The following is a 230,686-nucleotide window of genomic DNA, read 5'->3' on the forward strand; positions in this document are numbered from 1 at the left end:
TGCCCCTCTTCGCGGCAAATCTGGCCTCCCGGCAACCGCGCTGACAAAGCTCTGCAATTTCGGACACTGAATCGATTCAAAACCCATCCGAAAGACCCTGGAACGCGCATTTTTGACACCGCAAGTCACACAAACAAAAGGGCGGCACAGTCTCCTGTGCCGCCCTTGAATACTTTTCCAGCAAATTTCTACCGATGCGCCAAACGCTCCTGCAGAATCGCATTCAGGTAAGGCTGCGCCTGGTGCAAAGCCCCATCCACACTAATCCCATACTTATCCCGAAGCGCGTCAACCTTGCCATGCTCGATAAACTGGTCCGGCCATCCAATACGAACTACAGGCGTATTAATCTCCGCAGCGCTCAAAACCTCCAGCACAGAAGAGCCAAAACCACCCGCAAGCACATGGTCCTCAAACGTAATTACCAGACCACACTTACGCCCATAGCCTTCGATACAGGCACGGTCAATCGGCTTCACAAAGCGAGGATTAACCACCGCAACCGACAGCCCTAACTTGGACAAACGGGAAGCAGTCTCTTTAGCCAGAGGCAACAAAGCACCAAGGCCGAAAATCACAACGTCCGCACCGTCCTGGATGACTTCAGCCTTGCCAATCGTCAACGCAACCGGCTGCGCCTTCACAGTGGATCCAGGCCCAGTGCCACGCGGATAACGAATCGCACTCGGACCGTTATGCTCCAGTGCAGTCTGCATCATGTCTGCAAGTTCGTCCTCGTCCTTCGGCACCATGTGCACAATATTCGGCACGCAGCGCAGATAACTGATGTCAAACAAACCATGATGCGTCGGACCATCATCGCCGCTTAGTCCGCCGCGATCCATGCAGAAAACGACAGGCAATTCCTGCAAAGCAACGTCATGAACGATAGGGTCAAACGCCCGCTGTAAGAAGGTCGAATAGATCGCGCAGAAAGGCTTATAACCCTTCGTCGCCATGCCAGCCGCAAAGATCACCGCATGCTCTTCCGCAATACCTACGTCGAAGTAACGTGTGGGATGCGAAGGCCGGAAAAGATCAAGTGCGGTGCCATTTGGCATCGCTGCAGTAATGGCAACAACCTTCGGATCATTGTTCGCCAGTTTGACCAGCGTCTCCGCAAAAATCTCCGAGTAAGTCTTCTGTCCAGCAGCCGCAGTGTCTCCCGTCTCAGGGTCATAAGGCCCCAGACCATGGAACTTCTTCTGCTTATCAATCGCAGGCTGGAAGCCCTTGCCCTTCTGCGTGATCGCGTGCAGCACCACAGGCTTGTTTTGCGCCTTCAAGAACTGGAAGGTCTTCACCAGCAGCGGCAGATCGTGCCCATCAATGGGACCGTAATAATCCAGGCCAAACTCTTCAAAGAGCATCGAAGGTCCAAGCAGACCCTTCACACTTTCCTCTGCCTTACGCTGCACATGCTTGGCAGCCTTGCCACCAATGCGCTCAATTAGTTCCGAAGCGCGATCATGCAGGTAAGTGAAACGAGGGTGAGTAATGATCGTGTGGAAGTAAGAAGCGATCGCACCGACATTCTTATCAATCGACCACTCGTTATCATTCAGCACAATGATCATGCGCTTGGTCTGACCCGCGATGTTATTCAACGCTTCGTACGAGATACCGCACGTAAACGCAGCATCACCCGCCAACGCAACAATGTGTTCCGTGCCGCCGCTAAGATCACGGGCAACTGCCATACCCAGCGCGGCACTTAGCGCGGTGCCGGCATGACCCGCACCGAAACTATCGTGCTCACTCTCGGTGCGCAGCATGAAACCGTTCAAGCCATCAGGCTGCCGGATCGTCTCGAAACGCGACTCGCGTCCCGTCAGCAACTTATGCACATACGACTGGTGGCTGACGTCAAAGACAAACGAGTCCTGCGGCGTATCGAAGACGTAGTGCATGGCGATGGTGAGTTCCACGACGCCAAGATTCGGCCCAATATGGCCGCCGGTCTTTGCAACACTCTGGATCAGGCGTTCACGAATCTCCTCCGCCAACTCCGCCAATTGCGGAATCGTGAGCTTCTTAATGTCGGCGGGAGACTCGATCGTGGGAAGAAATTTGCTCATTGTTCCTTGAATATGACGCCGGCGCGACTGGAAAGGGGTATCCGCGCTGCCTACGATTGTTGATGCTCCTGAAATTGTATCTGGAACGCCTACTCCGCCATGGCGGCCAGAACCGCCGGCTCGACGGTTTCGGTGTTCAAAGCCCCTTCCCAGCGCGCAATGACGGCAGAGGCCAGGCAATTGCCCACCACATTGATCGCCGTCCGGCCCATATCCATCAGCGCATCGATACCCACCAGGATCAGAATCGGCTCCGAAGGCAGCCTTAGAGTTCCGGCCGTCGCCAACAGCACCACCAACACCGCACGCGGCACACCCGCCACGCCCTTCGACGCCAACATCAACGTGCCCATCATGAAGATCTGCGTGCCGATGCTCAAGGGAACGTTCGCCACCTGCGCCACAAACACCATCGCCATCGCAAGGTAGAGCGTCGATCCGTCCAGGTTGAATGAGTAACCGGCCGGGATCACAAACGACAGAATACGTCTCGGCACGCCAAAGGCTTCCATCTCTTCCATCGCACGCGGCAGCGCGGCCTCGCTGGTAGCCGTCGCAAACGCAATCGCTGCGGGCCCTGATACATGCCGCAGCAGCCGTCTCAAAGGCAGACGTGCAATCAGCGCTACCGGCAGGAGGACGAAAAGGATGAACGCCAGTAGAGCGCCGTAAAAGACCAGAAGGAGCTTGCCAAGATGGATGAGGACGCCTGGCCCCATCTTTGCCACGGTGTACGCCATGGCGGCCGCGACTCCCAGTGGCGCCATGTACATAACAATGTTTGTGAAGCGAAACATCACTTCACTTAGCCCCTCGGCCAGCTTCAGCACGGGCGCAGCCTTCTCGCGCGGCGCCATGGCAAGTGCGATGCCGAAGATAGCTGCGAACACCGCCACCTGCAGTACCTGGCCCTCAGCGATTGCCTTCGCAATATTCTCTGGGAAGACGTGCGCCAGGAACTCCTGCCAGTGCATCGGAGCAGCGCTCGGTACAGATCCAATCATCTCCGCCGGCATCGCGAGACCAACGCCCGCCTTCGAGATATTCGCTGCAATCAGTCCAATGACAAGGGCAATGGTCGTCAGGACCTCGAAGTAAAGAAGGCTCTTCCAACCCATGCGACCAACGCTCTTCAGGTCACCATGCCCGGCGATACCGCTGACCAGCGTGGCAAGAATGAGCGGCGCAACAATCGTTTTCACCAGCCGCAGGAAGATGTCACTTAGGAAGTGCGAACCAATCGCAACTGCTGGCGCGTCCAGCCCAAGCTCCACGCCGGCAACCATTCCGACGACGATCCACGGCGTCAGCTTGCGGCGCAGGAACGTAGCCCACACCAGCAGAACTAGTACGCCCGCGGCGCGCAGCGTAACACCAAGCGCGAGAAAGTGGGCCGAAGCCAGGCACGTCAGGCCGCCGCATAGGAGCACTGCGGCCAGTGTCCAGGCGGCAATTTCGTAGCGTAAGCGGTGGCGATTGCCCTGAAGGGTATCTGCAGACATTCCCCACACTCTATCTGTTTCGCCGGGACGCGGGTACATTGGTGTTCTAAGGAAGATGCCATGCGATCGCTTTTTTTCGGAAGCGTGATGTTCTTGATGGGACCAATTGCGCTGCATGCGCAGCTGGATCCATTGTCGCGGCGCGCTCCTGCGAACAATCCTGTTACCCAGCCCACGCTCTCACCCGGCGTGATGCAGTTGCTGCAGCTCGATGCGCAATTCGCGAAGGAGACGCTCGCAGGCGGCGGCAAGGCTTTCTCCAACTGGTTCGCCGACGATGCACTCACACTAAATGACGGCAAGGCCGCAGTCTACGGCAAGACCCACATCGCGGCAGAAGCCGCATGGGACCCGAAACAGTATCAACTGCAGTGGACGCCGACCGGCGGACAAATGGGGCCGAGCGGCGACATGGGCTTTACATGGGGCCACTATGATGGCCACTCAAAGGACCGCAACGGCAACGACGTTACGACCAGCGGACGATACATCACGATCTGGAAACGGCTGCCAAACGGAACATGGAAGGTCGCAATGGACGCGAGCGCCAACGAACCCGCTGCAGCCAGTGAGTGCTGCAAGTTGCCCAATCCTTAATGGCGACAACCATCAAACACGAGAGTGCTACGCGCGCTGCGGTGACGACGATCTCGCCCGAGCAGCGCAGGCTGCAGGCGCTCGATCGCCTGGAGATCAGCAGCCTTCCGGATCCCGCACTGGATGAGATCACGCAACTTGTGGCACAGATCTGCGACGTCCCGGCAGCAGCCGTCTCCTTCGTCGAACGTGATCGCGTGTGGTTTAAATCACGAGTGGGACTGCCATCGCGCACCATGTTGCGGGATGCTTCGCCGTGTGACGAGACCGTCCTGGGCGATGACGTCTTCCAGATTCCGGACGCGGCGGAAGATGCGCATTACCCGGACGGCTCCATTCCGATCGGAACCGCTTCCTTTCGTTTTTACGCAGGCGCGCCACTGCGCACTGCGGACGGCCAGGCAGTAGGAACGCTGTGTGTTTACGACGTCGCACCACGCCGGCTGGACGAGTTGGAAGCGAACACGCTGCGCACACTTGCTCGCCAGGTGATGACGCGGCTGGAACTGAATCTGAATCATCGCATCGCAGATCGCGATGCTCGCTCGCGGCAACGCGTGGAATCTGCGCTGACAGTGGAACGCAACTTCGTCTCGGCTGTACTCGACACGGTCGGTGCGCTGGTAGTCGTGCTCGACACCGCGGGACGCATCGTGCGCTTCAACCGTATCTGCGAGACCATCTCCGGCTTCGGGCTAAACGAGGTTGTCGGTCAGACCGAGTGGGACACGCTCGTACCACCCGAAGATCGCGACAACGCCATCGCGACCTACACGCAGTTGCGGGATGGCTTGTTCCCGTTTGCCTTTGAGAACCGCTGGCGCACACGCGATGGATCCATTCGCCGCATCCAGTGGACCGCAACCGCTCTACTGGATGCGCAGGGCGAGGTCGCCTTCCTGATTGCGACTGGTATCGACGTCACACTACAACGCGAAGCAGAGATCACGCTGCGCGAGAGCGAGGCACGCTATCGCCTGCTGATCGAAGGATCGCTGGGCGCCGTATTCACGCATACACTCGACGGTACGCTGCTCTCCATCAACACTTACGGAGCCGAGAATCTCGGCTACACGCCGGACGACATGCTGAATCGGCCGCTGTCGCACTTTATGCCCGCGGGCGCACAGTCTTCCTTCACAAAGTACCTTGCAAGCATCGCTGCTTCCGGCGAAGCGCAGGGCACCTTTGAGCTTTGTCACCGGGACGGAACATCGCATGTGGTCGCCTATCGCAACCGCCTGATCGAAGCCAGCACGCGCGAAAAATACGCACTGTGCTTCGGTGTCGACATCACGGAGAAGGTGCGAGCAGAAGAGCGACTCTCAGCACTGACACGCCAGTCGAATTCCATTCTTGACTCCGTGGGCGACGGAATCTTCGGTATGGATCTGGAAGGCCTGGCGACCGTATGCAATCCCGCAGCAGCGCAAATCCTGGGCTATCGTCCGGATGAGATCCCAACTGAGATTCTTGGGCGCGATATCCATGCGCTGATGCACCACACACGACCCGATGGCTCGGTCTATCCGGCGGATGAATGTCCCATTCTGAATTCCGCGCGCGAACTGCGACCCGTTCGCGTGAGCACCGATGTCTTCTGGCGCAAGGACGGCACCAGCTTTCCCGTGGAGTACGTAGCCTGCCCCATCCTGAACAACGGCGCAGCCACCGGCATTGTGGTCGCTTTCACGGATACGACAGAACGCCACGCGCTCGACCGCATGAAGGACGAGTTCGTCTCTACGGTGTCGCATGAGCTACGCACGCCGCTGACCAGCATGCGCGCTTCGCTTGGGTTGATCGCATCGGGTGCTCTGCAGTCGCGGCCTGACAAGAGTAAGCAGATGCTTGGCATTGCCATCGGCAACACGGACCGGCTCGTGAACCTGGTGAATGACATCCTTGAGCTCGAGCGCATTGGCTCCGGCAAAGCCGAGCTGCACTATGGGGATGTCGATGCGGATGACCTGCTGCATCGCGCGGCGGACCTGCTCAGCGGGACGGCTGCGAAGAGCGGGATCCACTTCACCTTCGGCGAACCTGGCGTGCATCTGTGGGTCGATTCAGATCGAATCCTGCAGACAGTCACCAACCTCATCTCCAACGCGATCAAGTTCTCACTGCCTGAAGGTGAAATCCACCTGGCCGCGTTTGACAGTGCGCCGGGCGAAGCGACGCTGGAGGTTCGTGATCACGGCCGCGGCATCCCGTCGGACAAGCTGGAGCACATCTTTGGGCGCTTCCAGCAAGTAGACGCGTCGGACGCGCGCGTGATGGGTGGAACGGGACTTGGCCTCGCCATTTGTCGCTCCATCGTTGCGCAGCATGGCGGGCGCATCTGGGCCGAGAGTGAGATCGGTCAGGGCGCGCGCTTCCTGCTCACGCTGCCGACCAAGCCCAGCAGTCATCTTCGATAACAGAAGCTAAAAGCGGCTTCCGACCATCGATATCGATGGGTGGGAGCCGCTTTCATTTCGGCGCATCGATCTCCTTGCGGAGATCTATTCTTCGTCTTTCTCTTTCAGCTTCGCAACGACGCTGAAGTCTTCCAGCGTTGTTGTATCTCCTTTGACATCGCCAGTTGCTGCAAGTTCACGCAGCAGGCGACGCATGATCTTGCCGGAGCGCGTCTTCGGCAAAGACGGAGTGAAGCGGATCTCATCCGGACGCGCCAGCGCGCCGATCTCCTTCGCAACGTGCTTCTTCAGCTCGTCCTTCAGTGTGGGCGTCACTTCGGCGTCGTCGTGCAGCGAGACGAAGACCACGATACCCTCCCCCTTCATCTCGTCAGGGCGACCGACGACAGCGGCCTCTGCGACCTTGGGATGCGCGACGAGTGCCGACTCAATCTCGGCAGTGCCCAGACGATGTCCGCTAATGTTCAGTACGTCATCGACGCGGCCCATCAGCCAGAAGTAGCCGTCCATGTCTCGCCTGGCGCCGTCACCAGTGAAGTAGCTGCCGGGAATCTCGCTCCAGTAGGCCTTCTTGTAGCGCTCGGCATCGCCGAAGATGGTGCGTGCCATCGCGGGCCAGGGCTTGCGGACGACGAGCAATCCGCCGTGGCCGAGCGGTACCGGCTCGCCTTCCTTGGTGACAATCTCAGGCTCGATGCCGAAAAACGGCAGCGTTGCCGATCCGGGCTTCGTGGGCACCGCACCGGGGATGGGCGCGATCATGATGGAGCCTGTCTCCGTCTGCCACCACGTGTCTGCGATAGGGCAACGTTTCTTGCCGATCTCGCGGTGATACCACATCCAAGCCTCAGGATTGATGGGTTCGCCAACGGTACCGAGCATGCGCAACGAGGCCAGCGAGTGCTTATGCACGTGCTCTGTTCCCCACTTCATGAAGGCGCGGATCGCCGTCGGCGCGGTGTAGAAGATGCTGACCTTGTGCCGGTCGACGATCTGCCAGAAACGATCGCACTCGGGCCAGTTCGGCGCACCTTCGTAAAGCATGATCGTCGCGCCATTCAGTAGTGGACCGTAGACGACGTAGCTGTGACCGGTGACCCAGCCTACGTCGGCGGTGCACCAGTACACGTCGCTGTCCTGCAGGTCGAAGATGTACTTCGTCGTGAGGAGTGTGCCGACGCCGTAGCCGCCGGTGGTGTGGACGAGGCCCTTGGGCTTACCAGTGGTTCCGCTGGTGTAGAGGATGTAGAGCGGGTCCTCGGAGTCCATTGGCTCTGCGGCGCACTCGGCATCGGCCTTCGCCAGTTCCTCGTGGAGCCAGTGATCGCGGCCTTCCTTCATGCTCACGGGCTTGCCGCTGCGCTGGTAGACGAGCACGTGCTCGACGCCGGGCGAGCGATCCAACGCCTCGTCGGCGATGGACTTCAGTGCGACGTCCTGGCCGCGGCGAAAGCTAGTGTCCTGCGTGATGAGCAGCTTGCACTGCGCGTCGTTCATGCGGTCCGCAAGGGCCTGCGCGGCGAAGCCGCCGAAGACCACGTTGTGCACCGCGCCGATGCGGGCGCAGGCGAGGACGGCGAGCACGATCTCCGGGCAGACACCCATGTAGATGGCTACGCGATCTCCCTTGGCGATGCCGAGGCTCTTGAGTACGTTGGCGAAGCGCTGCACTTCTGCATGCAGTTCTGCGTAGGTGAGCGAGCGGACTTCGCCTGGCTCGCCTTCCCAGAGCAGCGCAGTCTTGTCCGCGCGGCTGCCGAGTGCGTGACGATCGACTGCGTTGTGGCAGAGGTTCAGCTTGCCGCCGACGAACCACTTTGCCTCAGGGACGTTCCACTCAAGCACCTTGTCGAAGGGCTTGAACCAGTCGAGTGCCTGAGCCTGCTCGGCCCAGAAGGCTTCGTTGTCATCGATGGAACGACGGTACATTTCGTCGTACTCTGCGCGTGAGCGGATGTGCGCGCGGGCCGCAAACTCTGGCGGCGGTGGAAAGAGGCGATCTTCGCGCATGGTGGACGTAAACGAGTTCGGTGACGCTTCGGAGTGCTGCTCAACCATGCAGGCGATTCTACGTGGTGAGACACACGACCTTCCATCGACTGGTAGGCTCAAGTTATGTACGGCTTTGCCGTCTCCTCACTTATCGGTGTTTGCCTGGGCTTTATGTTCGGGGTTGGTTGCGCTTTGGCGGTGATGTACTCCATCTACATGGGCGGCTATCGCGCGGCACTGCGTGACGCAGGCCGCGACGTGAAGCCGGATCGCTGGTTCGAGGAGCAGGCGAAGGTCGATAAGGACCCTGAGAAGAGACCGGGTTAGCGGGCTGCGTCGCTCTGCTGCAGTTTCTTCACTTCCTGCATGAGTTCTTCGATCCTGCTGAGAATCTCTTCGTGCCGCGTGCGTGGGAAGCTGTCCTTCTTCGCTTCGACGTAAAAGGTGCCGCTCGGCTCGAGCGTTGCTTCCTCGACGTCTCCGAGGCCCCGGATGCCCTGCTTATGCAGGACGCCAACGAGCTCTTCCCTGGTCAGGATCTCGTCACGCATGGCTTTCTCGTCAAGCATGCCGTCGCGGATGAGGACTGTCTCCTCTCCCTGGACGATGTCATTCAGCTTTGGGTACGCGAAGAGGATGCGGTTGAGCACCCAGTTGGCGGCGAGCAGTGAAAGCGCTCCGACCAGACCGCCGGTCAGCGAGTTGTCGTCGCCGATGATCGCGTTCTGCACGGTGTTGGACAGCGAAAGCAGGACGACCAGGTCGAACGGATTGAGCTGCGCCAGCTCCCGCTTCCCGAAGACACGCAACAGGATGATCAGTGCGAGGTAGACGACGATGGGCCGAAGAATCTTTTCCAGCAGCGGAACGGGCAGGTGGAGCATGTCATGCAGCATGCGGACAGAGTATCGCGGCGTCGCCGAACGCTACCCCCTCCCCCTCCCCCTTTTTCCGTAAAAATCAGATTCTAAAGGAGTTGAGTTTTCGGTATGACTGCAAATATTAGATTTGATTGGAGTTACGGGCAAAAATTAGATTCTAAAGGAGTTACGCGCCGAAACGTGAACGGAAGAGCCTGAGGCTCTCCCGTTTCGTCTTCTTTTATTGTATCGGTGGTGTCAAGTGGGTTGTTTCTATTCGAGTCAGAGCGGAAGCAGTGAGTTCTCTACTTTGCGCGTAGTTTCTGGTGCCATTCCCAAGCGCTGGCGATGATGCTGTCCAGGTCGCTGAAGTTTGGCTTCCAGCCCAGGTCACGCATGATCCGGTCGGAGCTGGCGACGAGAACGGCCGGGTCGCCGGGGCGGCGGGCTTCTTCAATGACGTGAATGTCACGGCCGGTGACGCGACGGGCGCTCTCAATGACCTGGCGGACGCTGAAACCCTGGCCGTTTCCGATGTTGTAGATGGCGCGGTTCTGGCGATTGAGCGAGTCCATGGCGAGCAGGTGCGCGTCTGCGAGGTCCTGAACGTGGATGTAATCGCGGACGCAGGTTCCGTCGGGCGTGGGATAGTCCTGGCCGTAGATGCGGATGCTGTCGCGCAGGCCGAGCGCCGCGTCGAGGATGAGCGGGATCAGGTGGGATTCCGGCTCATGGGCTTCGCCATAGCCTGTCACGGCGCCAGCGACGTTGAAGTAACGCAGGATGGCGTAGCGGAGGCCCATCTGGCTGCCGAACCACTTCATCATGCTCTCCGACAGGAGTTTGCTTTCTCCGTAGGGATTGGTCGGGAGCAGTTCGTCATCTTCCTGAATCGGCGTGCGTTTCGGTTCGCCATAACAAGCGGCCGTCGAGGAAAAGACAAGGTGGTTGGCGCCAGTATTTTGCATGCACTCGAGCAACGAAAGTGTGCCGACCGTGTTGTTACGGAAGTAGAGGTCGGGCCGGTTCATGCTTTCGCCCGCTTCAATCAACGCAGCGAAATGGAAGACACCATCGAATTTGCCCTTGGAGAGAGTGTCAATCAGGAGATCGCGTTGTGCGAGATCCCCTTGCACGAAAGTTGCACCATCTGGGAGGGCCGTGCGATTGCTGTGGCAAAGGTTGTCGTAGACAGTAACGGTATACCCACGCTGGAGTAACAGCCGGGTGACGGTACCGCCGATGTAGCCGGCGCCGCCGGTAACCAGATAGTTCATTAGGTCTCTCACAAGTTCAGCAGTAAAAGCGGGAAGCGGGATTGCTTCCACCTGATTCTTGCACACGGCAAGTGGCCGTTTTGGCCTTGCCTGACGTCTCAACCTATATGCCATTTATTGAAGGGAGACCAGACCGGATGAGAGACATTATCTGTTGACGGCGCGAAATTATATTGCATTCGCGGCCGGGTCGCATATCATGGCGGTAATATCCCAGACTTCCATGTGTGAAACGGTTACCCTTGTGGTAACGGGGAGTACTCTCCCCGGCAACAACGTATGACCGTAATAGCGGCATATATGTCCCATGCCTACGCGATGGGAACGGCGCTGACAGGGAGTTTTCCCTGCGAGCGCCCAACACTGAAGTCTGAGGATTGCATTACCTATGGCAAATGAGCAGGCCTATCTAGAAGACACGCAGGCCGCAGCAGTGGCAGAGCGCGTTGCCGCCACTCCGTCCCAACGTGAATTAGCGTTTAAAACCTTTGGCGTGATGAACGCGGGCGAGCAGAGCAAGAGCTCTGTGGTCACCTCGTTGATCATCAACGGTTTGATCCTATTGATCGTGATTGCGGTCAGCCTGACGGCAAAGAAGATCGTCAAGACGGCTACGTTGACGACGCTGACGGCACCGATCCCGATCAAGAAGGAAGCGCCGCCGAAACCACCACCGCCCAAGCTGCCGAAGCCGCCCGTTGTTAAGGTGACGCCGCCGCCACAGATCCCAGATGTTCCGAAGATTGAAGTTCCTGAGCCGCCGAAGATTCAGCCGGTGATCATGAAGGCGTCGCCGGTTCCTGTTGTGACGCCGCCCGCGCCCAAGGCTGTGACACCGCCGCCCGCTCCCAAGCCGGTCGCGATCCAGCTGGCCCAGGCCGCTTCGGTTCCGAATAACGATCCGCATCCTTCTGCGATTCGCCTGGGCAGCCAGACAAATCCGATCAACAACACGTCTGGTCCCGCAGTTTCGCCAGTGAACCTGGGTCGCAGCGGTGCACCCGGCATGGCGGCCGGCAATACCGGTCTGGGCGCACCTTCCAAGATTGCCATTGGCGGTTCCGGATCGCCGAACGGTCAGATGGGCGGCCGTGACAATGGACCGCAGCCAATCAAGGGCATCTCCACTGGTATGACCGGCGGGACAGGCCCGACGTCGGCTCGGCCTGTGGGCGCGATTGCGATCGCAAAGGCGACGCCGCCACCCTCTATCCAGCAGCCGCAGGCTTCCGTTACGCCCGCAAAGACTTCTCCGAAGGTGCTGTTCAAGCCGAAGCCGGAGTACACGGAGGAGGCTCGTAGCCTCCACCTGGAAGGCACCGTGAACGTAAAGATTCACGTGTCGGCGACCGGTACAGTGTCTGTGGTGGGCGTGCAGAGCGGACTGGGCCACGGCCTGGATCAGGCAGCCGTACGCGCCGTTCAGGGCATGCGCTTCCAGCCGGCAATGGCGAACGGCCAACCCACCGAGTGGGAAGGCGTCGTCAGCATCAACTTCCAGCTTGCGGGCTAGAGCTCGCGGTCGCATCTACGGACGTCGAGAGTTCACTACGTCCGATCAAACTTTTGTGTACGCTGAACCTGTTACCGGGAAAAACACCAGGAGTCGTTCAACCATGAGGAACCTTCGCAAGTCTTGCATCGCGGGAGTCGCCGCTATCCTTCTTGCCGCAACGGCAATGCCCGCTATGGCCGGCATCCCGCTGCTGGGCAAGAAGAAAAAAGAAGACCTGCCCGCACGCAAGCTAACACCCGCTCAGATTGCCCTGCTAGACAAAGCGATCGCACGTGAGGCGGACGTGATTAAGGTTGTGCAGGAACGCGCACCCCTGGTCGAGACCTACATCCAGAACATGAAGCCGGATCAGGCGCTGCTACAGGTTCCCGCTTCGGACCAGCACTTTCTGGGTCGCGTGGACTTCAAAAAGGTGCTGAGCGGCGACACCTACGAGACGGAAGATAACCACAAGGCAAAGGGCAAGCTGGGGTTCTTCAAGAACTCGATGTCCTACATCGGCGGCCTGAACAAGCAGTTGCACCTGCAGTTCAACGAGGTCGGCTTTATCCAGATGATCCTGGTCGATGCGCATAGCTTCGACAAGGAAACCTACAAGTTCGGCTTTGTTCGGAATGACTTTCTAGGCTCGGTGCCGACGATGGTGTTCGACGTAGAGCCGGCCACCAACAAGTCGCGCGGTCGCTTCTTCGGCCGCATCTGGGTTGAGCGCCGCAACGGCAACATTGTCCGCTTCAACGGTTCGTTCGCTGGTTCTGAGAAGGACTTCCGCGAGTTCTACCACTTCGATTCGTGGCGTACCAACGTCCAGGAAAACCTGTGGCTGCCGACCGCTTTCTACGTGGAAGAGAGCGATCCGAAGAGCGACGAGCACACCGTTAAGTTCAAGGCTGTCAATCACATCTGGGGTTACGCGCTGAAGGTTCCGACCGGCGACGCGGAGAACGTGGACGTGGAAGTAAAGGGCGCGGACGACGTTTCTGCCGATGCCCAGGACATCTCGCCACTGGGCGCACAGCGCGCTTGGGTGCAGCAGGCTGAAGACAACGTCGTCACCCGCCTGTTCCAGGCAGGCCTGCTGGATGCTCCGTCGGACTTCGACAAGATCATGGAGCAGATTGCTGGCAACGTGCTTGCCTACAACAACATCCAGGTTGCGCGGCCCATCCGTGTGCGCACCCTGCTGACGGAGCCGTTGGAGTCGCTGGCCATTGGCAACACCATCGTGATCTCGAAGAGCCTGATCGATACCACTGCGGTTCCCGGCAACAACAACGAACAGGTGAACAACCTGTACGCGATTATTGCCTTCCAGGTGGCGCACATCATCCAGGGTCATCGTCTGGATACGAAGTATGCGTTTAACGACCGGTTGCTGTTCCCGGATACGTCCGCCTTCACGCGGATCCCGATGCACCACACCGATCATGACAACGAAGAAGCATCGAAGAAGACGCTGGAACTGTTGAGCCCGAAGGAACTGAACGACGCCTCCGCACAGTTTGGCCTGTACCTGGCCCAGCTGCAGGACCGTTACAAGTCGCTGACGGCGCTGAACGAGCCCATGATCGGCGATTCGCTGATCAAGGACCCCAAGACCGGCGTGTTCTGGCTGCAGGCACTGGTGGGCAAGGGCGGCAAGCTGGATATGAACGACCTGAAGCAGAACGCGGCGATGCCGCTGTCGAGCTTCCTGCGTTTCGATCCGTGGACCGACCAGGTTGTGCAGATGCACCCGGCTTACGAGCCGCTGCTGTCTTCGCGCGACAAGATGCCGTTTGAAGTGACGCCCGTCTACCTGAAGCTGAGCTACTACAAGGCACCGACGAACGCCCTGGACGCTGCTGCCGCAGCTGCCGCGGCAGCCGGAGCGAACGCCACGACCGATGCTGCGGGTAACGCAGTCTCGGCACCGCCGGCTTCGACTGGAACGCCCGCTGCTGCACCGGTGGCGACTCCCTCCACTGGAGTACCCGCAAACCAGTAATTCCGTTTCGTTCAACCAAGGGGAGACACGAATCGTGTCTCCCCTTTTTCTTGCTCAAAAGGAAGCTCTGGTACGGTGCCGTGTGTTTCGGTAGACTCGGACAGTACCCAAGACATACAGAGATCCACACGCTCACAAGTCCTTCCCCGCCCGCATGACCACGGCTCAAGAGGTACGAAGCGAGGAGGAGTTTCCTTGTTGCAAACAAGTCAGTTGACGCGGTTCCGCCGTTTTCTGTCCGGAGCTGCACTGCTCGCAGTGATGGGTGGAGCTGCCGGTCTTACCGGGCGACTGCATGCGCAGGCATCCACCACGACTGCCAGCCGGGCAGCGGATCTGCAGATTGGCCTGACCTACTCGGGCGCGCCCATCAGCGATCGATCGCTATTCCTGTATGAATCGAACCGTCTGTATGGATTTGGTGGGTATGCGACCCTGGATTTCAAGGCGCACTACGGCATTGAAGTGAACATCCGCCAGTTGAATTCAGGGTCGGGCGACAAAGTCTATGAGCGCACGTATGAGGTGGGCGGTCGATACATCCGGCATTACGGGCGGTTCGGTCCCTATGGCCGCGCGAGCTACGGCCGCGGTGTCTTCAACTTCCGCAATGATGCGGCAAATCTGGCCTACAACCTGTATGCCTTTGGTGGCGGGGTGGATGTGAACCTGGTCCCGTCGATCAATCTTCGTGGGGATTTCGACTATCAGAAGTGGATGGGATTCCCGCTGGGGCTAAGTCCAATGGTAGTCACCGCGGGTATCGCGTATCACTTCCACTAAAGGAAGATCCGGCGGGACTCATCTGCAGAGACAGCAAAGCCCCGGAGTGCTCCGGGGCTTCTGCTTTGGTTCGATAGCGGACGTTTAGAAGTGGTATGCCAGGCCCAGGGTGGGCATGGAGATGACTTCGTAGCGGCCGGTCTTGAAGTTCTGGTTATCCAGCTTAAAGTCAGGCGCCTTTGCGAGAAGTCCGCGGTATCCAATGCGGATGTCGTAGCTGGGGCTGATCTCATAGGCCAAGCCCGCGCCAAAGAAACCACCCAGCGAGATCTGCCGCTTGGCATCCAGCGATTGGGTCTCAAAGTCACGAATCGGCGAGAACATGATGGCGCCGATACCGACTTCCGCAAACGGATTGTAGTTGCGGTAGTTCCGGCTATAGACGTAGCCGAACGAGACTTCCTGCTGGCGCGTGTGAACCTGGTAGCGCTTGAAGCTGGTCGCCGTCAGATCGCTGGTGTACTGCGAGAAGCTGTAGTTTGCTTCCAGCGCGCTGCGAGGCGTCAACATAAAGCGATAACTGGCCAGCGCGCCAAGAGCCATGCTGGCATTCAGTTGCGATCCCTGGCCGTTGACCTGGGGCGGGATATTTCCGGTTGCGCTAAGGCTTACATCCTGGCGGCTCTCCTGAGCATGGGCCGACATTGCGCCAGCCAGCAGAGCACACATCCACATCATCTTCTTCATTCGTATGACCAACCTCAACGTCTTCCGGTGACTCATCGCAGCCAGTCTGGCGCGTGCAACGGACGTACATGTTTCATTGTACCTGTTAGGACTGCCCTGATCGCCGGAAGTGAGCGATCAATCCGCACGTTCGGGTACAAAGCAGTATGCGCCGCCGGTTGTCTCAGCATATTCCCTTACGCCCTTGAGGAATTCGAGTGCGGCATGGGAAAGGTTCGCTTCTTTGCGATGGACGAGGCGGAGCTTGCGTTCCATCTGCAGTTCTTTGACATGGACGCGGACGAGCGCGCCGCTCTTGAGTTCGCGTTCGACGGTGAGACCGGGTACGAGCGCGACGCCATTGCCGAGTTCGACGAAACGGCGGACGGCTTCAAGGCTGGGGAGTTCCACGTCGATGCGCAGCTCAGTTTTATGGCGGCGGAAGGCTTCGACGACCTTAATCCGCTGTGGCGAGGGGACGTTGTGCGCGATGAAGTTCTGGTCGCCGAGGTCGCGGATGGAGACCGATTTCGTGCGGGCGAGGGCGTGGCGCGGGTTGACGACAAAGGCCAGTTCGTCGCGATAGACGACGATGGATTTGAGGGCGCGGTCGTCGGGTTTGAAGCTGAGGACGCCGATCTCGACGGAGTGAAGCAGGACTTCGTCGGCGATGCGGCTGGCGAGCGAGCGCTGCACGCTGACCTTGACGCGCGGGTGCAGGCGGCGGAAGCCGTCAAGTACGGGCAGCAGGTAGAGGCAGGTGTACTCGTTTGCGGCGAGGTTGAGTGTGCCGCGATGGAGGCTGCGGAGTTCGCCGAGTGCGTGGTTGGCTTCGACGCGCAGGTTTAGTAGTTTTTGTGCGTACTCGCGAAGGACCTCACCGGCGTCTGTTAGAAGGCCATCGCGTGAGGCGCGGTCGAAGAGGGCTTCGCCGAGCTGGCCTTCGAGCTTGGCGACTGCCTGGCTTACGGCCGGCTGCGTTCGATGCAGGCGCGCTGCGGCTCGCGAAAAGCTGCGCTCTTCCGCGACTGCAAGAAAGGTTTCGAGTGCGAACAGGTCCAACGGGACAGACTCCTATGGCGGGTAAACAGCAAATCGCCCTATAAGTACTTCTGATGATGCTATCACCGCATATAAACATTCCTTATCGCTATACTTCAATACAGAGGGACCGATGAGCACTACATCCGACCGTGTATTTTTCTTTGACACCACGCTGCGCGATGGCGAGCAATCGCCGGGCTGCACCATGCACCATGAAGAGAAGCTGCGCTTTGCGCACCAGCTTGGGGCATTGGGCGTGGACATTATCGAGGCTGGCTTTCCGATCGCCTCGGACGGCGATTTTGCCAGCGTTCAGGCGATTGCACGCGAAGTGCGCGGACCGCGCATTGCTGCGCTGGCACGCTGCAAGACGGGCGATATCGAGCGCGCGGCACGGGCCGTGGAAGGTGCCGGCAGCAATCGCATCCACACCTTTATTGCGTCGAGCGATCTGCATCTGGAAGCGAAGCTTCGCATCACGCGTCAGCAGGCTCTGGACCAGACGGGCGAATGTGTGCGCCTGGCGAAGACTTACACCGAGGATGTTGAGTTCTCGGCGGAAGATGCGACGCGCTCCGATCGCGAGTTCCTGGTGCAGATGGTCGAGATTGCGATAGCGGCTGGTGCTACGACGATCAACCTGCCGGATACTGTCGGCTATTCGACACCCGCGGAGTATCGCGCGATGTTTGAGTCAATGTGCGCGCGTTTCAGCGGCGCGAAGGACGTGATCTTTTCCACGCACTGCCATGACGATCTTGGCCTTGCCGTCATTAATACGGTGAGTGGTGTGGAGGGTGGTGCGCGCCAGGTCGAGGTGTCGATGCATGGCATCGGTGAACGTGCCGGTAACGCTGCCCTGGAAGAGGTTGCGGCACTCTTCAAGATCCGCCATGACCAGTACCCGTTCAGCAACAACCTGAAGATGGATGAGATTGGCGCGACGAGCAAGATGCTGGACGGCATCATCTCGTTTGCACCGTCGCCGAATAAGGCGATTGTGGGTAAGAACGCGTTTGCGCATGCCAGCGGGATTCATCAGCACGGGATGCTGGCCAATCCGCTGACCTACGAGATTATGAAGCCTGCCATCTTCGGTGTGGACGCCAACACCATTGTGCTGGGTAAGCACAGCGGCCGTCGCGCGCTGGAACATCGCCTGAAGGAACTGGGGTTCGACCTGAACAAGGACGAGGTCGAGCAGACCTATACGCGGTTCACGGCGCTGGCCGATCGCAAGAAGAATATCTACGACCAGGACATTGTGGCGCTGGTGCCGCAGTCCGTCTCGTAGTTTCCCGATATCTCACAGGGCAGCAACACCGCTGGCTTGTTGACTCGTTCGGCGCACTGCGCCTCTGAATTGCTGGAGCATTCATGAAGTTGAAGATCGCACTCCTCGCCGGTGACGGCATCGGCCCTGAAGTGACGCAGGAAGCTGTGAACGTACTGAATGCCGTCGCTGCAAGTGGCGGCCACACCTTCGAGTATGTGCCGCTGCTGATTGGTGGCGCAGCCATCGACGCACACGGTACACCGCTTCCGGACGAGACGCTGCAGGCCACGCTGGCCTGCGATGCCGCGTTGCTGGGTGCGGTGGGTGATAACAAGTTCAACAAGCTGGCACCGAGTGAGCGGCCGGAGGCGGGCCTGCTCAAGATCCGTTCAGAGCTTGGCGGCTTTGCGAATCTGCGTCCTGCCGTCGCGTACAAGGCTCTTGCGGACAACTCTCCACTGCGGCCCGAGATCACTGAGGGCGCTGACATCATGTTTGTGCGTGAGCTGCTGGGTGGCTTGTACTTCGGTCAGCCGCGCCAGTGGGACAAGCAGACTGGCCGCGCGCACAACACCATGGTCTACACGCAGGAAGAGGTCGAGCGCGTTGCGCGCATCGCCTTCGATATCGCAGCGAAGCGCCCGAAGCGCAAGCTGACCAGCGTGGACAAGGCGAACGTTCTGGAGTGCTCGCAGATGTGGCGCTTCGTCGTCGACCAGGTTGCGAAGGACTATCCGACGGTCACCGTCGAGCATCAGCTTGTCGACTCCATGGCCATCCACCTGATGAACCGTCCACGCGACTTCGATGTGGTGCTGACCGAGAACTTGTTCGGCGACATCCTCTCGGATGAGAGCGGCGTCATCACGGGATCGCTTGGCATGCTGCCTTCGGCAACGCTGGGCGGCAAGGTGAATCTGTATGAGCCGGTGCATGGTTCTGCGCCCGATATCGCGGGCCAGGGCAAAGCGAATCCGATTGGCGCGATCCTGACTGCGGCGATGGTGCTGCGCTTCTCCGCGAACCTGGAGCGCGAGGCAAAGATCATCGAAGATGCCGTGGTCAAGGTGCTTGAGGCTGGATATCGCACGAGCGACATTGCGCGCGGTGACATTGCGGGGCAGACGAAGGTTTCGACGATGGAGATGGGACGACTGGTTCTGGATCGCGTAGAAGCCGAGCTGGGAGTAGCCGCGTCATGACGCAGCGAACAACGTCTTCCCCGCTGCTGCGCGTTCTGATCGTGAACATCTTCATCATTGCCGGACTGGTAATGGTGCAGCGTAGCGGGAAGCTGACCGGCGGCATGATCGGCTTCTACGTATTCTTTTTCGTGGCGGCCAACGCATTGATGTACTTCTCCGCACGCGCGCGTCGGCGGATGATGGAACGCAACAGGTAGGAAAGCTAACGATATGTCGACACCGAAAACGCTCTTCGAAAAAGTCTGGCAGCAACATCTGGTGGCCGAGCCCGCGGGCGAACCGCCGTTGCTCTACATTGATCTGCAACTGGTCCATGAAGTGACATCGCCGCAGGCGTTTGAAGGTCTGCGCCTGGCCGGCCGCAAGCTGCGCCGCCCGGACCGCCACATCGCCACCGTGGATCACAATGTACCGACGACCAGCGTGCAGGATCGGCTGCACATCGTAGATCAGATTGCGTCGAAGCAGGTGCAGGCACTGCGCAATAACTGCGCTGAGTTCGGCATTGAGTTCTTCGACGTGCAGGATGCGTCTCAGGGCATCGTGCACATGATTGGACCGGAGCTGGGTGCGACAAAGCCCGGCATGACGATTGTCTGCGGCGACTCGCACACGAGCACGCATGGTGCGTTCGGTGCGATGGCTTTCGGCATCGGCACCAGCGAAGTCGAGCATGTGATGGCGACGCAGACACTGCCGCAGCCGAAGCCGAAGACCTTCCGCATTAACGTAGAGGGCGAACTGCCCTTTGGCGTGACGGCGAAGGACATCATTCTCGACATCATCGGGCGTATCGGCACCGATGGTGCGACCGGGTATGCCGTGGAGTATGCAGGTTCTGCCATCCGCGCGTTGAGCATGGAAGGCCGCATGACGGTCTGCAACATGAGCATTGAAGCAGGCGCGCGCGCCGGCATGATCGCTCCGGATGAGACGACGTTTGCTTACCTGAAGGGGCGGCGCTTCAGCCCGCAGGGCACAGCGTGGGATGAGGCCGTCGCTCACTGGCAGACGCTGCCGACTGACGAAGGTGCGACCTTCGATCGCGAGATGCACATTGATGCCGCAACGCTGGCCCCTGCAGTGACGTGGGGCACATCGCCGGGCATGCACGCGACGATCGATGGGAATGTGCCGACACTGGATGAGGCTCCGTCCGAGGCCGACAAGAAGAGCTTTGCAAAGGCCTACGAGTACATGGACCTGAAGCCTGGCATGCCAATGGATCAGATCAAGATTGACACGGTCTTCCTTGGTTCGTGCACGAACGGCCGCATCGAGGATCTGCGCGCTGCAGCCGCTGTCGTGAAGGGGCACCACATTGCGACGAAGATTCGCGCGATGGTTGTGCCCGGATCGCAGGCGGTGAAGCGGCAGGCGGAAGCAGAGGGTCTGGACGAGATCTTCAAGACCGCGGGCTTTGAGTGGCGCGAACCAGGATGCAGCATGTGCCTGGGCATGAACCCGGACATTCTGCAGCCCGGCGAGCGTTGCGCATCGACTTCAAACCGCAACTTCGAAGGCCGCCAGGGTCGTGGTGGACGTACGCATCTGGTGTCGCCCGAGATGGCGGCTGCGGCTGCGATCACCGGGCACTTCACGGATATTCGCAAGTGGAAGAGCAACGAGCTGAATATTGCAACGAAGCAGATGCTCGCAGAAGGAGGATCGCTGTAATGGTTCCCATCAACGAACTGAAGTCAAAGGCCATGCCGCTGCCGTTGCCGAACATCGACACGGATCAGATTATTCCGAAGCAGTTCCTGAAGCGCATCGAGCGCACGGGTTATGAGGACTTCCTCTTCTACGACTGGCGTTACAACCTGGATGTGGCTGACTCCGTAACGCCGAACATGGACTTTGTGCTGAACAAGCCGGAGTACAAGGGCGCGCAGATCCTTATTGCGGAGAAGAACTTTGGTTGTGGCTCGTCGCGTGAGCATGCTGCGTGGGCGATCAATCAGTTTGGTTTCCTGGCGGTGATCGCGCCGACGTTCGCGGACATTTTTTATTCGAACGCGGGCAAGAACGGCATCATCCTGGTGCGATTGGATGACGAGCAGGTGAAGACGCTGATGGACCGGTCGACGAAGAACCCGGACCACATCATCACGATCAACCTCGAACACCAGACCGTTACGGATGATGAGGGCTTTCACGCGCGGTTTGAGATTGATCCGTTCCGCAAGTTCTGCCTGCTGAACGGCTATGACGACATTGGTCTGACGCTGCGTCATGTGGACGACCTCGACAACTTTGAAGCGAAGCACGACAACGAATTCTGGTCTGCGCCGAAGACGGCTGCATAGCAAGGAAAGAGATCAAGTGAGCAACGAATTACTCCCAGGCAAGCGTCAGTCCGCAGTTCTTACCGAAGGTCCTTCCCGCGCGGCTGCTCGCGCCATGCTGCGTGGCGTTGGATTCACGAAGGAAGATCTGCACAAGCCGATCATCGGCATTGCAAATACGTGGACCGAGATTGGGCCCTGTAACTATCACCTGCGTGATGTGGCCGAGGCTGTGAAGGAAGGCATTCGCGCAGCGGGCGGTACTCCTATGGAGTTCAACACTGTTACCATCTCCGATGGCATCACGATGGGCACCGAGGGCATGAAGGCTTCGCTTATTTCGCGCGAAGTGATTGCCGACTCTATTGAACTGGTGGCGCGTGGCAACAGCTTTGATGGCCTGGTGTGCATTGCGGGCTGCGACAAGAACATGCCGGGTGCGGTGATGGCACTGGCGCGTCTCGATATCCCGGGCATGATGCTGTACGGCGGTTCGATTGCGCCGGGCCACATGCACGTGGGTGCGGACGGCAAGACGCCGGAGCCCGGCAGCAACAAGACGATCGACATCACGATTCAGCAGGTGTTTGAGGCCATTGGCGCGCATGCTGCGGGCAAGATCAATGATGCGCAGCTGGAAGAGGCCGAAGGCACGGCATGCCCGGGACCGGGTGCGTGCGGTGGTCAGTTCACGGCGAACACCATGGCGATGGCCGGTGAGTTCCTGGGCATCAGCCCCATCCAGATCACGGGTGTTCCCGCGATGAGCCAGGACAAGCACGCAGCAAGCCGCGAGGCGGGCAAGCTGGTGATGGAGCTGGTTCGCAACAACATCAAGCCGTCGCAGATCATGACGCGTGAGGCGATCGATGATGCTATCGCCGCCGTCTGCGCGAGTGGCGGCAGCACCAATGCCGTACTGCACCTGATTGCGATTGCGCATGAGTTGCAGGTACCTCTGACGATGGATGACTTCGACACCATCAGCGAGAAGACGCCGTTCATTTGCGATCTGCAGCCCGGTGGCAAGCGCGTTGCGCGTGATTACCAGGATGCGGGTGGATCGCGTGTGCTGGCAGCGCGCCTGGTAGAGAAGGGCCTGCTGAACGGCAACACGCCGACAGTGACGGGCAAGAGTATTCGTGAAGAGGCGAAGTCCGCGGCAGAGACGCCGGGCCAGGATGTGATCCTGCCGTGGTCTGCACCGCTGAAGCCCACGGGTGGTCTTGTGATCCTGAAGGGCAATCTTGCGCCTGAGGGTTGCGTGGTGAAGGTGGCCGGACACGAGCGCGTTCTGCACACCGGCCCTGCGCGTGTGTTCGATTCAGAAGATCTTTGCTTTGCTGCGGTAAACCGTGGCGACATCAAGCCGAACGATGTTTGCGTGATTCGTTATGAGGGCCCGAAGGGCGGACCGGGTATGCGCGAGATGCTGGCTGTGACGGCAGCGATCAAGGGCATTCCGGAGTTGAGCGAGACGGTAGCGCTGTTGACGGATGGACGGTTCAGCGGTGCGACACGCGGTTTGATGGCGGGCCACGTTGCTCCGGAGGCACTGGATGGTGGTCCTATCGCGTTCGTGCACGAGGGCGACAGCATCACCTTTGACATCAAGAATCGTGAGCTGCGTGTTGAGATCAGCGATGCGGAACTGGAAGCCCGCAAGAAGAACTTCAAGGCTCCGGAACCGCGGTATAAGCGTGGCGTTTTTGCGAAGTATGCCAACACCGTAAGCAGTGCCAGCCTGGGAGCCGTGACCTCTTGATCGAAGCGCTCAAATCGATCCTGAAGCAGGCGACGCATGGCCGCTCGCCGGAGGACCTCGAAGCAGAGGCGGACCGGCTTGCGCTGGAACAGGCTGCGCTGGCTGCGAAGGCGGACGAGATCACGGCGCGTGCCGAGGAGCTGATGGCTTCGGCGCAGATGCGGCGGGATCGCGGCGACCGGATTGGTGCGGCGATCTTCTACGCGGAGGCGATTACGCTGCTGCGTGCGAACAGCAACACGACGCGGGAACTGGCGTATGCCTTGCGGCATGCTGCGGATGTTCGCAGCGAGTTGAAGGAATACGCGGTTGCAGGAGCGCACATTGAAGAGGCGATCCGGCTGTATCGGTCGCTGGTGATGAGCGAAGAAGCGACACCGCTGGACCTGGCAAATGCGTTGCGCGTCGCTGCACTGAATGGTGAGCGCCAGGCGCACTCAGCTTGGGTTGAGGCCTGCGATCTTTACACCGATCTGGCCATTACGACTGCAACCGATGAGTGCGCGCAACATCTGGAATGCCTGAAGCACCACAACGAAGTGAGTAAGAATCTGCAGGAGCCCGCAGCATGAGTGATACGACACAGAATACGCAGGGAGCACCAATCTTGACTGGCGCAGAGATTCTCTGGGCCACACTGGAAGGCGAAGGCGTTACGACTGTCTTCGGCTATCCCGGTGGCGCGATCCTTCCGATCTATGACGCACTGCGCAAGTTCCCGAATGTTCACCATGTTCTGACGCGGCATGAGCAGGGCGCTTCACACATGGCCGACGGCTATGCGCGTGCCAGTGGCAAGGTGGGCGTATGTATGGCGACGAGCGGGCCTGGTGCGACGAATCTGGTTACAGGTCTTGCGACGGCGATGCTGGACAGCATCCCGATGGTTGCGATTACGGGCCAGGTTGCGAGCAAGGTGCTGGGTACCGATGCGTTTCAGGAAGTGGATATCACCGGGATTACGCTGCCGATCACAAAGCACAACTTCGTGGTGACGAAGGCGGAGGACATCGCGACCACTGTGCGTGAGGCTTTCCAGATTGCGCGCAGCGGCCGGCCTGGTCCTGTACTGGTGGATATTACGAAGGATGCGCAGCAGGCAAGTTGCATCTTTGACTTCGCGATGTCGAAGCCGCGTGAGTATCGTCCGCACCCGATGCTGAATACGCATGCGGGCGATATGAAGAATGCGCTGGAGCTGATTCAGCAGTCGCGCAAGCCGATCATCTTTGCGGGCCACGGCATCATCCACTCCGAGGCGGAGCAGGAGGTTTTGCGCTTTGCGGAGCGGCATGGCATTCCTGTCGCGACGACGTTGCTGGGGCTTGGGTCCTTCCCTGCTTCGCATCCGCTGGCACTGGGCATGATGGGCATGCATGGCGAGTCGTGGGTGAACCATGCGATTCAAAATGCTGACTTGATCCTTGCCTTCGGCATGCGCTTCGATGATCGCGTGACTGGCAACCTGGCTCACTATGCGCCGAATGCGAAGAAGATCCACATCGAGATCGATCCCAGCGAGATCAACAAGAACGTGAAGGTGGATGTTGCGCTGATTGGCGATCTGAAGCAGGTGTTGACGAAGATCGAATCGTCGACGGAGGTCGCATCGCTGGACCGTACGTTGACTGCTCCGTGGCGTGATGAGATTCGCGCGATGAAGGGTGATGCCAGTGTGCGCGACATCATCAATCTGCCAGACAATGGGCACCTGTATGCCGCGCATGTCATCAACGACATCTGGCAGGAGGCGAAGGCCGCGGGCCGGTTGTCGGACACGATCATTGCGAGCGACGTGGGCCAGCACCAGATGTGGGAGGCGCAGTACTTCAAGCACGAGAACACGCGCACGCTGATCACGAGCGGTGGACTGGGCACGATGGGTTTCGCACTGCCTGCGGCGATTGGCGCAAAGATGGCCTGCCCGGAGAAGGATGTGTGGGTGGTCGTGGGAGATGGCGGCTTCCAGATGACTGCGTCGGAACTGTCGACCATTCAACAGGAGGGCCTGCACATCAACATCGCCGTCATCAACAACGGCTTCCTGGGCATGGTTCGTCAGTGGCAGGAGGCGTTCTATGACAAGAACTACTCGTGCTCGCCGATTCTGTCGCCGGACTTCGTAAAGCTGGCGGATGCGCATGGCATTCCCGGTGCGCACGTTGCGACGCGCGGCGATGTGCTGCCGGCTGTGAAGAAGGCTCGCAATGGGGCGTCGGCATTCCTGATCAACTTTGCCGTTGAGAAGGAAGATGGTGTCTATCCAATGATTGCGCCGGGCTCTGCTCTGCACGAGATGGTGCGCCGTCCGAATCCGTTGATCGAAACGAGCGAGGAGTAGTCGGTTGCAGCTACTTCCACACGAACCGTTCATCGAAGCCGGCGTCGTACTTGGCGTACATGGCTCGCATCTCCTGCTGGAAGGTGCGGGTGCGGTGAAGGGTGTCCTGCGTGTGGATGTATTGCATCAGGGCGGAGCGGTCCGCGGGGCTCACGGAGAAGACACTAAAGCCCTTTTGCCAGCGGAAACTTTCGTATTCGGTTCCCTGGCGAATGATCCAGCGCGTGGCCGCAGTCTTCAGGCGGTCGACGAGTTTGGCGACAGTCATCTTGCGCGAGAGGTAGGCGGCGATGTGCACGTGGTCGGCGGTGCCGCCGATGGCGAGCAGGATGTTCTCCGACTGGCCGATGTCTTCGACCATGCGCGCATGGGCTTCGGCGCGGATGTTGTCCGTCAGCGTTGGCCGCTGATTTTTTGTGCTGAAGATCACGTGCAGCACCACATGGTCCATCACTTGCATGGTCCGGCGAGTATAGCGCCCGCCCAATGCAATCCCACACGGCGAAAGGCTGCCTAAGTATGCTTCACACGTTTATTGCACTTGTTGACAACCGGCCCGGCGTGCTGACGCGCGTAGCGTCGTTGTTTCGGCGACTGAACATCAACATCGTCTCGCTGACGGTCGGTGAGACGGAGCGCGAAGAGTGTTCGCGGATGACGATTGTCTGTGATGCACCGGAGACCGCTGCCTTCCGCGTGCGCGCCTCGCTCTTCAAGCTGGAGATCATGCGCGAGGTCGACGAGGTCGGCCGCAGCGAGGCCGTGGTGCGCGAGCTCTGCCTGATCAAGGTGGCAGCGGGTCCCAGCGTGCCGCATGGCCTGCAATCGCGCTCGCAGATCTTCGAGCTGGCACAGGTCTTTCGCGCGCGGGTGGTCGATCTGGCTCCGGACTCGGTGATGCTTGAGATGACCGGCTCCGCTTCCAAGATCGAGGGTCTGATCCAGGTACTGCGTGAGAGCGCGTACGAGATTCTGGAAGTCAGCCGCACCGGTCGCATGGCCATGCGACGCGGTGCCCACAGCGGCAAGGTGATGAAGGCGCTGGGTAGCAAGGCGCACCAGACTGTCTTCGATGACAGCAGCGATCCCGATGCACTGGATCCTATGGATGCGCTGCCGAACACGTTTGCGGAGCATGACGCTTAGCGATTCGCCACTGCCTGCTGTATTGCAAAGGCATGAAGGCATAGACTTTTAGAGATAACCATACAAAGGAAAGAACACAGACCAATGGCAAAGACTTATCACGATCAGGACGCAGACCTTTCCCTCATCCAGGCGAAGAAGGTCGCCATCATCGGCTACGGCTCGCAGGGCCATGCGCATGCGTTGAACCTGAAGGATTCGGGCGTTGAGGTAAAGGTGGGTCTACGCGCAGGCTCGAAGGGCGCTGCGAAGGCGCAGGCTGCCGGACTGGAAGTTCTCTCAGTTGCCGATGCAGCACAGTGGGCAGACACCATCATGGTGCTGGTTCCCGATCAGACCGCCGCTGCTGTCTATAAGGAGATCGAGCCGGGCCTGAGCCTGAAATCGGCTGATGGCTCTGGCAAGACCCTGATGTTCGCGCACGGATTCAACATCCGCTTCCGTACGATCACGCCGCCTGCTGACGTCGACGTCTCGCTGGTTGCGCCCAAGTCGCCGGGTCACCGCGTTCGCGAAGTATTCACCGAGGGTGGTGGTGTTCCCGGCCTGGTTGCCGTGGAGCAGGACGCGACCGGCAACGCTCTGGCCAACGCGCTGAGCTACGCCAAGGGCATCGGCTGCACCCGCGCCGGCGTACTGCAGACGACCTTCACGGAAGAGACCGAGACAGATCTGTTCGGTGAGCAGGCTGTTCTTTGCGGCGGCACCGCTGCACTCGTCAAGGCTGGCTTTGAAGTGCTGACCGAGGCTGGCTATCAGCCAGAGCTGGCGTACTTTGAAGTGCTGCACGAGCTGAAGCTGATTGTCGACCTGATGTACCGTGGCGGCCTGGAGTACATGCGTCACTCCATCAGCGACACGGCCGAATGGGGCGACTACGTTGCCGGCCCGCGCATTGTGACGCCTGCGGTGAAGGATGCCATGAAGGGCCTGCTGAAGGACATTCAGGACGGCAGCTTCGCGAAGCGCTTCATCGAAGACCAGAACAGCGGCCGCAAGGAATTCACGAAGTTCCGCGAGCAGGACCGCGAGCACCCCATCGAGAAGGTTGGCGCAGAACTTCGTGCGGCAATGCCTTTCCTTGATCCGGTGAAAGTGGAGAACGGCAACGTCGTAAAGGCATAACTTCAACCAAGATAAAGGGCGCGCAACCTGCTTAACAGGTGCGCGCCCTTTGTCTTGCGGGTTAAGCAGCCAATTCGCTCTGCTATCATTCGTCGGATGCAGCAGGCACAAAGTAGATGGCAGGGCAAGCTTATTGCAGCGTTGGGAGCACTGACTCTTCTTGTAGCAACATTCTTCTTACCCTTTGCATTCCCACCGGGTCCCTCCGTTTCACTTTCTTATACTGCGGGTTTTAATAACCGCGTCGCGTTGCTGGGATTTGTCTGTAGCACCTTTGCGTTGGCATTTGTGTTTGCGAGGAAGTTTCCCCGCGAATCGGTCGCTGACAAACCTCTCTCGCGCTGGCTGCCGGTGACGTTCACGGTGCTTTACACCGGACTCACCGCCGTATGGCAACATACACGCCCAATCGGTGCGGAAGTCGCTTATTGCCTGGAACGTCAGTTACAGCTGGATCGGGGTAGACGTCTCTACACGGACTTTCAATACTTTTACGGACCAGCCCTTATCTATCCAGGGCATTTCTTCCATACGGTCTTTCACCTGTCGTCCGGTGGTGCTTATTTTTTGTACTGGGTGCTGTGCTGGTGTTGCGGAACCGCAATGATCGGATATGTCGTTCGACGTATCGACGTACCAACACGCTTCCGGATTGCGATTTACTTGCTCGTGGTTTTGGTATCGTTCTTGTCGATACGAGACGAAGGGATGCAATACACGCCTCTTCGACTTTGGTGCAGTGCCTTTTGTGCGGTGTGGGTTTACGACCTACGACGCGAGCGCGTGCGGCCAACCACACTGCTTGCTGCCATGACAGCTTCGCTACTGGGTTGCATGGCGATATCCCCTGAGCATGGGCTCGCTGTGCTCATCGGCTTATCCGCATATTCCTGTCTTCTTTTCGCCCTGCAGCGTCGCGCATGGCCCGCGTCATTCCTGGTCTCACAGCTACTCATCTTCGCGATCGTGGCAGCGGTCGCGGGTCACTTTCATCTCTTCGATGGAATCAAGGCGTTCAGTACCGGCGGCTATAACTTCCCTCTCCTTCTCTCACCCGCCGTGCTGGTTGTGCTTTCGGTTTATGTGTGCGCAATCTTTAGTCTTTGCGCGAACCTTCTCCGGCGCAATCTGGACAACGCAACCGTTCCGCTAGCGTTATGTGGAATCCCGCTTCTCGCGTCTGCGTTCGGACGATGCGACATCGGCCATCTCGCTGGTGATGCGCCCTTATGGATTGCCGGCCTCTTCCTGATTTCCTCACAAAGACAGTTGGCTGTGCTGTGGGTCCCGCTCGCCTTACTCACGGTGTACGGACCGATCGGGGTTCCAATGCTCCTCGGCTTTACGCAAGCGCATCTGCACAAACAGATGAAGGTGGTCGTCTCCGATGGGGCGGTGAGCCGCGACCATCCGATCGACATGAATAGAACGTATTACCTGCCGTTTGAACTACCAATCGCTAAACGCCTTAAGATCCCGGAAGAGGCACTGGATTCGGGATTTTATGCGGGCACGCAGGGCATCACAGACTTGGCTTCGATGACTCGCAAGATCGAGGAAATTAAGGCGATGCGACACATTCCGTTCCTGCTCCCGGTAGCATCCGCAGAGTTGCCGCAGGAGCCTTACTTCGATCAGCATATGCTTACGCTAAAAGCTTTTGAGCTGTCCTTTTATGTGCCGAGAGTCAAGCGTCCCTACCTTAGCCCACAGCCTATTCTTGACAGCATCGAGGATTCGCACCGACCAGGCGATCAGGTGATTGACGGGATGCGGGTATGGGAACCAGTCGAACCCTAAAATTCGAGTGATCAAGAAAGGCTCTAAGACTCTCTACTGGCATTCCGTTTGTCTTCATCTGTGACCTTGAACACGATCGGTCGTCACTACCCGGGGCTTTCGTTCAGGTGCCGAAGAACCGTCCGCTGCATCCAATCGGACATGCAAACCAAAGCACTCCGACTCTCCGGCGACTTCAGCATTGATGCACTTACCTTCGACGCGTATGACCTGGCTGCGCCTGGGCCGCAGGAAGTGCTTGTGCGGGTGCGCGCCGTTTCTCTCAACCAGCGCGACCTGATGCTAGCGGAGGGTCGCTATGACCCCAATCAGCCAAAGCCCCGGGTTCTGGGTTCCGATGGCGCGGGCGATGTGGTTGCTGTGGGCAGCGAGGTTACAGCGTTCAAGATCGGCGACCGGGTGGTGGCGGGGTTCTTTCGTGACTGGGTGGATGGTGACCTGACGTTTGAAGCTGCCGGGACGGCGCTGGGTGGTGGTGTGGACGGCACCTTGACGACGCATCTGTTGATGCCAGCCCACTCGCTGGTGCGCATCCCGGATGCGCTCACCTATGAAGATGCGGCTACCCTGCCCTGCGCGGCGGTTACAGCGTGGCATGCACTGGTGACGACCGGCAATGTGGGGCCGGACGATACGGTCCTGCTGCTGGGCACCGGTGGCGTGAGTGTGGTGGCGCTGCAGATTGCAAAGATGCGCGGCGCCAAGACCATCATCACCAGCAGTTCTGACGAGAAGCTGGCACGCGCTAAGGCGATGGGCGCGGACGAAACCATCAATTACAAGACGACGCCGGACTGGGACAAGCGTGTCCGCGAACTGACGGACAAGCGCGGTGTGACGCATGTGGTGGAGACGGGTGGAAGCGCGACGCTGCCCCTGTCCCTGAGTTCGTGCGCGATGCATGCGCAGGTGAGCATCATCGGCCTGATCAGCGGTGTGGAAGCGACGATCGATCTAAGGCAGATTCTGGGCCGGAGCGTGCGTGTGCAAGGCATCTACGTTGGCTCGGTGAAGATGCTGCAGGAGGTCGCGGAAGCACTGGCAGGCGCGGGCCAGCACGCCGTGATCGACCAGACCTTTCACTTCGATCACGCGGTCGACGCATTCCGGGCGCTGAAGGCGGCAGACCACTTTGGCAAGATTGTTATCACGTTGCCGTAAAGCTGGCATCCTAGTGGGCATGAAGACATCTGCAACTGCCCTGCTGGTTACGGCGTCTGCTGTTGCGACCGGTGCGCAGCAGGCGCCACAGGATTTGCTGGCCGACCTGCACCATCTTGCGCGGCCCGTGCTGATTTTTGGGAGCGCCGGCGACGCACGCGTGAATGAGCAGTACAGCGCACTGAAAGACCACGCGGCCGAGAGCAACGACCGGCAGATGCACGTCATTCTGCTGTGCGATACACCGCTGCCGCAGTTTCAGGACGGTGGTGCAAAACCGGAGATGTCGGTTGCAACTCTGGCCGAACAGCAGGCGTTGCGGAAGCGCTTCCACGTGGCACCCGAAGCCTTTGCTGTGATCCTGGTGGGTAAGGACGGCGGCGAAAAGCTTCGGTCGGACCGTCCCGTGACATGGGAGCGGCTGCAGTCCACCATTGATGCCATGCCGATGCGACAACAGGAGATGCGCAGCAAACCCCAATGAGGGAACTTGCTGCCCAACACATGCGTATCACCGTCCAACCCGCAATTCTTTCCAATCGCTCACTCGTTGCATGTTGTGACGAGAGCATCGAATACCATTGCGCTAGGAGTGGACCATGGGATCAGCACTGATCACCAACCCGGCCGACACTGCCCACGAGGGCGATGACTATCTATTTGCGCAACTTGCCCCGGAACAGCCGACCGACACGTGCGAGATTGTAGCGGCGCTTCGCCGCATCAAAACGCTTGATCCGTTGAGCCAGGACGAGGTCGTCTGGCTGGCCGAGCACGGCACGGAGCGCAAGGCGCACGACGGCACGCTGATCTTCCATGGCGGCACTCCCGTCCATCACATGACGATCCTCCTGCGCGGAGAGATTCATGTTCGGCGGAATGCGGGACCGCTCTCATTCTTCATTGGCCGCAGCGGCCTGGTGACGGGCAAACTGCCCTTCAGCCGCATGAAGAACTACGGCGGCGACGGCTATGCCGTAGGCGACGTGTGGACGCTGGACTTTGACGAGAGCACTTTTCCTGAGGTTCTGGCGGCTGTTCCGTCGCTGACGCAGATCGTTGTCTCAACGCTGCTGGACCGTACACGCGAAGTGACGCGCATGGAACAGCAGGCTGAGAAGCTGAACGCGCTGGGCAAGCTGGCCGCGAATCTTTCGCACGAACTGAACAATCCCGCCAGCGCCGCACGCAGCGCCGCGAATAATCTGTGGACGGAACTGCGTCACTACGGCGACCAGAAGTTCAAGCTGGGTTCGCTCTGCTTCACAACCGAGACAAAGCAGGCTTATGGCCAATGGATTCAGTCAGTTCGCGATCTGCTGACGCCCGACGGCCGTCCCCATCGTGCGGACGCCTTTGAGGTCTCGTCGCGCGAAGATATGCTGATGGACTGGCTGAAGAGCAAGGGCATCGAAGAGGGCTGGCGCATTGCGCCTGTGCTGGCGGAGACGCGGATCGATGTGCCGCAGTTGGAGCGGCTGGCAGGCATTATGTCCGGCGAGGCACTTACTGTCTCTCTTGGAGCGTTTGCCAGTGCACTGCAGGCGGAGCGTATGACCGACGCGGTCATCGACAGCACGCGCCGCATCTTTGAACTGATCAGCGCCATCAAGGACTACTCGTACATGGATCAGGGTCCGATCCAAGAAGTGGACCTGGGACAGGCGCTGGACAACACGATGACGATGCTGAACTCTCGCCTGGCGTCTGTGGAAGTGCGGCGGGAGTACGCCGTGGATGTCCCACAGATCTCAGCCTATGGTGGCGAGTTAAACCAGGTCTGGACTGCCCTGCTGGAGAACGCGCTCGACGCCATGGCGCTGTGCGCGGATAAGCAGAAGGCGGTGCTGACGCTGCGCACATGCCTCTCTGGTTCCACCGTGCTGGTCGAGGTTTGTGATAACGGCCCGGGCATCCCGGAGGAGATCCGTTCGCGGATCTTCGAGCCGTTCTTCACGACCAAGGCGGTAGGGCAGGCGCTTGGACTGGGCCTGGACACGGCGAACCGGCTGGTGACGAAGCACAAGGGTCAACTCAGCGTCCTGAGCAAGCCTGGCGAGACCTGCATCCAGGTGCGCCTGCCGATCGAGCAGACCGGCGCCTACTAGCGCCTGGACGGGCCGTCACGGCTCCAGCGACGCGAGATAGCCGGTGATTGCGACGATGTCTACCGTGGTCAGTTTTTCGACCGGGGCCTTCATCTGCGCCGCGCCGGCGCCGTTCCTGTTGCCTCGCTGAAAGTCGATGAGCTGCCGGGTCATCTGACTCGGCGACCGGCCGGCGATGGGTGGGGCGATCGCTGTTCCCTTCAGGTTGGTCCCATGGCACTGGGTACAGGCTGGTCCTGCGCCGGGAGCCTTGGTGACGAGCTGCCTGCCGCGTGCGAGGCTGCCCTTTGGGACGTAAGCGATAAAGCCGGAATGCGGGTTGCGCAGTTCGGTCTGCTCGAAATCCTCTGAGATCTCGATGACACGGTTGCCGATGGGCTCGGTGGTCTTTGCGTCGGTCACGACCATCATCAGGTTTTCGACCTTCGTCAGCGGCACCCGGTCCGTCTCGATGACGCGAATCCACTTCGTCAGCTTGAGCCCCGCAAAGTACGCAGCGGCGGACTTTGCTTCTTCCGGCGTGATGCTCTTGCTGAGACGGATCATCCACGTGACGGAGGCAAGCCGCGGCTCAGAGCTTTTGCGTGCGCCGGTCTTGAAGTCCTCCATCTGTTGCAGGATGTAGCTCTCGCTCAACCCGGCGACACTTGCGTTCTCTGGCCTGCCGAGGCCGTTGGGAAGGTGGCAGTGACCGCAGGAAGGCACGTCCGGTCTGCGGCCGTCGGCCACCGAGGCCGGCATGGGGCCGTGCTCTTGCGGGAACCAGTCGGGCACGGTGAACAGGTCGGGAATCTGCCGGCTCGTGTACATCGCGCTGCTGCCGGGGACGTGCCTTTCCCTGGCCTCTGCAGGTTGGGAGGCAGGTGCTGCCGCGTTCCGTGGGACCGGTGGCAGCACCGGATAGGCCCAGACCGGCAGCGGATCGACAGGCGCGGTCGCCGTTTGCGCGAGGGCACGCTGTCCGAGGGACGGCGGAGGCACCGTCGTTGCGAGGAGTAGAACGGCAGAGGCGAGGGTGCGTTTCACAGGGAGAATTCTTCCACAGGTGTCGTCTAAGCCGCCGCCGTATCGGGTTTCTGGCGAGACCTTCCTCTCGACCGATACGTATTTTGTCGCATCCTTGAGCGACTCGCGCACATCTTGCATGTGCAGCTGAAAACAGGAATCATTCGAACCGGGCGCCACGCCAGTGCGCCCATTCCCCTCAGCACTGAACAGGAGTTGCAAGTGTTTCGACCGAATCAGTTTCCTCGTCTTGCCGCAGACGCGCGCGCAGAACATTCATGTGTCAATCGTGCACTGAGCGTCGCAGCAGGAGCCTTGCTGGTTCTTCTGGTGGCCGGGTGCAGCAAACCCGCGCCCGCCGCACCCGCAGCACCACAGGCGATGCCGGTGGCCACACAGCCGGTGGCCCTGGGGGATGTGCCGCAGCGTGACAGCTACGTTGCCACCATCAAGAGCCGCCGCACCACGACGCTGCAGCCGCAGGTGGATGGCCGCATCACGCGCATCCTGGTTCATAGCGGCCAGATGGTGAAGGCAGGCGACCTGCTGATGCAGATCGATCCTCTGAAGCAGCAGGCCGCCGTGCAGCAGGGACTCGCGACCGAGTTCCAGCAGAAGGCGCAGCTCCAGTACAACCAGGCCGATCTGCAGCGCCAGAAGGCGCTGTTCGAGGCAGGCGTCATCTCGAAGCAGGCATACGACCAGTCCACGCAGGGCTTTGGAACATCTACGGGCGCGTACAACGCAGCCGTCGCGTCCACTTCCACGCAGCGTGAGGTTTTGGCGTACTACCAGATCCGTGCGCCGTTCGCAGGTATCGTCGGCGATGTGCCGGTACACCAGGGCGATTACGTCTCGCCGACCACGGTGCTGACCACCGTCGATGAGGACCGCGATCTGGAGGCGTACATTTACGTTCCCACGGAGCGCTCGTCCATCGTGCACAGCGGCTTGCCGGTCGAACTGCTGGACACCGCCGGCAAGACGCTGACGAAGACCGCGTTGAACTTCGTTTCGCCGCAGGTCGACAACGGCACCCAAAGCATTCTGGCGAAGGCTCCAGTATCGGCATCGGGCAATCTGCGCAACCAGCAGATCGTGAGTGCGCGTATTACGTGGGATACGAAGCCCGGCGCGACGGTGCCGATCCTTGCGGTGACCCGCATCGGCGGCGCGGCATTCGTCTACCTTGCGACGGCACGCGGTGCGGGTTTTGCCGCGCACCTTACACCGGTCACCCTTGGCGATCCCATCGGCAACAGCTATCCCGTTGTCACCGGCCTTAAGCCGGGTGATCGCGTTATCGTATCCGGCCTGCAGATGTTGCAGGAGGGCGCACCTGTTCGGCCGTTGTAAGGCCCTGTAACTTTCATAGATTCAAGGGCGCTGTGTTGCTTTGGGCATGGCGCGCCTTTGCTCTTGAATCGCCGCGTGCCCTGGTGGTGCGCGGCGCAAGCTCCACAGGAAAGAAACCATGGTTGAGTTTTTCATCCGCCGGCCCATCTTTGCGACCGTGTGCGCCCTGCTGATCGTGCTGGCGGGCGCCGTGTCCATCCCGACGATCCCTATTTCGTTGTATCCGCAGTTAGCACCGCCGCAGGTGATCGTTGCCTGCAACTATGTCGGCGCAAACTCGCAGACGGTGGAGTCGGCCGTGACCTTCCCGCTGGAGACAGCGATCAACGGCGTCGAAGGCATGCGGTACATGAGTTCGACGAGCTCGAACGACGGTACGTCGTCGATCACCGTCACCTTCCAGACGGGCTATGATCTTGCCATCGCTGCGGTCGACGTGCAGAACCGTGTTGCCACTGCTTCGGGCCGTCTGCCCGCTGTCGTCAATGCAACGGGTATCAGCATCACGAAGGCGAACAGCAACTTCGTCTTTGCTGCCGGCTTCCTCTCGCCCGACAAGAGCCTTTCGCAGGGCTTCATCTCGAACTACATCGATGTCTACGTGAAGGACGCGCTGAAGCGTGTTCCCGGCGTGGGCGACGTGGTCATCTTCGGCGAGCGCAAGTACGCCATGCGCATCTGGCTTGATCCGGCCCGCCTTGCGGCGCGCCAGTTGACTGCTTTGGATGTCACGAGTGCGTTGGCGGAACAGAACGTCGAAGTGGCCGCGGGTCAGCTTGGCCAGCCGCCGAATGATCCGAAGCAGCAGTACTCCATGGCTGTTCGCGTCGTTGGCCGACTTTCAGAGCCGGCAGAGTTCAACAACATCATCCTGAAGAACGGCACCGGGTTGAACGGGCTGGTGATGTTGAAGGACGTGGGCCATGCCGAACTGGGCGCCGAAAATTACAACACCGATCTACAGTTCAACTACGGGAACATTGGCGGCGCAGCCGTCGGTGTGGGTGTCCAGCAGCTCTCGAACGCGAACGCGCTGGACGTGGACAAGAAGTGCCGCGCAGTACTTGCGGAACTGCAAAAGAGCTTCCCGCCGGGCATGACGGGCATCATCGCCGTTGATACCACGACGGTCATCGGCGACAGTATCAAGGAAGTTGAGACGACGATCTTCGAAGCGATCGTGATCGTTATCGCCGTCATCTTCCTCTTCCTGCAAGACTGGCGCTCGACAATTATTCCTGCGGTGACGATTCCCGTATCGCTGATCGGAACCTTTGCGTTCATCAAGGTCTTCGGCTTCTCGATCAACTCGCTTACATTGTTCGGCATCACGCTGGCCACCGGCCTTGTGGTGGATGACGCCATCGTCGTCATCGAGAACGTGCAGCGACATTTGGAAGAGGGTATCGAGAGTTCGATGGAGGCGACGAGCGTCGCCATGGCAGAAGTTACGTCTGCCGTCATCGCGACATCGCTCGTGCTCATCAGCGTGTTCGTTCCGGTCAGCTTCTTCCCCGGCACAACGGGCATCCTGTACAAGCAGTTCTCGCTGACGATTGCGTTCTCGATCGCCATCTCCGCCTTCAACGCGCTGACACTTTCGCCCGCACTGGCAGCTATCCTTCTGCACCGCGACAAGCAGTTGCTGCCGAAGTTCTTCGGCCCGGTCGGACGCTTCTTTGAGAAGCCTGTGGGTTGGTTTGAGTATGGCTTGAAGAAGCTGATCTCTGCGTACGCGACGGCCGTCACCGCTGTGGTTCGTTGGCGCTATGCGATGCTCGTGCTCTTCGTTGTGGCTCTCGGCGCAACGGCGTACACGTACACCGCGGTACCGACTGCCTTCCTGCCGCAGGAAGACCAGGGCTACGCGCTGGTCATCGTGCAGACGCCTCCCGGCGCATCGCTTGCCTACACGCAGGAGTTTGCTGCACGCGGCACGGCGCTGATCCGCCAAAGTGAAGACGTGGCGGCGACCTTCTCCGTCATGGGCTTCTCGCTCTCGGGTGGATCGTCCCCCAATTCCGGCATCATCTTCGTGCCGTTGAAGCCCGTGGATGAGCGCACCAAGTTGGGCCCCGGTCATGATGCGCATACCTTCGTGACCACGGTTGGCCCCAAGCTCTTCGGTGTTCCGGGTGGCATCCTCTTTATGGCAGAACCACCAGCCGTTGCCGGCATCGGTACCGTCGGCGGCTTTCAGTTCATGCTGCAGGACAGCGGCCGTAATAGCTTCGGCGATATCGATAAGGTTGCTCACGCACTGGCAGCTGAGGGCTACAACCCGCAGTCTGGTCTGACTGCGCTGAACACCACCTTCACCGCAAACGATCCCCAGGTCTTTGTCACGATCGATCGTGAGAAGGCCAAGGCGATCGGTGTGCCGATGTCGCAGATCACGTCCTCTCTGAACACCTACATGGGTTCGAGCTATGTGAACGACTTCAACTTCAACAACCGCTCGTACCGCGTGTACATCCAGGCGGATCAGCAGTTCCGCCGCAACACGCAGGACCTGCGCCAGTTCTATGTGCGCGCCGATACGGGCAACATGGTGCCGCTGGATAACCTGGTGCGCATCGTGGAGACGAGCGGACCGCAGGTGGTGAGCCACTACAACATCTTCCGTTCGGCAGAAATCGATGGCTCGCAGGCCGCCGGGCTTTCGTCAGGCCAGGGACTTGCCGCGATGGAGCGTGCCTTCAACAAACACAAGCTGCAGGGCATGACCTTCCAATGGAGCGGTCTTGCCCTGGAAGAAGTCGAGGCAGGCGGCAAGTCTCTCATCATCTTCGCGCTTGGTTTGCTGGTGGTGTATCTCACACTGTCGGCACAGTATGAGAGCTTCGCGCTGCCCTTCATCATCCTGCTCGCAGTGCCAATGGCCGTGCTGGGAGCACTGGCACTGGTCGCTGCGCGTGGCCTGGTGGATGACGTGTATGTGCAGATCGGTCTCGTCATGCTGATTGGACTTTCCGCGAAGAACTCGATCCTGATCGTGGAGTTCGCAGAAGAGATCCGGCACAAGGGCAAGAGCATCATCGACTCCGCGATCGAGGCTGCAGAGCTTCGTCTGCGGCCGATCCTGATGACCAGCGTCGCCTTCATCCTGGGCGTGTTGCCGCTCTACTTCGCAACGGGTGCAGGCTCGCTAGGACGTCACTCGGTCGGCACGGCCATCGTGGGCGGCATGGTGCTGTCCACGATCCTCAACCTGTTCTTCATCCCGGTGCTGTACGTGCTGCTGCAGACGCTGCTCGCCCGGTTCAACAAGAAGGACAACAACGTGACGCCACCGCCGCACATGGCGCCGGATCACCTGCTACCGCCACCGCACGAGGCGTAATGCTTCGTGCGACGGCAACAAGAGGGCAGCGCTTCGGCGCTGCCCTTGTTGTTCTGGTCGAGACCAGGTCATCGAGTGCGAAGCGAGAATTCTTGCGTTGCACCCATCGCACGCCGCAGACTGATGCACATGCCTATCGCCACGCTGACCATCGAACTCGCCATCGAACATGCGCAGTCATTGAAGGATCGCCGCCAGGTCGTGCGTTCGTTGAAGGACAAGCTGCGGCAGGGCTTCAACATCTCCGTCGCGGAGCTGGATGATGTTGCGCTGTGGAATCGCGCGACGCTCGGCATTGCTGCGATCCACAGTTCACGCGACTACCTCGATGGGCAGTTACACGAGGTGGAGGACGCGGTGAACCGGCTAGCCGTGGGTCTGGGTGCGAGCATCCTCGACGCGCAGATCGAGATCATCGACTAACAAAAAAAAGGACCGGGCGATGAGCCCCGGTCCGAATCTCAAGCTCCTGTTAACGCCGCGGAGGCGATGGCGGCTCGGGCGGTGCGGGAGACGCCGGAGGGCTGTTTGGCGAAGTAGAAGACGAGTTCGACGAATACGAGCGTGAGCCGGAGTGCGAAGCCGAGTGGGAGAGACCGTTCGCCATGCCGTTGATCGATCCGCTCATACCCATCATGGAACCCATAGCGCCGTTCACGTCTTCCATCTTGAAGTGTCCGCGCAGGTGAACGATGTTCACCTCTTTCGGCTCAACGTTGAGGATGACCATGTCATGGATCAGGCCGTCGCCGTCCGTACGGACGACGATCTCGTTGGATTCGCCTTCGCTTTCATTGCGCACCAGGTGCGACCATCCATTGCTATCGAGCCTGCGACGCAGCGTATCGAGATCAGCCTTGGAGTACATGCCTTTGCTGGCGTACTCGTAGTTGCGCACGACGATGAAGTCCATCTTGTCCGACAGGCCGGCGTAGCGACCGCCCTTGCGGCCCCCGGCCAGCGCCATCATGTTCTTGTCCAGGTTGACCTCGTTCCGCTCCTTGGCATTGGCGCCAAGCTTGTCAAGGCCGTCCATCAGTTCGTCCTTTGCCTGCACGTCGTCGTCCACGGCGGAGGTCATCGATCCGTTCGCGGCGACTTCATAGCGGTAGCCCGCTGCGCCGGACCCAATCAACATGATCTGCTGCGCGTTCGCACCAACCGCAGTGAAGCAGAGCGCAAGCGATGCCGCCAGGACCATCCTGTTACTGATTGCTGTATTCATCCTGCCCACCTTCGCTTTCCCTATTTCCCGAACTCATAAACCATCTGCGTGTAGCGTCCGGCGTGACTGCGTTCCAGACTCACGTTCACCTCGTCCAGAGCATGGCTGGTCAACTGCATGGCCAGATCCATCTGCTGCTGTACGTTGGCCGCTTCCCGTTCGGTCCGCTGGTGCCGCAGATAGGCGATGTCGCCGCCCATCGCAAGTAGCAGCATGGCAGCGATGGCCGGCCACCAGCCGGCATTCCGATGCATACCACCAAAGCCAGCACTGAAGGACTTTGCCGGAGCCGGCCGGGAGCCGCGTCCCGCCTCCCGCTGATTGACACGACCCATGACGCGATCGGTGAATCCGTCCGGCGCAGGCACATGCTTCAGCGCCTGCCGCAGTTCGCTTTCGACAACGCTCTCATCCAGATCGTCTTGTCCTGTCCTTACTGAACCTTCATCCACGGACATACTCCTTCAAAACCACAGATCCCTTGCGGCGCAGCAGTTGCAATCCTCGCTGCAGGTGACTCTTCACAGTTGCCACCGGCTCGCCGGTGGTCTGTGCAATCTCATCGGGCGACAGGTCTTCGCCGTAGCGCAGCACCAGCACCGTCCTCTGCGACTCTGGCAGCGAGAGCAGCATGCGCTCCATGGCGACGTTCATCGCACGTGCGCCATCCTTGCCTGCGCCAGTCGCTGAGCGCTCATACTGCTCATCCCACTCTTCCGACGCGCCCTCCGGCCGAACCCTGCGACGCCGTATTGCGTCCGTAGCCCGGTGCGTCGCGACCCGGCGCAGCCAGTGCCGCACGTGGTCGGTGCTTTCCAGCCGCGGCAGCCAGCTGTGCAGTTCCAGGAAGACGTCCTGTGCGACTTCTTCCGCCAATCCGCGATCGCCGAGCAGACGCAGCGCTACCGAGAACACCATAGAACTGTGTCCGTCTACGATCGCGCGGAACTCGTCGTCTGTCGCTGTCAAACCTTCGTCCTGTTCCCTTTCGGGCCATACAAGCTTGCTCACTTGCCTATACGCCCTTTTCCCTAGTGCAGAACGCAGAATCTTTGCTAAATTGCACCTGCAGCCGGGTTTGGGATGAACCGGGTCCCTTTTGTTATTCTGAAGTGTCTATAGCAGGAGCCCGCCATGCCAGAACACCGCGCCAGAGAACATCACCGCAATCGCGTACAGGACACCCTGCGCGAAGAGATCAGCGTCATCATCGACGGCGAGCTCTCGGATCCCCGCATCGGATCGGCGACCTGCACCGAAGTTACGCTGGAACCCGGTGGCAAGAGCGGCCATGCCTACATCCAGGTGGTCGGTGATGAAGCCGAGGAACAGAGCACGCTGGAAGGCCTGGTGGCTGCACGCGGCTACATCCGTTCGCAGCTGCTGATGCGCCTGGGCGTCCGGCACCTGCCGGAGATTTCGTTCCACATCGACAGCTCGGAAAAGATCAATGCGCGTATGGACACCCTGTTGACTCGTATGAAGAAGCGCTCCGCCCGCCGTGCCAATTCCCAATCGGGGGCTGCACGGACCTAATGTCCTCGTCTTTGGTATCGCGGTCGATTTCGGGAGAGTTTGCCGTCGCGGCTAGCCTGACAGAGGGTTCGGCGGGACCGTCCGCGGAGATTCGCGACGGCGCACTGCAGTTGCCGCGTATCGTTGCGACGATTCAGCAGCACACACGCTTCCTGGTGACCTCCCACTCACGGCCCGACGGCGACGCCATCGGATCGACGCTGGCCATGGGCAGCGTCCTGCACGCGCTGGGCAAACAGGTCGACATGGTCCTGGCCGACCCGGTGCCGGTCGTCTATCGCACCCTGCCCGGTGTGCAGCGCGTCCGTCAGACACTTGATATCGATCAGTCGAAGTACGACGTCGCGATTGTTCTGGAGTGCGACGGAACCGCCCGCACAGGCATCCGCGGCCTCGACGGTATGGCGAACCTCCTCAATATCGACCATCACCTGACGGGAGCCGCCTTCGGTTCGCTGAACTGGATCGATCCGTCCGCCGCGGCGGTCGCCGCCATGGTCTTTGAGATCGCAATCGCCCTGGGCGCCACCGTTACCCCGGCAATTGCAACCTGTCTGTACACCGCGGTCATGACGGACACTGGCTCCTTCACCTATCCCGGTACCTCCGCCGACACCTTTACCCTGGCTCACGCGCTGATTGACCTGGGCGCGAAAGCCGACAGCGTGGCCCGCGATGTGCTGTACTCTGTGCCGGCCGCGCGGATCCACCTGTTGGGCCTTGCACTCTCGCGAGTCAGCATTCGCGGCCCCATCGCGTGGACGTGGATCACGCAGGATGACCTGGAGAAGTTGAACGCTACGGACGAGGACTCTGAGGGAACGGTGAACTACCTGATCTCCATCGCTGGCGTGGAGGCTGCAGCTTTCCTGCGCGAATTGCCACGGACCAGCTCGGATAAGAGCCTGTTCCGTACCTCGCTTCGTTCCAAGTCCAGCGTCGATGTGTCGCTGGTTGCGGCCAACTGTGGTGGCGGCGGCCATCGCAATGCAGCGGGATGCACGCTGCAGGGCCCCTTCGATGACGCAGTCGCTCACATCCTGCGTGAACTAGGCGCTGAAGTCACCCGCATCGCACGCGCTTCGGGTCAACATTCGGTAGCTGTGCCATCCGCCGCACTCTGATAGCCTCAGGTTCGACCAGCTAAGGTGAGCAGCTACCTACAGCCCGAACCGACCGCGCCCGAAAGCGCAGCACCGGAGCCTCGCTGGCGCCAATGGCTGGCCTCAGAGGCCGCCTGCAGCGCGCGCGAACTCATCGTGCTGTGCGTCACGGCGGCGTTGCTGCTCTTCTACGGCCTGGTCCCGCTTCGCATCGGACATGCCACGATCTCAGCTCCTAAGATTGGCCTGGTGGGCGCGGATGAGCCCCGCTACGCGCAGATCGCCTCCGAGATGCTGGAAGAGCACTCTGAAATCTGCCACACGCTGCATGCTCGCGTCATTCCGCACTCCCTGCGCGTGGCCGACCTGAAGGCGTCCATGAAGTGCGCGGAGGCAGGCATGATCACGCCGATCCTCTATGGGCACCCGTGGCTGGAGAAGCCGGCGCTCTACTACTGGCGCACCATGAGCTTCTACAAGGAGTTCGGCAAGAGCGACTGGACGGCACGCCTCTCCTCTGCAACCGGTGCCTTCGCGCTTGTCTTCCTGATCTTCCTGCACATGCGCCGCTTCCGCCCCGGCGGCCATCTGGACGCAGCGCTGATCACCGCCTCTTCCGTCGCCATCATCGCCTTCGCGCGCGGTGCGTCGACCGACATGCAGCTCGCCGCCCCCTTCTGCATCGGTATGCTGGGCTGGTACGCCTGGTATGAAACCGGCAAGAAGTTCTGGCTCTTCGATCTCTACTTCTTCGGCGGTATCGCGACGCTGGCGAAGGGCCCGGTCGCCATCTTCCTTTCGCTGAGCATCATCGTTCTATTTGTTGGTCTGCGACGTGAGTGGCAGGTGCTGCGCCGGATGATCTGGCTGCCGGGCATCGCGCTCTTTCTGCTGATCTCGCTGCCGTGGTTCATCGCGGTGCAGCTTCGCAATCCGACGTTCTACAAGTTCTTCCTCTTTGAGCAGAACCTGCAGCGCTTCGCCACGGACCGCTACCAGCACCACCAGACGCCCTTCTACTACCTGATCGTGCTTCTGCTGGCGCTGATGCCGTGGACGGTGCTGGCGCTGCGCGCACTGTGGGACTCGATCGACATCGCACGCGCGGAGTGGCGTGTCCGCCACAAGCCCGCACGCTACCTTGGGCACTCGCGCGCCGGTGACGCCTTCCCGGAGTTCCTGGTGCTCTGGGCGATCTTCCCGGTCATCTTCTTTTCGTTCTCCGGGTCGAAGCTGCCGGGCTACATCCTGCCTGCCATCCCGCCCATCACCATCCTTACGGGCGACTATCTTGCACGCATCCGCCGCAATGGCCTGCCCAAGTGGCTGCTGATTGCCCACGGTGCGACCTGCGGCATCCTTACCTTCGTGCTGCTGCTGTGCCCGCAGTACATGGTCTACCAGCAGATCGTGCCGCCGCCCGGGACGCTCTTCTCAGCCTTTGCCATCGCTACCGCCTGCGGCGCGGGCATTGTTCTGCTGACGCAGCGGCTGGGTCTGAAGTGGATTCGTCCACTGACGCTTGCGCCCATCTTCATCCTGCTGTTCTTCCTGATGCACCAGAACGGCTGGCTGCTCGATCAGAACTACTCGGCCCGGCCCATGGCACGGCAGATTGCCGCTGCGGCGCCCGAAGTGAAGTTGCTGGAGACGTACCATATCCGCCGCGACACCGACTACGGCCTGTGCTTCTACCGCAACCAGCCGCTGCGCCACTACCTGCAGGAAGAGTCCGCGACAGAGAAGCAATCCGTGATCACCGGCATCCCGAACGAGGAGCACATCCTCGTCATCCGCACGCAGGATGAAGGCGCGCTGACGCGGCTGCTGCCGCGTCGCACTTACAAGCAAATGTTCGTGAATGGATGGCAGGAGCTGGCGGTTTACCGTGTCGCCGCTGCCGTGGTCGCGGCACCGGCAGTACACGTTGAGAACCATAAAGGTTCCCCCGCAGCGAAACGCCGCGCTCTACGGCGGTAAAGCCGCTACCCTTCTCTTTGGGTGTGCGCTCCCCTACGGACCCTTCGTGCTCGACCGTTATGACATACGCGACCTTCGGCTCTTCACGGGCCGCGACCTTCGTCCGCTGCTGGCGGAGGAGGCTCGTCAGTGGCGGGAGCGTTTGCGCTGGGACTACACACAGTCCATCGAGCTTCTGATCTCCTACCTGGATTCCCGCATCCTGCCAGGCTTCGTCGCGGTCGATCGCGCAACGGCTGAGGTCCACGGCTATTGCTTCTCCGTCTACGAGACGCAGAAGGCGGTGGTGGGCGATGTCTTCGCCATTGGCGAATTCGCTCGCGATCTTGAAGTGACACTCCTGCATCATCTGCTGCCCATGCTGCAGCACACGCCCGGCGTCGACCGTGTCGAGTCACAGTTGCTGCTGGAGAGTGACGGCCTGCAGGGCCCCTTCCAGGAGTGCGACTTCCGGTCCTACACGCGGCTCTTTATGGAGGCCGACCTTCCCCACCAGCGCGAGCTGATCGCAGAGAACAGCCTGGTCCGCCGCCCCGACGAGCCCGCGCCGCAACTGCCGCAGTACCTGAAACTGACCCGATGGATTCCGCCCCACTACCAGCCCGCGGGCGACCTCATCCACCGCTGCTACGAAGGCCACGGCGACTCGTACATCAACGACCAGTACCGCAGCGTGCAGGGCTCCCTGCGCTTCCTGCACAACATCGTGCGCTTTCCCGGCTGCGGTGTCTTCGACGCAGAGAACTCGTTCGTCGTCCGCGACGACCGCAGCGGCCAACTGGAGGCGCTGGCACTCGTCTCGCGCGTGGAACCGGATGTGGCGCACGTGACCCAACTCTGCGTCTCACCGCGCCGACGCGGCTACGGCCTGGGTCAGATGTTGCTGCGGCACGTTGCTACGTCCCTGGCTGCCAAAGGCATGCAGGCGATCACGCTGACCGTGACAGAAGCAAACCATCCTGCATTGAAGCTCTACGAAAGCCTTGGATTCCGGACGCGCATGACCTTCTGCGCCAACGTGTGGACCCGCACCAGAAGCTAGCAGCCGCCACGAACGTGCGAACAGCCCACCCTCGCATCGCAGGAATGGGGCACCCATTATTGATGTTTGAGCCGTTAGTGCTTGAGGAAGTACATGCCCCAGCTCACAGCGATCGCTGCCAGCAGGAACAGACCAAAGCAGTAGGCGCCGAAGCGGATCATCATCTTCGGCTCTGACCGCTGGGTGATTCCGAAGACCACGGAAGCGAAGAGTGCGTAGACAGCGAGCGCGGAGAACTGTGACATTACAGGCCCGCCTTTCGTCCGTTCGCCAGCGACTGTGCGTCAACAGCGGCCATCACGTTCAGCAGACCGGCCACCACGACAAACTTCGTACCGTAGTCGCTCAGCGTATCGCTCAACTGCGTCGCACCAATGCCTGCAATCTTCGCAATGGCATACAGGCCGATGGCGCCAGCTTGCCCCACAAAGCCGAGCACATCCAGCGGATCGCCCGTCGTGGGCGTGTAGGTCTTGCCGTGCATCGCCAGGCCGAGGCAGAACATCACCAGGACTGAGACGAACAGCAACGCCGCGCGAATCGGCTTCTTCAGCAGCAGGTGGCCGAGACCGGGAACGAGCCATCCGGCGAGAAGCACCACCGTTGGAGAAAGCGTGCTCTGCCGCACCGGGATTGCTGTTGAGTGTGTCGCTGCCATTCCGTTACCGATGATACCAGCCACACCGAATGATCGGTCAGCTTTGCAGATTGCTGAGTCTATCGTTGCTGATCGGGCTCGTCACGCCGCACATTCGCACGGCTGATCGTGTTCAACCCACTCTTTATCAGCGAGTAGGCGAAGCTGAACATGATCGCCAGCCCAACGACCGTGCCAACGATATATCCACTGCGCGAAGTAGTCCAATGTTGCACCGCGTCGATCTGGCGAAAATCGGTGACGGCGGTCGTGAGCACAAGCAGAGCAAGAAACGCTCCGAGCAGGAACTTTACAACTCCCCAGGCTCTGCTCATCGGTCGGTACCCATAACTTTCCGTTCGTAGAAGAGGGCCGGGATGGGAAAGTGTGAATTCATAGACGCACCAGCTCCCGCTGTATCTTCCCAGTCACCACGGCGCTCCCCGGCCTCGTGATCATATCGATCTCGCTGCGAACGCCGAAGCACTCAGGCCCGGGCGGCAGGTAGATGCCCGGCTCAACCGAGAAGCAGGTGTTGGGCAGGATCAGCCGCTCGTCGTGCGTTTCAAAGTTGTCCAGATGCGCACCGGCGCCGTGCAGCTCCGTGCCAATGTTGTGGCCGGTCCGATGCGTGAACCACTCGCCGAAGCCATTGCGCATGATCACCTCGCGCGCTGCCGCGTCGGGCTCCCATCCTGCGACGGCCTGGTTCGCTGCAAAGCGGTCCTGCACCAGGCGAATGGCCGCATCGCGCGCGTCGGTGACCGCCTTGAAGACGCGGCCCTCAAGCTCCGTCGCATCGCGGTCGATAACGCCGGTCCACGTGATGTCGTACCAGACAGCCTCGGGATCGTCCTTCAGCTTGCCCCAGATGTCGATCAGCAGGAATGATCCTCGCTCGATGCGCGACGACTTCCCTGCCAACGGCTCATAGTGCGAATCTGCAGCGTTGGCGCCGACGCTGACATTGGGCCCGTGCTCGGTGATGAGACCTTCCTTTGCAATCTCCGCCTGCAGCCACTCGACCATGTCGAACTCGGTCACGCCGTGGTCGCCGCGCGCACGTGCGCCAATCTCGCGCCATGCATCTTCCAGAATGCGGTCGATCTTCTTCTGCGCGACGTAGTGCGTCTCAATCTGCCGGTCGGTGAGCACCGCTTCAAACTGGCTGACCAGGTTGGCGGACGACACGATCGTCTTGCCCATGCCCTGAAGCACCTCAATGGTGCCCGCATCCACCATCGCCACATACATCACGGCGTTGCGTGGCGAGTACTGCATGGCAATCGTCGTCGCGCCCTGCAGCAGCTTCTCGAGCGACTGCTCCATCTCCTGCCAGGTGCTGTAGAGCGTGCGCTCGCCAGGCAGCTTATCCAGCTTGCCGGATTCGATGCGGTGGTTCAGCTTGCGCGGCTCTCCCGTTGCAGGGATGAAGTAGAACCACCGGCGCGTAACGTGCATACCGGGATCCAGGCCGAGGATGCGGTAGGCCAGCGGGTCGCGGACATGATGGTCATAGAACAACCAGCCATCCAACTTCGCATCCCGTAACGCCTGCTGCACCCTTGCCAGATCCATGAAGCACCTCTGCATCAAGGCTACAACTTTCCACGATCCTCATTTGGTGACGCGCTACGTCATCCTGAGCGAAGCATGCCTTTGCATGTTTGGCTGTCATGACTGCCAAAGGCTTCGGCCACGGAAGCGATCTCCGTGGCCGAAACAATGACAGTCGTGTGAAGAACTACATGGCAGTGACAGGCACCGAGACATCAAACGTGTCCCACTTGATATGCAACTGTGTCTTCTTGCCTGCGGTCTTCTCAAAGCCGATGGACATCAACTCCTGCTTGGGGATCGCGGTCTTCATCATGGGCACCTTGCCCAGGTCTTCCGCGGCAAAGCGCTCCGTGCCCCACTGGCCGGTGTGCTTGCAGAGGACAAGCTGCCACTGGCCTTCCGCCGGCAGCGTGACCAGTGTGTACTTGCCGGCCGGTACGTGCAGGCTGCCGACCATCACATCGCCCGTTGTCTCGAAGGTCGTCGCTTCGTTGGCGCCGGTCCGCCACCAGGTGGTGTACGGCACCAGATCCGTACCCAGAACCTTGCGGCCGCGGACGCTGGGCGCGCCATAGCTGATGTGGACCTTCTTGCCGGCCAGGTCCACGTCCGCCTCGTGCCGCGGGCTTGGCATCGCTTCCTTGCTGGCTGGCTTCGACATCTTCATCCCACCCATGTCCTGGGCGAACATCGGCACACTGCAACAGGCGGCAAGCGCCACCATTCCTACAAGCTTTTTCATGACGAACATCTCCCTTGAAAACTACGGCCTACAGCCTATCAAGAGAGACGTGCCACGAGCGGTTTGGGGTGGTTCTGAAACGATCAATGTTTGAGAGCGCTGCCCTGAAACTGCCGGATCAGGTCGACGACCACGGTCGGCCATGGACGATCCTCCTGGCCGTCAAAGGTCTCGGCCCAGATCAGGCCGCGTCGGCCGGCGCCCCTGCCTGGGTCGTATACGGTCAGGATTCCAATGCCCATATCCGCCGGGCCAAAGTCGATGCGGCCGCTGCGGTCGATGGGCGCGATCCCGAAGATAAGATCCGGCCGCTGCTCCGGCCCGACGATCTGTTTTCCCAGACCTTCCACCAGCTTGCCCATCTCTTTGCGTGCAAACAGATCCATGCGCCCCGTGTCGATGCGGACGGTGTGCGCCGCAGCCAGCCGCCGCTGGAAGGCCGGCGCATCGCACAGGTAGTGCTCGACCTTCTTGTCCGCGGTGCAACGCGGCTCGCCGGTCGATTGCGCCCGCAACGCCGGCGCAGCCAGCGTTGCTGCAAACACGACGAATGCTACTGTCCCTGGCCGCATGGATAAATTCCTCACTCACGGTAAGACGCAGCAAAAGGGCCTCCGAATGTCCGGAGGCCCTTCCACTACAACCAGCACAAAGTTACCTGGATTTTCCCGAGACAGAGGCCGAAGCCTTCTTCTCGTCTTCCTTGCTCTTCTTGTCGCTGTACTTTTCCTTGCCGCTCTTGGGCTTGCTCTCTTCTTCGTTCTCGGTGGGATCGCCCTCGGTCAGCGCGGCGCGCAGCAGCGGCTTGGTGCCGGCAAAGATCGCCTTTGCTGCCGCAACTTCTTCCGCCAGGTTCTGGTTCAGAAGGTTCACAACATCCTTCAGACCAAGCGCCTTCGCCATGCCGATTGCCGTGGTGTAACCGGCGATCTCGTAATGCTCCACGCGGCTGCTTGCGCCGCAGATGCCGAGGTCCTTGTTCGCGCCCTCTTCATCCTTTTCCAGAGCATCCTGGCCTTCTTCGAGCAGGCCTTCCATGCCGTTGCAGTGCTGGCCCGTGGGCTTCTTGCCCAGGATGCCAAAGGCATCGCGCAGGCGCTGAACCTGGCCCTTGGTCTCTTCCAGGTGGTTCTTCAACAATGACTTCACGGCCGGGTCAACCGCACCCTTGGCCATCTTCGGCAGTGCCTTTACCAACTGGTTTTCTGCGCTGTACAGGTCCCGCATTTCATCGAGCAATACGTCCATCAATGCCATTGGTCTTCACTCCCTGAGTGCTCCGCGCGCTTGCTGCCGCGCTTGAGTCAACACGTTGGAGAGGAAAGACGCAGGCATAGTTGCCGCGGCGACAGAAGTATTACTTATGTCTGACACCCCACAAAAGCCGCATGGCCATTGCTTTTTCGCTAGGAGGACCTACGCGCGTATCGCAGTGCCTCGCTTCGCGATGATCGGTTCCATGCGCGTGTAGAGTTCCTGCAGGATCTTCACGCCTGCCTCCGCAACACCACGATCGGGCTGCTCGTTCGTGTCATTCCAGCCTTCATCTTCACCGCCAAAGCTGGGCTGCATCACGATGCCATCACGTCGTGCGAGCAGGTTCAGATTCTTGTAGCCGATACCGTACTGCGCGCCCTCCTGCGGGATCAGCCAGGCGATCTGCCCCCGCACCGGCACCACGCTCTCGTCCGACCACAGCGCGCGCGAGTCATACCCCGTGCAGCAGATCACAACACCCTGCGGCAGAGTAGCGAACTCATTTGGCGTATGGAACTCGCGATACTCCATGCGTCCGCCGGCGATGAAGAACTCCTGCATCAACTGCTTTGCATAACCCGCGACGTTGAAGCTCAACGAGGTCGAGCGCCGCACATACTTTGTGGGGAACGGTGTCGATCCCGGCGGCAGCAACTGGCTCTTCGGGTGCAGATCCGCAATGCTGTCGGCGTAGCGCGCAAAGTCATGCTGCGGCTTCTGGTGCTCCGCATCCGTCGGCATATTCGGATCGACGGGAGCATTCGGATTGCGCGGCGGGTCGTCGGAAAGCTGGTAACGATCGGTCCATTCAATTGGATTGCCGGCCGTCCCCAGGTAGCTGTTGTACATGCCCCACGAGGTGCGGGCCATCTTCTCCCAGTCCGCCGCGAAGGTCGCGGGTGCCTTGTCGGTCAGCGCCACCCGCGAGTCCGGCGTCCACGACCCCGTCGCACGGACCGAGCGAATGTAGGGCGCACGCTCCTTCGCGTAGATGGTCACGTTGTAGCCCATGCGCTGCGCCGTCAGAGCAGCCGTCAGGCCCAGCGCACCCGCGCCAATCACAGCGCAGTCCTTCACACCCGGCGCGGCCTCCATCGCCTTGCGCACGGCAAAGTCCGCGGATCCCCACGAAAGCGACCATCCGCTGCCGCCGTGACCGTAATTCGTCACAACAGGCTTGTCGCCCATCTTGACCACCTCAATCCGCGGTCCCTGAGCGCGGAAGGGTCGCAGGCAGACGGTGATCCGGAAGATGCGATCGAGATCCGCGCGGATGGGCACAATGTTGCCCGGCATGTCATAGAACGGCACCGTCGGCGCGCCGGCGGCAGCGACCGCGGGCATAGCGACACGCTTTGCACAGCCATTCAAAAGTCCAAGCCCGGCAAGTGCACCGGATCCCTGCAGAAAAAGACGACGATCCATCGGATTTTCTCCCGTGGTGAAAACAACAGCGCCGCACGCGCGGCATGACCTGCGCAAGTGGAAAGGGATAGTAGGTTTGCTAACCCTTTATATCGCAGGCTCCCCGCCTCCCTGGATCTCTTACGGCGACGGAGGCGAACAACGTGCGATTGGCGCGTAAACCCCGCCCGCGAGACAATGGAGAGGTATGCCATTGAATGTCGGAATCGTCGGTCTGCCCAACGTGGGCAAGAGCACCATCTTCAGCGCACTGACTGCCATTGAGGCCGTCGCGGCGAACTATCCCTTCTGCACCATCGAACCCAACGTCGGCATCGTTCCCGTGCCCGACGTGCGGCAGGACAAGATCGTCGCGCTGGTGAAGCCGAACAGCATCGTGCCCACCGTCATGGAGTTCGTCGACATCGCGGGCCTCGTCGCCGGCGCCAGCAAGGGTGAGGGCCTGGGCAACCAGTTCCTCGCGAACATCCGCTCGACCGACGCCACGCTGCACATCGTGCGCTGCTTCGAAGACAACGAGATCATCCACGTTGCGGGCAAGGTCGATCCCATCAGCGACATCGATGTCATCAATACCGAACTGATGCTGGCCGATCTGGACACCGTCACGCGCCGTCATGAAAAGGCGCAGAAGCTTGCAAAGAACTCGCAGGACTCCAAGATCAAGAACGAGTTCAGCGCGCTGACCAAGCTGCTGGAAGCCCTGAACGCTGGCAAGCCCGCGCGCACGGCAGACCTGACCGAAGAAGAGAAGCCCATGGTTCGCGATCTGCACCTGATCACCATGAAGCCCACGCTCTACGTCGCGAACGTCGACGAGGCCGGTCTGACCGACGGCAACGCACACACCGCTGCCGTCGAAAAGCGTGCCGCTGAAGAGGGCAACGAAGTCGTGCGCATCTGCGGCGCTCTCGAAGCCGAGATCTCACAGCTTGAACCCGCAGAACGCGATGAGTTCTTGAAGGATATGGGCGTCACAGAGCCCGGCCTGACACGCCTCATCCACGCGGCCTACCGCATGCTCGGCCTCATCACCTACTTCACCTCAGGCGTGCAGGAAGTCCGCGCCTGGACGATCCGCAAGGGCACCAAGGCGCCAGGCGCCGCGGGCGTCATCCACACCGATTTCGAGCGCGGCTTCATCAAGGCCGACGCCTATAACTGCGAGGACCTCTTCCGCCTCGGCAGCGAACAGGCTGTGAAGGAAAAGGGTCTGCTGCGCAGTGAAGGCAAGGAATATGTCGTGAAGGACGGCGACATCCTCTTCTTCAAGTTCAATGTCTGAAGCTGGCCGCATCCAACGCTCTACAGGTGTCGTCCGTTGGTGTCCACGGGAACGCGGACACCAGCGGACATCAGTTTCATCGGATTGGTGACCTGCAAGTCGTCAGCTTCGAAACCCTCCTGGCCTGATGGCGTGGCAGACGCGTAAGAACAAGATGATCCAGTACGCAGCCCAATTGGTAGAGAATCAGCGAACCGCAACAGCGCCTCTCGGCGGTGACCTGCTGGAGAGCCTGCCGACCTAATGACATCCAAACCCACTTCCGCTCAAGTCGCTGCCGTGTGCAGCTCTCCGCGCCACGGCTTCAGCAAGCAGCAGCAGCCCTCGATTCGCCTGCTGACAGGTCGCGGCGTCGAAGGGGATGCACACTGTGGCGAGACTGTGCAGCACCTGTATCTCAAACGCAGAAATCCACTCGCACCGAACCTCATGCAGGTCCACTTATTCCAGCAAGAGTTACTCGATGACTTAGCAGGCAGCGGCTTCCACCTGGAGCCCGGTCAATTCGGCGAGAACATCACAACCCGCGATATCGACCTACTCCACCTGCCGCTCGGCACACAGTTACGCCTCGGCGCAGACGCTGTCGTCGAACTCACCGGCCTGCGCACACCGTGCAAGAAGATCGAGGACTTCCGTGCCGGATTGCTGAAACAGGTAGCTCTGCGTGATGAGAAGAAAATCGTGCAGGCAAGAGCAGGCGTGATGGCGATCGTAGTGCAGGGTGGCATCATTGCACCGGGCGCCGCCATCACAGCCACTTTGCCCTGCGGCCCCGTTCGTCCGATGCAGATGATCTAGCGAACACCGCTAAGATGTCTCGCTTATTCGTCTGGCCGACAAATCACCCGAATGGTGCATTTTCTCAACGGCCCCATGGTGCAACAATCCTCCCTATCCTTACATCCCTTGTAAGTGTTCTGGAAGGCTCCCAATTGATTGCCAAGTGTTCTGCCTGCAAGGACGGCATCGCGCAGCCCATGCAGTTCAGCATGGCATTTCAGCCGATCGTGGACGTATCCACGCGGCGCGTCTACGCCTACGAGGCGCTCGTGCGTGGGCCGCAGGGTCAGGCAGCAGGAACAGTTCTATCGCAGGTCAATGATGACAACCTGTACGCCTTCGATCAGAGCTGTCGCGTGAAGGCCCTGACACTGGCAAGCCGGCTCGGACTCGCAGACAATGGCGCACTGCTTTCCATCAATTTCCTGCCCGGAGCAGTTTACAGTCCTGCTGCATGTATTCAGCTCACCCTAAAGACCGCCCGCGACCTGAATTTTCCACTCGACCGGCTGATCTTCGAAGTCACCGAAGGTGAAAAAGTTAAGGATGCGAACCATCTGGAAGGCATCGCAAGCGAGTACAACAAGCACGGCTTTAAGATTGCCATCGATGACTTCGGTGCTGGGTTCGCCAACCTGAACCTGCTGGCCGATTTGTCCGCGGACATTGTGAAGGTCGACATGGCACTGACGCGCAATCTTCACCTGCGAAAGAAGGCTCGCGCCATTGTCCGCTCGCTGGTCCAACTCTGCCAGACGCTTGACATCACGATAGTCGCCGAAGGCGTGGAGACTGCTGACGAATACTCTGCGCTTCTCGATTGTGGCATCCACAGGATGCAGGGCTATCTCCTCGCGCGCCCGCAGTTTGAAGCACTGCCCGTCTTCACCCTGCCCGGCGACCCCGTTGTTGCAGTACCAATCTTCAGCCTCTTCCAGCCAAGCTAACCCCGGTACTTATTGCGAACGTATCCCGGAACCGGGAAGAAACATCTCGATCCGCTCTGCATCGCATCTCGCAGGCAGGCACATTCTTCGTAGCACATAAGGTGCACCGCCGGACCTCTCAATGTGGTCTACCTTGAGGTGCGGGCCGCTAACTTCCGCCCCATGTACGGGAAGGTCGCTATGGCAGAAAAATGCGGTGCATGTAAGAACGGTATTCAGAAGCCCATGGCTTTCAGCATGGCCTTTCAACCAATCGTCGACATCGTAGAGCGCCGCGTCTTCGCTTACGAAGCGCTCGTGCGTGGACCCCATGGAGAACCATCCATCACGGTCCTGTCCCAGGTGAATGAACAGAATTTGTACGAGTTCGACCAAAGCTGCAGGATTCAGGCGATCACCCTGGCTGCAAACCTCGGCCTGGTGGAGACAGGCGCATGCCTCGCGATTAACTTTCTTCCCGGCGCCGTCTACACCCCTGCTGCCTGCATCCGTGTCACACTGAATGCGGCTGACAAGGTCAACTTTCCAAGCGACCGCCTGATCTTCGAAGTCTCAGAAGCAGAGCATGTCACCAACCCAGCCCATCTGCAGTCCATTGCCGACGAGTACTGCCGGCACGGCTTCCGCATGGCTCTTGACGACTTCGGCGCAGGCTTCGCCAACATGAGTTTGTTGGCTGACCTGTCGGTCGACATCGTGAAGATCGACATGGCGCTCATCCGCGATATCCACCTTCGGCCCAAGGCTCAGATGATCGTTGCCTCGCTCGCTGCGCTGGGCAAATTGATCCGAGCAGATGTTGTCGCAGAAGGCGTTGAAACCGTAGAGGAGTATGCAATGGTGCGATCCTGCGGGGTGCGCCTGATGCAGGGCTATCTGCTCGCACGGCCGGCTTTCGAAGCGTTGCCAACCTTCACGCTGCCAACCGTGGAAGCACCGAGCGCCATCAGCATGCTTCCCCGCTCCAGCCGTGGCCTGCACGTCATCCACACCGCCGCCTGAAGGCTCGAGCAAACAGCAGAAGGCCAGACAATTCGTCGGCCTTCTGCTATTTGCGATCCAGCACTTACGCGCGCGTGTACTTGTTGAACCAATCGATCGTCCGGCCCCACGCCAGATCCGCCGCAGCCTTGTTATAGCGCTCCGGTGTTGCATCGCAATTGAAGCCATGTACGGCGTTGGGATAGATGTACCCCTCGTGTGCCACACCAGCAGCCGTCAGCGCCTTGTCATACGCCGGATACGACGCGGCGGCATTCTTATCCAACTCACCGTGATGGACCAAGACCGCAGCCTTGATCTTGGGAATCTCCGCGTCGGGAGGCACGCCACCGTAGAACGGAACCGCCGCTGCCAGGTCCGCTCCCATGCGCGCTGCCAGGTTGTTGGACACGCTGCCGCCGTAGCAGAAGCCAGTCACACCAATCTTGCCCGTGCAGTCCGGCCGCGCCTTCAGCCACTCCGCCGCAGCCTGCATGTCCTCCATCATTTTGGCCTTGTCGATCTTATTGAAGAGCAGACCGCCCTTATAGTCATCGCCGGGAAAGCCACCCTGCGAAGTAAGGCCATCGGGCGCAAACGCCATAAAGTTGGAGAGTGCCACGCGCCGCGCAATGTCTTCAATATGCGGATTCAATCCACGGTTCTCATGCACGACCAGAATGCCTGGCAGCTTCGACGGCTTTTCACTGCGCGAGTCCGCACTCACTGGCCGCACGAAGTAGCCCTTGATCGTGCCGTTCCCTTTCGGCGAAGGAATCGTCTCGTAGCTTGTCTTAATGCGATCGTCAGTCTTCGAAATCTGCTGACCCAATGCATAGTTCGGCATGAGTGCTTCTATGACTGCGGTGGCGCCCAGTCCGGCGACCGCAAGTCCCTGCACGCGCGTCATGAAGGCGCGGCGACTCATGCCGCCGTGGATGAACTCGTTGTACAACTCAACAGCTTCGATCGGCAGTTTCGGACGCTCAGATGACATGGGTCACTCCCGAGCGGATGATAGCAGCCGAAGCTTCAGCATTTGAAGTACGAAAGCGTCAGCCTTTGTAGTCTTTGTGTCCCACGGCGACGCGCTCATCAAACACGTAACACTCGCCCTTCCACTGGCTCTCCTCCACCGGCACCTCTTCCAGGTACCGCAGAATGCCGCCCTTCAGGTGGTACACCTCGGGAAAGCCGTGCTGCAGCATGTACGCCGAAGCCTTCTCGCAGCGAATGCCGCCCGTGCAGAACATCGCCACTTTGCGATGCTTCGTAGCGTCCAGGTTTGTGCGCACATACTCAGCAAAATCAGAGAAGGTATTCAGCGGCGGCGCCACCGCACCTTCAAACGTACCGATCTCGCTCTCATACGTATTGCGCGTATCCAGCAGCAGCACCTCAGGATCGGCGAGCAGTTGATTCCACTCCGCAGGAGCGACATACTGCCCCGGCCGCGTGGGATCGACCGCTGCCGTGTTGAAGGTGATGATCTCGCGCTTCCGCTTGATCTTCAGGCGGCGGAAGGGCGGCGTCTCGGAGGTGGAGAACTTCACCTCGGCCCGCTCCAGCCCCGTCCGCTCCTTCAGAAAATCCAACAGCCGATCGATGGTCGCGGCCGAACCAGCCATCGTCCCATTGATGCCCTCGGGCGCAATCAGCGTCGTGCCGAGTAAGTCAGTGTCGAGGAAAGCCGCGCGCAGTTCATCGCGCAGCGCCAAAGGGTCGGCCACGGCGAAGAAGCGGTAGTAGGCAGCAACGGTATACATAGCCTCTCTAGTTTAGATGGTTACCCGCCGACCGCTGCGCTCCCCGCCACAGCTGGAAACAAGCAATTGCTAGACTTAAGCCCAGCCGCATGCCAGTCGAAATCATTCTGCAGCCCAGCCCGGATGCCATCGCCCTCCTTGAAAAGCGAGAGCAGCTCGCCAGCGTCCGCAACACACTGGCCGAGCGCGAATCCGAAGTTGCGCAGATGCGCGCGCAGCTCAAGAGCTTTGAGGGACGCTACCTGCGCCAGGTCGCCGTCCTCTACGCTGAACTGGACGATCTGGAAGCACGCATCGCCGAACGCGAAGCCGCTCTCTCCGATTCGGACGACGCACGTCGTCACGCGGAAGAGAGTCGCCAGCGCGCGCAGGAGACCCACGACGCGACCTACGGTGAGGCGCTCGAGGCGGAGGACTTCGAGCCGCCGCCCAGTTTGAAAACGCTCTTCCGCGAACTCGCGAAGCGTATCCACCCGGACTTCGCGCGCGACGATGCCGAGGCAAAGTACTTCACCATGCTGATGGCGCGCGCCAACCAGGCCTACAGCCGCGGCGACGCGGAAACATTGCAGCGCCTTCTCGACGATCATCTGGAGATCAACGCCTCCGTCGCCGGCGAAGACAGCGCTGCTGAAGTCCTCCGCATCACCCGACAGATACGGCATGCCGAGCGCGACATCGCGCGACTCGACGTCGAGCAGCAGTCCCTGTTCTCCAGCGAGATCGCACAACTCCACCTCGATGCCGAGGTCGCTGCAAGCCAGCATCGCGACCTGCTCACCGAACTCGCCACCACCATCCGCGAACAGATCGCCGACGCGCAACGACGCCTCACTCAGATCCATCCACAGACCGACACGCATGGACGATAAGACCAGGGGCGGCCTGCAACACATACCCACCGGCAGCACGCTGGCGCTCGGGTCCACGCGTTCCGGCATCTTCGCGCGCGGCCGTCGCGACGCCGCCAACACCGCCACCAATCCGCACTATCGCCAGGCCGTCAGCGACTACAACGCCGGCAACTTCACGGCGGCCGCAGCATCCTTCCGCCAGGCCGCAGAGGCAGGCCACGCAGAATCCCAATACCTGCTCAGCACCCTCTACGACGCAGGTCAGGGTGCGCCGCAGGACGACGCAGAGGCCGCCCTGTGGGAGCGCCGCGCAGCCGAGCAGGGCCACGCCTACGCGCAGGCCAACCTCAGCTTCCGTTACTACGCGGCAAACGATTTTGCCGAAGCCTTCGCCTGGTGCCAACGCGCTGCGCACAGCAACCTCGCATGGGCGCAGTACAACCTAGGCCTGATGTATCGCAAGGGCGAAGGAGTCGCGCAGAGTAACGCGGAAGCGGCCCACTGGTACCGCCTCGCCGCCACCCAGGGCTTCCCGGAAGCCGAACAGAAGCTTGCCGAGCTGTATTACCTGGGCCGCGGCCTGCCGCTCAATTACACGCAAGCTGCCACGTGGTATCGCCGTGCCGCAGAGCACGGCAACGCGGAAGCGCAATTCCAGCTCGGCCACATGTACGCCACCGGCCAGGGCCTCGAGCATGACTACACGCAGTCACGCCACTGGATCCGACTCGCCGCACAGCAGGGCCACGACCAGGCAGTGCGCGAACTGAAACGCCGCCAATACCGCGATCCATAAATAGAACAGGCGAAGACTGTTCGTCCCCGCCCGCTCCACGAATCGAATTACGACCGGCTTACTTGGCGGCCTTCTGTTCCCGCTTCGCTTCCTTCTGCACATCACCCCACACGCGAAGCAGATTCCCGCTCCACAACTGGCCGATCTGCTTCTCCGTGTAACCGCGGCGAACCAGTTCCAGCGTCACATTGAACGACTCCGCAGTGCTGTCCCAGCCATCGATTCCGCCACCACCATCAAAGTCCGACGCGATGCCAACATGGTCGATCCCGATCAGCTTCACGGCGTAGTCAATCTGGTTCACAAGGTCTTTCACGTTCGCACGCGGAACCGCAGGGTACTGCGCATCGATCTCCGCAAGGCGCTTCATCAATGCGTCGCGCTTCTCCTCCGGCAACGTGGCCGCAAACGCAGCGTAAGGATTGCGGCGCACACGCGCAGTCGTGGTCGGTCCCTCCACCGGGCATGGCCGGGAAGCAGCAGCTTCTCCGCCTGCATTAGCAGCAGCGGCACGCCGGCCTGCACCAGCACCCGTGCCAAAGAACTCCGCTGCAAGCTTCGATAGAGCCTCGGTCCGCTCCGGCGACTCTGGCTTCAGGTAAGCCGCGAAGCCAACAACCTGGATCACACCACCGCTCTTCTTCAACGCCAGCAACTGCTCATCGTCCATGTCGCGGCTGACGCTCGGCGCAAGCGCACGCACGCCCGAGTGTGACGCGATCACCGGTGCCTTGGACAGCTTGATCGCCTCCAGGTTCGCGCCCTTCGCAGGATGCGAAAGATCCACCATCATGCCCAGGCGATTCATCTCTGCGATGACCTGTCGTCCCTCGTCCGACAGGCCATTGTTGTAGGAGTACCCATCCTTCTCGCCGGTGTTGGAATCCGAAAGCTGGCTGTTACCGTTGTGCGCCAGAGACATATAGCGCGCGCCACGATCGTAGAACTCCTGCACACGCTTGACGTCCAGGCCAATGGGGTACCCATTCTCCACACCGATCACCGCGATCTTCTTGCCCTGCTTATGCAGCGACAGAACATCCGCCGGCGTGAGTGCCAGGCCAATCTTGTCGGGAGCGATCTTCTCCGTCAGCAGGTGGATCGCGTCGAACTTCGCGCTGGCCTGCTTGTACGCGTTGTCATAACCTTCCGGCGTCAAAGGCCCCTGTCCCACGTAGACGATCATGAACGACACATCCATGCCGCCTTCTACCATCTTCGGAATGTTCACCTGCGTCGTAAGCCGCATGGTGTAGTTACACTCCGGCGTGAAGTTCGCGGGCTCAATATCGTTGTGCGTGTCCAGCGGAATCACGTGGCTGTGAATGCGCTTCGCCTTGGCCATCAGCGCCGCGTCATCGGTCTGCGCAGGCAGCGCCAGTGAGGGCATCAGCAGAACCGCAACCAGGGATAAAGCCGTCAGGTGTTTCAAAGTGCAACCTCCAGAAAACGAGTTGGGGACGCGAAGAGACAGCCGGCAACAAAGGAGGGAAAGCCCACGCGGGCGGGCCATCTGCCGAAGTAAGATGTTTGGGACTTTAAGCGAATTGTAACGTGCGGCGCGCGAAACCAACACGCACCACCGTCCCATCAAAGAAGTCGCCCTCCGAACGTTTAAAACAATGGGTGATGGCATCCGCAGACTCGTAGCGGTTCATCATAGATACAGCCAGCCACCAGAAGTAACTCCACAGAGTTTTCTATGTCCCGCTGGGCGGAAGACCGGAAGAAGACTCCCGGTTACCGAAGGCCACTTGAATGCTTGCTTCACTCCAAGAATTAGAGCGGGCCATCGGCCGCGACGAAATCGTCCCCTACTTCCAGCCCATCGTTGAGCTAGGCGATCGTCGCCTGCGGGGGTTTGAAGTGCTCGCCCGATGGCCGAACTCGCCCGATGGGTTTCTGGAACCATCGGCATTTATTCGACAGGCAGAAGACTCTGGCCTGATTCAACAGCTGACAGAGAGCGTCCTCTCTCAGGCATGCGCGGCGGCCCGCACCTGGCCCGCAGAAATCCGCCTCTCCGTCAATCTCTCGACCCTTCAGCTCAGTGACCAAACGCTGTCTAAACGACTAAGGGCAGTTGTTGAAGCAGAGCGGTTTTCCATGGACCGCATTACCTTTGAGATCACAGAGAGCGCCCTCCTCGGCGATGTCGATACGGCCAGGAGTGTCGTGCGCAGTCTGAAGGACGCGGGAAGCCGTCTGGCCATAGACGACTTCGGTACTGGCTACTCCAGTTTGAATCACCTGCGCGCGCTGCCGTTCGACGTCCTGAAGGTCGATGCCAGCTTCGTCCGGTCCATGACCTGGAGGCGAGAAGATCGCAAGATCGTCGCCGCCGTGGTTGGTCTGGGCCACAGCCTGGGTCTAACCACCATCGCAGAAGGCGTGGAAGAACTCGTGCAGGCAGAGATGCTCATCTGCCTCGGCTGTCATATAGGCCAGGGGTGGCTCTACGGCAGAGCGGTCCCGGCGAACGAGGCTGATGAACACGTCGCCATCGAACCCTCTCGCGTGGCCATGAACTACCCTTCGCAGGACATGGCAAGAAACGTCGCATCCGCCTTGGAAGCTCTGCCAGGTGAGCGTCTGGCGCAACTGCAGGCACTCTATGAAGGTGCGCCCGTTGGCATATGTTTTCTGGATCGCCAGCTTCGCTACGTCAGCCTGAATAAGCGCATGGCCGACATCCATAACGTCCCTGTAGAAGCACATCTCGGCCGAACGGTTGCCGCCGTCTTGCCGGACATCTACGAGTCTCTGCGGCCCCGGCTGGAAGCCGCTCTCCGCGGAGAAGCATCCGGCTATGAAGTCACATTGGGAGATCGCGCGCTCTTGGCGAACTATCAGCCAGCCCGCGATGAAGTAGGAGAGGTCGTCGGCATCTCGGTCGCCGTCATCGACATCTCCCGCAGAAAGCGTGCAGAGAATGCTCTTCGCGAACGGGAAGCCAACTATCTCAGTGCGGTAGGACAGAACGCCCAGGTCTCATGGACGGCGGATCCCTCCGGCCTGATTCTGGATGTCAGCCCACGGTGGACGCTGCTCACCGGGCTCACCCAGGAAGAGGTCACAAACGACGGCTGGCAGACCATCGTGCATCCCGATGATCTCCCAAGCGTCATGTCGGAATGGATGACGTGTATCAACACAGGCGATCCCCTGGATGTGAAATATCGCGTTCGCTGTGCCTCTGGCGCATGGCTGTGGATGGACGTCCGAGCGGCCGCACGCAAAGATGATCAGGGGCAGGTCATACGTTGGTACGGCACTGCCGCCGAGCTCGGGCGGGAGTACGCCGATTTTCAGCAGATCAATGATGCGCAAGCCGCATTCGCCTTTCTCGATAAATCCTGACTACGACTAACTCCGAGGCGGATTCTCCGGAGTTAGTCGCGGACTTAATCCGAGTGAATCGCTACGCTTGAAAGCAATGCAAAAATTGAGGTTGCTTGATGCATCTGTCAGAACTCGGAGATCGCATCTGCGTTCTAGGCCCGTCCAATAGCGGCAAATCAACGCTCGCAGAAGCCATCGCGAGGAAGCGTGGCTTGAGCGCTGTTCACCTCGACCAGCTTCACCATCTTCCCCATACCAACTGGAAGCCGCGTCCACCCGCCGACTTCGTAGCCCTGCATGACGCGGCGATCGCGAACGATCGTTGGGTCATCGACGGTAATTACTCGAAGTTATTCCCGCAGCGCTTCCAGCGTGCAACAGGGCTCATCCTTCTCGATATCTCCACGGCTGCAAGTCTCTTTCGATACGTCCGCAGAACAATCTTCCATCACGGTAGAGTCGGTGGCCTGCAGGGTGGCATCGACAGTATCAAGTGGACGATGCTCCATCACATCGCGATCGTCACACCAGGAAATCGCAGGCGCTACGCGGAGGTATACCGGCAGCTCCAACTACCCAGGGTCTTCCTGCCATCGATTCGCGCCATCGACGCGTGCTATCAGGAATGGGAGCTGGAACGTCCGCGGCTTCGTCAACCCGTTCGAGAATCGCAATTCTTACAATAAACTCCGCACATGCCCAACAATCTGCGCGATCCCTACCGATCCAGAACCGCAACCGTCGAAGACGCACCGCAGATCGCGTTGCATCGCGCAAAGATGTTTCAAGACATGGGCCTGCTTTCCGAAGCCGAGCTATCTCTGCTGCGCGACGCAGGGGAACCATGGTTCGCAAGCGTCATCGAAGACGGCAGTTACCTCGCCTGGATGCTGCACCATGACACGGACATCGTCGGTGGCGGCGGCATGCATCTTCGCCCGCATGGACCCATGCCAGGATCGCTCACCGCAGGTCTCGCCGGTCACATCGCGAACGTCTACATCGAGCCAACCCATCGGCGAAAAGGTCTCGCAGAGGCCCTGATGAGAGACATGATCGAGTGGGCGAACGACCATGACATCAAGGAACTGACACTGACCGCGTCAGCACATGGCCAGTCGATCTACCAACGCCTCGGCTTCCTGCCAAGCCCCGCGTTCCACACCATGAAACTCGCGCCTCCTCACTCTGCAGATCAGTAAGTCAGAGACGCCGCACATCCCTGCTCCGTCGTTCCGCTGCGGCAGCACGAGATAGAGAAGTGTCCGCGTCGCGACCGTCTGCATCTCAGCCTCCTGAAGACAGAGGACAAGTATGAGCGAGGCATCACGCAGCGGCACGTCAAAGCCGCAGAAGGAACTCTCCCGCCCGACAGCGAAGGAAATTTACGTTCAGGTCGCAGGCAACGCCCGCGACGAACTCAAGCGATCCGCGCTCTCGCTCGGCATCTCCGGCCTGGTGGGCGGTATCTTCACTGGCCTCTCCGGCCTCGGTGTCGCCATCGCGCTGGTGCAGCTTGGACCAACCGCGACTGCCGGCTTCATCTCGCAGATGTTCTACCCCATCGGCTTCATCATCGTCATCCTGGGCCGCGCGCAACTCTTCACTGAGAACACGCTCTACCCCGTCGCGCTCCTCTTCGCCGAGCGCAAGCACTTCCTGCGCACACTGCGCCTCTGGGCAATCGTCCTCACCGCAAACGTCATTGGCGCGCTGGGCTTCGCGACGCTGATGGCCCGCACCCCCGCGATCAGGCCGGCATTCCTGACGCAGCTTGCGCACATCGGCCTTGAGGCCGTTCAGCAGGCATCGCCTGCAATCTTCTGGAGCGCCGTTATCGCCGGCAGCGTGATCGCCATGGTCGCATGGCTCGTCTCCGCATCCCACTCCGTCACCGGCTCCATGATGGTCATCTGGGCGCTCACCTTCGTCATCGGCCTCGGCCACTTCGCCCACTGCATCGCCGGCAGCGGCGAAGTCATCACCGCTGTCCTCATGCACCAGGTCGCATGGAGCGGCTACTTCCACTGGCTCGCGCTCGCCGTAGCCGGCAACGTCAGCGGCGGCGTCCTCATCGTCACCCTGCTCGAGTACGGCCAGGTGATCGCCGACAAGGAAGGCGAAAGAGCTATCAGCGAAGACGCAGAAAAGCACGCGGCAGAAGAAGCAGAACTCGATCTCTGACACTCCGCAATCAAAAGCAAAAGGCCGGGCATGATGCCCGGCCTTCTCTTTTGTCGCTGTTGATGAGGATTAGACTGCGGCGGGCTCGTTGGCAGCGGCGGCTGCAGCGTTTGCCGCTGCTGCCTTCTCTGCCTTGGCCGTGGCTGCCTTGCGCTCGGCGATATTCTCGCCCAGCTCGGCTGCCATCTTCTCCGTGGAGAACGCCTCGATCATGTCGCCCACGCGGACATCGCGGAAGGTCAGATCGATACCGCACTCCATACCGCTCGTCACTTCCTTCACGTCGTCCTTGAAGCGCTTCAGGTTGGTGATCTTTCCCTTCCAGATCTCCTCCGTGCCGCGCATCAGGCGAACCTGTGCGTTGCGCGGGATGCTGCCGTCGCGAACCATGCAACCGGCAATCTGGCCAACCTTGGTGATCTTGAAGACGTTGAGCACCTCTGCCTTGCCGAGATAGTTCTCGCGGAAGACGGGGTCCAGCAGTCCAAGCATCGCCTTGGTCATCTCGTCCTGCAGCTCGTAGATGATCGAGTGCAGACGGATTTCCACGTTGTCCTGATCCGCCAGTTCCTGAGCCTTGCGCTCCGGCCGCACGTTGAAGCCGATGATGACGGCGTTCGACGCGGTGGCAAGCAGCACATCGCTCTCGGTGATAGCACCCACGCCGGAGTGCAGCACGCGAACGCGTACCTTCTCCGTCGACATGCGCTGCAGACTGTCGACCAGCACCTGCACCGAACCCTGCACATCGCCCTTGAGGATGAGGTTGAGGTCCTTGACGCCGGCCTGCTTGATCTGTTCTGCAAGGCCTTCCAGGGACACGCGGCTGCTCTTGGCAAGCTGTGCCTCGCGCTCCTTGAGCGTACGGTAGCGTGCAATCTCCTTGGCGCGATCGCGATCGGCCATGACGATGAACGTATCGCCCGCATCCGGAATGCTCTCGAGTCCGAGGATCTCGACCGGGGTCGAAGGTCCAGCGGTCACGATAGCGCGGCCACGATCGTCGAACATGGCGCGGATCTTACCAAAGGTGTTGCCGACGATGTAGCTGTCACCAATCTTCAGCGTACCGTTCTGCACCAGGATGGACGCAACCACACCGCGGCCACGATCCAGCTTGGCTTCGATGACCGTTCCGACAGCCGGACGATCCAGGATGGCGCGCTGAACATTCGTATCAGCGACCAGGCAGATCATCTCCTCAAGTCCATCGAGGTTGATCTTCTTCTTCGCCGAGACCAGGATGAACGGCGTGTCGCCGCCCCATGTGTCAGGCTGCAGACCGCGCTCGGCCATCTGCTGCATGATCTTCTCGGGGTTGGCGCCTTCCTTGTCGATCTTGTTCACCGCAACGATGATCGGAACCTTCGCTGCACGTGCGTGATCGATGGCTTCGATGGTCTGCGGCATCACGCCGTCGTCAGCAGCAACGACGATGACGACAATGTCGGTAACCTTGGCGCCACGTGCACGCATACGCGTAAACGCTTCATGACCAGGTGTATCCAGGAAGACGATCTCGCGGCCAAACGCCGGTGAGTCGGGCTTCTGCACATGGACCTTGTAAGCGCCGATATGCTGCGTGATACCGCCGGCTTCGCCGCCAGCCACGTTGACCTCGTCGGCCTCGGTGGAGCGGATCGCATCCAGCAGCGACGTCTTGCCGTGATCGACGTGACCCATGACGGTGACCACTGGCGAGCGGATGACTTCCGTCATACCGGTCGTATCTTCCAGCAGGCCCTCGATGGCCTCGTTCTCCATCTGCTCTTCCACCGTCTGGATCTGTGCGTCAGCGCCATATGCGGCGGCGACGGACTTCACCAGATCGTTGTCGAGCGACTGGTTGACGGTGACGAAGACGCCACGCATCAGCAACGTTGCGATCAAATCCTTGCCGCGCAGATCCAGCTTTTCCGCCAGATCCTTTACGGTGATGCCCTCCGTCACGGTGATGGTGCGCGTGATGGGCTGATCTCCCATCGAGATCTGAGCGCCGCCGAAACGTGACGGCGGAGCAAAGCCTTTCATCGGGCCTTCCTTGCTCTTCTCGTAACGCTTCTTGTTCGCTGCGCCCTTGCGAGCAGCAGGACGCATGCCGGGCTTGGTTGCACCCGGACCCTCTGCGCCCATCGGAGCGCCACCAGGACGCGGTCCGCCAAAGCCGGGACGGCCACCAGGGCCGGCAAAGCCAGGACGTGCACCGAAGCCGGGACGTGCGCCCGGTCCGCCGGCAGGAGGTCCGCCGGGGAACGTGCGTGTGGGGTGCATCGGACGGCGAGCTCCGGGGCCGCCCGGACCTGCGGGACCGCCAGGTCCACCCTGGTATGGCGGACGTGAGCCGGGACCTCCCGGACCTGCGCCAGGACCACCTGGGCGCTGGAAAATAGGGCGGCGTGCCGGCTGACCGGGAACCGGTGGTGGAGCGGTATAGGTCGGACGTGGACCCGTCTGCGGCATGATGACGCGACGAACGGGCGGCGGTGCCGGTGCTTCCACAACGGGAGGCGCTGCCGGTGCCTCCACCACAGCCGGCGCGGACATCGCCGTCATCGCTGCGGAAGGGATGAACTCTCCAACCTTGGTCGGCGGACGCGCGACCACAACGCCTGCGGGCGGCGGTGTGCTATTGGAAATGGCAGGACGATCGCCGGCAGGTGCGCCCGGACGAACGACAACACCAGCCGGAGGACGTGCACCGAGTGCCGGACGAGCCACAGGCTGCACAATTACCGGGGCTTGCCGAGCCTGGGGCACAATGCGGCGCGGAGCATCGCCCGAGGGCGCGGCTTCCGTACGCGGCTGCGCAATCTTCAGCGTCGGCATGACCGGCGTGGTCACGGGTGCCCGGGCAGGAACGACCGGAGCAACGGGTACCACAGGAGCAGGAGGGGGCGGAGGCGGCGCGGCAACCACAACGGGAGGCGCAGCAACCACAGGACGCGGCGCTACAGGCGCTGCCACCGGAGCAGCCGGTGCGGCTGCGACGGGTGCAGGTGCCGGCGGCACCACAACAACGGGTGCGGGCGCTTCCACAGGAGCAACTACAACAGGCCTGGGCGGAGGAGGCACAGCAACCACGGCGGGCCGTGGAGCAGCAACGACAGCAGGACGCGAAGCCGCAGCCTGCTCAGCCTGCTTCCGCTCCAGAATCGCCTTCATGACATCGCCAGGCTTCGTCGCCTTTGAAAAGTCGACCTTAGGCCGGTTATCTACCTGCGACGCGGCTGGGCGCGAAGAGGTGCGTCCACCCGTCAGGTAGCCGCGGACCTTCTCCGCTTCATCTTCCTCGATGGAACTCGAGTGGGTCTTTTTTTCCTGAACTCCGACAGCAGTAAGCGCGTCAAGAATGCTCTTGCTCTTGACCTCAAGCTCACGCGCCAGATCGTTGATACGTACTTTACTCATCCGCCCTCGTTACTCCGTAACCCTCTGCTAGCTGTTCATGGCAGCTCCACTCCAGAAGGAATCAATCCCTGTACATCCATTATCGCTCACCGGCGTAGAATACGCGCCGGGAAAGCAGCCTGCCGTGGTACGGGGGTGGGCGGCGCACACGTTCACGCCGCCCTGTGCGCCCCTAACCACGGGTATTCTCGTCCGGATCAATGGTCTCGTTTGAGATTTCGCCAGCCTGATCGGCCAGGTCTTCCATCGTCTGGTTATCCAGTTCAATCTGTGCTTCGCGGACGTCCGCGTCGCTGCCAAAGCCGTCGAACTGGCCTTCGGCCTCTTCGCGCTCCAACAACTCGTCAGCACTCTCCTCGACTTCGATCGGCTCTACGCCGTCAATGCCGCGCTCCGCGATGATCGCTTCCGGTGTCTTGCTCATGGAACTTTCCTCCGTCAGGTCGCCCTCGACGCCGCCCGGCTCGTTCTGATCCGCAGCCAGAAGGAGCACTTCGCCCTCTTCCGAACCCTTCTCAGACGCCGGATCGTATGGCTTGCCATCCTCTTCGGTCGGCGCGTCATGCGATACCGAAGATTCAGATGCTGCATTGTCGCCAAGCGCAGCCGCAGCCTCACTCACAACTGCAGGACGCTCTTCACCCTCTTCGTACTGACCGAAGTAATGGCGAACCGCAACCGCAATCTTCTCGACCGACTTCTCGCCGATGCCCGGGACTTCACCCAGCTCCTCAGCAGTCATGTCGGAAAGGTGTTCGACCGTGGTAATACCCGCCGCAATCAGCTTCTCCAGGACGTGCTCACCCAACTCGGTGACCGCTTCAATCGCCGTGGAAGGTCCGCCACCAAGAGCGGACATGGCCTGCTCCACTTCCTGGCGCTTCTCTTCCTCGCTCTTGATGTCGATCTTCCAGCCCAGCAACTTCGCCGCAAGGCGAACATTCTGCCCCTTCTTGCCGATGGCCAGGGAGAGCTGCGTGTCATCCACGATGACCTCAAGCTGCTTCTCGCCAAGATCCGTGATCGAAACGCGCGACACCTTCGCCGGCTGCAGAGCCTTCTCCGCAAAGGTCGTGATCTCTTCCGAGAACTCGATGATGTCGATCTTCTCGCCGCGCAGTTCACGGATGATCGACTGCACACGCATCCCCTTCATGCCCACGCAGGCGCCGACCGGATCGACGTCCTTGTCGCGCGACACGACGGCAATCTTCGTACGTTCGCCCGCCTCACGCGCAATCGCACGAATCGCAACGGTACCGTCGTAGATCTCCGGCACTTCGCTCTGGAACAGTGTCTGCACCAGCGAAGGAGCAGCACGGCTCACGATCACCTGCGGACCCTTGGCCGCACGATCCACACGCAGCAACGCCACGCGAATGCGCTCGCCCACGCTGAATTGCTCCAGGCGGCTCTGCTCGCGCTTCGGCATACGAGCCTCGGCCTTGCCAAGGTCGAAGATCACGTCCATCGGCTCAATGCGCTTGACGGTCGCGTTAATGATCTCGCCCACGCGGTGGTTGTACTCGTTGAACACGGTATCGCGCTCAGCCTCGCGCACCTTCTGGAAGATCACCTGCTTCGCCATCTGTGCGGCAATGCGGCCCAGCGGCGACGTGTCCTTGTAGAAACGCAGCTCAGCGCCCACTTCGACCTCCGGAGCAAGCTCACGGGCATCGGTCAGCGTAAGGACGTTCTCAGGATCTTCGATCTCGGCATCGTCTTCTACGACTGTCTTAAAGACATAGGCGCGGATCTCACCGCTCTCCTTGTCGAACTCGCCGCGCATGTTTTCCTGCGTCTTGTAGAACTTGCGAGTTGCCAGTGCGATGGCGTCTTCCACGGCGCCCACCACGATCTCAGGGTCAATCCCTTTGTCGCGGCTCATCGTCTCAATTGCCTGATACAGTGCGCTTGCCATTGTTTCGTTACCTCGAATTCTTCTATTCAGTTGTGATGTTCGTCGTACCCAGGATTCACGTCAGTCTGTTCCCTGATCCCTGTTCCCTAAATCTCTGCAACCAGATTCGCCTTCTCAATGTCCCGCAGCGGAATCGTAACCTTCTCCGGCGGCGGCGTGGCGCCCTGCTTCTTCTTACCCTTCTGCTTCACCGCGCCCAGGTCCAGCGTGACGGTGTCATCGGCGAAGGTCATACGACCGGTCAGCGTCTTCATGCTGTTGATCGCTGTAAACAGCTTGACTGCCACCACAAATCCGCTGAAGCGTTCATAGTCGGCGGCGGTATAAAGCTTCCGCTCAATGCCAGGCGACGAGACCTCCAGCGTGTACTCCTGCGATCCGGGAATCAGGTCTTCCACGTCCAGCACCGTACCAAAGTCCGAGGAGAAGACCGCGCAATCCTCGTGCGTCGTCCCCGAGAGCGCCTCCACCGGCACGCCGCTGGGCAATCCCAGTGCTTCTGCCTCCGGATCGGCCGCAGCAGCCGCAGCCTTGGCCTTCAGCGCCTCGCGGCCCGCAGCATCCTTCTCCAGGTACACGCGCAAAGCGCGCTGCTTGCCGGCGCCAGTGAACTCGACGTCCACCACGTCCAGGCCATGGCTCGCCGCAACGCGCTGAGCCGCCGCACGAATTGCATCGATCGCGATTGCCATGTGAAAGTCCCTCCGCGTGCAGCCTTATCCGCTGACGAAATCAACATTTGTCCAAAGAAAATGGCGGGCTCACGCCCACCAGTTGTTTTGCCGGCATCAATGGCCCGGCGGAATAACTTGCCAACTGACCTATGTTACCCGTTCCGCGCCTGCTGTTCAACCCCATGGCAGCACGCACCCTCTTTTTCGCTGGCGGCAACATTTCGCAAGGCAAATCCGGACGCGGAAAATTTATCCGCCATTCGGGGCCGCCGTAACGGTCGCCGCATGCCATGCTGGAGTCGACCGCCAACAGCAAGGGACGATCCCAGTGATCACGCCAGCCGAAGAACAGGTGCCAGCGACCGCCGGCGTTACGCCCAGTGCCCCGTGGGCTACCACCATCACCTATATGGTGGCGCTGCTTGTGATCGCATCGATCTCCGTCACATCCCACCTGCTGACCAATCGAATCGTCGCTCGCCAGTCCACCACGGCGCTGCTCGTCAACACCGCCGGTCGCCAGCGCATGCTGTCACAGCGCATCACCCGCCTCGCCCAGCAATCCGCCGACGGCACCCTCGCACCCACCGCCGCGGCCGCACAAATACTCGCGCTTACCGCCCGCATGGAGACGGCCCAGCACCAGTTGATCGACGGCGATACCGCAATTGGCCTGAAGGGATCCGACGCTCCGCAGATCCACGATCTCTACTTCGGATCGAAAGTCCATCTGCAACAGCAGGTGCTCGACTTCCTCGCCCACGCCCGCGCCTTCGCCGCACAGCCTTCACCCAACCTCTCAGACCCGCACCTGCACGCCATGGTGACCGCCGCCGACACCTCTCTCCTCGACGGTCTGGATGCCGCCGTAGCGCTTTACCAGTCAGCCTCCGAGCACGACATCCGCCATCTCGAACACCTGATGAACACCCTCACGGCACTCATGCTCCTGGTGCTCATCCTCGAAGCCCTGCTCATCTACCGGCCGCTCTTCAACCGCCTGACCAGCGCCATCTCCCTGCTGCTGAAGGTCTCCACCACAGACTTCATGACGGGTCTGCTCAACCGGCGTGCCTTCCTCGCCGCAGCTGAGCGCGAACTCGCCATGAGCAGCCGTTCCCACGTCCCCTGCTGCCTGCTGCTCATCGATCTCGACTCCTTCAAGAACGTGAATGACACCTACGGCCACCCCGCCGGCGACCTCGTCCTCCAGAACTTCGCAGCCGTCGCGCACAAATCGCGCCGCGATGGCGACCTGGTCGGCCGCATGGGCGGCGAGGAGTTCGCCCTGATTCTGCCCGCCACCGATCTCGACGGCGGTATACAGGTAGCCGAGCGCCTCCGCGTCGCCTTCGCCGAATCCCGAGTTACCTCCAACGGTCGCACCATCGCCGCAACCATCAGCACCGGCATGCTCTGCACCACAGGCGGCAGCCTCACGGAATGCATCGCCCACGCCGACCGCCTGCTCTACCAGGCAAAACACAGCGGTCGGAATCGCGTCGAGGCCGCCTCCACCGCCGCCCCGGCCAGACCGCTCACCAGCACTCACGCAGGCGCACACTAAACCGGACGAGCTCTCCAGCGCCCACCCGCTGCACGCCTCAATCGCAACACAATCCGCTTCTCGAAGCGCCGATGGCCGATTCTTCCAACAGCATCGGCGTCTGTATGATCAGGCGAAGATCGCAGTACGACCGCGTCATTCCGTCGGGCAAAGGTGAAGAATCCCCCATGCATCCCCTTCCAAAATGGTTCCGGCCGCTGATCGTTGCGGTGCTCGCACTCGGCTTTCTTCTCTTGATTGCGTTCACCTACAAATGGCCGCTGATCTGGGACGCGCAGATCTTTCACTATGCAAACTTCCTTGTGGACCACGGATACCGGCCATATAAGGACATCACCGATATGAACCTCCCGGGCGCCTACTTGGTTGAGGGCGGGGCGATGCACCTGTTCGGCGGCGGCGATCTAGCCTGGCGCATGTATGACTTCAGCATGCTGCTCGCCGTGATAATCGCGGGCATGGTCATCGCTGCCCCGTATGACTGGCTGGCAGGCCTGTTCTCAGGGGTGCTATTCGCTGTGATTCACTCCGATGACGGCCCCATCGACTCAGCCCAGCGCGATGAGGCCATGGCGATGATGCTCATGGTCTCCTACGCTTTTCTCTTTGAGGCGCTGCGACGGCGCAAGGCCTGGTTGCTGGTGCCACCCGGCTTTCTGGTGGGCATAGCCTGCTCCATTAAGCCCACCTTTGCGCCACTGGGCTTGGCACTCTTCGTCCTGATCTGGTTCACATTGCGCAAGCGCGGTGTCCCGGCAATGCCCTATCTTGCATGCGGACTTGCAGGTGCGCTCGGCGCCACTGCGCTTGTGCTGGGCTATCTTCTCCACTACGGTTCACTCGGCGCATTCATCACGATCAGCCGCACCATTACGCCCTACTACTCGCAGTTGACGCACTTCCCCCTCAAACAGATGGCGATAGGCTTCCTGCCATTCATCCTGAAATTACTGCTTCCGTTCAGCCTGATTGCCGCTTTTTACAACAAGTCGTGGCGAGAAATGGAGCGGCCGGCGCTGCTGCTGGCGGTACTCTCCGGCGCATTTTCCTACTTCATTCAACACAAAGGGAACCCCTATCATCGTTACCCGTTGACCATGTTTCTGCCGTTGTGGCTCGGCATCGAACTGGCCCTTGCGATGCGCAAGCCCCAGCCTTGGCTGCGGGCCGTTGGCGCCGCGGGCATCGCCCTGGGAACTCTGGTGGGTGTGCCGTATTACCTTGCGCGCGTCCACCGCATCCCGGTGAACAATCGCTTCACACCTGCCTTGGTGGCAGACCTGAAGCAGTTGGGCGGTGACCGGCTGCAGCATAAAGTGCAGTGCGTCGATATGGTGGACGGATGCTACAACGCCCTGTACAGGTTGAAGTTGCTGCCAAGCAGCGGCAGTATGGGCGACCTGCTCTACTTCTCCGAGATTCCATCGCCCGTGGTGGACCAGTACCGTGATCAGTTTCAGAGAGAGCTTGCGCTCAACCCTCCGTCAGTCATAGTACTCAGCAACGTTTGGTTCACCCACCATACCGCCAGCTTCGATAAATTGCAGCAGTGGCCCGCCTTTGCCACGTACCTGGACACCCAGTACGATCTCGCAGTTACCCGCAATTTCCCTGCGGAATTCGGTGCAGCGTATCGCCTCTACCTACGCAAAGGATCGAACCTGCCTCCCCCGCAGGCAGCCAACTAACCTATTCCACCGCGTCCGTGCGTTTCCGAAAGGAAAAGTATTTATGGCCCAGAAAGCTTGCGAAGACCGTAAGCACCGTTAGCAGAGCGCCTGCCAGATAGGGCGCTCGCTGTTGTTGCGGCGGCATAACGTTCCTCAGGAATGCGGTAAGCGGTGCGATCGCAACGGCGCTGAACGCCATGGTGGGCAGGTACACCAGAAAGCTGCGCAGATATTCCGGCAGAAAGCGATCTTTCGAACGGAATACAAACAACTTATAGCCCAGAAAAGACACGGTGATGTTGGTAACTCCGGCCACCACTGTCGCAGCGCTCGCTGCCAGACCGGGGTGGGCAGGCGCCATTCGAACGAACAACCAGGTAAACAGGCTGAAACAGCCATAGCCGAAGAGGGTATTGCCGACGCCGACAAGAAGGTAGCGCACCACCTGCGCAGACGGGACAAACTGGCGAACACGGCTGGTCAAAGCGATCGATACCTTCCGGAAATCTCAGGTTGGCTCAAGATGCGAAACATCCCAACTTAGTCGAAATTGATGCGTTCCCGTTCGATGACCAACGGACGCTTCTGCACAAAAGCGTGAATGGAACCCACGTACTCGCCGATAATGCCGATCGAGATCAACTGGACCGATCCGAGAAAGAACAGGCCCACCATAATCGGCGCAAGACCCAGTTCAAAGTGCTGCCAGTAAAGCAGCTTTGCGACGAGATATCCAAATGCCAGCAACAGGCTGAACAACGCGCACACAAAGCCACCCAGCATCACCAGCCGCAGAGGCACCTTGGACAGGTTGGTGATACCAAGCATCGCTATGTCATACAAAGTATAGAAATTGTTCTTGGTAATGCCGCGGGTTCGACGCGACTGGTTGTAACGCACTTCTTTGTGCGGCAGCCCGATTTCCGCGATCTGCCCGCGAAAGTAAGGGTAGGGATCGGTGAAGTCCTTACGCAGGATGTCGATGACCTTCTTGTCATAGAGACCGAACCCCGTGTAGTGCTCGATCACTTTCACATCAGTAAGCTTCGCGATCAGCTTGTAATAGAACGACCGCACCCCGTACATCAGGGTGTTTTCGTCGCTGGTATGTTTCACGCCGACAACGATGGGATAACCGGCCTCCCACTCGCGCAGGAACTCATAAACCAGTTCCGGCGGATCCTGCAGATCAGAGAGCAGGATGACCACAGCATCACCGCTGGCCGCCAAAATGGCATGGTGAGGTGACCGGATGTGACCGAAGTTGCGTGCGTTGCAGATCACCTTCACATGGGGGTCTTCTGCGGCAAAGCCTCGCAGCAACTCGACGGTGCGATCCGTTGAGTTGTTGTCGATCAGAATGTGCTCGTAGCGGTATTGCGGAAGCTGAGCGAAGAGGGAGCGAACGCGTTCGATCAACGCTGCGACGTTGCCTTCTTCGTTGTAGCAGGGACTCACGACACTGATCAGCTTCATAGATTTGGGGTCCCCTCTCTCTACGATGCAAGGCGAGCCAAGCATTCGGTCCCGCCACCGTTTTTTATCCGGGGCGCCACGCACATATGCCGACGAGGTTTCCCTTAAACCTCGATTTCAGACTGATTTGCGCGGAACCAAAGTGTGGCGATCACATTGCGCGGCATGCGTTGGGGCTACAATCTGTAGAACTTTATGCTGATAAGTCCACTTCCCGAAGCCCTGACGTTTGACGACGTCTTGCTTGTGCCTGCCTTCTCGGACGTGGTTCCGACGCAGGTGAACACCGCAACGCGACTCACCGCTCGCATCACTCTGAACACACCACTCCTCTCCGCTGCCATGGACACCGTCACCGAGTCCCGCCTGGCCATCGCCATGGCGCAGGCCGGTGGCATGGGTGTCGTGCACCGCAACCTCTCCATCGAACAGCAGGCCAGCGAGATCGACAAGGTCAAACGCTCCGAGAGCGGCATGATCGTCGATCCCGTCACCATCGAGCCGGAGCAGCCCATCGCCGCCGCCCTCGAGGTCATGCGACGCTACAAGATCAGTGGCGTCCCCGTCACCAAGAACAAGAAGCTCGTCGGCATCCTTACCAACCGTGATCTCCGCTTCGTCTCCCGCACCGACATCCCGATCAGCGAGGTGATGACTAAGACCAACCTCATCACCGTTCCGGTCGGCACCACGCTCGAAGATGCAGAACACATCCTGCACCAGCACCGCGTCGAAAAGCTCCTCGTCGTCAATGACGCCTACGAACTCAAGGGCCTCATCACCGTTAAGGACATTCAGAAGAAACTCAAGTACCCCAACGCCTGCAAGGACGGTCAGGGCCGCCTGCGCGTTGCCGGTGCCATCGGTGCAACGGGCGACTTCCTGGAGCGCGCCGCCGCTCTCGTCGAAGAGCACGTCGACGCGCTCGCCATCGACTCCGCACACGGCCACTCCTCGCGGGTCCTCGAAGCCGTCACCGAGTGCAAGAAGCGCTTCCCGCACATCGACCTGCTCGCCGGCAATATCGCCACCTACGACGGCTGCCTCGCACTCATCGACGCAGGCGCAGATGCAGTCAAAGTCGGCATCGGCCCCGGCTCCATCTGCACCACGCGCATGGTCACCGGCGCGGGCATGCCGCAGATCACCGCCATCAGCGAGGCCTACCGCGCCGCCAAGAGCCGCGGCATCACCGTCATCGCCGACGGTGGCATCAAGTACTCCGGCGACGTCACCAAGGCCATCGCCGCAGGCGCGGGCTGCATCATGATCGGCTCACTCTTCGCCGGCGTGGACGAGTCACCGGGCGAGACCATCCTCTATCAGGGCCGCAGCTTCAAGAGCTACCGTGGCATGGGCTCACTGTCCGCCATGGCGCAAGGCAGTGGCGAACGCTACTTCCAGGGCAAGGACGATCTCTCGGCCAACAACGAGCCCAACCGCTCGCTCACCTCGCCGGAACCCAGCATGAACAACCGCCTGGCGAAGTTCGTTCCGGAAGGCATTGAAGGCCGCGTTCCCTACCGTGGACCGCTCGGCGACATGGTCTACCAGCTCGTCGGAGGCCTGCGCAGCGGCATGGGCTACCTCGGCTGCGAGACCATCGCAGACCTCCAGGAAAACGCACGCTTCGTCCGCATCAGCGGCGCGGGCTTGCGCGAATCCCACGTCCACGACGTCGTCATCACCCGTGAAGCACCCAACTACCACGCGGAATAACAAGCAGCTAGCAGCACAGACGCACGGGACTAACGCACGCAACAAACGCATGGCAACAAACGCATGGCAACAAACGCATGGCAACAAACGCATGAAGGCCACCCTTAGGGTGGCCTTCGTGCGTTTGCGGCTTCAGCCGCCGAGATAGAAAACGAAACCATCCCGATGTGGCTTTAGCCACCGGGATTCCAATCTCGGCGGGAAAGCCGCTCCAACCTCAAAGCGAGGTTAAGCGCCCTTTTTATCGTGCTGCGGACTTGTCACATCATGCTTCGCAAGCGCGGCCTTCACCTTGACCACATGCGTGCCGTGCACGCGAATCGCCTCATGCAGAACCTCACCGGTAACGCCCAGTTCCTTGCTCCAGTAGTGAATATCGGACGACACCTTCGGATTGATCTCGGTCTCGCTGCTGGGTCCGTGCTCAACATTTGCTGACATGCGTTAAATCTCCTGCTCTGGTGGATGCGTCCTGGCAACGTGACGTGGTCCTCCCCGCAACATTTCCTCCTCAACCTGCGAAGACAATTCACGGGTTGCCTCATCGAATGCACGGAGGATACCCCATGGCCGAAAAGGCAAAGATCGCACTCATCACCGGAGCCAATAAAGGCATCGGCTTCGAAGTCTCAAAGCAACTCGCAGATAAGGGCTATACCGTCCTGCTGGGCGCTCGCGATGTGACGCTTGGCGAAGCGGCTGCCGCAAAGCTGCAGGGGGACGTCTCCGTCATCCACATCGATCTCGCTTCGCCCGAAACCTCCATCGCCGCCGCGAAAGAGATCGAAAGCAAGTACGGAGTACTCGACGTCCTCGTCAACAACGCCGGCACCGTCGACTGGACGGACGGCCCGCCCAGCATCACGAAAATCGATGCTATCCGCAAGATCTTCGACACCAACTTCTTCGGCACCATTGAAGTCACCCAGGCCTTCCTTCCGCTGCTGAAAAAGTCCACCGGCGGCGCCATCGTCAACGTCTCCAGCGGCCTCGGCTCCCTGCAGCAGAACGGTGATCCAGAGTGGCCCTACGTCCAGTTCAAAGCCCTCGGCTACTGCAGCTCGAAGGCCGCGCTCAACATGATGACCGTGCAGCTCGCATGGGAGTTGCGCGACACCCCCATCAAGGTCAACTCCGCCGACCCCGGCTACACCGCAACCGACCTCAACAACCACGGTGGCCCGCAGACCGTGGAAGAAGGCTCAGAAGCCATCGTCCGTCTCGCCACACTGGACGCATCCGGCCCTAACGGCTCCTTCTACGACCGCAACGGCGTCGTTCCCTGGTAAACACCCGAGCAGCCGTGTTGTCTCTTTGTGACTCGACGGCTGCTTTCCTCACCACATCGACGCTCGGGGCGAAACTTCATGAGCCTCATGCGATCGATCAGCACTCCTTGCAAGGCGCGAGCTGTCGTTTCACAGGATGGAAATACGTTTAAGTCACTGCACGATATAAACTACTTTTGCAATGACACGAAAGTGTCTTAGTTATTCCCCTCGCCCTCGCTACTCTGTCGGATAGCGGGTAGGGCGCCTCCGCCGAATCAGGAACAATGGCCCTTACGCTTGAGGCCCCACGTTGCTCGCCAGTTTTCTACCGTTGTTTCTTCCATTCTTCTTCATTGGGGTGCTCCTCATTCTGTTGCGGCAAATCCGCGGGGATGACCGTATCCGATGGTGGATCTGCGCGTGGCTCTGTCGGGCCTTCTCTCTTCTAATGCTGCTCCCCGTTCGGTCTGCGCACCAACTCCTCCTGGTGCAGTTCCTCTCTTCGCTTGGTTCGCTGGCCGCCGTCCTGTGCTGCATCCTTTCCCTGCCCGCCGCGCGCAAAGACACCCGCCAGATCTACTGGGCCGGCATCGGACTCGGCGTCCCAGCACTTGCCTTCGCGACCTTCGTCTTCTTCGGCGACGGAAGTTACTGGCCCCTCTACCTCATCCTCACCTTGGGGTTCAGCGGCGGAGCATGTGCAGCCGCGCGCCGCTTCCGGCATGAGAAGCACCGCCTGATGTTGATTCTTCTCCTCGGTGCACTTAGCTGCATTCCGGTTGCGCTTGCCGTCTCCCATGGCGATCGGTTGGGCGCGCTCTCGCTCATCTTCGTCCAACTGGTTTTCATCTGCATCCTCATGTTCTGGTGGGACTATCCGCGACGATCGGCGGGGCTGTATCTCACGCTGCTCGGCTTTGCCCTGTGGATCTTCTCCTCACCCGCATCCACCCACTTTCTTCACTGGACGATCTTTTACGCCAGCATCGCCCCCGGGGAGCGGCTCGTCGGCATCGGCATGATCATGATCCTCGTTCAGGACAGCCTGAAACGCGCACACCAGGCCGCCTCTGACCTCGAGACTCTCTTGGAACAGAGCCCACATATGTTGTGGCTCATCGATCCGCAGACCCTTGAATTTCACCGCGTCAATCAGGTCGCCGCGGATGCCCACGGCTACTCCCTCGAAGAGTTCCGCAAGCTCCACTGGACGGACATCATCGCAAGGGAGCCCGCACCACAAAAGCTCGGAGATAGCCAGGAGACACCTCGCCCAACGCACGCCTCGCTACACATGCGCAAAGATGGCACCGTCTTTCCCGTCGACATCGAGGCAAGAGACATCCTCATCGACGGAAAGCAGCGACGTCTGATCTTGGGCATCAACGTCACCGAACGCGAACTCCTACTCGAGCGATTCGCCTATAACGCATCGCACGATTCCATCACCGGACTTCACTCCCGTGAAGGCTTCATGGGGCGGGAAGACCAGCTCTTTCAGCAGAGCCAGCGCAAGGGCAAGGGCGTCGCCATGGCTTGCCTTACCCTGCGACAATTCAAAGCCGTAAACGACACCTACGGCGATCACATCGGAGATCAATGTCTACAGGCGATCGCGAAGCGCATTAAGGACTCTCTCAGGGGTTGCGACATGGCCGCAAGGACCGCAGGCGACCACTTCAAAGTGCTGTTCTGCGATGTAAGCGACAGCGCCGAAGCAGAAGTCCTCGTACAAGGCTTGCTCACGCTTCTCGTCGCGCCAATCATCATCGAAGAGCTCTCCATCCGCATACGGATCAGCATCGGCTTCGCAATCGGTCCCGAAGATGGAAACGAGATGGCAAAGCTCAGAAGCAGGGCCCAGACCGCCATGTGGGAGGCGAGAAAGCTCGGCGTCAGCCATGCCCTGCGATTCCATTCTGACCACTACCAAGGTGAAGCGGATGACCTCCGCATCGTGGCAGCCATCGAGGAGATGCTGGAGGCCGGCACCTTTGAGGTCCACTACCAGCCTGTCTGTCGCCCTACCGGCGAGATCATGGGCCTTGAAGCCCTCCTCCGCATGCCCCATCCGACCTTAGGCTCCATCAGCCCGGCGATTTTTATCCCCGTAGCCGAAGAGAGCGGACTCATCATCCCGCTGGGCCAGTGGGTTCTCGAACGGGTCTGCTCCCAGATCAATCAATGGAAGCAGCAGGGCCTGCCGCTCGTCCCCGTTGCCGTCAACATCTCCGGTCTGCAGTTTCGTCAATCGGACTTCTCCAGCCGCATCGTGAACACGCTCGACTCCTTCAACATTCCAAGCAGACTCGTCCACCTGGAACTCACCGAGACAACGGTCCTGCGCAATATCTCCGACGCCTTGGACGAGATGCAGAAGCTCTCCGCAAATGGCATCCACTTCTCCATCGACGACTTCGGCACCGGCTACTCCTCACTCGGCAGACTCCAGGAGATGCCCATCTCGATGCTCAAGCTGGACCGTTCCTTCGTCCGCGGCATCACTCCCGCCTCCAGCATGGTCGTCGCCGCCATCATCTCGCTCGCTCATGCCCTCGGCATGAAAGTGATCGCGGAAGGCGTCGAGGAAGAAAGCGAGTTACAAGTCCTTCGCCAGCTCGACTGCGACATGATCCAGGGCTTCATCTTCTCCAAACCGCTCCCTCCCCGAATGCTCGAACCGCTCCTCTATCACGGACGATGCGACGTACCGACGCGCATGCCCATCTGGCCGGCCGAGGTCTTTCGCACGGTCCGCCCAATCCTTTCGTCGGACAGGCCGGATTGAGTGACAACATCGGCACTCGATAACTCCTAACGCAGTGACGTTCATGCATGAGAAGCTCCCGCCGATAAGAGGCTTGAGAACAATCCCATGCAGCAGTGGCTTCCCTATTCCGAGAGCGCAGACATGGTCACTGACTTCTGTCGCTTCGTCGCGCGACAACCCGTCGTCGACCGCACACGCCGCACCTATGGCTATGAACTCCTCTTCCGCACCGGATGGGAGAACCGCTTCACCGCGGACGGCGAACTTGCTACACGTCACATGATCGATAACATCGTCAGCTTCGGTATGGATTCGCTCGTCGGCGACACACGCCCCTTCGTGAACTGCACGCGCGACACCATGCTGCAGCGCATGCCGACCGTCCTGCCAACCGACACCGTGCTCGAAGTCTTGGAAGATATCGAAGTCGATGACGAGTTCATCAGGGCATGCAAAGAACTGCGTTCCCAGGGATATCAACTCGCCCTCGATGACTTCAACTTCTCCGAGTGCTGGGAAGCACTCATTCCCTTCGTCAGCTTCATCAAGCTCGACTTCCGCGCCTGCACACGTCAGCAGCGCAGTACCCTCATGTACCGGCTGAAGTATCACGACATACGCTTCATCGCAGAGAAGATTGAATCGCAGGAAGAGTTCCGCAGCGCACTGGACGAAGGCTTCACGTACTTCCAGGGTTACTTCTTCACGCGTCCTATCGTGCTCGCGCGCCCCGCCATGAGCACCGTCGTCAACCGTCTGCGCTTCCTCGCGGAACTGACCAACGCCGAACTCGACCGCGAACGCATCGTCCGCCTGCTCAAAGAAGAACCCTCCGTCGCCTACCGTCTCCTCCGCCTCGCAAACTCCGCAGCCGTCTCCGCGCGCGAACCCATGACCAGCCTGCACGCAGCACTCGCCATGGTCGGTGACGATCAATTCCGCAAACTCGCCATGCTCGCACTCGCAGCAGACCTATCTGGCGGCAAAGCCCTCGAGCCCATTCGTTTCCTCCTCAAGCGAGCCCGCTTCTGCGAACTCATGGCCAGCGAAATCGCGATGGACCCCGCGGAGATGTACCTCTTCGGCATGCTCAGCGCAGTGCGCGCCGCTCTTCACCTGACACGCAGCGACATCAAGAGCACCCTACGTCTACGCCCCGAAATCCTCGACGCACTCGAAGGCGAAGACAACCACTACGCCGAACTCCTCCGCCTCGCGCAAAGCATGGAACGTGGCGACTGGGACCAACTCGCCATCTCCGCCAACACCTTCAACATCAAGGAAGAACGCGTAAGCGCCATCTCCCTGGTGGCAGACCAATGGACCCAGAACATCCTCGCCCTCGCCTGAAGCCGGGTGCCCCATGCTTTGCGAAGCAAAGGGTGGGTTCCCCACCACAGTTGTCACAACGGAAACAAACAGAAGCGGGTGCCCCATTCATGACAGCTCCACCGTCATGAGTGGGCCGTCACGCAAGCCGTGAACCTTATCCCACCGATTACTTCGATCTCGAATCTTTCCGCCGCACGCCGCATCCATAACACCATGCAAATCGGAATCGACAGCTTCGCCGCGCTGGTCGCGGATCCCATCACCGGCGCCATGCCCACCGCAGCCGACCGCATGGCCCACCTGATCGAAGAGATCGAACTCGCCGACCGTGTTGGCCTCGACTTCTTCGGACTCGGCGAACACCATCGCGAGGAGTACCTCGACGCCGCACCCGCCGTCATCCTCGCCGCCGGAGCCGCGCGCACCAGGAACATCCGTCTCGGCTCCGCTGTCACAGTCCTCAGCGCCGCGGACCCTGTGCGCGTCTTCCAGGAGTTCGCCACGCTCGACCTCATCAGCGGCGGCCGCGCAGAGATCGTCGTCGGCCGCGGCTCCTTCGTCGAATCCTTCCCGCTCTTCGGCCTCAAGCTCGAAGACTATGACGACCTCTTCGTCGAAAAGCTCGACCTGCTGCTCACACTCCGCGACGAAACCAACGTCAACTGGAGCGGCAAGCACCGCGCCGCACTCACCGGCCAGGGCGTCTACCCACGGCCGCTGCAGAAGAAGATGCCCATCTGGCTCGGCGTCGGCGGCACACCACAATCCTTCGCACGCGCCGGTGCCCTCGGCCTCCCACTGATGGTCGCTATCATCGGCGGCGAGCCGCACCGCTTCCGTCCGCTCGTCGACCTCTATCGCGAAGCCGGCAAGCGCGCCGGCTACAAGCCCGAAGACCTCAAGGTCGGTATCCACGCGCTCGGCTACGTCGCCGACACCAACCAGCAGGCCGCAGATGAGTTCTTCCCCGGCTATGCCGCTGCGTTCACCAAGATCGGTAAAGAACGCGGCTGGCCACCCGTAACGCGCCGTCAGTTCGACGCGCTACTGCAGCCACGCGGCGCCCTCATGGTCGGCGATCCGGAGACCGTCGCAGGTAAGGTCCAGCAGATGAGCGACGACCTCGGCGGCATCGACCGCATCACCTTCCAGATGTCCGTAGCAGCCCTCCGCCACAAGCCGCTGCTCCACGCCATCAACCTGCTCGGCAGCAAGGTCGCACCCATCCTGCGCAAGACCCACACTGCCTGACCGAACAAGTCGCGGGTGCCCTACGTCTCGCTTCTGAGACGTGGGGCACCCGCGCATGGCTCAACCGGCACAACGCCGCGCTATCAGTCGAGACTGCGAAGACCTATGCAGGCAAAGGATTCGAAGAGTAAGTGATGGCAGCGATGCGCCAGCCATTCGCGCCCTTCACAAGCTGCCACATCTCACTCCCGCGATTCTGTTCTTTGCCGTTGATCAGAAAGACAAAGTCAAAGTACACCGAAGCAACGATTCCGTCCGTAAGAATATGCACGTTCGTATGCGTGGGGTTGAAGTTATCCTTCGTGGTCGAAACCAGCGTGGCGAATGCCTTGTAATTGGAAATCCGGATCTTCGCAGCATCAGGTTTTGCCTTTTTGACACGCTCATAGGCCGTGTCGCCAAGCACGTTGATCCAGGTGCTGCCCTCAGGTAGAAACAACGCCGCCAGGCGGTTACCATCATGACCGACGACGGCATCATGGTAGGCCTGCATCAGCGTCGGAACATCGACCGTGTCCTGTGCCACCGTGTCGTGCGGAACTACAGCCGGGGGTGCCGCAGAGCTTTGAGCGAAAGCGCCGCAGGACAATGCCAGCGCAAAGAACATCGGGGCGAGACTAAGACGGTTCAAGGAGACTCCGTGTGCGGGTGGTCGTCTTCGGGGGCCTGCGTTGACACTGCGTCAGCGCTCATCTACGTGCAGCATATGGATGCGCCGAAACGGAGAAGGCTGCGTGAAAAAGCCTCGCCACGAATGGCGAGGCCCGCGTTTACTCCCGCAAACTAACCCTTCACACTCTGCACTATTCCCTTGGCCCGCAGCCCCGCCTCAATCTCCCCGAAGTAATCCTTCACAGGCCCCTGCGTCATCACCCAGTCGATATACCGGCCGATCCCCTCTTCCACCGTCACCGACGGCTTGTAACCAATTGACTGGATCCGCGAAGTATCCGAGATCAGCGAACGGATCTCACCCGGCCGGAACTCTCCACGAGCCAACGGCGCAATCTCCCTGCCCAGCTTGCGCGCAATCATTCCCGCCAGATCCCGCACACTTGTCGCAACACCGCTGCCCACATTCACCGGCAATCCATCCAGCGCCGACGTCTCGGCCACCATCAGGTTCGCGCGCGCGATATCTTCCACAAAGCAAAGATCGCGAGTCTGCCCGCCATCCTCATACATCACCGGAGGCAGATCGTTCAGCAGCCGCGTGCAAAAGATCGCAATTACACCCGTATAAGGATTGAACAAAGACTGTCGCGGCCCATACGTGCACGAGTACCGCAACGCAACCGTAGGAACTCCCGTCTGTTTGCCCCACAGCAGCACCAGCCGCTCCTGGTCGAACTTCGTCAGGCCATACACCGTCTCGCCGCCGCCCGGCGTACTCTCGGGCGTTGCGATCGACGTCGTCACCTTGCCGCACACCGGGCAGTGGACCGCAAAATCACCCGCGCGCAGCTGCTCCGCAGGACGCAGCTTCGGCACCACGTGCCCATGCTCCGGGCACTCCGCAGCGCCCTCGCTGTAAACCGCCTGCGAACTCGCAACAACCACCTTCTTCACCGGCAGCTTGTGGTCCCGAATGATCTCCAGCAACTGCGCCGTCCCGAAGCTGTTCACCAGAACATACTTCGCCATCTCCGGCATGTAGCCGCCGTACGCCGCCTCATGAAAGACCACATCAATGTCTTCCAGCGCAGACCGCATCGTCTCGTAGTCCTGCACCTCACCCTGCCGAAACTCCGCAGCCGGATTCACCCACGCAGGCTTGCCATGCTTGTGCGTATTCGGTTCCAGGTTGTCCAGAATACGAACCGTCCAACCCTCGCGGATCAGCAGATCGACAAGATGAGAACCAATCAGCCCGGCCCCACCGGTTACAAGTGCGCGCTTCGCATGCTCAGCCATAGACATTCATCCTAGATGCCACCCATCCACCGCCGCGCTGCTCACCCAAACAACAACCCCTGCGCCTCCGGAGACCACGTCGAAGCCGCCCGCTTCTTCTCCTCACCCGCATCCCGCGTCAGCAACGCGTCCGTCATCCGCTCGCAAAGCCCATGCCGCCCGCAAGCAGCCGTCACCAGCGCCCGCAACCGTTCCCGGTAGGGCCTGGCCGCAAAATCCATATCCCGAAACTTCTCCGCGTACAGCACCTGCAGATGCGGAAAGTGCTCCCGCACGAATTCAAAATAAGTAGGCCGCGAACACGGCTTCAGGAACAACGGCATCGCCGCAAAGAAGCTCGCATCCGCCGCCTTCGCCAGCGCAGCCATTGCATCGATCGCCTCCGGCGAATCCGTAATGCCCGGCAGCAGCGGCGAGTTCAGAATGCCCGTCCGAATCCCGGCAGCCCGCAGCCGCCGCACCGTCTGAAACCGCAGATCCGGCCGCGGCGCCCGCGGCTCCAGCTTCCGCGCAAGATCCGCATCCGGCGTCGTGATCGTAATGTGCACCACCAGCGTGGACCGCCGCCCGATCTCCTGCAGCAGGTCGATATCCCGCTCGATCAGCGTCGACTTCGTCACAATCCCCAGCCGCAGCCCATCCCGCCGAGCCATCACCTCCAGCAGGCTCCGCGTCACGCCCAGCCGGCGCTCAATCGGCTGCCACGGATCCGTTGCCGTACCCAGCGCAATCTCCTCATCGGCTCTACCCTGCTTCGCCAGCCGCCGCAGGTCCTGCTCCAACAGCCACGCCGCGTTCTCTTTTACAAAGATCTGTCGCTCAAACGCCTCCGGGTCGCGCAGATCCACCGCCGCCGGCTCCGCTCCGGCAAGCACCCCGCGCAAGGGCTCGCCTCCAGCCACCGCAGGCGCCAGGAACTCATGCGTATACCGCGCATAGCAGTAACGGCAGCCAAACTCGCAACCCCGGTACGGATTGATCGACCAAGCCATCCACTTCAGCCGCTTCGACACCGACTGGTTCAGCACCGATCGCACCGCCAGCGACCGGAACTCGACGTCATGCCCGGCGTCCACATACTCGCTCTCCGCAGCCATCCTACCCAGCCCGCGCAGTGGCTCAGTCTGCGTCGCAAGGATTGGAAAGAGTTCGGGCCGACCATCTATCTTCGCCATATATTCGCCTTCCTCAGCACGGTCAGCCTATCCCCCTCCCGCATTCGAGTCAACCCGATCCCCCGTCCCGACTGCCCGTCTCCCCACAACGCCTGTGGCCGTACTGAACCTTCGAGTCATTCCCCAAACGGGAAAACTTCATTTACCATCCGCGAGTACGAACAAATACTTTCGTGAAATGGAATTGCATTGAAGGGCCTTTCCCATCTGGACGATTCCAATCGCTTCCACCTGCTCGTCGACGCCGTGCACGATTCGGCCGTCTATATGTTGGACCTGGACGGCAGGGTCGAGTCTTGGAACGCGGGCGCCCAGAAGATGAAGGGCTACACCAGCAATCAGATCATCGGCCGCCACTTCTCCGTCTTCTTCCCAAAAGAGGATCAGGACGCCGGCAAGCCCGACGCCCTCCTGGCAAAGGCCCTGCAGGAGGGTAGCTACCAGGATGAAGGCTGGCGTGTCCGCTGTGACGGTTCCACCTTCTGGGCAGCAGTCGTCATCCGCCCCATCCTCTCCTCAGACGGCACCCCGATCGGCTTCGCCAAGATAAGCCGCGACCTCACCGAACAGCGTCGCCAGCAACAGGCGCTTGCAGCCGCCGAGCGTGCTCTCCATCAGGAACGAGACCGCCTCGAAGTCACTCTGCTCTCCATCGCCGACGGTGTTATCTGCACCGACGCCAGGGGCTTCGTCACCAGGATGAACCCTGCCGCCGAGAAGATGACCGGCTGGTCGCGAGAAGAGGCCATCGGACACCCCGTCGAAGACGTCTTCGACCTTTGCCTGGAAGAGACCCGCACCCCCGTTCGCAACCCCGTCCGCGACTGCCTGCTCACCGGACGCTCCTCGTTCTTACGCGAAGGCATCTCCCTCCGTGTGCGCAACGGCAGCGCGCGCGACGTCCAGGACTCAGCCGCCCCCATTCACGCGCACGACGGCAGCGTCACCGGCGCCGTCCTGGTCTTTCAGGACGTCACCCCCATGCGCTCCATCCAGCGCGAGATCGCCTTCAGCGTCTCCCACGACGCACTCACCCTGCTCCCCAATCGCCGCCAGTTCGAGACAGCACTCGATGACGCCCTCAAGCGCACCCTCTCCACCGGCATGCGTCACACCGTCTGCTTCCTCGATCTGGATCGCTTCAAGGTAGTCAACGACACCGCCGGCCACACCGCAGGCGACGTCCTCCTCAAATCCGTTGCCACTCTTCTCACGCGCCTCGTCCGCATCTCCGACGTCGTCGCGCGCCTCGGCGGCGACGAATTCGCCATCATCCTCGAAGGCTGCACACCGTCCCAGGCCGAACCAACCCTCCGCAAGATCATGGACGCCGTCAGCGCTCTCGGCTTCGTCTGGGATGACCGATCCTTTCCCGTCTCCGCCAGCCTCGGCGTCGCAGAGATGAACGAGAAGAGCGACATCGCCACGGTCATGAAACAGGCAGACGTCGCCTGCTACGCCGCCAAGACCGCCGGCCGCAATCACATGAGCGTCTACCATCCGGACAACGGCGAGGTCTACGACCGGCACCACCAGCTCCAGGTCGCCTCGGAGATCCGCGACGCCATTCACGCCAATCGCTTCACCCTCTTCGCCCAGCCCATCGTCTCCACCCGCGGAGACAACACGCCACGCTACGAACTGCTCCTCCGCATGAAGGGCCGCGGCGGCGAAATGATCGCCCCCGGCAGCTTCATCCCGGCCGCTGAACGCTACGACCTCATGGCCGACCTCGACCGCTGGGTGCTCACCCAGGTGCTCGAGTACCAGGGCGCAAAGCTCGCGACCATACCCCGCATCCAGCTCAGCCTCAACCTCTCCGCCAACTCGCTCAACGACGCGAAATTCCTCCCCTTCTTCCTCGACCTGCTCCGGCGATCTCCCATCCCGCCCTCCGCACTCACCTTCGAGATCACCGAAACCTCGCTCATCAACAACCTCATCACCGCAAGCGCCGTCATCGAACAGGTGCGCGCCACCGGCTGCAAAGTCGCACTCGACGACTTCGGCATCGGCATGTCCTCCTTCAGCTACCTCCGCAGCTTCCGCGTCGACTTCATCAAGATCGAAGGCAGCTTCGTCCGCAACATTCAGCACAGCCCCGTTGACATGACCATCGTCCGCTCCATCAACAACATCGCCCACGAAGTCGGCGCAAAGACCATCGCCGAATTCGTCGAAGACGACGAGATCCTGAAGCACATCACCTACCTCGGCGTTGACTTCGCCCAGGGCTACGCAGTAGGCCACCCAGAACCAATCGAAACCCTCCTGCCCCCCATCTAGCGGACCAGAACCAAAACCCGCACCCATCGCGCTGAAGCCCGCGCGATCAAGAGCTCTGGAAGTCAACTCCGGTATCATGGGTCTCAAACCATGAGTGTTGATTACGCGCAGCTCGTCAAAACTGGAATCGCTCTGACCGACGCCGCGCTGGAGCGTCTGCTGCCTGGAACCGCCACGCAGCCACACAACATCCACCGCGCCATGCGCCACTCCGTCTTCGCTGGCGGCAAGCGCCTGCGGCCCTTGCTCGTCATCGAGAGCGCACGCATGATCGCGGGCGACCTGCCCGACGGTGCCGCCGACGTCGGCGCAGCCATCGAGATGCTGCACACCTACTCGCTCATCCACGACGACCTGCCCGCACTCGACAATGACGACCTCCGCCGCGGCAAACCCACCTGCCACGTCGTCTACGGCGAAGCCATGGCCATCCTCGCCGGCGACGCCCTGCAGACACTCGCCTACGAGACACTCGCAAAGCTCAGCGGCGATGCGGCAGCGAAGATTGAAATCGTAAAAGAAGTCGCCATCGCCACCGGCACCGGCGTCGGCTCGGAAGGTCTCGCACCCGGCATGATCGGCGGCCAGGTCATGGACATCGAAGGCGAAGGCCAGAAGCCCACCGCCGAACTCGTCGAAGCCATCCACCGCTCCAAGACCGGTGCGCTCATCACCGTCTCCATCGTCGCGGGCGGCCTCATCGGCGGCGCCTCAGCAGACGAAGTCATGCACCTGCGCCGCTTCGGACAACGCGCCGGTCTCGCCTTCCAGATCGTCGACGACATCCTCGATGTCACCCAGAGCAGCGCAGAACTCGGCAAGACCGCAGGCAAAGACACCGCAAGCGACAAGGCCACATGGCCCGCCGTCTTCGGCCTCGATGCCTCACGCGAAACCGCAGCCGAACTACTCCGCGACGGCCTCGCCGAACTCGCAGGCTTCGGTGCCCGCGCCGACGCCCTCAAAGCAGTAGCCAAAGCGCTCGTAGAGCGCACAAACTAGGCGCCGCTCGCGAACGATGAACCCTGCCCCGACCCAGACCGATATCCGCGAAGCACTCCGCGTCTGCTTTGACCCGGAACTCTCCGTGAACATCGTCGACCTCGGCCTCGTCTACGACATCCAGGTGCAGCAGGACACGAACTGGCCCGGCTTCGAACCACGCTACGTCATCCACATCACCATGACCATGCGAGCCCCCAGCGACGAGCGAGAAGCCATGCTCATCGGCCAGGTAAAGAACCGCCTCGCCGGCATCCCCGAAGTAAGTCGCAGCGAAGTCAAACTGGTCTGGGAACCCGCATGGACAGCCGACCGCATGACCCCGGCAGCCCGCCAGCAACTAGGCCTCGACCGAGCCCCAAAACAAGGCCTCATCACCATCAAGCTCTAAGGCGCGCCACAAAGATCGGGTTCCCCATCCTCGCAAAGCGAGGGTGGGTTCTCTCCCTTGGCGTGTATTGAAAAACATGCGGCAATTACCGAGAGGTTCGTCTCGTCTACTAAGTCGTCTTCGGCGCTCTAGCTCGCCGGGTCGTACATAAACTCGCGAAGTTCCTGCGAACAACGGCAGGCGACCGCAATCTTTCTTGCCCATTTGAGCGCGTCCTCGCGCGTAGGCAACTCCAGTACGGTGAACCCACCTGTCAGACGACTGCCCGGATAGATCTCGGTGGAAAGTGATCCATCCCCCGAGACCAGCACCGGATCGACTTGCTCCGCGATCCCACCGCCGAACACATAGACTCCCGCGGCCTTGGCTTCCTCGATGACTGCATGAGCGTCGGCAGAAACAACAGGCAGTTCCTCAGCCGTGAGGACCATGGCCTCGCTCGGGAAAGAGATAAGGTATTTCGACATGCATTGATGGTGCATTGCACATCCCAAAACGGGCAAGACGACTGGCTGCATTGCCATTCCGCAACCAAACACCTCTAGATCAGAGAAGACTTACCCGGTCCGGGATACGCCTGCTGTCCCCGGTTGACGATTGCGGAAGCTAGCCGACTCATCCTGAGTCACCGGTGAGTGCATTGCCGATTTGCATTCGTCGAGAATCGTTACTGACGACAACGGCGTTTATGAGGACTGACGTTGCACGCTGAGCGAAACGAGTATCCGCGAGACGCAACAACGTTCACCGTTCCTGTTCGAACTTTCGGGCGGGACATGACAACGCAAATGAAGCACTGCACGCAGCCGACCTCCTGACCTGGACTCGTCAGCCACCCTTCATTGCCGCAAACCGGCTGGAGCTCTTAAATGCTCGAACCGTGCCACCGCGGGATCCATGCCAGAACGTGCCAAAACATCTTCGATGTTGCTTAAAGTTCCAGAATTCCGTTTTTTGCAATCCCTCCTTTGGCATCCTAGCCTCACCCCTACCTGAGTGGCGATACCTGCCCCTTTTCCTCCATGCCTTTGCGCACTGCTTTACCCCAGGAGATGTATGAAGCTTCTTTGTGGAAGTACTGTCGTCTTTGGTCTTAGCGTCTTGTTCCTCCCCGCAGCACACGGACAAAACTTGGCGGAGGACACCCGCGCTGTCGCGCTCGCTGCCCAGGCTTCCAAACCAGTCACCACAACCGGCGGAACCGTCGGCAAAGTCCCCGTCTTTACGGGTTCGGCCGCGATAGGAAACTCGCTCATCTTCCAGAACGCCAGTGGCATTGGTATCGGTGCTGCGCCCGCATCCGCGTTCGACGTGACCGGCCGCTCAACCTTTCGTGGAGTAGGCGCCCTCGTCGCTCCCAAAGCGGCAACGGCATCCTCAGGCGTGAACTCATCGCCCTTGGAACTGGATGCCTCCGTATTCGATTCCGCCGCCGGCAAGGCCACTTCGCCGTACTTCCAGCTTATGGCTGAGCCCACCAACAACAACACCAATCATTCAGGAGCGAACCTGCACCTGCTGTACAGCCCCGGTTTTGGCGGACCCAGGGAAAGCGGCCTGTGGTTCAACGCGAACGGGACCATCAACTTCTCACCGGCTCAGAGGTTCCCCATCGCTGCTGGTCCTGCTGGCCCCGCCGGTCCCGTCGGCCCCGCAGGCCCGACTGGCGCAACAGGCCCAGCGGGTCCGGCTGGCCCGGGAGGAACGTTGACCCTGCCGTACTACGGTACGGGTGCCGCACCGCCAGAGGATTCCAACGCTGCCTTGTTCGCTATCACTAACACCACCGGAGGCGGTACAGGCATCGTTGGCCGGGGAGGTCCCGCTCCTACAGACCCGATCGATTCCGGAGGAAACGGAGTGATAGGCCGAGGTGGCGACGGCGAGACTGCAGGATCGGGTGTGGTCGGGTACGGCGGTGAGGGTGAAACTGCGGGGTACGGCGTTGTAGGGTATGCCGGTGGAGCGTTGAATAGTGCAGGCGGCCTTTTCCAGGGGAACGAAGACTCACCGGCGGGTAAGTTCTTCGGTAACGTTGAAGTAGAAGGCAATCTCACGAAGGCAAGCGGATCCTTCAAAATCGACGACCCCATTGACCCCAGCAACAAGTATCTGTACCACTCCTTTGTCGAGTCGCCGGACATGAAGAACATTTACGACGGTAGTGTGACAACCGATGGTCGTGGTGACGCAGTCGTGACCATGCCCGCGTACTTTGAAGCGCTCAACCGCGACTTCCGCTACCAACTCACCGTCATAGGACAGTTCGCGCAGGCAATCGTCGCCACAAAGATCGCCAACGGTTCGTTCGTCATCAAGACGGACAAACCCAACGTGGAAGTCTCCTGGCAGGTTACCGGCATCCGACAGGATGCCTGGGCCAATGCACATCGCACACCGAACGAAGTTGACAAGCCAGAAAAAGAAAAGGGTCACTATCTGCATCCGGAACTGTTCGGCAAAACCGAGGATGCGCGCATCATGCCCAAAGGTATGGTCATGCGGAACATCAAGCAAAAGCCGCGCTTCTAAGGCCGGCTGACACTGCGCAGCAAATCCCAACCTATATCCGGTCGGCACGCTTCGCGGCGTGCCGGTCTTCTTTAGGCCTTCATTCAATACTCGTTCAGCTCGGTTCCAACTGAGGCACTATGACCTTGTAATACAGCGCGACAATGCTATTTTCTGTCGGCCCGGTCCGCAAAGACAGCGTTCATTGGTCCTCATAAGTCGCATTATCGCCAGCGACCGCCAAATGAAGTAAGTGGGTTTCTCGAGAAGTAAGATTTAGCCTTGGCCCATGGGAAGAGACAGGGACAGGAGACTGGAGTGGCCCTGTCATCGGTCCCTGCCTAACACCGCAGGGGATCTTCCGCGTCTTAGCCAGAAATTGATCATCAGAGAGTCTTCGTGATTCTCCACGAAATGACTCCACCCCGCAGGCACATAGAGCAGATCGCCCGCACGCTGCGTGATGGAAATCGATTTAGCCTTCGAGAACTCCGGGAAGCGCGTCGCATCCGGAGACTTTGCGTTAACCATGCTGACCCCGAAGTCTGGAAGTGCATTCGGTTTCGGATGAATCATGTATAGATAAGGAAAATCGGCCGGCGGATAGAGGAGCCATTCTTTGGCACCGAAGTATGCGAACGAGAAGTTGTCCGGGATGTCCTTGTGCAGGGCGGTCACCGTTCCCCTCTTACCCATCCACATCCGTGGCTCATTGAGAAAATATTCAGGGTAGAACATCGGAAAAGGGACTCCGAGATCGCGCGCCATCTCGAAGGGGATCACGGTGCCGGCGGCATAGGCCGTCCCGGCATCGTTTACCTGCATGAAGTGTTTCCCAATGAAACTTCTTAGGGGCATCTCTTCTTCGCGGCGATTCAGGTAGCTACCTGGATCTGCCATATTGCCGAAACGGACGGTCACGGTCTGATCGCCGTAGGCCCCTTGCAGCAGAGCTAAGATCTCCGCTTCAGAGAACTTTAACGCGCCCAGCCGCAGTAGAAAAGGCACGGAGCGCGCTGCATACTCTTTCGAAAATGCCTCGTCACTCAGAGAATCAAGAACGTCCAGGGCGGCAAGGCGAGGCATCTCACGGGTCGCCTCACATATCTGGGGAAACCAAACAACAGGACTATCCATCAAGCAACTCCAACACATTTTGAGAATAGATCCTGGACGACTCCAGCCCGGCCTAAAGTCACTAGAAGTCGGCTTGTGTTTACGATTGCTGGCGCAGGGAAGCTCTTCTGGCGAGAACAGGCCAGTGCGCTCATCGTCTCTTGTTTAGTACAGAGCTGCCATTCACAGAAGCTAGCCGTCTTCGCCGCCGTCTGTTCCAAACTCACTATCTGCGAAGAGCGCAGCAGTCTGACGCACTCTCTGCATTCCTCAGAAATGGAACGCAAGGTGCGAACGATGGCAGACGGAGCGTGGATCATTAAGCCGCCACGTCGCTCGGCAGGACAAACTCCCGGCGAAGACGTTCCCTCACTAATCCGGTATCTTCACAGTCCCAGGATGCGTCTTCTGCCCGGCAACATAAGTCACCGCATCCAGCCCAACAATCCCACCATTGTCCTCAGACTTCAACCGGCTCCCATCCGCCACAACAAGATGAATGTCGCCAAGCTTCAACCCCTTGGTATTCGCGATCGAACCAGCCGAGTTCGCCACAACATTCACATGATCGATCTGGAAGTTATCCAGCGTCGCGTTCGGATAAGCGGCAATATCAATCGCCGTCTCCGCATCCTTCGCATCGATATTCCAGAAGTGAACATCATGAAAGTGCGCCAGCCCCTGCGCTTCTGGGACCTTCGTGGTGAGCGGAATCCAGTACGGCGGCACCGTCTTCGGATCGGTCCCCGCAGGCAAAGAAGTGTAGCTGTAGGCCGGGTTCCAGTTCAGCGTCACCTTGATCGGCGTCTTCACGCCGTCCAGGTGCAGATCGTGCACGCGCAGGTTCTCGCCAAAGCCACCGCGAACCTTCGCACTCTTGATCAGCACACCATTCGTCACGCCGCGAAGGGCCGTCAGGTTATAGGCCTCGATATTGCGGAAGCCACCCGAGGTCTCACTGCCAAACGTAACCGCAGCGGCACCCGTGCGGATCAGCGAATCCCGCAGCACCACGTTGTAGGTCGGCCGGTTCACCCGCAGCCCGTCCGAGTCGCGCCCGGCCTTCAGGCAAAGCGCATCATCGTTCACATCGATGTCCGCGTGCTGCACCAGCACATCGTGCGAACTATCAATGTCGATCCCGTCCGTCGAAGGCCCCTTGCCACCTTCGTTATTCCGAATCGTCACATGGTCGATCGTCACGTCGTGCGAGTAACAGATATGCACCGTCCAGAACCCCGAACGCGTCAACATCGGCCCATCCAGCTTCACATTCGACGAGTCGAAGACCTGGATCAGCCGGGGCCGCTTCGCGTCATAGTCGCTCGCCCAGCGCAGCCCCTTCGGCTCATACTTCGCACGCAGATCCCAGTAGCTCTTCCACCAGTACGACCCATCGCCGTCGATCGTACCCTCGCCTGTAATCTGCACATCCGTCTGCTTGTAGACATTCACCAGCGCCGCCGGCCACGTCATCTCGATACCGGCAATGCGCGTCGGCATCAGCGGATACGCATCCAGCGACTGGATGCCACGCAGCGTCACGCCCTTCGGCAGATCCAGCCGCGATCCGCTCTTCACAAAAATCGATCCGATGCGGTACGTCCCAGGCTTCAGCGTGACCGTGTCATGCTTCCCGGCAGCCGCGTCCAGGGCCTTCTGAATCGCCTTCGTGTCGTCCGCGACCCCGTCGCCCTTCGCGCCAAAATTGTTCGCCGTAAGTGTGGCAGCGTGCACAGGCAAGGCCACCGTGAGCAACAGTAGACTGAGACGATTCATAACACTCGCTTTCGGGTACCGAAGGGCGGTCGAAGGGCCGTGAAAGTGCCTGTTTTGCAGGGATTTAGTCGAGATCGAACTCGCGAAGAGGCTTTCCAGTATCCGGCGATTCCTTCGCCTTCCGGAACGCCTCGTCAAACTTTGCGGAGAGAATACTGTCGCGGTTCTTCTGCGCCTCAACCGACTGCGCAAAGATCGAATCACGCCGCGCATCCTGCTCACGAGCAGCCTTCGCCGCCGATCCAAGATCCTCAAACGTGCGCTTACGCGGAGCCGGCGTATGCGCGATCACCGACTGCGTCACCGGATCAATCCGAAGCATCGCGCCACAATCCGGGCACGCCACCTCAAAGCCAATTTCTTTAGTTTGCTTCTTCGCCATACGCAAAGGATTCTACGCGCTAGCAAAGGACTTCAGCTAGATATCGAAGACTCTGTGTCCCGGACAATCCTGCTCGGCGTTCTCGACCAGCATCGTCGCAAGATCTTCCCTACTCAGCGCCAGCAGTTGAATACCGGCAAGCAACCGCTCCTGCACGATGCCCTTCGGGAACAGGTTCAACGTGATTGCGTCAGCATGCTTCCGAAGATGCGCCTCGCGCTCCAACTGCCAGTTCGCAGCCAGACGACGAAGGCGATTCATCTGGTACCGCATCTTGCTCGCAGCCACACCGGCCGACTTGCCAAGGTTGGCATCCATCGCCGCCATCCAGTGTTCAACGCTCTTCAACTCTTCATCCAGAGCATTGCCGGCCGCAGCAATCTTGCGCTTCCCTTCAATCGGCATAGCCCGAGCTGCAAGGCGCTGCGAAAGCTCATCACTGGTCACCATCGCATCCCGCAACGAAAGCTCATGACGATCCATCACCGTGCGGATCGCAGGCGGGACCAGTGTCGCGGAAAGCCGCGGCAGCACTGGCGTTGCTTCGCCTAGGATCGCTTCAAAGACAGGCCTGCACTGCGCGAAATATGCAATCTCAGCAGGCCCACCGATATACGATGATGTCGGCAGAATCGAATCCTGAAAGACAGGACGCAGCAACGCATTCGGGCTCAAGCGCTCTGGCGTTGTCTCTAAGATCGCAAGCAGTTCTTCCGTGGTGTAGTCACGATTGCCGGCCTTCCACGCACGCTCACCGCTCACCTGCTTTGGGCGCCGCAACGGCATCCGCTGGCCGTGATCATCCACCACGAACAGCAACGACGAATCATCGTTCACCAGCACCTGCGAGCTGTAACCCGCCGAAGCAAGTTCCGCACCGCGAGTCATCACGGCCGCATGAAGCTCATCCGCATGCTCGATCGCATAGCGGAGCACCGGCGAGCCCATCGCATGAAACGCACGCGTGCTTGCATCGATGACGATGAGGCCATGCTCGCGGAAGACGCCGGTAAGAAACTTGCCGAACGCCGAAGCCAAAGTATCCGACGGCGTGTACGTCGCACGCAGCAGCTCGGTGATCGGAGCATAGGCCAGCAACTCTTCTGCCTCGGCCACAACTGCCTCAATCTGCGGACCAAGCTTCAGGTCACCCACGGGCTGCTGCTTGTGCTCCGGGAAGGTCGAGCGGAGCGTCTCGATACCGTGCTTGCCCAGCAACGCGACCTGGTTCACTTCATCCAGGTCATGATCTTCGGTTGCCATCCAGAAGACCGGCACATGCGGAACGCCGGCAGCACTGGCCACTTGGGCCTTGCGGATGGCCGTAGCGGCCTTCAGCAGGGTCAACAGCGGCCCGCCGAACAGTCCAACCTGCTGACCCGTCACAACCGCTCGCGCGCCGTCCCTCAGCTTGTCCAGATTGGCAAAGGTCGATTCCCCTGCCCCAAAGCCAACCACTTGCTCGGTCAGCGTATCCACCAGCAGCTTCCGATCCGGCTGCAGCGACGGCTTTGTGCCTTGCTTCCAGCGCTCATCGAAGGGGCTGCTGGCGTAGAAACGGCGAACGGCAGCATCCGCCGGAGCGGTGCGCAACTCCGTGTACTCGCGAAACAGCTTCGCAAGATGCGGAAGAACAGTGATCGGGTAACACTCTACGCTCATACTCGAAGGGCTCTTCCGCTTGGGCTGGGACCCGATATAGGATGGCACGGCCACGCGGTTGGATGCAGTTTTGATAGCTTGATTGCTATGACGAAGCAAGCAACGGTAAAGACACGGTCGGCGGGTAATAAAAGCGTGAACAAGAAGTTGACAGCGGCGAAGCCAGTCGCAAAAGGTGTCGCCGCCTCGCGAGAGATGCCCAAAGGCCCCGTTGCAGCGCCCAAAGCCTCCAAGAACAAAGCGCAGATTCTAAAGAGCAAACTGGCTTACCAGGGCAAGATCTTCAGCGTCTACACCGAGCAGGTGCGCGAACCCAACGGCGTGGAGGCCACGCGAGACGTCGTCCGCCACTCCGGCTCGGTTGTGGTGCTGGCCGTCGACGAAACGACAAATCCCGCCGATCCCCTTATCGTCATCGAGCGTCAGTTCCGTCACGCAGCAGACCAGTACCTGCTGGAGCTGCCGGCCGGCCGTGTGGAACCGGGCGAGAACGTCCTCGCCGCCGCCAAGCGCGAACTGATTGAAGAAACAGGTTATCGCGCCAAGAAGTGGACGAAGCTCGTCCGCTACTACGCCAGCCCCGGCTTCGTCGGCGAGTGGATGGAAATCTACCTCGCCACCGGGATCGTGACCGGCGTCGCCGAACCCGAGGACGACGAACGTATTGAGGTACGCCTCATGCCTCTGTCGCAACTTCTGAAGATGTGCGCTGCCGGAGAGATCCACGACGGCAAGACCATCGTCGGCACCATGATCTACGCACAGCGCCGTCAGGACACGAAGTAACAATTCACAAGATGGCGGCAATTTATGACACGGTTGAAGAAACCCCAAAAAACACTCCGAGATAGTTGCCGATGTACCCCGAATCAAAATCACGCGCGTCTATTCATCACCATCCTCGCCGAGGGCTGATCCTCCCGAGAGCAAAGACAGTGATGGTGCGCAAGTGGTGAGTACGCGTGGCACAGTACAAGGGCACAGTGAAGTGGTTCAACAACGCGAAGGGCTATGGCTTTCTGGGGCGCGATGACGGCGGCGCAGATGTGTTTGTCCACTACAGCTCCATCCAGCTGGATGGCTATAAGAGCCTGAAAGAAGGCGATCCCGTTGAGTTCGACGTGATCCAGGGCAGCAAAGGCCCGCAGGCAGATGCAGTGATTCTGACCCAGTCAGCAGCGTAGGACGGAGCCGGCGAAACTTTCGCCGGTCGTCTTTTTTCTGCTGAGAGAAGTGGGCCGCCGCCAGCGTGCAGGCAGCGCTTGCGGTGTCGCATGTAGTCTGATCGCTGTATGGATAACATCACCATGGCACGGCTGTTGGACGAGACGGCAGCGCTGCTTGAAATTGACGCGGCGGATCCCTTCCGTGTGCGCAGTTATCGCCGCGCAGCAGAAGCAGTCGAGCAGCAGACAACCCCGCTTGCCTCTCTGGTCGATGACCCGAAGCAGTTGCTTGCGATCGCAGGCATTGGCAAAGGCATGGCCGCAAACATCGTCGACCTGGAACGAACCGGGTCGATGCCCCTTCGCGATGAGCTGCTGACGAAATATCGTCCGTCCATGCTCGACCTGTTGCGCCTGCCCAGCATGGGACCGAAGACCGTCGCGCTGCTGTTTTCCGCACTCCAGATTGAGAACATGGACCAGCTCGAGACCGCCGCCAAGGAAGGTCACCTTGCCAAGCTTCCCCGCTTCGGTCAGAAGCAGGTCGACAAACTCCTCAAGGGCATCGAGGATCACCGCCGCAACTCCGGCCGCTTTCGCATCGACAACGCGGGCGAGACCGCGGACAAAATCGCGGCCATGCTGCGCGAGTTCCCCGGCATTGAAACCATCACGCCGGCAGGGTCGTTGCGCCGTGGACGCGAGACCGTCGGCGACCTCGATCTTCTGGTAACCGGACCTGCGTGTGAAGCCGATGTCGTCAGCGCTGCCGTGGAATATGTTGCGACGCTCCCCTTGATTGATGTGCTTCTCGCCAAGGGCCAGAATAAGGTCAGCTTCACATTGCGCAATGGCCTGCAGGTCGACGTGCGGCTGCTGCCGCGCGCAAGCTACGGCGCCGCCCTGCAGTACTTCACCGGATCGAAGATGCATAACGTATCGCTGCGGCAGAAGGCGCTGAAGCGTGGCTACACCCTGAGCGAGTACGCACTGGCACGTCTGAATCCCGAAGAAGGTGAGAGTTCGATCGTCGCCGCCGCAACCGAAGAAGAGATCTACGCGGCGCTCGGCATGCAGTGGATTGCGCCGGAGCTGCGCGAAAACTGCGGCGAACTGGAAGCGGCAGAGGCAGCGACACTGCCGTCCCTCATCACACTCGACGACATCCGCGGGGACGTCCATATGCACACCGTCGCGACCGACGGCGCGTTCACTATCCGCGAGATGGCCGACGCCGCACTTGCGCGTGGGCTCAAGTACATCGCCATCACCGATCACTCAAAAAACCTTGCCATGACCAACGGCCTGGACGACTACCGCGCGCAGGCCCATGTGCGCGCCATTCAGGCAGTCGATGCCGAGATGGAAGGCCGCATCCGTGTCTTCGCCGGCATCGAAGTCGACATCCTGCAGGACGGCTCGCTCGACCTGGAAGACGAAACGCTGGCCATGATGGATGTCGTCGTCGGGTCCGTGCATTCAGCGTTTCAAATGCCATCAGACGAGATGACCGCGCGTCTGCTGCGCGCCATCGAAAATCCGTACCTGCGCATCCTCGGTCATCCCACAGGCCGCAAGCTGCTGCGTCGCGATCCCTATGTCTTCGACATGGACGGAGTCCTGCGCCGCTGCGCAGAACTCGGTGTCGCAGTGGAGCACAACGCCGCTCCGGCACGCGCCGACCTGAGCGATCTGAATCTGCGCAAGGCCAAGGCCCTCGGCTGCCGCATCAGCGTCAACACCGACGCGCACAGCATCGACGACCTCGCAAAGATGCGTTTCGGCATCACCCAGCTGCGACGCGCATGGCTCGAGCCGAAAGACGTCATCAACACGCTGGATGTCGATGCGTTTCTATCTGCGCTACGTCCACGGCCCGCGCATGTGGGAGCATAAGACATGGCTGAGATGAGACTTGATGGCGGTGAAGTAAAGCAGCGGGGCATGCTGATCCCCGTGCTGATTGCGCTGGTTCTACTTGCAGCAGGTGGCGCGTGGTTCGCCAAGGTCTACCTGCACAAGGAAGTCACCGGCAAAGTCGACCGCATCGGTGTCTTTCCCGTACACACCGTCTTTACGCGCGGCACGGGCATTCTCGTTGGCGAAAATCAGACGGAGGACGTGACCTACGTCATCCCGAACATCGCACTCACAGACCACACCGAGGTTCCTCTCTTCGTGAAGTCAATCAGCGGCAGCTTCACCATGGAAGACGGTTCCGTGATGCAGGCACAGGCGATCGAACAGTCCGATCTGCCGCGACTCGCAGCGATGTTTCCGAAGATGAAACCGGCAGTCGATACCGCAGGCACAACGCCGTTACAAGCGCTGCCCTCCATAGCTCCCGGCGCCACCGCCGGAGGTTACGTGGTGTTCGCCTACAACGTTCCTCAGGCGATCTGGGACAAGCGCAAGTCTTCCGATGTGAGCATCGATTTCTATCATCAGGACCGCGTGACACTGCCCCTGCCGAAATAGTCTCTCGCTGACGAACGGCGTCCGCCCTTCGTGACCAGCCAGCAAAAAGAGCACAGGCCGCCGAGGCGGTCTGTGCTCTTTTCATTGTCGAAAGCAAAAAATCAGAACCTACATCCCCTTCGGCACCGACAGATAACCCCTCACCATGTTCTTATCTACACCATTCACCACGATCTCGAACAGCGCGGGACTCTTGCCGCTGTAGAACTGCACCGGCTCCAGCAGCGTTTTGTCTTTCTTCTCGACCACCCGGTCATCCGCATTCAGCGCCAGCGTGAACTTACCCTTCTTCACATCCACCTTCTTCAACTGCAGCTTCACGCTTGAGAGCAGTGTGGGCGGCGCATTCTTCTGCAGGGTGAACTCGTAGTAAGTCCGGTCTCCCTTGTGCTTCAGCTCTTCCAGTTCGGTGGAGTTACGCGCGATCAGGCCGCTCATCACGCCTGCATCGCCCATGGTGCGCTGCAACTGCGTCTTCGTGTCCGCCAGGTCGGCCTTCACGCTGCCAACGTCTGTCTTGGTCGAACCCAGGTCCGTCTTCACACTGCCAACATCCGTCTTCACCGCAGAGACTTCGCTGTTGAATCTCTGCTCCGCGGCCTGCTGCGAGTTGGTCAGACGGGCCGCATCCGCCTGCTGCTTGGCAAGGATGGTCTGGGTACGCGCATCCAACTGCGCCTGCGTTGTTCCAAGCCGTTGCGCAAAGGTCTCCGATGCAGCGCGGGCGCGGGCATCCGACGCATTCACGCGCGATTGCAGTGAGTTCGCCTCCTGCTGCTGCGATGCCAACTGCTGCTCCGCCTTGGTCAAGCGGCCCTGCAGCAGAAACGACCAGATCAAGCCGCCAAGCGCGAGCACCACGGCAGCGATCGCCGTCACCAGTAACAGCGGCGACTCCTTCTTTTCAACTTCCACGTACTTTGTCGAAGGCAGTTCGTTCATCAGATCCTCCAAAGATCGCTTAACCCGCGATACTGAAATACTTCCGCCACGGTCAACAGCAATTGTGCGCGTCTCTGCGTGGTTTCGAAAGCAAAACTAGAATAGACGGATGCATTCTCCGGACGTCGTCATAGCGGGTGCGGGTATCACGGGTCTGACCTGCGCGTTGGAACTGCAGGACTGCGGGCTGGAAGTCGTCGTGCTCGAGCGTGGCACAGCGGGCCGTGAGGCGTCGTGGGCCGCCGCAGGCATGCTCGCCGCACACGATCCAGCGAATCCGTCGCAATTGGCGCCGCTGGCTGATCTCAGCGTCACGCTCTACCCCACGTTGCTGGACCGTATCGACGCACTCACCGGCGTACGCGTGCCCATCGAGACACGCTGGACGCTGGAGGCCGCAGAGGGCTGGCGGCACCACCGCGCCATGCTGCCGGCGCTGCAGGGACGCGGCTTCCGGCGGCTGCCGGAGCAGAGCCTGGATCCGCGCAAACTCGTCCCGGCTCTCCGCGCTGCCGTGGATGCGGCAGGCGTCACCGTGCTCGAAAACACACCCGTACGCGCGGCGTATCAACGCGGCGCGGGCATCAGCGTCCGCACACCCGACGGCGTCATCCAAGCCGGCGCATTCCTGGACTGCTCCGGTGCCTGGAGCGCCGCAGCATCGCCCGCAAAGGGCCAGATGCTGTGCGTCCACGCGCCCGGTGTCTTCTCGACAGGAACCGTCGGCAACGTCGTTGTACGCACGCACGACGTTTACATGGTGCCCCGCCTGGACGGCTCTGTGATCATCGGCGCGACCGTCGAGGATGCGGACTTTGATCGCAAGGTCTACGAGCCCGAGATGCGGCATCTTCGCGCAGAGGCAGCCGAACTGCTGCCGGCACTCGCCGAAGCTCCGGAGATCGCAAGCTGGGCTGGACTGCGGCCGGACACACCCGACCATCTGCCCATTCTGGGACAGGCCGATGCGCATGCGTTTGTGGCTGCAGGACACTTTCGCAATGGCGTCCTGCTGGCGCCCGCGACCGCGCACGTCATGATGCAAATGGTGCTGGGGATGCCGACATCGGTGGATCTGACTCCCTTCCGTCCGGACCGCTTTCCCCCTGTCATTCGTTAGGGATTCCGCGTGCAGGCGGCGATATTCGCGCAAGCGTGATGACAACCGCACAAGTCATCCGCTATAAACGCGTTTTACAGGCATATCCTTCTTCGCATTAGGAGCACCCCAAAACATGTCGCAGGCAGTTGCCCCACGCGGGCTTGAAGGCGTTGTCGCAACCACCTCCGGCATCTGTTGGATCGATGGCGACGCGGGCGTTCTTTCGTACCGCGGTATCGACATCCACGAACTCGCAGCGAAGTCGACGTTTGAGGAAAGTACCTACCTGTTGTGGTTCGGCAAGCTGCCCACCTCGGCAGAACTCGCTGACTTCAAGAAGACCCTTGCCGCATCGCGCACCATGGATGCCAGTGTCGTCGAATTCCTGAAGGGTCTGCCCAAGGACGCGAACGTGATGGAAGTGCTGCGCACGACCGTCAGCCTGCTCAGCATCACCGACGCCGACGATGTCGACAGCACCCACGACGCCAATGTCCGCAAGAGCTTCCGACTGACCAGCCAGATCGCCATGATCGTGGCCTACTTCGACCGCATCCGCAAGGGCAAGGCGATCGTCGAGCCGGACATGTCTCTCAGCCACGCCGGCAACTTTCTGTACATGCTCTCCGGCGTCAAGCCCATCCACGAGGCGGAGCGCGCATTCGATGTTGCGCTGATCCTTCACGCGGACCATGAACTCAATGCATCCACCTTCGCCGCACGCGTCATCGCAGCAACACTGAGCGATGTGCACTCTGCCATTACGGGCGCCATTGGCGCGCTCAAGGGACCGCTGCACGGCGGCGCAAACGAAGCTGTGATGAAGCTGCTTTACCAGGTGGACGCTGCCGGTGCCGACCCTGTGACGTATGTCCGCGATCTGCTCGCACGCAAGGAAAAGATCTCCGGCTTCGGCCATCGCGTCTACAAGACCGAAGACCCGCGCGCTACCCACCTGCGCCGCATGTCGAAAGACCTTGGCACCGCGGCCGGCAACGCCAAGTGGTATGAGATGAGCGAGAAGATCGAAGGCTTTGTGAAGAGCGAAAAGAAGCTCAACGCCAACGTCGACTTCTACTCCGCCTCGACCTACACCACACTGGGCATCGACATGGATCTGTTCACGCCCATCTTCGCCGTCAGCCGGATCTCCGGCTGGGCCGCACACGTGATCGAGCAGCATGACAACAACCGTCTGATCCGCCCGCGCGCTGACTATACCGGCCCGGCTTACCCCGCGCCCTATGTGCCCATGGACGACCGCTCGTAAGCTCCTGCATTGCCACAGACAAAGGCCCTGACCGATCAATACGGTCAGGGCCTTTGTCTTGTGCAGAACCGATGACTTCGATCGAGTTACGACTTCTTCGTCGGATTCGCCAACGGCCGCCCGGTGCTGGCCGGCGGTGTCATGCCGTTCATCCGCAGATACTCGACCAACTGTCCATAGTGGTCGCGCATGTGTCCGAAGTTATAAGCAACGGTACCGGCGCGCGTGGTGCCGGGCGTCTTCGCTTCGTCCCAGGCATTCTCCGGAGTCAGCGTCGCAATCGCAGCATGCAAAGCAGCAAACGAATCCACCAGGTTCTTGTGAGCCGTCGGCTTATCGAAGGCAGTGCTCACAGCCTTCAGATCCACCGTCGGCTTGGAAGCGCTGATCGCAGCGGCAAAGGAGAAGTTCGCCGCTGCAACGTGCGCCACCTCCTGGCCGAAGGTACGCACACCGGTATAGTCGGGCTTCAGCAACTCACCCTTGAAGTCTTCGGCCGACGGCGCAAAAGCATATTTGTCAGCAGGCATGGCATCGGCCAGGCCCATCCATTCTTTTTCGATCAGCGTCTGTACCGCGTCGAGCGAGGCAGCAGGCGAGCTATGGACAACCGGCAAAGCAGCCGCCGGAACCGCCTGCGCGCCGGCAGCGGCCGCGAAGACGACGGAGCAACAGAGAACAGCCACAGGGACAAAGCGCTTCACGATGAAGTAATCCTCCAGCAGCAGTAGACCAGAGCAGCGCGCTCATGAACACAGCGCCCATAGAATCAATGCATGCGCCGTATCTACATGGACGCCAACGCGACCACCCCCGTACTGCCTGAGGTCGTTGCGGCGATGCAGCCCTTCTGGGCGGATCGCTTTGGCAACGCCAGCGCGGTTCACGGTCATGGCCGCGGCGCGCGCGGTGCCATCGACGCGGCGCGTGAGCAGGTCGCCGCACTCATCGGCGGCAAGGCCAGCGAGATCACCTTTACCAGCGGCGGCACGGAGAGCGACAACCTCGCACTCTTCGGCCAGTTGCAGCCCGACGACCACCTCATCATCAGCGCCATCGAGCATGACGCCGTCCTGCATGCCGCTGATGCCCTGGAAACCACGGGCATCCGGGTTTCGCGCATCGCGTGCGATGCCAACGGCGTCGTCGATCCCGCCGCGATCTCCGCCGCACTCCGTGAGAACACAAAGCTCGTGAGCGTAATGCTCGCGAACAATGAGACCGGCGCGATCCAACCACTGCGCGAGATCGCAGAGATCACCCACGCAGCAGGAGCCCTGCTCCACACCGACGCCGTTCAGGCAGGCGGCAAACTTTCCGTCGACGTCCAAGCCCTGCGCTGCGACCTCCTCAGCCTCTCCGCGCACAAGATGCATGGGCCCCAGGGCGTCGGCGCCCTCTGGATGCGCAGCGGCTTGAAGCTCCGCCCCATGATGCACGGCGGCAGCCACGAGCGGCAGCGCCGCGCAGGCACCGAGAATGTGCCCGGGATCGTCGGCTTCGGGGCCGCCGCCGCCATCACCCGCTCATGGCTCGCAGAGAACGGAGCGCACCGCCTCGCCGAACTCCGTGACCGGCTGGAAAGCTCCCTGCTCGAACGCATCGAGAACGTCGCCGTCAACAGCGGCAACGTGGACCGCCTGCCCAACACCGCATCGCTTCGCTTCGCCGGCGTGAACGCCGAAGAACTCGTGATCGCGCTCGACCTGCAGGGACTCGCGATCAGCGGCGGTTCCGCCTGCCAGAGTGGTGCCATCGAGCCATCGCACGTCCTGCGCGCCATGGGCATGAACGAACACGACGCCCGCAGCAGCGTCCGCTTCTCTCTCTCGCGTCTGACGACCGAAGACGAGGTCGACGCAGCAGTCGCCACCGTCTCGGCAGCCGTGACGCGCCTGCGCTCCCTCTAGCCCCAGCACCCGGATCCGCGAAACCTGCGAAAATAAAGGTGGGATGATCGCCGCCATCGACAATCCGACGAACCCCGCAGACGCCACCACACCGGTAGCGCCCGACGCGGCAAGCACCATCGCCGTCGCGATGAGCGGAGGGGTCGACTCCTCAGCCGTCGCCGCGCTGTTGCAGATGCAGGGTCACACCCTCGTCGGCCTGACGCTGCAACTGTGGGATCAGCGACGCCTCGCCGGCAAGGACGGCATCCCCGAGCAGGTCACCGGACGATGCTGCTCACTCGACGATGTCTACGACGCACGCCGCGTCGCCGAGCAGCTCGGGATCCCCTACTACGTCGTCAACCAGCAGCGCCGCTTCGAGCAGGACGTCGTGCAGCCCTTTGTCAGCGAGTACCTCGCCGGCCGCACCCCCATCCCCTGCACGCTCTGCAACAACCACCTCAAGTTCGACGAGCTGCTCAAGACCGCACGCGGCATCGGTGCCGAGCGCGTCGCAACCGGCCACTATGCGCGCGTGCAGTACGACGAGGTACGCGGTCGCTGGCTGCTCCTCCGCCCCGCCGACCGCTCCAAGGACCAGACCTACTTCCTCTTCGGCCTCACACAGGAGCAGCTAAGCCGCACGTTGTTTCCCTTAGGCGAGATGGTGAAGCCCGCTGTCCGTGCCATGGCGGAAGAGCACAATCTCCGCGTCGCCCACAAGCCCGACTCGCAGGAGATCTGCTTCATCCCCGGCGGCGACTACAAGGCATTTCTCTCCGCTTACCTGCACGAGCAGGGGCGCACCATGCCTGAGACCAAGGGCGAGATGGTCACCGCCACCGGTGAAGTCGTCGGCGCACACGAGGGCATTCACAGCTTCACCGTCGGTCAACACAAGGGTGTGCAGCATCAGCTCCACAAGCACCACGCAGAACCGTTCTACGTCCTCGGCATCGAACCCGCGACCAATCGTGTCGTCGTCGGCCAGGAGCCGGAGCTGCACACACGCCACGGCGTCGCAGACCGCGTCAACTGGATCAGCATCGACGCTCTGCGCGGCCCCATGCGTGTGCAGGCAAAGATCCGTCACCGCCACCAGCCGGCCGAAGCGACCATCGAACCGCTCGACGGCGGCCGAGTCGCAATTCTCTTCGACGAACCACAGCGCGCCATCACCCCCGGCCAGGCCGCCATGTTCTTCGAAGGCGATGTCGTAGTCGGCGGCGGCTGGCTGGTATAAGAGCAGCAAGTAGCCCCAAAACAGAAACGGGATGCCCGAAGGCACCCCGTTCGCTGACTTTACTGACTCGCAGACTACGCGTGATAGTCGTCTTCCTGTCCGGTGTAGATGCTCTCGCCTTCGAAAGCAACAGGCTTCGGTACAACTGGCTTTGGCTTCGGCGTGAAGTTCGCGATCAGAGCTTCGATGCCGCCCTTGGCGCCGCTGACCAGGCCAGCCATCTGCCGGACCGGAACCATGATGGCGTGCGCCACGGTATGCGTGACTTCGGTCGTCTTGTCGAGCACATCGGTCACCATGCCATCCACGCGATCGCTTTGACGACGTGCCTTATCGGCGGTGTCGGTGACCAGTGCGTCTACCTCGGCCAGCTTCGCGCGATACACATCGCTCGTCTCGGCGAAGTTCGTGGTGACCCGGCGGATCTTGGGTGCCGTATCGACCGCAACATCGCGTGCGACCTGCGAGATGTCCGTGACCTTCTCAGAGATCTGGTGAACATTCTCGAGGATCGGATAAACCTTGCCCTTGGCCTCGGCGACGACGTCCGTCAGTTGCTTCACCAGCTTCGATCCAACCAGGGCAAGCACCAGGACGGCAATGCCCTGCAACAGGAATCCTACGGCGATGATTCCAACCAGGATCAGCAGAAAATGCGCTTGAGATTCAGTCATGGCAGATCTCTTTCAGTATTCGCCCATTCCGGGCAGTTCTGTTTAAGGCGTTAGACAAGCGGAAGCCCGCGATCAGAGTATCGCGGGCTTCTGCATCCAGAAAAAATTAGTAGGTCTGGTTCTCGACCTTTTCCTGGTAGATCTGCTTGCCGGTATCGACAGCCGACGCAACCTTGTCCTGCTGCTGCGCTACGAAGTCCTTGCCCTTGTCGACATACTGGCTCCACTGCGTACGGCCCTTGTCGTAGTACTCGCGACCCTTGTCCACGTATTCCGTGACCTGGTCTTTGGTCTGGTCAACGTACTGGTTGGCCTTTTCCTTGGCGTCCATCGCCTGTGCGGCCAGTTCATCGCGGGTTTCACGGCCGCTCTTGGGCGCATACAGAACGCCAGCGAGGGCACCAATGCCAAGTCCTGCGAGGAACCATCCCAGACCGCTGATCGAGTTATCGTCTGCCATCTCGTTTTCTCCTATGAATCGAATGTGAACTACAAAACTGGAGCACGGACGGCCGTGCACTGCCTGTGGAAGCGAGCCGCCGGAGTCTACCCATCGAGAGCATAGATCAGGCCGGAAGACTTCGCCGCAACAATCAGGACGGATGCGGACCATCCGATTCTGGTTGCCGCGTGGCGCCGGGGGTGGGAGAGTATCCCTAACGCAATTCTCGACATCGGTCGGGTGCGCGTCTTATAAGTACGCAATGCGGTCGAGTCCACAGCGCAGGCAGTGAGTCCCGTTGAGACCGATCCATGAGGAGATGGCATGAAGCAGAGAATGGCAGGCAGGAACACCTCGCGAGCGGCAGCACTTGCGCTGGCAGCGGTCATGGTCGCGGGTGCAGTCGGCTGCAAGCAGACAGCACCGGTCGTGGATGACGCCACACTGACCTCGCAGGTACAACAGCGTATTGCGGGCGACAGCGCCCTGGCCAGCGAGCCGGTTCAGGTTATCTCGCAGGGTGGTGCCGTGACGTTGACCGGCTCCGTCAGCAACGGTGCCGCGCGCAGCCTGGCAGCCAACGACGCAGCAGCGGTCACCGGCGTCCGGCAGGTCATCAACAACATTACGGTCAACCCCGCCACAGCGCCTGTAAGCGCAGCCGCGACCACACCTCTGCCGGTGGCTCCGGTTCAGTCCGTTGCGCCGCCTCGTGAGCGTGTCCGGGCATCTGCGCCGCCACCGCCGCGTTACACGCAGCCCGCTCCCCCGCCCCAGCAGCAACAGCCGGCGCCGGTAGCTCGCGTGACGCCGCCCCAGCAGCAGCAGCCTGCGCCGCCGCCGCAACCCATCACACGCGTTATCACCCTTCCTGCCGGCAGCACGCTGCCGGTACGCGTAACGCAGACGCTGGACTCCGCAACGACGCAGCCCGGTGAGACCTTCACAGGCGCCATAGCGACCGACATCGTCCAGGACGACATGCTGATCATCCCGCGCGGCGCCCCTGTTACCGGTCGCGTCACAGAAGTCCATGAAGCAGGTCACTTCAGTGGCTCCTCGCTCCTCACGGTCGAACTGACCAGCGTCAACGCACGTGGCGAGCGCATCTCGCTCTCGACACAGCCCTACAGCGTCGAAGGCAAGGGCCGCGGCAAGAACACTGCCGTAAAGACCGGTGTCGGTGCGGCTGCAGGTGCTGTGCTCGGCGGCATCTTCGGCGGCGGTAAGGGCGCAGCCATCGGTGCAGCCGCTGGCGGCGGTACCGGTGCTGGCATCAATGCCGTCACACGCGGCCAGCAGGTGCAGATCCCCAGCGAAAGCGTTGTTCGCTTCGTCACCACCAACTCGCTCGCCGTGCGCACATCGACACATGCTGGCGGCAACTACGGCTCTCCGTCCCTGCAGGATCGGCAGTAAGTTCGGGGCAAATCGACATGGGCCGGCGCACACCAGCGTCGGCCCATTTTGCTGTCTGCCGCTTGCCGCCACACTGTGCAATGCGACACGACAACGCTTTCCACGCGGTGCTAACATTTCTCACTGAACCGCCCTTTCGGGCCCTACCCGTTGCGAGCAGTCCGCTAACCCCGCAGACCGCAGACGTGACAATGAGATTGAATCCCGCATGAAGAAACAACCACTGGGCAGCGTCGGACTTTTCAGCTTTGTGCTGCACGCACACTTGCCCTATGTTCTGCATCATGGCACCTGGCCGCATGGTCTGGAGTGGCTGCTCGAAGCCGCCGCCGAGACCTACCTGCCGTTGCTGCGCGTTGCGCGCCGGCTGGAAGCTGAAGGCGTTCCCCTGTGCCTGAACGTCAGCGTATCTCCAGTCCTTCTGGAGCAGCTGGCCCACACCGACTTCCGCGCAGAGCTGCCGAACTATCTCGAACGCAAGATCGCATCGGCGCGTGAAGACGCGGCGTTCTTCCAGCAGGCTGGCGAACAGCATCTCCTCTACCTGGCACATCACTGGGAACGCACCTTCCAGCAGGCGCTTGACGATCTGCAGGCTCTGGATGGGGACATCATCACCGGCTTCCGGCAGGCTGAAGCCACAGGCGCCGTGCATCTTCTGACATCCGCTGCCACGCACGGCTACGCGCCGCTGCTGGGTACGGACGAGAGTGTCCGCGGCCAGTTTCAGACGGCTGTGCAGGCGCACCAGCGGCACTTGGGCCGGGCACCCCAGGGTGTCTGGCTGCCAGAATGCGGTTACCGTCCTGCCGGTCCCTGGCGCTTTCCTGTCGCACCGCAGGGCACTGCGAAGACGGAGCCGACCACCGACCGTATTGGCGTCGAAACTGCACTGGCCGAGGCCGGCCTGCGCTTCACCTTTGTCGACAGCCATCTGGTCGAAGGTGCTGAGAAACTGCAGCCCACCGAGCGCACGAACAAGCCCGTCGCTGTCGCGCAGCAGACTGACGCGAAATCTTTGTACCACCCCTACCAGATTGCGGAGAGCGAAGTCGCCGTCTTTGCGCGAGATCCACGCACCGCAACGCAGGTGTGGAGCGCGCAGTACGGCTACCCCGGCGACTTCCAGTACCTGGACTTCCATAAGAAGCGCTGGCCCGGAGGTCATCGCTACTGGCGCGTGACCGGCTCCGGCCTGGGTATGGAGGCAAAGGAGCATTACCATCCCGAAGCTGCCATGGAACGCAGCCGCGCGCACGCCGAGCACTTCGTGAATCTGGTCGCAGACACATTGCGCTCGCAGCCCGCACGGGACGGCGCACCGCCCTTGCTCTGCGCTCCCTTTGATCTGGAACTCTTCGGCCACTGGTGGCATGAGGGCATCCTTTTCCTCGAGAACGTGGCACGCGTGCTCGCAACCGGAACCCACGGCGTGCAACCCATAACCTGCGCGGACTACCTGAAGGAGTTCGGTACCGAGGGAAGCATCCGCATGCCCGAAGGCTCGTGGGGCGCCAACGGCGACAACAGTGTCTGGCTCAACGGCGACACGACCTCTCTGCTGGCGCGCATGTACGCCGCAGAGCTTGCCGTACGCGATGCTTCGAAGCAGGTCGCATGGACCGACGGCGGCACCGGCGAACGGATCGCCGTGCAGATGTGCCGCGAACTGCTGCTGATGGAGTCCAGCGACTGGCCGACACTTATCACCACGGGTGCCGCGCGCGACTATGCCGAGAAGCGTTTCGCCGAACATGACGCCGCCTTCGCTGCAACACTTGCGGCATGGCAGTCCTTTGTCGCCGGCGGATCGCTCTCGAACGAAGACGAAGCCCGGCTCGCCGAGGCGGAGACGGTCGACGGCATCTTTGCCGACCTGAAGACATCTGCCTGGCAAACGCGCGCGTAACCAGTTGCTTCGGCCATTCCTGCACGCCAGGAATGCGCCGGGGCGCTAAACTTCGGCACGTTCCGGCTGCCTCGGTCTGCGACACTCGGTAAACTTGAAGTGTGGCCACCGCGCTCATCTCCGCGCAGCAGACAAGCGGGAAGACACGCTCTCCTCTTGCGCTGTGGCATCTGCTCAGCCTGGACGCACCGACCATTGCAGCCGTCTGGACGGTCTACGTCTCGCGCAGCTTCGGCGTCATGCTGCCATGGAGCGCGCCCGCCGCGCTCGCTGTTGCCGTATGGATGCTCTATGCAGCGGACCGCTTGGCAGACGCGGCTCGCGGGAAAGACCTGCGGGAACGCCACCGCTTCCACGCAAGACATCGTCACGCTTTCGTTGGTGGCATCCTGGGTGCCGTTCCGATTCTTCTGTTCCTGCTAACGCAGATGCCACATACCCTTCGCCTTGCCTGGATGCTGCAGGCGCTGCCACTGGCGATCTACGTCGTAGCCGTGCATGCGTTGCGCCTGCCGCGAGTCCCCAAGGAGCATATGGTCGGCATCTTCTTCGCCTTCACATGCTTCATGCCTGCGTTGCTCGTCCAGCGTTCTCTACCAACGCTCATCGCAATGGCCGTCTTCGGCGCGCTCTGCTGGTTGAATTGCGCCGCGCTCGCCCGCTGGGAGCGCACATCAAGCGCAACACTCGACGCCGGCACCGCATGGGCTGCGGGACATCTCCGCTTCGCTTGCTTCGGGCTGGCAAGTGTCGCCACCGCCATGGTGCACACCTCCCACGCCCGCATCATCGCGCTCCCGATCGTGCTCAGCTGTTTCGCACTGGCGACGCTCGATGAGAAGCAGAGGAGTATGAAAGCCGTACACCTCCGTGCGCTCGCCGATGTGGCCTTGCTCACTCCCCTGCTGACTTGGCACCTGCTCCATTTCCTGGACCGATGAGCGGTTTCGACCGCCTCGCCCGGCCCTACCGCTGGTTGGAGTACCTCTCCTTTGGCCGCGCACTCGAACGTTGCCGCCTCCACTTTCTGCCGCAACTCGCCGACACCCGCCGTGCCCTGCTGCTGGGCGACGGCGACGGCCGCTTCGCCGAACGACTCCTGCGCACGATGGTCAAAGCGGGCGCCCCACAGCCTGCCTTGCGCTTACCGGATGGTTCCGTCACTGAGACCGCGGCGTCAGAAGACATGCAAGTCGTAGCGATCGACGGCAGCGCCGGCATGCTCGCAATTCTGCAATCACGCTGCGCCTTCGCCCGGAACCTCCTCGTGACTTACCTCACCGATCTCACGCAAGGCCTGCCAGCCATGCTCCAGTACGACCGCTTCGACCTGGTGACAACACACTTTTTCCTCGACTGCCTCTCGACAGCGCAAGTCGACCGCCTCGTAGGCGACGTGAAGCCGCGCATGACCGCCAATGCGCGTTGGGTCGTCTCCGAGTTTTCCGTGCCACCCCGCGGCGCAATGCGACTCCCCGCGTGGACAATTGTTCGCGGCCTCTACCTAGGCTTCCGCCTCCTTACAGGACTGCGAACGCAGCGACTTCCTGACTACCGCAGCGTCTTGCAGGCCCACGGATTCGTCCTCGATCAACAAACTTGCATGCTTGCCGGCTTGCTGACGTCCGAGCTGTGGCGTTTGGACAAAAGTCCAGAACCGTTAGAATCGTAAGTGATGAATCTCTACGTGCTTCGACATGCATCGGCTGGGCAGCGGCGATCCAATCCCGTGCTGGACGTGAAGCGCCCGCTCGATAAGGCAGGCAAACGCGACTGCCTCCTGCTGGGCAACACGCTCTCGTCGATGAATGTTAGCTTCGACCTCATCGTCAGCAGCCCGCTCAAGCGCAGTCTGCAGACCGCATCGCTCGTCGGCACCGAGACCGGCTACGAGCAGAAGATCCTGCTCTCCGACGCACTCGCGCCATCCGCGACGTTCGCCCAATTCGAAAAACTGCTGGTGGAGTGCGCCGGGCACGAGTCCCTGCTCGTCGTCGGACACAGCCCGAACCTCGTGCAGTTCCTCGGCCTGCTGATGCAGCCCGCCCAGCCCACCACTGCAAGCCGCCCGCCGGCAAACGTCCGCCTGCGCAAAGGGGCCATCGCGCGGCTCAACCTCGAACGCGGCGCAGCCATGCTGCAGTGGATGCTCGACCCGCGCGTCGTCCGGACGCTCTACGCCAACTCGACCACAAGGTCGCGCCGGAAGATCTCCCGGAAATAAACCGCTTCCTTGTTCAGCATCCAGCGCTCGAGCTCGGCGCCGCCACGCCCGGCATGCAGCTCGATCAGGACGCGCTTCGGATACGTGCGCACCGCCACCTGCAACGCCTCATTGGCACGGTTTTGGTTTAGCGCAACCGCCAGGCGGAGCAGCACAATCGCACGTCCAACATTCGAGTGCTCCTCGACCGGAATGCTGCGCATCGGCCGATCCATCGCATCGGGACGGCTCTTGCCCAGGTAACGCGCAATAGCGCTCATGGTCGTGCGCTCCGCCGGTGAGAACCCAAAGATCTCCGAATTTTCGATGATGTACTGCGTGTGCCGATGATGGCCCTGGTGGTTCATGAACTTGCCCACCTCGTTCATCATCGCCGCCGCGCTCAGCAGCTCGCGATAGTCCTCAGGCAGCCCGTGCACCCGCTCCATCGCGTCGAACAGCCGCACCGCATCGGCCCGTACTGAATCCGCACGCTTGGGGTCGATGTTGTACCGGCGGCAGACCTCCAGCACACCCTCCCATCGCTCCTGCTCCACAGCCTTATGAACTGACGCACGCTCGTCGGCGTCCGACAGCATCTGCGCCAGGATGCCGTCGCGCAGACCCAGCGGCGAGTAGCGAAACCCCTTCAGGTTCAACCGTTCCAGAATATCCGCGTACACAAAAGCGCCGCCAATGATGATCTCGCTGCGCTTCGGCCCGATCCCCGGGATCGCCATGCGCTCGCTGTTCTTCATCTTGACCAGCTTGTTGGCCAGTCGCCGGACAGAAACGATATCCGTCTCAAGCGGCACGATCTTGGTGGAAATGCGCCGCGTCGTAGTGGACTTCTTCACCATCTTCGCGGCCTTTGCAAGAGCCTTCGGCAGCATGCTCGGGTGCTTGCTCGCCTCCGCCAGTGCCGCCGCAGCGCCCGACGTAGCAATCACCAGTGGCGCAGCCGGCCGCCCCATCTTGCGTTCCAGCTTCCGCATCTCGCGGTCGATGTAGCTGTGCAACTGGCTCTGCTGATCGGCTGTCGGCGGATCGCTATGCAAAAACTCCTGCTGCAGACGCACCGATCCCAGCGGCATGGACACCATGCTCTGAATCCTGCCGCCATCTGAAAGAGTGACCTCGCACGATCCACCGCCCAGGTCGATCAGCACGCAGCGACCGCGCGCTCCCGGCTCATGCGTGACCACGCCCAGATGGATCAGTCGGCCCTCTTCAAGACCCGAGATCACCTCTACCACCCAACCCGTTGCGGACTTCACCCACGCAATAAAGGCCGACGCGTTCCGCGCATCGCGCATCGCCGACGTCGCAACCACGCGCACGCGATCCACAGGCTGCGCCTGCACCGATTTCTGAAATCTCTTCAGTGCCCGGATGGTGTTGGCCATCGCGTCCGGCGAGATCTCACCCGTCTCAAAGACGCTCTCGCCCAGCCTGACAACCTCTCGGTCCTCATGAAAAACCTTGATTTTGTGCTGTTCCACCGTGGCAATGGCCAGCCGACAAGAGTTCGACCCGATGTCTATTGCTGCAAAAGTGGGCAACGCTATCTCCTGCTCTGGGGTAAACAACAACGCCTGCCAGCGTAGCCAGGGGCAACATCTGCACTCTACACGACGTACTGATGACGCGAATCAGCATGAGCCTAACCTTAAGACTTTGCATCAGGTTGCTGTACACAGAAAGCAGTAGGAGGCGTCGAACCAGCAGCATGTCCAGCACCGCACAGGTACTATCCTCATCCGCGGTGACGGCTGCGACAAAGTCAACGCCGGCACGCAGGCACGTCCTGTTACTGGTCGCACTCTGGATTGCCGTCTACGCGGCCGCCCTCTTCGCTCCACCGCTCCTGGACGATGCCGACGCTACGCACGCCAGCGCCGCGCGCAACATCCTGCTCACGCATGACTTCGTGACCCTTCGCGTCGACGGCATCCGCTACCTGGAAAAGGCTCCGCTGCCGTACTGGTTCGTGGCCTCCGCCTTCCGGATCTTCGGCTTCAATGCCTTTGCGGTCCATCTGCCACAGGCCCTCGGCGTCCTGATGCTCGCCCTGCTGGCCTATCGCTGGGCACGCCGCGCCTGGAACGAACGCACCGCCCTCTACGCCGCCATGATGGTCCTCACCTCCATCGGCGTCTTCCTCTTCACCCGTGTCTTCATCCCCGAGGTGCTGCTTAGCCTCTTCCTCGCCGGTACCCTCTACGCCTTCCAGCGCGGCCTCGAAGAGAGGAGCCCGCGGCATATCTACGCTGCATACGCCCTGCTGGCTCTGGCCGTACTCACCAAGGGCCTGATCGCCATCGTCTTCACCGCTGGTGCGCTCTTCCTCTACGGCCTGCTCACGGGCGAGTGGAGGCGCTGGCGCGAGCTTCGACCCGTCACCGGCACCCTGCTCTTCTTTGCCATCGCGGCGCCGTGGCACATCCTCGCCGGCCTGCGGAACACTGGCGCCTACGGCGGCCACGGCTTCTTCTGGTTCTACTTCGTCAACGAGCACTTCATGCGCTTCCTCGGCCGGCGCATTCCGCACGACTACAACAAGCTGCCCGGCGGCCTCTACTGGGTGCTGCACCTCGCATGGCTCTTCCCGTGGAGCCTCTTCTTCCCCGCCGGCCTCGCCGTTGCATGGCTGCGTCGCGGACGCTTCTCCTCCCTGCGGCATACCTACGAGGGCCGCACCATCCTGCTGCTCACCAGCTTCGCCGCGTTGATCCTCGTCTTCTTCTCGATCTCGACCAATCAGGAGTACTACACCTTCCCGGCCTACCTGCCCATTGCCATGCTGACCGCCGCAGGCCTCACCGCGGCAGAGCGGCACGCACGCGTCCGCGGCTGGATCACCGCCGCACACGCTGCCTTCGCAGTACTCGGCATCGCCATCGCGGCCACACTCGCCTCGGGCCTCTGGAGCTCACGCCACCTGCCCTTCGTCTCCGATATCGGCGAACTCCTCGCACACCGCGGCGTTGGCGACTACACGCTCTCCATGTCGCACTTCTTCGACCTCACCGGCCCATCCTTCGCCGCATTGCGACTCCCAGCTGGCCTGGCTGCGCTCGTCTTCGCCATCGGTCCCACGGCAGCGTGGGTGCTCCGCCGTCGCGGTCACGCCCTGCAGAGCACCGTCGCCATCGCGCTCACCTCCGGCGTCTTCCTCATCGCGGCGCACATCGCCCTCATCCGCTTCGCACCCATGCTCTCGTCCGCCGCGCTCGCACAGAACTTCACCGACGCCGAGCGGACCGGCGTCATCGCACCCGGAACCCAGCTCATGCTCTACGGCGATCAGGCCTACGGCTCCACCCTGCCCTTCTACACCGGCCGCATCGTCCCGCTGGTCGAGGGCCGCTCGACTTCCATGTGGTTCGGGTCCACCTTCCAGGACGCGCCGCACATCTTCCTCTCGGACGCCGACCTGCTGCGCACCTGGGGTCAGGGCGTTCGCAAAGTGCTTTTTGTTCCGGAGGAAAAGCGTCAGGTCGTCGACCATCTACTCGGTTCGCGGGCTGTCGTCATGACCGAACTCTCGGGCAAAGCCCTCCTCACCGACCGGCCGCTCGCTCGCCCGTAGGAACACTGTTCCTCGCACACACTTGCGCACCGCACGTCTGTTCCCGTACAGATGAAAGGACTGATGTCCTTTTCTTCCAGTCTCGAAACAACCGACACCGCTGCGCCTGCCCGACAGCTTCGACGTCGCTCCATCGCCGTTCTGGTCGCCATATGGCTTGTCCTGCACCTTGGCTGCCTCTTCACTCCCGGCCTGCTCGACGATGTCGACAGCGTCTACATCGAAGTCGCGCGTGAGATGCTGCAGCGCCATGACTACGTCACACCCGTCATCGATGGCATCCGCTTCTTCGACAAACCGCCACTCATGTACTGGATGGCCGCCGCCGGCATGAAGGTCTTCGGCCCCTTCGACTGGGCCGCACGCCTCCCGCTCTCCCTTGCGGTACTCGGACTCTTTCTCTCGGTCTATGCACTCGGCCGCAAGCTGTTCGGCGAACGCGGCGGCTTCTACGCCGCACTCGCCATGGCAACCAGTCTGGGGCCCTACCTCTTCACACGCTTCTACATTCCGGACATTCTCAACGCGCTGTGGATGACGCTCGGCGTCCATCTCTTCCTCATCGCGCTGGACCGAGCACGCACCGGCCACACTGCCGCTGCCCGGTGGGCTACGTGGGCCTTCGCCGCAGTCATGGCGCTGAACCTACTGACGAAGGGCCTCATCGGCATCGTCTTCCCCATCGGCTTCGTCGTGCTCTACGCACTGCTGACCCGGCAGATGCGCCGCACGTTCAGCCTGCCTATCTTGAGCGCACTCGCCATCTTCGCCGCCATCGCGCTGCCGTGGCACGTGCTCGCCGCGCTGCGCAACCCTGCGATCGCGATGCCTGCGGGCACCGGCCTACCCGCGCACGCCGGGTGGTTCTGGTTCTACATCATCAACGAGCACTTCATGCGCTTCCGCGGCCTGCGCATTCCGCACGACTACGGCCAGGTGCCTATCCCGCTCTTTTGGCTTATGTTCTTCCTGTGGCTGATGCCTTGGGTCGCCTTCCTGCCCGCAGCTTGGACACAGTACGCGCGCCTATGGCGCGACCGCGCACTCGACAGCAGCAAACGTAAGCAGGCCGCGCTGACCGTCCTTCTGTGGAGCGGCATGGTCCTCGGCTTCTTCACGCTCTCCTCGCGGCAGGAGTACTACTCCCTGCCTGCGCTGCCCGCACTCGCGCTTATGGCCGGCGGCGTTGTCGCCGGTGCAGAGCATGGCGATCCGCATCTGCGACGCAACATCCTCCGCGCCAGCACATGGTTCCTGTTGCCGCTCTGCACACTGATCGGCATCGTCTGCGGCGTGCTCGGCATCATCTCGCCGTCAGCACCGGAGGGCGCAGACATCTCGCAGCTGCTCACCAGCAACCCCGATCAGTACAACCTCGCGCTCGGCCACCTGCATGACCTGACAACGCGCGCCATGGGCTTCTTCCGTGCGCCGCTGCTCGGCATGGCGGTCTCGATGCTCGGCGTCGGGCCCATCGCGTGGTGGCTCCGCTGGCACGGCGATCGCCGCATCGCGAACCGCGACCGCGCAGCCAACTCCGTACTGGCCGTCAGCATGTGCGGCGTTCTACTCTGTGTCCACACCGGTCTCGCACGCTTCTATCCCATCATCGGTTCCAAGGGACTGGCGACGCAGCTCGCCGCCGTCGTCCAGCCGCAGGACGCGGTGATGCTCGACGGAGAACTCACCAGCGGATCGACCCTGCTCTTCTACACACGACACCCATTGCAACTGGTCAACGGCCGCGTCAACGGCCCATGGTTCGGGTCGTTCTGGCCAGACGCGCCACACATCTTCGAAGACGAGGCCAGCCTGCACCGCGCATGGGCCGGCTCGCAGCGCGTCTACCTGCTCACCTACGAGAAGCCGCGCATCGCCGACCTGCAGAAGTTCGCGCCAGTGCGCATCTTCGCCGAGTCCGGCGGCAAGATGATTCTGACGAACAAGCCATAATGTGCGGGTTCCTCGCTGCGTACTACGCATGCAAAGTCTGAAGTCTAGCTCGCGTCTGCCTTCAGCGTGCCGTCCGGCATAATGCGGAATTTCGTACCGTGATAACTCGTGTCTGCCGGTAGATAGCTGCTGCACCACACTACGAATCCCAGCAGATCGCGCAACGGATAGATCACCGTTTGGAACGCAATTTCTTCTGCACCCAGCACACGCAGCATAGTGAATGCCTGCAGCATCCGGTTACCGATCGCAATCGCAAGGAACGCCACAGCGGCGATCCAGTGGGATCGCATCGCTTCCACTACAAAGCCGAGGAGACCAAAGGGCATCGCAAAGGTAAGTCCCGTGCCAAGATGCCCTGCAGGCCGCGAGCGGCGCGTGCTCTGCATCCACCGCAACTGGTCCCGGAATGACCGCACGATCCCCTGGTCTGCCACCACAAGCTTGATCACATGCGTCGACATCTCGACGCCGCGACCCGCTGCGGCAAGCCGGTTCCCCAGCACAAAATCCTCTGCCCAGTGATTCCCTAGATCGGCATATCCGCCGCCATCGGCAAAGGTCTTCTTCTGCAGGATCATCGTCACGCCCAGCGCAAAATCCGTGCCGCTGAGCATGTCAGCCACCAGCACACCCGACCCCATCTCCACCGTCTTGCCCACTGCATCAAGGTGCGTAAAGAGGCCGCCCTTGTCGACGTGGCCGATGTACAGGCATGACCCCAACTCCACCTGCCTGCCCTGCACCGTATGCCCAGGCGCCAGCGACTGGATGCAACGCAACAAGTAGTCTGGCGTTACGCGTGCATCCGCGTCGCTGGTAACGAGATGCGGATAGAGCGCCGTCTCACTCATCACACCCAGCGAAAACATCTTCGGATTGGGGAAGAGCGGTTCGCCACAGGCGTAGTAGCGCACGGGCTGCGACGGATACCGCTGCGCGATCTCGTGCGCCAGTTGGATCCCCTCATCCTCCAGGTGCCGAGCGCAGAACAGGATCTCGTACGGCGCGGGATAGTCCTGCTGAAAGAAGCTCTCAATGCTCGCTTCCAACCCAGGTTCCCGGCCATGCAGCGGCTTCAGAATGCTGATCGGTGGAGCGAAAGTCGCAGGCGTCCGCAACGCAACCAGCCGTCGGCGATAGAACCGCAACGCCGCTGCAAGCGCGAGACCACAGAAGATCATCGATGTAACGGTGCCGACGACGGCGATCCAGAAGAGAACATTGCCGGCGTGATGCACAGGTGCCGGCGTGGCCAGGGCTGGCAGAGGACGAAACACGATCAACGCTTGCGAACCGTCTTGCCGACGACGACCGTCCGCTTCAACGGCACCAGGCCCGACTCAGACCGCGGAGGCTGCTGCATCCGGCTCAACATCTCGTCCCGCATGTAACTGACAAAGTTCTGCATGTCGCTGTTCATTTGCTCCATGCGCTCCCGCATCTGCAGGATGATAGCGATGCCCGCAATATTCACGCCAAGATCCCGTGCTAGGTTCAGGATGAACTCCAGGCGCTCCAGGTCCTCATCGGTGTACAGACGCGTGTTTCCATCCGATCGCGACGGGCGTAGCAATCCCTCACGCTCATACAGCCGCAACGTCTGTGGATGAATGGCGTACATCTCCGCAACGGCAGAGATCATGTACGCGCCTTTACTGCGTCGCTTGGTAGCCATGGTGTTTGCTTTGTCTATCTTACCGGTTCGACCGCGAAGGCCGCACTGCCAATGACAAGGTCCATCCCGATGGAGTCTGGCGCTGTGGGCCGGAAGCCGAACTGGGCGTATAGCCTGTGCGCCTCGCCATCTGCCAACAGGTTGACGAACGACCCGGCAGGAACTGTCTCCTGCAGATATGCCACGATACGGCCCATCAACGCCTTACCAAGACCCCGAGCCTGATGATCGGGATGCACGGCGACATCGGAGATCTGAAAACAGAGCCCTCCGTCGCCAATAACGCGCGCCATGCCAACTACCCTGCCCTTATGACGCACCACCACACCGAAGAGCGTGCGCGGCAAACCCGCCGCAGCAGCTTCAATGCTGCGTGGCGACATACCGGCATCGACACGAAGCTGGCAGAACGTCGCCGGATCCGGCACCTCTTCGAACAGGCTGTACTCCTGATGCACTACTCCCTCCTGTTCAGGTATACGAATCGTTTTAGTTTCGCAGCAACAGCCCTGTCTGCATCGTGCGTCTGACTAGGGATGATTGCGAAGGTTCTGAAGTTGGGCACAAAGGCGGCATGGTGGGCGACGAAGCGGACGGCTCGCGGCTATCGCACGGAGACGAACATCGCCCTTGGCATCATCGGCGTAGCCGTTGCAGCGAACGAGGCGTACAAAGCGAAGCAGCGCGCCACTGCAATGTGCGGCAAGATCGTAGTCGTCATGGGCGGCAGCCGCGGGCTGGGACTCGAAATTGCGCGGCAGTTTGGTCTGGGCGGTGCACACCTGGTCCTCGTCGCCCGAAACGAAGATGAGTTGCGTAGCGCGCTGGGTAAGCTGCATGCGGAGGGAGCAATCCCAAATGGCGCTGCGGCCCATATCGTCGTTGGTGACGTATCCAGACAGGAAGACTGCGAACATGCGATCGCCAGCGCCACCAAGCGCTTTGGACGTGTGGATGTGCTGGTGAACTGTGCCGCCATCATGCAGGTGGCGCCCTTTGAAGACATGACGACCGAAGCCTTCGAGAGCGCGATGAAGGTGAACTTCTTCGGTGCTCTGTACGCGACGCAGGCCGTATTGCCCCAGATGCTGTCGCGAGGATCGGGCTCGATCGTAAATATCGCCAGCGTCGGCGGCAAGATCGCGGTTCCGCACATGTTGCCGTACGTCGCGAGCAAGTTCGCACTTGTCGGCTTCAGCGAAGGCCTGCATGCCGAACTGCGCCACAAGGGCATCCGCGTCACCACCGTTTGCCCGGGCCTGATGCGAACCGGCGCAGAGAGCGGCGTGAAGTTCGCCGGAAACGCGGAGAAGGAATATGCGTGGTTCAAGTTTGGAGCAGAGGCTCCACTTGTCTCCATCAACGCTCGCGCCGCGGCCCGCAAGATTTTTGCAGCAACCGTCGCTGGTAAGGCGGAGATCACGATCACACCACAAGCCTGGCTCGGAGCCCGCGCTGTCGGGCTGGCGCCGAACTTTTCCCAGCAGTTTGCCGCCGCAGTGAATCACCTGGGCCTCCCGGCAGCGAATGGCAATCGTGAGACCACGACCGGCGCCGAAATCGAAGCACGACAGTAGCGAGATTCGATCGGTGCTCCAGGCAGGTCCGCGCCGATCGGGTCCCATACTTCCCCAAAGCACGCGTCCGATCTCAACGCGGATGCGTCGCGACTCTTGCTTGTATGGGCAATCCACTTGCTACACCTTCGAGAACATCGCCTCGCGCGGATCTTCCGGATTCAGCTTGGCGAGTTCGCGAAGGATCTCCTTTGACCGCTCGTCCTGAATCTTCGGCACAACGATCTGCACTTCCACGATCTGGTCTCCACGAAGCCCTTCTTTCGCCGCAGAAGGCACCCCCTTCTCACGCAGGCGCAGCTTCTGGCCCGTCTGCGTACCCGGCGGAATCTTCAACTGCGCGCGGCCGTCGATGGTAGGCACATCGATCTTGGTGCCCAACGCTGCTTCAAACGCCATGACCGGCACGGTCACACGGATGTCATCGGCGATACGTGTAAAGACCGGATGCTGCCCCGCCTTCATGATCAGGTAAAGATCACCTGCAGGTGATCCCATGCTGCCGGCGTTGCCCTTGCCAGCCAAGCGGATGCGTTGTCCATCGCGCGTGCCGGGCTTAATGCGGAACTCGAGCGAGTCGCGGCGCGTGACTGTTCCTTCGCCGTGGCATGTGGGACAACCCTGCTGGATGCGGCCGGAGCCACCGCAGCGCGGGCACTGCACGTTGAACTTCATGCGGCCGTTCATCTGCGTGACCTGGCCGGTGCCGTTGCATTGCGGGCAGTTCTGCGGAGGCCCTACAACGCCCGCACCCTTGCAGGTGCTGCAGGGGTCTTGCCGCGAAATCTCAATGCGCGTAGTGCCACCGCGAATGGCAGTCCAGAAGTCGACTTCGACCTGGTATTCAAGGTCTGTACCCGCACGGGGGCCGCGCTGCGCCTGCTGACGGCCTGCTGGCCCGCCGCCTGAGAACATGCCGCCGAAGATGTCGCGGAACGAGGAGCCGAAGCCGCCGCCGCCTTGTTGCGGAGCTCCTCCGCTGAAGTCGAATCCACCGAAATCGAAGGGAACGCCGCCTGCGTCAGCAGGTGATCCGCCGCCAAATCCGCCGCCACCGTAGCCGCCGCGCGCTGCGGCTTCAGCCTGCGCGGGGTCGATATTGTCCGAGTAGAAGCCGAGCTGATCGTAGATCTTGCGCTTCTTGTCGTCACTCAGGACGTCGTTGGCCTCGGAGATCTCCTTGAATTTCTCTTCGGACTTCTTGTCGTTCGGATTTACGTCCGGGTGGTACTTGCGCGCGAGCTTGCGAAACGCCTTTCGGATCTCGTCCGTGGTGGCTGTTTTCTTGATGCCGAGCGCGCCGTAGTAGTCCTTGCTGGGTGTGGGTGCCATGTCTTCTTACTAGATTAGATGAGTCTTCCCCACTCATGGTTTCTATGTTGCAAGACGGGTCACAGGCGCTTGGGCTTCACTCGGCTGGACTTCAGGCTTATGCCCGGTTTCAGGGCCGATTCGTTCTCTGCGGCGGTGGTTTGCTGGTCCTTTGGGCACCAGTAAAGGGTGCGCCCTGCTACGTCTTTTCGGAGGATGGTTTCGCCGCAGACGAAGCATGGTTTGCCGTGGCGGCGGTAGACGTAGTGCTCTTCGCCGCGCTCAGCGAGGGCCTTTTTGCTGGGGCGGTCTTTGCGGTCAGTACAGACGATCCGGCGGTCAATCATGCCTGCTTTCAGCAGCGGAATTGCATCTTTCCAGATCGCTTTGAGACGATTCAGTGGCATTTCATTGCCGGGAGTGAACGGATTGACCCGATGACGGAATAAAAGCTCGGCGCGATAGATGTTTCCGATGCCCGCGATGATGCTCTGGTCCATCAGAAGCTCGCCGATGGAGGTCTTTTTTGCGAGGATCTTGTCGAAGGCTCGTTTGGGATCGTCGTGGCCGTCCGGCTCATGTGCGAGCGGGTCGGGACCGAGGCGGTCGAGGAGTGCCTGCCACTTTGCTGCGTCGTAGACCGAACAGTCGGTGGGTCCGCGCAGCTCCCACCAGTCGACATCTTCAGGTGGGAAGGGCTGTGTGCCGTCGTCGTGGGCGCAGGTGAGGTTGTGCGGCTGGCCCTTCTGCGAACGGGAGGGCCGGCCGCTGCCGGCGCGCTGCATGACGGCGCGCAGGAGGCCCTTTGGTTCGGGCAACGGGCCGCAGCCTTCGGTGAAGTCGCCGAAGCGGCCGAGGTGTACATGGAGGTAGAGCTCGCCGGGAAACTCGTAGCCGAGGTGCTTGCCTACTGCGTGAACCTTCAGCAGCTTTTTGCCATCGACGAGGTGTGCGTCGCTGAAGCGGTGGTTCGGACCCGGCAGGATGTTCAACTTGCGACCGGCAAATGCGGCCGTGTGACGCTCGGCCCATCGGTGTACTTCATTGCCCTCTGGCATTCTTACTCTCCAGGTAAAAGAGACGGGGGAGAGTGGGCAAAGGGTGCATCCCCTTGACCACTCTCCCCCAGTGAAACCGGAGAACAGATTGACGCGATCGACGATCTTCAGGCCGTCTTTGATGTCCAGTATTTGTTCTCGAGTGCGTGCTGTTCCAGCACGACACGCGAGCCATTTCGATTGGCCAGGTCGACCCAATCGCGCAGCATCTCAAGGCAGGAGTGATCGATGTAGCTAAGGTCGTCCGTGATGATGCGAACGGTCGCGTTGGCGGGCACTTTCTCAAGCGCTGCAGAGATGAGCGGGATACGAACGAAGGTGGCGGAGCCGACGAAGCGTAGCTGCCACTGGTTGTCTCCGGGCATGGCCTCAGAGTGGATGGTGAGTCGCGTCACGTTGTACAGCAGCGCGACGACGCTGAGCATGACGCCGACCAGGACACCGGTAAGCAGATCCCTCGAGACGATGGTGATCAGTGTTGCGAGGTAGATGAGGATGGGCACTTTGCCGTAGGAGGAGAGGTGACGCATATCCTTTACCTTGACGAGCTTCAGGCCAGTGAGGACGAGCACACCGGCGAGGCTGCTGGTGGGGACGGCACGGAGCACGCTGGCGAAGAGGACGATGGTGCCGAGGATCCATACGCCGTGCATGATGGCAGAAAGCCTGCTCGTGGCACCTGCCTGCACGTTGGCGGAGGAGCGCACGATGACGCCGGTCATGGGGATGGCGCCGACGGCGCCGCAAAGGATGTTGCCCACGCCCTGTGCGAGTAGTTCGCGGTCGTAGTTGGTCTTGACGGCGGGTTGCAAATTGGCGACGGCGGCGGCGCTCAACAGCGTCTCTGCGCTGGCGATGAGGGCGAGCGCGAGTGCAGAACCAATGGCGCTGCCGTTGATTTCGGTGAAGCTTGCAAGCTTCGGGAAGCTGAGTGAGTCAAGGAGGCTGTCGGGCACCTGCACGTGATTGATGGGCAGGTGGAGCAGCTTCGCGGTGATGCTGGCTGCCGCGATGCCGAGCAGGGCACCCGGGACGAGCTTCAGTTTCTCTGGACGGAAGCGTTCCCACAGCAACATCACGGTAATGGTGAAGCAGCCCATCAGCGAGGCCTCGAGCGCAGAGCTGGGGCCGAGGGGAAAGAGACCGTGCATGACCGTGCCGGGGACGGCAGCGAGGTTGGCGAGGCCCGAGCCCTTGGGCTTGTTGTCGAACATGACGTGGAACTGCTGGAAGACGATGAGCAGGCCGATGCCGGCGAGCATACCGTGGATGACCGCGGGTGAGATGGCCCGGAACCAGCGGCCCAGCTTTGCGGCACCTGCAATGAGCTGCACCACACCGGCGATCATGAGGATGGGAGCGAGCCCGGCGTAACCGTGCTCGTGAATGATTTCAAAGACGAGAACCGCCAATCCCGCAGCGGGACCGCTGACCTGTAGCGGCGAGCCCGCGATGGAACCGACGACGATGCCGCCGATGATCCCGGTGACAAGGCCCATGGCGGGCGGCGCGCCGGAGGCGAGGGCGATGCCCATGCACAACGGCAGCGCCACCAGGAACACTACGAGGGAAGCGGAAAGATCACGTACATACCTCTGCGGAAGAGCCATGGCAAGAGTCCTTGTTGAAACCGAGTTGAGCGAGGATCGTTAACAAGAGGAACTGCTCAAGAGGCGAGCAGTTCCAGACGCGGATGGACAACCGAGGGTGCCAGCACATCGGCTGTGAGCGGAAGAAACCGGCCCGATGCTGCGTCGTAGGTGTCGATGCAGCCAGTGTGAATCTCATAGACCCAACCGAAGAGTTTCAACTGTCCGCGGCTGGTGGCGTAGGCCACGGACGGGTGCGTCTGCAGGTGCTGTAACTGCGTCAGCACGTTGGCGCGCGTGAGCGTGCGCAGGCGATCCTTGGGCGTGGTGATGTTGTTGTCTCCCACCGGGGGAACCATCTGCATGGCGCTTGCACTGTGCTGCAGCCACTTGTCCACTGTGGGCATCTGCGGATGCTGTTTCCCACTGAGTACCGCCTTCATGGCGCCACAGTCGGAGTGGCCGCAGACCACGATGTTCTGCACGCCGAGTGCGAGCACGGCGTATTCGATGGTTGCTGTGACGCCGCCGTTCACTTCACCGTAGGGCGGCACGATGTTGCCGGCGTTGCGCGAGATGAAGAGTTCCCCGGGATCACTTTGCAGGATCATATCCGGCACAATCCGGGAATCAGAGCAGGTAAGAAAGAGCGTCGACGGCTTCTGGCCGCTCTCAAGACTCTTAAACAGACCTGCGCGCTTGGGAAAGACTTCAATCTGAAACTTCTGGTAACCCTCTAATAGCTTCTGCATTTCGTGCGCTCCATAATTCAGTTCACTTCCCGTCTGGGTCAGCCAGAGCGCAGCGCGATATGCGCTGCCGTGCCATCAATTCGTGCGGGAGAGGGCACGAAAGTGTGCGAATCGTCGAATCCCCTGGGAAGGAATTTCAAAGATGCTCAAACCGCGAAGCAATGCGGAAGAACATTCACACACGCGAGGACACAGTGCAATAAGCCACCGTGCTGTGGGCACAAACTCTGGATTGTGTGGGAGGGGTGTTACAGAGCCGGAGGAGCCCGGCCGCGGGAGGGTAATGCGTCGTACGGGTTAGCAATGACGACATCGGCCGCGGGCGCGAGCGAACCGCGCGCAGTCGATGGCGCCAACAGGAAGCGCGGCGTGATGATCGCTGCCACGGTCGTGACGTTGCTGGAGATGACTTCACGCGGGCGGACGCCCTGTGATGCGCGGTCCAGATCGGAACCGTGGTGGTCCATCTCCGTGGTCATGCCACCGCGAGCGGAGCGGCCATTCTGACGGGAGGTGCGCGAGGTACGCGTTCCACCCGAGCCTGACGACGGCATCTGCTGGTGGTGGACGGTAGCATGCACCATCCGGTGCGGCGCCGCCATGGAACATAGTCCCAGAACGAACAGCAGCAGCGCGCTCCACTCGATGCGACGCTTCAATCCGTAATGGTTAGAACTGTGCACAGTCAGACCCTACCATGCACCCATGCGACTGAAAAGGAAAAGTGAGGTCAATCGAGATGGAAGATCTCGGGGAGGGGCTGCATCGCGTCATCGGCGTTGGCGCTTGAATCGAAGAACGGCAGCATCTCTGTCTGCCACCGTACATTCACAGGCAATGCTTTCATCGCTTCGCGCGCAGCATTGAAGTCTTCGACTTCCACGTAGCCGATCAGCAGACCGCCAGGTGCGAGGAAGAGTGAGTAGTTGGTCCACCCTGTGGCGCGCAGTGCATCCTGCATTTCTGGCCAGACGTTCCTGTGCCGCTCGATGTATTCGGGGAGTGTGGACTCGCGGAGTTTGAGTGTGAAACAGACTCGTTGCATGCAGACAAGTCTACAAAGCGAAAGACCCCGGTGATAACTCACCGGGGTCCTTTGTGCTCTTTCCTTGGAGCGATTAGTTCCAGACGTGCTGGATAGGCATTGGCTCGATACGGAGGATGGTATCCGGGCGGACGTCGTAGAGTTTGCGGGCGAAGTCTCTTGCCTGCTGTTCATTCTCAAAGATCGTCTTTTCGTGGAGCTTGCCCGCGATGTACTGTTCGCACTTCCAGATGACTGTGTTCATGGCCCTCTCCCTCTCCGGGTACTTCGTACCGTTCTTGATGTGCCCTACGCTGTAGACACGAAGGGCGCTCGATGCGCTTTGCGACTATCGAGCGCCCTGCCGTGTTGATGATGCGCATCGCCGATTGCAGCGGCGGTGTGATCTGCCGGCGGGCTAGTTGTGCCCTGCCCGGCGTAGCAGAATCCACTGATTGCAGCAGCGTTTCCTACTACTTGATTAGACACAAAGATTTACGTTTTGATTCGCGGATTAGTTCCCGCGAAGTAACTCTTTGGTTGCGGAGGAGGCCGGGCATAGTGGTATGCCCGGCTCCACTTGTGTGAGTGTGCAGGCCGGGGCTAAAGCCCCGTTTTGCTCGTCCGAAAGGTCAGGAGCCTGAAGGTCCCTGCTTTCTCCGGGTCGCGCTGCGCGCGATTGAGCGTTGCTTCCTGTGGCGCTCGGGACGTCAGGATTTGACGGCTCCAGATGCTCCCGGTCGCGCTTCGCGCGATTGAGCGCCTCTGGCGCTCCCACGTCTCAGGTGCGAGACGTGGGGCACCCAGTTGTTGCGGGCGCTCACGCGAAGTGCCTACTTGTGGTCGACGTCTACGTATTCGGCGTCGATCACGCCCTCATCATGCTTGGGCGCTTCGTCGGCTGTGCCTGCTGCTGCGGCTGCACCGTCGGTGGGCGCCTGGCCCTGTTTGTACATGGCCTCGGCGAGCTTGTGGCTTGCCGCGGTCAGGCGTTCGTTGGCTGCCTTGAGCTCGGTCGCGGAGGGCGAGCCGGTCAGCGTCGACTTTGCGTCGTTGAGAGCTTCCTCAACCTGCTGACGCTCGTCTCCGGTGATCTTGTCGCCGTTCTCCTTGAACATCTTGTCGACGTTGTAGACCATGCTGTCGAGCTGGTTGCGCGCTTCGATTTCTTCGCGCTTTTCCTTGTCCTCGCCTGCGTGTGCCTCGGCTTCCTTCGCCATGCGCTCGACCTCTTCCTTGCTGAGACCCGAGGAGCTGGTGATGGTGATCTTCTGATCCTTGCCGGTGGCATTGTCCTTCGCCGTGACGTTCAGGATGCCGTTCGCGTCGATGTCAAAGGTGACCTCGATCTGCGGCACACCGCGCGGTGCGGGAGGAATGCCACTCAGCTTGAACTTGCCGAGGGTACGGTTCTGCGAAGCCAGCGGACGCTCGCCCTGGATGACGTGGACTTCTACTTCCGTCTGCGAATCCGCAGCGGTGGAGAAGGTCTCCGTCTTCTTGGTGGGGATGGTCGTGTTGCGCGGGATCATGGCCGTTGCAACCGAGCCCATCGTTTCGATGGCCAGGGTCAGCGGGGTCACGTCGAGCAGCAGCAGGTCCTTGACTTCGCCACCGAGAACGCCGCCCTGGACTGCAGCGCCGATCGCGACGACTTCGTCCGGGTTCACGCCCTTGTGCGGTTCCTTGCCAAAGAGTTCCTTGACCAGGGCCTGCATGCGGGGCATGCGGGTCTGGCCGCCGACGAGAACGACTTCATCGACCTTGGAGGCATCGATGCCGGCATCCTTCATCGCCTGCTTGCAGGGTCCGATGGACTTCTGCAGCAGATCCTCAACGAGCGACTCGAACTTTGCGCGGGTCAGCTTGACGACGAGGTGCTTCGGTCCGGTCGCGTCAGCGGTGATGAACGGCAGGTTGATCTCAGTCTCCATGGTGGTGGAGAGCTCGATTTTGGCGCGCTCCGCCGCGTCGCGCAGGCGCTGCAGGGCCATCTCATTGCCCTTGCCCTTGAGGTCCAGGCCTTCCTGCTTGCGGAACTCGTCGATGAGGAACTCAACCAGGCGCTGATCGAGGTTGTCACCGCCGAGGTGGGTGTCACCGTTGGTCGACTTCACCTCGATGACGCCTTCGCCGACTTCGAGCACGGACACGTCGAAGGTACCGCCGCCGAAGTCATAGACCACGATGGTTTCGTCCTTCTTCTTGTCGAGGCCGTAGGCGAGCGCGGCCGCGGTGGGCTCGTTGACGATGCGCTTGACGTCGAGACCGGCGATCTTGCCGGCGTCCTTGGTGGCCTGACGCTGGGAGTCGTTGAAGTACGCGGGCACGGTGATGACGGCCTCGGTGACGGACTGGCCGAGGTAGTCTTCTGCTGCTTTCTTGAGCTTCTGCAGGATCATCGCGCTGATCTCGGGCGGCGTGTATTCCTTGCCCTGCGCGTCGATGTAGATGTTGTCGCCCTTGGTGACGACCTTATACGGGACCATCTTCATCTCTTCATTCACTTCGTTCGGGCGGCGGCCCATGAAGCGCTTGATGGAGTAAATGGTGTTCTCGGGATTGGTGATGGCCTGGCGCTTGGCGACCTGACCGACGAGTCGTTCGCCGCTCTTGGTGAAGGCAACGATGGACGGCGTGGTACGGCCACCCTCTTCGTTGGCAATGACCTTAGGCTCGCCGCCTTCCATGACGGACACGCAGCTGTTGGTGGTTCCCAGGTCGATTCCGATGATCTTACCCATGTTGTGTTGCTCCTCCGGCGGCGCGATGTGTGATCGCTGCCGCGATGTCCTGCGATATCAGATGCTGTGACTCAGTCGCTCAGGCACATTCAGGATCACATGTGAGTGACTTACTGTCAAGGTATCTGATGCGTAGACACGCGATTGGGGTCCAAGGCTAGTTTTGGTGGATGAACGCAGGTCCGGGACCGCTGCCGGGGGAGCGGTGGAGGCGTGGGGATGCCGGAGATTATGGGTTGGTCGGTGTGGGGGTGGTGGTGCCGCTGCCGCTCGTTCCGGTACCGTTCGTCGGTGTGGTCGAACTGCCGCTGCCGAAGCCGCTGGAGCCGCTGGAGCCGAAACCGCTGGAGGACCCGCTGCCGAAGCCGCTGGAAGACCCGCTGCCGAAGCCGCTGGAAGACCCGCTGCCGAAACCGCTGGAGGAGCCGCTGCCGAAGCCGCCGCTGGACGTTCCGGTGCCGTTCGTTGTGTTCCCTGTGCCGTTGGCGCCGGTTGCGGGGCCGAAGCCGCTGCCCATGGAGCCGGAGCCTACGGTGGGCGGGCCGCCGCCGAAGATACTGACCTTTGCCTTGAGGAGCTCGACGCGGGGGTCGTAGAGGAACTCCCACTCTTCGATGTTGGCGGAGCCGTTCCATTCCACCAGACCGGGTCCTTTGGCGTTGCTGCCGACGCCGAGGAACGCTCCTTTGCTGCCCTGGAAGTTGGTGGCGCTGGTGCCGCTCATGCTGGAGCCGGTGCCTGTGGAACTGGTGCCGGTGCTGCCGGTTGCGCCTGTTCCTGTGCCCGTCGAAGTGCCGGTGCCGGAGTTGTTGAAGGCGGAGCTGCCGAAGCTGGACGTGCTGCTGCCGGCGCCGCCGAATGCGCTGTTACCGGATGCGGCCCCGCTTGCGGAGGAGGGTGCGCCGACCGCGCTGCTGCCGCCGAAGGTGCCGGCGGGCGTTGCGTTGATGCTTGAGACCATGCCCTGCGCGGCGCCGAGGTTGCTGACGGGCATGCCTTCCAGCGGCTCTCCGAAGAAGCCTTTTACCTGGGTCTTGGCTTCTCCGGTGTGGATGAGGCGGAAGTCGTCGCCGGTGAGCGGGTCTTTGTACCTTTGGCGGAGGAATTTGAGGCTGGCGCCGGGGCCGATGCTGACCGAGGCGCCGGCGGTGCTGCTGCCTAACAACTGCTCGACCGAGGTGGGGTAGGAGTTGTTTTTCTTGTAGTAGAGCTGGATGGCGCGGACGTATTCGAGGGCGCGGTGTTCGGACTCGAGTTCACGGTCGCGTTCGAGCTCTTTGGCGACACGGGGCGCGGCGACGGAGAGTGCCAGCAGCAGCAGAAAGCAGACCACGGCAAGACCGAGCAGCAGGTAGCCTTCTTCGCCGGGACGGGACGGCTGAAGGGACGGCCGCGTTTCCTGGCGAGGGTGGCTCATTGCGGGCTCATGGGGAGGCGCTGCTGGTTGTTGTTGGTCAGGTCCGTCACGAGAACGGAGTTGCCGGAGACCTCGTCGACACGGTAGCGCCTGCTGACGATGTCGCCAGGGCCTGCGACGAAGACATCTTCCCCGCGCAGGAGGAAGGCCTGCGGCTTGCCGTCTCGACGTGTTGCCGTGCCGAAGAAGCGCAGGTCAATGGGCGGCGGTGGCGGAGGGCCGGTGTTGACGGGAGTGGGCGGTACGTAACGCGGTGAGGCAGCGGCGGCCGGAATCTTGGGTGCGGCGGCCTCAGTCTGCGTGCCGGGTGCTGCAAAGATGTTGCGTCCGTGGCCACCGTAGACCAGCGACTCCGAGAGGAGCATGCCCTCAGGGTGCAGCGTGGGGTCGAGCTTGGAGGGCACGATGCGCGCGGTTGCGGTGGCGGCGGGGCTGACGGTGTTGGTGGAGACGGGCGCAGAGGTGGTGATGACCGGCGAGGTGGATGCCGGTGTGTCGCTGCTGCTGCTGGAACCTAGAAAGGTATAGGCAAGGTAGCCGAGCGCCAGCACGCCGAAGGCGCCTGCTGCGATGAGTTTCTTACGATCCTCAGTGCCTGCCTTCAGAGCGCTCATGGCTTGCTCCCGGCTGTGGCCTGTGCGGCGGCGAAGCTCGGCATCGGTTCACGGAGATAGGTGCCGATACGGAGTTGCAGGTTGACCAGGCCGCCCTGTGCGCCGCTGAGCGCGAGGGTCTGGATGAGGAAGAAGCTCTTGCTGCGTTCGACGGCGTTGATGAACTCGGCCACGTTGCGGTACTCGCCGGAGACGGAGCCGTCGATGCGGAGTTCGGTGACGCCGTTGGTCGGTACGGTCTGCACGTAGGAAGCGCGGCTCCAGCGGACGTTGCTGGCTTTTGCGATACCGCCGATGGAGGAGGCCACGTCGGAGTAGGCGTAGGGCAAACGGCTCTCATAGAAGCGGTTTGCTTCCGACTCCGATTCGCCCAGCTTGGTGTCAACGCCACGCAGAGGCTTTGCCGCAACTTCAGCGGCGGCGACGCGCGATTGCGCAATGACGATGGCTTCGTCGCCCTGGGTGCCGGTGTTGCCGCTGACCAGGAAGAGACGTACGCCGAAGTAAAGGCAGATGAGAAGGAGCAGACCGGCCGCGGCGAAGTGCAGATTGATGAGCGAGAGCGCTTTTCGCATGCTTTCGCGGCGCGCTTCGTTACTCATGGTGATACCTGGAACGGTGATGCCGGAGGGTAGTCTCATCGTGCACCTGCCCTTCTGCGAGCGAGGGACGGCTGCGGCGGCGGGGAGTTATCGACAACCTTGCGCGGCCGCCTGCGAACGGGAGTGCCCGTAGGCTCATCCCTTTCCGGGGTGGTGTGTGGAGCGATCTTTTCACGCATGCGTGGCTGGAGCGGGTTGTAGCCGGAGACGATCTCGAACTCTACGCCGGAGATGGCCGGCAGGCCGTTGGCGCCGGTTGCGGCGACGAGCTGCGGCAGGCCGTTGGCACCTATGGTGGTGGCGCCGGTGCGGTTGGCCGTCTGTTGCGCCTCGCCTGCAAGGCGTGGCGAGATGAAGCGCTTGGAGTGCTCGAGATTGCGCACCAGGTCCACCGTGCGGTCGCGCTCGCCGAGCACGCGCAGGCGGATGGTGACCTCCCCGGTGGAGGCGATGATGGGCTCAATGGACGTGACCTGAACACCGTTGGGCATGACGTCTTCGAGGTCCATGAGGACGGCTGTCCAGGAGAACGCTTTTCGCGCAAAGAGGGTGTTGAGGAACTGGTTGCGGCCGAGGGTGGCGGCGTTCACGGGCTGGCGCAGGCGGGCTTCATTGGCGGCACGTTCGCGCTGCAGCGTCTGCGCCTGGGCATTCAGGCGGTCAAGCTGCGCCTGCTGCGCCCGTGCCTGCGCTGTCATGCTGTGAAGCCAGATACCGAGCGCGATGGCCACGACGGCGAGCACACCGATGGCGATGCGAAGTTGCCGAAGGAGACGGTCCAGCTCGACGTACGGCCGGGTTGCGAGATTGATGGAGACGCGCACGCTAGCTCTTCAATGCTCCTCGAAGGCCGGCGAGCAGACCGCGCGGAATGGATGTGGTGGTCATCAGGTCGGTCGACTGCAGGACTTCGCGCGCATGCAGACCGGTTTCGGCGAGCATGGGCCCGAGGGCCTCGGGCGATAGCGTCCCTGCAGTGAGAACCTCTTCCGGCGCGACGGCGAGTGAGTCTTCAAAATAAGCAGCGGCGACGGAGATGGATTGCAGCAGTTCAAGCTCCGCGCGGTCAGGATCTTCGGCGTCGTGGAGGATGCCAGCCTGCACCATCTCAGCGACGGCGACCTCACTGTCTTCTCCGCTCTGGACGAAGGAGGCGCGTGCCATCTCGGCGTCGATGGCGACGTTTGCGGGTTCGTGTGCGACGAGCGCGGCGACCTCGGCCATGGTCTTCGACTTGAGTTCGAGGGTGCGGTGCAGCAGCAGTTCGCCACGACGCAGGATTGCGGTGGTTACGGCGAACTCACTGCCGTTGACGACGAGCGCTGCGGCGGTGCCAGCCTCGTCGATGGCTGCGGCGACGGCGAGGGTGCTTGGAATGACAGCACCGGGCTCAAAGCCTGCCTCACGCACGGCGGATTCGTATTCTGCGAGGACTTCGTTCGGGATGGCGACGACGAGGACCTGCAGCACCATGGCGTGGCGGCTCATGACCTGGTAGCTGACCTGTGCCAGTTCCGGATTGAAGGGCAGCAGTTTTGCCAGGCGGAAGCGCAGTACGGGGAGCGCTTCCTCAGCCTTGGACGGGATCTCGTCGAAGTCGAGCAGAAGAACGCGGACGGCGGTGTCGGACACGATCAAGGTGACATCACGGCCCTTGCCCACCTGCACGGCGGGCAGCACCTTCTTCAGCGCGGCGATGACGGCGATGCGATCGACGATGTTGCCGACACGCAGCGACGGCACGACGGCACCGGCGGGCAGCGGGGCGGAGGCGATCTGCGCGAGCAGGCCTGCGGCGTCCGTGGCGCTGGCTGCGTAGACACCTTCGGGACGAATTTCAACCGCGATGCGCGGGCGCACCTGGATCGTCGATTTGGGAAGAAGCGATGGCATGGGCTGAAGCTATTGAAAGACTACATGCTTGAGACGGGAATTTGCCGGAGGCGATAGCAGGACAAGCGTAGTGTCATGCAGCTTTCGCATATGTGGGTGAACGCTTGGGTTTTGCCTTCTTCGTGGCGACGCGAGAAGGCGCCGCTGCGCGCGCCTTCTTTCGAGCAGCTTTTTCTGCCTGGATGGCTTGCCAAAGGTCGAATTGAACCTGAAGGTTCATCCAGAGCATTGCCGAAGTGCCGAGTGCGGCGCTAAGGCGTAGCGCCATAGGCGCGGATACACCTGTGTGTCCATGCAGAAGCCGAGACAGAGTCGTCCTTGCCACGCCAATTTTTCCGGCGAAGGAAGTGACATCCGCGTCTCGGAGATATTCACGTAGCACCGTGCCGGGATGCGGCGGATTGTGCATCAACATGGCTTCTCCTTAATGGTAATCGCTGTAATCGACAAGGATGGCATCGGTTCCGTCAAACGCGAAGACCATTCGCCAATTCCCGTTCACAGAGACCGCATAGTGTCCGCGCAACTTCCCTTGTAGCGCGTGAAGCTTCCAGCCGGGGACCGCCATATCTTCTGGCCCTTCTGCCGCGTTCAACACGCCCAATTGCAATTCGAGCCGAGACGCATGCGCTGGTTGGATGCCGGCTTTCGAGCCAGACTTGAAGAATTTCTCCAGACCGGCATGACGGAAGGAGCCGATCACACCCTCGACTGTAGCGTGTAGCGCTACGCGCGTCAAAGAAAGATTCACTTGCTCCGCCGCGGCGCAATTGATCGCCAGCCGTGCCCAGGTCATTGTTGAGATGGCACGATGCTTCACGTCAGCAAGTGGTTATATGATCCGCTACGCAGGCGATCTGGCCTGCGCGAGGAGCTTTGACGATGACGGACCTGTCCCGCAGAGAGTTTATGGCTACCGGCGCGGCCTTCGCCGCAGGCGTCACTCTTACGCCTTCTGCCCTGGCGGCACCGCCGAGCCTGACGGCCGGTGACGTGATCGATCGCATCAAGCAAGAGGTGGGTGTGCCTTGGCGCGAAAAGACCGTCGACAACCTTCTGACCGGCACTCGCGCGACGCCGGTGCGTGGCATTGCCACGACCATGATGGCGACGCTGGATGTGGTGGAGCGCTGCGTGGCGGATGGCAAGAACATGATCGTGACGCACGAGACGCCCTTCTACCTGCACCAGGACGGCACGGACGACATCAAGGACGACGCCGTTCTGCGTTACAAGCTGGACTACTGTGCGAAACATGAGGTCGCCATCTTCCACTTTCACGATCACTGGCATGCGCGCCAGCCGGACGGCATTGCGCAGGGCATGGTGAACCAGCTCGGCTGGGCGAAGCATGTGGTTGATGCTGCGAATCCGAAGAAGCTGTCGTTTGACGGTGTGCCGCTGGCACAGTTCACACGGACGATGCAGAAGACGCTGCAGGCGCGGACGATGCGGGTACTGGGCGATCCGAAGCTGCCGGTGCGGCGTGTTGTGACGAGTTGGGGATTCTGCGGACGCGAGGGCGGGATCAAGCTCTTCTCTGCCCCGGAGACGGATGTGCTGATCTGCGGCGAGACGCGCGAGTGGGAGCTGGTGGAGTACTGCCAGGACAGCATCCGCAGCGGCAACAAGAAGGCACTGATCGTGGTGGGGCATGTGCTTTCAGAGCAGGGCGGCATGGTGCTGTGCCGGGACTGGCTGAAGCCGTTCTTCCCCGGCACACCGGTTGCGTTTATCCCGGCGATGGAGCCCTTCTGGAATCCGCAGGAACCCGTCTCCTAGACCTGTAGCTGGTTGTTATGCCGCTGTTCAGGCCGGTCCCACTCCATGGGCGTGGTGATGCAGGACTCGCTGAGGCGTGAGCTTGAAGAGAGCAGCGGAGAGGCGCGCTTCATGCCGCTTATAGAAGATGCCGGCCGCGATCATGACTACGCCGATGAGGGTGAGTGCGACCGAGAAGCCGAGCGAGTTCCGAAAGAAGCGGGTCGCCTCCGTTGCCAGGAAGATAAAGGTGCCGATGGCACCAAAGACCAGGAAGACACGGCGCTGCAGTACCAGAGCGCACGGCAGCATGAGGAGATGCAGCAGGCCAAAGAGCAGCAAGCCCGACTGCTTGCCGGACCCCAGCGCCGACAGACCGCCCGTAAAGGCCAGCAGGCCGAAGAGGTAGAACCAGAAGGCAAGATCCAACTCACGTTCGCCATCTGCAAACCATGCGATCCCCAGCAGCACAACGCCGAAGCCTACCGTGATCCACGCCTGCATATGGAAGGTGAGCGAGAGTCCGAAGAGCCTTGGTGCATCCATCGACATGTACCAGAATGCATACGCTGCGGGCGCCGTGAGGAATGGGAACCGAACGATGCGCAGAGCGATGCCGGCGGCCAGGATGGTGCATGCCTCCATCAGGAGCCAACTGGCGTTGATGTACGGATGGAAATGGCTGTAGGCACCGGGATCGCCGGAAGGCCACCAGCCTATCTGGCGCTCGATGCCATAGACGGCAAGCGGTGTCATGCAGACCGCAACGGTCGTAAGGACACCACCGGGCACCCAGGTGGAGGGCCTACGGGAGAGCGCGTAGCCAGTGCCGCCGAAGACGGCGGCATAGACCATTGCGACGGCGAAGAGAGTGATTCCGGCGAGATGGTCCCACGCGTCCGTGACGAACCAGCCCATGGCGCCGCAAATGAGCAACGCGCCGAGATAGTAGGCGACATGCGCCGCCTCGAAGCCGGAGCGACCGGCCTGGCCGCCCGAGAGTTCCGCGCGGAGGCGGTCGAGCCCCTCTTTGGAGATGCCGGCACGACCGGCCGCGTGGACTACCTCAGCTTCGGTATAGGTGCGCATGCGCGCAGTGTATCCCAGCGTTCGCGGGTTCTAGCGGCCGCTTTCGATGAAGGTGACCTTGTTGATCTCGTGCATGGTGGTGATGCCGGCGCGGACGCGTTCGAGGGCTGAGTCACGGAGGAAGGCCATGCCCTTGTCCTTGGCCTTGCGGCGAATTTCGGAACCGGGTGCCTTGACCAGCAGAAGTTCGCGGATCTCGTCGTCGAGTTCGAGCAGTTCGTGGATGGCGGAACGGCCGCGAAAGCCTGTGCCGCTGCACTCGATGCATCCGGTGCCCTCGCGGAACTGATGGCCCTGCCAGTCGTCCGGATTGAGGCCGTTCGCGAGCATTTCTGCGTTGGAGTAGGTGCGGGTGGTCGCGCAGAAGTCGCAGATCTGACGGACGAGACGTTGAGCAAGGATGCAGTTCAATGCGGAGACGAAGTTGTAGGGCTCGACGCCCATGTTCAGGAATCGGCCGAGCACGTCGACGACGTTGTTGGCGTGGACGGTGGTGAAGACAAGGTGGCCCGTGAGCGCGGAGTTGATAGCGATCTGTGCGGTCTCTGCGTCACGGATTTCGCCGACGAGGATCTTGTCGGGGTCGTGACGGAGGATCGAGCGCAGGCCACGTGCGAAGGTGAGTCCCTTCTTCTCGTTGACGGGAATCTGCGTGATGCCGCGGATCTGATACTCGACCGGATCTTCGATGGTGATGATCTTGTCTTCTTCGCTCTTGATCTCGTTCAGCGCCGCGTAGAGTGTGGTCGTCTTACCGGAACCGGTGGGGCCGGTGACGAGCACCATGCCGTAGGGTTCCTTGATGTACTTGCGGAAGCGGCGGAGATCCTCTGCACCGAAGCCGACGACGTCGAGCGACAGTTTTTTGAATTTCTCACTCATCGACTCTTTGTCGAGCACGCGGAGCACGCAGTTTTCGCCATGCACGGTGGGCATGATGGAGACACGGAAGTCGATGAGGCGGCCCTTATAGCGCACGCGGAAACGGCCGTCCTGCGGGACGCGGCGCTCGGCGATGTCGAGCTCGCTCATGACCTTGATACGGGACAGGATGGTCTGGTGATGCTCACGCGCGATGGGCGCCATCGCCTGTTGCAGCACGCCGTCGATGCGGTACTTGACGAGGAGCGAATCGTCGTAGGTTTCGAGGTGGATGTCGGAGGCGCGGCGCTCGAGGGCGGAGAAGATCGTCGTGTCGACGAGGCGGATGATGGGCGAGATATCGTCTTCGCTGGTCAGCCGCTCGATGGAGATGTTCTCGTCCGGATTGTCCTCGGCGGAGAGCACGTCGAAGGTCATGCCTTCGCTTGCTTCTTCGAGGACGCGCTGCGACTGCTCCGTCTTTTTGAGGAGGTCCGTGATCTGCGACAGGGTTGCGACGCGGGTGATGAGGCGCGTGCCGAGAAGGCCGCTGATCTCATCGAGCACCATGAGGCGCGAGGGGTCGCTGACGGCGATGACGAGCCGGTCTCCGAGCTGCTCTAACGGGATGAAGTTGTAGCGGAACATCAACTCGACGGGGACGGACTTGACGAGTTCATGCTGGATCTTGAAGTCGCGGAGATCGACGAACTCGCAGTGATAGCGGCGCGCCATGAGCTGTGCGCGCTCGGTCTCGTTTAGTTCCGGGTTGGCGATGGGAATGGCGAGAGGCGAGGCCATGATGTTGGTACTCCTAAGACCTTAGGTGGATGCGCTACTGACCGGAGGTGGATCCGTTGATGCCGCCTGCGCCGAGCTGCAGGATGGGCAGGTAGAGCGAGATGAGGATGACCGCGACGACGACGCCCATGAAGATGAGCAGCGTGGGTTCGATGAGGGAGAGAACGCCGGCGAGCGATGTCTCGACGTCTTCTTCGAAGAAGCCTGCGACAGAGTTGAGCATGGTGGGCAGAGCGCCGGTGGATTCGCCGACTTCGATCATCTCGATGGCAAGTTCGGGGAAGACGCGTGTGCCTTCCAGCGAGGCGCTGAGGCGCTGGCCTTCGCGCACCTGTGTGACCGAGGAGAAGACGGCGTTCGAGACTTGGCGCGAAGAAATGGAACGCGCCGCTGTTTCAAGCGATGGCACCAGCGGCAGGCCGCCGGTGAGCAATGTGGAGAGTGTGCGCGAGAAGAGCGCGACCTGGTACTTGAGCCAGATGGTGCCGAGGAGCGGTACAGCGAGACGCAGCTTGTCGATGGTGCTGGCGCCCTTGTCCGTCTTGGACCAGCGGTAGAGCAAGTAGCCGCCGGCAAGCAGGAATGGAATGGCGTAGAGGCCGTAGTTCTGCGCGGCGTTGCCGACGGATAGCAGGACCAGCGTGATCTTGGGCAGCGGCGCGTTGAGCTGGTCGTAGAGCGTGGCGAAGCGCGGGACGACAAACGAGATCAGGAAGACGAAGAGACCGACCACCAGGGTAATGAGGAGGACCGGGTAGATCAGCGCCGACTTGAGTTTTTTGGTGACGGTGAGCGAGACGCGCTGGAAGTCGGTGTAGCGCTGGAGGACCTCTTCGAGGTTGCCGGAGCGCTCGCCTGCGAGCAGCGTCGTGGTGAAGATGAGCGGGAAGCCGCCCTGCGCGTCGAAGGCTCCAGAGAGGGATTCGCCGGTTTTGACGCGGGCCGCGACGTTTTCGAGCTGCGCCTTGAAGTTCAGGTCGCGCTGGCGGCGGGCAAGGAGTTCCAGCGATCCGGGAATGGGCAGGCCGGCGCGGATGAGCGTGACGAACTGCTGGTTAAAGACGAGAAAGTTCTGGAGGCCGACCTTCTTATTACGGGCGCCACCGCCGATCGCGTTGCGAGGCTTGACGGAGTAGACGAGGTAGCCCGCCTGCGTGAAGCGTGCGCGCAGCTCTTCTGCGGTGGCTGCGGGATGCGTCTGTTCCTGCACGCGGCCGCGTTCATCGGCGAGTTTTACGGTGAATTCTGTCACAAGAAGTGGGCCTGCACGATTTTAGACGGCTCGTTGTGGGGAAGGTGTCGGAATCGCTTCGCTGGGACCGTTCGCTACACAAAAAGGGCCCGCCGAAGCGAGCCCTTTTTGCTTGGTGTTAACGATCTCTTAGACCGAGAAGGAGGAACCGCAGCCGCAGGTGCTCTTAACCTGGGGATTCTCGAACTTGAAGCCGGCGGCCTCGAGCGTTTCGACGTAGTCGACGATGCAGCCGTTGAGGTACATGGCGCTGGTGGCGTCAACGAAGACCTTCAGGTCGTCAAAGCGGACGACTTTGTCCATCATGCCCTGCTGGTTCTCAAAGCTCATGGAGTACTGGAAGCCGGAGCAGCCGCCGCCGACGACACCGATGCGAAGACCGGCGGGCAGGGGGTCCTGGGTCGCCATGATCTCCTTCACCTTCGCCTGCGCGGACGGGGTCAGGTTCACCGGCTGTGTGGCAGGCGCGTTGACGATCTCCGGCGCGGTAACAACCTCGGGCGTGGTAACGGCAGTGGCCATTGGGGAAATCTCCTTCAGAACTCAAGTACGAGTGTATGCGGCCCGCGAACTGCGATCAAGCCGGTCTTTATTCAGATGCAGGCGCGGCGGGGAGGATGCGAAATCGGTTCAGAGTCCGGTGGGAGTGGAAACGAGGACGGGTGCAGCCGAGGCCGCACCCGTCTTGTTCTAGATCTGCTTCATTTAGAAGGAGATACGTCCTCCGAGTGAGATGAGGCGTGGGAAGTTGATGGCGGAGGTGTTCACGGAGCCGAAAGCCGAGAGCACCGAGGTGACGCCGGTTGTGGAGCTGGTCGTGGTGCCGTACTTCAGACCAGCGGTGTTGAGAGCGAAGAGCGGAGTGTTGGTCAGGTTAAGGGCTTCGGCCTGGAAGCGAACGTGTACGCGTTCAAACTTGAAGTCCTTGAAGACCGACAGATCGACGTTGCGCATGCCCGGTGCACGGCAGCCGCCGTAGGTACGGGGAGCGTTTCCGAACTCACCGACGCCCGGCTGTACGGGAGCGAAGGCTGCGTTGTTGAAGTAGCTCTTGCTGCCTGCGACAGACGAACCGAGACGCTGCTGGACGGGCCCCTCGCTGCAGACCGGCACGCCGGCGAGCAAGTTGGGACGCTGAACGGACGTGCCCAATGCAGACGAGTTCTGATTGGTGTTGAGCGATAGTGGCACCGGACCGCCGCTCTGTCCGACGAAGGTGGCGTTGGTGCTGAAGCCACCGAACATCAGGTCAAGGATGCGGCTGTTGCTGAAGAAGGCCTTTCCGCGACCGAAGGGCAGTTCATAGGAGCCACCCACCGTGAAGCGGTTCGGAACGTCGTTGATTGCCAGGGAGTACTCGCCGCCAGGTCCGTTGATGTTGTACACATTCTGCGGTCCGGCGTTGCCGACGTTCAGGCTGCTGCCCTGGCCGAAGGTGCTGTCCTGGTTCTTGGACCATGTGTAACCGACCGTTACCGAGAACCCCTTTGAGTACTGCTTGCGGGCATTCACGATCAGCGAGTTGTAGTTAGAACGCGAAACGCTGGGCTGCGTGTTCACGGCGCTGAACTGGGGGAACGGGCGGCAGAGCTGGTTGTTGGAGATGGTTGCTGCGCCGATGACTCCGGTGCCGCCGCCTGCACCCGTGTATGGGTTTGCGCTGCGGGCGTTGAGGAAGGCGCTTGTGGAGAGGTTATTCGGATTCGTTGGGCACGAGCCGACGCCGAACGGAATGGCTGCCGGGTTTACCTGGTCGATGTTGTAGGTACCGCCGTTGCTGGGCAGCAGGTTGCGTCCCTTTGCTCCGACGTAACCGATCTGCAGGGAGAGCCCACGTCCAAGATCCTGCTGGATGTCGAAGGAGTACTGCTGCACGATTGGGTTACGGCGATCCTGCTCGATCGTCGTCAGGCTGCTACCGACACCCTGCGACAACCCGGCCGCATTGCCAGAGGGCTGTAAGAGGCCGCCCGGGAACGGATTGTTGATGGAGTTCGCCGGAGTATTGTTGCTGTCGTTCGACGCGACATACGTGGAGGTCGCGGCGTAACCGGGAGCAAGCGAAGCGCTGGTGGAGTAGTAGATGGGAGCGTAGAAGACACCGTAGCCGCCACGCACTACCATCTTCGGGTTCACGGCGTAGGAGAAGCCACCGCGAGGAGCGAACTTCAACACACCGTTGTTGCAGCAGCGGTCCTTGTAACCGTTCTGTCCGGCGAACTCGATCGCGCCCTTGGTGGCAACACGCGACGTCGTCTGCAACGGGCTGGTGACATTGCGATCGAAGCCAACCGCGTAGTGGTTGTTTCGTTCGTGGATGCCAGGCTCCAGCTCATAACGCAGGCCCACGTTAATGTTCAGACGCTGCGTAAGTCGGATGTCATCCTGCACGTAGAACGCGTTGTATTTCACATTCAGAGCGAGCGGAGTGACAACCTGAACGGAACCGCTGGAGGGAAAGCCCAGCAAAAGATCAGCTACGTCCGCTCCACCAACCCGTGAGGTGGCATTCGCGTTCTGGCTCGTGAAGGTGTTCTGGAAGGTGTAGGAACCGTTGCCGGTGCTGATGTTTGTGAAATCCACCGAGATGGTGCGGAAGTTATAACCCGCCTTAATGGAGTGCTTGCCCAGGCTCTTCGCACCCGCGACGACGATGTTACGGGAGTAGAAGACAGCAGGACCAGAGTTATTCGTTCCGAAGGAAGCGGCCTGCTGCATGGTGATGGCCGGGAAGGCAGCCTTCTGGAGACCAGAGGTATACGCTGCGGGCATCCCGAGCTGCGTGGTCTGGTTGTAATTACTGGTCAGATCGAGCGTGTTATTTGGGAAGCGGTTCTGGCCGTAAGAGACTGTGAGGATCGTCGTCGGGTTGATCGTGAAGACGTTGTTCTGATTGAACGCATCCACCTTGCGGAAGAGCTGGTATGCCGTGGTGCCGCCGGCGAACGATCCGAGCGGATTGCCGCCTGGCTCCTTGGAGCCGTAGTGCAGGTAGGAAGCATTTGCAGCCCACCACTTAAATACCTGGTGATCCACCTTGGAAATGAATTCGTCGGCTCGGTCGCCGAGCAGATCAGTCGGGCGGAAGTTAAGGGTGCCGTATGTGGAGGTAGGTGTGCAAATACCGGTGCAGTTCGGGAGTCCGGTAAGGATTGCCTTGCCAACAGCACTAATGCGCGAGGCGGGAATAATGTTGCCTGCGAACGGGGTACGTACGCCCGTCGCGGCATTGGTGGTCAGCGGATCATAGATGGTGACGCTGCTCTTCGAGAAGTCGCCGATACGTTCCAGATCTGTGGGTAGGAAGTAACTTGCACCCAACGGTGAACGCTGACGGTAGCCCTCTTCTGTCACCCAGAAGAATGTCTTGTCCTTCCAGATGGGACCGCCGATGGAACCTTCGTAGCTGTACTGGGTGGTGACGGGACGGGTAGCTCCGTTGAAGTTGTTCTGCCAAGTGTTTGCGTTCCAGTTGGACTGGCGCGTGGAACCATACAGGTTTCCGTGAAGCGTGTTGGTACCTGACTTCAGCAGCGTGTTGAAGACACCGCCGCCAGTGCGGCCGGCCTCAGCGTCATACGCGTTCGCCTGTGTCTTCATCTCCTGCACCGACTCGACCGACGGAATAATCACGGCGCGGTTCGAGAAATCGGTAATGGGTACACCGTCGATCAGGTAGTTATTCATGTTGACCGGGCCGCCTGCGATGGAGATAGCTGACGATCCAGATTGATCCTGGAAGCGATTGAAGCGCGGGTCGCCGGTAGCGGTGACATTGTTATTCAGCTTGGTCAGCAGGAAAGGGTTGCGACCGAGATTGGGCAGATCAACGAGCTTCTGCGCATCGAATACCTGTCCGTTCTGCGCGGTGGCAGAATCGATGATGGGCTCGGCGCTGGTTACTTCTATGGTTGTGCCGGTAGATCCAAGCGATAGCGGAATATCGATTGCGACTGTCTGCTGCGTCGCTACGTTTACCCCGTGACGCGTGTAGGTGCTGAAACCCGGTGCGGCGACCGTGATATCGAAGTTACCCGGATCGACTGCGTTGAAGACATATTCACCGGAGCCGGTCGTTACGGTTTTACGGGTGATCTTTGTGCCCAGGTCCGTGATGGTGATTTCCGCATTCGGAATCGTGGCACCGCTGGGATCCTTCACCTGACCCTTCAGAGTGCCGTAGTACGACTGGGCGTACATGGGAGCGGCTGCCGAGAGAACGACAGCGGCGAGCGCGATTGGGCTGGCGAACCTTGAGATCTTAGACACTAGGAACTTCCTCCACAAAATGAAGCAGTGAATACTGCAGTACTCTGCCCCGGGCTGCAATCCCGGGTACAGATACGGTTCTGCGTTTTCCCCGGAACGGTCTGGGGATGCAACAGTGCAGCCGCGGCACTCTAAGTAGGGCGCGCGACGAAGTATGCGGTGCGGCTATCCGGGATCGTTGTGCCCCGTTGGCGCGCGTATGTGTACGGTTCGATCGGTAAGGCTCTACACCCCGGTGCGTTTTGCGCCGGCGTGCCTGCTATTGGTGCGCTCGCCGGCAGCGTTTGCTGGGGCGGAGGGCTGGTGCGTCATGCGGTGTGCAGTGGCGTCTTGCAGGTACAGGTGCTGGACATCAGTGAAGCGGGACTTCATTGGTGCGGTGCTGCGGGACTGCGAAGGTTCCGCCCCGAAAGGAGAGGCGCTTCTTCAAGTAGTTCTGCTAGCTATCCAGTAATGCCTTCCCGGGAACGGGCTTGCATTGCTGAAACTTATTGATGTGGATGATGGGTTTGATATTACGGAGAGGTCAACGCAGTGTCAACGGAGAAACAACGGTTGCTGAGGAAAACTAATCATTTTGGATCTCTGTTCATGGGGGTTCGACTACTGCTTACGACATTGTGGAGGAGTTTTTTACGCAGCAAAGGGCAAGCTCGCGTGGGAGCCTGCCCTTTTGCTGTGCGGCGCGGCGGCTGCAATCCGCTGCGCCTAAACTGGTTCGCTTACTTACCCTTGACGGCAATCATCTCGATCTCCAGAAGGTATCCCGGACCGACGAGGTTCGCAACCTGGAAGGCCGAGCGAGCGGGTTTGTTCGGCTGTTCCTTGGTACCGAAGAACTGACCGAAGCTTGCGTTCATGTTGGCGAAGTCGATCTTGCCGAGCTTGGGATCTGCTGCGAGGAAGACCGTGCACTTGACGACGTCCTTCATGTCCAGGCCCTGTTCTTTCAGGATCTTCTGGATCTTATTGAGGATGCTGGTGGTCTGGGTCTTGGTGTCGCCGTAGTCTGCGGGCGTGCCCTTGGCTGCGTCCGCGGGCGTGACAGGATCAGCGAGTGTGCCGCTGACGTAGAGCGTGTCCCCTGCCCATACTGCAGTGGCGATGGTCGCCTTTTCGTTCGGCTGAATGTGCTTGACCACGACCTGCGCGTGCGCGGCGACGGTGCTGAGTGTGAGAGCGGTGGCGAGGGCGGCGTACTTGATCTTCATGAAGGTGGGAACTCCTAAGGTGTGGCGCGATGCGCCGGTCTGACTGACGAAGGGCGCTCCGTTGTAACGAGCGCCCTTGCAGAGTTTTGCTTATGCTTCGACTGCGCCGAAGGTATCGCCGGCGAGCCGTGCGGACTTGACGTGGTCAGCGAGCAGACCCACAACGCGACGTCCACTGAGAGCTGCGCCCTCCTGCCAGCCCACGATGTGCGTCGTGTGATCGCCCGCGAAGAAGATGGGGCCGTCTGGCTGCAGCAGCGTGTTGTAGCCCTTGTCGCCGCCGCCGTAGCCGCGGATCCAGGAACCTTCGTTGTACGGAACGTGGCGCCACATGCAGATGAGGGGCTTGGTGAGCTCCTGGCTGTGGCCGGGATGAATCTTCTCAAGCTGCTTCTTGGCCGTTGCGAACTTCTCGTCCATCGAGAGCTTGTCCCATCCGAAGATCATCTCGTCTTCGTAGCCGGTGACGAGGATGCCCTTGGGCGCCATCAGGTTCGCGGACGGGTACCAAATAACAGTCGTCGGTCCTGGCGCCCGGAAGCTTAGGCCGCCGTAGATCTGGTAGTCCTGCTCCCAGAAGCGGCGCGACTCCCATGCGAGCTTGTAGCTGGACGCGTACGTGGCACCGTTGATGGCGTCCATGTAAGCGGGCGACAGATCCTGCTTGAGCTTCTTGATGATGGGCAGCGGCATGCAGTTGACCATGTAGTCGGCCTTGATGACCTTCTCTTTGCCGGCCTGCATGTACGTCACTTCCACGCCCTTGTTGGCGCCGGTGCGCTTGAACGAGGTGATGGGCGCGTTATAGATGATGGTCTTGGTTTTATCCAGTTCGCGTGCGAAGGCGTAGGGGATGCGATCCATGCCGCCGACCGGCTGCATCATGGTCGCCTGCCAGTCCCACGCCTCTTCATAGAGGATGCCGGCCCAGAAGTTGGCATCCAGCAACGTGTGCATGTCCATGGGTTCCTGGTTGATGGCGACCTGGTCGCCGGCGCCGGGATACTGCTTGAAGCCGGCGCGATCGGAGCCGTGATACTTGCCGTCAAGACCGAGTGCACCATAGGTGCGCAGGAACGCATTCATGCGGTCCTTGTCTTCCTTGGTCAGTTGCTGATCGAGAGCGCCGCCCTTGATGGCCTTGGAGAGCAGTTCGCTGACGTGGCCGCGGGTGTCGTTGATGGCCTTGCGTTGCGGAACGGCCTTGCCGCCGAAGGCGGTATCGTTCTGCAGGAGGGTCGAGCGGGAGGTGTTGATCTCGACTTCGAGGGGTACGCCGAGCTCGCGACAATATCCCAGAATGGTGGTGTGGACGGAGGGCAGACGACCGGGGCCCAGGTTCTGATAGTTCCCCGCTTCCCAGGTACAGGTCTGCTTGGTGCCGTCGGAAAATTCGACCACGGTGCCGTTGCGCGCGCTCCAGTTGCGTCCGCCGGGGCGATTGCGCGCCTCAAGTACCGTGACGTGATAGCCGAGCTTGCGCAGTTCATACGCCGTTGTAAGGCCGGAGATGCCTCCGCCTGCAATCACGACGCTGACACCCTTGCCACTGCCGGGTGCAGCCGCGATCGGCTTTACTTCCTGAGCCTTCATGGGGAACATACCGAGCGCCTGCATGGTTGCAAATGCTGCGGAGTAACCGCCGGCCTGGCCGACGCGCATAAGGAAATTACGGCGGGAAATCGACATCGAAGAACTGGCTCCTTCTTACTTCTTCGCTGCGAGCAGATACAGGTCTGCAGCAACGGTTCCAAGTAGGGACGAGTGCACGTACGCGGATGCGAAGGAAGTCGTGCTTTTGGCACGGCTCCTGATTCAGTTGTGAAAGGGTTGCGAAGACAGTATGACAGACAACTACGTCTGCTCCAATCGCAAAGCGCACGTGTCGTAACAAATCGCGCGGATGCACTATTCGGAAGGCAAACGAATCAATTTTGGAAGAGTACGGAGAGTCAGCCGAGCGGCGCGCTGAGTTCGACCGGCGGCGGCGTCTTGTACACCCAGCGGGACAGCAGGTACTTCTGCGCGGGATGCTCGACGACGCGGTATGCGGCGTAGGCGAAGCAGAGGATGAAGATGTACGAGATCCACGGATCGAGGGCGGCGACGCCCAGGCGTTCCGGGATGTGGTGATCGTGCAGCGTGATCCAGGTGTTGAAGTGCAGCAGGTACAGGCAGAGGCTGGCGCGGCCGAAGGCGGCGATGGGTCCCCAGCCAAGGACGCGCGAGACGACGTGAACTCCGGTCAGCCCGAGTACCAGCAGGGCGAAGACCGGGGTCAGCAGACCGCCGTGCAGCAGGACGTACGGCACATGCGGCACAAGGAAGTAGAACGCGCCGAAGATGCCGAGGCCCGCGATAAGCGTCAGCGCGAATGCCGTGCGATGGGTCAGCGTAATCACGGCATGCAGCCGGCCGAGCGTGATGCCTGCAAGGAAGATCGGCAGGAACGGCAGTGGCGTGTACTTCAGCGCGCGGAGCCAGTACCCGGAGGAGTAGCGGTTGATGTCGTGGAGGCCGTCCGGATTCAGCACCAGGTAGATCGTCGGCAGCACCAGCTCCCACACCCAGAAGGCGCCGAAGAGCAGGACCAGCTTGCCAGGGGTACGCGGCCAGAACTTCATCCGGATGATGTACGGAAACGCGAGATAGAGCATCGCTTCCGTGGAGAGCGTCCAGGCGACGGTATTCCAAAAGGTGGAGAGGGTGGGGCTCCAGCCCTGTAGCAGGATGGGCGTCAGCAACGCGCCGCGCAGGAACTCGCCGAGGGAGCGCATGGTCCACTCGGAGTGCAGCATCTCGAGCGAGACGATCAGGCTGAGCAGGTAGACGGGGTAGAGCCGCGAGAGACGTGCCGCGTAGAACTTGCCCGGCTTCAGCGTCTCCGCACGGTGCGCGTAGTTGTACGCCAGTACGAAGCCGCTGATGAGCAGGAAGAAGCTGATGTAAGTGAAGCCCGCTTCAATCACCGGCCGAATGAAGTTCGGCAACGGTGGCGTGAAGTGGAAGAACATGATGCCGATCGCAAGGAAGGTGCGAATGCCCGTCAGGCCCGGCAGCGGCGGCTTGCGCTCGACGACTGCCGGGGGTGCAGGTGCTGCTGAAACGGGCTGCGCCATGCTACGAAGTGACAAGCGTCCCGAGCTTCTCGCCGCCAACCACGCGCACGATATTGCCCTGCTCTCGCATGGAGAAGATCACCATCGGCATGTTGTTGTCGTTGCAGAGCGAGACGGCGGAGGTATCCATGACACGCAGGTTCTTCTGAATCATCTCCATGTAGGTGATGGACGAGAACATGGTCGCTTCCGGATCCTTCTTGGGGTCGGCGGTGTAGATGCCTTCCACGGAAGTGGCCTTCAGCAGAACGTCGGCACGAATCTCCATGGCACGCAGCGCTGCTGCTGTGTCGGTGGAGAAGTAAGGATTACCGGTGCCCGCGGCGAAGACGACGACGCGATTCTTTTCCAGGTGGCGGATGGCGCGGCGGCGGATGTAGGGCTCCGCGACCTCGTGCATCTCGATCGCAGACATCACGCGGCACTGCACGCCGAGCTTTTCGATGGCGTCCTGCATCGCAATGGCATTAATAACGGTGGAAAGCATGCCCATGTGGTCAGCGGCGACGCGATCCATGTGGATCGCCTGCTCGGCGACACCACGGAAGAAATTGCCGCCACCGACGACAACAGCTACCTGGCAGCCGCTCTTCGCGAGTTCCACAATCTCTTCTGCGACACGGCTGACAAAAATGGCGTCAATGCCAAAACCACGGCCCGCGGCCAGTGCTTCTCCGGAAATCTTGAGTAGAACGCGTTTGTACATCACCGCGTTTCAGTATCGCATGCGAGCCCGGATTCCATGTACGCCAGCATGGACAGGACTCCCAGAATTTGTCATCTGGTAGCGGGTTTTGATGATGAACGGCGCCGGAGATTACTTACGATGCCGCACGAACGGCGCTTTCAGCTTTTTCGTGCCGGCGTTTTGGAAGCGGATGAGGAGCGTGTCGTCGTGCAGGTCCATCACCTTACCCGCACCAAACCGCTTATGCTGCACGGGATCGCCGATCTTGAAGCCTAGATCAACCGCCGGGTGTGGAAGGGGCTCCGGTGCCGTGGTCATGATGGTGCCTGCGAGTGTCTCGACCCGCGTAACGCCCTGTGATTGTTCCGGTGCGTTTAAGTCCACCACTGAGCGTGTATCCGCTGTGCCGTTGATGCAGTTATCGCAGTTCCCGCAACGCTCCCCTTCCGGTTCCCCGAAGTACCGGCGGAAGACTTTGCGGCGGCAATCAGCCGTCTCGGCGTAACGCATCATCTCGTCCAGGCGAGAACGGTCATGCTCCGCGCGATCGTTATACGAGGCCAGCAGCGTTGCAACATGGGCGTCCGTGATGACCTCGTCGTGCCGCAGGACGTAGCCCCCTCGCAGACGCCGGACGACCTTCGTCTCACGCAGAAGAAAGAGGATGACCTCTGCCCTTCGCTTACCGACCTCTGCGCGCTCTGCAAGCTGCGCGGCGGGCACCGGATCATGCGCTGACAACGCTTCGAGAACCTTGCGCAGATCGTCGGCACCGGGATAACGGCCGGCAGAGAAGAAGCTCTGGATGCGGCGGTCTTCGAGACGATAGAGCAGCACGGCATTTGCCTGTTGCCCATCGCGGCCCGCACGACCCGCCTCCTGAAAGTAAGTCTCGAGAGAGTCCGGAAATTCGTAGTGGAAGACAAAGCGGATATTGGGTTTATCGATACCAAGACCAAATGCCTTGGTCGCTATCATCACCTTGTACTTATCGGCCATGAAGTCAGCCTGGGCCTTCTCTCGGTCGCGCGTGTTCATCTTGCCGTGGTATCGGCCTGCAGCAATGCCGGCCGCAGTGAAGCGCTCCTGCAGATCATTCGCGGACTTCACCGATGCCGTGTAGACGATGCCGCTGCCCTTCTCGCTTGCGATCATCTGCGTCAGCCGTGCGAGCTTTGCATCATTGTTCACCGTGGGATGAACCGCGAAGTAGATATTCGTACGCTCGCTGCCCGCGCTGATGACACGCGCGTGTTTTGCGTCGAGTTGTTCGAGGATCTCCTGGATGACTTCATCGGTTGCCGTTGCAGTGACAGCGAGTACCGGCGGATTGCCGAGCTCTTTGCGCGCGTAGCGCAAGCCTAGATAGGCTGGACGGAAATCATGACCCCACTGCGCAATGGTGTGCGCCTCATCGACGACGAAGAGTGAGACGCCTGCAGTCTTGAGTTCTGCAACGAACTCCGCATTCTGCATCCGCTCCGGCGTGACATACAGCAGCTTTGGCGTGCCTGCGAGCAACGCGTTGTCCGCCGCTTCGCGCTCGGTCTTCGTCAGCGTTGAGTCGATCTTTGTGACGGCGATGCCTGCATCTGTAGCCTTCTGCTGCTGATCCTGCATGAGCGCGATGAGCGGCGAGATCACGACAACGGTATGCGGCAAAAACATTGCCGGCAGTTGATAGGTCAGCGACTTGCCTGCGCCTGTGGGCATGATGGCGAGCGTGTCATGACCGCTGAGGACACTCTCAAGGACCTCACGCTGCACGGAGCGGAATGCCGAGATACCGAACCGCTTCTTTGCTTCACGCTTAAGTTCTGCCCACGGGATTTCTCCAGCTTTGCTGGGTAATGTAACCGGCTTCTTCATTCCCTGACTCAACCCTGTCTATCTCTCGCATGCTGCACGAACAGGCATAGCTTCGCTGACATAGCGAGTACACACAAGTCCGTGCAGCATCACCGCCGCAAGACAGACATACCGTAACGCCAATCAGACACTCGCGCCAAGAAATGCATCAGCCGTGCGGAGGGACAACGCCATGATCGTCAGCGCCGGATTGGCTGCGAGCGACGTTGGGAAAACGGAGTTGTCCACGATGTAGAGATTCGGCACGTCCCAACACTGGCCTACCGGATTGACGACGGAACTACCTGCATCCGTGCCCATGCGGCAGGTGCCGATAGTGTGCGCGGTGCGCTGTGAGCTCCAAAGATCTTTGCCGCCGGCTGCCATCAGGATGCGACGCATGTTTGCTTCAGCATGCGTGCTCATCTTCTTCTCGTTCTCTGAGAGTGAGAAGGTAATGAGCGGCTTCGCAAGGCCACGCGCGTCCTTTTCATTGGACAACGTGATGCGGTTGTCCATCTGCGGCAGTGTGTCGCCGTTCATGCCGATGCCGGCGACGTAGTTATATTTCGTGAGATAGTCGACAAGCGCCTGCCCTACGAGATTGCGACCGTGAACCACCTGCTCGGCCCATGCAAGCGGCAGCGTGCCATAACTTTGCAGAAGATATCCTCCGGCGTAGTCCGCGTCCTTCGCACGCATGAAGTCTTCTGTAATGAGCGATGCCGGAAATCCCTTGTAAGGCCGTGTCTCTGCATTCATCGTTGCCCAGACCTGCGTAGAGATATGCGCCATGAAGTTACGGCCAACCATGCCGCTGGAGTTTGCGATATCCCAGTGCAGTAACTGCCGAGGAGTTTCAACACCACCCGCACAGAGGAAGACGTTGCTTGTAAGTTGACGTTGCTCGTTCCCCTGCTTGTCGGTGTACAGCACGGCAGTGATGCGGCCATGCGCGTCCCGCTCCACGCCGTGTACGAAGCTCTCCTCACGGATCTCTGCGCCTGCGCTTAGTGCGGCGGGGAGATAGGTAACATCCATACTCGCCTTTGCCCCGTTGCGGCAACCCTGATGACAGTAGCCGCGATTCACGCAGCCATTGCGTGTGCCGTACTCGGGCCGCGTGTAAGTCTGCGAGGTCGCTGCGATGGGCGCATGTGCCACACGAATCCCCATGGCTTCCGCACCCACGGCCATGTAGATTGCGCTGCTGTTCAACGGCAGTGGCGGTAATGGGTATTTACGCGTGGTATCCCATGGATACTTCACTGGTCCGGAGACGCCGATGAACTCCTCCACCTCTTCGAAATAAGGAGTCAGTTCTTCCAAGGTCACGGGCCAATCGACTGCGACGCCGTCGCTGCTCTTCAACTTCATGTCGCGCGCATCGGGCCGCGGAACGTAAGCACCATAGTGCAGTGTGCTGCCGCCAACGCCGGTACCGCTGTTGTTGCCGCCAAAGGCCGTTGGATCTGCACCACCTGAGAGTCGCTCGTCGGTCCAGTAGATTTTGCTGGCGCCGGCTTCATCGGTCGCGAAGTCTTCTGCAGGATTCTCAAACCATGGTCCTGCTTCGAGAGCGATCACACGGAGGCCTGCACGTGCCAACCGCCAGAGCAGGGGCGCTCCGCCTGCACCTGTACCAATCACGACCGCATCTACCGTCTCGTTCTGAGCGAATGTGCGCATGTTTGCTGGTTTTTTCATGCGCCACGCTCCGTCGGTGCAGCCGTTTCGACGATGCCCTGTTCAAAGGGCAACGCCTTGTTCGGGGTGATGGCCTGCCAGCCCTCATGCTCTGTTGGGCCGGCCGTTGTGCCAGTCGCTCCATCGGCGAAGCTATACAGTTCCAGCTTCTCCATCGTCGAGGGATGCGAGAGCCACATGCGGACTACATCGGTGCGTAACAAACCTAACCATCGGGAGAGCGGAAACTGTGCGGGCCCGTCCACATCGCCATTCGCAACGCAACGGAGATATCCCTCACGCGCAGACGGCGGCATTTTGTCAAAGGACTTCATCGGCGTCTGTTCCAACATCTTTGCAAACACAGTCAGTCCCTGCCGGTAGGCCTCGCCATCCGCAGGCAGATCGGCAAAGCGCCATCCCGAGCCCACACCGTCGCGCAGCCGTACGTCTATGCTGGCGGCGATGTCGACATCCGTACCGATGGCATCCTGCGGTAGCACTGCAGAGACGACCTGCTGCAGCGTGGCATACAGGTCCGGCGAGAGGTATCGCTGCGCCGGATCGGCAGGCTTCGCGCGTTCTTCCAGAACGAGACGCGTCGCGGCGGACGTGCGCTGAAGCACGGCAGGATTACTGAGGATGGTTAAGAGTGTGTCGCTCATGATCAAGTGGTGAGATGCCTGCCCTCCGTGTGGGATGTGCTGTTGCGAGGGCAGCAATCCAAGCCGCAAGGGCAATGTAAGTCAAACCGCATGCGCAGTGCGCCGGTGTTGATGGCATTGGAATGTGAGCTGACGGAGAGCAGATCCCGCAATGAGGAATGCACTACTTCGAAGCAGACGTCATCCCAAGAACCTATGCTCCCCTACACGGAAACCGGCAGCGGCGAATCGATCGTTCTATTCCTCCACTTCTTTGGCAGCTCGCAACAAGAATGGGGTCATGTTATTGCGCGACTCGATACGCGCTACCGTTGCGTCGCAGCAGACATGCCGGGCTTTGGGGATGCAGCGCATCTGCGGGGCTATACCGTCAGCGAGATGTGCGCGCAGGTGCAAGCGTTGGTCACTTCGTTTGCCCCAGCGCCGGTCGCGCTGGTGGCACACTCGCTCAGCGGCAAGGTGGCGATGGTGCTCGCAGCCGAGCCACCGAAGAATCTGAAACGGTTAGTGCTGGTAGGGCCGTCGCCGTTGTTGCCGGAGCCCATGACGGAAGAGGCACGCGCCAGGATGCTGATCGCGAACACCACGCTCGAACGTGCCGAAGCGTTCGTAAGGAATGGCGCGCATCGTCCCATGGCCGAGGAAGACGTTGCGATCGGAATCGCTGACGTACAGCGCGCCAGCCCCGATGCATGGCGTGCCTGGGCGGAGTATGGGACCCGGGAAGATTGGTCGGACCGGGTGCAGGATCTTCGCATTCCGACGACACTCGTCGTCGGCGAGTATGACGAGGCAATCCCACTCGACTTCCAGCGCTTGCACACACTGCCGCTGGTGGAACGTACTGGAGGCAGACTCGTCGTCATCGAAGATGCCGCGCACATGTTGCCCTATGAGGCCGCTGCGGAGCTGACGATGGCGATTGAGGATGCGGTGAGCGCGGTGGCTACGCTTTCGTCGTAAGTGCAGGCGCTTTCCTTCTCGGAGTATGTTGAAGAGAGCGGCGATAGTACACGACGAGGCCGGTGGCCTGGGCATGCAGAGCGCCTGGCTAGGGACGGGTTGACTCCGCAGCAGACAAGGAAAGGCCCGGCTTTCGCCGGGCCCTTTTCTGTTTGGTTTTGCGAAGCAGCTTACGAAGCGGCTTCTTCCGTTGCAACGATCTTCGCCTGCGCGAAGGTTGCGTTGGGCTCGCCGATCTTGAAGCGTGCGAAGCGGCGGACGGTGATATTCTCGCCGAGCTTTGCGACCTTGGTTGCGATGACCTGCGCCACGGTCTGCGACTGCTCCTTGATGAAGGGCTGATCGAGGAGGCAGACTTCCTCGTAGAACTTGCCCATCTTGCCTTCGAGCATCTTCTCAATGATGTTTGCGGGCTTGCCGGTTGCAGCAGCCTGGGCGCGGTAGATCTCCTTCTCGCGCTCGACGTCGGCTTCGGTCACTTCATCGCGGCCCACAAAGCGCGGGTCAACCGCGGCGATGTGCATTGCGATGTCGCGCAGGAGCTCCTGGAAGTCTTCCGTGCGGGCGACGAAGTCGCTCTCGCAGTTCAGTTCCAGCATGACGCCGATCTTGCCGCCGGCGTGGATGTAGTTCCCCACGGCGCCTTCGTTGGTGGAGCGCGAAGCCTTCTTCGCTGCAGATGCCATGCCGCGCTTACGCAGCACAACGAATGCGTTCTCCATGTCGCCGCCGGCTTCCTGCAGCGCCTTCAAGCAGTCGCCCATGGGCGCGCCGCTCTTCTCGCGCAGTTCCTTCACCAGCTTCGCATCAATCTTCACAGGGGTCTCGGTGGCCATCTTCGTATCCTTTTTGTGTTTCGAACAGTTGCTCTTCGAGGTTGGCTTTACACAGAAAGAGCGTGGTGCCATATGCGGCAGCCACGCTCTCCGTTGAATCGTTTCGGAGGAGCTTACGCGCCGGCTTCGACTGCGACGGGCTCAGTCTCAGTGTCGGACGCAGGCTGCTTCTTGATGCCGCCGCCCAGGGCTGCGTTAAGGTCGACAGTCTCTTCCTCAGCCTGCTCCACTGCGGTGGTTGCAATGGGGTTCGACTCCTGCGTCTCCTCGTCCTCGAGACCGATGAAGTGTGCCTCGGTCGCAACCGGCACCACATCGGCGTACTCGCTGGCGATGGACTTGTCGCCGATCATCTGCACACCCTCGAAGGCCGAATCGGCAATCTTGGTGGTGAACAGGCGAATGGCGCGCAGAGCGTCGTCGTTGCCGGGGATGACATAGTCGACCACGGTCGGATCGCAGTTGGTATCGACGACTGCAACAACCGGGATGCCGAGCTTGCGTGCTTCCGAGACAGCGATCGCTTCGTTGTTGGAGTCGATAACGAAGATCGCGTCCGGCAGGCGGCGCATGTTCTTGATGCCGGCCAGGTTCGTGTGCAGAGCCTTGCGCTCGCGCTCCAGCTTGATGACTTCCTTCTTCGTCATCAGCTCGAAACGGCCGTCAACAGCCATCTCGTCCAGCTCAGCGAGGCGCTTGACCGACTTCTGGCAGGTTACCCAGTTGGTCAGCAATCCACCCAGCCAGCGGCTGTTGATGTACGGCATGCCGGCGCGGGTCGCTTCTTCTGCAACCGCGTCCTGAGCCTGGCGCTTGGTGCCGACGAACAGGATCAACTTGCCGGTGGAGGTCAGGTCCGTGACGAACTTAGACGCTTCCTTGAACATCTTCAGCGTCTTCTGCAGGTCGATGATGTAAATGCCATTGCGCTCGCCGAAGATGTATTCCTTCATCTTGGGGTTCCAGCGCTTGGTCTGGTGACCAAAGTGAACGCCCGCTTCGAGCAGTTCCTTCATTGTGATCGATGCCATGTGAGGCTCCTTGTATGCGGCATCCCGGCGGATCAGGCCGGGATTGATCCCGTTCGTCTGGGAGATTGAACTCCTGGAGGTTTTACAGCGGTACGGCGGATGACCCGAAGATCATCCGCCGCAGTAGGTAAACCAAACGCTCGAGTGTTTCGCCGCGGCGAGAACCACCCGAAGGGTGCTTAGCGCTTGGAGAACTGGAAGCGCTTACGGGCGCCCTTCTGACCGTACTTCTTACGCTCCTTGATGCGAGCGTCGCGGGTCAGGAGGCCGTCGGCCTTGAGAATCTTGCGGAGTTCGATGTTGAACTCGAGCAGCGCGCGTGCGATGCCGAGCTTCACGGCGTCAGCCTGTGCGGTTACACCGCCACCCTTGACGGTGGTGATGACGTCGAACTGACCGACGACTTCTGCGGTATTCAGCGTGCGGCGAGCCGCGAAGCGCTGAGCTTCCGTGACGAAGTAAACGTCCATCGGCTTACCGTTAACCTTGAAGCCACCGTTGCCCGGACGAAGGAACACACGTGCAATCGCCGACTTACGACGACCCGTTCCGTAATACTGAACCAAATCTGCCATGTCTCTATCTTTCCTTCTGAACGGTTACGCCGAAACTACGAGCGGCTCGGGCATCTGTGCATCGTGGGGGTGCTTGTCGCCCTTGTAGACCTTGAGCTTGGTCGCCATCTGGCGGCCCATCTTGGTCTTAGGCAGCATGCCCTTGATCGCCTGCTCCACAATTGCTTCGGGGCGGCGCGCGAGCAGCTTGACGAACTCTTCTTCACGAAGGCCGCCGGGGTAACCGGTGTAACGGCGATAGAGCTTCTGCTGGGACTTGAGGCCGGTCAGCACAATCTTTTCGCAGTTGATAACGATGACATGGTCGCCGGTATCAATGTAGGGGGTGTACTGCGTGCTGTTCTTGCCGCTCAGCACACGCGCGGCACCGCTGGCGAGACGGCCCAGGGTCTTGCCACTGGCGTCCACCACATACCACTTGCGGTTCGTATCATTCGAACTGGGTACAAACGTCGACATCGAGTCTTCCTTCTAACTGCCAAAATCTGAACTTCTAATTACAACTCAACCAATGTCGTGCACGCGCAAAGCACCCCTTACGGGGCTAGATCCGCTGAATGCGAGTGGGTGCTGTGTGAGACCGTTTCCGCCTGCCGCAACCGGTACAACTGGCCACCTGCTACGGAAACCTGCGCAGAGGCTGTGTTCAAGCCAACTGACGTCCCGCAGGATCCACCGCGTCTCCGCTTCCACATTCCCGCCGCTCCAGAGGAGCACAGGTATGCAGACGCGAGTCTGCGCGAGTTCTTAGGATAACGGAGGTCCCGGTGGGAGTCAACGGATGGTTACAGAATTCTGCGGGTAGGTAAACGCCATGGGCAGCAATCGTGCACCGGGGCGCTTGCGCTTTGGCTTCATGCCTTCCTTCGCATCCAGCCGGTAGACAATCATCAGGTTCCGATCGGGGTCATCCATGGCCGGGAACTCCGCTACACGCGTAAGCGTGTAAAAGCGGGACAACGCCGCCATTTTGTCGTCTTCCACATAATTCCAGGAGACAAACCAGCCCGGCCGGTAAGCGGCGATGCGATCTTCAAGATCCATCGTGCCGAAGTCGTCGCAGATGGACGGCAGCCCCGTCATGAGCGACAGATTACTGCCCGAGATGGACAGGACTGTGTGGCTATGCGCCGGCTCGGCCTCCACGATGCGTTCGATGCGGACCGCCGCGACCTGGTAGGTGTACTCAGGATGCCGCGCGAAATTGAGCGTCTGGTGCCCCTCAAGCCCAACGACCAGCAGCAACAGCGGCGCTAGCGCCAGCGGCGCAACGGGATTCCACTCTGCCACATGCAGCGCGCCACGCAGCAGAAGAAGGACCAGCGGCACAGCGACCACAAGGTAATACCGCGGCTGCATGTTGGCGTGATAGGCCATAAACGTCATATATCCGGCTGCCCAGAGTGCCAGCGAGGTAAAGACCGGATCGCGCCATACGCGTGGACGCACGCATGCGAGAACCAGCATCAGCCCCGCCAAAGGGTAGGTCAGCGAGCCGGTCCACATACCGTCTGTCAGCGTCTCGCCCACCGTCTTGAAGAAGGTGCTGCGGGTGATGCCGGTGTACGCGTTGGCAGTGAACAGGTAACGGAAGTCGCCCAGGTAGCCGCGATGCACCAGCACCAGGAAGTAGCTGCCGCATAGCACTGCAACCACTCCGCCCGTAATTGCGGCGGTGCGCAGCATCCTGCGCAGGCGCCAACCTGCGGAATCCGCCAGCATGTACGCGATCGCCGGTAGCAGAAAGACCGCCGTCGTCTTTGTCCCGATCATGAGCGAGATCAGCAGCCCCACGCCAGCCGCGTAAGCAGCGCGCTGCCAAGCCGATTGCGCCAGCCGCGTAGCGTACGCCGCCTGCAGGCTGAGCAACATCATCAGGACCAGCAGCGGTTCCAGGATCGCCATACGCGTGAAGACGTAGATGAAGGGGCTGGCGGCCAGCACCAGCACCGCGGCTGCGGCGAAGACCGTTCGCATGGAACGATCGTCGCGCCTCTCCGCGCGGAGCCGCAGGAAGAAGAAGCTGCTGCAAAGGACACAACCGAAGACGCACACGGTCAATGCGCGTGCTGCCAGGATCCCCACACCAGTGAAGCGGAAGAGTACCGCCTCCACCAGAGGCCAGACGGGCAGAGCGACCGCAGGATTGAAGTCACCGGGCAGCCGCCAAGTGCCGCGCAGGTAATACCGGATGGCGGCATCGCCATACCAGCCCTCATCGGTGTACTTGGCCCAGTCGTTCCACGGCGAATGGTTTGGGAAGTCCGCACGCAGATGCAGAAAGTGCAGCGCGAAGGCCACCGCCCCCAGGGCCAGCAGCAACGCCACAATCACATGCGGAACGCGTACCCTCGCGAAGCTCTGCGTCATTGCACTCTTGGGATGCTCGAGTCTCCCGCCCACGGTGGAGACTCCGCTCAAGTTGTGAGTTATTCGCCTGCCCCGCATAGACCTTCGATCAAGATGCCTCACACATGCGCCCGGACGAATGTAGTCCGACCATAACAAAGGCCCCGCAACCGTGTCGATGGCGATCGTGGAAGCCGATCGGGATTGTGCAGGTTTGACACCAGACGACCGTGGCTTACGGCGACGCTGACTTGTGCCGTCTGCAATGGTGCGATGCAGGCCACGGGAACGGTGCGGGAGCACTCGTTGATCCTTTTCATCGGCGACAATCTCAAACACAGCTTGCAAGGTTGCGTCTTCCTGGGTGCATTTCCTTCCAACGGGCTATGCTATGCTCACGGCAATCAAGAGGACTGGCGCACTACTGTGCGATGCCGCGCTTAACCTTCCTACGGATGTTGGCGCAGAGCACACTCAACGGAGCGCAATAGCTTGACCCAATCACAGGCAACAGCTCTTCCCGCAACCGGATCCCGGAAGCGCGTCCCTGCTCTGGACGGAGTACGTGGGATCGCTATCCTAGCCGTAATGCTGCATCACCTGTTCCACGCGCCGCTGCTATGGATGGGTGTGGACCTCTTCTTTGTGCTCTCGGGATTCCTGATCACAACCATCCTGCTGCGCGAGAAAGAGCACGGCTTCGGCCGATATATCGGCCACTTTTATCAGCGGCGCGCCCAGCGAATCCTGCCGCCATACCTACTGATCCTTCTGATCTGCATAGCGATCTATGGCGCTCACCAGTTTCGCTACTGGTACTTGTATGTCGGCGGCATGAACTTCCTGAACACGCTGAACCTGACGCGAGTCGATGCGCTTCCCCTGTGGTCGCTGGCTGTCGAAGAGCAGTTTTACTTTGTATGGCCGCTGATCGTATTCCTGCTTCCACGCAAGCAAATTATGTACGTGAGCGTGGCGCTCATCTTCCTGGCTCCAGTGTTGCGATATCTTTGCACGCCGCTGTTCCACAATCCTTGGGCTATCTACATGCTCCTTCCCTTTCGGATGGACACACTTGCGGCCGGTTCCCTGGCAGCGCTGGGATGGCCCCGATTTCGCCAGGAGCACAACGCACACCAGAACTTGCGCCGCCGCTTGAAGATAGCGGCCCCATTCCTTGGGGTCACCGGCTTTGCTGTATGCGTGGGATTGGCGCGTCACGGGATCACGGCTTACTATGCCACGCCGATTGGGAATGTGGTGCTTTACGAGGCGACGCTCGTAGTTGTTCTGTCTGTCTTCGGCAGCGCTCTTCTGGGCTCAATCCCCAGCTTCTTCGCATGGCGGCCATTTATCTGGTTCGGAACGCTCAGCTACACGATCTACCTCGTGCATCTCGTCACCTTTGAACAGGTGAAGCGCGTCATCCACTCGCCGGCAGCTCCGTTCGCTGCGATCGCCATCACGCTTATCTACGCGATGGCAAGCTGGCGATACCTGGAACAGCCCATTCTTCGAATGGGCCGTCCAGATGACAAGGATCTTACAAAAGCGCTGCGCGCCGTGTAGCGGGGATTTCCGTACAATTTACTCGTAAGAGAGTGCGTCGATCGGATCTTTGCTGGCTGCCTTGAGAGCTGGATATAGCGCTCCGAGTAACGCTCCCACCAGCGCAATGGCAGTGGCCTTCGCGACCCAAGCCGGAGTTACTTCGAACTCGAGTTGCGACACCTTGACATGCAGGATTGCGCGCAGCAGGTAGGTGCTTGCGACACCCACGATCACCCCGCAAACAGCCAGCAACCCTGACTCGCGCAGAACGATACCGACGATGTATCCCTTGGACGCACCCAGCGACTTCAGAATGCCGATTTCGCGGGTGCGTTCCATGACTGCTGTGTACATGGACTGGAAGATCACAAGGAAGCCGATGACAATGGCGATGCCGATGACGACATTAAGACCGATGTTGAAGGCGGGTAACTTCTCAGGCGTCAGCATGGAGAGAAACTCCTCCAGTGTCTGCACATCCCACTGCTGCATCCCTTCGGTAGCGTGGATCTCGTTACGCACCGCGTTCTGCCATTTCGGCGGATCGTCTGTCTTTACGTAGAAGACGCTGCAGCGATTGTCCGTACCGTTGATTGCGTTGATCGTCTCCATGGGGATGAACTTACGCCCACCCTTGCCGTGCTCGACGATGCCGGAGACACGGAATTCATGCCCCAGCAGCTTGGTGGTATCGCCCACTTTCAAGCCGTTACCGGAGTGCGAGGCGACGTCGTCGATGATGATGTCGTCCGGGCTGGTGAAGGGACCGCCGTCAAGAAAAACGAACGGCTTCAGCGCGTTGAACGTCTGGTAATCGATGCCGTAGATGTTCTCTACGCTGCCGCCTGAGGTCGTCAGCTGGATGTAGATTGGGGCGGCTACGAGCACGTGTGGCAGCTTCTCAAGCACCTTGCCGACCTTCACCGAGGCCGGGGCACCGCTCACGCCGATCAGGTTTGAGGCCGAGCCGGGCTTTGCGATCACGTCACCGCCGATGCCGTTCGTGCGCACCTTCTGCCCATTCAGCATGCCCAGCATAATGGCGGCGATGGACAGGATCATGATGACTTCAATGGCCACTGCCAGCGCAGAGATCAGCGAGCGCAGCGGACGATGCACGAGATTACCAACGACCAGACGATTCATAGACAAGGTTGATTGTACGGGCAGGCCTAGGATTTGACAGCGACACCCTGCGGAGCCAGCGGCTTTGGCAGCGTGACGAGCTGCCCCAGAAGCGGTGTGATGCGGGCAACCACGAACGCACCCAGGATCACCGCAATGGTAAAGGTGGTCGATCCATAGACCGTGGTAGCCATCATGCCCTCAGGTGCTGTATGTGAGAAATACAGGACGTACAGAAGGGCCCAGGCCGTCTGGTTTGTGGATCCGGCCACCGAGTCCGTCACGTAAAACAACACGAAAAACATGAACGGCGCGATGAAAAAGATTACTTGCCACTGCCCGACATGGTAAGCGTCGCTGAAAGGACTGAACGAGATGCTGGTCGTGTGGTCGGCCGGAGAGAGCATCCCTATCTCGTGAGCGAACTCGTTTCCCCAAAGGATGTTCGGCTTATCCGGGAAGAAGAGATGCGGCACCGAATTCATGAGATACGTTGCGTAAACGTACAGCGTACGGGAATGCCCCTGGTCGGTCATCGCGATGAGTGCATCGTCGATGGGAAACATGGTGAGACGGTCCAGCAGTCCCTGCGAGTGTTCAAACCAGTGGATGTCGGACTTGTGTCTTCGAGATTCGCGCTCCGACTGTAACGCGTAGAGCTCTCGAGTCTCCAGCGGATGTTCCAACAGATAGATCGCCTGATCGTTTAAGTCCGCAGCCCCTCGAAATTGGCGGCCGATCTGCGAATAAGGCGTAAGGATCGAACTTGCCACAACCGCGACAACCGTCAGCGCCAAGAGCCGGACCTTACCGATGCGATAGCCTGCGGCGAGTGCGGCCACGGCCCAGGCCACGCTCGCGGAATAGATGCCCTGCTTCGAGAAGGTTAAGAGGCCGAAGACGATAGTGGAATACGCCCACGCTCCGAATGATATCCAGTTGAAGGTCGATTCGCCGTCTGTCTCTCTGGCACGCGCATAGACCGGCAGCAGTATCGCAAAGGGAAGAAAGTTATTGATCTGGGCGAATGTCGCCGCTGCACTCTCCGGCACGACCAGCGGGCCGGCGATGCCAATCAGGATGCAGCCCATCGCGATCTGGTCCATGCGTGCATTGACGAGCATGTTCCCTAGCAGCGGACGTTTCCGGCGCAGATGCCGGTTCAGGGTCGCTGCAGCATAGATCGTCAGCATCCCGGCGTTATAGACCAGCATGCTTTTGATGGGCGCCCGCAGATTGCTGTCGAGGGGTTCGCCCGCCAGAAGTTTTGCCGCAGTCCCCACCCCTACGCTCAGGGTTGCGAGAAAGAAGACATAAGCACCGCTGGGATAGACGAGACCGCCCGCTGCATTAAAGGCCAGTCCTGAAAGGATCAGGAACGTTGCAGCAAGAGCGGCCATCACCAGGTCTGTTCCCTCTACCCATGCCGCGACAAAGAGGATGCCGGCAGAGGTGAGCATGTACGCGGGCGGAAATCGCGTCGGGAACGAGAGCTTCATCAGCGCCAGTCTAGCAGGGCCATAATCACGGAAAGATAGGGAAAAGGCCCGACTCTAGAGGCGGGCCTTCTATCTCGCCTTCGTGGAAGCGTTGTCGGCTATTCGCTCTGTGTGACCAACGCATTCACGGGACGCTGAGGCGGCACATGCGACGGGACCTGACCGACCAGCCGTGGCGGCAGCGGCACACGCGCCCCGCTGCTATCGATCTCGTTCGACTCCACGTAGAAGTGCGTCAGGTTCGCCTGGCCAAAGGACGTGGTGATCGCAACGTCTGCTGCGTCGCGGCCGGTCGCCATCAGGATTCGTCCCAGCCTCGGCGTGTTGTGCCGGGCGTCCATATCCCACCAGCGGCCACCCAGCCACACCTGGTACCAGGCCGAGAAGTCTCCAGCGCCGCTGAACGGAATGCGAATATCTCCAAGCTGCCCGGTCACGTAGCGCGCGGGCATGTTCATCGCACGCGTCAGCGTGATGGCCAGATGCTGGAAGTCGCGGCATACACCTTCGCGTTCGGTGTACACGTCCATCGCCGTCTTTGTGGGCCGCGCCTTCGCGTAGTCGAAGCGTACCTTCCAGTTCACCCAATCGCGGATCGCCATGGCTCGCTCGCCACCAGGAGGCAGATTGCCGAAGAGATCACTGGCGATGGCATTGAAACGGTCGACTTCGCAATAGCGGCTGGCCAGCAAGAACTGCAGGACCTCGGACGGCAGATCTTCCACGTGGTGCTGCTCTGCACCGAACGGCTGCGGATCCGGTGTCTCTGGCGCTTCGATAATGCTGTTACCGCTCAGACGCAGAGCGCCAGCAGGAGCGTGAAAGCGGGCGCAACGGTTGCCAAAGCTGTCGGTATAGTTTTCCGGCACGATTGTCGTGCTGTGATTGGCATCGATATGCTCCACCACGAGATCGTCCGTGGAGCGCAGGACTGAATCCAGCGATGGGTGCAGATGCAGCAAAGCGACCATCGGCGTCTCGCCCGGAAGATGAAACTGAATATCGAACTCGCTTTGAATCAGCATAAATAGGTTCCTGCTAGGATGCGCTGAGGACATCTTGCCGTTGTCGGTGAGTGTTAGATGGTGTCACCTGAGGGACTCTTGTCAGTCAGCTTACGCCTCCGCTCATGCAACCCTGTTGGCATTTTCAGGCAGGTGTCGCCGTTATAATCAGGCGGTCCCCGAACATCTTTCTCAGGCAGGCCATCACGATGGATCGCGCACCCTTATCTCGCACTAAATTCGGCGCGCCCGCTTTACCCCGCTGGTTTTGGCCAGTCGCCTTTCTGGCCGCTGCCTGGGTCGCCATTTGGCTCTTTGTCACACGGGACGCCATGCTGGACGACAGCCTGATTCACCTGCGCTATGCGGTGAACTTACAGCGCCTGCATTTTGTCACCTACGACGGCATCCACCACACCTTTGGCACATCCAGCCCGCTGTACGTCTCTGTGCTTGCCCTCGGGTATCAGGTCTGGCACTCCGTCTTTGTGCCGAAGATGTGTTCCGTAGTCGGCTATCTGGCGCTCCTGGGTCTCTCTGTTGCGCTGTATCTTCGAGTGCGGCACCAACAGGTTGCGGGGGCCCTGGCTCTCTTGTTTCTGCCCGTCGTGCTATGCCCCATGGCCATACGCTGGCTGACGGACGGCATGGAAACCAGCCTGGTCTGTGCATCGGTCGTCCTTCTGGCGTTCCTTACGTTTGCCGCCGCCAAATCTCCGTGGCGAATGAGTGGCGGCCTGCTGATGTTCCTGATGGGTTTTTATGTCACGACCCTTCGAATCGAACTTGCCTCGCTGTGCGCTTTCACCGCGCTCACCATCTTTCTCGCTCGCCGCCACCGTGGGGATGGCCCGCTGCTGCGCACCGCGATGCAGGCGATGCCGGTTCTTGTTGGCAGCGTGGCAGCACTCCTGCTGATGCGCTGGATCTTTGGCAACTTCCTGCCGGATACCGCATTGGCAAAGGCCAGTGGAACCCCAGGTCTCGCCGCATTCTTCCTCTTCTTCCACGTCTCCGGCAGCGCTGCCCTTCTTGGCGTCGGCAGCTTCATCCTTCTGGTGGTTACAGCCGTTTTTGCATGGCGGCACACACAGGTGGAAGACGGTAACGGCCGTCTCGCATTCCTCGCGGCAAATCTGAACCTGCCGTTCATCCTCTTGCTTTCCAGCATTCGCGGACAGGCGATCCAGGCAGTGCGATATGTGCTGTGGGCGATGTTCTTTGGAATTGTCTGGAACCTGCTCACGATGGCCGCCTCCGGCGCTCGCGAGAGATGGATGCCGGCGGAGAAGACTGCAGTCTACGGCACAGCCATTCTCTTCCTAGTGCTGCTGCCGCTGGACATTTGGTTTGGTGGACACACCATGCTCGGCCACGCACAAGCCTTCGATCAGATGCGCGACGAATCGTTGGACCGCTTAGCAGGACACACCATGCTGGCGGACGACATCGGCTTCATCGGATACTTTTCGCAGGCCAATGTCTGCGACATGAATGGTCTGATCAACGGAAGGAAATTCGCCGCACTCAGCCAGGTACAGCGCCTGCAGTCCTGCGCTGACCAGCATCCGGATGCGATCTTCCTGACGGTGCCGCGCATCTCGATGATGGGCCGGTACATTCCTCACCTCACCGAGGAATGGATCGCCTGCGAGCGCGTTGATTTCTTCAATGTACGCACCTCCGATCGACACTATCTGCTCATTCGCAAGGTGGATGCCGAGCGTCTGTGCCCCCGAAACACAACGCTTCGTATGCCGATCAGCGATATCCCGCAGGTTGCTGCCGCCGGTGTCTTTTAAGAGGCAGGCCACATTCCTGCCTCTGTATGCTTCGTGACGACTGCGGCGCCGGCCGAAGTAACTACCGTTGTCTTTGGGATTCACCGGGGAATCTTAGGGCTATCTGGCGCTGCTTCTTTCGGTTACAGTGAGAGGCATAGCCTGGTCTCCTTTCCCGCCCGGATCGTCGTCACTGGCCTGCGTCTTTCATGAGCTCTTCCTTTCAATCCGCCTGCCATACCCTGCTGTTCAGACGCGATGTCGTCCGCGGTTTGCTTCCTCGCCTGGTCTTTGGCGGGATTGCTACTCTCGCATGCGTCAGCGGCCTTAGCGGATGCCAGGCAGTGAACGGTGTCACATCGGCCTCGGCGGCCCAGCTTCGCATTATCGACGCCACCCCCGACGCAGGCGGTATCGACATTTACTCCGGCAACGCGGCCATCGCCTACAACCTCGGCTTTGGAACCATTACGTCGTACGTACCCGTAACGCCGTCGACCTACACATTCTCGATTGACACCGCCGGCACCAGGACCGCGCTGACCACGGTGCGCGCCACGCTTGGCGTTGCGAAGCAGTACACGCTGTTGATCAGTAATGCGGCGGCCGCTCTTCAAAGCCAGGTGCTGATTGACCAGTCGCAGCCGGCGCCCTCCGGACAAGTCTCGCTGCGCTTCTTAGATGAAGCGATCTCACCGGGTGCCATCGATATTTACCTGGTGCCTGCAGGCAGCACGCTGGCGAAGGTAAACCCGCTGCAGACCGGTGTCGTCTTCGGAACGAATACGGGCTACCTGAACGTCCCGACCGGGACCTACACGATGTATGTCGTGGCAAACGGCACCGTGATCTCGACGACGACGGTACCGCTGTATACGGGTGCGTCTACCGCGTACCCTTCGGGCAGCGCGCGGACGGTCCTGATCCTGGACCAGACGATCCTGACCAGCCCGGCAGTCCAGGTCGTGACGACCAGTGATTACGAATCCGCTACTGCCACCCAGTAACGACGGCCTTTCCAGCGACACAAGCGACCTGCACAAGTTGTCGTGCCCTCCCGAAAGATAGTCTGTGCAGGCACAGCAACTGTGGCGATCGTCCCCGTGTCTCCTTCAAACGTAGGCGGTATCTCTGAGAGCCGCACAAAAGGAGAACGATCATGAAGATGACCGCATTCGCACTCGCCGCAACCCTCGCACTCACCGCTGTCTCAATGCAGGCTCAGGTGAGCAACCACACCATCAATGAGCGCAAGATAGATCAGCAGCAACGCATCGGCCAGGGGCTTCGTTCCGGGCAGATGACCGCGAGGGAAGCGAACCACGTGGAACACCAGGAGCGCGCAATCAACCGTGAAGAGAGTGCCATGCGTGCTCAGAACAATGGCCACCTCACCCGCAGCGACCGCGCCACACTGCAGCACCAGCAGAACGTAGAGAGCCGCAGGATCTATCGCGACAAGCACAACAATCGCGTTCGCTAGTCACAAGACAGGCTCGACCAACGGCGAGATCCCAAAGGGTCTCGCCGCGGTTTCTCGAGAACACTTTGAAGACGTCGCTCGAGAGAGGCCAATCGCACCATGCCGGTGATAGACTCGCGAACCATGAAGCACTCTGCCTTCCCGCTCGCTGCAGCCGCTCTTCTCGCGCTTGGATCCCTGACCGCCGGTGCTCAGTCCCGCCTCCTGGTCGTCACCCAGCGTGACCAGACGTTCCACGTCTACGATCCCGATACCTTCCAGGAGATCACCAGCACCAAGGAAGACGGGGGCATGGACGCCGGGCACGAGGTTATTGCGAGCGCCAATGGCAAGATCGCATTTGTACCTCTTTACGGCAACTCCGGCGTCGGCAAGCCCGGCACGGATGGTGATCACATCCAGGTCTTCGACATCGCGACCGCGAAACCCATCGGATCCATTGCGTTTCCGCACGGAGTACGCCCCCACAAGCCCATCTGGGACACGCACACCGGCATGCTGCTGGTGACGACCGAAATCGATAAGACCGTCTCCATCATCGATCCCAAAACGATGAAGGTGGTGGGATCGATCCCGACGGGAGCGGAACAATCCCACATGATCGCTCTTCTCCCCGACGGCAAAAAGCTCTACTCCGCCAACGTGGGCCCGGGCACGATCTCCGTGATGGATGTTCCTGCACGGAAGTTGCTGAAGACTATTCCCATCTCATCGAATGTGCAGCGCATCGCCAGTTCGAACGATGGCAAGTGGATCTTCACCGCAGACCAGACCACGCCGGAACTCGTCGCCATCGACACCAAGACGGACGCGGTGAGCAAGCGCATCAAGCTGCCGGGTGTGGGCTACGGCACCGTGCCGACGGTCGATGGAAAGTATTTGCTGGTAACCATGGACGGCCAGCCAGCCATCGCCGTTGTAGATCTGAAGACGATGGAAGTTGTGCGGTCGATCGCCACTCCCAAAGGCATCAATGAGGCTGTCGTCTCCCCCGACGGCAAATTCGCCTATGCGACATCGCCTAAGACTGACCACCTGGTGAAGATCGATCTTGGTACATTCACCGTGATCAAGGACGTGCCGACAGGCCGGTTCCCGGACGGACTCTGGTTGACCGCAGCCAAGTAAGATTCCGCGTCATACAAAACGTCAACACAAGGACCAGGCACTGCTTACTGGTCGGCAGTTGCGCTGCGAGAGTTCTGCGTAACTGCCCCGGTAAGCCTGGAGTCGTTGACGATGCTGACATAGCCGGTGAGCGAGTTCTTTAGTTTGATTTGTGAAATGTAGCTGGGTGCGCGGATGAGGACCAGTTGCGGCAACGGGTCCGTGATCCCGGCGAACTTCAATCCATCGATGGATAGCTCATCCACAGTGGACGTCGGTGCCGCTCGCAACCTGACTAAGGCAGGGACGACATCCCAGGGACGTTCAACCGTGATGTCCTGCAGTGAGATTGAGTCAGCGTGGCCTTGCCGCATCTCGAAAAAAGGAGATGCGGTGTGGTCACTGATCCAGCGAAAATTTGAGAAGGTCAGGTCCGCCACATTCTCCGTCAGGCCGATCCCCCAATCAGAACCACAGCTGGAGTTCTTCCACACAAAATTCTTGATCGTTCCGGGCAGCGACACCGGATGGAAGGCGCCGTCTCCAAAATATGCGCAGAAGAACCCAAAACCATTCAAGTTATCGACCGTTACGTTCGAGATCAGTGGCAGGGCGTTCCCGGCCGCGACAGGCGAACTATTCGTATAGGCCCGTAATAGCGTATTGCCCTGCTGCACAAATGAGTTCGAGATGGTGACGTTGGTGATAAGACCGCCCCAGCCCTCCGGCGCATTCAATGCGATGGCGTCGTCCGTGGTGATGTAGTAATTATCGTGAATGTTGATGTCGTTAGCGGGCCCATTCACATGCGTGCCATCACCGTTTTGGGGCTCGTACTTGTCGGGCAGCAGTCCCATGTTGGCGAAAAGCGAATGCTCAACCGTCGCGTGTCCTACGTCACTCAGCCGCAAGTTGTACATCGAGGTGTTGTAGAACGTGACGCCGCTGATTCGTACGTTGTTGACGTCTATCAAATCGATCCCCATCAGCGCGCACCCGTCGTGGCCCCGTGGATCTCCGCGGTCTGAGTTTCCGTTGGCGCCATCGCCCCGATTGCCGTTGATTGCAAAGTCTCGCAGGGTGATGTCTGTCCCGCGAGGCGGTGGTAGACCGGGGGTGTAAACACCAGGGTCGCTTTTGCCGCCCGGGCAGCCGGCATGTGCAGCATCGCCGTTAAAGATCACATCGTCATTCGTGCCGGCCTTCTGAAAGAAGCCCGTACCAAATAAAGTCGATGCTCCGTGAAATCCTGCGCCTCGCCCCACGATGCTCCAGTGCCCTGCGGCAGGCCCGCGAATGCTGGACACCAGGCTGGCGCCGTCCTGCACCAGCACGACCGGATGAGTCGCGTTGGCCTTTGCCAGTGCCGCCGTGATGCAGGGGCCATCGTCATGTGCGGGGAGGCCTGTCACCGTCAGGCCCGTGTTTAGGTCTACATCCTGCTTCGCGCAGCCGAGTGCGGAGATGTAGGTGAAAGGACCAGTCGGCAGTGGTTCTGTGAAGGAATATTCCGCCGTCGCCTCGCCACGATAGACGCCGGTGCCACACCCCGTAAGCAGGAGTGAGGACAGAAAGGCAGAGGACAACACAGCAGTGACGATGCGCACGCGACCAGGCCAGAAAAGAAATTGGGACAGCAGGCGAAAACCTGCTGTCCCAATACTACTTCGCGACGCGTCTAGTAGCGGTAGGTTTCGGCCTTGTAAGGACCTTCCACGCTCACACCGATGTAATCTGCCTGCTTCGGTGACAGCGTCGTCAACTTCACGCCGATCTTCTCCAGGTGCAGACGAGCGACTTCCTCGTCCAGCTTCTTGGGCAGAACGTAGACGCCCACAGCATATTTGTCCCGGTTCTCCCACAGATCAAGCTGTGCCAGCGTCTGGTTGCTGAAGCTGTTCGACATCACAAAGCTCGGGTGACCGGTCGCGCAGCCCAGGTTCACCAAGCGTCCCTCGGCCAGCACGAAGATCGCATTGCCGTTAGGGAAGGTGTACTTGTGGACCTGTGGCTTGATCTCCAGCTTGATCGCGTCGGAAGTATTCAGGCGATCCATCTGAATCTCGTTGTCGAAGTGGCCGATGTTGCAGACAATGGCCTGATCCTTCATCTTCTGCATGTGTTCGAAGGTGATGATGTCCACGTTGCCCGTGCAGGTAACGTAGATGTCGCCGCGGCCCAGCGTATCTTCCAGGGTCGTTACTTCAAAGCCTTCCATCGCAGCCTGAAGGGCGTTGATCGGATCGACCTCGGTAACGATGATGCGAGCGCCCATGCCGCGCAATGACTGCGCCGAGCCCTTACCCACATCGCCATAGCCGCAGATGACCGCAACCTTGCCGCCCATCATCACGTCCGTGGCGCGCTTAATACCGTCCGCAAGCGACTCCTTGCAGCCATACAGGTTGTCGAACTTGCTCTTCGTGACGGAGTCATTCACGTTGATGGCGGGCACCAGCAGCTTGCCCTTCTTCATCATGTCGTACAGGCGATGCACGCCGGTCGTCGTCTCTTCCGAGACGCCACGCCATTCCTTCGCAACCTTCGTCCAGTGCTGCGGATCCTCAGCCAGCACCTTCAGCAGCAACTGCTGAATGACAGCCTCTTCTTCGCTGCCGGCCTTGCCGTCCACGAAGCTGCGGTCGCCCGCTTCCAGTTCCACACCCTTGTGGATCAGCAGAGTGACGTCGCCGCCGTCATCCACAACCATCTGCGGTCCCTTGTCGCCGGGGAAGGTCAGCGCCTGGTATGTGCACCACCAGTACTCCTCCAGCGTCTCGCCCTTCCATGCGAAGACGGGTGTGCCCGTCTCTGCAATGGCCGCTGCTGCATGGTCCTGCGTGGAGAAGATGTTGCACGAAGCCCAGCGCACGTCGGCGCCCAGATCCTTCAGTGTCTCGATCAGCACAGCCGTCTGGATGGTCATGTGCAGCGATCCGGTGATCCGGACGCCCGCCAGGGGCTGCCCCGCGGCGTATTTCGCGCGAATGCTCATCAGGCCGGGCATCTCCTGCTCGGCGATATCGATTTCCTTACGGCCCCACGAGGCCAGCGACATATCAGCAACCTTGTACGGCAGGGGTGCGGCGGTGTGGAGCGACTCGGGCGTGAGAACTGCTGTAGCCATGCTTGTAATCCCTCAATCGGTTCGATTCTTCACTGTAAAGGGTACACCCGCACGCACCCGGCACAGAAGAATACGCTCTGCCGAAACACCGCAATGATGCCTCATCCATTCAAGGCCGAGCGAACGTGATGCCACAAAAGTGGGGCTGCAGCGTATACGCTGCAGCCCCTAAATCTTCTGCTTCTAAAAGACACTAGGAAGATGTCTGGCTCGACCCTATTCCTTATATCGAGCACAATGGAAACAATCGCTCTCTTGCCAGAAGAAATTCATCTGCCCCGGCCGGTCAGTTCCTTCAACTCCTCCACCTCGCGCTCGCGATACGGCGTCCCATCGGTATGAAAAACCTCGTGGAACCACAGCGTCGGCTGCTGCAGAACATAGGGCCGCTGCCATGAGTCCCACGGATACTTCGTCTGCGTGCGGCCGTCCACCAGTCCCCAGTTGATCGCCGCAACGTTGTACTTCTTCGCCACCGGCAACGATCCGTCAAAGGTGCTGCCCGCACCGCGCGCCATGTACTCCGTGCACAGGATCGGCCGGCCCAGCGGCTGCAGCTCCTTGATACGCGCCTCGAACTCCTCCGGCCAGCCGTAGTTATGGAAGGTGATGATGTCCGACTCAGCAAGCTGAATCTTCACCGTATCGTTCTCTTTGGCCGGATCGCTCCAGTTGTCATGCCACACACCGCTGGTCAGCGGCTGCGTCGGCTGCGCGCTACGCGCCCACGCGAACACCTTCGGCAGGTAGTAGTTCACACGCGCCGTCTTGTTTGGTGTCGGCGTGTACTGCGACGTCGCGTTATCCGGTTCGTTCCAGATGTCCCATGCCAGCACACGGTCATCCTTAGAAAAGGCGCTGACGACGCCCTTCACATACGCCTCTAGCTTCGGCTCGTACGCCGGATCGGTCAGCCCCTTCGTCCCCGGGCTCTGTACCCAGCCGGAGTTGTGAATGCCGGGGATCGGCGGGTGCTGCGGTCCCAGCTTCGGGTCGGGATCCCAGCATGAGTCGAAGAGCACAAGCATCGGCCGGATGTGGTGCTTAGCCGCGATCGCAAGGAATTCATTCAGCCGTTTCTTGAAGCCTTGCGGATCCTGCTGCCAGAGCTGGTCTTGCAGAAACACCCGCATGGTGTTCATACCCGCAGCCTCCGCCCAGCCCAGTTCCGTATCGTTCAGCGAGGGATTCCAGGTCGCCGCCTGGAACATCTCGAACTGGTTGATCGCGTCCGAAGGCACGTAGTTGGAGCCAACCAGCCAGGGCTGTTTCGCATACCAGTCGTTGGCGCGCTCAGGCGTCCACCGCGCCTGGGCAGACGCGGCGGCAGTACTCAGAAGGCAAAGGGCTAGGGCAAGGAGTCGACGCATACGCATCCCTTATACAGGGACGAGGTATGCGCTGTGCACTATGCGTCCTTCCCCGCTCTCTCCATCTCCAGCAGCTTCGCCTTGCGTTCCTTGCCCCAGCGATAGCCCGTCAGCGATCCATTGCTGCCCACCACCCGATGGCAGGGCACCACCGGCGCCACCGGATTCGCGCCACACGCTGACCCGACGGCACGCACGGCCTTCGGCGCGCCAATCTCCGCGGCAAGCTGCGCGTAGGTCCGCGTCTCTCCATGCGGAATCGCCTCCAGAGCCTTCCAAACCCGCTGCTGAAAGGCCGTTGCGCGCACATGCAGCGGCAGCCGCTTTGCCGTGGGCGACTCCGACAGGTGCTGCAGCACGGTCTTCGCATGGTCGGCCAGCCGGCCGTTATCTTCTTCAAGCTCCGCCGCGGCAAAGCGCGAATGCAGCTCTTCGCGCAGCACGTCATCGCTGGTGTCGAAGGCGATCAGGCACACACCAAGGTCCGTCGCCGCCACCAGCATCCGGTCCAGCGGCGAATCGACGATGCTGTACCGAATGTGCTGATGCTCGCCCAGGCGCTTGCGGGCCCCGGGCGTCATGCCCGTTGCGGCTCGCTTTGCGTAGACCTGGCTGGGCGATTGGAAACCTGCGGCATAGACGGCTTCCGTGACGCTGCCGGCCTGTAGCGCCTCGGCAAAGCGCTCCGCGCGCAGACGCCTCGCATATTCCGCAGGCGAAACGCCCATGGCGGCGCGAAAGACGCGCTGCAGATGGAAAGGGCTAAGCTCCGCTATCGTCGCCAGCACCGCGAGCGTCACTGCGCCTTCCTCGGCATGCTGCTCCAGGTACCGGCGCACGCGATCGACACGCGCCGCAGCCTCCTGCTCCGGCGGAGGTCCAGCCGGCCGGCACCGCTGGCAGGTGCGGAATCCCGCCGCCTCCGCCTGGTGGACCGAATCGAAGAACAGCGTGTTCTCGCGGCGTGGACGGCGACTGGGGCAGCTTGGCCGGCAGACGATGCCGGTCGTCGTCACGCCATAGAAGAAGCGATCGCCGGAACCGTCCGGTCGGGCGGCAGTGTCCGATCGGCGCAACACCGCAAGCCAGCGATGTTCATCACTGGCAAGATGCGTTGGAGCGGCAATGGCGTGGGGCTTCATAGCGGTGAGCGGCGGAAACGACGGCGTAAACAAGGATAGCGTTGCCATACATTCAGCTTGGTCTCCCACCGGGGCAGCACCAATCCGTTCTTGCGGTCAGAGTATCTTTCGCGCGCAATTCCCACAACGAAACTCGTTTAGCCGTTAGTAGTACCGATAGTGTTGTCGCTGATGCTCTTAGCTTTGGTTTTTGTGGGTTTGCAGTATTAGGATTCGCAGTAGCACGACGCAGCAAAGCAGCAGACCAGTTTCCAAGATGGCCGGATTACCGATCCGGCCAAACCCACCGGGCACGACGGGCAAGCGAACGCATGCGTTTCGGACAGGAGCTAAGGGAGCAGCGAGAGCGGCAGGGGATCGCACTGGATGACGTCGCCGTCGCCACACGCGTCTCCCTGCGGCATCTGCATGCCCTGGAAGACGAGCGCTTCCGCGACCTGCCGGGCGGCGTCTTCAACCGTGGCATCCTGCGCTCCTATTGCCTCCACTGCGGCCTGAATCCCGAAGAAACCCTCCAGAACTTCAACACAGCCCTGCGCACCGCCGGCATCGAACCGGAGGCGAAGGAAGACGACTGGGTCGAATTCGCCGAGGCTGTCCGCCGGTCACGCAAGACCGAAGAGAGCCAGACCCGCTGGCGCTGGGTAGGTGTTGTCGGGCTCCTCACCGCCGTCCTGGTACTCGCCGTCGGCGTCCTCTGGGTCTTAGTTCACCGTGGCGTTGTGCACCTGCCGGACCATAAGCGCACCGTGGCCATCCACGCCACGGAATAGTTCCCCGGTCTTCACCATGGGGCCGCAATGGCGGGTGACTAGGGCCATTTCGCGCTCTCCCGAATCCCCGGCGAGTTAGAATAGATCGAATATTCAACGTCCGCCTCACAGCGCCCCAAGGAGCAGTTTTTGTCCACAAGCGATCGTTTTCTCTTTACGTCTGAGTCCGTTACCGAAGGCCATCCCGATAAGATTGCCGACCAGATCTCCGATGCCATCCTGGACGCCTGCCTGGCGCAGGATCCCATGAGCCGCGTAGCCTGCGAGACCCTGACCTGCACCGGCCTTGTTGTCGTCGCCGGCGAGATCACGACCAAGGCGTACGTGGACTTCCAGAAGATCGTCCGCCAGACCGTCGCAGACATTGGCTACACGCACTCCGAGTACGGCTTTGACTCGAACACCTGCGCCGTCATCTCGTCCATCAACGCGCAGTCGCCTGACATCGCCATGGGCGTTGACACCGGCGGCGCCGGCGATCAGGGCATGATGTTCGGCTATGCCACCAACGAGACGCCGGAGCTGATGCCCACGCCGATCTCGCTGGCGCATAAGCTGGCCGCAAAGCTCACGGAAGTCCGCAAGTCCGGCAAGCTCGGCTACCTGCGCCCCGACGGCAAGAGCCAGGTCACGGTCGAGTACGACGGCAACAACAAGCCCGTCCGCGTCGACGCCGTCGTCATCAGCAGCCAGCACGATGAGGCTGTTGAGACCGACAAGCTGCGCGCCGACATCCTGGAGCACGTCATCCAGGCGACCATCCCCGCAGAACTGCTGGACGCCGACACCAAGTACCACATCAACCCGACCGGCCGTTTCGTCGTCGGTGGCCCCATGGGCGATAGCGGTCTGACCGGCCGCAAGATCATCGTGGACACCTACGGTGGCATGGGCCGTCACGGCGGCGGAGCATTCAGCGGCAAGGATGCGACCAAGGTCGATCGTTCGGCTGCCTACATGGCCCGCTACATCGCAAAGAACATCGTCGCAGCCGGCCTGGCGGACCGCGCAGAAGTACAGCTCGCCTACGCCATCGGCGTTGCTGAGCCCGTTTCGGTGCTCGTCGAGACCTTCGGCACCGGCAAGGTCGACGCCAGCGAACTGACCGCCGCCGTCCGCAAGAACTTCTCGCTGACCCCCAAGGGCATCATCGAGACGCTCGACCTGCGCAAGCCAAAGTTCCAGCAGACCGCAGCCTACGGCCACTTCGGCCGCATCGGCGACGACTTTACCTGGGAAAAGACCGACAAGGCCGAAGCACTCAAGGCCTCCGTCGGACAGACCGCAGTCGCAGCCAAGTAACTCAGCACCCACAAAACATAAGAAGGGCGACCCGCAAGGGCCGCCCTTTTCGTTTGCCACGAACTCTACTTCGACGCACGCTTCGCAATGATCTGCGCTGAGATGCCGTCATACGTCGCCTTCGGCACAATGCCCCGCGTCACAAGCTGGTTTTTCGCCGTGTACGGACGGCCATCGATGATGCGCTTGGAGTAGGCCTCACCCACACCCGGCAACTGCATCAACTGGTCGGGCGATGCGGTGTTGATATCCAGCGGATCGTTCTTGTGCGGATTTGCCGCCGCCGTCACCGGCTTGGCAGCAGTCTTCGCAGGAGCGGCAGTCTTTGCGGGCGCCGCACTCTGTGCGGTCAGCAGCGGACCGGCAATGGCCAGGGCGAGAACGGGGAGGAAACGAAACATCTTCATGGTCATGATCTCCTTGCGTACACTTTCGCCGATCGGGCACCGGCGGTACATCCGAACCATATCTGGGAGAAGCCGTTGGAAGAAAAGGTTTTCTGCCGCAGTCACGACTTTCTTTTCACGGCTCGCCGTTGACACAGGCAGCCCGCACCATTAGCCTCAAAGGTGCAATGAACGTTCGCACCCACCATCATGGTCATCTTCACCACGCGCATGGCGTGATGGCGGCGGTGTCCGGTGCGAAGTCGTAGTAAGGCGTCAACGCACACAGGATCGATACCAGCCCGCCCGAGCGATGCTCACCGGCGGGCTTTGTTATGTCCGCCAGTCCCCATCGAACGCGGCTTAACCCACGAGGATTAGATGAACGACGTAACGATTGACTTCGCCAAGGCAGACGGCCTCGTCCCCGGCATCGTGCAGGACGCAAAGACCGGCGAGATGCTGATGCTGGGCTTCCTCAACGAAGAGAGCTACCGCCGCACGCTCGAAAGCGGCTTCGTCACCTTCTGGTCGCGCACCCGCAGCAAGCTGTGGATGAAGGGCGAGACCAGCGGCAACCGCCTGCGCATCATCAGCGCCAGCACCGACTGCGACAACGACGCACTGCTCTTCAAAGTAGAAGTCGAAGGCGACGGACTGGTCTGCCATGAAGGCACCGTAAGCTGCTTTACCAAGCCAATCGAGACCGCAAAGTAGCCACAAAATCGGGTGCCCCATGCTTTGCGAAGCAAAGAATGGGGTCAGCGGCAAAGCCGCTCCATCGCGCAAAGCGCGACCAACACAGATTCGACGGAGAACACGAACGTGAGCAAGACACTGAAACTCGGCATCCCCAAGGGTTCCCTCCAGGACGCGACCATTGACCTGTTCAAACGCGCCGGATGGCAGATCAGCCCCAGCGGCCGCAGCTACTTCCCCGCCATCAACGATCCCGAAATCGAATGCATGCTCGTCCGCGCGCAGGAGATGGCGCGCTACGTGGAGAGCGGCGCGCTCGACGCCGGCCTGACCGGCAACGACTGGGTTCTTGAGAACCTCTCGGACGTCGATCGCATCACGTCGCTCACCTACTCCAAGCAGTCGCGGCAGAAGGTGAAGTGGGTGCTCTGCGTCCCCGAAGACTCACCCTTCCAAAAGCCCGAAGACCTCGAAGGCAAGGTCATCGCAACCGAGCTCGTCGAGTACACCAAACGTTACTTCAAGGAAAAGAAGATCAACGTCAAGGTTGAGTTCAGCTGGGGCGCCACCGAGGTGAAGCCGCCCATGCTCTGCGACGCCATTGTCGAAGTCACCGAGACAGGCAGCTCCCTGCGCGCCAACCGCCTGCGCATCATCGACCTGCTGATGGAGAGCGAGACGCAGCTCATCGCAAACAAGTCCGCCTACACCGACCCGTTCAAGAAGCAGAAGATCGACAACCTCGCACTGATGCTGAATGGCGCGATCAACGCACTCTCCCAGGTCGGCCTGATGCTCAATGTCCCCAAAGCGAATCTCGACCAGATCCTCTCGCTCCTTCCCGCACTCTCGTCGCCCACCGTCTCGCATTTGAAGGATGAGAACTGGGTCGCCGTAAACACCATCCTCGACGAAACCGTCGTTCGCGAAGTCATCCCAAAGCTGAAGGCAGCAGGCGGCAGCGGCATCGTCGAATACCCGTTGAGCAAGGTCGTTCTGTAGAGCTCGCTCTCGGAGGGCGGCTCGAGTTGTGAGGGCTGAAGGCCCGCGACTTCCTAGCCCAGGGCGACGCCCTGGGTTAAGGACACCGAGAAACCTGCGGGCTGTAAGCCCGCGACAAGTGCGACGAACAGGCACCAGGAGCACCCCATGAAGCTCATCAAGACCACAGGCCGCAACGCGAAAGACGCCTACGCACTCCTCGCAACGCTCGAGCGCCGCGGCGCCGTGAAGACGGCGGAAGTCGAACCCACCGTCCGCAAGATCATGCAGGAAGTCCAGAAGAAGGGCGACAAGGCTCTGCTGAAATTCGCAGAGAAGTTCGACTCCCTGCAGGGCCACCTCCGCGTCACCGCCGGCGAGATGCTCGACGCATGGAACGCCACACCTGAACCACTGCAGCAGGCCATGCAGATCGCCGCGGAGAACATCCGCAGCTTCGCTGAGCAGCAGAAGCCCGACGAGTGGACCACGGAGAACACGCCCGGCGTCACCGTCGGACAGATCATCCGTCCGCTCGAGTCCGTCGGCTGCTACGTCCCCGGCGGCCGCTATCCCCTGCCCTCCACGCTGCTGATGACCACCATTCCAGCGAAGGTCGCGGGCGTAGAACGCATCGTCGTCTGCAGCCCCAAGCCAGCGCGTGAGACGCTCGCCGCCGCACACCTCGCCGGCGTCACCGAAATGTACCGCACCGGCGGCGCACAGGCGATCGCCGCCATGGCTTACGGCACGGAGACGATCGCGCGCGTCGCCAAGATCGTCGGCCCCGGTAACCTCTACGTCACCGCCGCAAAGATCATCGCAAGCACCGAGTGCGGCATCGACATGCCCGCCGGCCCGACCGAGATCGTCGTCACCAGCCAGGTTGGCGATGCCGCCGGCATCGCAGCCGACCTCGTCGCACAGGCCGAGCACGATCCCGAAACACTTGCCGTCCTCGTCACCGCCGACTCGCAACTTGCGAAGCAGGTCGTGAACGAAGTGAAGGAGCAGGCGAAGAACAACAAGCTGGCGCAGGTCTCCATCAAGGCACGCGGCACCATCTTCCTCTGCGGCTCCGTCGAAGAGGCACGCTTCATCACCAACCGCCTCGCACCCGAGCACCTCACCGTCGACTCCGTCGAAGACCTCGCTTGGGTCAAAAACGCGGGCTCTGTCTTCATCGGCAACTACTCGCCGCAAAGCATGGGCGACTACATCAGCGGACCCAACCACGTGCTGCCCACCGGCCGCGTCGGGCGCATGCGCGGCGGCCTCAGCATCTACGACTTCCTGAAGGTCATCACCGTGCAGAACTACACGGCAGCAGGCCTCGCAAAGCTCGGACCACACGCCATCGCACTCGCGGAAGCCGAGGGCCTCACCGCCCACGCCCAAAGCGTCCGCGTCCGCATGAAAGCAGGCAAGCGATGAGCACCGAAGCAGTCACCGAACCGGGTGCCCCACGTCTCGCTTCTGAGACGTGGGTCGACATCCAACCGCGCCGCGCCATCCTTGCGATGCCGGAGTACCACCCGCCTCTCGCCGGCCGCAACGGCCTGCGCCTCGACTTCAACGAGAACACGCACGCACCCTCGCCACGTGTGCGCGAAGCGCTGGGCAGGATCACGCTCGAAGGCTTCACCATCTATCCCGAGCGCGGTCCCGTCGAAGCCGTCGTCGCACAACACCTCGGCCTCAAGCCCGAGCAGGTGTTGCTGACCAACGCCGTCGATGAAGCCATCCACATCGTCTGCTTCACCTTCCTCGAAGAGGGCGATGAGTGTCTCTTCGCCGTGCCCTCGTTCTTCATGTACGACGTCAACGCCATGGGCATGGGCGCAAAGCTGGTGCGCGTGCAGGCCGACGACACACTCGCGTTCCCATATGAACGCATGCTCGCCGCCATCACGCCGAAGACCAAGCTCATCATCCTGACCACGCCCAACAATCCCACCGGCGCCATCACCACACGCGAGCAGATCCACAACATCGCGAAGGCCGCGCCGCACGCAGTCATCCTCGTCGACGAAGCCTACTTCCACTTCCAGGGCGATACCGTCATGGGTGATCTGGTGGAAGGTGCAGACGCACCACAAAACATCCTCGTCGCACGTACGTTCTCGAAGGCCTACGGCCTCGCCAACCTCCGCGTCGGCCTGCTCGCCGGACCAGTTAGCTTACTGAACCATCTCCGCAAGGCAAGCTCGCCCTACAACGTCAACGGCGTAGCACTCGCCGCAGTCGAAGCCTGCATCGGTGACACCGAATACATCGACTGGTACGTCCAGCAGATGCACGAAGGACGCGCCCGCATTGAGAAGGCGCTCGACAACATGAAGGTGCCGCGCTGGCCTTCCCACGCAAACTTTGTACTGATGCACATCGGCCCGCGCCACAAGCAGTTCGTCAACGAGATGCGCACACGCAACATCCTCGTCCGCGACCGTTCCGCCGACCCCGGCCTTGACGGCTGCGTGCGCCTCACCGTCGGCCTGCCCGACCAGGTCAGCATGGGCATCCAGGCTCTGCGCGACGCACTGGCCGGCATCAACTGGCAGCCCGCCGAAGTCATCAAGCCCGAGACCGAGCCCAAGGAGACACCCGAATATGAGTAACCCCGAAAACGCTAGCGATATCCATCTGATGCCCAATGTTGAAGTGATCACAGGACCGGGTGCCCCATACACACGCGAAGCGGGTGTGTGGGATCCGCGCATCGGCACCATCGACCGCGCCACCACCGAAACCCAGATCAAGCTGAAGCTGAACCTCGACGGCCAGGGCACCTACAACGTCCGCACCGGCATTCGCTTCTTCGACCACATGCTCGAACTCTTCACGCGCCACGGCGGCTTCGACCTCGACCTCACCTGCAACGGCGACCTCGACGTCGACCAGCACCACACCGTCGAAGACGTGGGCATCGCACTCGGTGAAGCCTTCGACAAGGCGCTCGGCGACAAGAAGGGCATCCTGCGCGCAGGCTACTTCGTCATGGCCATGGACGAGACACTCGCCGTCGCCGCCATCGACCTGAGTGGACGCACCGGCTATGTCGTGGACGATCAGGTCAATGTGCCACTCGTCGGCGACTTCCAGACCGAACTCGTCACAGACTTCTTCGACGGCTTCGCCCGCGGTGGCCGCTGCAACGTCCACGTCAAAACCATGTACGGCCGCAGCAACCACCACAAGATCGAAGCCATCTTCAAAGCCTTCGCCCGAGCCCTGCGCGGAGCCGTAAGCCGCGACGAACGCATGAAGGATCTGCTGCCGAGCACGAAGGGTTTGCTTTAAGCCATCGAGGAATTTGGAGATGCAGACGTCGGAAAGATCGAGGGCCGGCACCATCGCTATCGCAATTGCCATATGTGCGATTGCCTACCCGATGACCTCGATTGCAGTCGCACAGTTGCATTACCGAATCACGGGAAAAAACCTGAGTGATGCCACAGAAGCTTCGATTCTTCTTGCAACGTTTCCTGTTTGCCTGTTGTGCTCTTTCTCTCTGATGCTCGCGAATAGGGTAGACGGAAGACAAAGGATGATCGGGATTGCATGCTCTCTAATCGGTGGTCTACTGAATTTCCTGTTTGCCTGTGCAGTCGGAACTTCGTACTAGATAAGCGCCAGAGGCGCGCCGACATCTTAGCCCAGACCGAAGGTCTGGGTAGAACTCTAGAGGTCTGTATGTATTCACTGCCGAGATGGAGAGCATACATATTCGCAATCGCTGTGTTTGCAGATGGACTCTCCATCCTCTGTATGGCGGCCTTGAGAATCGTCAGCCGACATTGGGATGGGTTGTATGGTCACGTTAACGATCTGAGTCTGTGGGTCGGACGTGGAGCAATCCTTGCTCTCCTGTCGTTCTGCCTTTGTTGGTTCGGCAATGGCTGGCGCAGAATCGCAGCACTGGTTGCGGCATTGGCTTGCTTCGGCGTTTGGCTACGCGAATCGTCTTCGGTTTAGAGAGCTCTAAAGGCGCGCCGACACCTTAGCCTAGGCCGAAGGCCCGGGTAGAACGCACCACGAGAACCACCAAGGGCTGAAGGCCCGCTCGATAGCTCGGGCCTTCAGCCTCGAGAGCCGACATCAAGGCGACGAGCGGCCGATATAGACTATGGTATATATCACGGGAGGAAGCGAACATGGAACGCACCGCAAAACTCTTCATGAACGGCCGCAGCCAGGCAGTCCGCCTTCCCAGCGAATTCCGCTTCGAGGGCGACGAGGTCAGCATCAGCAAGGACCCCTTGACAGGAGGGGTTCTACTCACGAGTAAAGACAAGAACTTCGACGAGTTCTTTCGGATGCGCGATGCACTCACGCAGTCCGAGCGCGATGAGTTCGTCATACCTCGTGACCGGAGCCCTGTACGCGTGCCAAAGCTCGTCAAATGACGCGTTTCCTTCTCGATACCAATATCATCAGCTATCTGGTCCGGGGCGACTATCCAGCGTTGGACCTCAAATTCAATGAGCGCAAAAATCACTGCGTTATTTCGACGATCTGCGAAGCAGAGACGCGCTTCGGTCTGGCGCTCCTTCCCCGCGAAGCCAAGATCACCGCGCCAACCGAACGCTTCCTGCGCATCATCGCCATTCAGCCTTGGGATTCGGACTGTGCGGTGCAATATGCTCTACTCGCCGCGAAACAAAAGCGCTTGGGAAAACCGCTCGCAACGATGGATGCTCTTATTGCCGCCCACGCACTCGCACACGACTTCGTCCTGATCTCCAACGACGCAGCCTTCCGCCAGGTCAAAGGCCTCAAACTAGAAGACTGGACAAAGGGTCCACAACGCACATGATCCAAGTCATCGACTACAAAGCGGGCAATCTCACCAGCGTCGTCAAGGCGCTCAACTTCCTCGGTGCCGAAACGCACATCACGCAGTCGCCAGACGACGTACGCAACGCCGACAAGATCGTCCTCCCCGGCGTCGGCCACTTCCGCGCCACGCAGTTGCTGCATGACCTGCAACTGACTGAGGCGACGCGCGAGGCCATCGCACGCGGCGTGCCCTTCCTCGGTATCTGCGTGGGCCTTCAGTGGCTCTACAACGGCTCCACTGAAGCGGACAGCACCGACGGCCTCTGCAACTTCGATGGCAAGTGCGAGCGCTTCCCCGCGACCTACAACGGCGAAGAGCTGAAGAGCCCGCACGTCGGCTGGAACTCCCTCGAAGACATTCGCCCCGACTCGAAGCTGCTGCGCGGCATCGCGCCCGGAGCGTTCGTCTACTACACCCACTCCTGGCGAGCCCCCGTCGACGCCGACACCGCAGCCACCACCAGCTACGGCGGCGCGTTCACTGCAGCGGTCGAACGCAACAACGTGATGGGCGTGCAGTTTCACCCGGAAAAATCCGGCGACACCGGCCTGCAGTTACTTCGTAACTTCGTGGAGCTGTAATGCTCGCTCGTTACACGATGAACTTCGAAGACTTCAAACATGCGCAGATACTCTGCTATCGCAGGAAGAAATTCGGTGCGCTACGCATGGCCATCTGGGTGTGGGTACTCCCGGTCCTCGGTCTAGTTTGCGCGGCGATCCTCGCGTGGGACATCACTGCCCGCCACTTCGCATTCACTCCGTTGGCAGGAGGCGTCCTGGCCGCGCTTACAGGGTTTGGTCTCTTCGTTCTTGTAATGCGCCCGGTCAACGTCCGTCGTCTCTACAAACAGATGAAAAATGGGCGGCCCGAAAACGAGCCGGTGGAGCTGGAAATTGAGGGCGACGAAATGATCTCGCGGCTGCCAGGCCTCAGCGAAGGCCGCTTCCGTCGAGCGGCTGTGGTCGACTTCGCGGAAGATGACCACATCGCTCTTCTGTTTGTTGCGAAGAACAAGTTTCTCCTGGTGCCGAAGCGGGCCCTCAACGAAAGCCAATGGGCTGCTGTCCACGCATGGCTCGATACCTCAAAGGTGAATATTTAATGCTAACCAAACGAATCATCGCCTGCCTCGACGTACGCGGAGGCCGCGTCGTCAAAGGTATCCAGTTCGTCGACATCATCGACGCCGGTGACCCCGCCGAACTCGCGCACCGCCACGCCGCCGCCGGCGCAGATGAGATCGTGCTGCTCGACATCACCGCCACGCACGAAGGCCGAGGCACACTCCTCGACACCGTAAAGCGAACTGCCGACAAGCTCTTCATCCCCTTCACCGTCGGCGGCGGCATTCGCTCCGCAGAAGACGCCGAGAGCGTCTTCCTCGCAGGCGCGGACAAGGTCAGCATCAACTCCTCCGCTATCGCGCGGCCCGAACTCATCGGCGAGATCGGCGCCTCCTTCGGTGCACAGGCAGTCATCGTCGCCATCGACGCGAAACGCAACGCAACCTCCAGCGATCCCGTCGGGGACGCCGAGGTCTACGTCAGCGGTGGCCGCAAGAACACCGGCCTCAAAGTCGTCGAATGGGCGATCGAAGCCGAGCAGCGCGGCGCGGGCGAGATCTTGCTCACCAGCATGGACTCCGACGGCCGTCGCACCGGCTTCGACGACGACCTGACCGCACGCGTCTCGCAGGCCGTCCAGATCCCCGTCATCGCCAGCGGAGGCGCCGGCAATGCACAGCACTTCGCCGACGTCTTCAGCCACGCAAAGGGCGGCGGCCACGCCGACGCAGCACTCGCCGCCAGCATCTTCCACTTCGGCATCACCGATTCCTGGGAGCTGAAGCGCGAACTCGCCGCCCAGGGCGTCCCCGTCCGGCTTCAGACGCCAGTCCGCTGATCGCACGATCGCCCGAAGCCCACTAACTGTCGCGCATCCTACACAGTCAATAGACAAGGGTGACGGGTAATGGGCGAAGCAAAGGTAACGGCAGAACAGCAACGGCTCGACGAGAATCGCACGCGGGTCAAGAACTGGCAGCGATGGGGCACCTACCTGCCCGAACGCCAGTGGGGCGTCGTGCGTGAGGACTACTCCGCCGACGGCAACGTCTGGGCGTCCTTCCCCTATGAGATGGGCCAGTACCGCGCCTACCGCTGGGGCGAGGACGGCCTCCTGGGCTGGACCGACCGCCAGTGCCGCCTCTGCTTCTCCACCGCACTGTGGAACGGCCAGGACGTCACCCTGAAGGAACGCCTCTTCGGCCTCGGCAACACCGAGGGCAATCACGGCGAAGACGTCAAAGAGCAGTTCTATTACCTCGACGCCACACCCACGCACGCCTACTGCAAATCCCTCTACAAGTACCCTCAAAAAGCCTTCCCCTACGACGACCTGCGCGCCGAGAACAAGCGCCGCGGCTACGACCAGCCCGAGTACGAACTCCTTGACACCGGCATCTTCGAGGAGAGCCGCTACTTCGACGTCTTCATCGAGTACGCCAAGGCCGACGCGGAAGACACCCTCATCCGCATTACCGCATGGAATCGCGGCCCCGACGCAGCACCGCTCACGCTGCTACCGCAACTCACACTGCGCAACAACTGGTCCTGGAAGAACCTCGAAGCCACCGGCAACACCCGCCCCATCATCCAGCAGACCGGCGACCACAGCGTCCGTGCCGACCACAAGGTGCTGGGCGCCTACGCCTTCTATCCCATCGAGGGAAACGCCCTCACACCGGAGCGCCTGGTCTTCACCGAGAACGACAGCAACATGAAGCGCCTCGACCCCAACTACGGCGGCGGGGCTCACTTCAGCAAGGACGCCTTCGACCGGCTGATCGTGCACGGCGAAGCAGACGCCGTAAAGGACAAGGACGGCACCAAATGCGCACTCCTCTATCGCACCGACATCGCACCCGGCGCCAGCGTCACGCTGTACCTGCGTCTTGTCCGCGTCGATCAGCGCAGCGAGAGCGAGCCCGACCACCGCAGTACCGACATCGTCCCGCCCACCATCACACTCGCCGACGCAGAGGGCATCTTCGCAAAGCGCATCGCAGAGGCCGATGACTTCTACGCAGGCATCATCCCGCAGGAAGCCACCACCGAAGAGTGCCGCGTCTCACGCCAGGCTTACGCTGGCCTGCTGTGGTGCAAGCAGTTCTACTACTTCATCGCAGAGCAGTGGATGTCCGGCGACAGCACACAGATCGCGCCACCACCCGAACGCATGAAGAAGAGCGCGGAGTGGCGCCACCTCTTCTGTCGCGACATCCTCTCCATGCCCGACAAGTGGGAGTACCCATGGTTCGCCGCCTGGGACACAGCCTTCCACATGATCCCCATGGCGCGCATCGATCCCGAGTTTGCCAAGGCCCAGCTCCTGCTTCTCCTGCGCGAGTGGTATATGCACCCCAACGGGCAGATGCCTGCCTACGAGTTCGCCTTCGGTGACGTCAACCCGCCCGTGCACGCATGGGCCGTGTGGCACGTCTATCGCATGGGCGTGGATGACGAAGGCGTAGGCGATCTCGACTTCCTCGAGCGCGCCTTCCAGAAGCTGATGTTGAACTTCACCTGGTGGGTCAACCGCAACGACGAAAAGGGTCGCAATCTCTTCGGCGGCGGCTTCCTCGGGCTCGATAACATCGGCGTCTTCGACCGATCGGTCTCGCTGCCAGACGGCGTCTGCCTGCACCAGGCTGACGGCACCGCGTGGATGGGACTCTACTGCTCCGTGATGCTGCAGATCGCGCTTGAGCTCGCACACCAGCGCTCCCTTGCCTACGAAGACATCGCCAGCAAGTTCTTCGAGCACTACATCGCCGTCATCGACGCCATCAACTCCGTCGGCGGAGACGGTCTGTGGGATGAGGAGCATGGCTTCTACTTCGACGAGCTCGAACATGACTCCGGCGATAGCACCCCGCTCAAGGTCCACTCCATGGTCGGCATCGCACCGCTCTTCGCCGTCTGCATCATGAAGCGAGGCACCGTAGACGGCCTCCGCGACTTCGAGAAACGCACGAAGTGGTTCCTGAACTACAAGCCTCAGCTCTCTAACTACGTCAGCACGGCCAACGTCAGCAACGAAGAGATCAACGGCTCCCGTTGGATCGCCATTGCACCGCGCGCGCGTCTGGAACGCATCCTGCGACGCGTGCTGGATGAGGCTGAGTTCCTCTCGCCCCACGGCATTCGCGCGTTGTCACGCTACCACTACGACAACCCCTTCCAGACCGAACTGCATGGGCAGCACTTCACCGTGCGCTACGTCCCCGCCGAGGGCGACAGCGGCATGTTCGGCGGCAACAGCAACTGGCGCGGCCCCGTTTGGTTCCCCATGAACATGCTGCTGCTCAACGCGCTCGAGCGCTACTACCTCGTCTATGGCGATGACCTCAAGCTCGAATACCCCACCGGCAGCGGCGAGATGCACACCCTCGTCGAAATCTCCGAGAGCATCGCGCGGCGCCTCGTCAACCTCTTCCTGCCTGACAAAGACGGCTATCGTCCCAGCCACGGCAAGGAGCATCGCTACGCCAGCGATCCCCACTGGAAAGACCTCATCCTTTTCAGCGAATACTTCGACGGCGACACCGGCCGCGGTCTCGGCGCATCGCACCAGACCGGCTGGACCGCGCTCGCAGCCACACTCATCAACGCGCTCTACACCCGCCGAGACGTGCGCAATCGAGCGCAGTAGCGCGGGTGCCCCACGTCTCGCTTTTGAGACGTGGGATGCGTTACATCGACGCGGAAAAAGCAAGCACTAGCGAACCGCTATCGGCCCATCCGCCAACACCGGTCCGAACTCTGGCGAGCCGTCAGCGTTCCACGTGAACCGTTGCGCTCGTGTCGCCCGATTTGCTGTCCTCGCGTCATCGGCGGGCATCGCTGCGTAGAGCAGCCACTCCGTGCCGTCCTTCGCGTGCGCAAACGTGCCGCGCCCCGTGCCGACAATGCCGACGGCCGGGTTCTGCGTCAGGATGGGATGGTCTGTCTTGATCCAGTTCCTGCGCTGCAGTGGATCACCGCCCTGGAACGTCAGCAGGCCCAGGCAGTAGAAGGTCGAGGCCGTGTCCGAGCCGCTGTACACGATGAAGGCCTTGCCCGCGTGGTACAGCGCCGTCGGTCCCTCGTTCACCGGATAGTTCTTCGGGCTGCCGGCACCCTTCTCCCACGGATACTCCGGCTCCGCGATCAGCACCTTCTCGCCCACGGGCTTCATCGGCTCGCCCAGTCTCACCATGTAGATCGCATTCTCACCACCGCCGACGCCCACATACATCAGGTAGGTCTTGCCCTTTACGGTCAGCACGGACGGATCGATGGCCTCTCGCTCCAGGTCGAGCGGGCCGCGATAGGTGTACGTGCCCAGCGGATCATCCGTATCGGACTGCAGCACGTAGATCGCGTGCTTCTCCGTACCCACCCGTGCCGTGAAATAGATCCACCACGAACCCTTGATGTGCCACAGCGTCGGCGACCACACCTCGCGCATACCCTCGACAGCGTTGAAGACGACCTTTGAGTCAGTCGCCGCAGTCGCTGGCGTAGGGCCGCTCCAGATGGTGACATTGTTGCGCGCAGTCGCCAGCAGCAGGTACCTGCCGTCGACGGGCATCCACGTAATGAAGGGATCGGCGTGCTGCAGGATAGGGTTCGACGGGCCAACGTTGGTCTGGCCCACGGCAGCGAGAGCGCCTGCGCAAAGTGTCAGGAACAGCAGCAAGCGGCACAGAGTCTTAACCGGCATGATCGGATTTTATGCCTGCCGATGGAGCACCTTCCCACAACGCACCTCACTGCTTTGAGACAATCGAAGGGACATGTTAATTCCTTCCATTGATTTGATGAATGGCCAGATCGTCCAGCTTGTGCAGGGCGAGAAGCTGAAGCTTGCCTTCGACGACTTCGAGTACTGGATCACCCGCTTTGAGAAGTACCCGCTCGTGCAGCTCATCGATCTCGATGCCGCCATGCGTCAGGGCGACAACCGCAAACTCATTCAGCAGTTCACCTCGCGCCTCACCTGCCAGGTCGGCGGCGGTCTGCGCACGGCAGACGACGGCAAGGCCATGCTCGACCTCGGCGCCAGGCGCGTCATCTACGGCTCAACGCTCTTCGGCGGCGATAACGAGGCCGACCGCAAGCGTCACCCCATCATGAACCTCGACTTCGCCGCCTCGCTCAATAAGGCGCTTGGCGAAGAGCAGCTCGTCTTCTCCGTCGACACCAAGGCCGGCAAGGTCGCAGTGAAGGGCTGGAAGGAACAGGTCGATCTCACGCCGGAAGAGGCCGTCACCTGGCTCGAGAACGACTGCGCAGCCTTCCTCTACACCCATGTCGACACCGAGGGCACCATGAGCGGCTTTCCGATCGACGTCGCCGCCATCCTGCGCGCCTGCACGGCAAAGCAGCTCATCGTCGCGGGTGGCATCAAGGAACAGAAAGAGATCGACGACCTGGACGCTATGGGCGTGGATGCTGTCGCCGGCATGGCCGTCTACAGCGGTGCGATGCAGGCCTAGAATCTGGGTTGAACCGTTCTCAACTTCTGCACCAGCTCTTCCGGATGCATCGGCTTGGCGGCTATGGTGAACCCCTGGTCGCCAATCTGCTGCGCGTGCATCGAAGCCGTTGTTGAGGCTTGGCCAGAGAACAGCAACACCTTCAGATTTGGAATTTTCCGTTCCATGGCCATCGCCAGATCGATACCGTTGAGCTTCGGCATCATCACATCGGCCAGCAGATAATCGGGGCGAAAGCTCTCTGCCAGATGCAAGGCGTCTACGCCGCTGTAGGCACAGAACGCGTCAAAGCCATGCATGTTGAAGATCTGCGTCAACGTGTCCGCGATCAGCCGTTCGTCATCCACGATCAGCACGCGCGGCAACGCGGTGCCGCGCGTCTTGCCGGACAGATCCGACTTGCCATCCAGAAGAGGGCCGCTTCCATCTAGCCCCCGCACCAGGTCGTATCTCGAGACGCCTTCATAGCTCAGAAACATGGGTTCCCTTCTCGATCAGAGCAGAATGGATATCAACCTTGCAGAGAGGAGTAAAGGGAAGAAAGATACTGAAACAGGTCCCGTGATCATCTGGGCCGGTCTTGCTTGTAACGGTGATAGTACCTGAGTGCGATTCCACCAGCTGCCGCGAAATCCAAAGTCCGATTCCCGTCCCATTCTCCGGCTTCGTCGTGAAGAAGGGCTCGAAAATCTGCTCCAACTGGTTCTCCGGGATGCCTATCCCGCGATCTACAAACTGCACCCGTATGCCTTCATGACCCGCAACCGTAGCGGGTCCAATGTCTAGGAACAGGTCACCACCCTTACCCATGGCATCGATCGCATTCGCCAGCAGGTTCGCAAACACCTGCGTCAGTTCCCCGCGACGCACGGCAATCGCCGGAACCGGACTGTAGTTGCGATGCACCACGATCCGGCTGTGCACCAGCTTCGACCGGTAGACGGTAAGAATCTCATCCACCAGCTTGTCGATCTGCTCACTGCCCGCCCGCGTCGACTCCCGGAAATAGCCCAGCGTCTGCCGCGCAATCAGCGAAACCCGCTCAATCTCCTGCTCGGCAAGCGCAAGGTGATCGCGAACTTCATCGCTTACCGAAGGATCCAGTCGCGCCAGATAGACCAGGTTCACAATCGCTTCCAGCGGATTATTGATCTCATGCGCGATCGTCGCTGCCATACGACCCGCCACGATCATCTTCTCCGTCTGCACCAGCAGACGTTCCATCTCCTTGCGCTGTCCTATCTCCCGCGCGATCTTGGACGCGCCCGTAATCCGGCCATCCGCATCGCGGATGGGCGAGATCGTCAGGGCAACGTCGATACGGTTGCCGTTCTTGCTCAGGCGGACCGTCTCGTAATGTTCAATACGCTCGCCCGCCCGCAGGCGACGAATGATCCCGGCCTCCTCCCCGAGCAGTTCCGTAGGGATCAACCGATGAATCGGCGCTCCAATCATCTCTTCGGGCTGGTATCCAAAGATGCGCGTGGCCGCGCGATTCCAACTGGTGATCGTCCCGTCCAGCGTCTTGGAAAGGATGGCATCGTCGGAAGACTCCACGATCGCAGCGAGCAGCGCCTGCGTCGGATGGGCTGTAACAGCGCCGCAGCGCCCGTGTTGTTCCTGGCTGTCCAACGCGTTATCCCCTCAATGCCTGACTCGATGGAAGACCGGAGGCTGTAAGGGTGTCTGCCCGCTAGGTAACGTTGGCAGGTGTTTACCCTCACTCCGTATTCGAGTCGGACATCGCGTAATAACCCTTCCGCGCCTGGATCTTCACATCTTTGCCACACGAAATGGCGATATTTCGGAACGTACCGTCAAACGTCTGGTTCTTCGGCGTGTAGCTGATCAGGTACTGCGTCCGCAACTCGTCGCTGATCTGCGCAAAGGCGTCGTCCAGCTTCTTCGCATTGTGCCCAATGTTCAGCACACGGCCGCCCGTCTCCCGCGCCAGCTTGTCCATATCGCCCGCGGGATTCCCGAACGTGTAACCACCCATGCCGAAGCCGCCATAGTCGCTGATCAGGATGACGTAGATGATGGCGTTCGCCTTCTGCGCCGACTCGATGGCCTCCTTCAGCTTCACCTGGCTGCCTTGGTCGCCGCCATCCGTCAGCATCACAATCACCTTGCGGCCGGCCTCGTCATGCAGCTTCTCATGCGTCGCCAGGTAGACCGCGTCGTACAACAGCGTCCCCTTCGGCGTCGCATTCCCAGTCGCCGAGCCCGTACCCGCGCCAGTATTGATCTGCGCCTTGTTCATGGCGCGCCGGAGTTCCGACGGGTTGCTCGTATAGTCCGCCAGCAGGTCTACGTTGATATCGAAGGAGATCAGGAACGCCTCATCCTTCGGAGTCAGCACTGTTTTCAGAAACTGTGCGCCACTCTCCTGCTCCATCGGCAGGACATTCTGCTGCGATCCACTCGTATCCAGCAGGATGCCGATCGTCAGTGGCAGCTTCTTCTCCTGGGTGAAGTTCTTGATGACCTGCGGTTCCTTGTTCTCCGTGATCTCGCAGTCTTCCTTCTTCAAACCCGTCAGAAAACCACCTTTATCCTGGGCCGAGAAGTACGTGTTGACCAGGTTCACGCGGACACGCAGCGTCTGTCCGGTCTCCAGGTCGCGCTCAGCCGGCGGCGCTGCCTTGCTGGCGGGCGGCGGACCGCCCGGCGACGGCGCCTCCTGCGCGAACGTACGCGGAGCAGCAGCAGCGGCAACAAGAGACAGACCTAGGCAGGCAAGCGGGAAAGAACGCATACCCCATTGGACGATGGATTCGCCCCTCTGGTCTACGCAATCGCTCTTCCCGGCCCGCACCACGCCGACACGGACTCTGAAACGACAACGAACCGGGACTGTTCCGCGTCCAACTGTTTGACGCTGCAGCAGTGTCCAGCTTAGGGCTGGTAGTCTGGAGAGCGCGTAGTTGCGGGTCTGTTTTCTGCGAAGGAGTCTGTTTTGGTGAAGCTTGGTTGGGCGGCAACAGTAGTAATGGTGGGTCTTACGGCGGGATCGCCCGCGCTGGTAGCGCAGGCTCCAGCGAGCGGTGCTCAGGCAATCCCCGACAGTCCACGTCCGCAGACCATCCCCAACGCCGTGAGCATCGCTCCCGGCAAGGGCATTCCGGCCAGCACCAGCACCCCCGTGGATGACAACGGCGGTATCACGCCCGGTGCGGCTCTGCCTTCGTCATCGTCGACGCCCGCGCCCGATCTGGTGAATGAAGCCGCACCCGACATCGCACCGGAACTCGGTCCTGGTGGCCGCGTCACCACATTGCGAGCCAATGTCAACTTCATTCAGGTTCCCTTCACCGTGAAGGACAAGAAGGGCCAACTGGTTCCAGCGCTCACTTGGCGCGACGTGCGTGTCTTTGAAAACGGTCTGCGCAAGCACCTCAGCCTCTTCACCAGCGATCCCTACCCACTCTCCGTCGCCTTCGTCATCGATCAGACGCTTCCCTTCCAGGTCATGACCAGCGTCAATACCGCCCTGGGCGCACTGCAGGGCGCGTTCACGCCGTACGACGAGATGGCTATCTTCACTTACAACAACGGCACCAACATGCGGACCGACTACACCGGTGCACAAAGCCCCCGTATTGGCGCCATCCTCGAGCGCTCGAAGTCCACAGGCCGTGAGGCATACCTCGGTTCGCCGGGTGGTCCCATGTCGCAGACGATCAACGTCAACGCACACAACTTCGATCCGAATACCGCGCCCAATCGCAATTCGCCGAACGCCACCTTCCAGGCGCCGCCAAAGGAAACGCATTCGCTCAACGACGCCATCTTCGCCGCCGCTCAGTCGCTCGCCAAGCGTCCCGACGGCCGCCGCCGCATGATCTACGTCATCAGCGATGGAAAAGAGTCCGGATCCAAGGCCACCTTCAAGGGCAACATCCGCTTCCTGCAGACCAACAAAATCGCTGTCTACGCAACGGTCGTCGGCGACTCGGCAACGCCCTACGTTGGCTTCTTGGATCGTTATCACATCCCCTTCACCATGAAGGAAAACATCCTGCCCCAGTACGCAGCGCAGACCGGCGGCGAAGCCGTCTCTGAGTATCGGGTACGTGGCATCGAAGAGAGCTTCGCAAAGATCGCGGAAGACGTACGCGTCCAGTACACGGTCGGCTACTACTCGAACGAGCCAGCAACGGACGCCAAGTTCCGCACGGTTGAAGTACAGGTCCTGAAGCCCGGTCTGGACGTCATTGCCAAGAAGGGCTACTACCCGACGCCCGAGAACGTCATGCGAAACGGCGGCGGTGCCCCCTCCTCCGTGGCACAGCCGAAGTAATCGGCTTCCCTATGCATTTCTTCGAGGCGAACGCTGTCCTCGGCCTGCTCGCCGCCGCCCTCTGGGGCGGCGGCGACTTTGCAGGCTCCATCGCCGTCAAGCGAACAGGCGGAGCCGTTCGCGGCGCCCTCTTCGTCATCCTCATCGGACATCTGCTGAGCCTGGCGGTCGTCTCCGCGCTCGCCATGCACGCCGGAGACACCTTTCCGCACGGCGCACCGCTGTGGTGGGCCATCGGCGGCGGAGCCATCTCCAGCATCTCGCTCGTAGCCTTCTACATCGCACTCGCAAGCGGCCACATGGGCTCCGCAGCAGCCGTCAGCGGTCTGCTCTGCGCCGCCGTCCCCGCAGTCGTATCTGGCCTGACAGAAGGCGCACCCGGCTGGCGCAGACTCTTAGGCTTCGCCCTCGCAGGTGCCGCCATCTGGCTGATCGCCAGCGCCGGCAGCCACGGCGAAACCGCCTCACGCAAAGCCTTCCTGCTCGCAACGCTCAGCGGCCTCGGCTTCGGTGTCTACTTCGTCTCACTCAAACTCGCCGGCACCGCAGGCGTCCTCTGGCCCATGGGCGCAGCACGCATCGGCAGCGCCTCGACCGCAGCCATATTGCTTCTGGGAATGACGCTGACAAACCGCAACGCAGAATCCGGCTCACCCGACGGCCACCGCCTGCGCTCGCTCGCCTGGATCCTCGGCGGCGCAGCCCTCGACACCTGCGGCAACCTCAGCTTCCTCGCAGCCACCCGCCTCGGACGTCTCGACGTCGCGGCCGTCCTTGCCTCCATCTACCCCGCATCCACCATTCTGCTCGCGGCCGCAATCCTGAAAGAACGCACCTCAGCACGCCAGCGCTGGGGCATGCTCCTGGCCCTGCCAGCAGTCGTGCTCATCACGCTGTAGCAACCGACCCGGGCCCACTACAGCTTCAAAGAAGCCACATCCACCGTCACCGCTGGATACTCCAGCTTCATACCTTCCATCGTCTCTGCCAGCACCCGCGAAATCGCCACGTTCCGATACCACTTGTTATCCGCAGGAATCACAAACCACGGCGCATGCTTGTGGCTCGTTGCCGTAAAGATCTCCTCGTAATACCGCTGATAATCCGGCCAGAACTTCCGCTCTGCAAAGTCCGAAGCAGACAGCTTCCAATGCTTCGAAGAATCCTCAATCCGCGACTCCAGACGACGCTTCTGCTCCTCCGGCGAGATATGCAGAAAGAACTTCAAGATCGCAATTCCGTTGTCAACCAGCATCGACTCGAAGTCGTTGATCTGCTGCATGTGCTGCTTCGCCGTCTTGTCCTTCATCAAGCCGTGCACGCGCGGTGACAGCACATCCTCATAGTGCGACCGATTAAAGATGCCAATTTTGCCCCGCGCCGGAACCGCGTTATGGCACCGCCACAGGAAGTCGTGATGCGCCTCAAGCGGCGTCGGCACCTTGAACGCCGTCACATCGCAGCCCTGCGGATTGATGCCCGAGAAGATGTGCCGGATCGTGCCGTCCTTGCCCGCCGTATCCATGCCCTGCAGCACAATCAGCACACCACGCTCGCCGCCCGCGTAGAGCACCTCCTGATACTTGTCGATACAGTCGCGATGCTTTGCCAGGTCAACCTTCGCCGCGTCCTCGTCCGTGTACTTGCCGGTGTCATCGCAGGAGACGTGCTTCAGCTTTACCTTGGTGCGCGGCGGAATCAGATGGGCGGAATGAACTTTCACGGGCGTGGTCTCTCGCTTTCAACTTAAGGACGAATAGAAACACCAAAGGCACAGGAGGATGCCCTGTGCCTTTGCAAAACAGTTTGAAGCGCGCCGAAAGTTACTTTGCGACGGTTTCCTTCGATGCCGCGTTGGTGTCGGCCGGCGCGGGGGTGACGATGTGCGCGTCGTTCTTCGCATCGTCGGTCACGCCCTTCAGGCCTTCCTTAAAGCCCTTCAAACCTTCGCCAAGACCCTTGCCGAGTTCAGGCAGCTTCTTGCCACCGAAAAAGACCACCACCACCAGGCCGATGATGAGCAGGTGCATGGGCTGGAACAGATCGTTGAGCATGGAAGAACCTCCGGGGTATTCAGGGCGCGCGAAGACGCGTGCAGTCAACCTGATTGTCGCACAAACGGCGTCTTCTGGTGGGCTCGCTGGCGCAGGATGGAACAGGTACGGTATATCCTCAACACAGCAGCATCCACCTGCATCCCTGTGCCTCCAACGGCGCCGGTCTGCGGAACCGCTCCGGGTGCTGCATGCAGTGGAGGAACATGCTTATTTCCCGTCCCCGGCCGCGTTCCGCCGGGTCGCTTCAGCCGGTCGCTTCCGGGCCGCAACATCCGATTCAACCGGCGACGGGCACCGCGTTCCGCACCCTGGTTCTCACGGCCCTTTGCGGCCTCACCAGCTTCGCTGCGGCTGGCGTCGCGCGCGCGCAGGATACCTTCCGGCCGCCGCCACCCGTCACCTACACCGAAAAGTACGAAGTCTACGGTGGCATCAACTTCATGAACGGCCAGGCCGGGCAGAACCTGCCCAAGCGCTACAACATGGCCGGTGGTGAAGTCATGGGAACCTACTGGTTCACGCCAAAGCTTGGCGCCGCTGCCGACATCCGCTGGGACGGCGGCACCACGCCCGTTCTACCCGGCGCCCAGGCGACCTCACCCAAGATCCAGACACGTCCCTTCGTCTCACAGTTCATGTACATGGGCGGCGTGCACTACCACCTCACCGGCAACCAGCTCGTAGGCATGAACCTGCACGCGTTGGCCGGCGCAGCCTCCGGCAACTTCGACCACAGCAACCCGGGCCTGCCGACGTCCACCTTCGTCAACGCGTCCGGCCTGTACTCCAACCGGACCTCGGCCGTCGGCGTAGCAGGCGTCAGCTTCGACTTCAACCGCTCCTCGCGACTCGCCATCCGTATCTCACCGGAAATCGTCTTCGAACACTTCGGCACGGAACTGCGCGAATTCGTCTACGTCTCAGGCGGCGTCCTCTACCGCTTCGGCAACCGCTAAAGCGAGTTTCTAGTCGCTCGTTTCTGGTTTCTAGTTTCGCAAACAACAATGGCGCAGAGAGGAAACTCTCTGCGCCATTGCATTTACTAGAAACAAGAAACCAGCAACATGAAACTAACTACATCGTCTGCATAAACTCCGGGCTAACCGGGTTCTCATACGGCGATCCGTCACGAGTCACGACCGTCAGACCACTCGGCGTCACGTGATACTTCTTGCGATCCTCCGCCTGGTCATACCCAATGACCGTGCCGTCTGGAATATGGACATCGCGATCGATAATGCAGCGGCGAATCCGGCAATGCCGACCGATATTCACGTGTGTAAAGATCACCGACGAGTCGATATCCGAGAACGAGTTCACGCGCACATCCTGCGACAGCACGCTACCCCGTACCGCAGATCCCGAGATGACGCAGCCCGGTGACACCACCGAGTTGATCGCCATACCGGTACGCCCCATCTCGCCGAACACAAACTTCGCCGGCGGATACTGCGTCGGCCGTGTCCGCATCGGCCAACTCTTGTCATACAGATTGAAGATGGGCGATACCGAAGCGATATCCAGGTTCGCCTCGTAGTACGCATCCAGCGTACCCACGTCGCGCCAATACAGTGCTTCCTTGCGGTTCTCATCGACAAAGTTATAAGCAGCAACCTTGTACCGGCCCAGTAACTTCGGCAGAATGTTGTGGCCGAAATCATGCTTGGAGTCGTTGTCGTCCGCATCGGCCAACAACTCCGGCAGCAACACATCCGTATTGAAGATGTAGATACCCATCGAGGCATCCACCTTCTCCGGATTAAACGGCGAACGCACGTTCGTGGTCTTCGGCTTCTCCTGGAAACCGATCACCTCACCCTTGCTGCTCACCTCAACCACGCCAAACCCGGCAACCTCGCCCGGATCGACCGGCAGTGTTGCAATGGTGCACGCCGCACCCGTGGCGCAGTGATGCTCCATCATCTTGCCGTAGTTCATCTTGTAGATGTGATCGCCCGACAGGATAATGACGTACTTCGGCTCTTCCGAACCGATCGAGTAAATGTTCTGGTAAACCGCGTCCGCCGTGCCCTGGTACCAATTGCGGTTCACGCGCTGCATCGGCGGCAGGATCTCGATAAACTCACCGAGCTCATTCGCCACAACCGGTCCCCACCCCTCGCGGATGTGGCGGTTCAGTGACAGCGCTTTGTACTGCGTCATGATGTAGACCCGGCGCAGGTCGCTGTTAATGCAGTTCGAAAGGGTGATATCGATAATCCGGTACTGACCGCCAAACGGCACAGCCGGTTTGGCTCGATCTTTCGTCAGCGGGAACAAACGTTCGCCCGCTCCGCCGGCAAGCAGCACTCCAAGTGTGTCTTTCATCATCCGTCCCCAGGTGTCGCCGTTGAATCGATTGGTGCCACGCCGCAACATGCGGTGAAGCAAAGCTTGCCTCAAGCACTGCTTGCGGCAACGTCGATAGGATGCGGAAACAGCGGTTGGGGGAACCGCCGTTTATCCGGGTTTTATCGTGCCGCTTGGGCGAATACCGACCGCAGCGTTATGCTCCGCCCGGAGAATCTTCCTTGGCGTCCTCTGTTCCCGCCTCTTCTGGCAGCGAGATTCGCAGAGACTTCAGAAAGCTGACATCATTCCGCGTAAACGTTCCGTCCGCCGCTGCCTCTTCATCGGCCTCAGCCTCTTCGTCGGAGACCTCGTTCAGCCCGATCGTCGCTTCCAGCATCAGCAATACATCGAAACCCTCTTCGCGAATCTCACGCACCACACCGGAGATCTGCTCCGACTCCGATACGGACTCGTGGATGGCCTCGCCCAGCTGTTGAATTAACTCCTTGATGCGTCCGTTCATTGCCACCCCCTTCTCGCCTGCGAGGCGCCCTGCGTCACCATTGGACCGGCGCCGTCGCCGTTGCCGGCGTGGCATTTCCCTGCAGTGTTCTATACCTTACCCGCACCGCTCACGCATCGCAATCGGATCCGCAAGCCGTGTGAGCCTATGCGCGTGTGTGGTGATCCGCCCAGGCATTCTCCAACTGGTGCGCAAGTTCCTCTACCGGCTGCACGCGCTTCGTGCTCAACACAATCCAACCAGCCGCAGCAGCACACACACCACCAACGATCAACATCCAGCTCTTCATGAACGCTCCCTTGTCTCCGTCAACATGCACCACACGCCCGAACCCGCGCGCCGTGGCAATAGGAGGGTTGGATGCACCTCACGGCAGGATGCTGCCTGCAGGATTTATGTGTCGGCCATCGGTCCCTGCATGACCGTAGAATCGGTGCATGGATCGTGAACGGCTGGGACGAGTATTAGGCAGAGGGGCGCGATTAGCCGCTCGCACAGCGGTAGAAGCCGTGCAGGCTGCCACCGCCCCAGAACCAGCCGCAGCCGCCAAGCCACGCGCCTCCACGCCACAGCCGCGAACCACCACGCAACCCGACATCCTGCCGCCACAGCGCCGAACCGCGCCGCCCCCCACGAGCACCGTCACCCCCGCGCGAGCCATGCAGGCCGCCGCTGCCGCACGGGCAGGCATGGCCTCACCGCTCAAGACCGCCTCCAAAGCCTTGTGGCACGAACTCACCGGCAGCTTCTTCGCCCTGTTCGCAGCATCTTTCACCATCGCCATATGGCAGACACGCGCGAACGCCACCAGCGCAGTACCCGCCGACCGCTACCGCTTCCTCGCCTTCTGCGCGCTAGCCCTGCTCTTCGCCTACTTCAGCGTCAGCAACTTCCTGCGGGCCAAGCGGCGCAACTAGCAAGCGCCAAACTAGCGAATACGCTTCTTCTTTTTCGTAGAGTCCAGGTTCTGCCCGGCCGAAACCTCGTCCTTAGCCTTCGGCGCAGCACCATCGATGGTGAAGTCATACACAACCAGCGTCCCCGTGGTCGCCGACGTTCGCGGCACCGGTAGCAGCGCGTACTCCCCCGGCGTCAACGGCGACTTCGGCAGAATCCGCAACCACCCCTCCGGCAACGACTCAGCCGCAGTACACAGCACCGGCGGCACGCAGACCGTCGCACCATTCACCTCGGAGAACTTCGGCCGGGTCACCGTCCGTGTCCCGCCCTCCACCGTGATCGGCAGCAGAGCCCATCCCGTCGGAACGCCACGGCCAGAGTCGCCCGTATTCTCGGTGCGATCGCTCGTATGAACAAAGAACACCGGGGAAGCCGAGTGCAGCGGCGTCTTCGACGCTGTTCCCTCAATCGCCGTCCCGTTGATGGCCGCATGGTGCACCGGCACCAGCACCTGCTTGCCCTCCACGGTATCCAGCACCCACGGCACGTTGCCATTCGGAATCCGCAGGCCCGGCGCGACAATCAGTTCGCCCTTCTGGACGCTGTAGCTGTCGGCACGCGCGGGAGGCGCCGTAATCGCACCGTTCGGCGGTGCCGCTGCAGGGTCCGCCGTCTGTGCCGAAAGCGCAGGAGCGCAGCACAGCGGAACGCTAAACATCAGCGCAAGCGCCAAAGGAGCAGGGAGTCGCATGGGCTTCAGCATACGCCTGCCGAACCGTGTCGCGGTACCATCGAGAAAAGCCTTCGTCTGCAGCATGCCGAGGGATTAGACCGCACCGAAACCCCAGAGGATTCATGACTGACACTGCCGCCCACCCGCTTCGCCGTACCGCCCTGTTCAACACCCACAAGTCCCTGAAGGCAAAAATGGTCGACTTTGGCGGATGGGAGATGCCGGTCGAATACAGCGGCCTGGTCGCCGAGCACAACGCCGTCCGCACCGCCGTCGGCGTCTTTGACGTCTCGCACATGGGCTGCATCCAGCTTCGCGGACCCGGCTCTCTCGACGCCGTCCAGAAGCTCCTCATGAATGACGCCAGCAAGCTGCAGATCGGCCAGGCCCACTACAGCGCCATGCTCACGCCCGAAGGCACCTTCGTCGATGACGTCGTCCTGCACAAGCTCAGCGACAACGACTACCTCATCGTCATCAACGCAGGCACCCGCGAAAAGGACATCCAGTGGGTCCGCAAGACCATTGGCGGCATGCCCTCCGTCCACATCAACGACTTCAGTGACATGTACACGCAGATCGCCATCCAGGGCCCGCGCGCCGCGGAGACACTGCAGAAGCTCACCGATACCGACCTCTCCACCATCAAGAACTACTGGTTCACCTGGGGCAAGGTCGCCGGCTACTACAACGTACTCATCGCACGCACAGGCTACACCGGCGAAGACGGCTTTGAGATCTACGTCCCCAGCGACGAAGCCACCAGCGCCGACGTCTGGCAGAAGGTCTTCGCAGCAGGCGAAGAGTTCGGCATCGTCCCCGCAGGCCTCGGCGCACGCAACACCCTGCGACTCGAAGCCAGCATGGCCCTCTACGGCCACGAGATCTCCGACGAGATCAACGTCTTCGAAGCAGGCCTCAACCGCTACTGCAAGCTCGACAAGGAATCGGACTTCGTCGGTAAGGCAGCACTGCTCGCCCTCTCCGCAACCGAACCCGCACGCAAGCTCGTCGGCCTCGAAATGGTCGATCGCGGCATCGCACGCGACGGCTACCTCGTCCGCACTCTGGAAGGCGAACAGATCGGCGTCGTCACCAGCGGCTCCCCATCCCCCACGCTCAAAAAGAATGTCGCCATGGCCTTCGTTCCACCCGCGGAAGCGACGCTGGACAACGAAGTCGCTATCGAAATCCGCGGCAACCTCGTAAAGGCAAAAGTAGTCCCAACACCCTTCTACAAGCGGGTCCGGAACAAACCGGCAGCAGCCCCAACCGCGTAGTTCGACATCAAAAAAAAGAAGTGCGGGAGGTGGGGTCGCTGCTATAGTGGCCGCACCTCCCGCACTTTTGTCTCCAGGAGACAGATGCCCGAACGTATCGGCCAACGGCACTTCCTGCTCGCGACGATTGTCCTGCTCTGCGTCGCCGTCCTCCACACCCTGTGGGCCACCAGCCTCGACAGCTTCACCATTGATGAGCCGTATCACATCACCGCAGGCGCAACCTACCTGCGATGGGGCGACTACCGCATCAATCCCGAGCACCCTCCACTGGTCAAGCTGATCGTCGCTCTGGCAGAGCCAGAGTCAGTGCTGCACGTGGCCGCGTTCACCCCTCTGAACGATAAGTACCAGGAGCGTGTCTACACGCAGACCGCCGTCTACACCGCCAGCGACTATCACCGCGTGCAACGCCACGCGCGCTTCGCGATGGTCGCCCTTCACACCATCCTGCTGGGCCTGCTCACACTGCTGCTGCGTCGCGTCTTCTCGCCAGCCATCGCACTTGCAACACTGCTCTTCCTCGCGCTCGACCCTACCGTCAGCGCCCACATGCCCGTCGTGATGACCGATCTTCCGACCGCCCTGCTGGGCACCATCTGCTGCTGCCTTGCCGTACTTGCGCTGCGCTGCCGCCGATGGCTGGACTGGCTGCTGCTCGGCCTCGGCATCGGGTTGTTGCTGGGCACAAAGCACTCCGCCCCGCTCATCGTCCTGCCCCTGGTCATTGGCTGTGTGGCTGTCCTGCTGTGGCAGACATTCCAGCGTCACCGTCCCGACGGCACCCGGCAGTTCGCGCGTCTCGCCGTGGCCTCTCTCCTGGCGATGACGGTCCTATGGAGCCTCTACGGATTCCGCTTCCACGAAAGCAGGCAGCGTGACCCGAACGGCAGCCCCGTCGAAACCTTCAATCGTCCACTCGATGCGAAGATCCAGGACCTGCATTCGCCCGCTCTGCGCGGCGCGTTGATCGCGGCCAACCGACTGCATCTGGTGCCGCGCGCCTACCTGTGGGGTCTCGCCGACACACTGCGTGCCGGCGTCGAAGGCCGCCCCATGCTCGTGCGCGCCTTCGGACGCGACTACATCGACAAGGCGCCATGGTGGATTCCCTTCGCCGACCTCATCGTGAAGGTGCCGCTACCCTTTCTCGCGCTGGCACTCGCGGGCATCGTGCTCTACGCAACCCGCAGAATCCCCGGCGACATCGCGCGGCCGCTCTCCGTCTTCTTCGCCATGCTCATCTTCTTCATGACCTTCATTGCGAAGAACGGCATCTTCTACGCGGGCCTGCGTCACTGGCTCTTCGCAGTTCCCCTGCTCGCCATCTTTGCCGCATGCACCGTCATGCTCTGCCTGCAGCAACGAAGCCTCTGGCTGCGCGCCGTACCGCTCGCCGCGCTCGTACTCATCGCGGTGCCGACCCTGCCGCAACGGCGCATCTGGGAATATCACAACATCCTCGCGGGCGGCAGCGGCAACGCCTGGCGCTACTTCGACAACGAGAGCATCGACCTCGGCCAGCGCAGCGATGAGATCGCTGCCTTCTACAAAACCACCATGGCGCCCACCGATCCGCTCTACGGCTACTGGACCGTCCGTGAACAGATGAAAGCCCAGGGCATCCACGAGTGGGAGCCCACACCGGAGCAGGTCGCCGATGGCTACGTCACAGGATGGTTCGTCAACCGCGCGCCATGGCTTCCCGAGCAGAACTGGAAACACATCGAGATCTTCCGCAACGTGACACCAACAGCGCGCGTCGGCAACGTCTTCTTCTACAAAGGACGCTTCTACCTTCCCTTCGTAGCCGGCGGCGTGATCAATCGCCAGGCCTTTCGTCTCCTCCAGGAAAAAGACGGGGACCGCGCCAGGGCCGAAGCCTACTTCAAGCGCGGTGTACAACTGGATACCGAGGCCACCGGTGCCTTCATCGAACTCGGCAACTTCGCCCTGCTGCGAAAAGATAAAGACGGCGCACTAGCCCAGTACCGGGCAGCCGTGAATGCCGAAAAAGAAAGCGAAACCGTCCGCCAGGCAATCCGCGACCACATCAGAACAGTTGAAGCTCACTCCATCGGCGAAGTAGCCCCCATGCGCCGCCCCAATATGGAGTGATAGATCCCACCTTGCTCAGAGCATGGAATGGGTTGCAACGGAATCGGCAGCGATCGGGTACTTCCGCAGTCTCCGCGCGCTGCTGCGCTCCTGGTCCGGTAGGAAGAACGTCGCGTCTTCGCGCGAGACTTCGACGAGATTGCGGCCCTGAGACTTCGCCCGATAGAGCGCCTCATCCGCCAGCTGGAGCAGCGCCGGCAACGCAACCGTTCCGCTCGAGGCAGCAACTCCAATGCTGACCGTCGATGTCTGGCTCCCCTGCTGTACACTCGCCGTCTCCAGCTCCAACCGGACCCGCTGCGCAATCTCCTCCGCTTGCTGTGCGCTCGTCCCCGGCAGCAGCACCACAAATTCGTCGCCGCCAAGGCGCGCGCAGACGCAGTCTTCGAAGATCTCGGTCTCCTGCATCAGCGTGTCCGCGATCCGTGTCAGCAGATCGTCCCCCACGTGGTGCCCGAAGGTGTCGTTGATCAACTTAAATTGATCCGTATCCACCAATAGGAGCGCCTGCGGGATCTTCCGCACCAGCAGCCTGGCCGCCCTCTCTTCCAGCCAGCGCCGATTGCCAATGCCAGTCAGAGCATCGCGGCTCGCCAGCTCCTGCAGATGCCCCGCGCGACGCAACAATGCCTGCTGCTCTGCCAACATGCGCTGATAGAGAAGGTGCGTGCGCGCGATAAACAGAATCACGGCCAGCAACATGGCAGAGCCCGCCACGAACGGATGGTCTCGAAAGACGTACAGCGCCAGCGCAATCACACCCAGCAGAGTCATGGAGGGCAGCAGGTTCTGCACGAACACGGGAGGTGTCCGCAACGGCCGGTGCAGCGGTCGCACCAGCGGACGAAAGACCACCATCAGGACGAACGTGAGCTGCGGAACACCGAACAGCAAATCAAACGGAAGCTCGTGAGGAACGGAAAGCCACGTGTAATTCACCATGCTGTTGAAGAACAACAACACAACCCGCGCCAGCAGGTACATCCTCGCAACGTTCGTGAACGTTCGCTCGCCTGCCGTCGTCGCGGCAAGGTGTGAAGCCTGCGCAACAAACAAGAGAAAGACAGCAACCACAAAGCTCATCTGCAGGTAGTGGCCGGTAAAAGCGGAGGCACGTGGCGAGAAAACGGTCAGGAAGTGCAAGCCACACAGGATCGCGGTAAGACCCACATCCAGGCCACGCTTCATGGGCCGCACCTGCCGCCCCATAACCGCAAAAGCCACCAGGCAAAGCATCGTCGCAAGGGCTGTCGTTATACTCACGACCCTGGCGGTCGCCATCGCCGCCGGCCATCCAGTCCAGACACGCAGCGCAGGAAGCAGAACCCCGAGACTGCGCAGGGAGAACTGCGCGCCGAACAGCGCCCACTGTACGCGAGGCAGCGACGTCCTGCCCCCGGCGAGCCGCAGGCAGACCACGGCTGTCGCCGCATCCAATACCGCAACATAGGGGAACATCATCTGCCGCGGGTCGTGCGGAGCAAACACGGGAAGCAGCAGAGGAAAGCATGCAATCAGCGTCGCTCCGGCCAAACTCATCAGCCGTAAACGACGCGGCACTTCAGACATTGCCAGTTCGTGCCTTGGCAGCCAGCCCAATCGTCTTCAGTGCAGTCCGGACGCTCTCGCGATGATTGGTGCAGACATCGGCCATCACAGCCTCGAGATCCAGCTCATGCTGCGCAAAGATCTTGCGAATCACGCGGCGGCCTTCCTTGGTCAGGTCCACCGTCCGCACGCGACGGTCCGTAGCGTCGCTGCAACGCGACACATAGCCAAGCTTCTGCAGCCGGTCCACCGCAGCCGTCATGGAAGGATTCGCCAGCAGAACCTTCTCGCCAAGCTGCGACATGTTCATGGAGCCCTTGTGCAACAGGGCCTCCATGATCATGAAGTCGCTCAATCCAATCCCCATTGCGGAGACAGTGCTCTCGATGTACGCCTCCATCGAACGATAGGCCTTCATCAGCACCAGCCAAAGGCTCGCGGCAGAGGTGAAGGTTTGTTCGTTCGGGGCTGATTCAATCACGGTGCTCATAGGTTCTGCTTCCATCTTCCGCTACTTCGACGCATTCGGCGAGAACGCTTTTTCCAGAAGCCTGCGCGCATGTGTGACCTCGTCCTGGCTGACGGTATGTTGCCGTCCTGCATAGCGAATCGCAGTGACGTCCGCGCCCATCGCCTTCAACTGCGCCGCAGACTCCTCCACACGCGACCACGGCACATGCGGATCAGGATCGCCACTCAGCAGCAGCGCCGGCGTTCCATGCAGTTCGCCGGCATGCTGCAGATCGCTCCCCGGCGGCCCAATCAGCCCGCCCGTAAACGCAATCAATCCCGCATACCGGGCAGGATGCGATGCAACGAACTCCGTCGAAAGGCAGGCGCCCTGCGAGAAGCCACTGATCACAATCCGCTCCGTCGGAATGCCACCCGCCACCAGCCCATCCACCACGCGCTGGATCTTCTCCAACGCCGACGTCAGATAAGGCTCGTTCGACTCACGAGCCGCCAGGAACGACTGCGGATACCACGTACGCCCCGCCGCCTCCGGTGCAACAAAGGCAAGTCCCAACCCTCCGAAAGCATTGGCCAGCCCAAGAATGTCCTGCGCCGAACCACCCCGTCCATGCAACAGCACGACGGCGCCGGCAGCCTCCGCCACCGGCTCTCCTGCCGTAAGAACTGCGCTCAGATCATGCGGTCCGCTCATGCCGTCACCTTCGCCTTCGTTAGCGTCACCGGAATCAACCGCTGCTCAATCGAAGCTCGCTGCGGCTCGAACCAGGGCGGAATCCGTAGTGCCTCACCCAGCGTCTCAATCGGCTCATCGATCGCAAACCCCGGAGCATCCGTCGCCATCTCGAATAACACACCACCCGGCTCACGGAAGTAGATCGAGTGGAAGTACTCACGATCCTGCACCGTCGTCACCGACAACGTCTTTGCAATCTCCTCGCGCCATGCCAACTGCGTATCGTCCGTCGGCGTCCGAAACGCGATGTGATGCACCGATCCCGCGCCGCTCCGTCCATACCCCGCATCCGCCTTCACAACGATGTCGATCGCATTGCCAACACGGTTGCCAGCCGGCGAAGCAAATCGCAGCCGATTCCCTTCCTCCGCCGTCTTCGAGAAGCCCATCATCGCCAGCGTTGCTTCAGTCGCCACAGCATCGCGCTGCAGCATCGTCACACCAAAGAAGCCGCGGATACTGTGCTCCACCGGCACATCGCTATAACGCGGAGCATTCGTCGCCGCCACGGCATCGCCATGTCCCACAATCTCAAGCTTCATGCCATCGGGATCAGCAAAGGTCAGCACATCCTCACCGCCATCGTTGGCAGCAAAGCGAACGCCCGTGTGCTCCACCAGCACGCCCTGCGCGGTCAACCGCTCTTCCCAATAGGCAATCGAAGTCTTCGGCACCGAGAACGCCGTATGCGTCACCTCACCGGCACCCGCCAGCCCACGCCGAGCCCCAGGCCACGGAAAGAACGTCAGGATCGTCCCGGGCGAACCAGCATCATCGCCAAAGTAAAAGTGATACGTGCCCGGATCGTCAAAGTTAACGGTCTTCTTGACCAGCCGCAGCCCCAGAACCTGTGTATAGAAATCAAGGTTCGCCTGCGGATTGGAAGCAATCGCGGTCACATGGTGCAGTCCAGTAATGGGTGTCATGGTTCTTACCCTCCGCAGCTATTGATTCGATATCGAAGTAAAAGATTCATCCCCGCAGAACGACAGTTCTGTCACAACCGCAACTGTGTCGGCTATGCTTCACCAATCAGTCGCTTCACGTGGCATAGGAGAGGCATTGGATGCGCCTATCGCGAACACTCGGCATCGTCACCCTTGCCATCCTCGCCCTCTTGCTGATCGCCGCCGCCGGCATCCGGCTGCGCGGCTTCCGCGCCAGCTCCACACCCTCCACCGCCGAGGCCGCTCTCGCGCACGCCGTCCGTAACTTCGCCATTCCCGGCAACGCTCACCGCGCAACAAACCCCTACAAGCGCGACGCAATAACAATAGAACGCGGGCGCGACAGCTATTTGAAAACCTGTGCAGGCTGCCACGGCGTTGACGCACGCGGCAGAACAGCCCTCGGCCAATCCATTTATCCGCGCGTCCCGGACCTCCGCTCTGCCCGCACCCAATCACTCACCGACGGCGACCTGCACTACATCATCGAGAACGGCGTCCAGCTAAGCGGCATGCCCGCCCTGCCCATGCCCCACGCAGAAAACGCCAGTTGGGAGATCGTCAGCTACCTCCGCACCGCCGGCGAACACCCCTCCGCCGATGCCGCCGCCTCCTCCACCGCCCACTACGTCGGCTCCGCCAACTGCCAGCAATGCCATGCAGAGATCTACGGACGCTGGAAGCAGACCACCATGGCCAACGTCGTGCGTGATCCAAAGGCCCATCCCGACGCCATCCTCCCGGACCTCACCACCAACAAAGTCGCGCCCTTTACCCGTGATCAGATCGCCTTCGTCTACGGCAGCCGCTGGAAGCAGCGCTACTTCACGCACATCGGCGACGACTACTACCCGCTCTCCGCGCAGTGGGATATCGGCAACAAGAAGTGGCTCCCGTACCACGTACCGGACAAGGGCGCTGACTGGTGGACCGCCTTCTACCCCACCGAAAACGCGCAGCGCCCCACCAGCGCCACCTGTGACGGCTGCCACTCTGTCGACTTCAATCTGCAAACGAAGAAGGTCGCCGAGTGGAACGTAGGCTGCGAGCGCTGCCACGGCCCCGGCAGCGACCACGCCGCACATCCCACACGCGCCAACATCCAGAACCCAGGCGCCATGGACGACGTCGCCGCCAACGACACCTGCATCTCCTGCCACTCGCAGGGACGCCCCCGCGCCGGCCTCATCAATGGCAAAGCCGTCGACTGGCCCGCAGGCTACCGCCCCGGCCTCAAGCTCGCCGACTTCTGGAAGCTCGAAGACACCGCCCTTGGCCAGACCGATTTCCTGCACTTCCCCGACGGCACCGCCCACAAGAACCGCATGCAGGGCAACGACTTCGTCCAGAGCACCATGTACCGCCACGGCGTCACCTGCAGCAGTTGCCACGATCCCCACGGCAGCGCCAACACCGCACAGCTTCGCAAACCCGCCGACAAGATCTGCCTCGACTGCCACAACACCGGCTCCGCCAACGGTCCGCACACCGCCACACTCGAGCAGCACACGCACCACAAGGCAGGCAGCCCCGGCAGCCAGTGCGTCGCCTGCCACATGCCAAAGATCGAAAGCGAGGGAGTCCCCGGCGCCTTCGTCAGCGCCCACACCTTCCGCTTCATCTCCCCCGGCATGACCGACCAGTACAAGATGCCGAATCCCTGCACCACCTGCCACAAGGACAAGAACACCGCATGGGCAGGCGACACACTGCGCCAGTGGACCTCCACATCCCCGTGGCGTGTGGCCGATTAGCACGCACTCTGCGGGTGTTTTTCTCTCCAGTCTGTCCGAGGGCTTGGGACGGCTTTAGAATCGAAATCATGAGCTACCCGGCGACCTATCGCTACACCAAGGAACATGAGTGGATTGAAGCCAACGGTACGGAAGCGACCGTCGGCATCACTGATTACGCACAGCACCTGCTGGGCGACATTGTCTTCGTTGACCTGCCCAAGATCGGCACCGAGCTGAGCCAGAAGGCCTCCTTCGGTTCCGTCGAGAGCGTCAAGGCCGTCAGCGACGTCTATGCCCCCGCAAGCGGCAGCGTAACCGCCATCAACGAGGCACTGACCTCCGCTCCCGAGACCATCAACGCTGAGGCCAACACCACCTGGCTCATCAAGCTGACGCTCTCCAACCCGTCGGAGCTCGATAGCCTGCTCGACGCTGCGGCCTACGAGGCGTACGTCGCAGAAGAGACCGGTAAGTAACTCCGGTTTTCTGCCCTGCTATCAATCGCCGGGCTGTTTTCCCGCTCCAGCGATACATCCCGGATCCGCGTGGGCCTTCCGCATCGGCCAGGCCCGCGCCGCATCCCATAGGCTGAGCAAGCTACACCACACCCATCCGCACCCGAGGGTCAAGTCCCATGCGTTACCTTCCAAAGTCTCCCGCTGACCGCGCAGCCATGCTGCAGGATATTGGCGCCGCGTCGATTGATGATCTCTTCGATTCCGTCCCCGCGGAGTACCGCCTCACCCGCGATCTTGATATCCCCCGCCAGCACAGCGAGCACGAAGTCATGGAGGCCTTCAAGGTCTTCGCATCGCAGAACGCTACCGGCTACGCATCGTTCCTGGGCGCAGGCGCATACCGCCACTACCGCCCGGTCCTGATCGATTCCCTCTCACAGCGCGGCGAGTTCCTGACCAGCTACACGCCCTACCAGCCAGAGATTGCACAGGGCACGCTGCAGGCGCTCTTCGAGTTCCAGACCATGATCTGTGAACTCACCGGCATGGACATCGCCAACGCCAGCATGTACGACGGCAGCACAGGCGCGGCAGAAGCCGTCATGATGGCCGTGCGCGTCACCGGCCGCAACGGCGCCGTCATCGCTCGCACCGTGCATCCGGAATACCGCGAGGTGCTCAGCACCTACGCCCAGCATCAGGGCATCCCGCAGACCGAAGTCGGCTACACCAGCAACGGCCGCGTGGACTACGCAGCACTCGATGCCGCCATCACCGCGGACACCGCATGCGTTCTCATCCAGTCGCCCAACTTCTTCGGCACCATTGAAGACGTCGCAAAGATCGCCGAGATCGCACACGCGAAGGGCGCCCTGCTGATCGTCTCCATCGCAGAAGCCGTCTCACTCGGCGTCGTAAAGCCGCCCGTCGAAGCCGACATCGTCTCGCTCGAAGCACAGAGCTTCGGCGTCGCCGTTGGCTTTGGTGGACCGTACTGCGGCGTCATCGCGGCGAAGGAAAAGTTCCTCCGCCAGATGCCCGGCCGCCTCTGCGGTCAGACCGTCGACACCGACGGTCAGCGTGGCTTCGTGCTCACGCTCTCAACACGCGAGCAGCACATCCGCCGCGAGAAGGCGACCAGCAACATCTGCACCAACCAGTCGCTCGTCGCCCTCATGGTGACCATCTTCCTCACCGTCTACGGCAAAGGCCTGCGCGAACTCGCCGAGCAGAACATGGCGAAGGCACACTTCACCGCGGAGTCACTCAAGAAGTCCGCCGGCGCGAAGCTGCTCTTCGAAGGTGCACCGCGCTTCAATGAGTTCGTTGTGACCACGCCGCTCACCGCAGCCGAAACCAACAACGAACTGCTCGAGCAGAAGATCATCGGCGGCCTGCCGCTCGCACACTGGTATCCGGAGCTCGGTGAGCACGCCGCCCTCTGGTGCGCAACGGAACTCACCACGCGCGCACAGATCGATGCGGCCGCTGGCGCACTCGCCAACACTGCAGTCGACAACGGCGTCCTGACACCCGCGTAAACGAGGATCCATGGACCTGACCAGCCTCACCGACGAAGAACTGACCTCCGTAGAGTTTGTGGAGCAGCACCTCGCCCTGCACTTTGGCGAGGCGCTGCTCACCCTCTACGTGTGGCCCGATATCGCAGACGCGGACGGCATCTCGGTGGGCTTCGGCCAGCCGGGCTACCGTGACGCACTCTGCTCCGTCATCGGCGAGACCGTCACTGAAGCGGCCTTTCACGAGGACACCGCTCTGACCGTCGAGTTTGAGAACGGAACCGTGCTCGCGCTCAGTCTGCGCGAAGAAGACATGGACATTCCCGAGGCAGGCAGCTTTGTCTCGGCAGATGGCAGCGAATCCTGCCAGTTTTAGGTTCGGCCCAGCTCCAGGGGCACTGAGGATCACATGAGCGAGACACCATTCGTTGGAACACCACGCAAGGCGACAACGCACACCAGCCAGAACGAAGGACTGATCTTCGAGAAGAGCTCGCCCGGTAAAAAGGCGTACCGCATGGACGAGCTGGACGTGCCGGCCATCGACGCCGCAGCACTGCTCGGCGATGCCGTTCGCACAGACGGCCTCGGCGCCATGCCGGAACTCTCTGAGATCGAGATCGTTCGCCACTTCACGCGCCTCTCCACCTGGAACTACGCCATCGACCTCGGCATGTTCCCACTCGGCTCATGCACCATGAAGTACAACGGCCGCGTCAATGAAGCCGTCTCGCGCTTCGAGGGCATCGCGGAAGCCCATCCCTACCAGCCGGAGTCGCTCTCGCAGGGCGCCCTCGGCATCATGAAGCAGCTGCAGGATTGCCTCATCGAGATCACCGGCATGGACGCCATCACGCTGCAGCCCGCAGCCGGCGCGCACGGTGAATTCACCGGCATGCTCATGGTCCGCGCCTATCACGAGAGCAAAGGCAACGCCCGTAAGAAGGTGCTGATCCCCGACTCCGCGCACGGCACCAACCCCGCCACGGCAGCCGTCGTCGGCTACCAGGTGCAGAACATCAAGTCGAACGCGGAAGGCGCCGTCGATCTCGATGAGCTACGCCGCCTCGTCGACGACGATACCGCCGCGCTGATGCTCACGAACCCCTCCACTATCGGCGTCTTCGAGTCGCAGATCCACGAGATCGCAGACATCCTGCACGAAAAAGGCGCGCTCCTGTACATGGACGGCGCCAACATGAACGCGCTCGTCGGCAAGACACGTCCCGGCGACTTCAACGTCGACGTCATGCACCTCAACCTGCACAAGACCTTCTCCACACCGCACGGCGGTGGTGGCCCAGGCAGCGGTCCCGTAGCCTGCAAAGCAATCCTCGAGCCCTTCCTTCCGAAGCCCGTGGTCGTCACGCGCCCCGATGGCTCACTCGGTTTCGACTACAACCGTCCGCAATCGGTCGGCCGCGTCCGCATGTTCTACGGCAACTTCGGCATGTTCGTCCGCGCCCTCGCCTACACGCTCGCAAACGGCCCGGATGGTCTCCGCCTCACCACGGAAGACGCCGTACTGAACGCCAACTACATCCGCGCCAAGCTCGAAGGCGTATTCGACCTGCCCTACAAGACCCGCTCCATGCACGAGGTCGTCTTCAGCGATAAGCTGCAGGCAAAGAACGGCGTCAAAACCGGCGACATGGGCAAGCGCCTCATCGACTACGGCTTCCACGCCTACACCGTCAGCTTCCCCATGATCGTCAGCGGCGCCATGATGATCGAGCCCACCGAGAGCGAGTCCCGCGAGGAACTCGACCTCCTTATCGACGCGCTGCAGCAGATCGCGCGCGAAGCAGCCGAGAACCCCGAACTAGTCAAGACGGCCCCGCACACCACCCGCATCCGCCGCCTCGACGAAACCGGAGCAGCCCGCAAGCCCATCCTCCGCTGGCAGGGCCCACCCCAGGCCGCAGTCGAACCAGACACCGCCGCCAAGGAGTGGTAAAGCCTCAAACACCAATCATCGAGGCTGTAAGAATGCAGGAATCCGAAAGGATTTCCAAAGAGTAAAAAGAGTGGAAAGCCGGCAACACGGCTTTCCACTCTTTCTCATTTGCCACCTGCGTTGGCCAGCCACCCGGGATAAGTCAACGACGCCACCTACCTCAATAGCCGCACCCGCAACGACCGCCTACTGTTATCAGTTGTCAATGAGAGCATCGGCGATTTGGCACCAATCTAAAGCTGCACCCATTCACGCTCTTGGGCTGCCTGAAAATGTTCAGGTGTGATGTAGTCACACAGATCATAGCGTTCCGCATACATCTAGCGCGGATTTGCCTCGAAGCGAAAGGGTGGTGGCTCCACCATCACGAGCTCCGGTATAGTGTCCGCGGACCTGCCTGGAATGTCGTCCAGCGGCAAGACAGCAAGTTGGTCCAGCACTGAGACGATGGCATCGAAACACGCGGGGTCGAGTCTGTGAGGAACATCCTGCTCAAGTTGTTGCAGGATCTCTGCAGGGGAGAGGTCCTGCCTATGTGGCCGACTTTCCATAAGAGCACTAAAGACGTCAGCCGCGGTCAAGATGCGCGACTCAATCGATAGTTGTTGGCCATGAAGGTGAAAAGGATAACCGCTGCCGTCGAGCTTCTCGTGATGCTGTCCGGCCAGGATCGCAATCTCGCTGAACGCGCTCACCCGAGAGAGGATCTCCTGGCTGAGGACCGGATGGCGGTGAATCACCACCCACTCTTCGCGTGTTAGCGGCGCTGGCTTATCGAGAATCGTGTTGGGGACGCTCAGCATCCCGATATCGTGCAGCATAGCTGCGCGGCGGACAACGTCAACGCGACTCGGCGCTAGCCCCATAGCGTTGCTGATGAGTACCGCCGCCTCAGTTGTGCCCACCGAGTGGCGGTGTGTGAACGGGCTCTTGGCATCAATTACGTCGGCGAAGCCACTACAGATCAGGTCGATGTGGCGGGAGGCGAGCGCAGTGGAACTGCCCGGGTCAAGCGCGAGAACAGCGGTCTGCAGCAACCTAGGATCACTACCGGGCACGCAGTTTTCCCAGAGCGCTTCCTGCTGATGTAGACTCTCCGCCGCGCGAACGAGATCCGGGTCAAACCAAACGCCCGAGCGATCCGCAAGGGTGGCCATTGCTTTAGCTGAACCGAACTCACTGCAAAACGAATCAAGGTGCTGGGCGACAGCGCAGACACGGCCCAGCAGAGGGATTTCCTGAGCGACGAGATGATCAGGTAGGCCATGACCGTTCCATTGTTCGTCGAGCGAGTAAACGCCGGCACAGGTTTCGATTCCCATCCCCAGCTTGTCTAGGATGAGGGCACCACTTTCGCACCGCTCCTCAACCATCTCCGCGGTCAAGTTACCGGGCGCACGGACCATGCGATAGATCTGGCGGATGCGACTCCATACGTTCGCAGTAGGTGCAACATTGCTCCAGACAAAGGTGAGCGCTTCGCGGTTAGGTTTACCGAGCTTCTCTTTGTCGACAAACTTGAAGCGCTGCTTGACCACCTGATCGGCTGCGGTGAACGCGCCCGCCATACGCGCGGAGTTGCTGCTGCACCCAATGTCTTTGAGCAGAAGCGCGTAGTATAAGTCGGCGAGCGCCTGACTGGACAATCCAATCTGCTTACCCAGACGCATCCCGATAAGGCAGGCACGAAGCGAGTGTCCGGGACGAGCCCCCTCCGTCATATCCAGCGCGAAGGAAAGAGCAGACAGAATCTCTCCCAGGGTTACGGGCTGGCCATCGGCGGAGTACAGCACCGCATTGGAAGAAGAATTGGACATTATGTGGGGTCGTTTCGTCCAGAGAAACGCATCTGATTGTCTCTTCTTCGGAGGCGAAGTGCAACTCGTTCGAGAATGGTGACCGCGCGAGTACGACACACTCACGATATCAAGAACACCTCAGATCAGACCGCTACTACTTCGATGATGCCCACTGAACGTATGCGAATGACGCAGGGTTCCCAGCCGCCAAACTGATGGCATAGCACCCTTCTGAAACTAAGCTCTAAGCAGGACTTAGAGGGCAGGAACAACGAGAGGGCGACTGTGGTTTAACCCTCAGAGCGATAGCTTGTGCTGATCTTGGTTTCAGATCGCCGCTTCGCATCGCGAGCCAATCTATAGGTGCAAGCCAACAACGCAGCCAATAAGTCTCTAGCCCTACCCACGAACGAAGAAGGTTCTCTCCAAACCTGCATAAACACTTCATGCAGCACGTCTTCTGCCTTCCGCGCTTCACGCAGTATATGTAATGCCAGTGAGTAGACCGGATGACAATGACGGTCATAGATCTCAGCCACGGCATCGACATCGCCGTTCTCTACAAGGAGAAGTAGGAGTTTATCCGTTTTACCGACTTCGTTCGTCACCTGAATCTCCTCGGACTTCGCTCATCACTGTCACAGGCGCGGATCCACCGGCCAAGCTCCTCCTCGTACATCTGACTCTGCGCCGAACTGGATCAGTTGGTCAAACGGGTGTCGCAACACGCAGTTAGCCTTCTGAAGCGACCTTTCAAGACTCGCAAGGTGAAGGATATTGAGTGTCTGCGACGAAGCGCGTCACAATTTCTTTGCTCTACGATACTCTCGTGTGAGCGACGCCGGCCACGAAGACGACACCCAATCGCACAGGCTGCTGCAAATGCTCAGCTCGGTATTTCGCATCTTTGCTGGAAGCGGTTCGATCGTCTGCTGGGGTAGTGGGCGTCGTCTTACGCTCATCACATGCATTCAACGTCAGCACGGCGGCCTTGCCGTTTCTGAGCAGCTGATCACCGGTGGAATGGAATGCATCATGGGGAACCCAGGGACGATCCACCAGATCCAAAATGATCGACACAGCCGGTGGCGATGAGATCGTTGACCACCCTGGCCGCCCCGATTTACCCACATCCCGCTTCGACATTCTCAAACGGCGGGAACAGGTCAATACACCTCTCCAGATCGATCTTCGCTCAAAACGCGCGTTGGCGATGATGCACTCGTTGAGATCCGGCGCTTGGCAAGCACGATGACGGAAAATGACGAGTAGCTGCCGAGATTGGATCTTACCGGTTAGAGCTTCGCCGTATTCGTGCCTGGCACAGACGCCTGCGCGAATGATTTGGCTACGCAGCGGCTAAACTCATCTCGGGTGAAGGAACCTGTTATCACGCGGGAGAAATCGCGAGTCCCTCCCTGAACTGCGGGGTTCTTCTTAAACCATGCCAATCTTGATCGAATACGACGATCTGGAAGAGTTGCTGAAAACAAGCTGGACGGCTCAGCAAAGGGTCGTGACTGTAGGCGGACAGGCGAGTACGGAAGGGTGGGAACTGGGCTTTCACTCCCATACGCAGGTACAGCTCCTGCTGGTGCTAGCGGTAACTACAGTCATCTTGTACTGCTAACTGCGGGCACAGCCGGGTCTCGATTAAGGAGAGCAGGCCAACACTCGTCAACCATTATTTGAGATGACTGCTAATATCCGCCGTGATAAAGGATCTTATCTTTTAATTACCCTAATTTCGCTAAGGGCAGGGTGTAATAAGGTTTACGGGATTGCCACAAGGCCCAACGAAAGTTGCCGCTGTTCTCTAACGATTAGTACTCGCTACGGCCCGCCACTAAAACGTCTGTCCGATGGAGAAGAAGAAAGCGCCACGGCTCTCGCCCGGTTGACGGTTGACTTTCAGTCCGTAATCGAGCCGAATAAGCACGAAGGGGTTTCTAACACGCAGGCCTGCCCCTGCTCCGGTCCTCAGGTCGGTGAAGCGAACATCATCCGGCTGCTTCCAGACGTTGCCGTTGTCAACGAATGCCACGCCGTCCAGGAACTTGTAGAGCGGAAATCTCAGCTCGTTGTTGAAGATCAGTGTCACTTTACCGCCGACGGCGCTGCCAGAGCTATCTTTCGGACCTAAGGAGTTTTGTGAGAAGCCGCGAATGCTTGTTCCTCCGCCCGCGAAGAACAGGTCGGTAGGTATGAGGAGTGCGTCGCCGATGTTGTTTACGATACCCGCGCGAGCATTTGTAGCAATCACCAGTCGAGAGCGCCGCCGCGTCTCTTCGAAGGGCAGCGGACGCGGGTGAAGAAGGCCGAGATATGCCGACGCCTGTGCATACGCACGGAAATAGCCGATGCTGCCACCAAGCTGATGCGGACCGTACTCACCAGCGGCGGAGAAGAATGTCCCTTTGGCGGCATCAAGCGGCTTATCTCGGCTATCCCGTGAGATGGTTCCCACGATGTCTGATTTTGTCTCATTGAACAGTTCACCGTAGCCCTTCACATCGACACTTGCATGCTCGAACTGGTAGCCGTAGGTTATGTTCCAGTGCTTTCCAAAGCGCAGGTCCTGTTGGAGTGATAGTCCCTGTCCATAACCATCAAAGATGCTGATTCGCTGATGCTGCGCATAAAGAGACGCCGTAGAGATGATGCGTCGCCTTCCCATAAATGGTTGGGAGAAGTACAACCGGTAATCCTGCTCTTGCGAGTCTGCTGTTAGTCGAAATCCGACCGTCCTTGCCTCGCCAAGCTTGTTAACGGCCGAGACATCGGCGATCCCACCAAATCCCCGGTCCGTGTCATACGTTGCACCAAAGTCTATCCGGTATGGTTTGGGCTCGCGCACCGTTATGACCAGGTCGGTGGGCTGTTGGGTTGGATCCGTTGAAGATTGCACTCGGGGCTTGAAAGCAAAGTCGACGAGGTTATAAGCACCCGAGTCCAGCAGGTTCCGCCTGGACTGCGACACAGCAGCGCCCACCAATGGGCGATGAAGCTGAAAGTTCAGCCTTCGTTTGAGGAATGCTTCACTTGTCTGACTCAGCCCTGCAATCGACATTGAGCCGAGGGTGAACTCCGGGCCTTCTGTCACAGTGACCGCCAGGTTGACCTTCCCTGCGGCATCATCCCGCTGCGTGGTGCAGTTGACCCGCGCATCGCGGTACCCAGCATCCCAGTAGCGCTGTTGCACTCGCGTCGCAACCACTTGCGTCAGGTCCTGTCGATAGGCGTCGCCACTCTCGATGTAGAGAGCGGAACGGAGTGCCTCTGCTGTCAGTTTGGTATTCCCCGCAAAGCTGACTGAGCCAATTACGAAATGCGGGCCCGTCGACATAGTCACCTGCAGACTGCCCACTGCGGGAGCCGCGCGCTGCACTGTCGTATCGACCGTTGCCGTGAGATACCCGTCCGCATGCAGTTGCGCCGCGAGTTTGCCCGTAAGGACTTCCGGGTGAAGCTCGGCCTGTATGTCCGTGTTGCCGCGGCGGGCTATTGCACGCAGCTTCGCCTGTTCGCCCTTTGCCACTCCAAGGATGCCCAATTCCGGATGCTGGTATCGTTCGCCGGGCCGCGCATCAATCAGCACGACCTTCTTCCCCTGCGCCTCATGGATGGAAACTTTGCTGTCTGCTGACGGGTAACGCTTCGCTCTCAGCCTGTCTTGAAGCAGCTGCTCCACTGCGGCCGCCCTTTGGTCGTCGGTCAGCCCATCCTGCCACTTCGCGAGGACGGCTTTCCGTGTCTGCGAATCAAGTTTGCTCTCGTAGCGGAATGCAACGGACGGCCCAGCCTCAATGTCGTAATTGAGGGAGACGCCATCGCCTTGCACAACGCGGTGCGAATGGATGCGGACTTCTGCATACCCGTGCGCCAAATAGAATTTCCGCAACCGAGCAACATCCCTCTGAGAGCGGAAGGTGTCGTACTTCTTTCCCACCTTCAGGTGAAGCTTCTTGCGGATTACGCTCTGCTCGAAGATAGGATCACCTTCGACGGCCACATTACGCACCATCAATTTGCGATGCGCTGCATGTTGCGTGTAGTCACCCGTGAGGGGCCCGCCGCCGAACCGAAACTTCTGCCGGATCTCCGCACGGTTGCTCTGATCGGAATCTCGATAGAAGCGGGCGAGGAAGCGTTTCCGCCAATCGTACTCAGCTGTCCACACCTGATCCTGAGCGTTTGTCAGGTCTGTTGAGTACGTCACCCGCAACGAAGGCGTAATCGCTTCGCCCACGGTAAGCCGCGCGGTCGGGTTCTGATCTGCCGCAATGAGCCGCGGGTCGATGCGGAATTCATTCAATCGCAATGTATTCCGCACTGTTGTAAAGAAGCTGCCACCGACGGTACTGCCCAACAGAGACACAAGCTGGCTCTGCGCGTAGAAGCTGCTGTTGCCGCCGTTGTCCGGGCTGCCGGTGAACAGCAACGACAGCACTTGATCCTGCGAGAGCGAAGGCTCGGACTGAAAGCTCGCGTCGAGGTTCTTCTCGTCGCCATTCAGCTTAAGCGTGACGAGGTAAGTACCGATGGTGCTTTCCGCCTGCAGGTTGAATCTTGGCGCAATGCGATTCGCAGCAGTGAAGTCGACACGACCTTGATCGATGCGGAAGTTCCTGCCGGCAAAGTTGATCTGGCCGCCGTCTTCAAGCTGCAGCCCACCCGTAACACCCGGCTGCATGAGCGTACCCTGCAACCGAAGGTTGGCATCTGCATTCAGTCTTCCAAGGTTGTTGTCGATGGTGAGCGGTTGATCCGTCGCAAGAGCAACGTCAAGCTGTAGCTTGCTCGCAAATGTGTCGGCGGACTCTTCCGCTTCTGCAGTCGTGGAGCGTGACAGGCGAGTGACATCCAGAGCCTCGCGATATGCGCTGTCGTTTACGGTGATCTTCCCCGTCAGTGCAGGGGCACTTCCCCGCAGTGTGAGATGGAGATCGAAGTCACTGGCGGAAGTGAGGCCTTCGGGATAGTTGAGGAAGACATCCTCACCGGTGAAATCCAGCTTGCTACCTGGGTGATCGTCGCCGAAGGCGAACGATCCAGAGCCATGGACACTGCCACCATTCAGGTCCATGCTCATGCGGTCCACCCGCAAGGACGAACCTCCCAGAGATGCATGCAAGTCCACCCGATCCCCGTTCAGTCGCAATGGACGGGAAAGGCTGAATGCACCACCACGCACTTCCGCTGTACCCCGTATCTCTGGGGCATCCGCCGTTCCGCCAACGGTGAGGTTTGCGGTCAGAGGACCTGACAGGTGGAGGTCGGGATCCAAAGCCAGAAAAGATGTGTCGATGACGCCATCGAGCGATGCATTCAACGCGTGTTGTGCGTGCAGATCGATCGTGCCGCCCGCGCGTATCCGTCCATACTTGCTGAGCAACGAACTCTCTTCGACACGCAGAACGCCGCGCTGCAGCGAAACGGAGATGGGTTGCTCCTGCGCAACGTTGCCTGCCGGTGACCTCAACTCAAGATCGATCAACTGTGCCGAGCCCACAAGTTCGTCAAGGGACGACGTCGTGCTGCCGCTGAGAGTCGCGATGCCTGAGACCTTCGCCGTCAGCTGAGGAAGCCGACTGCGAAACAGCAACATCGGGTCGAGGCTATCGAACTTCAGCTCTGACCGGAATGGACCCTTCAACGTATCGGCGTATCCGGTCAGTGACAGCTCACCGGCTCCGAGTTTCCCCGAGAGACCCGTCAATTCCAAATGATTTTCTTCGAGTGACAGTGTTCCCTCGATATTGCGGAACGGCTCTTCTGTATCCGGGATTTGAAGAGACCCTTCGCTGAGATGAACCGACCCTGCAATCCGTGGCTCTGCAAGAGAGCCGCCGACGGTGCCGTCGACATGGAATGTTCCCGCAGGACGCAAGCTGACAAGCTCCGGACGGAGCGTGTTCATGAGCGCAACAGGAGCCTTTCCTTTTATGGCCAGGTGGTCAGACGACGCTGCCAGCGACAGCCGCCCTTGAATGTCCAGGCTCCCCTCGCCGTCGTGGAACACAGCCTGCTCTACTTCCACGCCTTGGTCTCGCCATGAAAGTCTAATCGGTCCCTCTGCCACGACAGTGGTCTGCGGTGACTGGAACGAGAAGTCATGCACGGTCGCAGAAGCTATCGATGTATCTAATTGGCTTAACGAGCCACTCGCCTGCACAGTAACAGCGCCGCGAGCAGTTCCACCTGGTACGACGATCTCAAGATCGGAGGACACTAGCGAGGCGTCCGCCTTACCGTCGGTTGCGCGGATCGTAGCTTGTACTTCCGCACCATGCTCGTCACGCACGGTAATCATTGCATCGCCGCTCAGCGTCTCCATTGCGCCATGCAACTGCCCCATCCCGCTGATCGTCGTCGGGTGACGAAAGCTCGACGAGAGAAACGTGCCTTCGACCGGAAAAGCCGCTGCTCGTAAGTTCATAGCGACCTCTCCAGAAGAGAAGCCATAAGATCCATCTGCCTGGACAGAGCCGGCTTTGCTCCCAGCTCCTTTGCGGAGCTGCGCGTCCTGCAGCACCAGCTTGTTGCTATCGAAGGTAAGCCTAGCCTCTAGGTCCCCCAGCACTTCCGACTTCAGCGAGAGATCCCGCGCCGTAACCTGAAGGTCCGCGACAGGCGATGCGAGGGAACCTGCGACCCTGCCGCTCACATTCACCTGGCCTTCAAGAGGTGTAGACCCAAGCGGTGAGGTAAGCACCCTAGCATCCAGAGCATCGGCATCCAACGTGAGTGCAATGCGTGGCCTTTCATCGACGAGCACCTCGCCGACCGCATGCACCCTCTGCCCCTGCCAGCTTGCTCGAGAGTCCGTGATCTGCACTCTGCCCGATCGATAGCGCCCGTGGGCGACGGCGTGGATCGATTGCAGAGACGCAACGGCTAGATCGTCCGACGATCCGACAATCGTCACATCAGGAGACTTGAGAGTCCCGTTCAGGGATGCAAGGAACTCTGCATGCCCACTCGCTTTCCCGGCTGTGACCTGGAGAAGATTCGGAGCCGTCCCATGCAAACTTCCGGTGATCGCGGAGTCGGCAAGCCGCAGTGCTGCTGTGCCAGTCGCATCGACTCCGTAACCCCTCACACGTTGAATCTCTACGCGGATCTGCTTTGCATCGAGGGTGAGGGACGCAATCCCCGCGAGGTCGCGACGGAAAGAATCTACGTTCGCGTGCGCTGTGTACGTTTGAAAATCGGTTCCGGTCCACTCGGCCTTGCCGGTCGCCGCAACAGACTCGTATCGGCCACTGAATGTGGCCTGCCCTGTTTTGCTGTCAAACGGTAGTAGCCCTTGCGCCAGAACTTCGCCCTTCTCGGAGCGGACATCAATTCGTGAGAAAGCAAGGGCGTCGTCAGCTCCACGCAACTCTGCGGCCACATTCAATATGGCCGGTGCGCCATCACCGAACTGCACCCGTGCTGCTTCGGCTTGCACCTGTAGCTGGATATCGTGGAGCGTCACACCGCTCTCTGTTCCAGTGAGATGAAAAGCAGAGATCGTGCCCGTCGTCGTAGCCGCTCGCACGTACCCCGGCGCCGTCGACCTGCCAGTCCAGCGCCCTTTCCAAAACTCCAGGTTGAGAGAGGGTTGGTCCACATAGGTCGTTCCGTCGGCATAGAGGAAGTGCATCCGCTCCAACGTGACATGCGCAGGCATCCCCTTCGGAGCGGATGCACCCGTTCCCGCACCAAAATCCAGATTGGAGTGCCCGTCCCTGTCCACCTGCATTCGAAAGGCGCCGTCGGTGACGTGCACCTGGGAGATGGCAGCGAGCCCGTCTCGGAAATGGAAATAGCCGAAGCTGCCCTCAACTCTTCGTGCAGCAAAAAAGGCAGCGGAGCTGGACTTCGTTCGTAATGTCAGATTGTCAAATGCCACATGGCCTGTAAACAGGTTGTACTGCAGGCCGCTGACGCTGACGACAACGCCTGCGGCGTCAGCCTTGGTGGTGAGCTCGTGAACCACCCAGCGCGAGGCAAACCTGGTGTGCGCCACGCCCAAGACGCTCACAAACAGCGCACAAACTATGCCCAACCCTATCGAGAGCTTGGTCTGCATGCGCTTTGCATCTTGGGGGCCGTCGCTCATTCCGAATCTCTGACAGGAGGTTGCGTATCAAAATGCTACAGCAGACGCTAGGGTCCTTTTCCTACGTCGCAGTGTGCAGACCGAATTTTGGGTTTGCCGTCGAGTCGGCTTGTGTTGACCTCACCAACAATTGCGCAGCAACTCAGAAGCCGCAAGTAAGTCGCGCTCAACGCTTTGGCATGTAACAAGTGAGTGGGCCGCGCAGCTCAGAATCCGGGACAGTGCCGATTCGCCTTTCCCGCCCGCAGGATCCCAATGTCAATGGGGGAGCTTGCTGACTCCAGACCGATGCATTATGGATCGGGTGTCAAGATCCTCTTTTACATAATTCAGGAACTACACCGGGGGCAAATGCCGCGAGAATAGCCAGCCCTGCGCAAACTGAACGCCCTTTGCTCGGAGGTAGCCGGCTTGGTTCTGTTGTTCGACGCCTTCGGCGATCACCTCCACCTTTAATGCCTTGGCCAAATCGATGATGTGGTCGATCACGCTACTCTTCGCTGAGGCAATACCGATCGTGCCGACAAATGACTTGTCGATCTTCAAGGCGTCGAAAGCGATTTGCTGAGGACCTTGTTGTCGGTCACTAGTTGCAGGCACGAAGTGTGATGCGTAAGAATGCTGTCCCAACAGGAGAGTCATGGACATCGAATGGTCGCGCCGTCGTTTTCTTGCTGCAGCAGCCGCTACAACCTCAATTTTGTTGGATCATCCGATGCAAGCTCAAACCGAGGAGACCTCTCCCGCAACGCCACAGGAAGCCTTGGACCGGCTGATGCGAGGGAATGCTCGCTTCGCCGTCGATCAAATTACGAGCATTGCGCAAGACCTGAAGCTTCTAAAGGAACACACGGTTGAGAAGCAGGAGCCATTCGCTGCGGTTCTTTCCTGTGCTGATTCGCGTGTACCGGTAGAGCTGGTCTTCGATCAGACGATCGGACACATCTTTGTGACGCGAGTGGCGGGCAACATCATTAACTCGGAGATCATTGGTAGCCTTGAGTACGCCGCGGCCGTGCTCGGCGTAAAGGTCCTGATCGTGATGGGACATTCCAACTGCGGCGCCGTAAGTGCTGCGCTGTCCAAGAAGCCGGTGCCGGGGCAGATCGCTTCGTTGTACCCGCATCTTGAACCAGCCGTGGCCGACGCAGGCAACGATATTGTCGTGGCCACCAGGCGGAACGCCAAGTTGCAGGCGAACTTACTCGCCAAGACCTCAACAGTCCTCGCTCCGCTTGTCCGCGAGGGCAGGTTGAAGATTGAGGCTGCTTACTACGACGTGGGTACTGGTAAGGTCACGCTGCTGTAGCTACTTCGTTAGTTCCACCGAAAGCGTGTACCGGCTGGTGGTTCCACGCCTTGCCGCGTTTCGCATCAGGAAGACCTGGATAAGGTAAAGCCCCGGTTTGCGCAAGGGCAGTTCCGCTTTCGTTCCCTCAGACGCGCCTTTGAAGATTGCCTCATCTTTGCCGGGTTCCGTACCGGGCGCGTACACGTTGAAGAGGTTGGAACCCACCACACTCTTCAACCCGATCCGGAGGACACCGGCTGCATCGACGGAGACTTGATAGCGCACATCGTCGTAACTACGGATAGTGCCCCGTTCCAGGTGAGCGCCTCCATCCCGCGTCACGATAATGTGGTGGGGCTGATCCTGAGCGATGGCTGGACGAGCCGACAACGAGAGTAAGGTAAGCAACGCGATCGCAAGGATAGGAAGTCTCATGTTGTTCCTGGTCGAAATGAATTGCTCGAAAAGCATACTTCTCTGCTAGATCGAAAGTATTTCGATGAACCGATAGAACGGTGGAAAACGAAACAAGGTCGCTGCCGGAATTGCTCCTTGAATGCTAATCTGACCCGATCCCAAGGAGGGTTATGCTGCGTCCCCGTCACGTTCTCCTCGCTTATCTGGCCACTGCCGTTTTCTTCGTACCGAACGCCATCTCTCAGACAACGATCCGGATGTACGTGCAGGCCGGAAGTGGCGATTTTGCCGCAAATGGCGCCGGAGACTCCGCGCTCGATTTGCGCAAAGCCTTACTAGGAAAATCCCGCACGATCCGCGTCGTGGATTCGCCGTCGGAAGCCGAGGTTGTGGTGCGGATCGACTCTCGCAACGTGCGAAAGGAGACGGCCGCCGTCAACACCTACGCCAACCAGAGCAAAGACGGGCGATCAGGCACAGCAACTACGGTGCCCACGGTCCGCAATGTCGATGAACTTCATGTGACGCTGCTCGCTGGCAACTCGCAGATTCCGTTGCAGACAGAGTCGGCACTCTCGTGGCGGTTAGCTGCAGGCGATATGGCATCCAGCATCGATCACTGGGTGAAGGAGAACTACGCAAAGCTGATCGTACGCAGAACAGAGCAAAGGTATGCCCCCAGCGCACCAACGGCTCCGGCTGCCCCGTCAACACCATCGGGAAATAGCGGTTCCGGGGATGCATCGATCGCACCCGGCATGTCGGAGTCACAGGTCCTTGAAGCCATGGGCGCACCTGAGAAAAAGGTCATCTTTGGCAAGAAGTCGCTGTGGAACTACCGCGGCATGCAGATCGTGTTTGAGGATGGCCGCGTCACCGATGTGAAGTTCTGATTACACCCGCGAGAGATTGCGACTGGCAGTAATTGAGGCGTCATCGGACGCTGAAGAGATGGAGCGAGTGAGACCTTTTCCGGCAAAAAGTTTGACGCTCCCGCAACGCGCCGGTCTGTGGCTGTTGGGATGTGTCGTTGTCATCATCTTTGCCGTCGCGAACATTGGTACCGATCTCTCGCTCACTCAGTTCTCCGCGCCAGCTAGGCTCCCTCGTCGAACACTTCCGTCGACCAAAGTTATTACGTCACGGCGAGGGCGCTCGCGACGCTGGCGGCAACACCTCAAGAGCAACAATATGCGGTGCTCGCCATGCGTTCGGCGGACCACGAGCTCGATCAAAGCTTCGCATCCGCAATTCGCAACTCGGCAAGCCACCGGCTGGCACTCACGCCCGCAGTTTTGTCGATGCTTCACCAGTCCGCTGAGCTGAAGCAGGCAATCCGAACTGACCAGGCAGCCGTTACAGCCGCGAGTGCTGCGGGAGCGGATGCTCCTGATGACGACGGAGAACGGTTGCGTACCGCGCAGGCCCAGCTCGTCCTGGACCAGGACGAGCTGGAGAATGTACAGCAGGATCTCGCCAGGATGGGTGGTGATCCTCAGACGGACGTTAAACAAGCCTTCGATCAACACCGATCCATTGAAAGCCAGGCATCGGCACTGCCAGAGAACACAGCAACCGGAGCACTGGAGTCCTCCCGGTCTTTGCATTCGGTCGTAGGGAAGGTGCAAATCCTGTCGTCGTTGAAAGAGCGCCAGCATGCCCTCATCGACGCGAGGAACAAGGCCTTAGCTGCTCAACAAAAGTTGCAGCAGCAACATGATGTTTTGGCAAAGAAGACTTACACGCCCGCACCGGGCGAAGATCCTGCCTCGAGGGCAGGCAAGCTTGCACAGCTGCGTGCGTCGGCGGAACGCGAGAAAGACATGACGGACCTCGACAAACGGGTCCGTGACCTGGGACAGCTGGCGACAGTCTATGTGGACTGGACCCATCTCGTGCAGACTCAGCGTCGAGTTCTGCGGACCGCTCTCACCGCTGATTTCCTGACAATCCTGATGGCAGTACTTGGCATCTTTGCGCTGAGCGGACTTGCGCAGTACCTCATCAACCGATGAGAGAAGAACCACCATCACCGCCTGAAGCATGCCCGCGTCGTCCTCACGGTCCTTCTCGAAGTGATCGTCGTCGCGCGGGTAGCGGTTGTGATCTTCGGCATGCCCGGTTACGTTTCCACGATCATCGGTTTCGTCACCGCGGGTATTACAGTTACGTTGAAAGACTTCCTGGTCTCGTTCGTCGGTTGGTTTGCCCTGATGGGTCGACGCGGTGTTCAAGTCGGCGACTGGGTTGAGATCGACGGAACGCAGGGAGAGGTGCTGGAAGTCACGGCACTTCATACCTATGTTCTCGAAGCTGGGAACTGGGCGACGAGCGGACAGTTCACCGGCCGGCAGGCCGTGTTTATGAACAAGTACGCGGTGGAGCGGAAGTACTTCAACTTTTCTACTTCGGAGCAGTGGTTATGGGAAGAGTAGGTGATTCCCGTGCCAGCGAGCAAGGTAATCACTCAGGAGCTGCTAGCCCACGTACAGCAATTGATTGCGGTTGAGACACAGGACGACATGGCGGCAGCGGAGATCTCATGGCGAGGACTCGCTATGACACATGGCCTGCACGAACGAAAGGCGCACCCGCGGCGGTAGTTCGCACGTCGTCGGCAGGTCTGGAGGTTGTGGTCCGTTATGTCACCAAAGCTCCAAGACGCTTCGAGACGGCTGTTCGCCTCCGCCAGGTCGTGCTTGGAGCGCTCGGACTGGGATCGGTTGTGGACCCTAGCATCCTGACTAGTCCGATTGCCACCTAGGCACCTCACAACATCGTCAGCCATTCGAGGTGCTTCAATGCTAATGATTTGTGGTGCTTTCCTAAGGACGATCTCGACTGGTGAGAACAGGTCAATGCACTCGTTGAGGTCTCCGTGAGCGAATTGGCGATTTCCCACTTGTCGAGAAAGGCTGCTTACAGGATGAACGTATATGGGAGAAATCGACTGCAGGCCTACTGCCAGACTTACGCGCTTTCTACTGCGGCCGGGTTGATGAAGATATAAAGTGCGGTGATCCGCTCCCCCTCAAGTGTGACAATATCCATCCCGCTGGCGAGTACGGAGCCATCTTCCAATGCAAGCGTCCATGGCAGACGGGCTAGATTGTGGTTTTGTGTCACTGCACCCGCGGCGCGGAAGAGTGCACTAGGCGGCAAGGTCTGCAGCACCTCTGTGACTCGCAGGTTGATGGCCTCGTGGCCTTTGAAGCTGGCGTCGTCTTCAAAGAAGACGGCCTCGGGAACGTAAAGTTCTTGAAGAACCTGGAGGCGTTTCGTCTCATCCTTCTCATTGAAAACTTCCAGCAGATTGCGGACGATAACGGGTGATTCGTGTTCTTTCATGGATCACTTGCCTTCAGTAGGGATGTGCGACCCGCGAGACCATCTCCGGTAACTCAAAAAACCGCGTTTCGCAGACCCATTTTAGACGGGGACCGAGTCAACAGTGGAAATTCGGCTTGACGGCGACTTGCGTCGAGGCGTTTTCAGATTGAGAGAACAGGCCAATGCGTTTACTGACAGCTTCAGAGCACTCTTCGCGCAGCTCCTCCGAATTGAGTTGTACGCTCAACACACGCGCACCTCGCACGAACGAGGGCCGCGTTTTACTTTGGAGTGATCCCTGTCCTTCTGGAGAACCGATGCGTCTGACCGGCCGGCTGTTCTTTGCTGCAATCTCCATGTGCTCCCTTCCCTGCGCCACTGCCACCGCACAGGCCGTCGCCTTCACATGGGACGACCTGCCCGCACACAGTGCCCTGCCACCCGGACAGACACGCCTCGAAATCGCACAATCGATCCTCAAAGCCATGAAGGACAAGAACCTGCCGCCTGCCTACGGCTTCGTTAACGGCAGCTTCAT

Annotated in this window: 208 protein-coding genes and 1 pseudogene (2 of these 209 running past the window's edge); 103 read left to right on the forward strand and 106 right to left on the reverse strand. The window is 60.6% G+C overall.

What is annotated here, in order from left to right:
- Positions 1–44, forward strand: the 3' end of a protein-coding gene (locus TERRO_RS17010; RefSeq protein WP_014786935.1) for an SRPBCC family protein. The gene continues 502 nt to the left of window position 1, outside the view; 44 of the gene's 546 nt are visible here — the last part of the coding sequence; its start codon lies off the left edge, out of view; it ends in the stop codon at positions 42–44.
- Between the two features lie 144 nt (positions 45–188).
- On the opposite strand, the gene dxs is transcribed toward TERRO_RS17010, so the two are convergent.
- Both dxs and TERRO_RS17020 read right to left on the reverse strand, forming a co-directional pair.
- Complete coding sequence (gene dxs / locus TERRO_RS17015; protein WP_014786936.1) at positions 189–2,078, reverse strand: 1-deoxy-D-xylulose-5-phosphate synthase; 1,890 nt, start codon at positions 2,076–2,078, stop codon at positions 189–191.
- 89 nt (positions 2,079–2,167) lie between these two features.
- The gene (locus TERRO_RS17020) at positions 2,168–3,580 is read right to left on the reverse strand and encodes a dicarboxylate/amino acid:cation symporter (RefSeq protein ID WP_014786937.1); all 1,413 of its coding nucleotides are present in this window, start codon (positions 3,578–3,580) and stop codon (positions 2,168–2,170) included.
- 60 nt (positions 3,581–3,640) lie between these two features.
- On the opposite strand from TERRO_RS17020, the gene TERRO_RS17025 reads away from it, so the two are divergent.
- A complete protein-coding gene (locus TERRO_RS17025; protein WP_014786938.1) occupies positions 3,641–4,177 on the forward strand; it encodes a YybH family protein in 537 nt (178 codons plus the stop codon).
- Entirely contained in the window at positions 4,177–6,597 is a 2,421-nt protein-coding gene (locus TERRO_RS17030) for a PAS domain S-box protein (protein ID WP_014786939.1), read from the forward strand. Before TERRO_RS17025 ends, TERRO_RS17030 begins: the two co-directional genes overlap by 1 nt.
- An 84-nt stretch (positions 6,598–6,681) precedes the next feature.
- Here the strand turns inward: TERRO_RS17030 and acs are convergent, their stop codons facing one another.
- The gene (gene acs, locus TERRO_RS17035; RefSeq protein WP_014786940.1) at positions 6,682–8,655 is read right to left on the reverse strand and encodes an acetate--CoA ligase; all 1,974 of its coding nucleotides are present in this window, start codon (positions 8,653–8,655) and stop codon (positions 6,682–6,684) included.
- Between the two features lie 57 nt (positions 8,656–8,712).
- Here acs and TERRO_RS17040 point away from each other — a divergent pair, with 57 nt between their 5' ends.
- On the forward strand, positions 8,713–8,916 hold the full coding sequence (locus TERRO_RS17040; protein WP_014786941.1) for a hypothetical protein: 204 nt from the start codon (positions 8,713–8,715) through the stop codon (positions 8,914–8,916).
- On the opposite strand, the gene TERRO_RS17045 is transcribed toward TERRO_RS17040, so the two are convergent.
- Both TERRO_RS17045 and galE read right to left on the reverse strand, forming a co-directional pair.
- Positions 8,913–9,485, reverse strand: coding sequence for a DUF421 domain-containing protein (locus TERRO_RS17045; protein ID WP_014786942.1), 573 nt, complete (start codon positions 9,483–9,485; stop codon positions 8,913–8,915). The two genes, TERRO_RS17040 and TERRO_RS17045, sit on opposite strands and share 4 nt — an antisense overlap.
- 269 nt (positions 9,486–9,754) lie before the next feature.
- Positions 9,755–10,726 (reverse strand): UDP-glucose 4-epimerase GalE, encoded by a 972-nt coding sequence (galE, locus tag TERRO_RS17050; protein WP_014786943.1) that lies wholly within the window; start codon positions 10,724–10,726, stop codon positions 9,755–9,757.
- 388 nt (positions 10,727–11,114) lie between these two features.
- Between galE and TERRO_RS17055 the strand changes: the two genes are divergently transcribed.
- From TERRO_RS17055 to TERRO_RS17065, 3 genes are all read left to right on the forward strand, one after another.
- Positions 11,115–12,239: an energy transducer TonB gene (locus tag TERRO_RS17055; protein WP_014786944.1), complete on the forward strand. Its 1,125-nt coding sequence runs from the start codon at positions 11,115–11,117 to the stop codon at positions 12,237–12,239.
- A 103-nt stretch (positions 12,240–12,342) separates the two neighbouring features.
- A complete protein-coding gene (locus TERRO_RS17060) occupies positions 12,343–14,229 on the forward strand; it encodes a hypothetical protein (protein WP_014786945.1) in 1,887 nt (628 codons plus the stop codon).
- A 195-nt stretch (positions 14,230–14,424) separates the two neighbouring features.
- Positions 14,425–15,012, forward strand: a complete 588-nt coding sequence (locus TERRO_RS17065) for a hypothetical protein (protein WP_014786946.1) — start codon at positions 14,425–14,427, stop codon at positions 15,010–15,012.
- An 84-nt stretch (positions 15,013–15,096) separates the two neighbouring features.
- Here TERRO_RS17065 and TERRO_RS17070 read toward each other — a convergent pair whose 3' ends face one another.
- Both TERRO_RS17070 and TERRO_RS17075 read right to left on the reverse strand, forming a co-directional pair.
- Positions 15,097–15,699 carry an outer membrane beta-barrel protein gene (locus TERRO_RS17070; RefSeq protein ID WP_014786947.1) on the reverse strand — a complete coding sequence of 201 codons (603 nt, stop codon included), beginning with the start codon at positions 15,697–15,699 and terminating at the stop codon, positions 15,097–15,099.
- A gap of 117 nt (positions 15,700–15,816) precedes the next feature.
- Positions 15,817–16,740, reverse strand: coding sequence for a LysR substrate-binding domain-containing protein (locus TERRO_RS17075; RefSeq protein ID WP_014786948.1), 924 nt, complete (start codon positions 16,738–16,740; stop codon positions 15,817–15,819).
- A 112-nt stretch (positions 16,741–16,852) separates the two neighbouring features.
- Between TERRO_RS17075 and TERRO_RS17080 the strand changes: the two genes are divergently transcribed.
- The 8 genes from TERRO_RS17080 to ilvB all read left to right on the forward strand — a co-directional run bounded on the left by TERRO_RS17080 (position 16,853) and on the right by ilvB (position 25,597).
- Positions 16,853–18,016: a 2-isopropylmalate synthase gene (locus TERRO_RS17080; RefSeq protein WP_014786949.1), complete on the forward strand. Its 1,164-nt coding sequence runs from the start codon at positions 16,853–16,855 to the stop codon at positions 18,014–18,016.
- Between the two features lie 83 nt (positions 18,017–18,099).
- On the forward strand, positions 18,100–19,200 hold the full coding sequence (gene leuB / locus TERRO_RS17085; RefSeq protein WP_014786950.1) for a 3-isopropylmalate dehydrogenase: 1,101 nt from the start codon (positions 18,100–18,102) through the stop codon (positions 19,198–19,200).
- Positions 19,197–19,400, forward strand: coding sequence for a hypothetical protein (locus TERRO_RS17090; RefSeq protein WP_014786951.1), 204 nt, complete (start codon positions 19,197–19,199; stop codon positions 19,398–19,400). The genes leuB and TERRO_RS17090 overlap by 4 nt, the downstream gene beginning before the upstream one ends.
- Before the next feature lie 13 nt (positions 19,401–19,413).
- Positions 19,414–20,880 (forward strand): 3-isopropylmalate dehydratase large subunit, encoded by a 1,467-nt coding sequence (leuC, locus tag TERRO_RS17095; protein WP_014786952.1) that lies wholly within the window; start codon positions 19,414–19,416, stop codon positions 20,878–20,880.
- Positions 20,880–21,512, forward strand: a complete 633-nt coding sequence (gene leuD, locus TERRO_RS17100) for a 3-isopropylmalate dehydratase small subunit (protein WP_014786953.1) — start codon at positions 20,880–20,882, stop codon at positions 21,510–21,512. Before leuC ends, leuD begins: the two co-directional genes overlap by 1 nt.
- 16 nt (positions 21,513–21,528) lie before the next feature.
- Positions 21,529–23,256: a dihydroxy-acid dehydratase gene (gene ilvD / locus TERRO_RS17105; protein WP_014786954.1), complete on the forward strand. Its 1,728-nt coding sequence runs from the start codon at positions 21,529–21,531 to the stop codon at positions 23,254–23,256.
- Positions 23,253–23,828: a hypothetical protein gene (locus tag TERRO_RS17110; protein WP_014786955.1), complete on the forward strand. Its 576-nt coding sequence runs from the start codon at positions 23,253–23,255 to the stop codon at positions 23,826–23,828. The genes ilvD and TERRO_RS17110 overlap by 4 nt, the downstream gene beginning before the upstream one ends.
- The gene (ilvB, locus tag TERRO_RS17115; RefSeq protein WP_014786956.1) at positions 23,825–25,597 is read left to right on the forward strand and encodes a biosynthetic-type acetolactate synthase large subunit; all 1,773 of its coding nucleotides are present in this window, start codon (positions 23,825–23,827) and stop codon (positions 25,595–25,597) included. Before TERRO_RS17110 ends, ilvB begins: the two co-directional genes overlap by 4 nt.
- A 10-nt stretch (positions 25,598–25,607) precedes the next feature.
- Here ilvB and TERRO_RS17120 read toward each other — a convergent pair whose 3' ends face one another.
- A complete protein-coding gene (locus TERRO_RS17120) occupies positions 25,608–26,057 on the reverse strand; it encodes a transposase (protein WP_157178423.1) in 450 nt (149 codons plus the stop codon).
- Between the two features lie 59 nt (positions 26,058–26,116).
- On the opposite strand from TERRO_RS17120, the gene ilvN reads away from it, so the two are divergent.
- From ilvN to TERRO_RS17150, 6 genes are all read left to right on the forward strand, one after another.
- Positions 26,117–26,743 carry an acetolactate synthase small subunit gene (gene ilvN / locus TERRO_RS17125; protein WP_014786958.1) on the forward strand — a complete coding sequence of 209 codons (627 nt, stop codon included), beginning with the start codon at positions 26,117–26,119 and terminating at the stop codon, positions 26,741–26,743.
- 84 nt (positions 26,744–26,827) lie between these two features.
- Positions 26,828–27,868, forward strand: a complete 1,041-nt coding sequence (gene ilvC / locus TERRO_RS17130; protein ID WP_014786959.1) for a ketol-acid reductoisomerase — start codon at positions 26,828–26,830, stop codon at positions 27,866–27,868.
- 96 nt (positions 27,869–27,964) lie between these two features.
- Positions 27,965–29,668 (forward strand): hypothetical protein, encoded by a 1,704-nt coding sequence (locus TERRO_RS17135; protein WP_014786960.1) that lies wholly within the window; start codon positions 27,965–27,967, stop codon positions 29,666–29,668.
- Positions 29,669–29,809: 141 nt separating this feature from the next.
- Positions 29,810–30,829: a zinc-dependent alcohol dehydrogenase family protein gene (locus TERRO_RS17140; protein WP_014786961.1), complete on the forward strand. Its 1,020-nt coding sequence runs from the start codon at positions 29,810–29,812 to the stop codon at positions 30,827–30,829.
- 19 nt (positions 30,830–30,848) lie between these two features.
- Positions 30,849–31,313, forward strand: a complete 465-nt coding sequence (locus tag TERRO_RS22325; protein ID WP_014786962.1) for a DUF4174 domain-containing protein — start codon at positions 30,849–30,851, stop codon at positions 31,311–31,313.
- Between the two features lie 115 nt (positions 31,314–31,428).
- Entirely contained in the window at positions 31,429–32,937 is a 1,509-nt protein-coding gene (locus tag TERRO_RS17150; protein ID WP_014786963.1) for an ATP-binding protein, read from the forward strand.
- A gap of 15 nt (positions 32,938–32,952) precedes the next feature.
- On the opposite strand, the gene TERRO_RS17155 is transcribed toward TERRO_RS17150, so the two are convergent.
- A complete protein-coding gene (locus TERRO_RS17155; protein WP_157178424.1) occupies positions 32,953–33,963 on the reverse strand; it encodes a c-type cytochrome in 1,011 nt (336 codons plus the stop codon).
- 294 nt (positions 33,964–34,257) lie between these two features.
- Between TERRO_RS17155 and TERRO_RS17160 the strand changes: the two genes are divergently transcribed.
- The 3 genes from TERRO_RS17160 (at position 34,258) to TERRO_RS17170 (ending at position 39,064) form a co-directional block, all read left to right on the forward strand.
- Positions 34,258–35,298: an efflux RND transporter periplasmic adaptor subunit gene (locus TERRO_RS17160; RefSeq protein ID WP_014786965.1), complete on the forward strand. Its 1,041-nt coding sequence runs from the start codon at positions 34,258–34,260 to the stop codon at positions 35,296–35,298.
- Between the two features lie 118 nt (positions 35,299–35,416).
- Positions 35,417–38,641 (forward strand): efflux RND transporter permease subunit, encoded by a 3,225-nt coding sequence (locus TERRO_RS17165; protein ID WP_014786966.1) that lies wholly within the window; start codon positions 35,417–35,419, stop codon positions 38,639–38,641.
- 129 nt (positions 38,642–38,770) lie between these two features.
- Positions 38,771–39,064, forward strand: coding sequence for a DUF503 domain-containing protein (locus TERRO_RS17170; protein ID WP_041593456.1), 294 nt, complete (start codon positions 38,771–38,773; stop codon positions 39,062–39,064).
- Between the two features lie 49 nt (positions 39,065–39,113).
- Here TERRO_RS17170 and TERRO_RS17175 read toward each other — a convergent pair whose 3' ends face one another.
- Genes TERRO_RS17175 through TERRO_RS17185 form a run of 3 tightly spaced genes read right to left on the reverse strand, consistent with a single transcriptional unit; the run spans position 39,114 to position 40,835 of the window.
- Positions 39,114–39,866, reverse strand: a complete 753-nt coding sequence (locus TERRO_RS17175) for a DUF4252 domain-containing protein (protein WP_014786968.1) — start codon at positions 39,864–39,866, stop codon at positions 39,114–39,116.
- Between the two features lie 20 nt (positions 39,867–39,886).
- Positions 39,887–40,318, reverse strand: a complete 432-nt coding sequence (locus tag TERRO_RS17180) for a hypothetical protein (RefSeq protein WP_014786969.1) — start codon at positions 40,316–40,318, stop codon at positions 39,887–39,889.
- Complete coding sequence (locus TERRO_RS17185) at positions 40,311–40,835, reverse strand: RNA polymerase sigma factor (RefSeq protein WP_014786970.1); 525 nt, start codon at positions 40,833–40,835, stop codon at positions 40,311–40,313. The genes TERRO_RS17180 and TERRO_RS17185 overlap by 8 nt, the downstream gene beginning before the upstream one ends.
- A gap of 165 nt (positions 40,836–41,000) precedes the next feature.
- Between TERRO_RS17185 and rbfA the strand changes: the two genes are divergently transcribed.
- Genes rbfA through TERRO_RS17205 form a run of 4 tightly spaced genes read left to right on the forward strand, consistent with a single transcriptional unit; the run spans position 41,001 to position 45,527 of the window.
- Positions 41,001–41,402: a 30S ribosome-binding factor RbfA gene (rbfA, locus tag TERRO_RS17190; protein WP_014786971.1), complete on the forward strand. Its 402-nt coding sequence runs from the start codon at positions 41,001–41,003 to the stop codon at positions 41,400–41,402.
- Positions 41,402–42,526: a DHH family phosphoesterase gene (locus tag TERRO_RS17195; RefSeq protein WP_014786972.1), complete on the forward strand. Its 1,125-nt coding sequence runs from the start codon at positions 41,402–41,404 to the stop codon at positions 42,524–42,526. Before rbfA ends, TERRO_RS17195 begins: the two co-directional genes overlap by 1 nt.
- Positions 42,527–42,550: 24 nt before the next feature.
- Complete coding sequence (locus tag TERRO_RS17200) at positions 42,551–44,485, forward strand: ArnT family glycosyltransferase (RefSeq protein WP_014786973.1); 1,935 nt, start codon at positions 42,551–42,553, stop codon at positions 44,483–44,485.
- A gap of 46 nt (positions 44,486–44,531) precedes the next feature.
- Positions 44,532–45,527 carry a GNAT family N-acetyltransferase gene (locus TERRO_RS17205; protein WP_041592693.1) on the forward strand — a complete coding sequence of 332 codons (996 nt, stop codon included), beginning with the start codon at positions 44,532–44,534 and terminating at the stop codon, positions 45,525–45,527.
- A 74-nt stretch (positions 45,528–45,601) separates the two neighbouring features.
- On the opposite strand, the gene TERRO_RS23440 is transcribed toward TERRO_RS17205, so the two are convergent.
- The 8 genes from TERRO_RS23440 to TERRO_RS17240 all read right to left on the reverse strand — a co-directional run bounded on the left by TERRO_RS23440 (position 45,602) and on the right by TERRO_RS17240 (position 51,148).
- Positions 45,602–45,772 carry a hypothetical protein gene (locus tag TERRO_RS23440; protein WP_014786975.1) on the reverse strand — a complete coding sequence of 57 codons (171 nt, stop codon included), beginning with the start codon at positions 45,770–45,772 and terminating at the stop codon, positions 45,602–45,604.
- Positions 45,772–46,185: a DUF6677 family protein gene (locus TERRO_RS17210; protein ID WP_014786976.1), complete on the reverse strand. Its 414-nt coding sequence runs from the start codon at positions 46,183–46,185 to the stop codon at positions 45,772–45,774. Before TERRO_RS17210 ends, TERRO_RS23440 begins: the two co-directional genes overlap by 1 nt.
- Positions 46,186–46,244: 59 nt before the next feature.
- Positions 46,245–46,499 (reverse strand): hypothetical protein, encoded by a 255-nt coding sequence (locus TERRO_RS17215; RefSeq protein WP_014786977.1) that lies wholly within the window; start codon positions 46,497–46,499, stop codon positions 46,245–46,247.
- 58 nt (positions 46,500–46,557) lie between these two features.
- A complete protein-coding gene (locus TERRO_RS17220; RefSeq protein ID WP_014786978.1) occupies positions 46,558–47,742 on the reverse strand; it encodes a M24 family metallopeptidase in 1,185 nt (394 codons plus the stop codon).
- A 166-nt stretch (positions 47,743–47,908) separates the two neighbouring features.
- Positions 47,909–48,466, reverse strand: a complete 558-nt coding sequence (locus TERRO_RS17225; protein ID WP_014786979.1) for a DUF2911 domain-containing protein — start codon at positions 48,464–48,466, stop codon at positions 47,909–47,911.
- A gap of 83 nt (positions 48,467–48,549) precedes the next feature.
- A complete protein-coding gene (locus TERRO_RS17230; RefSeq protein ID WP_014786980.1) occupies positions 48,550–49,038 on the reverse strand; it encodes a hypothetical protein in 489 nt (162 codons plus the stop codon).
- Between the two features lie 82 nt (positions 49,039–49,120).
- Positions 49,121–49,723 carry a YciE/YciF ferroxidase family protein gene (locus TERRO_RS17235; RefSeq protein WP_014786981.1) on the reverse strand — a complete coding sequence of 201 codons (603 nt, stop codon included), beginning with the start codon at positions 49,721–49,723 and terminating at the stop codon, positions 49,121–49,123.
- A 159-nt stretch (positions 49,724–49,882) separates the two neighbouring features.
- Complete coding sequence (locus TERRO_RS17240; protein ID WP_014786982.1) at positions 49,883–51,148, reverse strand: FAD-dependent oxidoreductase; 1,266 nt, start codon at positions 51,146–51,148, stop codon at positions 49,883–49,885.
- Between the two features lie 187 nt (positions 51,149–51,335).
- Here TERRO_RS17240 and ychF point away from each other — a divergent pair, with 187 nt between their 5' ends.
- From ychF to TERRO_RS17260, 4 genes are all read left to right on the forward strand, one after another.
- The gene (gene ychF, locus TERRO_RS17245; protein WP_014786983.1) at positions 51,336–52,433 is read left to right on the forward strand and encodes a redox-regulated ATPase YchF; all 1,098 of its coding nucleotides are present in this window, start codon (positions 51,336–51,338) and stop codon (positions 52,431–52,433) included.
- A gap of 243 nt (positions 52,434–52,676) precedes the next feature.
- A complete protein-coding gene (locus TERRO_RS17250) occupies positions 52,677–53,234 on the forward strand; it encodes an MOSC domain-containing protein (protein WP_014786984.1) in 558 nt (185 codons plus the stop codon).
- Positions 53,235–53,368: 134 nt separating this feature from the next.
- Positions 53,369–54,163, forward strand: coding sequence for an EAL domain-containing protein (locus TERRO_RS17255; RefSeq protein WP_014786985.1), 795 nt, complete (start codon positions 53,369–53,371; stop codon positions 54,161–54,163).
- Between the two features lie 237 nt (positions 54,164–54,400).
- On the forward strand, positions 54,401–55,165 hold the full coding sequence (locus TERRO_RS17260; RefSeq protein ID WP_245536138.1) for an EAL domain-containing protein: 765 nt from the start codon (positions 54,401–54,403) through the stop codon (positions 55,163–55,165).
- A gap of 64 nt (positions 55,166–55,229) precedes the next feature.
- Here the strand turns inward: TERRO_RS17260 and TERRO_RS17265 are convergent, their stop codons facing one another.
- Together TERRO_RS17265 and trhO are read right to left on the reverse strand one after the other, a co-directional pair.
- The gene (locus TERRO_RS17265) at positions 55,230–56,141 is read right to left on the reverse strand and encodes a dienelactone hydrolase family protein (RefSeq protein ID WP_014786987.1); all 912 of its coding nucleotides are present in this window, start codon (positions 56,139–56,141) and stop codon (positions 55,230–55,232) included.
- Positions 56,142–56,199: 58 nt separating this feature from the next.
- Positions 56,200–56,910 carry an oxygen-dependent tRNA uridine(34) hydroxylase TrhO gene (trhO, locus tag TERRO_RS17270; protein ID WP_014786988.1) on the reverse strand — a complete coding sequence of 237 codons (711 nt, stop codon included), beginning with the start codon at positions 56,908–56,910 and terminating at the stop codon, positions 56,200–56,202.
- Positions 56,911–56,999: 89 nt separating this feature from the next.
- Here trhO and TERRO_RS17275 point away from each other — a divergent pair, with 89 nt between their 5' ends.
- Positions 57,000–57,782 carry a coiled-coil domain-containing protein gene (locus TERRO_RS17275; RefSeq protein WP_014786989.1) on the forward strand — a complete coding sequence of 261 codons (783 nt, stop codon included), beginning with the start codon at positions 57,000–57,002 and terminating at the stop codon, positions 57,780–57,782.
- On the forward strand, positions 57,772–58,560 hold the full coding sequence (locus TERRO_RS17280) for a tetratricopeptide repeat protein (RefSeq protein WP_014786990.1): 789 nt from the start codon (positions 57,772–57,774) through the stop codon (positions 58,558–58,560). Before TERRO_RS17275 ends, TERRO_RS17280 begins: the two co-directional genes overlap by 11 nt.
- 58 nt (positions 58,561–58,618) lie before the next feature.
- Here the strand turns inward: TERRO_RS17280 and TERRO_RS17285 are convergent, their stop codons facing one another.
- On the reverse strand, positions 58,619–59,992 hold the full coding sequence (locus tag TERRO_RS17285) for a dipeptidase (RefSeq protein WP_041592695.1): 1,374 nt from the start codon (positions 59,990–59,992) through the stop codon (positions 58,619–58,621).
- A gap of 326 nt (positions 59,993–60,318) precedes the next feature.
- Here TERRO_RS17285 and TERRO_RS17290 point away from each other — a divergent pair, with 326 nt between their 5' ends.
- The 4 genes from TERRO_RS17290 to TERRO_RS17305 all read left to right on the forward strand — a co-directional run bounded on the left by TERRO_RS17290 (position 60,319) and on the right by TERRO_RS17305 (position 64,086).
- The gene (locus TERRO_RS17290; RefSeq protein ID WP_014786992.1) at positions 60,319–61,920 is read left to right on the forward strand and encodes a sensor domain-containing phosphodiesterase; all 1,602 of its coding nucleotides are present in this window, start codon (positions 60,319–60,321) and stop codon (positions 61,918–61,920) included.
- Between the two features lie 194 nt (positions 61,921–62,114).
- On the forward strand, positions 62,115–62,588 hold the full coding sequence (locus tag TERRO_RS17295) for a P-loop NTPase family protein (protein ID WP_217164388.1): 474 nt from the start codon (positions 62,115–62,117) through the stop codon (positions 62,586–62,588).
- A 9-nt stretch (positions 62,589–62,597) separates the two neighbouring features.
- Positions 62,598–63,104 (forward strand): GNAT family N-acetyltransferase, encoded by a 507-nt coding sequence (locus tag TERRO_RS17300; protein ID WP_014786994.1) that lies wholly within the window; start codon positions 62,598–62,600, stop codon positions 63,102–63,104.
- Between the two features lie 112 nt (positions 63,105–63,216).
- Positions 63,217–64,086 carry a formate/nitrite transporter family protein gene (locus TERRO_RS17305; RefSeq protein WP_014786995.1) on the forward strand — a complete coding sequence of 290 codons (870 nt, stop codon included), beginning with the start codon at positions 63,217–63,219 and terminating at the stop codon, positions 64,084–64,086.
- A 69-nt stretch (positions 64,087–64,155) separates the two neighbouring features.
- Here TERRO_RS17305 and infB read toward each other — a convergent pair whose 3' ends face one another.
- From infB to TERRO_RS17320, 3 genes are all read right to left on the reverse strand, one after another.
- Positions 64,156–67,494 carry a translation initiation factor IF-2 gene (gene infB, locus TERRO_RS17310; protein ID WP_014786996.1) on the reverse strand — a complete coding sequence of 1,113 codons (3,339 nt, stop codon included), beginning with the start codon at positions 67,492–67,494 and terminating at the stop codon, positions 64,156–64,158.
- A gap of 172 nt (positions 67,495–67,666) precedes the next feature.
- Complete coding sequence (gene nusA, locus TERRO_RS17315; RefSeq protein ID WP_014786997.1) at positions 67,667–69,415, reverse strand: transcription termination factor NusA; 1,749 nt, start codon at positions 69,413–69,415, stop codon at positions 67,667–67,669.
- 86 nt (positions 69,416–69,501) lie between these two features.
- Positions 69,502–70,107 carry a ribosome maturation factor RimP gene (locus tag TERRO_RS17320; protein ID WP_014786998.1) on the reverse strand — a complete coding sequence of 202 codons (606 nt, stop codon included), beginning with the start codon at positions 70,105–70,107 and terminating at the stop codon, positions 69,502–69,504.
- A 334-nt stretch (positions 70,108–70,441) separates the two neighbouring features.
- On the opposite strand from TERRO_RS17320, the gene TERRO_RS22330 reads away from it, so the two are divergent.
- Together TERRO_RS22330 and TERRO_RS17330 are read left to right on the forward strand one after the other, a co-directional pair.
- The gene (locus TERRO_RS22330) at positions 70,442–71,656 is read left to right on the forward strand and encodes a diguanylate cyclase (protein ID WP_157178427.1); all 1,215 of its coding nucleotides are present in this window, start codon (positions 70,442–70,444) and stop codon (positions 71,654–71,656) included.
- A 167-nt stretch (positions 71,657–71,823) separates the two neighbouring features.
- Positions 71,824–73,344 (forward strand): glycosyltransferase family 39 protein, encoded by a 1,521-nt coding sequence (locus TERRO_RS17330; protein ID WP_157178428.1) that lies wholly within the window; start codon positions 71,824–71,826, stop codon positions 73,342–73,344.
- 1 nt (position 73,345) lies between these two features.
- On the opposite strand, the gene TERRO_RS17335 is transcribed toward TERRO_RS17330, so the two are convergent.
- Both TERRO_RS17335 and TERRO_RS17340 read right to left on the reverse strand, forming a co-directional pair.
- Positions 73,346–73,810, reverse strand: a complete 465-nt coding sequence (locus tag TERRO_RS17335) for a GtrA family protein (RefSeq protein ID WP_014787001.1) — start codon at positions 73,808–73,810, stop codon at positions 73,346–73,348.
- A 56-nt stretch (positions 73,811–73,866) separates the two neighbouring features.
- Positions 73,867–74,802, reverse strand: coding sequence for a glycosyltransferase family 2 protein (locus TERRO_RS17340; protein WP_014787002.1), 936 nt, complete (start codon positions 74,800–74,802; stop codon positions 73,867–73,869).
- Positions 74,803–74,997: 195 nt separating this feature from the next.
- On the opposite strand from TERRO_RS17340, the gene guaB reads away from it, so the two are divergent.
- On the forward strand, positions 74,998–76,521 hold the full coding sequence (gene guaB, locus TERRO_RS17345; protein WP_014787003.1) for an IMP dehydrogenase: 1,524 nt from the start codon (positions 74,998–75,000) through the stop codon (positions 76,519–76,521).
- Between the two features lie 228 nt (positions 76,522–76,749).
- On the opposite strand, the gene TERRO_RS17350 is transcribed toward guaB, so the two are convergent.
- Positions 76,750–76,962 (reverse strand): DUF3606 domain-containing protein, encoded by a 213-nt coding sequence (locus tag TERRO_RS17350; RefSeq protein WP_014787004.1) that lies wholly within the window; start codon positions 76,960–76,962, stop codon positions 76,750–76,752.
- A 125-nt stretch (positions 76,963–77,087) separates the two neighbouring features.
- Here TERRO_RS17350 and TERRO_RS17355 point away from each other — a divergent pair, with 125 nt between their 5' ends.
- The 4 genes from TERRO_RS17355 to TERRO_RS17370 all read left to right on the forward strand — a co-directional run bounded on the left by TERRO_RS17355 (position 77,088) and on the right by TERRO_RS17370 (position 83,145).
- Entirely contained in the window at positions 77,088–77,810 is a 723-nt protein-coding gene (locus TERRO_RS17355; RefSeq protein ID WP_014787005.1) for an SDR family oxidoreductase, read from the forward strand.
- Positions 77,811–78,240: 430 nt separating this feature from the next.
- Positions 78,241–80,580, forward strand: a complete 2,340-nt coding sequence (locus tag TERRO_RS22335) for a putative bifunctional diguanylate cyclase/phosphodiesterase (RefSeq protein ID WP_052313383.1) — start codon at positions 78,241–78,243, stop codon at positions 80,578–80,580.
- Between the two features lie 87 nt (positions 80,581–80,667).
- Positions 80,668–81,912, forward strand: a complete 1,245-nt coding sequence (locus TERRO_RS17365) for an EAL and HDOD domain-containing protein (protein ID WP_014787007.1) — start codon at positions 80,668–80,670, stop codon at positions 81,910–81,912.
- A 195-nt stretch (positions 81,913–82,107) separates the two neighbouring features.
- Positions 82,108–83,145 (forward strand): LLM class flavin-dependent oxidoreductase, encoded by a 1,038-nt coding sequence (locus TERRO_RS17370; protein WP_041593465.1) that lies wholly within the window; start codon positions 82,108–82,110, stop codon positions 83,143–83,145.
- Between the two features lie 103 nt (positions 83,146–83,248).
- Here the strand turns inward: TERRO_RS17370 and TERRO_RS17375 are convergent, their stop codons facing one another.
- The 3 genes from TERRO_RS17375 to TERRO_RS17385 form a co-directional block, all read right to left on the reverse strand.
- Positions 83,249–83,776 carry a Cif family virulence factor gene (locus TERRO_RS17375; RefSeq protein WP_014787009.1) on the reverse strand — a complete coding sequence of 176 codons (528 nt, stop codon included), beginning with the start codon at positions 83,774–83,776 and terminating at the stop codon, positions 83,249–83,251.
- Positions 83,777–83,928: 152 nt separating this feature from the next.
- A complete protein-coding gene (locus tag TERRO_RS17380) occupies positions 83,929–85,059 on the reverse strand; it encodes an NAD-dependent epimerase/dehydratase family protein (protein WP_014787010.1) in 1,131 nt (376 codons plus the stop codon).
- A gap of 41 nt (positions 85,060–85,100) precedes the next feature.
- A complete protein-coding gene (locus TERRO_RS17385; protein WP_014787011.1) occupies positions 85,101–86,234 on the reverse strand; it encodes an SPL family radical SAM protein in 1,134 nt (377 codons plus the stop codon).
- A gap of 189 nt (positions 86,235–86,423) precedes the next feature.
- Between TERRO_RS17385 and TERRO_RS17390 the strand changes: the two genes are divergently transcribed.
- From TERRO_RS17390 to TERRO_RS17400, 3 genes are all read left to right on the forward strand, one after another.
- Positions 86,424–88,520 carry an EAL domain-containing protein gene (locus TERRO_RS17390; RefSeq protein WP_014787012.1) on the forward strand — a complete coding sequence of 699 codons (2,097 nt, stop codon included), beginning with the start codon at positions 86,424–86,426 and terminating at the stop codon, positions 88,518–88,520.
- Positions 88,521–88,610: 90 nt separating this feature from the next.
- Positions 88,611–89,522, forward strand: a complete 912-nt coding sequence (locus TERRO_RS17395; RefSeq protein ID WP_014787013.1) for a polyprenyl synthetase family protein — start codon at positions 88,611–88,613, stop codon at positions 89,520–89,522.
- A gap of 16 nt (positions 89,523–89,538) precedes the next feature.
- Positions 89,539–89,913, forward strand: coding sequence for a metal-sulfur cluster assembly factor (locus tag TERRO_RS17400; RefSeq protein ID WP_014787014.1), 375 nt, complete (start codon positions 89,539–89,541; stop codon positions 89,911–89,913).
- Between the two features lie 128 nt (positions 89,914–90,041).
- On the opposite strand, the gene TERRO_RS17405 is transcribed toward TERRO_RS17400, so the two are convergent.
- A complete protein-coding gene (locus TERRO_RS17405) occupies positions 90,042–90,380 on the reverse strand; it encodes a YciI family protein (protein WP_014787015.1) in 339 nt (112 codons plus the stop codon).
- 589 nt (positions 90,381–90,969) lie between these two features.
- On the opposite strand from TERRO_RS17405, the gene TERRO_RS23515 reads away from it, so the two are divergent.
- A complete protein-coding gene (locus TERRO_RS23515) occupies positions 90,970–92,445 on the forward strand; it encodes a hypothetical protein (protein ID WP_014787016.1) in 1,476 nt (491 codons plus the stop codon).
- Between the two features lie 306 nt (positions 92,446–92,751).
- On the opposite strand, the gene TERRO_RS17415 is transcribed toward TERRO_RS23515, so the two are convergent.
- The 4 genes from TERRO_RS17415 to bshC form a co-directional block, all read right to left on the reverse strand.
- Positions 92,752–93,510 carry a cupin-like domain-containing protein gene (locus TERRO_RS17415; protein WP_245536139.1) on the reverse strand — a complete coding sequence of 253 codons (759 nt, stop codon included), beginning with the start codon at positions 93,508–93,510 and terminating at the stop codon, positions 92,752–92,754.
- A gap of 402 nt (positions 93,511–93,912) precedes the next feature.
- Positions 93,913–95,319, reverse strand: coding sequence for a glycoside hydrolase family 28 protein (locus tag TERRO_RS17420; protein ID WP_014787018.1), 1,407 nt, complete (start codon positions 95,317–95,319; stop codon positions 93,913–93,915).
- A 64-nt stretch (positions 95,320–95,383) separates the two neighbouring features.
- A complete protein-coding gene (locus tag TERRO_RS17425; RefSeq protein WP_014787019.1) occupies positions 95,384–95,701 on the reverse strand; it encodes a hypothetical protein in 318 nt (105 codons plus the stop codon).
- Positions 95,702–95,737: 36 nt separating this feature from the next.
- Positions 95,738–97,363, reverse strand: coding sequence for a bacillithiol biosynthesis cysteine-adding enzyme BshC (bshC, locus tag TERRO_RS17430; protein ID WP_014787020.1), 1,626 nt, complete (start codon positions 97,361–97,363; stop codon positions 95,738–95,740).
- Between the two features lie 87 nt (positions 97,364–97,450).
- Here bshC and TERRO_RS17435 point away from each other — a divergent pair, with 87 nt between their 5' ends.
- From TERRO_RS17435 to TERRO_RS17450, 4 genes are all read left to right on the forward strand, one after another.
- The gene (locus TERRO_RS17435; protein WP_014787021.1) at positions 97,451–98,149 is read left to right on the forward strand and encodes an NUDIX hydrolase; all 699 of its coding nucleotides are present in this window, start codon (positions 97,451–97,453) and stop codon (positions 98,147–98,149) included.
- A 176-nt stretch (positions 98,150–98,325) separates the two neighbouring features.
- The gene (locus tag TERRO_RS17440) at positions 98,326–98,547 is read left to right on the forward strand and encodes a cold shock domain-containing protein (RefSeq protein ID WP_014787022.1); all 222 of its coding nucleotides are present in this window, start codon (positions 98,326–98,328) and stop codon (positions 98,545–98,547) included.
- Between the two features lie 108 nt (positions 98,548–98,655).
- Positions 98,656–100,425, forward strand: coding sequence for a DNA polymerase/3'-5' exonuclease PolX (gene polX / locus TERRO_RS17445; protein ID WP_041592696.1), 1,770 nt, complete (start codon positions 98,656–98,658; stop codon positions 100,423–100,425).
- Positions 100,426–100,428: 3 nt separating this feature from the next.
- The gene (locus TERRO_RS17450) at positions 100,429–101,007 is read left to right on the forward strand and encodes a hypothetical protein (protein WP_014787024.1); all 579 of its coding nucleotides are present in this window, start codon (positions 100,429–100,431) and stop codon (positions 101,005–101,007) included.
- A 108-nt stretch (positions 101,008–101,115) separates the two neighbouring features.
- Here TERRO_RS17450 and TERRO_RS17455 read toward each other — a convergent pair whose 3' ends face one another.
- A complete protein-coding gene (locus TERRO_RS17455) occupies positions 101,116–101,949 on the reverse strand; it encodes a hypothetical protein (RefSeq protein ID WP_014787025.1) in 834 nt (277 codons plus the stop codon).
- A gap of 109 nt (positions 101,950–102,058) precedes the next feature.
- Here TERRO_RS17455 and TERRO_RS17460 point away from each other — a divergent pair, with 109 nt between their 5' ends.
- Complete coding sequence (locus TERRO_RS17460; protein WP_014787026.1) at positions 102,059–103,069, forward strand: NAD(P)/FAD-dependent oxidoreductase; 1,011 nt, start codon at positions 102,059–102,061, stop codon at positions 103,067–103,069.
- A gap of 115 nt (positions 103,070–103,184) precedes the next feature.
- Complete coding sequence (locus TERRO_RS17465) at positions 103,185–104,321, forward strand: citrate synthase (RefSeq protein ID WP_014787027.1); 1,137 nt, start codon at positions 103,185–103,187, stop codon at positions 104,319–104,321.
- A gap of 86 nt (positions 104,322–104,407) precedes the next feature.
- Here the strand turns inward: TERRO_RS17465 and TERRO_RS17470 are convergent, their stop codons facing one another.
- On the reverse strand, positions 104,408–105,025 hold the full coding sequence (locus TERRO_RS17470) for a DinB family protein (RefSeq protein WP_014787028.1): 618 nt from the start codon (positions 105,023–105,025) through the stop codon (positions 104,408–104,410).
- A 72-nt stretch (positions 105,026–105,097) separates the two neighbouring features.
- Between TERRO_RS17470 and TERRO_RS17475 the strand changes: the two genes are divergently transcribed.
- Together TERRO_RS17475 and mnmA are read left to right on the forward strand one after the other, a co-directional pair.
- The gene (locus TERRO_RS17475; protein WP_014787029.1) at positions 105,098–106,231 is read left to right on the forward strand and encodes a cysteine desulfurase family protein; all 1,134 of its coding nucleotides are present in this window, start codon (positions 105,098–105,100) and stop codon (positions 106,229–106,231) included.
- A gap of 43 nt (positions 106,232–106,274) precedes the next feature.
- Positions 106,275–107,456: a tRNA 2-thiouridine(34) synthase MnmA gene (gene mnmA, locus TERRO_RS17480; RefSeq protein WP_014787030.1), complete on the forward strand. Its 1,182-nt coding sequence runs from the start codon at positions 106,275–106,277 to the stop codon at positions 107,454–107,456.
- Positions 107,457–107,530: 74 nt separating this feature from the next.
- Here mnmA and TERRO_RS17485 read toward each other — a convergent pair whose 3' ends face one another.
- Together TERRO_RS17485 and TERRO_RS17490 are read right to left on the reverse strand one after the other, a co-directional pair.
- Positions 107,531–108,130 (reverse strand): hypothetical protein, encoded by a 600-nt coding sequence (locus tag TERRO_RS17485; protein ID WP_014787031.1) that lies wholly within the window; start codon positions 108,128–108,130, stop codon positions 107,531–107,533.
- A gap of 106 nt (positions 108,131–108,236) precedes the next feature.
- Positions 108,237–108,590 carry a YtxH domain-containing protein gene (locus tag TERRO_RS17490; RefSeq protein ID WP_014787032.1) on the reverse strand — a complete coding sequence of 118 codons (354 nt, stop codon included), beginning with the start codon at positions 108,588–108,590 and terminating at the stop codon, positions 108,237–108,239.
- Positions 108,591–108,896: 306 nt separating this feature from the next.
- On the opposite strand from TERRO_RS17490, the gene TERRO_RS17495 reads away from it, so the two are divergent.
- The 5 genes from TERRO_RS17495 to TERRO_RS17515 all read left to right on the forward strand — a co-directional run bounded on the left by TERRO_RS17495 (position 108,897) and on the right by TERRO_RS17515 (position 114,124).
- Positions 108,897–109,991, forward strand: a complete 1,095-nt coding sequence (locus TERRO_RS17495; protein ID WP_014787033.1) for a BON domain-containing protein — start codon at positions 108,897–108,899, stop codon at positions 109,989–109,991.
- Positions 109,992–110,199: 208 nt separating this feature from the next.
- A complete protein-coding gene (locus TERRO_RS17500) occupies positions 110,200–111,900 on the forward strand; it encodes a glycoside hydrolase family 57 protein (protein ID WP_014787034.1) in 1,701 nt (566 codons plus the stop codon).
- Positions 111,901–112,001: 101 nt separating this feature from the next.
- Entirely contained in the window at positions 112,002–112,841 is an 840-nt protein-coding gene (locus tag TERRO_RS17505; protein ID WP_014787035.1) for a hypothetical protein, read from the forward strand.
- Entirely contained in the window at positions 112,838–113,572 is a 735-nt protein-coding gene (locus TERRO_RS17510; RefSeq protein WP_014787036.1) for a class I SAM-dependent methyltransferase, read from the forward strand. Before TERRO_RS17505 ends, TERRO_RS17510 begins: the two co-directional genes overlap by 4 nt.
- 3 nt (positions 113,573–113,575) lie before the next feature.
- The gene (locus tag TERRO_RS17515) at positions 113,576–114,124 is read left to right on the forward strand and encodes a SixA phosphatase family protein (protein ID WP_014787037.1); all 549 of its coding nucleotides are present in this window, start codon (positions 113,576–113,578) and stop codon (positions 114,122–114,124) included.
- On the opposite strand, the gene TERRO_RS17520 is transcribed toward TERRO_RS17515, so the two are convergent.
- Positions 114,076–115,665 carry a Ppx/GppA phosphatase family protein gene (locus TERRO_RS17520; protein WP_014787038.1) on the reverse strand — a complete coding sequence of 530 codons (1,590 nt, stop codon included), beginning with the start codon at positions 115,663–115,665 and terminating at the stop codon, positions 114,076–114,078. The genes TERRO_RS17515 and TERRO_RS17520 overlap by 49 nt on opposite strands.
- Before the next feature lie 167 nt (positions 115,666–115,832).
- Between TERRO_RS17520 and TERRO_RS17525 the strand changes: the two genes are divergently transcribed.
- Together TERRO_RS17525 and TERRO_RS24005 are read left to right on the forward strand one after the other, a co-directional pair.
- Positions 115,833–117,695, forward strand: coding sequence for an ArnT family glycosyltransferase (locus TERRO_RS17525; protein WP_014787039.1), 1,863 nt, complete (start codon positions 115,833–115,835; stop codon positions 117,693–117,695).
- A gap of 237 nt (positions 117,696–117,932) precedes the next feature.
- A pseudogene (locus TERRO_RS24005) lies at positions 117,933–118,469 on the forward strand (ArnT family glycosyltransferase); the annotation flags it as partial.
- Between the two features lie 1,223 nt (positions 118,470–119,692).
- On the opposite strand, the gene TERRO_RS17535 reads toward TERRO_RS24005, so the two are convergent.
- The 3 genes from TERRO_RS17535 to TERRO_RS17545 are packed head-to-tail and all read right to left on the reverse strand — an operon-like array spanning position 119,693 to position 121,784.
- Complete coding sequence (locus TERRO_RS17535) at positions 119,693–120,928, reverse strand: glycosyltransferase (protein WP_245536140.1); 1,236 nt, start codon at positions 120,926–120,928, stop codon at positions 119,693–119,695.
- A 2-nt stretch (positions 120,929–120,930) separates the two neighbouring features.
- Positions 120,931–121,326: a MerR family transcriptional regulator gene (locus TERRO_RS17540; RefSeq protein ID WP_041592698.1), complete on the reverse strand. Its 396-nt coding sequence runs from the start codon at positions 121,324–121,326 to the stop codon at positions 120,931–120,933.
- 14 nt (positions 121,327–121,340) lie between these two features.
- Positions 121,341–121,784 carry a GNAT family N-acetyltransferase gene (locus TERRO_RS17545; protein WP_014787043.1) on the reverse strand — a complete coding sequence of 148 codons (444 nt, stop codon included), beginning with the start codon at positions 121,782–121,784 and terminating at the stop codon, positions 121,341–121,343.
- 78 nt (positions 121,785–121,862) lie between these two features.
- On the opposite strand from TERRO_RS17545, the gene TERRO_RS17550 reads away from it, so the two are divergent.
- Positions 121,863–122,903: an SDR family NAD(P)-dependent oxidoreductase gene (locus tag TERRO_RS17550; protein ID WP_014787044.1), complete on the forward strand. Its 1,041-nt coding sequence runs from the start codon at positions 121,863–121,865 to the stop codon at positions 122,901–122,903.
- 120 nt (positions 122,904–123,023) lie between these two features.
- Here the strand turns inward: TERRO_RS17550 and TERRO_RS17555 are convergent, their stop codons facing one another.
- The 15 genes from TERRO_RS17555 to TERRO_RS17620 form a co-directional block, all read right to left on the reverse strand.
- Positions 123,024–124,235: a DnaJ C-terminal domain-containing protein gene (locus TERRO_RS17555; RefSeq protein ID WP_014787045.1), complete on the reverse strand. Its 1,212-nt coding sequence runs from the start codon at positions 124,233–124,235 to the stop codon at positions 123,024–123,026.
- Positions 124,236–124,294: 59 nt separating this feature from the next.
- Positions 124,295–125,272 (reverse strand): Fpg/Nei family DNA glycosylase, encoded by a 978-nt coding sequence (locus TERRO_RS17560; protein ID WP_014787046.1) that lies wholly within the window; start codon positions 125,270–125,272, stop codon positions 124,295–124,297.
- A gap of 107 nt (positions 125,273–125,379) precedes the next feature.
- Positions 125,380–126,882: a SulP family inorganic anion transporter gene (locus TERRO_RS17565; RefSeq protein WP_014787047.1), complete on the reverse strand. Its 1,503-nt coding sequence runs from the start codon at positions 126,880–126,882 to the stop codon at positions 125,380–125,382.
- A gap of 56 nt (positions 126,883–126,938) precedes the next feature.
- On the reverse strand, positions 126,939–127,613 hold the full coding sequence (locus tag TERRO_RS17570) for a carbonic anhydrase (protein ID WP_014787048.1): 675 nt from the start codon (positions 127,611–127,613) through the stop codon (positions 126,939–126,941).
- 248 nt (positions 127,614–127,861) lie between these two features.
- Entirely contained in the window at positions 127,862–128,272 is a 411-nt protein-coding gene (locus TERRO_RS17575) for a hypothetical protein (protein WP_041592699.1), read from the reverse strand.
- Between the two features lie 71 nt (positions 128,273–128,343).
- Complete coding sequence (locus tag TERRO_RS17580; protein WP_014787050.1) at positions 128,344–128,658, reverse strand: L-rhamnose mutarotase; 315 nt, start codon at positions 128,656–128,658, stop codon at positions 128,344–128,346.
- Between the two features lie 73 nt (positions 128,659–128,731).
- Positions 128,732–128,902, reverse strand: a complete 171-nt coding sequence (locus TERRO_RS23445; protein WP_014787051.1) for a hypothetical protein — start codon at positions 128,900–128,902, stop codon at positions 128,732–128,734.
- Positions 128,903–129,470: 568 nt separating this feature from the next.
- The gene (gene dnaK / locus TERRO_RS17585; RefSeq protein WP_014787052.1) at positions 129,471–131,381 is read right to left on the reverse strand and encodes a molecular chaperone DnaK; all 1,911 of its coding nucleotides are present in this window, start codon (positions 131,379–131,381) and stop codon (positions 129,471–129,473) included.
- 229 nt (positions 131,382–131,610) lie between these two features.
- Positions 131,611–132,798, reverse strand: a complete 1,188-nt coding sequence (locus TERRO_RS17590) for a hypothetical protein (RefSeq protein ID WP_014787053.1) — start codon at positions 132,796–132,798, stop codon at positions 131,611–131,613.
- The gene (locus TERRO_RS17595; RefSeq protein ID WP_014787054.1) at positions 132,795–133,412 is read right to left on the reverse strand and encodes a hypothetical protein; all 618 of its coding nucleotides are present in this window, start codon (positions 133,410–133,412) and stop codon (positions 132,795–132,797) included. Before TERRO_RS17595 ends, TERRO_RS17590 begins: the two co-directional genes overlap by 4 nt.
- Entirely contained in the window at positions 133,409–134,053 is a 645-nt protein-coding gene (locus TERRO_RS17600) for a hypothetical protein (RefSeq protein ID WP_014787055.1), read from the reverse strand. The genes TERRO_RS17595 and TERRO_RS17600 overlap by 4 nt, the downstream gene beginning before the upstream one ends.
- Positions 134,050–134,838 (reverse strand): PilN domain-containing protein, encoded by a 789-nt coding sequence (locus TERRO_RS17605; protein WP_014787056.1) that lies wholly within the window; start codon positions 134,836–134,838, stop codon positions 134,050–134,052. Before TERRO_RS17605 ends, TERRO_RS17600 begins: the two co-directional genes overlap by 4 nt.
- A gap of 1 nt (position 134,839) precedes the next feature.
- Positions 134,840–135,907: a type IV pilus biogenesis protein PilM gene (locus TERRO_RS17610; RefSeq protein ID WP_014787057.1), complete on the reverse strand. Its 1,068-nt coding sequence runs from the start codon at positions 135,905–135,907 to the stop codon at positions 134,840–134,842.
- Positions 135,908–135,980: 73 nt separating this feature from the next.
- Positions 135,981–136,322 carry a HigA family addiction module antitoxin gene (locus tag TERRO_RS17615; protein WP_014787058.1) on the reverse strand — a complete coding sequence of 114 codons (342 nt, stop codon included), beginning with the start codon at positions 136,320–136,322 and terminating at the stop codon, positions 135,981–135,983.
- A gap of 9 nt (positions 136,323–136,331) precedes the next feature.
- Positions 136,332–136,727, reverse strand: a complete 396-nt coding sequence (locus tag TERRO_RS17620; RefSeq protein ID WP_245536141.1) for a type II toxin-antitoxin system RelE/ParE family toxin — start codon at positions 136,725–136,727, stop codon at positions 136,332–136,334.
- Between the two features lie 62 nt (positions 136,728–136,789).
- On the opposite strand from TERRO_RS17620, the gene TERRO_RS17625 reads away from it, so the two are divergent.
- Complete coding sequence (locus TERRO_RS17625; RefSeq protein WP_014787060.1) at positions 136,790–137,689, forward strand: Nif3-like dinuclear metal center hexameric protein; 900 nt, start codon at positions 136,790–136,792, stop codon at positions 137,687–137,689.
- A gap of 27 nt (positions 137,690–137,716) precedes the next feature.
- Here TERRO_RS17625 and TERRO_RS17630 read toward each other — a convergent pair whose 3' ends face one another.
- From TERRO_RS17630 to TERRO_RS17685, 12 genes are all read right to left on the reverse strand, one after another.
- Complete coding sequence (locus tag TERRO_RS17630) at positions 137,717–138,757, reverse strand: DUF2157 domain-containing protein (RefSeq protein ID WP_014787061.1); 1,041 nt, start codon at positions 138,755–138,757, stop codon at positions 137,717–137,719.
- A 30-nt stretch (positions 138,758–138,787) separates the two neighbouring features.
- Positions 138,788–140,419: a GspE/PulE family protein gene (locus TERRO_RS17635; RefSeq protein WP_014787062.1), complete on the reverse strand. Its 1,632-nt coding sequence runs from the start codon at positions 140,417–140,419 to the stop codon at positions 138,788–138,790.
- Between the two features lie 34 nt (positions 140,420–140,453).
- On the reverse strand, positions 140,454–141,671 hold the full coding sequence (locus tag TERRO_RS17640) for a type II secretion system F family protein (protein WP_014787063.1): 1,218 nt from the start codon (positions 141,669–141,671) through the stop codon (positions 140,454–140,456).
- 129 nt (positions 141,672–141,800) lie between these two features.
- The gene (locus TERRO_RS17645; protein WP_014787064.1) at positions 141,801–142,193 is read right to left on the reverse strand and encodes a HesB/IscA family protein; all 393 of its coding nucleotides are present in this window, start codon (positions 142,191–142,193) and stop codon (positions 141,801–141,803) included.
- A gap of 183 nt (positions 142,194–142,376) precedes the next feature.
- On the reverse strand, positions 142,377–145,940 hold the full coding sequence (locus tag TERRO_RS17650; RefSeq protein WP_014787065.1) for a TonB-dependent receptor: 3,564 nt from the start codon (positions 145,938–145,940) through the stop codon (positions 142,377–142,379).
- A 722-nt stretch (positions 145,941–146,662) separates the two neighbouring features.
- Positions 146,663–147,151, reverse strand: a complete 489-nt coding sequence (locus TERRO_RS17655; protein ID WP_014787066.1) for a RidA family protein — start codon at positions 147,149–147,151, stop codon at positions 146,663–146,665.
- Between the two features lie 90 nt (positions 147,152–147,241).
- Complete coding sequence (locus TERRO_RS17660; protein WP_014787067.1) at positions 147,242–148,840, reverse strand: flavin monoamine oxidase family protein; 1,599 nt, start codon at positions 148,838–148,840, stop codon at positions 147,242–147,244.
- A gap of 263 nt (positions 148,841–149,103) precedes the next feature.
- Complete coding sequence (locus TERRO_RS17665; protein ID WP_014787068.1) at positions 149,104–150,270, reverse strand: acyltransferase family protein; 1,167 nt, start codon at positions 150,268–150,270, stop codon at positions 149,104–149,106.
- Between the two features lies 1 nt (position 150,271).
- Complete coding sequence (pyrH, locus tag TERRO_RS17670) at positions 150,272–150,976, reverse strand: UMP kinase (protein WP_014787069.1); 705 nt, start codon at positions 150,974–150,976, stop codon at positions 150,272–150,274.
- A gap of 111 nt (positions 150,977–151,087) precedes the next feature.
- Positions 151,088–152,827 (reverse strand): RecQ family ATP-dependent DNA helicase, encoded by a 1,740-nt coding sequence (locus tag TERRO_RS17675; protein WP_014787070.1) that lies wholly within the window; start codon positions 152,825–152,827, stop codon positions 151,088–151,090.
- 123 nt (positions 152,828–152,950) lie between these two features.
- Positions 152,951–154,513, reverse strand: a complete 1,563-nt coding sequence (locus TERRO_RS17680) for a GMC family oxidoreductase (RefSeq protein WP_014787071.1) — start codon at positions 154,511–154,513, stop codon at positions 152,951–152,953.
- Positions 154,510–155,157 carry a gluconate 2-dehydrogenase subunit 3 family protein gene (locus tag TERRO_RS17685; RefSeq protein ID WP_014787072.1) on the reverse strand — a complete coding sequence of 216 codons (648 nt, stop codon included), beginning with the start codon at positions 155,155–155,157 and terminating at the stop codon, positions 154,510–154,512. Before TERRO_RS17685 ends, TERRO_RS17680 begins: the two co-directional genes overlap by 4 nt.
- A gap of 195 nt (positions 155,158–155,352) precedes the next feature.
- On the opposite strand from TERRO_RS17685, the gene TERRO_RS17690 reads away from it, so the two are divergent.
- Positions 155,353–156,120, forward strand: coding sequence for an alpha/beta fold hydrolase (locus TERRO_RS17690; protein ID WP_014787073.1), 768 nt, complete (start codon positions 155,353–155,355; stop codon positions 156,118–156,120).
- 170 nt (positions 156,121–156,290) lie between these two features.
- Here the strand turns inward: TERRO_RS17690 and tsf are convergent, their stop codons facing one another.
- The 5 genes from tsf to TERRO_RS17715 all read right to left on the reverse strand — a co-directional run bounded on the left by tsf (position 156,291) and on the right by TERRO_RS17715 (position 160,932).
- Positions 156,291–156,956: a translation elongation factor Ts gene (tsf, locus tag TERRO_RS17695; protein ID WP_014787074.1), complete on the reverse strand. Its 666-nt coding sequence runs from the start codon at positions 156,954–156,956 to the stop codon at positions 156,291–156,293.
- 113 nt (positions 156,957–157,069) lie between these two features.
- The gene (gene rpsB / locus TERRO_RS17700) at positions 157,070–157,987 is read right to left on the reverse strand and encodes a 30S ribosomal protein S2 (protein WP_014787075.1); all 918 of its coding nucleotides are present in this window, start codon (positions 157,985–157,987) and stop codon (positions 157,070–157,072) included.
- Positions 157,988–158,166: 179 nt separating this feature from the next.
- Entirely contained in the window at positions 158,167–158,562 is a 396-nt protein-coding gene (gene rpsI, locus TERRO_RS17705) for a 30S ribosomal protein S9 (protein ID WP_014787076.1), read from the reverse strand.
- A 24-nt stretch (positions 158,563–158,586) separates the two neighbouring features.
- Positions 158,587–159,021 carry a 50S ribosomal protein L13 gene (gene rplM, locus TERRO_RS17710; protein ID WP_014787077.1) on the reverse strand — a complete coding sequence of 145 codons (435 nt, stop codon included), beginning with the start codon at positions 159,019–159,021 and terminating at the stop codon, positions 158,587–158,589.
- A gap of 315 nt (positions 159,022–159,336) precedes the next feature.
- Positions 159,337–160,932, reverse strand: coding sequence for a glycosyl transferase (locus tag TERRO_RS17715; protein ID WP_174277926.1), 1,596 nt, complete (start codon positions 160,930–160,932; stop codon positions 159,337–159,339).
- 471 nt (positions 160,933–161,403) lie between these two features.
- Between TERRO_RS17715 and TERRO_RS17720 the strand changes: the two genes are divergently transcribed.
- A complete protein-coding gene (locus TERRO_RS17720; protein WP_014787079.1) occupies positions 161,404–162,480 on the forward strand; it encodes an acyltransferase family protein in 1,077 nt (358 codons plus the stop codon).
- Between the two features lie 18 nt (positions 162,481–162,498).
- Here the strand turns inward: TERRO_RS17720 and TERRO_RS17725 are convergent, their stop codons facing one another.
- The 3 genes from TERRO_RS17725 to TERRO_RS17735 all read right to left on the reverse strand — a co-directional run bounded on the left by TERRO_RS17725 (position 162,499) and on the right by TERRO_RS17735 (position 166,111).
- The gene (locus TERRO_RS17725) at positions 162,499–163,608 is read right to left on the reverse strand and encodes an FtsX-like permease family protein (RefSeq protein WP_014787080.1); all 1,110 of its coding nucleotides are present in this window, start codon (positions 163,606–163,608) and stop codon (positions 162,499–162,501) included.
- A 26-nt stretch (positions 163,609–163,634) separates the two neighbouring features.
- Positions 163,635–165,086, reverse strand: a complete 1,452-nt coding sequence (locus tag TERRO_RS17730) for a hypothetical protein (RefSeq protein ID WP_014787081.1) — start codon at positions 165,084–165,086, stop codon at positions 163,635–163,637.
- A 98-nt stretch (positions 165,087–165,184) separates the two neighbouring features.
- Positions 165,185–166,111 carry a transglutaminase-like domain-containing protein gene (locus TERRO_RS17735; protein WP_014787082.1) on the reverse strand — a complete coding sequence of 309 codons (927 nt, stop codon included), beginning with the start codon at positions 166,109–166,111 and terminating at the stop codon, positions 165,185–165,187.
- Between the two features lie 104 nt (positions 166,112–166,215).
- On the opposite strand from TERRO_RS17735, the gene TERRO_RS17740 reads away from it, so the two are divergent.
- The 4 genes from TERRO_RS17740 (at position 166,216) to TERRO_RS17755 (ending at position 170,482) form a co-directional block, all read left to right on the forward strand.
- A complete protein-coding gene (locus TERRO_RS17740) occupies positions 166,216–167,892 on the forward strand; it encodes a hypothetical protein (protein WP_157178429.1) in 1,677 nt (558 codons plus the stop codon).
- A gap of 251 nt (positions 167,893–168,143) precedes the next feature.
- Positions 168,144–168,878 (forward strand): DUF4397 domain-containing protein, encoded by a 735-nt coding sequence (locus TERRO_RS17745; RefSeq protein WP_157178430.1) that lies wholly within the window; start codon positions 168,144–168,146, stop codon positions 168,876–168,878.
- 152 nt (positions 168,879–169,030) lie between these two features.
- Entirely contained in the window at positions 169,031–169,354 is a 324-nt protein-coding gene (locus TERRO_RS17750; protein WP_014787085.1) for a hypothetical protein, read from the forward strand.
- A gap of 123 nt (positions 169,355–169,477) precedes the next feature.
- Positions 169,478–170,482, forward strand: a complete 1,005-nt coding sequence (locus TERRO_RS17755) for a YVTN family beta-propeller repeat protein (RefSeq protein ID WP_041593484.1) — start codon at positions 169,478–169,480, stop codon at positions 170,480–170,482.
- Between the two features lie 44 nt (positions 170,483–170,526).
- Here the strand turns inward: TERRO_RS17755 and TERRO_RS17760 are convergent, their stop codons facing one another.
- From TERRO_RS17760 to ada, 4 genes are all read right to left on the reverse strand, one after another.
- A complete protein-coding gene (locus TERRO_RS17760; RefSeq protein WP_014787087.1) occupies positions 170,527–172,068 on the reverse strand; it encodes a glycoside hydrolase family protein in 1,542 nt (513 codons plus the stop codon).
- Positions 172,069–172,139: 71 nt separating this feature from the next.
- Positions 172,140–173,588, reverse strand: a complete 1,449-nt coding sequence (gene ahcY / locus TERRO_RS17765; RefSeq protein ID WP_014787088.1) for an adenosylhomocysteinase — start codon at positions 173,586–173,588, stop codon at positions 172,140–172,142.
- A gap of 269 nt (positions 173,589–173,857) precedes the next feature.
- Positions 173,858–174,958 carry a cellulase family glycosylhydrolase gene (locus TERRO_RS17770; RefSeq protein WP_014787089.1) on the reverse strand — a complete coding sequence of 367 codons (1,101 nt, stop codon included), beginning with the start codon at positions 174,956–174,958 and terminating at the stop codon, positions 173,858–173,860.
- A 38-nt stretch (positions 174,959–174,996) separates the two neighbouring features.
- The gene (ada, locus tag TERRO_RS17775; protein ID WP_014787090.1) at positions 174,997–176,148 is read right to left on the reverse strand and encodes a bifunctional DNA-binding transcriptional regulator/O6-methylguanine-DNA methyltransferase Ada; all 1,152 of its coding nucleotides are present in this window, start codon (positions 176,146–176,148) and stop codon (positions 174,997–174,999) included.
- 263 nt (positions 176,149–176,411) lie between these two features.
- Here ada and TERRO_RS17780 point away from each other — a divergent pair, with 263 nt between their 5' ends.
- A complete protein-coding gene (locus TERRO_RS17780) occupies positions 176,412–176,873 on the forward strand; it encodes a helix-turn-helix domain-containing protein (RefSeq protein WP_014787091.1) in 462 nt (153 codons plus the stop codon).
- A 129-nt stretch (positions 176,874–177,002) separates the two neighbouring features.
- Positions 177,003–178,175, forward strand: coding sequence for a methionine adenosyltransferase (metK, locus tag TERRO_RS17785; protein ID WP_014787092.1), 1,173 nt, complete (start codon positions 177,003–177,005; stop codon positions 178,173–178,175).
- A gap of 65 nt (positions 178,176–178,240) precedes the next feature.
- Here metK and TERRO_RS17790 read toward each other — a convergent pair whose 3' ends face one another.
- Positions 178,241–178,582 carry a ComEA family DNA-binding protein gene (locus TERRO_RS17790; protein WP_014787093.1) on the reverse strand — a complete coding sequence of 114 codons (342 nt, stop codon included), beginning with the start codon at positions 178,580–178,582 and terminating at the stop codon, positions 178,241–178,243.
- Between the two features lie 360 nt (positions 178,583–178,942).
- Here TERRO_RS17790 and hisI point away from each other — a divergent pair, with 360 nt between their 5' ends.
- The 11 genes from hisI to TERRO_RS17845 all read left to right on the forward strand — a co-directional run bounded on the left by hisI (position 178,943) and on the right by TERRO_RS17845 (position 189,797).
- Positions 178,943–179,278, forward strand: a complete 336-nt coding sequence (hisI, locus tag TERRO_RS17795; RefSeq protein ID WP_014787094.1) for a phosphoribosyl-AMP cyclohydrolase — start codon at positions 178,943–178,945, stop codon at positions 179,276–179,278.
- A gap of 108 nt (positions 179,279–179,386) precedes the next feature.
- A complete protein-coding gene (gene hisG, locus TERRO_RS17800; RefSeq protein ID WP_014787095.1) occupies positions 179,387–180,262 on the forward strand; it encodes an ATP phosphoribosyltransferase in 876 nt (291 codons plus the stop codon).
- Positions 180,263–180,409: 147 nt separating this feature from the next.
- Positions 180,410–181,675, forward strand: coding sequence for a histidinol dehydrogenase (gene hisD, locus TERRO_RS17805; protein WP_014787096.1), 1,266 nt, complete (start codon positions 180,410–180,412; stop codon positions 181,673–181,675).
- A complete protein-coding gene (locus tag TERRO_RS17810; protein ID WP_014787097.1) occupies positions 181,672–182,859 on the forward strand; it encodes a pyridoxal phosphate-dependent aminotransferase in 1,188 nt (395 codons plus the stop codon). The genes hisD and TERRO_RS17810 overlap by 4 nt, the downstream gene beginning before the upstream one ends.
- Positions 182,852–183,541: an imidazoleglycerol-phosphate dehydratase HisB gene (gene hisB / locus TERRO_RS17815; RefSeq protein WP_014787098.1), complete on the forward strand. Its 690-nt coding sequence runs from the start codon at positions 182,852–182,854 to the stop codon at positions 183,539–183,541. Before TERRO_RS17810 ends, hisB begins: the two co-directional genes overlap by 8 nt.
- Positions 183,542–184,395: 854 nt before the next feature.
- Positions 184,396–184,647: an antitoxin gene (locus TERRO_RS17820; protein ID WP_014787101.1), complete on the forward strand. Its 252-nt coding sequence runs from the start codon at positions 184,396–184,398 to the stop codon at positions 184,645–184,647.
- Positions 184,644–185,057, forward strand: a complete 414-nt coding sequence (locus tag TERRO_RS17825; RefSeq protein ID WP_014787102.1) for a PIN domain-containing protein — start codon at positions 184,644–184,646, stop codon at positions 185,055–185,057. The genes TERRO_RS17820 and TERRO_RS17825 overlap by 4 nt, the downstream gene beginning before the upstream one ends.
- Entirely contained in the window at positions 185,054–185,662 is a 609-nt protein-coding gene (gene hisH, locus TERRO_RS17830; protein ID WP_014787103.1) for an imidazole glycerol phosphate synthase subunit HisH, read from the forward strand. Before TERRO_RS17825 ends, hisH begins: the two co-directional genes overlap by 4 nt.
- Positions 185,662–186,186 (forward strand): hypothetical protein, encoded by a 525-nt coding sequence (locus TERRO_RS17835; protein WP_014787104.1) that lies wholly within the window; start codon positions 185,662–185,664, stop codon positions 186,184–186,186. Before hisH ends, TERRO_RS17835 begins: the two co-directional genes overlap by 1 nt.
- On the forward strand, positions 186,186–186,986 hold the full coding sequence (gene hisF, locus TERRO_RS17840; RefSeq protein WP_014787105.1) for an imidazole glycerol phosphate synthase subunit HisF: 801 nt from the start codon (positions 186,186–186,188) through the stop codon (positions 186,984–186,986). The genes TERRO_RS17835 and hisF overlap by 1 nt, the downstream gene beginning before the upstream one ends.
- A 69-nt stretch (positions 186,987–187,055) precedes the next feature.
- Positions 187,056–189,797: an MGH1-like glycoside hydrolase domain-containing protein gene (locus tag TERRO_RS17845; protein ID WP_014787106.1), complete on the forward strand. Its 2,742-nt coding sequence runs from the start codon at positions 187,056–187,058 to the stop codon at positions 189,795–189,797.
- 66 nt (positions 189,798–189,863) lie between these two features.
- Here the strand turns inward: TERRO_RS17845 and TERRO_RS17850 are convergent, their stop codons facing one another.
- Positions 189,864–190,850, reverse strand: a complete 987-nt coding sequence (locus TERRO_RS17850) for a glycoside hydrolase family 43 protein (RefSeq protein ID WP_014787107.1) — start codon at positions 190,848–190,850, stop codon at positions 189,864–189,866.
- Positions 190,851–190,923: 73 nt separating this feature from the next.
- Between TERRO_RS17850 and TERRO_RS17855 the strand changes: the two genes are divergently transcribed.
- A complete protein-coding gene (locus TERRO_RS17855) occupies positions 190,924–191,625 on the forward strand; it encodes a 1-(5-phosphoribosyl)-5-[(5-phosphoribosylamino)methylideneamino]imidazole-4-carboxamide isomerase (protein ID WP_014787108.1) in 702 nt (233 codons plus the stop codon).
- On the opposite strand, the gene TERRO_RS17860 is transcribed toward TERRO_RS17855, so the two are convergent.
- The 3 genes from TERRO_RS17860 to TERRO_RS17870 all read right to left on the reverse strand — a co-directional run bounded on the left by TERRO_RS17860 (position 191,622) and on the right by TERRO_RS17870 (position 194,383).
- Positions 191,622–192,104 carry a response regulator gene (locus TERRO_RS17860; RefSeq protein ID WP_014787109.1) on the reverse strand — a complete coding sequence of 161 codons (483 nt, stop codon included), beginning with the start codon at positions 192,102–192,104 and terminating at the stop codon, positions 191,622–191,624. The genes TERRO_RS17855 and TERRO_RS17860 overlap by 4 nt on opposite strands.
- Positions 192,088–193,257, reverse strand: a complete 1,170-nt coding sequence (locus tag TERRO_RS17865; protein ID WP_014787110.1) for a two-component system sensor histidine kinase NtrB — start codon at positions 193,255–193,257, stop codon at positions 192,088–192,090. Before TERRO_RS17865 ends, TERRO_RS17860 begins: the two co-directional genes overlap by 17 nt.
- A gap of 88 nt (positions 193,258–193,345) precedes the next feature.
- On the reverse strand, positions 193,346–194,383 hold the full coding sequence (locus tag TERRO_RS17870; RefSeq protein WP_014787111.1) for a VWA domain-containing protein: 1,038 nt from the start codon (positions 194,381–194,383) through the stop codon (positions 193,346–193,348).
- 204 nt (positions 194,384–194,587) lie between these two features.
- Here TERRO_RS17870 and TERRO_RS17875 point away from each other — a divergent pair, with 204 nt between their 5' ends.
- Together TERRO_RS17875 and TERRO_RS17880 are read left to right on the forward strand one after the other, a co-directional pair.
- Positions 194,588–195,928: a VWA domain-containing protein gene (locus TERRO_RS17875; RefSeq protein ID WP_245536142.1), complete on the forward strand. Its 1,341-nt coding sequence runs from the start codon at positions 194,588–194,590 to the stop codon at positions 195,926–195,928.
- Positions 195,929–195,939: 11 nt separating this feature from the next.
- Positions 195,940–196,827, forward strand: a complete 888-nt coding sequence (locus TERRO_RS17880; RefSeq protein WP_014787113.1) for a DMT family transporter — start codon at positions 195,940–195,942, stop codon at positions 196,825–196,827.
- Positions 196,828–196,844: 17 nt separating this feature from the next.
- On the opposite strand, the gene TERRO_RS17885 is transcribed toward TERRO_RS17880, so the two are convergent.
- Both TERRO_RS17885 and tatA read right to left on the reverse strand, forming a co-directional pair.
- A complete protein-coding gene (locus TERRO_RS17885; protein WP_014787114.1) occupies positions 196,845–197,651 on the reverse strand; it encodes a polyphosphate kinase 2 family protein in 807 nt (268 codons plus the stop codon).
- A 100-nt stretch (positions 197,652–197,751) separates the two neighbouring features.
- A complete protein-coding gene (gene tatA, locus TERRO_RS17890; RefSeq protein ID WP_014787115.1) occupies positions 197,752–197,982 on the reverse strand; it encodes a twin-arginine translocase TatA/TatE family subunit in 231 nt (76 codons plus the stop codon).
- Between the two features lie 206 nt (positions 197,983–198,188).
- On the opposite strand from tatA, the gene TERRO_RS17895 reads away from it, so the two are divergent.
- The gene (locus tag TERRO_RS17895; protein WP_014787116.1) at positions 198,189–198,941 is read left to right on the forward strand and encodes a hypothetical protein; all 753 of its coding nucleotides are present in this window, start codon (positions 198,189–198,191) and stop codon (positions 198,939–198,941) included.
- Positions 198,942–199,059: 118 nt separating this feature from the next.
- On the opposite strand, the gene glgC is transcribed toward TERRO_RS17895, so the two are convergent.
- From glgC to TERRO_RS23450, 3 genes are all read right to left on the reverse strand, one after another.
- Positions 199,060–200,313: a glucose-1-phosphate adenylyltransferase gene (gene glgC, locus TERRO_RS17900; RefSeq protein ID WP_041593491.1), complete on the reverse strand. Its 1,254-nt coding sequence runs from the start codon at positions 200,311–200,313 to the stop codon at positions 199,060–199,062.
- Between the two features lie 178 nt (positions 200,314–200,491).
- Positions 200,492–200,800, reverse strand: a complete 309-nt coding sequence (locus TERRO_RS17905) for a hypothetical protein (protein WP_014787118.1) — start codon at positions 200,798–200,800, stop codon at positions 200,492–200,494.
- Between the two features lie 145 nt (positions 200,801–200,945).
- Positions 200,946–201,089 (reverse strand): hypothetical protein, encoded by a 144-nt coding sequence (locus tag TERRO_RS23450; RefSeq protein ID WP_014787119.1) that lies wholly within the window; start codon positions 201,087–201,089, stop codon positions 200,946–200,948.
- Positions 201,090–201,237: 148 nt separating this feature from the next.
- On the opposite strand from TERRO_RS23450, the gene TERRO_RS17910 reads away from it, so the two are divergent.
- Complete coding sequence (locus TERRO_RS17910; RefSeq protein ID WP_157178431.1) at positions 201,238–201,717, forward strand: hypothetical protein; 480 nt, start codon at positions 201,238–201,240, stop codon at positions 201,715–201,717.
- Positions 201,718–201,728: 11 nt separating this feature from the next.
- Here the strand turns inward: TERRO_RS17910 and TERRO_RS17915 are convergent, their stop codons facing one another.
- Positions 201,729–202,451, reverse strand: coding sequence for a hypothetical protein (locus TERRO_RS17915; RefSeq protein ID WP_157178432.1), 723 nt, complete (start codon positions 202,449–202,451; stop codon positions 201,729–201,731).
- Positions 202,452–202,555: 104 nt separating this feature from the next.
- Between TERRO_RS17915 and gcvT the strand changes: the two genes are divergently transcribed.
- A complete protein-coding gene (gene gcvT / locus TERRO_RS17920; protein ID WP_014787122.1) occupies positions 202,556–203,713 on the forward strand; it encodes a glycine cleavage system aminomethyltransferase GcvT in 1,158 nt (385 codons plus the stop codon).
- 84 nt (positions 203,714–203,797) lie between these two features.
- On the forward strand, positions 203,798–205,831 hold the full coding sequence (locus tag TERRO_RS17925) for a tetratricopeptide repeat protein (protein WP_014787123.1): 2,034 nt from the start codon (positions 203,798–203,800) through the stop codon (positions 205,829–205,831).
- Between the two features lie 15 nt (positions 205,832–205,846).
- Here the strand turns inward: TERRO_RS17925 and TERRO_RS22345 are convergent, their stop codons facing one another.
- The 4 genes from TERRO_RS22345 to TERRO_RS17945 all read right to left on the reverse strand — a co-directional run bounded on the left by TERRO_RS22345 (position 205,847) and on the right by TERRO_RS17945 (position 209,512).
- Positions 205,847–207,319, reverse strand: coding sequence for a GGDEF domain-containing protein (locus tag TERRO_RS22345; protein WP_157178433.1), 1,473 nt, complete (start codon positions 207,317–207,319; stop codon positions 205,847–205,849).
- Between the two features lie 73 nt (positions 207,320–207,392).
- A complete protein-coding gene (locus TERRO_RS17935) occupies positions 207,393–207,869 on the reverse strand; it encodes a MarR family winged helix-turn-helix transcriptional regulator (RefSeq protein WP_014787125.1) in 477 nt (158 codons plus the stop codon).
- 21 nt (positions 207,870–207,890) lie between these two features.
- Positions 207,891–208,544 carry an alpha/beta hydrolase gene (locus TERRO_RS17940; protein WP_014787126.1) on the reverse strand — a complete coding sequence of 218 codons (654 nt, stop codon included), beginning with the start codon at positions 208,542–208,544 and terminating at the stop codon, positions 207,891–207,893.
- Positions 208,541–209,512: a ring-cleaving dioxygenase gene (locus TERRO_RS17945; protein WP_014787127.1), complete on the reverse strand. Its 972-nt coding sequence runs from the start codon at positions 209,510–209,512 to the stop codon at positions 208,541–208,543. The genes TERRO_RS17940 and TERRO_RS17945 overlap by 4 nt, the downstream gene beginning before the upstream one ends.
- A gap of 140 nt (positions 209,513–209,652) precedes the next feature.
- Here TERRO_RS17945 and TERRO_RS17950 point away from each other — a divergent pair, with 140 nt between their 5' ends.
- From TERRO_RS17950 to gcvPB, 5 genes are all read left to right on the forward strand, one after another.
- Positions 209,653–211,287, forward strand: a complete 1,635-nt coding sequence (locus TERRO_RS17950) for a cytochrome c3 family protein (RefSeq protein WP_014787128.1) — start codon at positions 209,653–209,655, stop codon at positions 211,285–211,287.
- Between the two features lie 68 nt (positions 211,288–211,355).
- Positions 211,356–211,745: a glycine cleavage system protein GcvH gene (gene gcvH, locus TERRO_RS17955; RefSeq protein ID WP_041592703.1), complete on the forward strand. Its 390-nt coding sequence runs from the start codon at positions 211,356–211,358 to the stop codon at positions 211,743–211,745.
- A 158-nt stretch (positions 211,746–211,903) separates the two neighbouring features.
- Complete coding sequence (gene gcvPA / locus TERRO_RS17960) at positions 211,904–213,268, forward strand: aminomethyl-transferring glycine dehydrogenase subunit GcvPA (RefSeq protein WP_014787130.1); 1,365 nt, start codon at positions 211,904–211,906, stop codon at positions 213,266–213,268.
- Between the two features lie 10 nt (positions 213,269–213,278).
- A complete protein-coding gene (locus TERRO_RS17965; RefSeq protein ID WP_014787131.1) occupies positions 213,279–213,623 on the forward strand; it encodes a hypothetical protein in 345 nt (114 codons plus the stop codon).
- Positions 213,624–213,656: 33 nt separating this feature from the next.
- The gene (gene gcvPB / locus TERRO_RS17970; protein ID WP_014787132.1) at positions 213,657–215,204 is read left to right on the forward strand and encodes an aminomethyl-transferring glycine dehydrogenase subunit GcvPB; all 1,548 of its coding nucleotides are present in this window, start codon (positions 213,657–213,659) and stop codon (positions 215,202–215,204) included.
- A gap of 320 nt (positions 215,205–215,524) precedes the next feature.
- Here gcvPB and TERRO_RS17975 read toward each other — a convergent pair whose 3' ends face one another.
- From TERRO_RS17975 to TERRO_RS17995, 5 genes are all read right to left on the reverse strand, one after another.
- Positions 215,525–217,021, reverse strand: coding sequence for an HD-GYP domain-containing protein (locus TERRO_RS17975; protein ID WP_014787133.1), 1,497 nt, complete (start codon positions 217,019–217,021; stop codon positions 215,525–215,527).
- 272 nt (positions 217,022–217,293) lie between these two features.
- Entirely contained in the window at positions 217,294–217,611 is a 318-nt protein-coding gene (locus tag TERRO_RS22350; RefSeq protein ID WP_014787134.1) for a sigma factor, read from the reverse strand.
- Between the two features lie 208 nt (positions 217,612–217,819).
- Positions 217,820–218,083: a hypothetical protein gene (locus TERRO_RS23295; protein WP_157178434.1), complete on the reverse strand. Its 264-nt coding sequence runs from the start codon at positions 218,081–218,083 to the stop codon at positions 217,820–217,822.
- A gap of 766 nt (positions 218,084–218,849) precedes the next feature.
- Positions 218,850–225,017: a translocation/assembly module TamB domain-containing protein gene (locus tag TERRO_RS17990; protein WP_169315317.1), complete on the reverse strand. Its 6,168-nt coding sequence runs from the start codon at positions 225,015–225,017 to the stop codon at positions 218,850–218,852.
- 429 nt (positions 225,018–225,446) lie between these two features.
- Positions 225,447–225,752 carry an EAL domain-containing protein gene (locus tag TERRO_RS17995; RefSeq protein WP_217164395.1) on the reverse strand — a complete coding sequence of 102 codons (306 nt, stop codon included), beginning with the start codon at positions 225,750–225,752 and terminating at the stop codon, positions 225,447–225,449.
- Positions 225,753–225,825: 73 nt separating this feature from the next.
- Here TERRO_RS17995 and TERRO_RS18000 point away from each other — a divergent pair, with 73 nt between their 5' ends.
- Positions 225,826–226,419 (forward strand): carbonic anhydrase, encoded by a 594-nt coding sequence (locus tag TERRO_RS18000; RefSeq protein ID WP_245536143.1) that lies wholly within the window; start codon positions 225,826–225,828, stop codon positions 226,417–226,419.
- Here the strand turns inward: TERRO_RS18000 and TERRO_RS22355 are convergent, their stop codons facing one another.
- Positions 226,420–226,836 carry a hypothetical protein gene (locus TERRO_RS22355; protein WP_014787139.1) on the reverse strand — a complete coding sequence of 139 codons (417 nt, stop codon included), beginning with the start codon at positions 226,834–226,836 and terminating at the stop codon, positions 226,420–226,422.
- Between the two features lie 152 nt (positions 226,837–226,988).
- Here TERRO_RS22355 and TERRO_RS18010 point away from each other — a divergent pair, with 152 nt between their 5' ends.
- The 4 genes from TERRO_RS18010 (at position 226,989) to TERRO_RS23300 (ending at position 229,582) form a co-directional block, all read left to right on the forward strand.
- A complete protein-coding gene (locus tag TERRO_RS18010) occupies positions 226,989–227,711 on the forward strand; it encodes a hypothetical protein (protein ID WP_014787140.1) in 723 nt (240 codons plus the stop codon).
- 312 nt (positions 227,712–228,023) lie between these two features.
- On the forward strand, positions 228,024–228,833 hold the full coding sequence (locus TERRO_RS18015) for a hypothetical protein (protein WP_041592705.1): 810 nt from the start codon (positions 228,024–228,026) through the stop codon (positions 228,831–228,833).
- Positions 228,834–228,932: 99 nt separating this feature from the next.
- Positions 228,933–229,253, forward strand: coding sequence for a mechanosensitive ion channel domain-containing protein (locus TERRO_RS18020; protein ID WP_245536144.1), 321 nt, complete (start codon positions 228,933–228,935; stop codon positions 229,251–229,253).
- A gap of 107 nt (positions 229,254–229,360) precedes the next feature.
- Complete coding sequence (locus TERRO_RS23300; protein ID WP_157178435.1) at positions 229,361–229,582, forward strand: hypothetical protein; 222 nt, start codon at positions 229,361–229,363, stop codon at positions 229,580–229,582.
- 206 nt (positions 229,583–229,788) lie between these two features.
- Here TERRO_RS23300 and TERRO_RS18025 read toward each other — a convergent pair whose 3' ends face one another.
- Positions 229,789–230,166, reverse strand: a complete 378-nt coding sequence (locus TERRO_RS18025) for a nuclear transport factor 2 family protein (RefSeq protein WP_014787141.1) — start codon at positions 230,164–230,166, stop codon at positions 229,789–229,791.
- Positions 230,167–230,465: 299 nt separating this feature from the next.
- Between TERRO_RS18025 and TERRO_RS18030 the strand changes: the two genes are divergently transcribed.
- A protein-coding gene (locus TERRO_RS18030) for a polysaccharide deacetylase family protein (protein ID WP_014787142.1) crosses the window boundary here: on the forward strand, positions 230,466–230,686 show its beginning. Its footprint extends 688 nt past the window's final position; the window shows 221 of its 909 coding nt (coding positions 1–221); it begins with the start codon at positions 230,466–230,468; the stop codon falls past the right edge of the window.

The sequence above is a fragment of the Terriglobus roseus DSM 18391 genome (genome assembly GCF_000265425.1).
Taxonomy (GTDB): domain Bacteria; phylum Acidobacteriota; class Terriglobia; order Terriglobales; family Acidobacteriaceae; genus Terriglobus; species Terriglobus roseus.

Coding starts and splice junctions, on each gene's coding strand:
- TERRO_RS17540 (WP_041592698.1), bottom strand. CDS start 121,326: ATGGCTACCAAGCGACGCAGTAAAGGCGCGTACATGATCTCTGCCGTT.
- TERRO_RS17370 (WP_041593465.1), top strand. CDS start 82,108: ATGCAAATCGGAATCGACAGCTTCGCCGCGCTGGTCGCGGATCCCATC.
- TERRO_RS17220 (WP_014786978.1), bottom strand. CDS start 47,742: ATGGATCTGGCAAGGGTGCAGCAGGCGTTACGGGATGCGAAGTTGGAT.
- TERRO_RS17380 (WP_014787010.1), bottom strand. CDS start 85,059: ATGGCTGAGCATGCGAAGCGCGCACTTGTAACCGGTGGGGCCGGGCTG.
- TERRO_RS17465 (WP_014787027.1), top strand. CDS start 103,185: ATGTCGCAGGCAGTTGCCCCACGCGGGCTTGAAGGCGTTGTCGCAACC.
- leuC (WP_014786952.1), top strand. CDS start 19,414: ATGTCGACACCGAAAACGCTCTTCGAAAAAGTCTGGCAGCAACATCTG.
- TERRO_RS17455 (WP_014787025.1), bottom strand. CDS start 101,949: ATGAACGAACTGCCTTCGACAAAGTACGTGGAAGTTGAAAAGAAGGAG.
- polX (WP_041592696.1), top strand. CDS start 98,656: ATGGATAACATCACCATGGCACGGCTGTTGGACGAGACGGCAGCGCTG.
- TERRO_RS17755 (WP_041593484.1), top strand. CDS start 169,478: ATGAAGCACTCTGCCTTCCCGCTCGCTGCAGCCGCTCTTCTCGCGCTT.
- TERRO_RS17090 (WP_014786951.1), top strand. CDS start 19,197: ATGACGCAGCGAACAACGTCTTCCCCGCTGCTGCGCGTTCTGATCGTG.
- TERRO_RS17965 (WP_014787131.1), top strand. CDS start 213,279: ATGGACCTGACCAGCCTCACCGACGAAGAACTGACCTCCGTAGAGTTT.
- TERRO_RS17735 (WP_014787082.1), bottom strand. CDS start 166,111: ATGCTGATTCAAAGCGAGTTCGATATTCAGTTTCATCTTCCGGGCGAG.
- TERRO_RS17925 (WP_014787123.1), top strand. CDS start 203,798: ATGCCCGAACGTATCGGCCAACGGCACTTCCTGCTCGCGACGATTGTC.
- TERRO_RS22325 (WP_014786962.1), top strand. CDS start 30,849: ATGAAGACATCTGCAACTGCCCTGCTGGTTACGGCGTCTGCTGTTGCG.
- TERRO_RS17790 (WP_014787093.1), bottom strand. CDS start 178,582: ATGAAGATGTTTCGTTTCCTCCCCGTTCTCGCCCTGGCCATTGCCGGT.
- acs (WP_014786940.1), bottom strand. CDS start 8,655: ATGGTTGAGCAGCACTCCGAAGCGTCACCGAACTCGTTTACGTCCACC.
- TERRO_RS23515 (WP_014787016.1), top strand. CDS start 90,970: ATGAAGCTTCTTTGTGGAAGTACTGTCGTCTTTGGTCTTAGCGTCTTG.
- TERRO_RS17725 (WP_014787080.1), bottom strand. CDS start 163,608: ATGAATCGTCTGGTCGTTGGTAATCTCGTGCATCGTCCGCTGCGCTCG.
- TERRO_RS23300 (WP_157178435.1), top strand. CDS start 229,361: ATGGCGAGGACTCGCTATGACACATGGCCTGCACGAACGAAAGGCGCA.
- TERRO_RS18000 (WP_245536143.1), top strand. CDS start 225,826: ATGCAAGCTCAAACCGAGGAGACCTCTCCCGCAACGCCACAGGAAGCC.
- TERRO_RS17400 (WP_014787014.1), top strand. CDS start 89,539: ATGAACCCTGCCCCGACCCAGACCGATATCCGCGAAGCACTCCGCGTC.
- TERRO_RS17195 (WP_014786972.1), top strand. CDS start 41,402: ATGTCCTCGTCTTTGGTATCGCGGTCGATTTCGGGAGAGTTTGCCGTC.
- TERRO_RS17645 (WP_014787064.1), bottom strand. CDS start 142,193: ATGGCCACTGCCGTTACCACGCCCGAGGTTGTTACCGCGCCGGAGATC.
- TERRO_RS17275 (WP_014786989.1), top strand. CDS start 57,000: ATGCCAGTCGAAATCATTCTGCAGCCCAGCCCGGATGCCATCGCCCTC.
- TERRO_RS17780 (WP_014787091.1), top strand. CDS start 176,412: ATGCGTTTCGGACAGGAGCTAAGGGAGCAGCGAGAGCGGCAGGGGATC.
- infB (WP_014786996.1), bottom strand. CDS start 67,494: ATGAGTAAAGTACGTATCAACGATCTGGCGCGTGAGCTTGAGGTCAAG.
- TERRO_RS17665 (WP_014787068.1), bottom strand. CDS start 150,270: ATGGCGCAGCCCGTTTCAGCAGCACCTGCACCCCCGGCAGTCGTCGAG.
- gcvH (WP_041592703.1), top strand. CDS start 211,356: ATGAGCTACCCGGCGACCTATCGCTACACCAAGGAACATGAGTGGATT.
- TERRO_RS17975 (WP_014787133.1), bottom strand. CDS start 217,021: ATGTCCAATTCTTCTTCCAATGCGGTGCTGTACTCCGCCGATGGCCAG.
- TERRO_RS17510 (WP_014787036.1), top strand. CDS start 112,838: ATGAGCGGTTTCGACCGCCTCGCCCGGCCCTACCGCTGGTTGGAGTAC.
- TERRO_RS17860 (WP_014787109.1), bottom strand. CDS start 192,104: ATGTTTCTGAGCTATGAAGGCGTCTCGAGATACGACCTGGTGCGGGGG.
- ada (WP_014787090.1), bottom strand. CDS start 176,148: ATGGCAACGCTATCCTTGTTTACGCCGTCGTTTCCGCCGCTCACCGCT.
- TERRO_RS17230 (WP_014786980.1), bottom strand. CDS start 49,038: ATGCGGCCAGGGACAGTAGCATTCGTCGTGTTTGCAGCAACGCTGGCT.
- ilvB (WP_014786956.1), top strand. CDS start 23,825: ATGAGTGATACGACACAGAATACGCAGGGAGCACCAATCTTGACTGGC.
- TERRO_RS17525 (WP_014787039.1), top strand. CDS start 115,833: ATGTCCAGCACCGCACAGGTACTATCCTCATCCGCGGTGACGGCTGCG.
- gcvPB (WP_014787132.1), top strand. CDS start 213,657: ATGAGCGAGACACCATTCGTTGGAACACCACGCAAGGCGACAACGCAC.
- dxs (WP_014786936.1), bottom strand. CDS start 2,078: ATGAGCAAATTTCTTCCCACGATCGAGTCTCCCGCCGACATTAAGAAG.
- rpsI (WP_014787076.1), bottom strand. CDS start 158,562: ATGGCAGATTTGGTTCAGTATTACGGAACGGGTCGTCGTAAGTCGGCG.
- TERRO_RS17135 (WP_014786960.1), top strand. CDS start 27,965: ATGCAGCAGGCACAAAGTAGATGGCAGGGCAAGCTTATTGCAGCGTTG.
- TERRO_RS18025 (WP_014787141.1), bottom strand. CDS start 230,166: ATGAAAGAACACGAATCACCCGTTATCGTCCGCAATCTGCTGGAAGTT.
- TERRO_RS17355 (WP_014787005.1), top strand. CDS start 77,088: ATGGCCGAAAAGGCAAAGATCGCACTCATCACCGGAGCCAATAAAGGC.
- hisB (WP_014787098.1), top strand. CDS start 182,852: ATGAGTAACCCCGAAAACGCTAGCGATATCCATCTGATGCCCAATGTT.
- nusA (WP_014786997.1), bottom strand. CDS start 69,415: ATGGCAAGCGCACTGTATCAGGCAATTGAGACGATGAGCCGCGACAAA.
- TERRO_RS17240 (WP_014786982.1), bottom strand. CDS start 51,148: ATGGATCGTCGTCTTTTTCTGCAGGGATCCGGTGCACTTGCCGGGCTT.
- TERRO_RS17730 (WP_014787081.1), bottom strand. CDS start 165,086: ATGAAGCTCTCGTTCCCGACGCGATTTCCGCCCGCGTACATGCTCACC.
- TERRO_RS17810 (WP_014787097.1), top strand. CDS start 181,672: ATGAGCACCGAAGCAGTCACCGAACCGGGTGCCCCACGTCTCGCTTCT.
- TERRO_RS17045 (WP_014786942.1), bottom strand. CDS start 9,485: ATGCTGCATGACATGCTCCACCTGCCCGTTCCGCTGCTGGAAAAGATT.
- TERRO_RS17385 (WP_014787011.1), bottom strand. CDS start 86,234: ATGGCGAAGATAGATGGTCGGCCCGAACTCTTTCCAATCCTTGCGACG.
- TERRO_RS17740 (WP_157178429.1), top strand. CDS start 166,216: ATGCAACCCTGTTGGCATTTTCAGGCAGGTGTCGCCGTTATAATCAGG.
- TERRO_RS17450 (WP_014787024.1), top strand. CDS start 100,429: ATGGCTGAGATGAGACTTGATGGCGGTGAAGTAAAGCAGCGGGGCATG.
- TERRO_RS17280 (WP_014786990.1), top strand. CDS start 57,772: ATGGACGATAAGACCAGGGGCGGCCTGCAACACATACCCACCGGCAGC.
- TERRO_RS17515 (WP_014787037.1), top strand. CDS start 113,576: ATGAATCTCTACGTGCTTCGACATGCATCGGCTGGGCAGCGGCGATCC.
- TERRO_RS18020 (WP_245536144.1), top strand. CDS start 228,933: ATGCCCGGTTACGTTTCCACGATCATCGGTTTCGTCACCGCGGGTATT.
- TERRO_RS17950 (WP_014787128.1), top strand. CDS start 209,653: ATGCGCCTATCGCGAACACTCGGCATCGTCACCCTTGCCATCCTCGCC.
- TERRO_RS17225 (WP_014786979.1), bottom strand. CDS start 48,466: ATGAAAAAGCTTGTAGGAATGGTGGCGCTTGCCGCCTGTTGCAGTGTG.
- TERRO_RS17680 (WP_014787071.1), bottom strand. CDS start 154,513: ATGAAAAAACCAGCAAACATGCGCACATTCGCTCAGAACGAGACGGTA.
- TERRO_RS17415 (WP_245536139.1), bottom strand. CDS start 93,510: ATGCCTCGCCTTGCCGCCCTGGACGTTCTTGATTCTCTGAGTGACGAG.
- TERRO_RS17120 (WP_157178423.1), bottom strand. CDS start 26,057: ATGCAAGTGATGGACCATGTGGTGCTGCACGTGATCTTCAGCACAAAA.
- tatA (WP_014787115.1), bottom strand. CDS start 197,982: ATGCTCAACGATCTGTTCCAGCCCATGCACCTGCTCATCATCGGCCTG.
- hisH (WP_014787103.1), top strand. CDS start 185,054: ATGATCCAAGTCATCGACTACAAAGCGGGCAATCTCACCAGCGTCGTC.
- TERRO_RS17140 (WP_014786961.1), top strand. CDS start 29,810: ATGCAAACCAAAGCACTCCGACTCTCCGGCGACTTCAGCATTGATGCA.
- TERRO_RS17895 (WP_014787116.1), top strand. CDS start 198,189: ATGCTTATTTCCCGTCCCCGGCCGCGTTCCGCCGGGTCGCTTCAGCCG.
- TERRO_RS17365 (WP_014787007.1), top strand. CDS start 80,668: ATGCAGCAGTGGCTTCCCTATTCCGAGAGCGCAGACATGGTCACTGAC.
- TERRO_RS17940 (WP_014787126.1), bottom strand. CDS start 208,544: ATGAGCGGACCGCATGATCTGAGCGCAGTTCTTACGGCAGGAGAGCCG.
- ychF (WP_014786983.1), top strand. CDS start 51,336: ATGCCATTGAATGTCGGAATCGTCGGTCTGCCCAACGTGGGCAAGAGC.
- TERRO_RS23440 (WP_014786975.1), bottom strand. CDS start 45,772: ATGTCACAGTTCTCCGCGCTCGCTGTCTACGCACTCTTCGCTTCCGTG.
- gcvPA (WP_014787130.1), top strand. CDS start 211,904: ATGCGTTACCTTCCAAAGTCTCCCGCTGACCGCGCAGCCATGCTGCAG.
- TERRO_RS17485 (WP_014787031.1), bottom strand. CDS start 108,130: ATGACTGAATCTCAAGCGCATTTTCTGCTGATCCTGGTTGGAATCATC.
- TERRO_RS17215 (WP_014786977.1), bottom strand. CDS start 46,499: ATGAGCAGAGCCTGGGGAGTTGTAAAGTTCCTGCTCGGAGCGTTTCTT.
- TERRO_RS17935 (WP_014787125.1), bottom strand. CDS start 207,869: ATGAGCACCGTGATTGAATCAGCCCCGAACGAACAAACCTTCACCTCT.
- TERRO_RS17905 (WP_014787118.1), bottom strand. CDS start 200,800: ATGAACGGACGCATCAAGGAGTTAATTCAACAGCTGGGCGAGGCCATC.
- TERRO_RS17265 (WP_014786987.1), bottom strand. CDS start 56,141: ATGTCATCTGAGCGTCCGAAACTGCCGATCGAAGCTGTTGAGTTGTAC.
- TERRO_RS17290 (WP_014786992.1), top strand. CDS start 60,319: ATGCTTGCTTCACTCCAAGAATTAGAGCGGGCCATCGGCCGCGACGAA.
- TERRO_RS17405 (WP_014787015.1), bottom strand. CDS start 90,380: ATGTCGAAATACCTTATCTCTTTCCCGAGCGAGGCCATGGTCCTCACG.
- TERRO_RS17235 (WP_014786981.1), bottom strand. CDS start 49,723: ATGGCATTGATGGACGTATTGCTCGATGAAATGCGGGACCTGTACAGC.
- TERRO_RS17330 (WP_157178428.1), top strand. CDS start 71,824: ATGCATCCCCTTCCAAAATGGTTCCGGCCGCTGATCGTTGCGGTGCTC.
- TERRO_RS17625 (WP_014787060.1), top strand. CDS start 136,790: ATGACGGACCTGTCCCGCAGAGAGTTTATGGCTACCGGCGCGGCCTTC.
- hisF (WP_014787105.1), top strand. CDS start 186,186: ATGCTAACCAAACGAATCATCGCCTGCCTCGACGTACGCGGAGGCCGC.
- TERRO_RS17040 (WP_014786941.1), top strand. CDS start 8,713: ATGTACGGCTTTGCCGTCTCCTCACTTATCGGTGTTTGCCTGGGCTTT.
- TERRO_RS17475 (WP_014787029.1), top strand. CDS start 105,098: ATGCGCCGTATCTACATGGACGCCAACGCGACCACCCCCGTACTGCCT.
- TERRO_RS17855 (WP_014787108.1), top strand. CDS start 190,924: ATGTTAATTCCTTCCATTGATTTGATGAATGGCCAGATCGTCCAGCTT.
- galE (WP_014786943.1), bottom strand. CDS start 10,726: ATGAACTATCTGGTTACCGGCGGCGCCGGCTACATCGGCGGTACCGTC.
- TERRO_RS17675 (WP_014787070.1), bottom strand. CDS start 152,827: ATGAAGAAGCCGGTTACATTACCCAGCAAAGCTGGAGAAATCCCGTGG.
- glgC (WP_041593491.1), bottom strand. CDS start 200,313: ATGAAAGACACACTTGGAGTGCTGCTTGCCGGCGGAGCGGGCGAACGT.
- TERRO_RS23445 (WP_014787051.1), bottom strand. CDS start 128,902: ATGAACACAGTCATCTGGAAGTGCGAACAGTACATCGCGGGCAAGCTC.
- TERRO_RS17070 (WP_014786947.1), bottom strand. CDS start 15,699: ATGAAGAAGATGATGTGGATGTGTGCTCTGCTGGCTGGCGCAATGTCG.
- TERRO_RS17250 (WP_014786984.1), top strand. CDS start 52,677: ATGACATCCAAACCCACTTCCGCTCAAGTCGCTGCCGTGTGCAGCTCT.
- TERRO_RS17395 (WP_014787013.1), top strand. CDS start 88,611: ATGAGTGTTGATTACGCGCAGCTCGTCAAAACTGGAATCGCTCTGACC.
- TERRO_RS17615 (WP_014787058.1), bottom strand. CDS start 136,322: ATGTTGATGCACAATCCGCCGCATCCCGGCACGGTGCTACGTGAATAT.
- TERRO_RS17610 (WP_014787057.1), bottom strand. CDS start 135,907: ATGCCATCGCTTCTTCCCAAATCGACGATCCAGGTGCGCCCGCGCATC.
- TERRO_RS17340 (WP_014787002.1), bottom strand. CDS start 74,802: ATGAAGCTGATCAGTGTCGTGAGTCCCTGCTACAACGAAGAAGGCAAC.
- TERRO_RS17460 (WP_014787026.1), top strand. CDS start 102,059: ATGCATTCTCCGGACGTCGTCATAGCGGGTGCGGGTATCACGGGTCTG.
- TERRO_RS17630 (WP_014787061.1), bottom strand. CDS start 138,757: ATGCGCACCTATACCGAAGCTGAGGTAGTCCACGCGGCCGGTCGTGCC.
- TERRO_RS18010 (WP_014787140.1), top strand. CDS start 226,989: ATGCTGCGTCCCCGTCACGTTCTCCTCGCTTATCTGGCCACTGCCGTT.
- tsf (WP_014787074.1), bottom strand. CDS start 156,956: ATGGCCACCGAGACCCCTGTGAAGATTGATGCGAAGCTGGTGAAGGAA.
- TERRO_RS17500 (WP_014787034.1), top strand. CDS start 110,200: ATGAAGAAACAACCACTGGGCAGCGTCGGACTTTTCAGCTTTGTGCTG.
- rplM (WP_014787077.1), bottom strand. CDS start 159,021: ATGTCGACGTTTGTACCCAGTTCGAATGATACGAACCGCAAGTGGTAT.
- TERRO_RS17435 (WP_014787021.1), top strand. CDS start 97,451: ATGACGAAGCAAGCAACGGTAAAGACACGGTCGGCGGGTAATAAAAGC.
- TERRO_RS17715 (WP_174277926.1), bottom strand. CDS start 160,932: ATGACGCAGAGCTTCGCGAGGGTACGCGTTCCGCATGTGATTGTGGCG.
- TERRO_RS17825 (WP_014787102.1), top strand. CDS start 184,644: ATGACGCGTTTCCTTCTCGATACCAATATCATCAGCTATCTGGTCCGG.
- TERRO_RS17300 (WP_014786994.1), top strand. CDS start 62,598: ATGCCCAACAATCTGCGCGATCCCTACCGATCCAGAACCGCAACCGTC.
- TERRO_RS22355 (WP_014787139.1), bottom strand. CDS start 226,836: ATGAGACTTCCTATCCTTGCGATCGCGTTGCTTACCTTACTCTCGTTG.
- TERRO_RS17820 (WP_014787101.1), top strand. CDS start 184,396: ATGGAACGCACCGCAAAACTCTTCATGAACGGCCGCAGCCAGGCAGTC.
- dnaK (WP_014787052.1), bottom strand. CDS start 131,381: ATGGGTAAGATCATCGGAATCGACCTGGGAACCACCAACAGCTGCGTG.
- TERRO_RS17770 (WP_014787089.1), bottom strand. CDS start 174,958: ATGCGTCGACTCCTTGCCCTAGCCCTTTGCCTTCTGAGTACTGCCGCC.
- TERRO_RS17490 (WP_014787032.1), bottom strand. CDS start 108,590: ATGGCAGACGATAACTCGATCAGCGGTCTGGGATGGTTCCTCGCAGGA.
- TERRO_RS17690 (WP_014787073.1), top strand. CDS start 155,353: ATGCTCCCCTACACGGAAACCGGCAGCGGCGAATCGATCGTTCTATTC.
- TERRO_RS17910 (WP_157178431.1), top strand. CDS start 201,238: ATGGATCGTGAACGGCTGGGACGAGTATTAGGCAGAGGGGCGCGATTA.
- leuB (WP_014786950.1), top strand. CDS start 18,100: ATGAAGTTGAAGATCGCACTCCTCGCCGGTGACGGCATCGGCCCTGAA.
- guaB (WP_014787003.1), top strand. CDS start 74,998: ATGCTGATAAGTCCACTTCCCGAAGCCCTGACGTTTGACGACGTCTTG.
- TERRO_RS17420 (WP_014787018.1), bottom strand. CDS start 95,319: ATGAATCGTCTCAGTCTACTGTTGCTCACGGTGGCCTTGCCTGTGCAC.
- TERRO_RS17560 (WP_014787046.1), bottom strand. CDS start 125,272: ATGCCAGAGGGCAATGAAGTACACCGATGGGCCGAGCGTCACACGGCC.
- TERRO_RS17685 (WP_014787072.1), bottom strand. CDS start 155,157: ATGAGCGACACACTCTTAACCATCCTCAGTAATCCTGCCGTGCTTCAG.
- trhO (WP_014786988.1), bottom strand. CDS start 56,910: ATGTATACCGTTGCTGCCTACTACCGCTTCTTCGCCGTGGCCGACCCT.
- TERRO_RS17055 (WP_014786944.1), top strand. CDS start 11,115: ATGGCAAATGAGCAGGCCTATCTAGAAGACACGCAGGCCGCAGCAGTG.
- TERRO_RS17565 (WP_014787047.1), bottom strand. CDS start 126,882: ATGGCTCTTCCGCAGAGGTATGTACGTGATCTTTCCGCTTCCCTCGTA.
- TERRO_RS17025 (WP_014786938.1), top strand. CDS start 3,641: ATGCGATCGCTTTTTTTCGGAAGCGTGATGTTCTTGATGGGACCAATT.
- TERRO_RS17550 (WP_014787044.1), top strand. CDS start 121,863: ATGATTGCGAAGGTTCTGAAGTTGGGCACAAAGGCGGCATGGTGGGCG.
- TERRO_RS17260 (WP_245536138.1), top strand. CDS start 54,401: ATGGCCTTTCAACCAATCGTCGACATCGTAGAGCGCCGCGTCTTCGCT.
- TERRO_RS17635 (WP_014787062.1), bottom strand. CDS start 140,419: ATGGCCTCGCCTCTCGCCATTCCCATCGCCAACCCGGAACTAAACGAG.
- TERRO_RS17995 (WP_217164395.1), bottom strand. CDS start 225,752: ATGACTCTCCTGTTGGGACAGCATTCTTACGCATCACACTTCGTGCCT.
- bshC (WP_014787020.1), bottom strand. CDS start 97,363: ATGAGCGTAGAGTGTTACCCGATCACTGTTCTTCCGCATCTTGCGAAG.
- TERRO_RS17320 (WP_014786998.1), bottom strand. CDS start 70,107: ATGGCAATCGCGATCGATGCAATTCGTGCGGCGGCTCAGCGCGTTGCG.
- TERRO_RS17750 (WP_014787085.1), top strand. CDS start 169,031: ATGAAGATGACCGCATTCGCACTCGCCGCAACCCTCGCACTCACCGCT.
- TERRO_RS17590 (WP_014787053.1), bottom strand. CDS start 132,798: ATGAGCCACCCTCGCCAGGAAACGCGGCCGTCCCTTCAGCCGTCCCGT.
- TERRO_RS18015 (WP_041592705.1), top strand. CDS start 228,024: ATGCGTTCGGCGGACCACGAGCTCGATCAAAGCTTCGCATCCGCAATT.
- ilvN (WP_014786958.1), top strand. CDS start 26,117: ATGCTTCACACGTTTATTGCACTTGTTGACAACCGGCCCGGCGTGCTG.
- TERRO_RS17915 (WP_157178432.1), bottom strand. CDS start 202,451: ATGCGACTCCCTGCTCCTTTGGCGCTTGCGCTGATGTTTAGCGTTCCG.
- TERRO_RS23450 (WP_014787119.1), bottom strand. CDS start 201,089: ATGAAGAGCTGGATGTTGATCGTTGGTGGTGTGTGTGCTGCTGCGGCT.
- TERRO_RS17595 (WP_014787054.1), bottom strand. CDS start 133,412: ATGAGCGCTCTGAAGGCAGGCACTGAGGATCGTAAGAAACTCATCGCA.
- ahcY (WP_014787088.1), bottom strand. CDS start 173,588: ATGGCTACAGCAGTTCTCACGCCCGAGTCGCTCCACACCGCCGCACCC.
- TERRO_RS17150 (WP_014786963.1), top strand. CDS start 31,429: ATGGGATCAGCACTGATCACCAACCCGGCCGACACTGCCCACGAGGGC.
- TERRO_RS17570 (WP_014787048.1), bottom strand. CDS start 127,613: ATGCAGAAGCTATTAGAGGGTTACCAGAAGTTTCAGATTGAAGTCTTT.
- TERRO_RS17850 (WP_014787107.1), bottom strand. CDS start 190,850: ATGCCGGTTAAGACTCTGTGCCGCTTGCTGCTGTTCCTGACACTTTGC.
- TERRO_RS17165 (WP_014786966.1), top strand. CDS start 35,417: ATGGTTGAGTTTTTCATCCGCCGGCCCATCTTTGCGACCGTGTGCGCC.
- pyrH (WP_014787069.1), bottom strand. CDS start 150,976: ATGTACAAACGCGTTCTACTCAAGATTTCCGGAGAAGCACTGGCCGCG.
- TERRO_RS17080 (WP_014786949.1), top strand. CDS start 16,853: ATGAGCACTACATCCGACCGTGTATTTTTCTTTGACACCACGCTGCGC.
- hisD (WP_014787096.1), top strand. CDS start 180,410: ATGAAGCTCATCAAGACCACAGGCCGCAACGCGAAAGACGCCTACGCA.
- TERRO_RS17495 (WP_014787033.1), top strand. CDS start 108,897: ATGAAGCAGAGAATGGCAGGCAGGAACACCTCGCGAGCGGCAGCACTT.
- TERRO_RS17305 (WP_014786995.1), top strand. CDS start 63,217: ATGAGCGAGGCATCACGCAGCGGCACGTCAAAGCCGCAGAAGGAACTC.
- TERRO_RS17170 (WP_041593456.1), top strand. CDS start 38,771: ATGCCTATCGCCACGCTGACCATCGAACTCGCCATCGAACATGCGCAG.
- TERRO_RS17020 (WP_014786937.1), bottom strand. CDS start 3,580: ATGTCTGCAGATACCCTTCAGGGCAATCGCCACCGCTTACGCTACGAA.
- hisI (WP_014787094.1), top strand. CDS start 178,943: ATGAACGACGTAACGATTGACTTCGCCAAGGCAGACGGCCTCGTCCCC.
- rbfA (WP_014786971.1), top strand. CDS start 41,001: ATGCCAGAACACCGCGCCAGAGAACATCACCGCAATCGCGTACAGGAC.
- TERRO_RS17880 (WP_014787113.1), top strand. CDS start 195,940: ATGCATTTCTTCGAGGCGAACGCTGTCCTCGGCCTGCTCGCCGCCGCC.
- TERRO_RS17030 (WP_014786939.1), top strand. CDS start 4,177: ATGGCGACAACCATCAAACACGAGAGTGCTACGCGCGCTGCGGTGACG.
- mnmA (WP_014787030.1), top strand. CDS start 106,275: ATGATCGCCGCCATCGACAATCCGACGAACCCCGCAGACGCCACCACA.
- TERRO_RS17600 (WP_014787055.1), bottom strand. CDS start 134,053: ATGAGACTACCCTCCGGCATCACCGTTCCAGGTATCACCATGAGTAAC.
- TERRO_RS17580 (WP_014787050.1), bottom strand. CDS start 128,658: ATGCAACGAGTCTGTTTCACACTCAAACTCCGCGAGTCCACACTCCCC.
- TERRO_RS17660 (WP_014787067.1), bottom strand. CDS start 148,840: ATGTCGATTTCCCGCCGTAATTTCCTTATGCGCGTCGGCCAGGCCGGC.
- ilvC (WP_014786959.1), top strand. CDS start 26,828: ATGGCAAAGACTTATCACGATCAGGACGCAGACCTTTCCCTCATCCAG.
- TERRO_RS17945 (WP_014787127.1), bottom strand. CDS start 209,512: ATGACACCCATTACTGGACTGCACCATGTGACCGCGATTGCTTCCAAT.
- TERRO_RS17870 (WP_014787111.1), bottom strand. CDS start 194,383: ATGCGTTCTTTCCCGCTTGCCTGCCTAGGTCTGTCTCTTGTTGCCGCT.
- gcvT (WP_014787122.1), top strand. CDS start 202,556: ATGACTGACACTGCCGCCCACCCGCTTCGCCGTACCGCCCTGTTCAAC.
- TERRO_RS17350 (WP_014787004.1), bottom strand. CDS start 76,962: ATGTCAGCAAATGTTGAGCACGGACCCAGCAGCGAGACCGAGATCAAT.
- TERRO_RS17060 (WP_014786945.1), top strand. CDS start 12,343: ATGAGGAACCTTCGCAAGTCTTGCATCGCGGGAGTCGCCGCTATCCTT.
- TERRO_RS17655 (WP_014787066.1), bottom strand. CDS start 147,151: ATGAAGATCAAGTACGCCGCCCTCGCCACCGCTCTCACACTCAGCACC.
- TERRO_RS22335 (WP_052313383.1), top strand. CDS start 78,241: ATGCTGCTCCCCGTTCGGTCTGCGCACCAACTCCTCCTGGTGCAGTTC.
- TERRO_RS17845 (WP_014787106.1), top strand. CDS start 187,056: ATGGGCGAAGCAAAGGTAACGGCAGAACAGCAACGGCTCGACGAGAAT.
- TERRO_RS17175 (WP_014786968.1), bottom strand. CDS start 39,866: ATGAATACAGCAATCAGTAACAGGATGGTCCTGGCGGCATCGCTTGCG.
- TERRO_RS17210 (WP_014786976.1), bottom strand. CDS start 46,185: ATGGCAGCGACACACTCAACAGCAATCCCGGTGCGGCAGAGCACGCTT.
- TERRO_RS17555 (WP_014787045.1), bottom strand. CDS start 124,235: ATGGCACCCACACCCAGCAAGGACTACTACGGCGCGCTCGGCATCAAG.
- TERRO_RS17425 (WP_014787019.1), bottom strand. CDS start 95,701: ATGGCGAAGAAGCAAACTAAAGAAATTGGCTTTGAGGTGGCGTGCCCG.
- rpsB (WP_014787075.1), bottom strand. CDS start 157,987: ATGGCATCGATCACAATGAAGGAACTGCTCGAAGCGGGCGTTCACTTT.
- leuD (WP_014786953.1), top strand. CDS start 20,880: ATGGTTCCCATCAACGAACTGAAGTCAAAGGCCATGCCGCTGCCGTTG.
- TERRO_RS17835 (WP_014787104.1), top strand. CDS start 185,662: ATGCTCGCTCGTTACACGATGAACTTCGAAGACTTCAAACATGCGCAG.